The sequence below is a fragment of the Brenneria roseae subsp. americana genome, from assembly GCF_003115815.1.
GTDB lineage: Bacteria > Pseudomonadota > Gammaproteobacteria > Enterobacterales > Enterobacteriaceae > Brenneria > Brenneria roseae.
Genome location: NZ_QDKJ01000006.1, coordinates 1 through 230,686 on the forward strand (window position 1 = coordinate 1; position 230,686 = coordinate 230,686).

Genomic DNA, 230,686 nt, shown 5'->3' on the forward strand with positions numbered 1-230,686 from the left:
CTATGGGGCGAAATCAATGCCACCTGCTATGCAGGTGGTTTTTTACGCACTTATTGTTGATTTTTGATGCAGATCAATTCTTTCATTTTTAATAAGTTAGCAATAGTTGATGAATTTCGTTTTTTGTAAAAAACCTTTGAAAGATGTGATCTGGCTTAAAACAAGAATACCCATAGAGAGGTATATTTCGCTCGAAATTTAAACCATACAAAGGGAGTGGGTAATGAAAAAGGCGTCTTTCTTATTACTGGCAGCTGCACTGGTGCCATCATTCGTACAGGCTCATCAGGCTGGTGATGTCATTGTTCGTGCAGGGTCCGCAACTGTGCGTCCGGTGGAAGGGTCTGACAATGTATTGGGAAGTCTGGGATCGTTTAAAGTTGATAACAATACCCAGCTTGGTTTAACGTTCAGTTACATGGTGACTGACAATATCGGAGTGGAGTTACTGGCGGCGACACCGTTTAATCATCGGGTTGGGTTGGACAGCCTTGGCGGAACCATTGCCGAAGTGAACCATCTGCCCCCATCGCTGGTCGCACAATACTATTTCGGTGACAAAGCCGACAAGCTTCGTCCTTACCTTGGGGTCGGGGTGAACTACACTATGTTTTATGATGAAAAATTCAATCAACGCGGAAAAGACGTCGGGCTGAGCGATCTGAGCCTGAAGAATTCCTGGGGATTGGCTGCGCAGGCGGGGTTGGATTACAACCTGGATGAAAACTGGTTGATTAACGCCTCGGTGTGGTGGATGGATATTGATACGGATGTGAAGTTCAAACTGAACGGGGAACAGCATAGCGTCAGTACCCGGTTGGATCCGTGGGTCTTTATGTTTGGCGTAGGATATCGGTTCTGATTATTTATAAACGGGCAACGTTATGTTTCTATCTTGCCCGTCTTATTTTTTTATTCGATAACAAACCATAAAAAACGGCGGATTCTTATCCGCCGTTTTTGCAGACAGGAAATAACAAACCAATAAATAAATCTTTATTCTTAAGTGAAACTTTATTCTTTAATAAATCTTTATCATGGCATTAATTGAAATTTTCAAAACATTGGTAATTAGAAGTTGTATTGAACGCCTACACGTAAACGAGTCTGGCGTTCGTCAGTAGTTTTGTTTCCTTCAACATTTGCCACCTGGACATAAGGCGTCCAGTTCTTATCAATTTTATACGACAGTTTCACATCATGGGTCATGCCATCGTTTTCGCTATCAGAAATATAACCGAATGAACCAGCCTTGGTATTCTTGTTATATTCGAACTCATACTCAATGGTGAAGTTGGCAGGTAATTTATAACCAAGGGTACTGGTAATCGTATAGCCTGTCATATCCGTTGGGTTTGTCGCACTACCAATGTTATTGCTGTAACGCTTGTAGAACGGACGATAGCGCAAGCCGTAGTACACCGAGTCGGTGATGTTTGCCATGCCTTTAATATAAGGACGGTAGTTGTTGGTATCTGAGTCAGTCACCAGATTAAAACCACCTTCCAGGCTGAACACTTTATCGAACTTATACAGGTAGCTGGCGGTCACTTCAGTACCGTTGGTGACGGTTTCGTTATAGGGTTTATTAGGGGTGTTATCCTTGCTGGACTGCTTCCATTTTCCTTCCATCGACAAGCCGAAGCCATTTTCAAAACGGTTGGAAATCAGAAGACGGTCTTGATGATTAGCGCTTGTCGTATCCTTCATTTCATGACGGTAGTCGAACGTTACCGCCATGGAGCTTAAGCTAATTAAAGAGGTTACCAACATTGTTAGAATTTTAACTTTCATTTTATTATCCCGTGTCAAAGAGAATTATTATTTAATAATATGCTGCCACTTTTGTTCAGCGGCTCCATTCTATTTGTTATTTTTAATATTAATGTGAATAAGATCTTCAAAATAAGAAAATAAAAAATGATTTCATTTCTGTGATTCTCTTCTTGTTTTAAGAGATTTATTTATGCCTTTTAAAATTGAATTGTTATTTTAATTGATGTTTCTTGTTAAAATAAACAAGATTATTTCAATATGAAATGTAATATGTTGCGTATGTTTTTAATTCCAATAAACCTATTATTTATTAAATAAGAATCATTATTCTAAAAGTATAAAGAGCGATTGAGATTTTTATTTTTAATTCATTATTACCAGTAAAAGATAATTAAGCAGAATAATACACTACGTAGTAACGTACCGGGAAACATAGTCTGCTAATATTTTGGTTGGTTGTCGGGTGATGCCGTACCGTAAGATACGCCATACCGCAAAGAAACGATATGGCGCCAGGAGAGGTTATCTTTCAGTGCTTACGAACGCGTCGCGGCTTTCATCTCGCTGACAAAAGCGTGTAACTGCGACAGCATTTCAGCGGGCTGATGCTGGTTTTTTTCGATGATCCGCACCACAGCGGAGCCGGAAATAGCACCGGCGGCGCCAGCAGAGAGTGATTCATGAACCTGAGAAGGTTCAGAAATCCCAAACCCCTGAAGGGACGGAGCGGCATTATACTCGCGCAATTTAGTGACAAGGTGGTGCAGCGGCAATTGCGCCCGTTTTTCCGTACCCGTCACGCCTGCACGGGATAACAGATAAGTATAACCCCGGCCATAGGAGGCAATTTCGCGTAGCAAATCGTCATCGGCGTTAGGCGGGCAGATAAAGATCGGCGCGATACCATGACGTTGAGCCGCCGCACGGAAAGGCGCGGACTCTTCCACCGGAACATCGGCAACCAGAACAGAATCAACGCCGACTTCAGCGCAACGCTGATAAAACGCATCAATACCGTTACTGAATACCAGATTGGCGTACATCAGCAGACCGATAGGCACATCCGGGTATTTCTGCCGGATTGCGGCCAACATTTCAAAACAGTGGCCTGGCGTTACACCGGCAGCAAAAGCGCGGAGCGTGGCATCCTGAATGGTTGGGCCGTCTGCCAGCGGGTCCGAGAAAGGGACTCCCAGCTCTAACGCATCGGCGCCAGCCGCAATCAACGTATCAATAATTTTCAGTGATTGCTCGGGTGATGGATCGCCCAGCGTAACAAAGGGGACAAACGCGCCTTCTTTGTTATCAGACAGACGTTTGAATAGATGTTGATAACGCTCCATTAAATTTCTCCCCGGTCTTTCAGAATATCGTGAACGGTAAATATGTCTTTATCGCCGCGGCCAGACAGGTTGACCACCAGTATTTGTTCTTTCTCTGGCTCCTCTTTGATCATCTTAAGCGCGTAGGCCAGCGCGTGAGCCGATTCCAGTGCCGGAATAATCCCTTCCTGGCGAGAAAGCGCTTTAAAGGCATCCAGCGCTTCATCATCGGTGATCGAAACATAATCAGCGCGGCCAATACTGTTCAGATAAGCGTGCTGCGGCCCTACGGAAGGGAAATCCAGACCGGCGGACAGGGAATAAGATTCTTCAATCTGTCCGTCCGAGGTTTGCATCATGGGAGATTTCATACCAAAGTAGATCCCCACGCGGCCATGTTTCAACGGCGCCCCGTGTTGCCCCGTTTCAATGCCCAGACCGGCGGGTTCGACGCCAATCAATCGAACTGACGTATCATCAATAAAGTCGGCAAACATGCCAATGGCGTTGGAGCCGCCACCCACGCACGCCAGAACGGCATCCGGCAGCCGGCCTTCTTTTTCCTGCATCTGGGCTTTGGTTTCTTCACCGATCATCCGCTGGAATTCACGTACGATGGTCGGATAAGGGTGCGGGCCAGCCGCCGTTCCCAACAGGTAATGGGAATTCTCATAACTGCCAGACCAGTCGCGTAGCGCTTCGTTACAGGCATCCTTCAGAGTGGACGAGCCGCTGTGTATGGGGATCACTTCGGCGCCCATCAAACGCATACGGAATACGTTGGGCGATTGGCGTTCAACGTCCTTGGCCCCCATATAAATGCGGCACTTTAACCCCAGCAGAGCACAGGCCAGCGCGGTGGCGACGCCATGCTGGCCGGCGCCGGTTTCAGCGATGATTTCGCTTTTTCCCATCCGTTTGGCCAACAGCGCCTGGCCCAGAACCTGATTGGTTTTGTGCGCGCCGCCGTGCAGCAGATCTTCGCGCTTCAGATATAGCTTGGTACGCGTTCCCGCCGTCAGGTTTTTGCATAAGGTCAAGGCCGTTGGCCGACCGGCATAGTTTTTCAGCAGATCGAGAAATTCAGCCTGAAAGTCAGGATCTTGCTGAGCGCTGACAAAAGCTTCTTCCAGTTGACGCAGCGCGGGGATGAGAATCTGCGGGACATACTGTCCGCCGAATTCACCAAAGTAAGGATTGAGTAACGTCATAATGTTCCTGTCTTTATACATTTAATAGTGATCAATATCGTCGGCTTATATCGTGCGCAACGCCTTGAAAACAGCCGCAATCTTATTCGGATCTTTCTGTCCTGGCTGACTTTCCACCCCGGAGTTAAAATCCAACCCTATACCGCCGAGCTGAGCGGCCCGTGAACAGTTTTCGGCATTCAATCCCCCGGCCAGCATGACATTATCCAGCGACTCGCCATTGAGAACTGACCAGTCAAATGTTTGACCGCTTCCGCCCTGAGCATTATCCAGCAAATAGCGATCGACATCCCGCAGGTTGCGAACGGGAAGTTCTCCATCCATGCTCAGCGCTTTCCAGATCTGGCAAGATGCGGGCAACTGCTGACGAAGTTGTGAAATGGTTTGTTGGTTTTCCTGCCCATGTAGCTGGACGGCGGTTAACTTAAGCTGCCCGGCGATATTGACAATCTTGTCAACAGGCGCATCGCGGAACACACCGACATAGCGAAGCGGGGCGCCGGCGATCACTTTTTCAGCCTGTGCCGGATCGACATATCGCGGGGAGGTTTCCACAAAAATCAGGCCGCCGTAAAGTGCTCCCGCACGATAAGCCGCCAGTGCATCTTCGGCGCGGGTAAGTCCGCAGACTTTGTTTTCACCCAGAATGACACGCCTTACGGCCATGGTCAGGTCGGGCTCGGACATTAATGAGCTGCCGATCAGGAAACCATCGGCGAACTGACTCAATTCACGAATTTGCGCATAGCGATTGATACCTGACTCGCTGATCACCGTCACGCCGGATGGCAGACGTGGCGCCAGTGTCCGGGTACGGTTGAGATCGATAGACAGATCGCGCAAATTTCGGTTGTTGATCCCGACCACGCGAGCTTCAAGCTGAATCGCTCTCTGTAACTCTTCTTCATTACTGACTTCGGTCAACACCCCCAGTTTCAGGCTATGAGCGACGTCGGACAACTGCCGATACCGATCGTCATCAAGCACCGATAGCATCAGTAAAATCGCATCGGCCTGATAATAACGCGCCAGATAAATCTGGTAGGGTGAAATGATGAAATCCTTGCACAATACCGGTTGCGACACCGCCGCGCTGACCAGCGGCAGGAACGAAAAATCGCCCTGAAAATATTTCTCATCGGTCAGAACAGAAATGGCCGAGGCGTAGTCCTGATAAACCCGTGCAATGGCGACGGGATCGAAATCATGACGAATCAGCCCCTTTGACGGCGACGCTTTTTTGCATTCCAGAATAAACGCAGGTTTATTCTGTCGCAGAGCCTGATAAAAATCACGCTGACTTGGCACGATCTCATGCTGAAAAGTAGACAGCGGCTGCTTTTGCTGGCGCGCTTCAACCCATAAGGCTTTATCACGCACTATTTTATTCAGAACGGTTTCCTGCATGACTTCGTTATCCTCTGGCAGACAGGTCAATAACACGCTGATAAACCTGTCCGCTTTGTATGACTTCCAGCGCCTGTTGAGCATTCTGACGCAGATTCTCCTGCCCGAACAACCGCATTAATAATGCGACGTTGGCGGCGACGGCTGCGCCATGCGCGCGCTCGCCTTTACCTTGTAGCAGAGCGGCCAGAATGTCACGATTTTCTTCCGGGGTTCCGCCCTGCAATGACGATAGCGAATAGCTGTCCAGACCGAAATCCTTGTGCGTCAATTCGTAAGTTTCGATCTCGCCATTATTGAGTTCGGCAACCTGTGTTGGCGCATGAATGGCGACTTCATCCATCCCGCCGCCGTGGACCACGGCGGCGCGTTGATAACCCAGCACGCGCAGCGTTTCGGCGATAGGGCGAACCAGCGCCGGACTATAGACGCCGATCAGCGCCAGTGGCGGTCGGGCCGGATTGACCAGCGGCCCCAGTACATTGAATACCGTGCGGGTTTTCAACTGCTGACGCACAGGCGCCGCATGACGGAACCCCAGATGATATTGCGGGGCGAACAGAAAACAGACGCCTAAATCATCCAGTGCCTGGCGAGAGGTCTGCGCAGACATGTCGAGTTTGATGCCAAACGCCGCCAGCAAATCGGATGACCCTGAACGGCTGGATACACTGCGGTTACCGTGTTTGGCCACTTTCAGACCACAACCGGCCGCGACAAAAGCGCTGGCTGTTGAAATATTAATGCTGTTGGTACCATCGCCCCCGGTGCCGACGATATCGGCAAACAAATAATCCGGTCGGGGGAAAGGCTGGGCATCAGCCAGTAACGCCGCCGCCGCGCCCGCGATCTCATCAGGGTGCTCGCCACGAACTTTCATACTGATTAACGCCGCGGCCAATTGGCTGGCTTCCAGTTCACCGTGAATAACCGCGGTAAACAGGTCCTGGCTTTCCTGGCGGCTGATGTTCTCAGCCCGGTATAATTTTTCCAGTGTGTTTTGCAAGGAGAAAGTATTTTGCATGATAGCGTCCTTCCTTAAGCCAAAGCCCAGTTCAGCGTTTGTTCGAGCAGACGCGCACCGTGGGTGGTTAAAATTGATTCAGGATGAAATTGGAAACCACAAACGCGGTCTGCATCATTCCGCACGGCCATGACCATGTTATTGAAACGAGCATTGACGGTCAGCGTTGAGGGAATATTGCTGCCAACCAGCGAGTGATAGCGGGCGACCGGCAGAGGCGACGGTAATCCGTTGAACATGCCTAATCCGTCATGATCGATAGCGGAAGCTTTGCCATGCAGGATTTCACCGGCTTGACCGACATGACCGCCATAGGCTTCAACAATGGCCTGATGACCGAGGCAGATGCCGATAATCGGCAATCTGCCGCGCAGACGTTGCAGCAGTTGCGGCATACAGCCCGCATCTGCCGGGGTGCCGGGACCGGGAGAAAGCATCAGCACGGGGTTTTCCATTTGCTGCAGGCGTTCAATAATGACCTCGGCAGGTATCTGGTTGCGGTAAATCACCACATTGTGTCCGCTGGCGCGCAACTGATCCACCAGGTTGTAGGTGAAAGAGTCGATATTATCGAGCAGTAGGATATCGGCCATTAGAACATCTCCTTTGCATTATGCGCGCTGGCAATGGCCCGCAGTACCGCCCGGGCTTTATTCCGTGTTTCATCGGCTTCCGCCTGTGGATTCGAGTCCAGAACGACCCCGGCGCCCGCCTGAACGGTGGCGATGCCATCTTCAACATAGGCGGATCGGATAACGATGCAGGTATCCAGATCGCCATGCGCCGTGAAATAGCCAACGGCGCCGCCATAGCTGCCGCGACGGGTTTTCTCGCTCCCGGCGATCAATTGCATGGCGCGGACTTTCGGCGCGCCGCTTAGCGTCCCCATATTCATACAAGCACGGTAGGCGTGCAGCACGTCCAAATCTTCTCGTAGCGTACCGACGACGCGGGAAACCAGATGCATAACGAAGGAGTAGCGATCAACTTTGGTCAGGTCGGCGACGTAACGGCTGCCAGGATGACAGATTCGCGCCAGATCGTTGCGCGCTAAATCGACCAGCATCAGATGTTCTGCCAATTCTTTATGATCGGTGCGCATTTCCAGTTCAATACGGCTGTCAAGATCGCGATCCAGTGAACCATCCGCACGACGACCGCGAGGACGCGTGCCGGCAATCGGGTAAATTTCAATCTGGCGGCTGTCCGCATCGTATTTCAATGAGCTTTCCGGCGAAGCGCCGAACAGGGTGAAGTCCTGATCCTGCATAAAAAACATATACGGGCTGGGATTATTGTCTTTCAGCGTTTGATAGGCCGCCAGCGGGGATGGGCAGGGTAATGAGAACCGTCGTGACGGCACTACCTGGAAAATTTCGCCAATGCGGATAGCCTGTTGCATCTGGCTGACGACTTCGCCAAAGGCTTCGTCGCTCTGATTACAGTTCAACGTCATACTTTCAATTGACTGGCGCGGCAGCGCCGGTGCCGGGTGAGTCAACTGCTGCTGCAACTGTTCCAGACGGTGTTGCAGGCGTTGGCGTTCAGCATTATCCGGCGTAAACAGGCTGGCCTGTAGCTTGGTGACATGTTGTTGATGGTCGAGAATCAATAACGTTTCCGCCAGATAGAAACAGAAGTCCGGGCAGCGTTGTTGCTGACTCAGCGCCGGCAGCGATTCAAAACCGGCGACCAGATCGTATGCAAACAATCCGCCGAGAAACATCGCTTCCCGCTCGTCTTTAGGACAGTCGACCAACGTCAGAATCTGACGTAAGGCATCAAAGACGGACAATGAACGCAGTCGCGCATCTTCATCCTGAAGCGTATCGGCTTCGGGAAAGGTCAGTTCTCGTCCGTTAGGATGTGGTTCATTACGAATGTCGGCGGGCAGCGCAGCATCCAGCAAAGGAAGCAAGGCTGCGCCGTTTGCCGTCAGCGCCTGTACCGAAACCAACGGGCCCAGTGCGGTAATACGCAAAGCGCTATCGACGATTAACAGGCTTTGCAGATTTTCTTTGCTGTCAATTTCTGCGGATTCCAGCAGCAGCGTCGATGGTCTGGCGCCGCACAGCTGATGGAAGATGGCGCTGGGGTCGTTTCGATACACGGCCTCGGTACGCAGCAGTTCCAGTTTTGGTTTTGTTGTTTGCATTATTGCTACCTGTATCAATGTGTCCATAAAAAACACCCGGGTGTTTTTCAACGTCGCTTGCGACGGCCCAAAGGGTGATGGATAAATAGCTCGTCATAAAAAAGCCCGCTGGATAAGCGGGCCTGGGAATATCTGCATGTTGTGATAACAGCGATGCGTGATTACTCCACCCGCGACAGGGAAGAGCGCCACCAACCAAGTTCCATCATCTTTTGCATAGTCATTATCATCATCTCACTATCTGCGTGCTGAGCTTGTGTACTAGTTAACTGGTTCGCGTGGCAAAAGTCAACAACAGGAATAACATTATTTTATTGTACCGGGCAATGGTTTGGTGAGCCGCGTACTGGGCGGCGGGGAAATGAATCTTATTTACCCTTTTACGCAGGTTAATGGCATCATGCCGTCTTAACCCGATTAGATATCAGGGAAAATACGGGAATGGGATGTCTTGTCTGTTCGTTCCGGGCATCCCGGCCTTTGCCATCGGTTTCTGCCTGCTTAAGCGGGTGATGAACGTACACCGCCAGTCATGGATATATTTGTGCCAGAAGAATCTCAATCAATTTTGTCATCGTTTCCGCTCTATGACCTGCATAGTCATACTACTGCGTCAGACGGTTTATTGACGCCGCCCGAACTGGTCGCCCGTGCCGTAGCGATGCGCGTGAATGTTCTGGCTATTACCGATCACGATACCACCGCCGGACTGGCGGAGGCCCGGCGGTCTATTGATAACCACCGATTTCCGCTGCGGCTTGTTGCCGGCGTGGAGATTTCCACGCTGTGGGAAAACCATGAAATTCATATCGTGGGACTGGGGATGGATGTTGATCACCCAGCCCTGTGTGCGCTTTTACAGCAACAGGCGCAGTCAAGGCTGGCGCGGGCAGAGCAAATTGCTATCCGGCTGGAAAAAGCCCGCATCCCTGATGCGTTTGCCGGTGCCAGCCGGTTGGCGCCGGGCGGTCAGATCACCCGCGCGCATTTTGCCCGCTATCTGGTTGAGCGCGGTGTTGCACCGAATATCAATCAGGTATTCAAAAAATATCTGGCGAAAGGGAAAACCGGTTACGTTCCGCCACAGTGGTGTACAATAAAGCAAGCGATTGATGCCATTCATCAATCTGGTGGTGTTGCGGTGTTGGCCCACCCAGGGCGTTACGACCTGACGGCCAAATGGCTGAAGCGTCTGTTAAGTACATTTGCCGGGAACGGCGGGCAGGCTATGGAAGTGGCGCAATGCCAGCAGGCGCCGGATGAACGGACCCAGCTTGCTCGTTATGCCAGAGATTTTCATCTGATGGGGTCGCAAGGGTCTGATTTCCATCAACCTTGCGCCTGGATTGAGTTGGGGCGGAAATTGTGGCTGCCTGCCGATGTTGAGCCCGTCTGGCAACACCCGGCTTTGGCGCAGTAACGGCACCGATCGGATGTGAGCCATTATCCCATAACCGGTTTGGCAACCACACGTGAATAACGTGTTGGAATAATCATGTCCTAAAATAACAACGTTTCAGCACCATAACGATCCAATATTTGCACGACTACGCGGGGCGCTGAAGGCGTACACGGGTATTTCAGAAGCACGAGGTAGTGTCATGAGTCAGTTTTTCTATATCCACCCGCAGAATCCACAACCGCGATTGATTACGCAATCCGTGGATTTTCTGCATAAAGGTGGAGTCATTGTCTATCCCACCGATTCCGGTTATGCACTGGGATGTATGCTGGGCGACAAAAACGCGATGGAGCGTATCTGCCGAATCCGCTCACTGGACAGTAACCACAACTTTACATTGATGTGCCGCGATCTGTCTGAGCTGTCCACTTATGCCTATGTTGATAATGCCGCATTTCGCCTGATTAAAAACAATACGCCGGGCAACTACACCTTCATTCTGAAGGCGACCAAAGAAGTTCCCCGCCGCCTGATGAATGAAAAGCGCAAGACGATTGGGCTGCGCGTGCCGTCCAATCCCATTGCGCTGTCATTGCTGGCCGCACTGAATGAGCCGCTTATGTCTACCACGCTGATGTTGCCGGGCAATGATTTTGCCGAATCCGATCCGGAAGAAATTCAGGACACGCTGGGCAAACAGGTGGATTTGATCATTCACGGCGGTTTTCTTGGGCAGCAGCCAACAACCGTTATTGATTTAACCGAGTCGTCGCCGCAGATTGTCCGTGAAGGCACCGGGGATGTGACGCCGTTTCAGTAATCGTTCGCGCATCATCGGACTGATGAAGGAGGGATAGCGACAACATCCCGTTTCTGGAACGCCGCTTTGCTCTGTCCGCACAACAATAACAATTAGGATACAAATGGCGCGAATCTCTGTATAATCGCGCCAGCATTTTTTATGACATATTATTTTCACATAACTCACTGAATTATAACAGTGAGTTATGTTCCCCCCGACGCCTGGGAAGGCGACACTCAGAGGTTGCTCGATGAGCGAAAAGCTACAGAAAGTACTGGCGCGCGCAGGTCACGGTTCGCGTCGTGAAATTGAAGGTATTATCCAGGCGGGACGCGTTAGCGTTGATGGCAAAATTGCCACGCTGGGTGACCGTGTTGAAGTGACAAAAGCCACCAAAATCCGTATTGACGGCCACGTGGTTTCCGTCAAGGAAACCGAAGAAACGGTTTGCCGTGTGCTTATCTATTACAAACCGGAAGGTGAACTGTGTACGCGCAGCGATCCGGATGGTCGTCCTACCGTATTTGATCGTTTACCGAAAATCCACGGCTCTCGCTGGGTGGCTGTCGGTCGTCTGGACGTGAATACCTCGGGGCTATTGCTGTTTACCACCGATGGGGAACTGGCCAATCGCCTGATGCATCCCAGCCATGAAGTTGAGCGTGAATATGCGGTGCGGGTATTCGGCGAAATCAATGATGAGAAGCTCAAACAGCTTAGCAAAGGCGTGCAGCTGGAAGATGGCCCGGCGTCGTTCCGCACGATTCGTTATCAAGGCGGCGAAGGCCTTAACCAATGGTATAACGTGACGCTGACGGAAGGGCGTAACCGTGAAGTTCGCCGCCTGTGGGAAGCGGTCGATGTGCAGGTTAGCCGCCTGATCCGCGTGCGCTACGGCGACATTCAATTGCCTAAAGGGCTGCCGCGCGGCGGCTGGACTGAAATGGCGCTGGACGATATTAACTACCTGCGAGAATTGGTGCAACTGCCGCCGGAAACCGTGACCAAACTGCCGGTTGAGCGGGAGCGTCGTCGGGTAAAAGCCAATCAGATTCGTCGTGCGGTAAAACGTCACAGCCAGATTAATTCGACGCCAGCAAGACGCTCGTCACCGAAACCCAAACGTAACGGTTAATATCCACTCGTTGGCGTTCAGGCAGAGAGGTTCCCGAGCAGGGGACATCTCTGGCCGGATGGTGTGATCCCTGCGTCCTGGAATCACATAAAACGCCGTTTACCAGTCTATACCTTGCTGTGCTTTGATTCCCGCTTCAAACGCATGTTTGACCGGGCGCATTTCGGTCACGGTATCGGCGATCTCCAGTAAATCCCGGTGACAACCGCGTCCGGTGATTATTACCGTTTGTCCGGCAGGGCGCTGGTTCAGTGCGTTAATTACGTCATCCAGTGCCAGATAACCGTAGCTGATCATATAAGTCAGTTCATCCAGCACCACCAGATCCAACTGTGGATCGGCGAGCATTCGCTTACCGTGCTGCCAGACTTTCACTGCCGCATCGGTGTCAGTCTGGCGATTCTGGGTTTCCCAGGTAAAGCCGGTTGCCATAACCTGAAATTCCACACCGTGCTTTTGCAGCAGATTTTTTTCGCCATTTGGCCATTCGCCTTTAATAAACTGAATAACGCCTGCGCGTAAATTGTGCCCGACGGCGCGCGTAACCGTACCAAAAGCAGCGGTGGTTTTCCCTTTCCCATTTCCGGTGAAAATGATCAGAATGCCGCGTATGTCATTGGCCGCGGCAATACGGGCATCTACACGTTCTTTAATGCGTTGCTGACGCTGTTGGTGACGTTCATCGCTCATCAGATATTCTCGATTGGTTAGTCGGCGGGGCCGGCTTTTCTGCCGGGTTGGGCGTCAAAGCTCATCCCGGTTTTCCGGCGGCTGTCATCACCCATTAAATAAAGGTACAGCGGCATGATATCCGCGGGGGTTTTCAGTTTCTCCGGGTTTTCATTCGGGAAAGCGGAGGCTCGCATGGTGGTGCGCGTACCGCCGGGGTTAATGCAGTTCACCCGCAGATGGGTATGCCGATATTCATCTGCAAGGACCTGCATCATGCCCTCGGTCGCAAATTTGGACACTGAGTAGGCTCCCCAGCCTGCACGGCCCTGGCGTCCCACGCTGGAGCTGGTGAAAACCAGTGACGCACTGGGAGACTTCAGTAATAACGGCAGCAGAGCTTGCGTCAGCATAAAGGCCGCATTGACGTTGACCTGCATGACCTGATGCCAGGTTTCGACGGATTGCTCCGCCATCGGCGCGATATCCCCAAGGAGTCCGGCGTTGTGCAGTACGCCATCCAAATGGGGAATGACGCGGGCTAACTCGTTGGCAATTTGGAAAAACTGTTCGGAATGGGCCGTTAACATGTCACAAACAATGATGTGGGCTTCTGTGCCATTTTCCTGAAAAATTTGCTGTTTCACGGCCTGAAGTTTGCTTTCTGTTCGGCCAAGCAGAACAAGGCGGGCGCCAAATCGGGCATAGGTGAGGGCCGCTTCGCGGCCGATACCGTCGCCTGCACCGGTGACCAAAATGATACGTTGTTGCAGCAAGTCGTTTTTAGGCTGGTAATGCACGGGGAATTCCTCTTACCGTGGCGGTGTTGATGCCACGTTTCAGATAACAGACCTGCCAGACACCATGATTTAGCGGTATGCCATCGCTGTACTGCCAGGGTATCCGGCTGAACAAAGACATCCAATGGGGATGAAGATAAAGGAGTTATGCCTTAAATAACGCGAGTTTTCAATGAGAGTGGCGCCATTTCTTATTGGCGGGATATCCTGCCCGCCCTCTCGCGGGTGCGGTAAAAAGCAGTAGAAAGCAGGAAACGATGTGAATAACATCGCCATCTCGCACGTCATCAGTTAGGTTAACGCTTTAGCGCACGACGCTGATGTCGTAGTTGGTTAGAATAATCAACATCATATTCAATACTCAGTTAATGAGGGCGGTATTTGTGGAATTACTTTCTCAGTACGGTTTGTTCCTGGCTAAAGCGCTCACCATCGTGGTGGCGATCGGCGCGCTGGTGATTGTGGCATTTGGCATATCACAGCGAAAGCGTCAGCACAAAGGTGAGTTACAGGTGATTAATCTGAGCGAACAGTACCGTGATATGCAGCGGGAAATGCAAACCGCCTGCATGAATGACGCTGAGCGTAAGCAGTTATCCAGGCAAGAAAAAAAGAAAGCAAAAGCGTCAGCCAGGCAAGATAAGCAGCGGGCGAAACGCGGTGAAGAAAAAAATGCAAAACCTTGTCTGTATGTGTTGGATTTCAACGGCAGTATGGATGCCGGCGAGGTAAGTTCGTTACGTGAAGAGATTTCTGCCGTACTGGCCGTGGCGAAACCGCAGGATGAGGTGCTGCTGAGACTGGAAAGTCCGGGTGGAGTGGTGCATGGATACGGGCTGGCCGCATCGCAACTGCAACGCTTGCGACAGGGCGGCGTTCGCCTGACGGTCGCTGTCGATAAAGTAGCCGCCAGCGGCGGATATATGATGGCCTGCGTAGCCGATCGCATTGTCGCTGCGCCGTTTGCCATTGTGGGGTCAATTGGCGTGGTCGCTCAAATTCCCAACTTCAATCGCTTATTGAAGAACAAGGATATTGATGTTGAATTGCATACCGCTGGTGAGTTCAAGCGTACATTGACCCTGTTTGGTGAAAACACCGAGGCCGGGCGGGAAAAATTCCGTGAAGATTTGAATGTCACTCATCGGCTGTTCAAACAGTTTGTGCAGGATATGCGCCCTTCGCTGGATATTGATTCCGTCGCCACCGGTGAACATTGGTTCGGTTCTCAGGCCAGGGATCTGGGGCTGGTCGATGCGATTGGCACCAGTGACGATCTGCTGATCGCCGAAATGGAGAACCACGAAGTCCTCAACGTGCGTTACACCCGTCGTAAACGCCTGCTGGATCGCCTGACAGGCAGCGCGGGGGATACCGCGGAACGATTAATGCTACGCTGGTGGCAGCGCGGCAATAAACCGCTGCTGTAAGCGTGGAAATATAGCGTGTAACGCCATCGCCCGCGAATTATCGCGGGCGATTTGTTTTTAATCGATCAGATAATATTTTTCAGACAGCACCTGGGCCAAATGTTTAAACATATTGAAAACCGCCGTTGTCTTGAGCGTGGGTAACCCATTGTCATCAAGGAAAAACTCGCCGCGAAAGACCAGTACGTCATTTTTTTGTTCTACGCTCTCGGCGAGCATGCCGTGCAGGTAATCGTCGTGATTTTGAATAATTGAATTGGCTTCAGCCAGCAAACTCTGACGGTCAATCGGGGTTTTTTCTGCGCGTATCTGAGATTCATTGGACATTTATTACCTACTCCTGTGTTCAAACTTTAATCATCGTCGGCTTTTTAGCGTAATCCTGAACAGCTAAGGATCGCGATGCTGGAGCGACTACGGTGCGTGCTATCCAGAACAATAGTGATGTTTCCCGTGATGAAAAGATTGTACTGCGTGAAACGATGCTATCGCAAATGTACTAAATTTTAGCAACTTGCTTGCCGATACTGAATTCAGTTCAGATTGGCTAAAACGTCGTTTCCATGCTAATTAGGTTGCGTGGCGTTATTTATCAGGTAGAGTGTGGGATTTTGTGCTGCCAGTGGAATAATTTCTTTACGTCATGGCAGTCTGCACTGATTTAATGTGGTAGATAGACAACGTTAATGTTCAGACAGAATAGAGGGTTACAGGCGTCGCGTTGAAAAAAAGGTTCACCCGCGCAGGATAAATCCGCAACGCCGTGATCCACAATTAATCGAGCATCCGCCCTTGTTTATTTTGGTGGATGCCCCCAAAAGATATCTGATTTTCAGAAGAATTAAGCAGGTAATAGTACATATGGGTAAAGCTCTCGTTATAGTTGAGTCCCCGGCAAAAGCCAAAACGATCAATAAGTATCTTGGCAATGACTACGTGGTGAAATCCAGCGTCGGTCACGTGCGCGATCTGCCGACCAGTGGTTCAGTCAGTAAGAAGAGCGCAGACTCAACCAAAGACAAAACGAAAAAAACGGTCAAAAAGGATGAAAAATCCGCGCTGGTCAATCGCATGGGGGTTGATCCTTATCATGGCTGGAAAGCCAATTACGAGATTTTGCCTGGCAAGGAAAAAGTCGTTTCTGAACTGAAAACGCTGGCGGAAAACGCTGAGCACATCTATCTCGCAACCGACCTTGACCGCGAAGGGGAAGCCATTGCCTGGCACCTGCGGGAAATCATCGGTGGTGACGATAAGCGGTTCAGCCGCGTGGTGTTTAACGAAATTACCAAGAATGCCATCCAGCAGGCGTTCCAGAAACCGGATAAGTTAAATATCGATCGCGTGAACGCCCAGCAGGCCCGTCGTTTTATGGACCGCGTCGTGGGCTACATGGTTTCTCCGCTGCTGTGGAAGAAGATTGCCCGTGGATTGTCCGCCGGGCGCGTACAGTCTGTTGCCGTACGCCTGATCGTTGATCGCGAGCGTGAAATAAAAGCATTTGTTCCGGAAGAATACTGGGAACTGCACGCCGATTTACTGTCAGGTAATGATGACCAGTTGCAAATGCAGGTCACCCATCACAACGGCAAGCCATTTAAACCGGTTAATAAGGCTCAGACACAGGCAGCGGTCAGTCTGCTGGAGAAAGCCAGCTATGTGGTCGCCGAGCGTGAAGATAAACCGACCAGCAGTAAACCCGGCGCGCCTTTCATCACATCGACGCTACAGCAGGCGGCCAGTACCCGTCTTGGCTTTGGCGTGAAAAAGACCATGATGATGGCTCAGCGCCTGTACGAAGCGGGCTACATCACTTATATGCGTACTGACTCAACCAACTTGAGTCAGGATGCGTTAACCATGGTTCGCGGGTACATCGGCGACGAATTTGGTAAACGTTATCTGCCGGAGGCGGCTAACCACTACAGCAGCAAAGAGAATTCACAGGAAGCGCACGAAGCGATCCGTCCTTCAGATGTGAAAGTGTTGGCCGATAGCTTAAAAGACATGGAAGCGGATGCGCAGAAATTGTATCAGCTGATTTGGCGTCAGTTTGTCGCCTGTCAGATGACGCCGGCGCGGTACGATTCCACGACATTGATTGTTGAAGCCGTGGGTTACCAACTGCGAGCCAAAGGCCGCACGTTGCGATTTGATGGCTGGACGAAAGTCATGCCCGCGCTGCGTAAAAATGATGAAGATCGTACTTTGCCGACGGTAGCGGTGGGTGGGCAACTTGCATTGCAGAAACTGTTGCCGGGGCAGCACTTTACCAAACCGCCAGCGCGTTACAGCGATGCCTCATTGGTAAAAGAGCTGGAAAAACGCGGCATCGGCCGTCCTTCTACTTATGCATCGATTATTTCGACCATTCAGGATCGCGGCTATGTGCGGGTGGAAAACCGCCGTTTCTACGCTGAAAAAATGGGTGAAATTGTTACCGATCGTCTGGAAGAAAACTTCCGTGAACTGATGAACTACGATTTCACCGCGCGTATGGAAAGCAGTCTCGACCAGGTGGCGAATAATCAGGCGGAGTGGAAAGCCGTTCTGGATGAGTTTTTTGCCGAGTTCAGCAAACAGTTGGAAACCGCGGAGCAGGATCCTGAAGAAGGCGGCATGCGGCCGAATCAGATGGTGATGACCAGCATCGACTGCCCGACCTGCGGACGCAAAATGGGAATACGCACTGCCAGCACCGGCGTTTTCCTTGGTTGTTCAGGTTATGCGCTGCCGCCAAAAGAGCGCTGTAAAAGCACTATCAATCTGATCCCTGAGGCAGAAGTGCTGAATGTGCTGGAGGGAGATGAAGCCGAAACCAATGCGCTGCGTGCGCGTCGCCGCTGTTCGAAATGCGGTACCGCTATGGATAGCTATCTGATTGATAATCAACGTAAACTGCACGTGTGCGGTAATAACCCGGCTTGCGATGGTTATGAGATCGAAGAAGGTGAATTCCGTATCAAAGGTTATGACGGCCCGATTGTTGAATGTGAAAAATGCGGCTCGGAAATGCACCTCAAGATGGGGCGCTTTGGTAAGTATATGGCCTGTACCAATGAGACCTGTGGCAACACGCGTAAAATTTTACGTAACGGCGACGTCGCGCCACCGAAAGAAGATCCGGTACCGCTGCCTGAGTTGCCCTGTGAGAAGTCGGATGCGTATTTCGTTTTACGAGATGGCGCAGCGGGCGTTTTCCTGGCAGCCAATACGTTTCCGAAATCTCGGGAGACGCGTGCGCCGCTGGTTGAAGAATTACAACGCTTCAAAGATCGTTTGCCTGAAAAATTGCGTTACCTGGCCGATGCGCCGGCAACGGATAAGGATGGCAATAAAGCGATGGTGCGTTTTAGCCGTAAGACCAAGCAGCAGTATGTTTCTTCGGAAAAGGATGGCAAGGCCACCGGCTGGTCAGCTTTCTACGTCGATGGCAAATGGGTGGAAGGCAAGAAATAAGCCGTTTATCCATCATGTTTTTACGGTTGCCCATCAGAGATATACTGTGGGTAGATGAACGTTAAAACTCACTCAGGCCAGCCTTTTTAGGCTGGTTTTTTTTTGATCTGGGTAAGAGGATGGCGATTTACCCGAGAGAATAATTGTCCGTTGATATAACCTTGACCGGTTTCACGCAATTTCTTTGTGGACATCATGCGATTGTGGTTATATAAAAACTGTTTTTATGATTAAATGACATTAAATGCATGTATATGCATCAGAGTATCGGATAACAAAGCATATTTCTGTTAATGGAACATCATCAGACTTTAACTACCGCACGCACAATTCAATTGGGAATGGGATAAATTATGAAACTGCAACAGCTTCGTTATATTGTTGAAGTTGTTAACCACAACCTGAATGTTTCTTCTACCGCTGAAGGTTTGTATACCTCTCAGCCAGGGATCAGTAAACAAGTCAGAATGTTAGAGGACGAGCTGGGCATTCAGATTTTCGCCCGTAGCGGAAAACACCTGACGCAGGTCACCCCCGCAGGACAGGAAGTCATCCGTATTGCGCGTGAAGTCCTTTCCAAGGTCGATGCCATTAAAGCTGTTGCCGGCGAGCACACTTATCCAGATAAAGGCTCTCTGTATGTCGCCACGACGCATACGCAGGCCCGCTATGCGCTACCCAGCGTAATAAAAGGATTTATTGAGCGTTATCCACGCGTATCGCTGCATATGCATCAGGGATCGCCCACGCAGATAGCGGAGGCGGTGGCCAAGGGAACGGCGGATTTCGCCATTGCGACAGAAGCGTTGCACCTCTATGACGATTTGATCATGTTGCCGTGCTACCATTGGAATCGTGCGGTGGTGGTGAAGCCCGATCATCCTTTGGCTGCAAAGAAAGACATTAGCATTGAAGAGTTGGCCGCTTATCCGATAGTCACCTATACCTTTGGTTTTACGGGGCGTTCAGAGCTGGACACCGCGTTTAATCGGGCAGGGCTGACCCCCCGGATTGTATTCACGGCCACCGACGCGGATGTCATTAAAACCTATGTCAGGTTGGGATTGGGCGTTGGCGTGATTGCCAATATGGCGGTCGATCCGCAGATAGAAACCGATTTAGTGACTATCAATGCCAACAGCATTTTCAGCTACAGCACGACGAAAATCGGCTTTCGCCGCAGCACGTTCTTAAGAAGCTATATGTATGATTTCATTCAGCGTTTTGCCCCGCATCTGACCCGTGATGTGGTGGATACCGCGGTTGCGTTACGCTCTAATGATGAAATCGAGGCGATGTTTAAAGATATTACGCTGCCGGTGAAGTAACTGACGTAAAGAACAGGGTGCAAACAAAAAGGCCAGATAGTCAAACTATCTGGCCTTTTTGCGGAGTTAAGCCAACCGTATTGGTCAGACTGCAATGGCTGTGGTTTCGAAGCCTGCTTTTTCAGGGAACCGCGTAGCGCATTGACTACGCGTAAACTTTTTCTTTGAACTCGCAGAGATCTTCAATCAGGCAGGAGCCACAGCGTGGTTTACGGGCGATACAGGTATAACGGCCATGAAGAATGAGCCAATGATGGCAATCGACCTTAAATTCTTTGGGTACCACTTTCAACAGCTTCTCTTCTACTTGCTCGACGTTTTTGCCCGGAGCGAAGCCAGTACGGTTACAGACGCGGAAAATATGCGTGTCAACGGCAATCGTCGGCCAACCGAAAGCGGTATTCAATACTACGTTAGCGGTTTTACGGCCAACGCCGGGCAAGGCTTCCAGCGCCGCCCGATCTTCAGGTACCTGGCTTTGGTGCTTCTCAATCAGAATACGGCAGGTTTTGATGATATTCTCTGCTTTGCCGTTAAACAGGCCAATGGTCCTGATGTACGCTTTGATGCCATCAACGCCTAATTCGAGCATCGTTTCCGGGGTATTGGCTACCGGATAAAGCTTCGCCGTGGCCTTGTTAACGCTGACGTCGGTCGCCTGAGCAGAGAGCAGAACCGCGATGAGTAATTCAAAAGGGGTACTGAACTTCAATTCCGTTGTGGGATGGGGATTGTTGGCGCGCAGTCTGCTTAAGATCTCAATCCGCGTTTCCTTGTTCATAATGGTTCTCCTGCCGCCTCGGAAGAGGCCGTTTTTGTCACAACGGAGACACTGGCCCGACGCTGTTTCATTTTTTCATCAATCAGGTATTTTGCCGCCAGCAGCAGCCCTAAACCGATAAACGCGCCAGGAGGCAACATTGCCAGCAGGAACGGCGAGTCCAGGTGAACCACTTCAATCCGCAGTGCTGTTGCCCAATGACCTAACAGCTGGTCTGCGCCGTCAAACAATGTTCCGTTGCCGAGAATTTCACGCAGGGAACCTAATACGACCAGCACGCTGGTGGCGCCGAGTCCCATAGCCAGGCCGTCAATTGCCGACAGTCCGACGGGATTTTTCGATGCAAAGGCCTCGGCGCGACCGATAACAATACAGTTCGTCACAATCAAGGGAATGAAAATTCCCAGCGATTGATATAACCCATAGGCGTAGGCGTTGATCAGCATCTGTACCATACTCACTACGGAGGCGATAACCATGACATAAATAGGGATGCGGATTTCCGCCGGAACCCAGCGCCTTAGCGCGGAGACCGCGATATTGGTACAAGTCAGTACCAGCGTGGTTGCCAGCCCTAGTCCTAACGCATTGGTTACGGTGGAGGACACCGCCAGCAACGGGCACAGGCCGAGCAATTGCACCAGCGCCGAGTTGTTTTTCCATAGTCCCTGAATCAGGATATGTTTGGCTTCACTCATCTATTTATTCTCTCCACAAACGGGCAGGGTATCGAGCTGCGACGGCAGCGTTTGCAGATACAGCGCACTACGTTTCACGCTATTGATGACCGCACGTGGCGTAATGGTTGCCCCGGTAAACTGGTCAAACATGCCGCCTTCTTTTTTTACCGCCCAGCGGGCATCATCGCCGCCTTGCACCGTTTGACCGTTAAAACGGGTGATCCAATCGGAAATGCGGATCTCGATTTTATCACCTAATCCGGGTGTTTCATGATGTTCTGTGACCCGGGTACCTAATACAGTGCCATTAAAATCGGCGCCGATCAGAAGCTGTATGGCGCCGGAGTAACCATCGGGCGCGGTGCTCTCTATTGCCGCCGCGACGGGGATGCCATCTTTACGGGCAATGAATAATTGGCGAGGGGATGTTGAACCCAACGCCGAATTCGTGACAACGTAACATTCCTGTTGCAGGTCGTTGTTATACATATCAGACGGAACAACCTGATCCAACAGCATTTTTTGTTGCAATAGCGCCTGTCTGGAAATGGTTGGCCCAGTCAGACTGTTTACCACGGCAGTCAATGCAGTGGTAAATGCGGCAAACAGTGCCAGTGTCATGGCATGGCGGCGCATTGTGGTAAACATGGCAGATCCTTAGCGATGATGGCCGTAAGCGCGCGGCTTAGTGTAGTAATCAATTAATGGCACCGTAATGTTTGCCAGCAATACCGCAAACGCCACGCCATCAGGATAGCCGCCATAGGTTCTGATCAACCAGACTAACAGACCAATCAGAGCACCAAAAATCAGGCGGCCTTTATTGGTCGTTGATGCGGTTACCGGATCGGTGGCAATAAAGAATGCCCCCAGCATGGTGGCGCCAGAAAACAGATGCAGAACGGGCGGTGCGCATTTTTCCGGTGCCAGTAGCCAACCCAGTGAAGCGCACAGCACCAGGCTAAATAAAAAACTGAGCGGAATATGCCAGCGTATGGTTCCGCGAATCAGCAGAAACAGCCCGCCGATGAGAAAACCGATATTAACCCACTGCCAGCCGATACCGACCATGACAGTGGTAAAAATGGTTGGCGCGAACAGTGGCTGTTGCAAAATATCCTGCGGTAGATGACCCGAGTGCAGGCCCGTTTTGAATGTATCCAGTGGCGTCGCCTGACTGATGCCATCGACCGTATGCATTAACTGCTGTGCAGAGTACCCAGATGGCGTATGACCGGACAGGATCGTCATCAGGGCGTCGTAGAAACCGATCGGCATGATCTGAAGCGGGCCGGGGGGTAACCAACTGGTCATCTGGACAGGGAAAGAGATGAGCAGGACAACATAGCCAATCATTGCCGGGTTGAACGGATTTTGACCCAGTCCGCCGTACAGTTGTTTGGCAATCACAATGGCGAACGCGGTTCCTATGACAACCATCCACCACGGAGCCAGCGGCGGCAGGCTAATGCCGAGCAAAATGGCGGTCAACAATGCAGAGTTATCGGCCAGTGTCGCGCGGACATCGAATTTTCTCAGTGACGCTGTCACGGATTCGGTGATCAGCGCGGTAGCCGACGCAAGGCCAACCTGAATCAGGTTGCCGTATCCAAAGAAATAGTACTGCGCCAGCATCCCTGGGATACAGGCCACGATAACCAACAGCATAATGCGCTGAGTGCGTTGCTGATTGTGAGTAAAGGGAGAACTCGCGATTTTGAAAGCCATTTATTCCTCTTGAAACGTCGATGCCGCTTGAGCGGCCTTACGTGCTTTCACGCGGGCAATAGCCGCGGCGACGGCGGCTTTGCGTGGATCGACCGGGTTATCATCCACGTCTTCGGGGGTATCCGGCGTAACGGGTTCCGCCTCAGCATTGGTGCCGCCAGCCTGCTGTGCGGCCTTACGTGCTTTCACGCGGGCAATGGCTGCGGCGACCGCCGCTTTACGAGGATCGGCTTCCGCATTGTTTGAACGATCAGGCGCTAAGGTTTCCGCGAGGGATTGTTTTTCCCGCGCCTGAGCTTTGCGCGCGGCGCGAGCGGCAATGGCGGCGCTGTTGTCTGGCTGTTGATCCGGAACGATTTCAATTACCGCATCAACGTTGGCCGCTTTTTTATGGCGAACTCTTTCCAGCGCTGCTTGTACCGCCTGTTTATCGCCGGTTGATACGCCAGCGGCCGCTTGTTTATGCCGCAATTCACGAGCCAGTTTTTCACGTTCGAGCCGCGCCTGCTTGGCTTCAAAGCGCAGTTTGGCCTGCGCTGCGCGCTGGGCTTCTTCATCGATGGCCCGAATTTCGGCTTTTTCCTGCCGGTAATACTGCACTAGCGGGATATTGCTGGGGCAAACATAGGCACAGGCGCCGCATTCAATGCAGTCGAACAAATGGTGGTTGCGGGCTTTTTCATGCTCCTGTCCGCGGCTGAACCAATATAACTGTTGCGGCAGTAGTCCGGCAGGGCAAGCGTCGGCGCATTGGCTGCAACGGATGCAGGATTGCTCTTCGGCAACGGGTTCGATTTCCGTGTAAGACGGCGCCAGCAGGCAGTTACTGATTTTGACCACCGGCACATCCAGTGACGGAAGCGTAAAGCCCATCAGCGGCCCGCCCATAATCACCATGGGTTGTTTATTGACGTGGAAACCCGCGTGTTTAAGCAAATGACGTACCGGGGTGCCTAACCGCGCCCAGACGTTTCCGGGCTGACGCAGCGCTTCACCGGTCAGCGTCACGACGCGTTCGGTCATCGGTTCACCATCGATAACCGCACGTTTAATGGCAAACGTCGTCCCCACGTTCTGCATCAGTACGCCAATGGCGGCAGAATGCTTACCAAAGGGCACTTCCTTGCCCGTCAGAATTTTGGTGAGCTGTTTGGCGCCTCCCGACGGGTATTTGGTCGGGATTACGCGCAGCTGTATATCGCTGCGCTGGCGCAATGCATGGCGCAGGGCTTCAATGGCTTCGGGTTTGTTATCTTCAATGCCGATAAGAATACGTTGAGGTTGCAGCAGAGAATCAAGAATATCGATGCCTTGTACGATTTCATCGGCGCATTCCTGCATCAGCCGATCGTCTGCTGTGATATAGGGTTCACATTCCGCCGCATTGATGATCAGCGTTTCGATCCCACGCATGCCGCCCTGTAATTTTGCCGCAGTCGGAAAACCTGCGCCGCCGAGACCGGCAATTCCCGCCTGATGAAGATGAGTCAGCACCGTATCGGCTGATTGTGTGCGGTAATCGGCCAGCGTATGGCGTTCACACCAGCGGTCTTCGCCGTCGGGAATAAGGATGACGCTCAACTCTGGCAGGCCGGAAGGGTGCGCCGTCATATGCTGGCGAATAGCGTTAATCGTGCCGGATGTAGGGGCGTGAACGGGGAGGGTTCTCCCTTTGCCGAGGGTCAATGGCTGACCGCGCAGCACTTTCTCGCCCACTTTTACACACAGTTCCCCTTCAGGGCCCAGATGCTGTTTCAGTGGAATAATAAACTGTTCAGGCAAGGGAATTTGACGCAGCGGAATCCGACTGGACTGCGTTTTCATTTCCGGCGGATGAATACCACCGTCGAAACCCCAAATTCTGTCTTTTTTAAAGGCGGAAAACAGCTTAAGCATGTTGTTCTACTTGAATAACGCGAACCGGAATCGTATCGAGGTCCCACTTCCAGTTGGCGGGCGTGGGCGCAATGGGGCGCATCTCAATACAGTCTGTCGGACAGGGTGAGACGCACAGATCGCAACCCGTGCATAAATCACTGACAACGGTATGCACGGCTTTGGTACTGCCAACAATGGCATCTACCGGGCAAGCCTGAATGCATTTCGTACAGCCAATACAGTTACTTTCATCGATCCACGCCACTTTACGTTCGGGATTCAGCACGGCGTTATCACCGTCGAGGGGCTGGGGATCGATATTCAGCTTTTCAGCCAGCTTCAGCATCATGGCTTCGCCGCCTGGCCCGCACTTATTGATGTTTTCACCATTCAGACATACCGCTTCCGCATAAGGGCGGCAGCCGGGATAACCGCACTGGCCGCACTGGCTTTGCGGCAACATGGCTTCGACCTGTTCGACCATAGGATCGCCTTCCACCTGAAAACGTCGGGAGGCGTAGCCAAGGACGAGGCCGAAACACAGCGCGAGCGAGCTTAACGCGGCAATAGCGATCCAGATAGCTGTCATCAGAATTTCACCAGACCGGTAAAGCCCATAAATGCCAGCGACATCAATCCGGCGGTGATCAATGCGATAGCGTTCCCGCGGAACGGGGCAGGAACATCAGAAACCGCGATACGCTCGCGAATGGCGGCAAACAGCACCATGACCAAAGAGAAGCCCACCGCGCCGCCAAAACCGTAAACGGTTGACTGAAGAAAACCATGCGACATATTCACGTTAAGTAATACCACGCCTAAAACCGCGCAATTGGTGGTAATCAACGGCAGGAAAATCCCCAGCAAACGGTAGAGGTCAGGACTGACTTTACGCACGAACATCTCGGAAAACTGCACGACAAACGCTAATACCAGAATAAACGCCATGGTCCGCAGATAAAGAATATCCAGCGGCAACAAAATAAATTCGTTGACCAACCAGGAAAACATCGATCCCAGGGTCATGACGAATGTGGTTGCCATCCCCAGGCCAATCGCCGTCTCCAGTTTTTTGGACACGCCCATAAACGGGCACAGCCCCAGGAATTTCACCAGAACGAAATTATTTACCAGGAGGATGCTAACAAATAATAAAGCGTATTCGGTCATTACAGTGCCTAAAAAAACAAAACCCGCATATTATCGGGCATTGTCGGGCTTTCGACAACATACCCAAAGTAGGGGTATAGGCGAAAACCGGAGTATCTGCATCAATATTCTGGGTCAGAAAAGGCTATCCGTCGGGAAAACGCGATAGCCACAGGTACGTGCGGATGCATAACTATTCGAAGCGGGGGATCATATCATCAACGGATTACATCACATAACGCCATACTGATTTAGGTACGCATCCCAAATCAAATAATTTTCCGCCAGAAACCAATTCGGCCCGACGATGGTCGGCTGCGCGATACATATTGATGATTTCTTGATTATCTGTCAGAGAGTAATTGAGATGATCGAAAAGTTTTTCCAGACTTTCTATGGTGCTGACTTTTCTGAATTTTAGCAAATAGTCATGAGCGGTCATAATGAATGAGCTAATAGTTATGTAGTTGAGATGACTAAGTATATGCACGAGAGAAACGCTGTCCAGAGGGGATAGAAAAAGAAATCTGATTTTTGATATCGCGGCATAAATCGGAAAGAAGGCGGCCGAAGCCGCCTCAGTTAACTTCACCTTACTGTGTGCAAAGCTTGTAATAGACTTCGTTCCAGCGCAGCGCGTCTTTAAACGCGGGGATACGCGTATCGTTATCGATGACCAGTAATTCAATATTCTGCATTTCGGCGTACAGGCGCATATAGTCCAGATCCAGCGCCTGCGAGAATACCGTATGATGCGCGCCGCCTGCCAGAATCCAGGCTTCGGCCGCCACGTCCAATGACGGCTGGGCCTGCCAAATCGCCCGCGCCACCGGCAGCTTGGGCAGCGGGCGGGGTTGTTCGATGGCATCGACCTGATTCACCAGCATTCTGAAGCGATCCCCCATATCAATGACGCTGGCATTGAGAGAAAGTCCCGCAGGCGTAGAGAAGATCAGACGGGCGGGATCGGCCTTACCGCCGATGCCCAGATGTTGCGCATCCAGAATCGGTTTCTGTTCTTTGGCGATGCTGGGGCAAACTTCCAACATATGGGAGCCCACCACCAGGTTGTTATTATTCTGGAAGTTATAAGTGTAATCCTCCATAAATGAGGTGCCGCCCGGCAATCCATGCGCCATCACTTTCATGATGCGCAGTAGCGCCGCCGTTTTCCAGTCACCTTCGCCGCCAAAACCGTAACCCTGTTGCATCAACCGCTGTACGGCCAGCCCCGGTAACTGTTTCAATCCATAGAGGTTCTCAAAATCGGTGGTAAAGGCTTTATAGCCGCCCTGTTCCAGAAAACGCTTCATGCCGAGTTCAATCTGTGCCGCATCCAGCAGGTTCTGGCGATTGGGACCATGCAGCTTGACGGCGTCCGTCAATTGATAACTGGCTTCGTATTCTTCAATCAGCGTATCGATATCACCTTTGGAGACCGCATCGACAACGGCAACCAAATCGCCCAACCCCCAGGCGCTAACGGAGTAACCGAACTGAATCTGCGCCCCGACTTTATCGCCCTCGGTGACGGCCACTTCGCGCATGTTGTCACCAAAACGCGCCAGCTTCAGCTGTTTGCTTTCCTGAATCGCCGCGGCGACGCGCATCCACTTGGCGATGCGCTGGTGCGCGTTTTTATCCTGCCAGTGCCCGACCACCACCTGATGCGCCTGATGCATCCGTGCCCCGATAAACCCGAATTCACGGCCGCCGTGCGCCGTCTGATTCAGGTTCATAAAATCCATATCCATGGTGTCCCACGGGATTTCGGCGTTGAACTGGGTATGGAATTGCAGCAGCGGTTTATGAAGGATACGGAGTCCGCCAATCCACATCTTGGCCGGAGAAAACGTGTGCAACCAGGTGAGCAGGCCAATACAGTTATCCTGATAGTTCGCATCGCGACACAGGGATGTGATTTCGTCCGGTGTTTTCACCAGGGGTTTCAACACCAGTTTAACGGGCAGACCGCCGTCCTGATTCAGACCCGCGACGACTCTTTCCGCATTCTCTTTTACCTGCTGTAAGGTTTCTGGTCCGTAAAGGTGCTGGCTGCCGATAACAAACCAGACTTCAAGCTGCTTAAAATGATCCATGATGACTCCTGTTTCGGTATCCCCGCGCAGGGGAAGAAAATAATCGATGATTAAGCTTCTGCCTTGGCTTTCGGGTTGTAAGCGGGTTCAGCCACGTGACACCACTGCTGGTAACGCTCATAAAGCTGCTGATAGCGGGCCACGCGTTGGCTATCCGGCATCAGCGTGCGTTCAATACTGCTGGCCATATGGCGTTGTGCCGTCGGAATATCGGCATGTTCACCCGCGGCGACGGCGGCGAAAATGGCTGCACCCAACGCACAGCACTGATCGGAAGCAACGATTTGCAACGGGCGATTCATGACATCGGTGCAAACCTGCATGATGGTGGGGGATTTACGTGCGATACCGCCCAACGCAAGAATGTTCTCAACCGGGACGCCCTGGTTTTCAAAACACTCCATGATGGCGCGAGCGCCGAAAGCGGTGGCGGCAATGAAGCCGCCAAACAGCGTTGGCGCGTCGGTGCCGAGATTGAGATCGGTGATCACGCCTTTTAACCGCTGATTCGCAAACGGCGTTCTGCGTCCGTTAAACCAGTCGAGGACAACGGGCAGATGATCCAGCGTTGGATTCTCGGCCCATGCCTGCGTGAGTCGTTCAAGCAGTTTACTTTCCGTGGCCTGTAGTGGCGCATTGAGTTCGGGATAATCTTTGATGGCCTGTTGCAAAGACCAGTTCAACAGACGGCCAAACCAGGCATACATATCACCGAAAGCGGACTGTCCTGCTTCCAGCCCGATATAGCCGGGCACCACGCTGCCATCCACCTGACCGCAGATCCCTGCGATTGTGCGATCGGCAATACGGGACTCATCGGCGATCAAAATGTCGCAGGTGGAGGTGCCGATGACCTTAACCAGCGTATAAGGCTGCGCGCCGGCGCCAACGGTGCCGACATGACAGTCAAACGCGCCGCCCGCAATCGTCACGCTGTCCGGCAAACCAAGCCGCTGCGCCCATTCGGGGGTGAGGGTGCCGACCGGCAGATCGGCTGTCCAGGTTTCGGTAAACATCGGGTATTGCAAACGTTCGGTCAGGCAGGGGGAAAGGGCGTGCAGAAAATCTTTGGGCGGCAAACCGCCCCAGTCAGGATGCCAGAGTGACTTGTGACCGGCGCTACAGCGCCCGCGTTTGATGTTCTCTGGCGCCACCGTACCGGAAAGCAGGGCGGGAACCCAATCACATAATTCGATCCAGGAGACGGCGGCCTGGCGGACCTGCGCATCTTCACGTGATACGTGCAGGATTTTCGCCCAAAACCATTCGGAAGAATAGACGCCGCCAATATAGCGGGTGTAATCCGGAAATGGTCCGCGGCGACACAGCGTGTTGATCGCTTCGGCTTCTTCTATCGCCGTGTGATCTTTCCACAAGACAAACATCGCATTGGGGTTATCGGCGAATTCGGGACGCAGCGCCAGAATCTGTCCCTGTTCATCTATCGGCGCCGGCGTCGAACCGGTGGAGTCGACACCGATCCCGATAACCTGCTGACGCTGTTCTGCCGTCAGCAGCCCGACAACGACCCGGATGGCCTGTTCCAGCGATTCGATGTAGTCCAGCGGATGATGTCGGAACTGGTTGTTGGCGGGCTGGCAATACTTGCCTTCACGCCAGCGAGGGTAATAGACCACTTCTGTTGCTAATTCCTGCCCGGACTGGCAATCAACGGCCAGCGCGCGCACCGAATCGCTGCCGAAATCGAGGCCAATAGTAATCGCACCCGCACTCATCGTTTCGCTCCTGTTAATCCTGCTTTTTATTGTTGTTAACAATAGGCAGGGGATAAGTCAGGGCGTGAGGAGCCGTTAGCTGGAAGTATGTATTTTTCTGTCACCAGCAGTCATTTTGTGATGGTGGTCAAAAGTTAATAACTGGTTAAATTTGCTAAATGTATGCACAAACCTGTCGTTGTTACGGTATGTGATAGCGCTCTATATTCTTGATGAAAATACCGGTTAAAACATAGAGCGTCTGAATGTTGCTGAGTAAAGGAATGATGCTAAGTCTGTGTTTTTCCTTTATCCAGACTGAAATTGCCCTACCGAGAACGATGATATACATCAGCCTGGCTGACGTATAAAAAGATAAATATATCGGAGAACATCATGCATAAATTCACTAAGGTGCTGGCAACGATCGGGCTGGCTGCCGTTATGTCACAATCGGCTATCGCCGAAACATTGAAACTGGGATTTCTGGTAAAGCAACCGGAAGAACCTTGGTTTCAGACTGAATGGAAGTTTGCTGATAAAGCAGGAAAAGATCTCGGTTTTGATGTGATTAAAATTGCGGTTCCCGATGGGGAAAAAACCCTTAATGCTATCGACAGTCTGGCGGCCAGCGGGGCGAAAGGTTTTGTTATCTGTACGCCCGATCCCAAGTTGGGGCCAGCCATTGTCGCCAAAGCACGTAGTTACGATTTGAAGGTTATCGCGGTGGACGATCAGTTTGTCAACGCCAAAGGTGAGCCGATGGACACGGTGCCGCTGGTCATGATGGCCGCAACCAAAATCGGTGAGCGTCAAGGTCAGGAACTGTGGAAAGAAATGAACAATCGCGGCTGGAAGGTGGAAGAAACCGCCGTCATGGCCATTACGGCAAATGAGTTGGATACCGCGCGCCGCCGTACCAGCGGTTCGATGGAAGCCCTGAAAGCCGCCGGTTTCCCGGAACAGCAAATCTATCAGGTCCCTACCAAATCCAACGATATCCCCGGCGCGTTTGATGCCGCTAACTCCATGCTGGTTCAGCACGCCAAAGTGAAAAACTGGCTGATTGTGGGCATGAACGACAACACCGTATTGGGCGGCGTTCGGGCGACCGAAGGTCAGGGTTTTAAAGCCGCAAATGTGATTGGCATCGGCATCAATGGCGTGGACGCGGTGAGCGAGCTGTCCAAAGCTCAGGCCACCGGCTTCTATGGTTCACTGCTGCCAAGTCCGGATATTCACGGATATAAGAGTATCCAGATGCTGAACGAGTGGGTGACCAAGGGCGTTGAGCCGGAAAAATTCACCGAAGTTACCGACGTGGTGTTGATTACCCGTGAAAACTTCAAGGTCGAACTGGAGAAAAAAGGGCTGATGTAAGTCGGGTGGGACAAGGATGTCCGTGCGTTTACCCATAAATGTGATTCAACCCGCCAAAGCATGGCGGAATCGAAACCCACTGGCGTTATCGCCGGTGGTTAACCATGAGGAAACGGACATGACAGCACAGTCACCCTATTTGTCGTTTCATGGAATTGGTAAAGAGTTTCCCGGTGTCAAGGCGCTTTCAGATATCAGTTTTTCCTGCCAGGCCGGGCAGATCCATGCATTGATGGGGGAAAACGGGGCGGGTAAATCCACGTTGCTGAAAATTCTGAGTGGTAACTATGCCCCCTCGGCCGGGGAAATTCATATTCAGGATACGCCGGTTCAATTCAATAACACGATGGACGCCCTGAATGCCGGAGTGGCGATTATTTATCAGGAATTACATCTGGTTCCGGAAATGACGGTTGCGGAAAACATCTATCTTGGTCAGTTGCCGCACAAATACGGCATGGTCAATTATTCTCTGCTGCGTTATGAGGCCAAACTGCAACTTGAACACCTGGGGTTGGATCTTGATCCGGATACCCCGCTGAAATACCTGTCTATCGGGCAGTGGCAAATGGTGGAAATCGCCAAGGCGCTGGCCCGCAATGCCAAAATTATTGCGTTTGACGAACCAACCAGTTCGCTCTCGGCCCGTGAAATAGAACAGCTATTCCGGGTTATTAAAGAGTTGCGCAGTGAAGGGCGAGTCATTCTGTATGTTTCACACCGAATGGAAGAAATCTTCGCTCTGAGTGATGCGATTACCGTGTTTAAAGATGGCCGCTATGTGCGCACGTTTGACGATATGCAGCAGGTAAACCATGAATCGCTGGTACAAGCCATGGTGGGACGCGACCTGGGGGATATCTATGGTTACGCGCCGCGCCCGCATGGTGAAGAACGACTGACGCTGAAAGACGTGAAAGCGCCCGGCGTAAAATCGACGGTTTCGCTGAATGTGCGCCAGGGCGAGATTGTCGGCCTGTTTGGTTTGGTGGGCGCGGGCCGCAGTGAATTGATGAAAGGGTTATTTGGCGCCACCCGGATTACTTCGGGTGAGGTATTGCTGGATGGCAAACCGTTGGTGGTGAATTCGCCGATCGACGCGATCCGACAAGGGGTGATGCTGTGTCCTGAAGATCGCAAAGCTGACGGCATCATTCCCGTTCACTCGGTGCGCGACAACATTAATATCAGTGCGCGGCGTAAAAGCGTGAAAGCCGGGTTCATCATCAATAATCAGTGGGAAGAGGATAACGCGGCCCGTCGCATTGACGCGCTGAATATCAAAACGCCTTCTGCGGAACAGCTGCTTATGAACCTGTCCGGGGGAAATCAGCAAAAGACCATTCTTGGACGCTGGCTGTCAGAAGATATGAAAGTCATTCTGCTGGATGAACCGACCCGCGGGATTGACGTGGGCGCCAAGCATGAGATTTATCATGTGATTTATGCCTTGGCAAAGCAAGGCATTGCCGTGCTGTTTGCTTCCAGCGATTTACCCGAAGTGCTTGGGCTGGCTGACCGTATCATTGTGATGCGTGAAGGTGCCGTTTCCGGTGAGCTCCAACATGAAGAGGCCACGGAACAGAAGGTACTGAGTCTGGCAATGTTACGAACCCCCGATATCGAATCTGCGGTTGCCTGACCGCGAAGGAGCAAAATAATGTCAACGGTTACGTCTGCTACCCCCGAAAAGAAGAAAAGCGGTATGGGGATCTCCCGCATTTGGGATAACTACGGCATGCTGGTGGTTTTTGCCGTACTGTTTGTCGGATGCGCTATTTTTGTGCCTAACTTTGCCACCTTTATTAATATGAAAGGGCTGGGGCTGGCTATCTCCATGTCCGGTATGGTGGCTTGCGGTATGTTGTTCTGCCTGGCCTCCGGTGATTTTGACCTGTCGGTGGCGTCGATCATTGCCTGTGCGGGGGTAACGACCGCGGTGGTCATCAATATCAGTGAAAGCCTGTGGATTGGTGTCGGCGCTGGGCTGCTGCTGGGCATGGCGTTCGGTTTGCTAAACGGTTTCGTCATCGCGCGACTAAAAATCAACGCACTGATTACGACGCTTGCCACCATGCAGATTGCACGCGGCCTGGCCTATATCATTTCCGATGGTAAAGCGGTTGGGATTGAAGATGAACGTTTCTTTGAATTAGGTTATGCCAACTGGCTGGGATTGCCCGCGCCGATTTGGATTACCGTGGGCTGTATGATCCTGTTTGGACTGCTGCTGAATAAAACCACGTTTGGCCGTAATACACTGGCGATTGGGGGGAATGAAGAAGCGGCGCGTCTGGCGGGGGTGCCCGTGGTGCGCACCAAGATCATCATCTTTGCGCTTTCTGGTCTGGTTTCCGCGGCGGCGGGCATCATTCTGGCATCACGTATGACCAGCGGACAGCCGATGACCTCCATCGGTTATGAGCTCATCGTCATTTCCGCCTGTGTGCTGGGCGGGGTATCGCTGAAAGGCGGGATCGGCAAAATTTCCTACGTGGTGGCCGGGGTGCTGATTCTGGGCACGGTAGAAAATGCGATGAATCTGCTGAATATTTCGCCGTTTGCACAATATGTGGTACGTGGTTTGATCCTGCTGGCCGCGGTGATTTTTGACCGTTACAAACAGCTGTCGAAGAAAACCGTATAAACGTTTATCGATTCGTCATATCCGTGCGGACGGATATCGCTTCGGGCTGCCGCCGGCGGTGTTTTCCGTATGGATATGACGCAGGATAAATTGAGTTTTTACTGACGTGTTCCGGAGGTTCGATGTATCACCGTATGGCGCATGAATCCCAGTCCAATCCGTTGCTGCCGGGGTATTCGTTCAACGCGTATCTGGTCGCCGGGTTGACCCCCATTCTGGCTGAAGGACCGCTCGATTTCTTTATCGATCGGCCCGATGGCATGAAAGGTTACATCATTAATCTCACTATCAAAGGGCAAGGACAGGTGTTTGACGGTGATGATGCTTTTTATTGTAATCCCGGGGATTTACTCCTGTTTCCCCCTAAATCCAAGCATTTTTACGGACGCTCCCCCAGTAGCGACTGCTGGTATCATCGCTGGGTTTATTTCCGACCGCGCGCCTACTGGGCTGATTGGCTCGAATGGCATACCCGGAATTGCGGCGTGGGGCGTCTGAGCCTGCCAAATAATCAGCTGTTGCTGGAGTTTGATCGGTTGTTTGCCAATATCGAACAAACGCAACGTTCAGGACGGCGTTTTTCGGAAGAGCTGGGGATGAACCTGCTTGAACGCCTGTTGTTGAGAGCAATGGAAGAAGATCCTCAGAGTCCGCAGAAAATTATGGATCCGCGCGTGATTGAGGCCTGCCAGTTTATTACCAGTAATCTGGCGGGTGAGTTGCGGATTGATGAAGTGGCCCGGCATGTTTGCCTGTCGCCATCGCGTCTGGCGCATCTGTTCCGCGAACAGGTCGGTATCAACATTCTGCGTTGGCGCGAAGATCAGCGGGTGATCCGCGCCAAACTGCTGTTGCAGACGACGCAGGAGTCGATCGCCAATATCGGCAGGGTGGTCGGCTATGATGATCAGCTCTACTTTTCCCGGGTATTCCGTAAACGCGTTGGCGTCAGCCCCAGTGATTTCCGGCGTCGCAGCAGCGAAATCAATTACCCGGCGGCTAAAACACGCGAGGCTCCACGATGGGGGAACCCGATATCAGATGCCGTTGGCGCCTGACCGGAATTGACTGCCATCGCCCAAAATAGCGGCTTCCCCTGGTGCTATACTGAATTTTACATTACGCAGTAGCATCTAAGGGGAATCTCATGAGTAACACAGTTCGTGTTGGGTTACTGGGTTATGGTTACGCCAGCAAAACCTTCCATGCGCCGTTAATTGCCGGTACGCCGGGGATGGAACTGGTGGCGGTTTCCAGCAGCAATGCGGATAAAGTCCATGCTGACTGGGCAACCATGCGAGTTGAACACGATCCGCAAACGCTGTTTAGCGACCCGGATATTGATCTGATTGTTATTCCCACGCCGAATGATACGCATTTTCCTCTGGCTCGCCAGGCACTGGAAGCCGGGAAGCATGTCGTGGTTGACAAACCCTTTACCGTCACGTTGTCACAGGCGCATGAGCTTGGCGCCGTGGCAGAACATGCCGGGAAACTTCTCTCGGTTTTTCATAACCGCCGCTGGGATAGTGATTTTCTTACGCTCAAAAATCTGCTGCAAAGCGGCGCGTTGGGTGATGTGGTTTATATGGAATCTCACTTCGACCGTTTCCGTCCGGAAGTTCGTCATCGCTGGCGGGAAGACGGTAGCGAAGGGAGCGGGATCTGGTACGACCTGGGCCCGCATCTGCTCGATCAGTCACTACAGCTATTTGGTTTACCCGTGGCGATTCAGGTCGATATGGCGCAATTAAGGCCCGGCAGCAAAGCGGTTGACTATTTCCACGCGACGTTGATTTATCCCCAGCGCCGCATCGTGCTGCACGCCAGCCTGCTGGTGGCAGCGGCCTCGGCGCGTTATATTGTCCACGGCACGCGGGGCAGTTTTGTGAAATACGGTCTTGATCCGCAGGAGGATCATCTGAAAGCGGGCGAACGTCCACCGTCAGTGAACTGGGGACAGGATAAGCGTGACGGCGTGCTGACGCTGCATCGTGATGGCATGATGGTCGAGCAGGCCGTTCCGACGTTACCCGGCGACTATCCGGCTTACTATGCCGCGATCCGTGATGCGTTAAGTGGTAAAGGGGATAATCCGGTCAGCGTTCATCAGGCCATCCATGTGATGGAACTGATTGAGTTGGGATTACTTTCTTACCAACAGAAAAAAATCATGACGATAAAAAATAGCTAGATTTATGGCGGGCAATCCCTGCCCGCCACCTTCGGGCCGTTACCGGCAACGTTGAAAATTGCTTCCGGCGATTTTTTATCGCAGATAGTTGGCGTTTTGTTTAGGCAGGCGATCTTAGGATCGCCTGTACTATTTAAATTGGGCTAATTTTAAGCTTGCGGAATAAGGTATGAATAATGGGGTGGTTACAGCGGTTACGGATTGATACGTTTTTGTTGATATTGGTCTTGGTTGTCATTACGGCATCATTCTTTCCTTGTGAAGGTGAAGTGAAAGTCTTTTTTGAATATCTGACGACAGCAGCTATCGCGCTGCTGTTTTTTATGCATGGCGCAAAATTGTCCCGGGAAGCGATTACCGCAGGAATGGGGCACTGGCGGCTGCATATCGTCGTTTTTGCCAGTACCTTTATTCTTTTCCCGCTGCTGGGGATCGGCATGACGCTGTTGGTGCCGGTCGTGCTGACGCCGACGCTGTATCTGGGCTTTCTCTATCTGTGTGCGTTGCCGGCAACCGTACAGTCCGCCATCGCCTACACCTCGATGGCCGGCGGAAACGTCGCGGCCGCCATCTGTAGTGCTTCAGCTTCCAGCATTCTGGGCGTGTTTTTGTCGCCGATTCTGGTTGGCTTACTCATGCATACGCAGGGTGGAGAAACCGATACGTTGCATGCCATCGGTTCGATCATCATGCAATTGATGGTGCCGTTTGTCATCGGGCATCTGTCACGCCCGCTGATTGCCGGCTGGGTAGAGCGGCATCGTAAACTGGTTAATATTACTGACCGGTCATCTATTCTTTTAGTGGTTTACGTTGCGTTCAGTGAAGCCGTTGTTCAGGGGATTTGGGGACAGATTAATGGCTGGTCTTTATTGGCCGTGGTCTGTTGTTCCATGCTGCTGCTGACGATTGTACTGATTGTGAATACGCTGGCGGCGCGCAAACTGGGTTTCAATACGGCCGATGAGATTACTATCGTGTTCTGCGGTTCCAAGAAAAGTCTGGCGAACGGCATTCCGATGGCGAACGTCCTGTTTCCTGCCGCTGCGGTGGGCGCGATGGTGTTGCCCTTAATGATATTCCATCAAATCCAGTTGATGGTGTGCGCGGCGTTGGCTCAGCGCTATGCCAGACGCATCAAACAGGCTGAGCAGGTAGCTGAATAATCGATAATGGATTACCGCGCCTCCCCGGCAAGGGGAGGACGGGAAGACATCGGATCAAGACGATATGCCGCGCTTGCGCAACACTTTTTTACGTAGCTGTTGTTTTTCCTGCTCGCCCAGGAACGCGATGTTCAGACCGTTTTCCTGAGCCTGACGGGTTTCTCTTGCGCTTAACCCGGCCAGAGGCGCCGCGATTTCATATTCATGCCTGATTTCGATCCCCTGAACCGCCGGATCGTCAGTATTGATGGTGGCTGGAATGCCGTGGCGCAGGAAATGGAGCAGCGGGTGTTTGTCCAGCGATTCAACGGTACTGGTCTGAATATTGGACGTCAGACAGGACTCAATGCCGATACCGTGTTCAGCCATGTAAGTCATTAGCGCGGTGTCGATAATCGCGGTCACGCCATGCCCGATGCGCTCGGCTTCCAATTGGTTAATCGCTTGCCAGATACTTTCCGGGCCGGCCGCTTCTCCGGCATGTACGGTAATATGCCAGCCGGCATCACGCGCCTGACGGAAGTGTGATGAGAAAAGCTCGCCGGGGTAGCCTAACTCATCGCCAGCCAGATCGAGGGCTACAATCTGATCGCGGTAAGCCAGCAGCGCATCCAATTCCTGTTGGCAGGCATCGGTGCCGAACGTGCGGCTCATAATACCAATCAACCGAATATCGATATCACGATCGCGGCAACCGGCGGTAACACCGTCAATGACAGCCTCAACCACGCCTGCAATCGGGAGCTTGTGGTTCATGGCCATGTAATAGGGGGAGAAACGCAATTCTGCGTAATCCAGCCCTGCATTGACAGCGTCTTCAACGTTTTCGTAAGCGATTCGGCGACAGGCATCCAGCGATCCCAGAACCGCAACGCCCCAATCCAGCTTTTGCAGAAAACGCAGCAAATTCGGTTCATTTTTGGTGATTTGAACATGTGGACGCAGTGCTGCCAGGTCATTGGCAGGCAAGGCAACATTGAATTGTCTCCCCAGTTCCAGAATGCTCTGTGCCCGGATATTTCCATCCAGATGACGATGGATATCCGTCAGTGGGAGTTGTGAATCAATCATAATGTACTCTTTACAAAAGCTGATAATCGTCCGTTAAGTGCAATGAAGTATAAAAAGAAATGGCAACAAATAGCCAATTGTTGCAAAAAAAAATCATCTCAATTTTGAATGCGCCCAAGCCGGGGAATAATTCGGATATAAATCAGCTCGCTAAGTAATTCGACCAGGGTTTGGCCGACAATGATGGCGGGCAATATTGCCGTGGCGCCCGGCATCGCCAGCGCCAGCGGCAGTACCACCAGCGAGTTGCGTGTTCCAGCGCTGAAAGCAACCGCCCGGCCGCCGGGCGCATCAAGCCGGAATAGCCTGCCGATTATCCAGCCCAGGGTTGGTGCGACGATAGCGAAGAGGACATAGAACGGCAGTACGGTTAATACCGTTCGCCAGGCGCTTTGAAGCTGTGGCATGACTGAGGCCACGACGACGAATAACACCAGCGCCGTGGCCGGAACGGGCAAAAACGATAGGGCATCTGACATTGTTTTTATCGACTGACGGCGTGAGCTTCCCCATTGAATGGCGGCCGCCGCCAGCAGAGGAATGGCAATTAGCCAGACAAAGGCGTGTAAAAACGGGGTGAGATGAACGGAGGCGGCGGCTTCCTTATTGAGAAAGAGGCCAAGATAAAGCGGCAGTGCCAGCATTTGAACCATCAGCAAGACGGGCGTGGCGGCCAGCAGTCGTGGGGCATCGGCACGGCCGATCTGAGAAAATGTCACGACGTAATCAATGCAGGGCGCAAGCAGGACCAGCAGCATACCAAATCGAATGACAGGCTCGTCCGGCAAAAAAGGCAGTAAGCAAAAAATAAATAGCGGGATAGCGATAAAATTAGCCGTCAGCAGTGCGGCAAGAAAACGCAGTTGGGTAAAGCTTTTCCCCAGCGCGGTCATCGGCACCTGTAAAAAAGTTACAAATAACATCAACGCAAGTGCCGGATTGATAGCCACATCCAGCGATTCGGCGTCGGGGATAACCTGCGCCATCAGGGCGGCAAGGATAACGGTGACGAAGTAGATCGCCGTCTGATGCGTTTCCATGAAGGTTCTGAAAGCGAGCATGTCGAGTCTCGTGACGGAAAACGGGGATGGGCAGGACGTCCTGTGGCAGCGGCCGGCCGCCACAGGACGTTGACTGAAAATGACTACAGGTTACTGTGCCGAAGGCGGAGTAACCGGGTCATCCTGAACATTGGGTTGAGATTCTTCACCACTTTCGGCCGGCAGGCCGATAAATGGCGCGATAAACTCGGCCAACGACATTTTATTACCGTTGAAATCAACCTGACCGTCAGCATATTGCAGTGAACTGGTGATCGCGTTGTCTTTGGTGACGGACAGTTGGTTCATCTGACCGATGCCTGCCATCATTTGCACCTGCTGCTGCGCCATGTCGGCGACCTGTTTCTTCTCTTCATCGGTTGCGGGTTGCGGTCCGGTCTGAATCATCAACTCTGCCAGCATGGCTAATGGTACATTCAATTTAACGTCGAGCGTTTTCACCGACTGTAGGATGATTTTTTCTTCATCGGAAGCGGTGGGATCGGTTGCTTTCGCGCTGTTTTGCAGCGGGTCGGTCAGATCCAGCGCGAGAGTGAATGTGCCTTCACCTTTGCTATTTTTCCAACTAATGGGGGAGACGGTGACATTCGGGTTCCCTTTCAGTAATTGCGGCAGGTATTGCAGGAACGTCATGACAATCTCGTGCTGATACATATCCGGGTCTATGCCGTCTGGATTTTGCAGAATTTGCTGAATCTTCTGCTGGTAAGCGGTAGCGAACTGCTTTGCGCCTTCGCCATCAAGCTGCGAGATGGACATGTTGAGTGCGCCGGAACCGAGATTGCGCTCAGCGATGGTCATCGATTCCAGCGCCAGCGCCAGTTTACCCGCCAAATTTTTATCATCTTCCGTCATGCTGGTTTGCAGGGAGAGGTTATTGAACGTGACAGGGTCACCGCCTTCAACCGAAAAAGTCAGCGATTTGACGGAAAGATCCGCGTCGCCTAAATCAAGATCGAATTTGCCTTTCTGATTGTTACCTTTCAGGGTGAAATCGTTCACGACAAGTTTTTCGGTCTCGCCCCATGGGTTTTTCTTTTCACTCATCAGGTTGCTGATGGTGCCTTCCAGCTTGCTGCTGCGTAAATCTCGGCCGATATCAAGCAGCAGTTCTGTACCGCTGAATACGAATTTCTGATCGTTATTCTGAAAGTCCACCGGGATCAGGGTGACGACAGACTGAGTATCGCCGTTGTAGGCGACCCGCGTTTCAGCGGTGAAGAATGATTTATCTTTAGTTAACTCAAACAACGCCTTAACGGCTGCGGTATTGGCCAGTTCGCTGTGTACGGACGCCATGGCCGGAACCAGATTGAATTTCTTGACCTGGGCCAGAGGAAAAGGACCGTGAGAAACGGTTTCATTGAGCACCACTTCCTCGCCTGGCGCAAGGATCTGCGCCCCTTTAGCCGTCCCATCAGTCTGAAGAACATAAGATAATTTACTGCTGAATATGCCTCCCTGATAATCGCGGTACACGATTTTGAGGCCAGCATCAGGATAGCTCTTTTTCAACTGTGTATTGAGCGTATCGGTAAATCCATCAAGCTGTTGAGCCAATTGTTTACCTGTATACCAGGATGCGCCGGTCCAGACGGCCCCCAGAGCAATAATCACGCCTGCGGCAACTAACGACTTCTTCATTTTAATTTATCCTTTATTAAGCAATGCCGCCCTTCATCTTGAGGGCGTAACGAAATGACCGGTTTTTACCGATTAAATACACGGGCGATACGCCCTTGTCCTTGAACGCTTACCGGAGACTCACTGGCAGAAATGAAGCAGGACTCTCCGGCCGCAAGCCTGAGCTGCTGCCGGTCTTTTTGCAGCAGCGCATTACCGTCAACGCAGAAAACAATCGCGGCGCTGTTTTGCGCGAGCGTTTGCGGCGTATCACTCAGGTAATGCAGTGAAAAGGCAAAATCATCGACAGGAATGGGGAAGTTTAGTTCATTTCCCTGTTTGATGGGGACGGTCAACAATTGCGAGGCCGGTTTTGCTTCAAATTTAACATTATCCAGCAGTTCCGGAATATCAATGTACTTTGGCGTTAACCCAGCCCGCAGTACGTTATCCGAGTTGGCCATCACCTCCAGAGACACACCTTTCAGGTATGCGTGGGGAGTCTGCGCATATAAAAACATGGCCTGACCGGGTTGCAGAGTAATGACGTTCAGCAGCAGCGGAGAAAACAGACCGCTGTCATCCGGGTAAAACCGTGTGATTTCTCGAATGGTAGCCCAGGGTTCGTCTTGCTGGCTGTTTAACGCCGCCTTTAAGACGCCCAGCGCCCGACTTTTTTGATCGCCATCCATACTCAGCAGGTTGGCAAACAGCATGGCGAGATTTTTACTGTCCGGCTGTTGTAAAAACGCAGCAATCGATGGATGGGCGCTGGCGACGGGCTGGAGCAATGTGACAATTTCAGATAATTCTCGAAAACCGTTCATCGCCTGAAATGGCGTGAGGGCGAAAACCAGTTCGGGTTTATGGTTGGCGTCTTTATAGTTTCTTTCAGCCGCATCCAGTGCGATCCCGGCCGCATTTTCTTTGGTAAAACCTTGTTCTGCGGCTGATTTACTTGGGTGAACCTGGATGGATAACGGCTGTTCCGCGCACAAAACTTTAAACAGGAAAGGCAATTCGCCAAAACGCTGCGCTACCGCCGTTCCCAGATGGGTCGATAAATCCCCGGCAATCAGATCTCGCAGACTACATTCGCGGCCATTCTCATCCACAAGGTGGGAACTACTTTTCGGATGGGCTCCCATCCATAACTCTGCCATTGGTAAATCATTAGGGTTATCAATGCCATACATCTCAGTCAAAGCGTGTTTACTTCCCCAGGCATAATGCTGGACACGGTTGAGCATTTTTTGCATGTTGGCTCCCTACGATTGAATAACTTGTTAATTAATATAATTTAACTGGTTAATATAATTAATAAACCAGTCAGTGATGAATACACTGTACCGGTTCACATCATGGTAATGTTTTGTGTGCCACTATTCCAGAGAGTGAAACTAAGGCTATTCCATATAGGAGAAAAGGTAATGACAACGACGCGTATTGAAAAAGACTCAATGGGACCGATTGATGTACCTGCCGATCGCCTGTGGGGGGCTCAGACGCAACGTTCACTGGAACATTTCCGCATTTCTGAAGAGAAAATGCCGCGAGCGTTGATTTATGCGTTGGCTCAGACAAAACGGGCGGCGGCCAGCGTCAATATGGATCTAAAACTGCTGCCAGCCGAACGAGGCAATGCCATTGTTCAGGCCGCTGATGAAGTGCTGGCTGGTCAACACGCCGGCGAATTTCCGCTGGCCATCTGGCAAACCGGTTCCGGCACGCAGAGCAACATGAACATGAACGAAGTGCTGGCCAATCGCGCCAGTGAATTATTGGGAGGGGAGCGAGGAAACAGCAGATTGGTTCACCCTAATGATGACGTGAACAAAAGCCAAAGTTCCAACGATGTTTTTCCTACCGCAATGCATGTGGCGGCGGTTATTGCCGTTAATGAACATCTCATTCCTGAACTGAAAGAACTGCATCAGACGTTGGCCTCGAAAGCGGAACAGTTCAAAGACATTGTGAAAATCGGGCGAACGCATTTACAGGACGCCACACCGTTAACGTTGGGACAGGAGATTTCTGGCTGGGCGGCAATGTTGCAGCATAATCTGAAGCACATTGAAAACAGCGTTCCTCATATTTGTGAACTGGCGTTGGGGGGAACGGCGGTGGGAACGGGCCTGAATACGCATCCTGAGTATGCGGTGCGCGTGGCGGCCGAACTGGCGAAGTTGACCGGACAACCGTTTGTCACCTCACCGAATAAATTCGAGGCATTGGGCACCTGTGATGCGCTGGTTCACGGACACGGCGCGTTGAAAGGACTTGCGGCTTCGCTGATGAAGATCGCTAACGATGTCCGCTGGCTGGCTTCAGGGCCACGCTGTGGGATTGGCGAATTAAGCATTCCTGAAAATGAACCGGGTAGCTCCATCATGCCGGGCAAAGTGAATCCGACGCAGTGTGAAGCGATGACCATGCTGTGCTGTCAGGTTATGGGGAATGACGTGGCCGTTAATATGGGGGGCGCGTCCGGTAACTTTGAGCTCAATGTGTATCGTCCGATGGTGATTCATAATTTCCTGCAATCCGTTCGTTTGCTGGCTGATGGCATGAATAGTTTCAATAAGCACTGTGCAATAGGCATTGAGCCGAATCGTGAGCGAATTGATCAACTGTTGAACGAGTCTTTGATGCTGGTAACCGCGCTGAATACGCATATCGGCTATGACAAAGCCGCTGAAATCGCCAAAAAAGCCCATAAAGAAGGCCTGACGTTAAAAGCCTCGGCGCTGAAATTGGGTTACCTTACGGAAGCCCAGTTTGATGAATGGGTTCGACCGCAGGATATGGTTGGTAGCTTGAAAGCGTAAATGACGAACTTGACTGCTCCTGACCTGATAGAACTGGGAGCAGTCACTGCATGAGTCATTTATTATTTTAATACTTCAACTACAGTGGTTTTAGGATTTTCAATAATGCCTATATGTACAATTTTATCTGAATTAGCCGATTTCCAATATTCACCACTGAAATCGCTATAATCTAAGCTGAACCCCATCAAGCTCAAATAGTTTTTTATTGTATCCATATCAGTGGAGTTTTTAAATGTAATTGCACTTACCTCCTTGCCCGGTCCTTCTGCGGCGCCGTAACTAAACTCATAGTCGGCAGAGATTCTAGGACAGTATTTTATTATATCATCGGTAAGCAGGTTATATTGCCTTTCGTCTTTTTCGGTATAATAAGCGCTGTCTGATAACAGTATCCTTAGTGACGGCCAGAAGTATATTAATGACAGCAGTACCATTACTGATACCAATGCAGCGATAATTTTAGATTTGCTCATATCACTTGTCGCCACGCGGCTAAACCATAATTCCGAATGGGAGCCAATCGGCCATCAATAATATCGCTACGAGTACTCATTCTTTTATCCCTGATTGAGCTTTAATAATTGAATGCTTAATTCAAATTCAGATGCGACCAGCTGCTTTTTCACTTCGATATTACAAAATATCGGTATAGAGATGCAATCGGGGAATAAGTAAACGCAGTGGCGTAGCCTGCGGCTTGTGCTTATGTTTGATGTTGTTTGCATCGTAATGGTTTAATTCACCAATAATCGGCACATCATTGCCATTATCCTGTTGGCTCAATATCAGCAGCGGGGACGGGCAGGGGTGTTGCACCTGTTTCTGCTGTTCCGCATACCAGACTCTGGCGATAGGCTGCACTTTTACCGGGCGTTTTATCTTTAATTTCGCGTGTTCAGGCAGACTTAGTACAGTTTCGATTTCCTGTTCCACCAATTCGGCCCACTGCTCTTTGCTGTAGGGCGCCAAACCCCGTTCGGCTTTCAAACTTTTCTCCAGTTTTTCCAGCAGTTCCGTACGGCTCATGTTTTTGATGATGTGCTTGTTTGCCCATCCAAAACGTACTGAAGCCGGATTGGTGAGCAACATCAGCGAACGGTAGGCGCTTAGCGTAATCAAACCGCGCAGATACGTATGCACAAACTCAAAGCGTTGTTCCGGCGCCAGCCCTGATTCGACGGTAATGATCTGCTCCAGCGTTTTCTTCAAGGTATTAATGTCATCAACAAGTTGACCCGCCTGATGATACTCATCCTGATTAACGGAAAAACACAAGGCGCCCGGCAAGCGAATGGCGGCTTTACTACTGACTGTTGCAGGGTAGTGATGGATGAACAGGTGCTGAAAATGTGCCAGACCTTTGTCACGGGCTTCAATGCCGGCATGTTGAGTTACCGGAATCTGTTCAATAACATCGTGCTCGGTGCCTTTTTCGATGTAGGGGAGTGAATATACGCGTCCAGCCAGCAGGCGGAAGGATGCGAACATCATCTGCATTTCCGCCAGTTTCTCTTCCAGAGAAGCAAAACACACGTTCATTCTGTTAATCAGGGAATAGCGATTCATAATCATCAATCACTTTAGTTACAACATACTTATCTATATATACCCAATCGAACCCATCAGCAACCGGGTTTACACTTCTGGCCTATCAGAGAATGAGGATCGGAAGAGGGAGATGCCCTTGTCACGGCGGGAGCCGTGACAAGACTTGATTTAAAGTTGTTTCAATCGAAAACTGATCAGCAGGGAGAGTAATAGCAACAAACCTAAAAAGACGGTAATGCCAGACCAACCGAACGAATGCCAGAACACGCCACCTAGAGTACCGGCAAGACTGGAACCCACATAATAGGAAAACAGATACATGGACGACGCCTGACCTTTTGCCCGACGCGCCCGTTGACCAACCCAACTGCTGGTCACGGAGTGAGCGGCAAAGAATCCCGCAGTAAACAGCATCATCCCGCCAAAAATAAAGGCCAGACCGTTCAGGGCAATAAATCCCAAACCGATCAGCATCAAAAGAATGGAAATACTCAATACCGGACCGCGCCCGAAACGATAGGTTAATGCGCCTGCTTTGGGGGAACTATAGCTGCCAGTAAGGTAGACGATGGACAGTAATCCCACAACCGCCTGACTGAGCAAATACGGTGCTGCCAGCAATCGATAGCCGATATAGTTGAACAGGGTAACAAACGTCCCCATCAGCAAGAAACCCTGTAAAAACAGCAGCGGTAATCCCGCATCATGCCAATGCAGTTTTACATTCAATAGCAGAGTCTTGGGGCGCAGTGACCCGGCTCTGAAATGGCGCGACTCAGGCAAAATGCGCCAGAAAGTCAGTGCCGCTATCAGCGCCAGCACGCCAATCGCGCCAATGGCAATTCGCCAGGCGAAATAGTCACTCAGAACACCGCTGACCAGACGGCCACTCATCCCGCCAATTGAGTTACCGCTGATATACAACCCCATCGAGAACGCTAACACGCTGGGATGAATCTCTTCGCTCAGATAGCTCATGGCAACCGCCGCAACGCCACTGAGCGATAATCCGATCATCGCCCGCATGATCAGAACCGCATGCCAACTGGTCATGAACGCACAAATCAGCGTGCAAATAGCGGCAAGCATCAGCGACACGACCATAACGTTTTTACGCCCGATAGTGTCAGACAAGGGGCCGGTAAACAACAAACCAATGGCCAACATCACGGTAGAGACCGAAAGCGCCAGGCTGCTGGTTGCCGGTGAAATGGAGAAATCGTGCGAGAGTACAGGCAACAAAGGCTGTACGCAGTAGAGCAGGGCAAATGTTGCAAGACCGGCGGAGAACAACGCCAGCGTCACTCGCATAAACTGCGGGGTGCCGCGTTTGATGTAGGGGGCTTTGCCGTTTGAATTTGGAACGTTTGGAAGATCTTCCGCATCATCAATAACAGAGACGGTCGCGGAAGATGACAGGATACTCAAGATAAATCCTTACCCTACAAGGTAAATAACAGCCAGAGGAGATGCTGGGATCATAGAAGAGTGATATTATTTTGTATAATATATTAATAGTTATAATTAAGACGTCTGAAATATGAATATCGAACTTCGACATCTTCGCTACTTCATTGCGGTCGCAGAAGAACTGCATTTCGGGCGTGCCGCCGAAAGGCTGAACATCTCACAGCCACCGCTTAGCCAGCAAATTCAGATTCTGGAAGAGCAGGTCGGCGCCAGACTGCTGGAACGTAATAACCGAAATGTACAATTGACGCCGGCAGGCGCCATGTTTCTGAAAGAAGCCTGGGCTATCATTGGCCAGGTTGATCAGGCAGCGGAACGCGCATCACGTATTCAACGAGGTGAAATCGGAGAACTGACGATCGGGTTTACCTCGTCCGCTCCGTTTATCAAAAAAGTGTCGCGCAGTTTGCTGCGTTTTCGGCAGACCTACCCGGAAGTACATATTCAGATGATGGAGCTGAACACGAAACAGCAAATCGAACCGCTGTTGAACGGTAAGCTCGATCTGGGGGTCATGCGCAATAACCCCTTGCCTGATGCGCTTGAGCATCAGCTGTTGCTGCATGAGGCGTTGGTTGCGGTTGTTCATGAAGAGCATCCGCTCGCCAAGCACGCCACAGGCGGCGCCATTAGCATCAAACAACTGGCGCAAGAGCCTTTTGTCTTTTTCTCCCGGGCGGTGGGAACCGCGCTTTACGATGAAATACTGACATTGCTAAAGAGATACGGCATCAGTCCGTACATTACGCAGGAGGTGGGGGAGGCAATGACGATTGTCGGGTTGGTTTCGTCTGGTCTCGGCGTTTCCATATTACCTGCCTCTTTTATCCGGATCCGCGTTGATGGCGTGAAGTATTTATCGCTGGCCGAAAGCGATGCCACGACGCAGGTGTGGCTGGTTACGGCCCGGCATCGTCCACTGAGCGCCGCTGCACAGACATTGATCGGGCTTATGCTGGGGCGGTAGCAAATTCAATATGTGCGTTAAATCACATAACGAATCAAATATTTGACGGCTTTAGTGAAAAGCCCCACCATATCCTCAGTTTTTTTATTTTGCAGCGTGAAAAATAGTATATGGCACAGCGACAGCGAATACAGTCGTAACATTTAACAGTCAGTGCAGTAGAAAAACAGATTCCCAGCCGCAGTATCAGCAATGAAGAGTAGGAGCCAGCTTTGTGATTGCCGATGGTCAACCAGGTCACATCGATCAAATTAAACAAATGAATGCCGGGGCGGTATACCGACTGATCGACAAGTATGGCCCGATATCACGTATTGAACTGTCTAAACGTGCTCAACTGGCGCCCGCCAGTATCACCAAAATCGTACGCGAACTGCTGGAAGCCCATCTGGTTCAGGAAACGGAATATCAGGATATCGGCAGCAGGGGGCGTCCGGCCATCGGGGTGATCCTTGATACTCAGGCATGGCATTTCCTTTCCGCTCGCATCAGCCACAACTCAATGACGCTGGCCCTGCGTGATTTGAGCAGCAAACTGGTGGTTGAGGACGACGTTCCACTTCCTGCCGAACATTCTCAGCCGTTACTCGATCGCATTTTGAATGAAATTGACAAGTTCTTCATCCGCCATCAAAAACGACTGGAGCGGTTGACCGCTATCGCCATTACGGCGCCGGGTATTATTGATGCCACAACCGGTATTATTCACCGCATGCCGTTTTATGATGTCGAAGAGATGGCTATTGGTCCTGCGCTGGAACAGCGCACCGGGCTACCGGTTTATCTGCAACATGACATCTGCGCCTGGACAATGGCGGAAGCGTTATATGGCGCCTCCCGTGGTTCTCAGAATGTCATTCAGATTGTTATCGATCACAACGTGGGGGCTGGCGTGATTACCGGCGGACGCATTCTGCATGCAGGCAGCCGCAATCTGGTTGAAATCGGCCATACGCAGGTCGATCCTTATGGCAAACGCTGCTATTGCGGCAACCATGGCTGCCTCGAAACCGTTGCCAGTACGGAAAACATGTTGGAACTGGCCCAGCAGCGGATGAACGCTTCCATGAGTTCTATTCTGCACGGTTCTCCACTTACGGTAGACAGCCTGTGCGCCGCAGCGCTCAAAGGCGATGCGCTGGCAAAGGATATCATTCACGATGTGGGGAATAACGTAGGCCGAATTGTCGCTATCATGGTGAATTTGTTTAATCCGGATAAGATTCTGGTCGGCTCTCCGCTTAATAAGGCGTCCAGTATTTTATATCCGGCGATTATGGGCTGTATTCATCAGCAGTCTTTCCCGCCATACAGTCACAACATTCAGGTAGAAGCGACCCAGTTTTATAATCAAGGGACGATGCCCGGCGCCGCATTAGTGAAAGACGCTTTGTATAACGGTTCGCTTTTGGTGAAACTGTTGCAGGGCTAAAATATATTGCCGCCCGATCGTCTGTTTTAAACTTCCGCTTATTTCTATCTTTCCGGGGCGGATGTCCTGAGAAACAAAACATTGAGCTAACGCAAGCTGCCTGAACGGTGCATCGCCTAGACTTTCACGGTTGGAAAGCATTTTGCTGTGGTTGTTATTTTTCAGGTGGCCCGGAGTCTATCTCATGTTGAAACGTATTTTTGTCACAGGTACTGATACCGCCGTCGGTAAAACGGTGGTTTCCAGAGCGTTATTGCAAAAACTGGCAATGAGTGGCAAATCCGTTGCGGGCTATAAACCAATAGCGAAAGGGTGCCAGGAAACAGAAGACGGGCTGCGGAATCACGATGCACAGCTGCTGTTGGCGGCCTCTACTCTTGAATTAGCCTATGAGCAGGTGAATCCTATCGCTCTGCCGGAAGATGAAATCAGCGCCAGCGCACACCCGATCAATTACAGCGCCATGACCCAGGGGCTACAGTATCTGGGAGAAAATGCCGACGTAGTTGTCGTGGAAGGCAGCGGCGGATGGCGTACGTTAATGAACGATCTGCGGCCCTATTCCGAGTGGGTCATTCAGGAGCAACTCCCCGTCGTGTTGGTTGTCGGTATCAAACTGGGGTGCATAAGCCACGCGTTGCTAACCGCTCAGGCCATCCTTAACGACGGTTTGCCGCTGGTTGGTTGGGTTGCCAACCGTATTAACCCCGGATTGGCAAACTATGCGGAAATCATAACGGTACTACGTAAAAAGATTCCTGCGCCACAATTGGGTGAGTTACCTTATCTGCCCCGGGCAGAACAACGGGATTTATCCACCTATATCGATCTCTCCGCCGTAACAAATTAAACGCCGACCTTACTGTTTCCCGCATTGGAACGCTTAAAATCAGAATAGTGAGGTTTACGTGATGCCTGCCCCTGCCGGGTAACACCTGATATACTCAAAAACAGACTTTTTTCCCTCATAGAAAATGTAATGAAAACCGCACATAACTTTGAGCATCCCCCGGTTCCGCATCGTCACTGGATATTGATTGCCTGCATGCTGGCCATGTTCACGGCAGCCATTGAAGTCACTATCGTTGCAACCGCATTGCCGACCATTATTGCGGATCTCGGTGGGTTCTCCCTGCTGGGATGGGTTTTCGCCGGTTATTTGCTGACGCAGGCCATCAGTATTCCGATCTACGGCCGACTGGCCGATCTTTTTGGTCGCAAACGTATTTTTTTCATTGGTACCATTACGTTTCTGCTGGGGTCGGTGCTGTGCGGTTTTTCTACCCATATGGGATGGCTGATTCTGTTTCGTACCATTCAGGGGCTGGGCGCGGGCGCAATCACCCCGATTGCTTTTACTATTGTCGCAGATGTGTACAGCAGTACGGAACGGCCCAAAATACAGGGTTATCTTTCCAGTGTCTGGGGGGTGTCCGCCATTGCGGGGCCGCTGCTGGGGGCCTTTATCGTTCAACATTTCAACTGGGCGCTGGTTTTTTGGGTTAATGTGCCCATCGGCTTATTCTCCATTTTCTTACTGGCGCGCTATCTGCCGACGGTTAATCACAAACGGCCTCATCAGTTGGATTGGGCTGGCGCATTTTATCTTGCCATTACTGTCGCCAGCTTGTTAATGGCATTACTTCAGGCTGAAGTGTTTGGACTTTGGGTTATCCCTCTATTGATCATGGCACTGGTTGGCGGCGTTTTACTGTTTAAACAGGAAACGAGCACGCCGGAGCCACTTTTCCCTCTGGCGCTATGGCGTAATAAGGTCATCATTGCGGGTAATCTCGGTGGGTTGGTTATCGGCGCCGCGATGATGGGCGTCAGCGCTTTTTTGCCAACCTTTATACAAGGCGTGATGGGCAAAACGCCGCTGGAAGCAGGCAGCATTTTGGCATTGATGTCTATTGGCTGGCCGCTGGCCAGCGCGCTGAGTGGACGCCTGATGTTGTGCACGTCCTATCGGTTTACCGCCGTATGCGGAAGCATTCTGATTATTACCGGCAGTCTGACGCTGTTGACGCTCGATCAAGCCAGCAATCTGAACTGGGCGCGGGTCGCGGCGTTTCTTATCGGCGCAGGCATGGGATTATGCAATACCACCTTTTTGGTCTCGGTACAAAACGCCGTAGACTACTCCATTCGCGGCATTGCGACAGCATCAACCATGTTCACCCGAATGCTGGGGTCTGCGCTGGGAACCGCCATTCTTGGCGCTACGCTCAACATAAACCTGCACTGGCGTTTGCCAACGCTGGACGATCCGCTACAAACGCTGATGGATGTCCATAGTCGAAATACGATGAGCGCCGAGCAGCTCCATTTGATCTCCTGGCAGGTATCGGCATCTATTCACTGGGTTTTTGTCGTTTCGGCGCTGATAGCCGTCATTACATTATTTTCGGCCTGCATGATCCCCGCCAGTCAACGACCGGGGCGTCAGGAAGCAGTGAGAAAATAGCATGTGACTCAGGATTATCTGAAATCAGAATAAGCAGAGAATAAAGGCGCGGGAATCGCGCCTTTAAGCAGGGAACCAGAGAACGTTACTGCGTCGATGGTTGACTTTCACTTTCCGATGGAGTGGATACGCTGTCTCCATCAATATGGCGGATATAAACAATCTTCTGTGAATCATTCTCACAATGGCCGACCACCTGACCACCGACCTGATTCACCTGATCGTTTGGCACTATTTCCAGCGAAAAACCGGATTCTGGCACACCGTTATTGATGATCTTCTGTGATATGTCAGCTTTGACACTTTCACAGGACGCTTGCACAGCCAGAGGAGCGATGATACATAAAGCCGCGCCCAAAATGATGCTTTTTTTCATAATGTCACCCTATTATTTGGATTATAAATCCTGCCAGTCGCCCGGTGTTTTATACACACCAGGCGGATGACGATTGCTATAAAAGAGTAGACTAAAAATCAGGGAGCGACCGGACGGCCAGTACGACGGTCGAGGCAACGGTCGGTATTCGCTTCCCAATAAGCATTCACGTTATAGCTGGCGTTACATTTCTCACGACCATCGACCGCCTTTTCAACTTTATCGAATTCTTTTTCAACACGAGAATTGACTTTATTGCGCAGGGAACGGGTTGAATCCCATTGTTCACTGCTTTGACGAGCGGCTTCCTTGGATAAGGCGCTGTCGCCAGACTCAATCACAACATGGCGAGTGTCTGCCAGCGCGGTGGGGTGCCAGACCGCAGCCACCACAACCAGAGAGAGCGGGATCAAGGCCCGGATCAGAGAAGCAAAAGAATGTTGGTTCATGTTTCCACCTTGACAGAACAAATAATTAATACAAACGCCACGACAACCACTATGACACAAAGTGTAGCTTACCATTTTTCGCCTCAACAGCACTATAACCGGATACCGCATTCAGTAGCGCGGTCGGTTAGCGCTTGCCGTCCGGAATAACACCCAATAAAATATACGATACATATATGTTTCATATATCGAGATCGTTATGGGTATTGTAAAAATTAGTGATGAACTACATGAAGAAATCCGCAAAGCCAGCGCAACAATGGTGCGTTCTATCAATGCTCAAGCTGAATTTTGGATAAAAATCGGCATGTTGGCTGAAAAGAATCCCAATATGACCTATATCGAAATTTTGCGTGAACAGCTGAAGCAGGCTTCAGCTGAGTAAAATGAGGTTAACAATGAATACGATAGTACTGAAGAACAGTGATGAACTGGCGCTGATGCGTGAATCAGGCAAATTACTGAGCTCAGTTTTTACCTATTTGGACGATTTTATCCGGGTCGGTATTTCAACAATGAAAATCAACGAATTAGTTGAAGATTTCATTACGAATACGCTCAATGCGAGACCCGCCAGTAAAGGACAGTATGATTTTCCCTATGTGCTCAATACGTCTGTCAATGACGTGGTATGCCATGGCATGCCTTCGACGACACATTTTTTGAAATCAGGCGACATTATAAATGTGGATATTACGCTTGAGAAAAACGGATTTATCGCAGACTCAAGTAAAATGTATATGATTGGCGAGGTTTCGCCACTGGCAAAACGACTGGTTGAAAATACCTATCAGGCAATGTGGCAGGGCATTCGCGTAGTTAAACCGGGAGCAACATTGGGCGATGTTGGTCATGCCATTCAAAAGTTTGCTGAAGCACAAGGCTATTCCGTGGTTAAAGAATACTGCGGCCACGGTATAGGCCGGGAGATGCACGAGGAACCACAGGTGTTACATTATGGTTCCCCCAGATCGGGGGTTGTATTACAGGAAGGCATGACATTTACGATTGAACCGATGATTAATCAAGGCTCCGCGAAAATTAAGCTTAAACGCGACGGCTGGACGGTGGTTACCCGTGATAAGAAACTGTCCGCGCAGTGGGAACACACCATCGCGGTAACGGCCGACGGTTATGAAGTGTTAACCCTGCGAAATGACGAAAGCGTCTAATTAAAAAGGCGACCCTTCGGGCCGCCTCCTAATTCATCGAGTAGGACTATCACTCAAAACAGCTGCGATTAACTTTCGCGATACACGTTCAGACCCGCGAAAGACTGGCTGACCGGCATCATTTCCAGCGTATTAATGTTGACGTGGGCGGGTAGCGTTGCGACCCAGAATACGGCCTCAGAAACATCCTCGGCCGTCAGGGGGGTGGTGTTGTCATAGATCTTGCTGGCTTTATCGTCGTTTCCTTTAAAACGCACCGCAGAGAACTCTGTACCGCCTACCAGACCGGGCTCGATATTGGTAACGCGGACCCGCGTACCGAATAGATCCGCCCGCAAACCCAGGCTGAATTGCTGAACGAACGCCTTGCTTGCGCCATAGACATTACCCCCCGCGTAAGGCCAGTTCCCCGCCGTGGAGCCGATATTGATAATGTGCCCGACGTTACGGTCAACCATCGCCGGCAGTAGCGTGCGAGTCATGAACACCAGTCCCTTGTTATTGGTGTCAATCATGGTTTCCCAGTCATTCAGCGAGGCTTTGTAAGCCGGTTCCAATCCCAGCGCCAGACCGGCGTTATTCACCAGTACATCAATAGAACGCCACTCGGCGGGCAGGGATGCGATCGCCTGTTCGATCGTTTTCCGCTCGCGAACATCCAGTTTTAACGTATACAGCGCGTCCCCCAGTTCCGCTTTCAGTGCGTCCAGACGTTCCTGACGACGACCGGTTGCGATAACCTGATGGCCTTCTTTAATAAATTTACGGGTAATTGACTCACCAAACCCGGCGGTGGCGCCGGTAACCAAAATAATCATGTTATTTTCCTCTGACGATGTTCATGGTTTTCAATTAAAGAGCGTGAACGCAGAAGCCTGCGCCGCAAGAACGAACTGATATCCATACAGATTAACAAAAGACGTAATCTCATTTAGCCGCGCAATTCACGATGGGTCAAGAACAGGATCAGTCGTCCTGATTATCAGCTTCCACTGCGCTATACAATCGCTCAAGAATATCGGGCAAGGCTGATTGCACCCGGTTCCAGCTTGGCACGAATGGTTTATCCCCCGGACTTTCGGTGTAAACCTGCCCGGAAAGGGTGATGACATCCGAGAACAACTCAACGGCAGACTCTTCAGTATGCCGATCGAAATGCAGCCCATTCATGCGGGCATCATGCTCAAACGCATCAATCATATCGAGAGCGGTACGGTAATAAGTCGCGCGCAATACCCGGAACGAATCCGTCGTAATATTCACGCCGAGTATCGCCAATTTGCGATACAACGCCTTGGTGATATCGGTCGCCATACGCTGTAGACCGGAACTGGGATCATTTTCCGACATCGGCTGATGTTTATGGTCATAGTTATCGGCAATATCAACCTGGCAAATTCGACTGGTCGCCGTTCCCCGGTGTATTTCCGATAGCACGCCAATCTCCAACCCCCAGTCGCTGGGAATGCGCAGGTTATTTAAAATATGGGTGCGCATCGCAAATTCCCCCGACAAGGGATAACGATAACTCCGCATATAATCCAGATAGTCCGAATTGCCATAAACCTTTTGCAACGATTTCAGCAGCGGAAAGACCAGCAAACGACCCACGCGCCCATTGAATTTGCCATCCGCCACCCGGGCGTAATAGCCTTTACAGAAATCATAGTGGAAATGCGGATTGGCTACCGGATAGAGCAAACGCGCCAACATGCTCCGGGTATACGTGACAATGTCACAATCATGCAGCGCCACACAGGACGTTCGTCGTGAGGCCAGCGTATAACCGACACAAAACCACACGTTGCGGCCTTTACCCGGTTCCATCGGGGCCAGCGATCTTTCCGCCAGTTCCTCACTGAGCGCTTTCAGACGCGGTCCGTCATTCCATAAAATACGATGACGCTGCGGCAGTCGGGAAAAGAATTCGCGGGCATATTGAAATTGTTCCCGATCGGCACGATCGAGGCCGATTACGATCTCGCCCAGATAGCTTACCTGAGACAGCAGCTCGACGATGTTATTCAACGCAGGCCCTTCCAGCTCGGAATAGAGCGAAGGGAGAATCAACCCCATGCTGTTTTGCCCGGAAAATACCTGTAGCTCATATTCCAGCTCTTCCAGTTTGCGTTGGGTCAGATTGTGGAAATTGGTAATGATTCCATCCTGATAAAATTCACTCATCGCATTCTCCCGCAGGTTGCGTTTATGTTTTATGCGCCGGGTTCATCGGTGAAAGACCTGCTCCAATGAAGTGCGTCAATCCTTCACACCAACCCACAGGCCCCATGGCCTGCGTGCGATATAGTTTGCCAACATAATGTTCAGATAGTTCAACGACCTGATTTCCTTTACTTTTAATTAATACGGCATGATCCATGGCGTTTAACAAAGAGACATCATTCGGCCCGTCGCCAAGACCGACGGTGATCACTTTGGTCTCGTATTTCTCGCAATACTGTGTTTTTATCCAGTTGGCTGCAAATCCCTTACTGACACCCGATCCCATCACATGATAAAAGCGGCCGCCTTGCGTCAGAGACAGCGCATATTCAGCCAGGCGCCGACGAAAACGGGTTAATGCCGTGGCATCGTCCAGCCACAGCAATGGTTCCGAGGCTTCTCGCCGACGGGCCAGTTCAGCGTTTTGCAGTGAAAGCCCGGTCACACTGGCAACCTCCTGATTATCCATGTCAGCAAAACCTTTAAATTGAAAAGACTCTTGGTCGCGTAATTGGCGAAGCCGGGCGCAAATGGAAGGGTAGTCAGCGTCAAAAATCTTGCGGGGATAATCCGGGTGTGTGTGCCACGGTGCTGGTAACGCAATCAGCGCGCCATTTTCTGCAATATAAGGAAAGTGGCTTAACCCCAGCTCGTCTTGCAGTTGTTCAACTTCCGCAGCGGTTTTACTGGTAGTAATAATGAGGGGAATCCCCAACCGGGCCAGGCGAGCGAGCCACGGGCGCGCAGGTTCCCAACTGTAGGTATCGTGATCCAGCAGCGAGCCATCAAGATCGCTGAAAATTATCAGATTAGCGCTCAATGCTGGCATCGGCTCCCCCTAATTTATCGGAAATAAACAGATGATAACGATGGGTGTACAAGGCTGTGTTGAGTCGTTGATTCACAGTTGGCTGAGATATCAACCTGATAATGCGGATAAAGTGTGATGTAAATCGCTGCACTTAACTGTACGCAGAAATCATCATTTACGCAAATTGACATACTCCGGTTCCGCGTTTGCAGCAAGAAAGGAAATTTCCGTTCTGAGAACAAATAAAATGCTACACAGCACGGGAAAAAATGTGGTGAACTCACTTATTGACTGTTGAAAGTCACAGCAATGAATAAGGAATCACATTGAAACACGTACCAATAACCCCAAATCCCGCTCACCGCGGCTATCACGCCGGACCAGCAAAATATGACGTTATATCAATTCAATCACAGGTCATTTATGGCTGTGTGGGAAACAGTATCGCGGTTCCCGCGTTGATGCAGCATGGATTACGGGTTTCATTCGTTCCCACCGTAATACTGAGCAATACGCCCCATTATCCAACCTGCTATGGCGGTAAAGTGCCCGTTGAGTGGTTTGAAGGTTTCCTTAAAGGGTTGCTCGAAAGAGATGGACTGAAACATGTCAGAGCCATTGTCATTGGATATATCGGCTCGCCGACACTGGTGCAACCGCTTGCAGAATGGCTAAAAATCGTTCGCGATATTAAACAAGACATCCGGATTATTCTTGATCCGGTGATGGGCGATACCGACTGCGGTTACTACGTCAGCGAGGAGATCAACGAATATTACCGCCGGTATTTACTGCCGATGGCAACCGGACTCACGCCAAACGCATTTGAGTTGGAATGTCTGTGTGGAAGGGTGATTCACAGTGCGGAAGACACCGTCACCGCGGCCAGAACCTTGCTTCAGGGACATATCGAATGGGTGGTGGTAACCAGTGCGGCGGGAACATCGGATACAAAAAACATCCAGGTCATTTGTGTTACCAGAAATGATGCGGTTGTCATCAACCATGCCAGATTGCCTATCTCACCAAAGGGGACGGGAGATCTGTTTTGCGCAGAGTTAACCGCGTGGCTTTTAAAAGGCTATCCGTTGGCGGAAGCCACGGAGCGTGCCAGCCATCAGGTAGAGCAATCCGTATTGAAAACACAGTTGGCGGAAAGCGAAGAGCTGTGTATTGCCTCAATTTAATGTGGCATCGGCAGTACTGCTGCTTGCAGTAAACGTCTCTGATTTCAACAGATAACCAGACATGATTAAGGAGAAATTATGCAATATCACATCAGAACGATGGTCTCGGGTCTACTGTTCGCCACGGTAACGCTACTGTCTGCTCCGTTAGCGCTGGCGCAAGATGGACAGCCAACACCGCAGCCGGCGATAAAACCGGTGATCGATTGCTCGGCGCTGGCGACGGTTGATCTAACTTCGCTTGGCGGCAAAGGCAGCCACGTACTTAGCGCACAGGAGGAGACTATCAATGGTCAGGCGTTTTGCGTGGTGGATAGCCAACTGGCGCCAACCATTCAGGTGAAAACCCTGCTGCCAATCAACACCTGGCAGGGGCGTTACATGCAGATTGGCTGTGGCGGATTGTGTGGAAACATTAATCTCAGTATCGGCGCAGCAGCGGGCTGCATGCCACTCAACAACAGTGAATTCGTGCTGGCCGCCACTGATATGGGGCATCCTGCCCAGGAGATGGATTTTGGCAAAGATGCGCAAAAACGCGAGGATTTTGCCTGGCGTTCACAGCATCTAACGGCTGAACTGGCTAAATTACTAATAAAAACATTGTATGGCCAGCCTGTTCAATGGAGCTATTTCAATGGCTGTTCCGATGGCGGACGTGAGGCGCTGATTGCGGCGCAACGTTTTCCGCACGATTTTAACGGGATTATCGCCGGTGCGGCGGCGATGAATTTTCAGGTGCAAAATGGGCTATACCATTCATGGCTGGCCGTTTCCAACACCGGGCCCGATGGTAAGGCAGTTCTGACCACCTCACGGCTGCCATTGATCCACAAAGCGGTTATCGCGCAGTGTGACGAACTGGACGGGCAAAAAGACGGATTGATTAGCGACCCGCAAAGCTGCCACTTTAATCCGCAAGTCTTGCAGTGCAAAACTGCGCCGGACACACCGCAGGCAGATTGTTTATCCAGCGCAGAAACGACTACATTGACACGGATCTATGATGGCCCGCGCGACCCTGTCAGTGGTGAAAAACTGATCATCAGCGGGCCGCTGCCGGGTTCTGAGCTGGCCTGGGCAGGGGTCTTTATTCCTCGCACGGCGGATGAGCCGATTTTCAGCAAGATCATCGCGCTGCCGACGCTGAAATATATGCATTTTGCCACTAATCCACCGGAAAGCTTTACGCTAAACGATCTGGCGTTTAACGCCGACACGTTCCAGAAACTGCGTGCGCGCCACCCGCTTTATGACGCCACCAACCCGGATCTTTCGGCTTTTTCACAGGCCGGCGGCAAACTGATTATCTGGCATGGTCTGGCTGATCCGCATATTTCTCCGATCAACTCCATTGCTTATCACCAGGCGGTGGGGCAACAGCTGGGCGCATCCCAACGCGATAGCTTTGAGCGTTTGTATCTGCTGCCGGGAATGTACCACTGTTCCGACGGTGAAGGTCCGAGTCTGGTCGATTTTCTGACGCCAATGATGGCGTGGGTTGAAGAGGGCGTCGCACCGCAGAACATCATCACCCGACAGGCCGCACCACAGAGTAATAATGACTTCGGTCAACCGCAGGCCGGGAATAAAAACGCCAATCAGATCAAACTGGAAACGGTGCCGCCACAGACTGCATCCCGTCCTGTTTATCCTTACCCCAGTATCGCGGTTTATAATGGTCACGGCGACCCACAGCAGGCAACCAGTTATCATCCGGTACGGCTAAAAAATGTCCCCGACGGCTATGAGTGGATGGGAAAAGATTTCTATCAACCTTATACACCACAGTAATGTCTGCGGAATTCCTGCATATCTGAATATCAACGGATATCAGCGGGGGAACAGCCGAAGCGTTGTTTAAAGCGCAATGAGAAACGGGAAGCGGCGCGATAACCACAGGCATCGGCGATTTGAGAAAGGCTCCAGCGCGTAGTTTGCAGCAGTGTCATCGCATGGTGCATGCGGATATCCTGCAACAATGTGCGAAATTGGGTCTGTTCCTCCGCTAAACGTCGCCTTAATGTCGCTTCACTCATTCCAAGTTGCTGGCCGGCATTCGCCGCTGTCCAGGCGAACGCCGGCGAGGCGGTCAGCAACGCGGTCAAACGGTCGCCGAGGGGGGCTGAGGCGCGCGGCATAAAGACGATCCCACGTTCGGCCAATGCGATCAGCACGCCACTTAAACGATGTTGTTGCACTGAGTAACTGGACGACTCAATGCTAAGCCCCCGCAAACAATAATCCAGCGTGTCCCGCAATTCACTGTCCAACGACAGTATTTTAACGCCGCTAAGAGGCGGCAGCGTGGTAAAAAATTGCGCATGATCGCGATAAAATGCGGCATTGAGTTCGGGTGAAAAGCTCAGGTATAACGACTGAAATGAACCACTTACCGCATCGGGGGTTTTACTTATATTGGCAAGGGTATGCTGGGCAACCAGTATAATGTGTTCTGCGTTATCCAATTGCATAAATGACCGATCGTGGCAGAGGCTCAATTGTCCCGATTTTACCAACAGCAGCGTCGCTTCAAAAAAGCGGAAACCGGCGACCTGATGCGGATGTCGCAGGTAAGGTTGAGCCATCGAATAGAGCCGGCAGTGATCTACCGGCAATTGAGAGGGCAGCAGAGTGTGGGTAACATCACGGATGTCATGTTTCATCGGCTTTCCCGGCAAACGAAATAAATGTCTTAACGCACGTTGGGATTTAGGCTGTAAGTTCCAGTCAAACTCGCTTCCGCCAGAATATGGCCAGTGATTGCCGATAATACTGCCGGACCATCGAGTTTATCGTGCAGATCCAAACGTGGAATATCAAGCGCGTAGAGTGTAAAAGTGTAGTGATGCGCGATGGCATCGTTCCATGGAGGACATGGGCCATCGTAACCGTAATAATCGCCGCTCATTTGCTCATCGCCTTTGAACCAGGCGGTATAGTCATTAAGGCCATGGCGCATTCCGTCCTCCACAGGCAATGACGGTTTTCCTCGGGGAGTAATGCCATCGCTGTGGCGGCCTTCAGCAATCTCACGAATCTGCGCCGGAATATCTACCAGCACCCAGTGGAAAAAATTAACACGAGGCAATGACGCTGATACTTCTTTCCCTTCCTGATTGACATCATCAAGGGTGCTTGGCGCATGCGGATCCAGACACAATAATACAAACGACTGAGTATCGGCCGGAACGTCGCTCCAGGCTAAATGCGGATTTTTATTGCTGGATAACGCCAGATGATTTTCCGTATCTTGAACGGCAAAGGCAAACTCACCGGGAATGGGCGAACCCTGTTCAAAGTTTTGGCTGGTCAATTTCATTGGGAATCCTTCATAGGTTAGAAAAATCATGTGAGGTGAGGGTATCTGGCCCTCTACCAGCGTGAGTATAAAGGGTTACCGGATCAGGAAAATAACTTATCCAATCATATTAATCACATATTCCATCAAAATGATATGAAAAGTGATTAATGCACCTATCGGTGTGACTTTTGTGGCATAACGCGAGAAAAGAGAGGCGTCAAATGTTGTGCTTGCCAGTTTTGCTTCTCCCTCAGCTTAACTCTATAATATAGGGTATTATGTGATAAAAATTTAGATAAGATATAATATTATGGATTTAAACCTTAGCACTCCCGCAGAGATTGTCACGCTTCTATGTGATCGATTACGCAAAGAACGCTTGGCAAAACAGATGACTCAGGCTGATGTGGCTGCCCGTGCAGGGGTAGGTGTCAATACGGTATCGAATCTTGAAGCAGGCAGAAATGTGGGCTTCGAAAATCTGGTCAGAGTTGCAGTAGTACTGGGGCATGGCGAGGCATTGAAAGATCTGTTTAAACCTAAGATTGATAGCCTGGCTGATATTTTACGTTATGAGAAGAGCGCAATGCGTCAGCGCGTAAAAAGGAAGAATAGCGATGCCTGAACAAATAGACGTCTTTTATGAAGGATGGGGTGAAAGATGGCTTTGGGGCAAGCTGGTATCCTCGACGGCGCTTACGGGGCGACCAATGATCGCCTTTGAATACAGTGAAGAAGCCGTACTCAAGGGGCTTGAGCTATCCAGGTTGACATTACCGCTTGATGGACCACGATTACGCAGGGATTTTCCGGCCCATCAGTTAAACCTTCCCGGCCCAGTCTATGACTCTTTACCCGATGGCTGGGGGATGCTGCTCATGGATCGCTTATTCAAGCGAAGGGGGTTAAACGCTGCCCGTATTGGCCCTCTGGAACGACTCACCTGGGTAGGCAGTAATGCAATGGGCGCGATGACATTCCAGCCTGTACAGGCCGATGCAGAGACCACCTCGCAAGAAGAGATCCCACTTGTTCAACTGGCATCGGAAATTCAGGAGGTGTTGAGCGGGGAAGGCGGGGAGTTTCTGCAAAAGCTATTGCAGATGGGCGGTTCGCCGCAGGGCGCACGGCCTAAGGCGTTGTTATATTGTGACCCTGTCACGTTTAAATTCACCACATCCCCTTTACCGGGAGCGGAAAGCTGGCTTATCAAATTCCCGGCCCGACGGGAACACGCTGAAGTCTGCGCCATTGAGGCCGTATACTCGGCATGCTTGCGGATATGTGGTATTCAGACACCAGATATAGCCTATTTTGAACTGCCGGAAGGGAAAGCGGCATTCGCTACCCGACGATTTGATCGTGAGCGGGGGATACGTATCCCGATGCAGAGTTTGGCCGCATTCACCGGAGCGAACTATCAGGTCCCGGGTTCACTTGATTACCGGAGTTTTTTACGTGCCACGCAAATGTGCACCAATGATGTCAGGGAAAAAGCGTTCGCCTTTGAACGTGTTGTTTTTAATGTGGCGTTCAACAACCGGGATGACCATCCTAAAAACTTCGCTTACTTAATGTCCGCAGAAGGACAATGGACTCTGGCGCCAGCCTATGATGTGACGTATTGCGACGGACCCGGCGGCTATCACCAGATGGATGTCATGGGTGAGGCATTAGATATTGAGAGAAAGCATCTCCAGGCGCTGGGCGAACAGGAGGCGGAATTATCACCTGCGAAAGTCGTGGAGATCATAGAAAACATTTGCGACGTTGCCGCGAAGTTCAGTGAGATTGCCATTGAGAAGTATCCAAAGCAAATCACCGCCGATACGCTGAATTATATACAAAAGCAAATTGATGGAAATATCAGTCGCTTGAAGGCATGACGACTAAGAAATCCGCAAAACATAACGATCATCAAGTACTAAAAGAGAAGGGTTAACTTACACCAACCATTTGCGCTTGATGTACGATAGAGTTAATTTAACATAATATACATTATACGAACCAAGACAAGGATGGGCGAGAAACTGGCGTTTCCCCAGTGGATTTGTTGTTGTAATCAACCATCACTCCTTTTTGGCGCCATCAACCTTAGAGGAAAAAATACAGATACATTGATTAAGGCCACTTTTGAGCAGTATGAAGTATGCGAATAATCTCTATCTCCCCCGATTCATTCTCAACACGATAAATCAGAATGAAATGAGGATGGATAACCAGCTCTCTCGTGCCAGTCACTCGGCCATTACGAGCCTTCAACGGTTGGTCGGTCAGACTGGCGGCCATGCTGCTGATCCGTTCGTCAAGCTCAATGGCCGCGCGAAGATTGTTTTTTGCAATGTATTCCCGAATCTTACGCCGGTCCTGACTGGCTAATTGCGTCCATAGAATTTCCATTACTTATCAGCCAGTCTCTTCGTTGCTTGTTCGCGCCACGCAACTGCTGATGCTTCTACTGATTCACCAGAGAGAACTTCTCCACGATTCGCCTGGGCAATCCCGGCCTGTACCTGCTCCCGGAACCATGCATCATGCTGGCGCTGAACAGTCTCGCGCATGAAGTCGCGGATGAGCTGTGAGCCATTGCGATCCATTGCCTTTGCTGCTTCCAGAAAATCGGCCTTCAGTTCGGCATCGATTCGTAAATTCAGGGTTACTTGTGTCATGTATCACCTCGTCGTTACGCTGTATGTACATGGTAGCACAACGCAGATAAATGGTAGAATCACGAATATAAAAGCCATATAGATGAGGATGCTGCGACAAAAAAGGCCATCCGCAGCGCTAAACGCTGATACAGACGGCCTCTGGAAACGGTAAACAGCATGACTAACCGGATAGCGGCTAACTTAGCCTCTCAGTTTCTTATGGTATTCATTCCTCAGCAAGGCAATATCGGAAATCGAGGCCTTGGCTTCTTTCAGTTTACCTTCATCGGCTAATGTCAATGCATCGTCGATTTTTTGCAGGACTTTATCCAGACCCTCAACATAGGCTTTTCTATCAGGGTCATCTGCGGATTGGTTGGCAAAATCAGGGGGTATCTGTGTTTTAGCGCTGGTTACGTTTTCACGGAACGTAGTCAACGCGGCTTTCAGCGTTGCAGCATCATCTGCTTTACTGGCGCTGATATAACTCTGCTGCATGGCTCTCATATCCGCTGCCGCAGTTGCATTTGCTAAAACCGGCATCATTAAACTACCGGCCAATAGCACAGAAAAGCAGGCCTTGGTTATTCTATTCATCGGTGAACTCCCAGTTTATTTTTCAAAGCACGACATACACTTAGAACATTTGATTCATTCTTCCGATCGCCACGCGACGATCGGCCCAACGTTGCTATTGTTAGAGATAACCCTGAATACTCGCTTCCATTTAACCACTATCGCGTTGCGATGACGCCAGTTTGATTCTATTGTGCTTTCATAGCCGATGTTAAATATTTTTTAACTATCTTAGCGCTTAAATTTTCATTAACAGCGCAAATATTGCAACATATTATTAACATTGATATTGCCACAGCGCTTCTGCAAACACGTATTTCATGACCCAACTGCCCTTTTCCTCTACAATGAAATATCTTCCCCTGTCAGGAAAACCGCGATGCCCCGATTAACTCAGAAAGATATGACCGAAAGTGAGCAACGACAGTTAAAAACTTTACTCGATCAGGAAAGAAAGAAGCTCGGTCGCCCGCTGACTAATTCCGAAAATAACCATATCAAAGACGATTACATTGATACCTTAACGAAGGAACGCGAGGCGGCGGCCAAGAAAGTCCGGGCAGAAAAGAAAAAGAACAAGTTTAAACCGGATGTTACAGCAACGTATGAATGGTCTGCCAATACCAATCTTCGGGGGCGACGTTAAACAAAATAACTAACCTCTGCGTATGAGCTGGTCGCATAGAAAATAAGATGGCAGGCTGCGATCCTGCCATTTAGCAAAGCGTTAAATGCTTTTTAATACATCAAGGGCATCAGTGGTCATGGATGGCGCAAATTCTATGATTTCGTAATCAGCAACCGCATTGAACGGGTCCTCAGCCAGAACTGATTCAAGCGATTGGCGATCCATGGTTTTTGCGAAAATCACCCCGCCCGTTCGCGGTATTTTTCTACCGGACGCAACGAATATACCTTGTGCATAATGCCTTTTCAGCCACTCGATATGGCCTTCCAGATGGGCTTCAACCTCTTCAATCGGTTTATTGTATGTCAGACTAACGATAAACATTATTCATCCTTTTCTTGGCGACAACTGATTTATTCACATGGGATTATTTAAGGCTATCTTCATCCATCAAGCTAAGCAACCGCGGTTTTTTCTCCTGTCTCCCCGGTTTGCGCACCGTCTATGGCTTAAATATTTGTTAGTTTTGTCACTTCTTTAAGCGTTTGATTCGCCATCATTAGCACTACAGTATACCCTGTCGCAGATTACACTCTATTTTCTGCCTTAGGCATCTATTACAAAAGGTCTCTTTTGCGTGGCAAAATTATTTTTACGTAGTGGAAGTTTGGATGACTTTCTGGCACTGGGCGAAAATGGGCAGCCGGTTTATGCATCAGCACTTCAGTTACGGGAAACATTACGTCTTCGGAAACAACAACAGATTGCAGACTGTCTGGCTATTCCCCAACCCAATGAAAATGGCGACCGAATTGACTGGTATTCGCCGATCGAAGGTAAAGTTACCTCATGGATTGCCGCCAGTGAAAAGGAACGCGACGTTGCGCTAAAACGGTTGGAAACCTATCAGGCCGCCGTTGCTGACATTAGCCAGCGTGCGCAAAGTGCGGAGAACGCCGGACAGAAGCTGTTTGGCGTCTTGCTGGCGAAAGCCATCCAGTTTCCGGGACCGAATCATGTCTATCTGGTTGATGGTAACCCCGTATTAACCTTCTGGGGGTTTGTCAATCTGGATAAGAAGTCGCGAACCGACGCGCTTGACTGCCTGCGCCCGACAGAGAAAGAAAGTGAGCCGGTATTCACGGTTCCTGCGTCCATCTCCGCCTATGCCGAACTGCCCGAAGCACCGGTTGCGCCCTCCACACCACCTGAACCAAAACCTGTTATGACGACGCCGGAGCCAGTTCCAGAACCCGCCGTGGCAGCCCGCCGTCCCTGGTTACGTATGTGGTGGTTATTCCCGGCGGCAGCGTTAATGGCCGTATTGTCCTTCTTCATTCGCGGCGGATTTTCTGAACAGAACGCGACGCCAGAACCCGCGCCATTAGCGTTAACCGTTAAGCCAGAAAAACGCGCCTTGCCTTCTTCTGCCCGCACCCCAGAATCGGAGCCACCGGTGGTGAGTAACGCCACGACGCCGGCATCCGTACCACCAGAAACCACGCCAGCCGAGACGGTAGTCGCCACAACCGCGCCGACTGAAGAGCCTGTTGCGGAAACACCGGCGGTTAAACCACCGGTGACCACCGAGCCGAAAGAAATCGCAGCAGTTCCCGCAGAGCCTGCTCCTGCTCCGGTTCCAGAAGCGCCGATAGTCCCGGCAGGAAAAGACGATCTGGTCATGCCTGCGGATGCCGTGCGTATGGGTTCCATCAACTTCCTCAATGGAAACTGGCGTGTCGCTGTCAATGTGAAAACGCCGCCGATCACGGGCCGACCACCAAGCCTGAGCTATCAAATCAGGAACGGCAAAGGCACCGCGCGGATTACGCATGGTGACGGTGTCACTTGTCGTGCGGATATTGAAGCGGGGTTAATGAGTTCCGGTAATCTGATTATTAACAGCCGTACCAGAGCGCGGTGCAGTGATAATTCCAGATTCCAGATGCCAGAAATCGTATGTAAACAAGGCGCGGCTGCGACTGGCGCTGCGGAGTGTATCGGTCGCTACGACGCTGACTCGGTTTTCCCTATGACGATAAAGCGTGAGAGTAAATCCTAATGCTGGCAACGATTACTGATTATAAACAAAGAATTACGCTTATCCAGGACAGTGGGATCCAATTTCTGGATTTCGCGTTAAAACCGGAAGCAAGCCTTGATTTTCCGAATAAATATGTCCGTAAAAGCGCCAACGGACCGCTACTGCGCCTGATTTACGATGAGCAAACGGACAAATATTTGCTGCCGTCGCCCGCAGGCGCGCCGCCGGAAGTGGTCAAGCCAGAGCTGAGTATTCCGCTTGAACAATCGCTGAAACTGCTGGAAAAGATCTGGTTGCCGCTGCCCTTTTTGCGTTTCAATCCGCCGCGTACATTTATGGGCGGACCGGATAACTGGGCGCGAATGCAAGTCCTCGCGCTGGACACACCGGATCAGGATGGTAATACCTACCGTATCTGTCTGGCATTTGATACCAAAGTGTATCCAGAAGGACATCCTTACGAAGCGCTGGCGCCGAATGAGAATGACATCAAAACCGGTGGCAGTTTTGCATTGGCCTATCACAGTGATGAACTGGGCGAATTCCTCGATCAAACCTGGGTTGATGGCTGGCTGAGAGAAGTTTTCACTCAGCGGGCGGCCCGGCAGGAAAACCGGGATGCGCGGGATATCAAAGCCGCGCTCAGAGGATTTGAATATCAGGCGCACTACATGAACCTGCTGGACATGTTGGGCAACCAGCTGTCTATACCCGAAATTCGAATTAATACCAACACGTTGCAGGAACCGGCCGTCAATGTTGACCTGATCCTTGACGTGGGTAACTCTCACACCTGCGGTATTCTGGTTGAAGATCACGCCGATGAAAGTAACGGTCTGAAACAGACCTACGAGTTACAATTGCGCGACTTGAGTAAACCGCATTATCTGTATAACGAACTGTTTGAAAGCCGCGTTGAATTTGCCCAGGCGAAATTCGGTAAGCAAAACTTCTCTGTGGAAAGCGGCCGTGATGATGCTTTTATCTGGCCTTCGATTACCCGCGTTGGCCGCGAAGCCAGCCGCATGGCGCTATTGCGTCAGGGTACGGAAGGTTCAACCGGTATTTCCAGTCCGCGTCGTTATTTGTGGGATGAAGAAAGCTATGCGCCCGGCTGGCGTTTCAGTCAACCGGATGCGCATTCGCAAAATGAGCCGCTGGCGACCGCCATGCCGATGACCATCCTGCTCAATGATGAAGGTCAACCGCTGTACGACCAGCCGTTGGACGAACGTTTGCCGGTATTCTCTCCGCACTACAGCCGCAGTTCCATCATGACGTTTATGCTGTCCGAGTTGTTGGTTCAGGCAATGATGCAAATGAACAGTGCGGCACAACGGCTGAAAATGATCCACTCGTCCGCGCCGCGTCAATTGCGCAATATTATTCTGACGTTGCCTTCGGCCATGCCTAAACCAGAACGTGAAATTTTCCGCCGCCGGATGCATGAAGCGATCGCACTGGTGTGGAAATCCATGGGTTGGCACCCGTTGGATGATGATTTCACGACACCGTCGGACAAGCAGAAAAGCCGCGTACCGGTACCGGAGGTTCAAATCGAATGGGACGAAGCGACCTGCGGACAAATGGTCTACCTGTATAACGAAGCCCAGGTAAATTTTGGCGGTCGCGCGGAAGACTTTTTTGCCAGCATGTCGCGTCCGGATAAAGAACTGGCCGAAGGTGAACCTGCCGGTAAAACGTTGCGTATCGCATCGATTGATATCGGCGGCGGCACGACCGATCTGGCGATAACCCAATATTTGCTGGATGACGGCGTCGGGAATAACGTTAAAATCATTCCGCGCCTGCTGTTCCGTGAAGGCTTTAAGGTCGCGGGCGACGACATCCTGCTTGATGTGATTCAACTTTACGTTTTACCGGCTCTTCAGGCTGCGCTGAAAAATGCCGGTATGGTCAGTCCGGATATGCTGATGGCGAAACTGTTCGGCAGCGAAGGCCGAATGGACGGGCAGCTCACATTGCGTCAACAGGTGACGTTGCAGATCTTCATTCCGATTGGTCGCTCGATTCTGGAAGCCTATGAAAGCTTCGATCCGCTGGATACCAGTGCCGAAATCGAATCTACTTTTGGTGAATTACTGACACAACATCCGACATCGAAAGTGCTGGAGTACGTCAACACGGAAGTACAACGCGAATTGCCGGTAGATGACAATCCGTTTGATATTCTACAAGTGCCGCTCATTCTTAAATTGAGCAAGCTGCACGGCGAATTTTTGTCCAACCGCATGAATATTACGCAAAATCTGCGTTTAATGTCCGAGGTGGTGTCGCTCTACTCTTGCGATATTTTATTACTGACTGGCCGCCCTTCCCGTTTCCCCGGTATCCAGGCGCTGTTCCGGCATTTGCAGCCGCTACCGATTAACCGCATGTTATCGCTGGATGGCTATCATACGAATGACTGGTATCCGTTCAATAAACGCGGACGCATTGATAATCCGAAGTCGACGGCGGCGGTGGGCGCCATGCTGTGCCTGCTGGCGCTCGATTTGCGTTTGCCGGGCTTCTATTTCAAAGTCGGGGATTTCCAGCCCTATTCCACGATCCGCTATCTCGGCATGATGGACGCGAATAACGCCCTGACCACGGATAACGTGTATTACGGTGACATCGATCTGGATGACGCTGATTTCGAATTAGATCCGGACGCCAGTTTCCAGGTGCGCGGTTCCCTTTGCCTGGGCTTTCGCCAACTCGATAACGAACGTTGGCCGGCGTCTGCGCTGTATATTTTGTCGATCGTCGATCAGGATCTGGCGAGGAAAGTCGTTGGCGACAGTATCTTGCACGTCAGACTCGCCGTGACGAAAGGCGATGGGCAGGATAGTCCGGGACGTTTTGAAATCGCAAATGCCGTTCTGGAAGATGGCACCCCTGTTCCTGCGCAGCATTTACGACTTAAGTTAAACACCTTAACCGCTAACGGAACCGGCGCGACGCATTACTGGATCGATAGTGGGAGTGTATTTAGAAAATGAGACCTTTAACGCCCAAACAACTCTCCAGCCGACTCAACAGCCAGCTACAAGCCGTCACCGAGGGCGTTGATCAGGCCATCGACTGGATTGAGAACACACGGCAGAATGCGCCGCGTCTGGATATGGAAGCAGACCGTCTGATCGTCAAGCTGCGCCGCCATCGCAACAAAACGAAACATCTGGCGAATGTGTCACTCAAAGAGATCGCCATCGGTTTCTTTGGTCTGTCGCAGGCCGGGAAATCTTATCTGATTGCTTCTCTGGCATCTGGCGAGAACGGCAAACTGGAAACGTCATTCGAAGGGCAACAGTTAGACTTTCTGACGCATATCAACCCGACCAATCAGGCCACTGCCCTGGTTACGCGCTTTAGCCGTCAGGCCGGAGTAAAAAATAAGTCCTTCCCGGTACAACTATTACTGCTCAGCGAAGTGGATATCGGCAAGATTATGGCGAATGCCTTCCTGTACGATCTCAATCAGGAAACCTCGTTTGAAGAATTAGATGAGCATTATATTAGCGAACATTTGAAAACGCTGTCGCGACACCGCCAGACGGAACCGGTAGACGGTATGACACGCGATGAAGTGGTCGAACTGTGGGATTATCTGGCCCGCCACGACGCCAAACGGCAAAAGCAGCTGGCAACACACTACTGGCCTGTCGCCGTAGAGCTGGCGCCTTATCTCAGCGTTGACGATCGCGCCCATCTATTTTCAGTGCTGTGGGGTGACCTCAAAACGTTAACCGCAGCCTATCGTCATTTCGGCCATACCCTGCAACACCTGTCCGGAACAAGCAAGGTACTGGCTCCCCTCAGGATACTGGTCGATGAAAATCAGCAGCCCGCCAACGGCATTATCCACGGCGCCACGCTGACACGACTTAATACCGCTTCAGATCCCGGTGTGTTGGTGCGTCCGGTGTTAAACGGTCGTGCAGGAAAAACCGTCGAACTATCTCTGGCGGAATTGACCATGTTGGCCGTTGAGCTATTGATTCCGTTGCATTCGTCTCCCCGCGAAGCGCTGTTTGAGCAGGTCGATATTCTGGATTTTCCGGGATTTGGTGATACCAGCGAGGCGACAGAAAACCCTCAGGCGACGGAAGCCAGCAGTGATAACTACCCGTTGGCGCTAACGCTGCTGCGCGCCAAACGCGCATACCTTCTGGAACGCTACACCGATAATCAGGAAATGAATGTCCTGATGGTCTGTACCGCGGCAGGTAAACGTGAGGATATCAAAACCGTTGGCAAGGCGTTGGATTACTGGGTACGCCAGACGCAGGGCGAAAATACCCAAATCCGCAGCCGACGCAAGCCAGGCCTGATTTGGGCGGTGACCAAATTTGATCGGCGCATTACCCACGGACAGAACCATGACGCCGCGGTACAGCGTTATGTCGGTAACCCCGGCGATGCCTGGGGAACCATGTTGGCCATGGATAAACGCGGCGTTACCCGGATGGCAACCTGGTTGGGAACTGAAGTCCACCGGGAAGTGAAACTTGGCCGCATCAGCGAACAGCTCAGCGAAATTCAGCGTGAACTGAGTGACAACCTGCTGGGGTGCTGGTATCAGCCCGCCGGGGCTGACGATCCGGCGGAGAAACAGCGTATCGCGGAGACGCTGCTTAAATCACTGCAAACTCGAACCGGCGTACATGGCGAGCTGCTGGAACGTTTGTTGCCTTCCCGTGATGAACTGCGTCGTCTCTACCTGAAACAGCAAGATCCGTCGGGATATGTCGCTTACCACTCAGAAATCGAAGAGTCAGTCACGCCGCCCACTGGCGCCGATCCTTTTGGGATCGGGATCGAGATAGATCTGTTTGCCGACGATCCGATCGAGTCTGACCCGCTGGCATCCTCGCCGGTACAGACGCTCGACCACGGCTATGAAGCGGAATACGCCCATCATGTATATCGCTACTGGGTTAATCACCTGCGCAGCCAGCCTGAAAACTCGCCGCTGATTGAACTGTTGGGCGTGACAAAAGCAACGATTGAAATTCTGGTGGAGGAACTCATCACCGCCAGCATTCGCCTGAATATTGAGGACGCGCTGGTTAGTATGCTGGTCGATACGGAACAATTAGGCGTTCACCGCGAAAGCAAAGCAGATCGTCAGGTTTCCCGTGTCCTGACCGTGTTGGGTGACTTTGTGGCATGGCTGGGCTTTCAGCAAATGGAAGAAGCATTGCGCCCTGCCAGCCGAATCAATCGTGGACACCGGATCTTTGCCAAGCCGGAAAAACAGGCGGTAAATTTCGGTGCGTCACAGCGCCTGACCAGGTTGGCGCTGACGCCAACCAACAACACCGCTTTTTATATCTATGACTGGCTGGTTGGTTTGAATGAAATGATTATCCAGAATGCAGGATATTCTGCCGGACGGGAGGTCAGTACCGATCAGCGCGAGCAATTAGGGGATATTCTGACGCTGATTAAACCGGCAGAGAAATAATCAGTGAAGCGCGCAAAAACCGCTGTGCTTTTGTGCGCTCACCTTCCCGGCAGTATTGCCTGAATGAATCCCGCTGGAAGAACACTCTTACCCTTTTCTTTTCCCCGGCATCATTCTGATTAAGGTATTGTCGCGCACAATATAGTGATGATAGAGCGCCGCCACCGCATGAAGTCCAATGATAAAATATCCGACGCTGGCGATGGTTTCATGGATATCGATGAGATCGCTCTCCATCATCAGATCCGGCTCCTCGCTGAATGGCATCGGAAAGAAGAAAAACGACCATTCGATGCCGCCATAATAAAGCGACAGCACCCCCATCAGCGGTAGGCCAATAAACATGAGATAGAGTACGCCATGAACGGACTTGGAGAGAATCCGTTGCCAACGCGGTAATGGCGGCACAATCTCCGGTTCCTGGTGGGTAATTTTGATAACGATACGAGCCACACTCAGAATCAATACGCTCAGACCACAGGTATAATGCAGTACTCTCATCCATTCACGGGCGTTTGAGCCACGCGGTACGAAGCCTCGAAGCTCCATGGCACAATACGTCACAACAATCAAAACAAAAATAATCCAGTGGAAAAAGATTTGGCTTGGGGCGTATTTCTTCATGAGTCATCCTCTGAAAGCTTGAAACATTCATACACGATATAAATCAGATTAGGAAAAGATTAAAACCTTTAAAAGCTTTTCATGAAAATAACTCACGATACGCATGACGTTAGGCGCCAGTCCGCCAGCGTTGCCTCATATTGATATCGGTCGCCTTCCACCCGTCGTGGGTACTACGGATACGGAAGATCCCTGCCTGAGCCGTTATTTTCTCAGACAGGGTTTCTATTGTTTATTTTGGTAATTTCACGGCCAGGTCTTTTATTTTTACTGGCAATTCAGTGCGTAAAGAACGATTAGCGGCGATGCCTGTTAAAATAGACATGGCGCCATCCCGATAATCGGCTGCCCGATTTAATGGGTCCGGCTCGGGGGTGCCAAACAAATCATTCAACATGACCCGATCGCCGCCGCCATGACCGCCCTTCTTATATTCAACGGGTACGATATAAGGCTCATCGAACATGGGATATACTTTTATCTCACATGTATTCAGAGCACCTTCGTCCTCTTTTTGCCCTCCTCCGTTCACATAAGATTTCTCAACCAACTTCATTTCCAATCGACCTTTACTACCGTTAAAGACCACATTCAACCCCTCCCAGGGTAAATAGGCATTTAATGAATAGGTCATGATGGTTTTATTTTTATAACGCACCATCACACCCATCACATCCTCAATATTAATCCCGTCGTCAAAAACGCTTTTATCCCGAAGATAACCATCTTCATGTTCTGCATTCAAATAAAGCGCCGTCAACTGTTCGCTTTTATTCATATGTAGCGCGAAAGGATCATTCTCCGCAGCCGGGCTATTATGTGAACGGGTATAAAATTGGGTTACACCGCGATTTTCCGCATTGGCTTTACCGTAGAAACGCAGATCGCCCTGGGCATATACCGTTTCTGGTTCGCTACCCAACCAGAAGTTGACCAGATCGAAATGGTGGGTCGATTTATGCACCAGCAAACCGCCGCTGTTGCGTTTGTCACGATGCCAACGACGGAAATAATCTGCGCCGTGTTCGGTATTGAGCAACCATTCAAAATGTACCGAGAACACCTCACCAATGATACCGGCTGCGATTAATTCACGGATTTTGCTGTGATGCGGAGCATAGCGATAGTTGAACGTCACCCGCAGCTTGCGGCCAGTGCGGTTGATGGCATCGATAATTGCCTGACATTTCTCTTCATCAATGGTCATGGGTTTTTCGCTGATCACATCACAACCAAGTTCCATTGCCCGGATAATATAGTGGTGATGAGTACGATCCACGGATGTGACAATCACGATATCGGGTTTGGTTTCCGCGATCATTTGCTCGAATTGATCGGCCCGATAAGTAGCCACTGATTCATGCCCGAATTTTTTGATTATTTGATTCGCATAATCCATTCGCGTCTGATTAGTATCACAGAATGCGACAAAGCCCCCTTCCTGCTGATAATCTCTGGCTATAGACTCTAAATAAAGGCCGGAACGCCCTCCCGTGCCGACCACGGCATATTTTTTCTTCATTATAATCATTTCCTCTTTCTTAATGACGCGCTTTGAATAAGCTATTTCGATTGATTGACAGGCTTTCGCCAATGTTTTATATCCTTTACCCACCTTTGACTGGTTGCAGTGAATAACACATGAGTTTTCATCCCCCGCTCCGGCTGCTGGAGGTAAATACGCCGTTAATTTGGCATTGGCCTCATTTTCTTGAGATCATGGCTGTCATTGATAAATATCATTTCAATGGTCTGATCATTCATCAGCAAAATATGCTGGCGCTGCTCGCCCGCCCATCCATATTCAGCAAAGGTCCGGGAATAGAAAACCTGAATCATGAACGTGAAAGTACGCTGAGTTATCTGCAACGAATTAGCGATTATTGCCGGTCGAAAAACATTCAGCTGTGGATTCAGGGGGAAGCTTTTCCGAATGACGCAAAAATAAAGCAAAAATTCCCCGAGTTCTTTCTGCACGAAAGCAGCGGCGGCGGCAGCCAATTTCTGAACCGCTTTTACAGTGAAATACTGGATGAGGTCGTTGCTGCCCTGCCCGATATCAGCGGCATGATCCTGAGCCTGCAAATTCCGGAGTTTCATACCGAACAGTGGAAGGATGCGATGAAAACGCTGCACCGCTGTTTGCGCCGACGTGGTAAAAAACTGGTTTTGCGTGATTACACGGACGACAGCTGGCCGCGACGTCAGTTGCAAACTACGCTGAATAGCCTGCCAAACGATGTTCGCGCCTCTCTCAAAGCGACGGCTCTGGGCTATCGTCCCGGTTTTGCCAACAACCCGGACCTGGCTGACTTTAAAGGCTACAAAAAATGGGTCGAATTCGACCTCTGGGGCATCGATTACGGTTGGACGCTGTTGCCCTGCATGTTGGTGGACGAAATTCAGGGACGTCTCAGTTGGGCGCACGCGGTCGCCGGGGATGAACTGGAAGCCGTCAGCGCCAGAATCAGTTGGGAATGGCTCAGCAACAGCTCGCTGCTGGAATCGATCAACGAAGTGAATCTGTTTGGCCTGTCGCAAATCGCCTGTCAATCCGGCGAAAGTCTGCACGCTAGCGCGATCTTCCACCGTTGGCTGATGACGAACGGCGTGGATACCCGCAACAAGGTACGTTTCGAAACAGTACAGACCCTGTTTTTCAGCAGCTATGACTGGATGTGTAAAACACCTTATTTTCTGGGACGCCTGTTGCATCATCATAGCCAGATACCTCTTAGTTTTGAACATGCCATGCAGCTATTGCATGCTGAAACGCGAAGCGCCAACTGGGCGCAATCCTTTCAACCACTTTTTCCCGTCGATGACCCCGCGTTTGGCGAATCTCAGCGGCAATTAATTACGCTGGAATGTCAGCAGATGCTGTTTTTCGCACAGCATTTACGCCAGTCCGCCCGGGAGATTCAACAGACCCGGTTATTGCCAGAAGCCCTCTGCGCACGCTTGTCGGCCAGTTGGGAATATGCCTGGCGTTACACCGGATTATTCAATCAAACCAAACAGCTGATTGCCGATCGCCTGTATATTGAGAACTACGGTTCGACGGCTTCCCGTCGCAATAGTCAGCTACAGCAAATCGGTGAAGCCCTGCGTTTTGCCAGTGAACTGCAAAACTGGTTGATACAACACCGGCATGCTCATCCGCATTTCCTAACGATGCTGATGACGCCAGAGCGTCTGAACAAACTCGCCGAAAGCTGTCGTGTGGCAGACTGAAACCGTGGGGCTGGTTAACAGCATAGAAGTGAGCAACGCTGATTGAAATGGCGTTTTTAAAAGAGAGGCGGGGCAAATCGGGACAACCGGTTAATTTGTGATATAAATTGCAAATATCATAATTTTAATGTGATTAATCTCTCATATTTTCAGATTAAAAACGTGATTCTTTTCTCTTTTTCACCATTATCCTGTGATGTATATCGCGTTTTATTTTTTAATGCCGGCATCAACACTCAGATAAGGAATAAATATGCAGGTTTTCTTTCTGGACAAAATGTTAACCCCCATTGGCGAATTAATGATTGTTGCAGATGAAAATAATCACCTTAGGGCCGTGGAATGGAGTGAGTATGAAGAAAAATTATATTGTTCGCTAAATCGCCGTTATCGACATACCCCTTTCTCATTGCAACCTCACCATAATCCCGGAGGGCTAACCGAGAGTCTGCAACGCTATTTCGCAGGGGATTTAAAGGTTATCGAAACGCTGCCGGTTGCATCAGTTGGCACCGAATTTCAACAGCAGGTCTGGCACCAGTTGCGCCAGATTCCGGCAGGACAAATAATGACTTACGGAACACTGGCCGCGCGTTTGGGTCGTCCTACTGCGTCGCGCGCCGTTGGCATGGCGAATGGATCAAACCCGGTCAGTATCGTGGTGCCCTGTCACCGGGTTATTGGCGCCAACGGCACCTTGACTGGATATGCAGGCGGTGTGCACCGAAAACAGTGGCTATTAACCCATGAGGGGTATTTTCCGCAGCAAGATATATTGCCGCTATAAAGCGTATTTTCCCGACAACATTTTGATCGTTAACGTATATTCTGCTAAGTATTAGCGAGAATTTATAGTTAGTTCACTATATATCGGTCTTTTCAGCGGATTAGTAGTCTTATCACCGACGATAAAAGCTGTTAAAATTGACCAATATCAATTATCGCCTGAGCAAAGTCTATGATCCCGGAAAAGCGAATTATTCGACGCATTCAGTCTGGCGGTTGTGCTATCCACTGCCAGGATTGCAGCATCAGTCAGCTATGTATTCCTTTTACCTTAAATGAACACGAGCTCGATCAGCTTGATAATATTATTGAAAGAAAAAAACCCATCCAGAAGGGACAGGCATTGTTCAAAGCCGGCGATGAGTTGAAATCGTTGTACGCTATCCGCTCAGGTACCATTAAAAGTTATACCATCACCGAACAGGGTGATGAACAGATCACGGGATTCCATCTGGCAGGTGACCTGGTCGGTTTCGATGCGATCGGGAATGCACAACATCCAAGTTTCGCCCAGGCGCTGGAAACATCCATGGTGTGTGAAATCCCTTTTGAAACACTGGATGACCTCTCCGGCAAGATGCCCAATCTGCGTCAGCAAATGATGCGCCTGATGAGCGGTGAAATTCGTGGCGATCAGGATATGATTCTGTTGCTGTCGAAGAAAAACGCGGAAGAGCGTCTGGCGGCGTTTGTTTATAATCTGTCGCGCCGTTTTGCCCAACGCGGTTTTTCTCCTCGAGAGTTCCGTTTAACCATGACCCGTGGCGATATCGGTAATTATCTGGGGTTAACGGTTGAAACAATTAGTCGTCTGCTGGGGCGTTTTCAGAAGAGCGGCATTCTGGCGGTAAAAGGCAAATACATCACCATCGAGAATATCGATGCGCTTTCCGAACTGGCTGGTACTCCCCGTAACAAAGCCTAACTGATTGCCGGATCAGTGATTTTCTTATTTTATTGATCCGGTCCACATCATCTGTTGTCCAAAGCGATTCCATTGGGGTACTCTTAATTTACAGACTGTGGATCAACAGCTGTTTGGAGGACCTATGGCAAAGTATCAGAACTTACTTGTCGCTATTGACCCGAATCAGGATGACCAACCAGCGCTGCGTCGGGCGGTTTACCTGGTTCAGCGGCTCGGCGGCCGAATCAAGGCGTTTTTGCCTATCTATGATTTTTCTTATGAAATGACCACCCTGCTTTCTCCGGACGAACGGACAGAAATGCGGCAAGGCGTCATCCAGCAGCGTACCGAATGGATTACGGAACAGTGTAAATATTATCTTGATGCGGGCGTTCCGATAGAGATCAAAGTGGTCTGGCACAACAAGCCATTTGAAGCCATTATTCGGGAAGTGATTGCCGGACAGCATGACCTGCTGCTAAAAATGGCGCATCAGCATGACCGGCTGGAGGCCGTTATTTTTACCCCCACCGACTGGCAGTTATTGCGTAAATGCCCTTGTCCGGTCTGGATGGTGAAAGATCAGCCCTGGCCGGAAGAAGGACGGGCGTTGGTTGCCGTTAATTTGGCCAGTGAAGATCCGTATCACGATCCGCTCAATATTAAGCTGGTCTCCGAAACGCTGGAACTGGCAAAACAGGTGAACCAAACCGAGGTCCATCTGGTCGGCGCCTATCCGGTTACGCCCATCAACATTGCAATTGAACTGCCAGATTTTGATCCCGGTGTGTACAACGATGCTATTCGTGGTCAGCACCTGATTGCCATGAAATCATTGCGCCAGAAATTTAATCTGGATGAACGGGTGACTCATGTGGAAAAAGGTTTACCGGAAGAAGTTATTCCCGATTTAGCGGAGCATTTACAGGCCGGTGTCGTGGTACTGGGTTCGCTCGGCAGAACCGGTCTTTCCGCCGCGTTTATTGGTAATACCGTGGAACACGTCATCGATCACCTGAAATGTGACCTGCTGGCGATCAAACCCGATGACTTTGTTTCGCCGATTACGCTTGAAGACCAGGAAAACGAGGACGCGTAGAAAGAACACAGTCGGCATTTTAGATTTATAAATTGTAAAAAAGGGGCGATATTATCGCCCCTTCGCTTTTTCTCATATTACGTTGCTTACAGCGCTTTCAGGATCGCCTCTACGCTTGCTTTGGCATCACCAAACAACATCTGCGTATTTTCTTTAAAGAACAGCGGATTCTGAACGCCGGCATAGCCGGTATTCATTGAACGTTTGAATACGATAACGTTCTGCGCTTTCCACACTTCCAGCACCGGCATCCCGGCGATGGGGCTATGCGGATCTTCCTGTGCCGCCGGGTTAACCGTATCGTTGGCGCCAATGACCAGTACAGTATCGGTATCGGTGAAATCATCATTGATTTCATCCATTTCCAGTACGATATCGTAAGGGACCTTGGCTTCAGCCAGCAGGACGTTCATGTGCCCAGGCAAACGACCGGCAACCGGATGAATGCCAAAACGGACATTAATACCGCGAGCACGCAGTTTGGCCGTAATATCGTGAACCGGATATTGAGCCTGTGCTACCGCCATACCGTATCCCGGAGTGATAATCACAGAGGTTGAATTTTTGAGCAACTCTGCAACATCTTCCGCAGACGCTTCACGATATTCCCCCATTTCCTCGCTTGCGCCCGTGGAGGAGCCATCGGTACCGAAGCCCCCGGCGATCACGCTGATAAAGGAACGGTTCATTGCTTTACACATAATGTAAGACAGGATAGCACCGGAAGAACCAACCAGCGCGCCGGTAACGATCAGCAGGTCGTTGCTCAACATGAAACCGGCAGCGGCAGCGGCCCAACCGGAGTAAGAGTTCAGCATGGAAACCACGACAGGCATGTCTGCCCCGCCGATAGAGGCGACCAGATGCCAGCCGAACGCCAGCGCAATGATCGTCATCAGCAGTAAAGCGATAACCTGCAAAGCTACGCTGCCCGTATTAATGAAGACCAGCAACAGCAGGAAAGAAACAACCAGCGCCGCCAGGTTCATTTTATGGCGATGCGGCAGCATCAGGGGTTTGGATGAAATAATGCCGCGCAGTTTGCCAAACGCGACAACAGAACCGGTAAAGGTCACTGCACCGATGAAGATTCCCAGGAAGACTTCCGTCAAATGGATATTCACCATCACCGGATCGGTGATTTCGCCGTGATCGAGAAAACTGTTAAACCCAACCAGCACCGCGGCCAGACCCACAAAACTGTGGAGAATGGCAACCAGTTCCGGCATTTCCGTCATTTCAACTTTACGTGCCAGATAAACGCCGATCGAGCCGCCGATTACCATCGCGACGATAATCCAGGCCACATTTCCAGCATCAGGCCCCAGGATGGTGGCAAGCAGTGCAATCGCCATCCCGGTGACGCCAAAGATATTTCCCTGACGGGACGTTTCATGCTTGGACAAACCGGCCAAACTGAAAATAAATAAAATCGCGGCAACAATGTATGCAGCTGTAACTAATCCACCAGACATGTGTTACCCCTTAATTTTTGCGGAACATTTTCAGCATGCGCTGAGTGACGGTGAAACCACCGAAAATATTGATGCTGGCAATCAATACGGCAATAAAGGAAAAGAAAGACACCCATCCGCCGTGACCGATTTGCAACAATGCCCCTACAACGATAATGCCGGAAATCGCATTGGTTACCGACATCAGCGGCGTATGCAGCGCATGGCTGACGTTCCACACCACGTAGTAACCCACGACGCAAGCCAGAGCAAACACAGTAAAGTGAGACAAGAATTCTTTTGGCGCCACGTTAGCCAGCCAGCCAAACAGCAGGATCGCCAGCGCAAGGAAAGCATATTTCTTCCAGGGAGACGAGGGCTTGGCTTCTTCTTTCACCACCGCAGCGGCAGGCTTGGCCTGTTGCGGCTGAGCGGAAACCTGGATCGGCGGCGCTGGCCAGGTAACTTCGCCCTCTTTGACGACGGTTACTCCACGAATAACATTGTCTTCGAAATCAACGTCAATTTCGCCGTTCTTCTCTTTACACAGCAGTTTCAGCAGGTTAACCAGGTTGGTACCGTAAAGCTGAGAAGACTGAGTCGGTAAACGGCTTGGCAGGTCGGTATAACCGATAATCTTGACGCCGTTTTCCGTTACCGTTACCCGATCGGCAACGGTCAATTCGCAGTTGCCGCCCGTTTGCGCCGCCAGATCGACAATCACGCTGCCGGACTTCATGCTCAGCACCATCTCTTTGGTAATCAGACGCGGAGCCGGCTTACCGGGAATCAGTGCGGTAGTGACAATGATGTCCACTTCTTTTGCCTGTGCGGCGAACAATTCCATTTCCGCTTTGATAAAGGCTTCAGACATGACTTTGGCATAGCCGTCACCGCTGCCTGCTTCTTCTTCAAAGTCGAGTTCAAGGAACTCGGCGCCCATGCTTTTGACCTGCTCTTTTACTTCCGGGCGAGTATCAAAAGCACGAACAATCGCGCCAAGGCTTCCGGCCGCGCCAATTGCAGCCAGACCGGCCACACCGGCACCAATAATCATCACTTTTGCCGGCGGTACTTTACCGGCAGCGGTAATTTGTCCAGTGAAGAAACGACCAAATTCGTGGGCAGCTTCAACAATAGCGCGATAACCCGCAATGTTGGCCATGGAGCTGAGCGCATCCATAGACTGGGCTCGGGAAATACGAGGAACAGAGTCCATTGCCAGCACAGTCACCTGACGCGCAGCCAGCTTTTCCAGCAGTTCAGGATTTTGAGCCGGCCAGATAAAGCTGATCACGGTGCTTCCCGCTCGGGTCAGCTCAATTTCATCATCCTGCGGTGCATTCACTTTCAGAACGATGTCAGATTGCCAGACTTCAGTACTGTCAACAATTGACGCCCCGGCTTCCTGATATGCCGCATCGTCAAAGCTGGCCAGTTTCCCCGCTCCACTTTCTATCGCGACCTCAAAGCCAAGTTTTAGCAACTGCTCAACCGTTTTCGGCGTTGCTGCAACCCGTGCTTCATTGGTCAACCGTTCTCTTGGTACACCAATACGCATACTGATTCCCTTTTCGCTTATTTTTAACGACGGTTGTTATTTTCACTGTATCTATAATATGAATCAGCCGAGACCCGCTGCACTCTGTATCTCTTCAAGCAAATTCACCTATAACCTACTGAAAATGTGATCGATGATCCATACATAAAACGAATTTCACAGAAAAGCCGAGTTATCACGGGGATAGTCAGCTTTTTTTGGTCAGAAATCATGCTTATCTTCACCTTTTGTAGCATTATTATTGAAGTATTGTTCTGAGTCATTTCACAAAAATGATGTGTTATGGGCTTGTTAATGCAAAGAACAATATAAATATCCCTTATGATGGTAAAATAATCATTAACCGTCATTATTAGTGTTTTTCTCTATTCCGCAGAGAAAAAAATAACCGGGGATGTCGCTTAAAATGCTGAAGCGTACCGGTTTATTCCGTGCGATAATCGGCGACTATTCTGTTACATCTTGATCGCTCAGTAAGTTGTAAACCAAATGCATCAGGCGAAAGGATTTTTTATGAAGCTGAAGACTACTGTTATTGTATCCACGTTACTTTCATTAGCTGCATTTTCAGCGCACGCAGCACGGGAACTCACGCCGGAACAGGCTGAATCGCTAAAACCATTTGAGCGAATTTCCTTTATGGGGCGTTTTAATGCCATAAACGACGCCGTGGCCGCGGCATCAAAGCGTGCAGATAAATTAGGCGCCGAGTCGTTTTATGTTCAGAGCATGACCGACGTCAATTCTCGCGGTAACTGGAATGTAACGGTCGATCTCTATCATAAAGATGCTCCGAAGGTAGACCAGAAAGTCGAGTACCGCACGTTTTATGGTGTGAAAGAGCTGCCAAAAGATGAGGCTTACGCTCTGGAGCCGTTTGATACGGTCACCGTTAGCGGTTTCTTCCGCAGCCAGCCCGATCTGAATGATGCCATCGCAAAAGCGGCAAAAGATAAAAATGCTGACTCCTTCTATATTGTGCGTCAGATTGATGTGAATTCCGACGGCGCTAATCAGAAAGTTACGGCTTACGTTTATAAAGCCGATGCGCCAAAACGTCAGATTCAAAGTACGGATGCGATCCCGGCTGATTCCGATGCCGGCCGGGCGGCACTGGCAGCAGGCGGAGCGGAAGCCGCCAAAGTAGAAATCCCCGGCGTAGCCAACTCCGGTAGCCCGAGCCGCAACATTGGTAATTTCTTCGAGACCCAGTCATCAAAAGGTGGTCGTTACACGGTAACGCTTGCCGACGGTACAAAAATCGAAGAGCTTAACAACGCCACCGCGGCGCAGATGGTCCCGTTTGATTCCATTACCTTCCGCGGCAATTTCGCCACTATACCGGCTGTTTCTGAGGCGGTTGCCAAACGTGCCGCGCAAAAAGGCGCCAAGTACTACCACATTACCAAACAGGCGCAAAATAATGGCAACAACATGACAATCAGCGCCGATCTGTATAAATAATCGTTCTGGTTACCTCCTCTTCCGAGGGGTAAACTAAAATGAAAAAACCCGCATAGCCGCGGGTTTTTTCATTTTGTTCATCAGCGACAACCAGATGCAAATGGCACCTGCATCTCACTGCATTGAAGTCGCTTAGTTACTGGTATCCAACTCAGGGAAGCTTTTCACCAGTTCATCAATGGCTTTGATCTGTTGCAGGAAGGGTTCCAGCTTATCCAATGGCAGTGCGGAAGGTCCATCGCACTTTGCATTGGCCGGATCCGGATGCGCTTCGATAAAGAGTCCAGCCAGACCGACCGCCATACCCGCGCGAGCCAGTTCCGTCACCTGCGCACGGCGACCACCCGATGCCGCACCAAACGGGTCGCGACATTGCAGCGCATGAGTCACGTCAAAGATCACCGGGCAGCCGTTGGAAGCCTGCTTCATCACATTAAAGCCCAACATGTCCACGACCAGATTATCGTAGCCAAAATTACTGCCGCGATCGCACAGAATGATCTGATCGTTACCGCCTTCAATGAATTTATCGACGATGTTCCCAATCTGGCCCGGACTGACAAACTGGGGTTTCTTCACGTTAATAACGGCACCCGTTTTAGCCATGGCTTCAACCAGATCGGTCTGGCGCGCCAGAAACGCCGGCAATTGAATAACGTCCACCACATCGGCCACAGGCTGCGCCTGATAGGATTCGTGAACATCGGTAATGACTTTTACGCCGAAAGTCTGCTTCAATTCCTGAAAGATTTTCATGCCTTCTTCCAGACCTGGCCCACGGTAAGAATGAATTGAGGAACGATTAGCCTTGTCGAATGAGGCTTTAAATACGTATGGGATGCCCAGTTTTTGAGTTACCGTGACGTAATGCTCACAGATACGCATCGCCAGATCGCGTGATTCAAGTACATTCATGCCGCCAAACAGTACAAAAGGCAAATCGTTGGCAACCGGGATATCCCTTACCTTGACCACTTTGTTCTTCATACTTTTACCTTAATGTCGGATAACTCGAAATTGAATAAATTAAAAATGAACTCGTGCAAAACCGTGTCCATGTAAAACAATATCAATGTAAAACAATGTGCTTTTGTTCTATGGAGTGAATCTGAACCTTGATCATTTCACTCACCGGATCTTCAGGACACTGCTCAACAAAATAATTGAGATCGGACAACGCGATATGATCGCAATCCAGTTGTGCGTAAATCAGGCCGCGATCGCGGATTTCATAGGGATCATCCGGATCAAACTGCAATACCGCTTCACTGGCTCGCAGGGCCAACTCCATCTGTTTTTCTTCCATAAGCGCGACTTTCAGCGTATCAAGCATCTTACGCACAATGAGCACATTCTCGGCTTCATCCAGATCTTCATCCATCAACTGAGATGACGGACCAATGTTGCCTTTGAGCCATACATCCAGAATGTGTTCACTCAGCGTATCGCCATTTAACGGGTTGATCAGCCATATCTCTTCATCCAGCCAATCAGCCCGTAGAATCAACTGGGTCGGGAAAATCACGGGCAGCAGCGGCAGGCCGAGTTCATGGGCGATATGCAGAAAAATCACGCCTAAAGAAACCGGCATCCCCTGACGCGACTCAAGCACTTTATCCAGCCACAGCACATCGGAAAGCCGATATACTCCGCTGGCTCCGCCAAATCCCCAGGTGTGAAAAAAAAGCTCAATCAATTTCTCAAGTTGCAGATCCTGTTCAAGATCGTCAGCGATAACAGAACGAGCTTCATCAACCAGCTGTTGCAGATTTTGCCGCACATTCTGGGCGGGGAAGTCACGGCGGATGGCCTGTGAAACTAATACGACACCTTCACTTAACGGTGAACGGTTGAATTCAAAATCAGCAATAGAACTCATAGTTATTCCATCAGCAGCGGTAACTTAGTAAGCGAAATCTGCATAACCAGATAAAAGCATACCAAGGCGAATATAAACGCCAGCCAGCGAACTTTCTGGCTGCGTGGGCGTTTCCCCAAGGCGATCGAGCCAAGGAAGATATAAATAATAACGCCAAACAATTTTTCCGTCAGCCAGCTTTGTTCAGCGGTAAACGGATAAACATGATTAATGAAAACTAAAGCTAACCCACTGAGCAGCAGCAACGTATCATTAATATGCGGGAGTATTTTCACCCAGCGTTGCTGCAACACTGCCGACTGGCGGCATAACCAAAAAAAGCGCAGTACAAACAGAAAAAGACTGGCGCCGACAGTGATCATATGCAAATAGGCAAAACCCAGAAAAAGCACCACGCGAGTTTACTCCTGAATCATCGTGTTGTTATTGTTTTCGTCCATTATCCGAGCGAAAACTGTCCGAGCGAAACGCGGTCATTGCCGCCATAATCCTGACAGGTTTCAACGTGTGCGAACCCCTTCTGTTGCAAAAGTTGACGAACCACCGCGCCTTGCCGCCAGCCATGCTCCAGCACCAGCCAACCGTCCGGTTGCAAATAACCCATCGAGTTTTCAATGATGAAGCGCAGATCGGCCAGCCCGCCTTCTGCGGCAATCAATGCGCTGGCAGGCTCAAAACGCACATCGCCTTGGGAAAGATGACTATCTGCTGCATCAATGTAAGGCGGATTACTGACAATCAACGTAAAACGCATCGATGCCAGCGGCGAAAACCAGTCGCCTTGCAGGAATCGAACATTCTTTATGTTCAGCCGGTCTGCATTATGCTGAGCCAACGCGACGGCTTGCGGTTGAACGTCAATTCCCGTTACCTGGCAATCCGGACGTTCACTGGCGATAGACAATGCAATCGCCCCCGTGCCGGTACCTAAATCCAGTACACTGGCGGCGGTTCCGGATGGCAGCCGCTGCAATGCCTGTTCAACCAGACATTCTGTATCCGGACGAGGAATCAATGTCGCAGGCGATACGGCAAGCGACATTGACCAAAACTCGCGCTCACCGGTCAGATAGGCGACAGGCTCACCGTTCATCCGCCGTGCCAGCAAGGATTCCAGCCGTTGCAACTGCGTTTCCGTCAACATTGTCTCGCCAAACGCCACCAGAAACGTACGCGCCTTGCCCGTGACAAACCCCAGCAGCACCTCTGCATCGCGTTTCGGACTTTCCCCGGCGGCAAGACGCGCCGTCGCCGAGGTTAACCAGGCTTGATAATTCATTATTCCTGCTCGGATAGCGCCGCAAGCTGATCGGCCTGATATTCCTGCACCACAGGCTGAATCAGCATATCCAGTTTCCCTTCCATTGCTTCATCCAGACGGTAAAGCGTCAGGTTAATGCGATGGTCCGTCACCCTTCCCTGTGGGAAATTGTAAGTACGGATACGGTCTGAACGATCGCCGCTGCCAAGCAGATTACGGCGAGTAGAGGCCTCTTCCTGCTGGCGTTTTTGCATTTCTGCCGCCCGGATACGGGCGCCCAGCACGGATAGCGCTTTGGCCTTGTTTTTGTGCTGTGAACGTTCGTCCTGACATTCCACAACAATGCCTGTGGGCAGGTGGGTAATACGAATAGCGGAATCAGTGGTATTAACGTGCTGTCCGCCCGCCCCCGAGGAACGGAAGGTGTCAATACGTAAATCGGCCGGGCTGATTTCCGGCAGTTCGGCTTCCGGAATTTCCGGCATCACCGCCACGGTGCACGCGGAGGTGTGAATACGTCCCTGAGATTCAGTTGCCGGAACGCGTTGAACGCGGTGGCCGCCTGATTCAAACTTAAGCTGGCCGTAAACACCATCACCGGATACTTTTGCGATCACTTCTTTATATCCGCCATGTTCGCCGTCACTGGCGCTCATGATTTCAACTCGCCAGCGGCGAGCCTCGGCGTAACGGCTGTACATGCGGAAAAGATCGCCGGCAAAGATCGCCGCTTCATCCCCGCCGGTTCCGGCCCGCACTTCCAGAAAGCAACCGCGCTCATCATCGGGATCTTTCGGCAACAGCAGCACCTGAAGTTGCTGTTCCAACGCGTCATTGGCGGTTTTGGCCTGCTTTAATTCATCCTGAGCCATTTCACGCATTTCCGCATCATCCAGCATCAATTCTGCGGTCTGTATATCTTCTTGTACCTGCTGCCATTGTTGGAAACAGCGAGTAATATCAGTGAGCTGCGCGTATTCACGCGACAAGGCCCGAAAACGGTCCATATCAGCAATGACGCTGGGCTCACCAAGTAGCGCCTGAACTTCTTCATGGCGTTCTTGTAACGCTTCCAGTTTAGCAACAATAGAAGGCTTCATGCGGGCGGTTAAATCCTGTTAAGAGAGATGAATGCTAGTCCAGCCCAAGGCTGTCGCGTAAAATTTGTAAACGCTGCAGATCGCCATCACGAGCTGCCTGCTGAAGGGATTTGGTAGGTGCATGGATCAAACGATTGGTTAACCGGTGCGTCAGTTCCTGAATCACCGCTTCTACATCGTTACCCTGCTGTATGGCCGCCAGCGCTTTGGCGGTCATTTCCGCGCGCACTTCATCAGCCTGCGCCCGGTAATCACGGATGGTTTCCACTGCGGACTGCGATCGCAGCCAGGCCATAAAGTCGGAGCTTTCCTGCTGAACAATGGATTCAGCCTGAATGGCCGCCGCTTTACGCTGTGCAAGATTATGTTGAATAATGGCATGCAAATCATCAACGCTATAAAGATAGACGTTAGGCAACTTGCCAACTTCCGGTTCAATATCGCGTGGAACCGCGATATCCACCATCAACATTGGCTGATTACGTCTGGCTTTTAGCGTCCTTTCCATCATTCCTTTTCCGATAATTGGCAACGTACTGGCTGTCGAACTGATGACAATATCCGCATGGGCAAGTTGTTCATCGAGCTCGGCCAGCGTGATGACTTCCGCACCGACTTCCATCGCCAGCGCCTGCGCGCGTTCTCGGGTACGGTTGGCGATGACCATGCGTTGAACCTGATGTTCACGCAGATGACGGGCAACCAGTTCTATCGTTTCTCCCGCACCGACCAACAGCACGTTAACCTCGGTCAGAGATTCAAAAATCTGTCTCGCCAGGGTACAGGCGGCAAAAGCCACCGATACCGCGCTGGCTCCAATGTCGGTTTCAGTACGAACCCGTTTGGCCACGGTAAACGATTTCTGGAATAATCGCTCAAGTTCGCCGGAAAGCGACTGCTCGCGCTGCGATTCGGCAAAGGCTTTCTTTACCTGTCCCAGAATCTGAGGTTCGCCCAGCACCAATGAATCCAGCCCGCTGGCGACTCTCATCAGGTGACTGACCGCGGCGTTATCCTGATGCCAGTAGAGGCTCTGGCGAACTTCACCCTGATCCAAATGATGGTATTGACACAGCCACTCAATTAATTGTTCAAGTTGGTTTTCCTGCTCGTCAACGCTCAGATACAGTTCGGTACGGTTACACGTCGACAACAGCACTCCGCCTTGCACCAGCGGCTGCTGTAACAAGCTGTCGAGAGCCTTCCCCAGCGTATCCGGCGAGAAAACAACACGTTCCCGCAAAGAAACAGGAGCAGTTTTGTGATTAATACCAAGCGCAAGCAGGGTCATTGAACAATTCTTGAGTAATACCGGTGTTAGTATGGGTTTCGTCTGAAAGGCATTCTACTTGATGCGGGGAAGCAAGAAAAGCGACGGCGCGTGATGCGGCTCATATGAGGTATATACTCTATGGCAGGAAATAACCTGCGTCGCGGTGAAATAACAAACGTTGACGCTGAGCGACAAGCCCGTTAGCGTGACACACCTGTGGTACATAATACGATTGATAGGATCAAGCGATATGCCAATAAATACCGTCCGTTACCTGCGGTTGCTGCCGTTAGCCAGCCTGTTACTGACCGCCTGTAGCCTCAATCAACCCACCGGACCGGGGAAAAGTCCGACCTCGCCAGAGTGGCAACAGCATCAGCAAAAAGTACAGCAATTGAGCCAATATCAGACCCGGGGTTCCTTTGCCTATCTTTCCGATAGTAAAAAACTATATGCGCGTTTTTTCTGGCAGGAATCGTCTGCGCAACGTTATCGCCTGCTGCTGACCAACCCGCTGGGCAGTACAGAACTGGAACTACGCACTCAACCGGGTAGCGTACAGATTACGGATAATCAGGGAAAACGCTACGAGGGCAAGGATGCCGAATATATGGTGCAGCAGTTGACCGGCATGGCGATCCCCCTCAACAACTTGCGTCAGTGGATCATTGGCCTGCCGGGGGATGCGACCGACTTCACTCTCGACGATCAGTTTCTGCTGAATAAACTGACCTATCGTCAGGGGAATCAAAGCTGGACCGTCAACTATCAGAGTTACAACCGGAAGATCACCCCGCCTCTGCCGGAAAGTCTCGAACTCGTTCAGGGGGAACAGCGCATCAAGTTAAAAATGGATAACTGGACGGTAAATTAAGCCATGCAGCCCAATTGCATTGAAAAGTGGCCTTCGCCCGCCAAGCTCAATCTGTTCCTTTATATTACCGGCCGTCGGACGGATGGTTATCATCTGCTGCAAACGTTGTTTCAGTTTCTGGATTACGGCGACACGCTGACCATTACACGCCGTCAGGACGACAGCATTAATCTGCTCACACCGCTGAAAGATGTTGAGAACGAGCAAAATCTGATCGTTCGCGCCGCCCGACTTTTGCAACAACACTGTTTAGGTCATGGCATTCATCCCGTCCGTTTCGGTGCGGATATCCATATTGATAAATGTCTGCCGATGGGCGGAGGACTGGGCGGCGGTTCTTCCAATGCCGCCACGGCGCTGGTTGCGCTGAATCATTTGTGGGAATGCGGATTGGATACGGATACACTGGCAACGCTGGGCTTACAACTCGGTGCCGATGTTCCGGTGTTCGTTCGGGGCCATGCCGCATTTGCGGAAGGTGTCGGCGAAAAACTGACATCGGCATCCCCGCCGGAGAAGTGGTATCTGGTTGCCCATCCAGGGATCAGCATCGCCACCCCGCTTATTTTTGGCGATCCACAGCTAAAACGGGATTCTCCAGTGCGGTCTTTAGAAACGTTATTAAAACAGACCTTCGTCAATGATTGTGAAGCTATCGTAAGAAAACGTTTTCGTGAGGTTGAACAGCTACTTTCATGGCTGTTAGAATACGCTCCGGCGCGCCTGACCGGAACGGGGGCTTGTGTGTTTGCTGAATTCGACACCGAGTCCGAAGCCCGTCAGGTGCTTGACCAGGCCCCGGAATGGTTGAATGGGTTTGTCGCGCGAGGCGTTAATGTCTCTCCGTTGCAACGTACACTTTCCGGGCAACTTTAGGTTTTGATAATAGCGTTTTGCTGTTAAGCGTGTTTTATCAAGCCTGATTCATACACCCGTATGCATATTGTGCCTGTTATTGCGCCCTGCTCCCAAAGGCAATCAGGTACAATATTTCTCTGGACGCAAGCCTGAGGTTCTTCTCGTGCCTGATATGAAGCTTTTTGCTGGTAACGCCATCCCGGAACTAGCACAACGTATTGCCAACCGTTTGTACACCAGCCTTGGCGACGCCGCAGTCGGTCGTTTTAGCGATGGCGAAGTCAGCGTGCAAATCAATGAAAATGTACGCGGTGGTGATATTTTCATCATCCAGTCCACCTGCGCACCCACCAATGACAACCTGATGGAACTGGTTGTTATGGTTGATGCTCTGCGTCGCGCTTCCGCGGGACGTATCACCGCTGTTATTCCTTATTTTGGTTATGCTCGCCAGGATCGCCGGGTTCGTTCTGCCCGTGTGCCAATCACCGCCAAAGTGGTTGCCGATTTCCTGTCCAGCGTAGGTGTTGACCGCGTGTTAACGGTAGATCTGCACGCAGAACAGATTCAAGGCTTCTTTGACGTTCCAGTTGATAACGTTTTCGGTAGTCCTATCCTGCTGGAAGATATGCTGCAACAAAATCTGGAAAACCCTATCGTGGTTTCCCCGGATATTGGTGGCGTCGTCCGCGCCCGCGCCATTGCCAAGCTGCTCAATGATACCGATATGGCAATCATTGATAAGCGTCGTCCACGTGCCAACGTATCTCAGGTTATGCATATCATCGGCGACGTTGCCGGTCGTGACTGTATCCTGGTTGACGATATGATCGATACTGGCGGCACCCTGTGCAAAGCCGCGGAAGCATTGAAAGAGCGTGGTGCCAAACGCGTATTCGCCTACGCTACGCACCCGATTTTCTCAGGCAACGCGTATGACAACATTAAAAGCTCCGTCATTGATGAAGTGATTGTGTGCGATACCATTCCGCTTACCGATCACATCAAATCGTTGCCAAATGTGCGTACGTTGACCCTGTCAGGCATGCTGGCCGAAGCGATTCGTCGCATCAGCAACGAAGAATCAATCTCTGCCATGTTTGAGCATTAATCGTTTTAAACCAACCTATTGGTTTCCTGACGATAAACAAAACCACCGGTAAAACGGTGGTTTTGTCATATTTAAGGGAAATATGGCGAGAGTTATCCGCGCCAAATCGTTATGCCATAAAAAAGATGGATAGCGGAAAGGTTTAAAAATAAAAAAAACCGCCACAGCAAGCGCTCTGGCAGCCTTCAAAATTCAGCTTAGATATGGGATTCAGGAATGGCGCTGACGGCGACAGCGTTTGTCAAAATGCTTGACCCACCAATAACGATCCGCCACCTCTTCACGTCCACTAATACGTGCACCGACCAGCCAGAAAATAGCACCGGCAAAAATCCCTACCAGGTCGATATAAGTCATATAACTGGGCATCTTGAATTCAGGAAACTGGCTGATAATGGAATAACCGATTCCGCCGACCATCAAGACCATCCCTAACCCCATCAGGACATTACCCAATAGTGTTGCATTCTTACGTTTCATCTGTCACCTCCAGATAAACTCTGCGGATGAATAAGATTGCTACCCGGTCGCTCTTCTTGTCTTGGTGTAATTATAGACAATGAAGTGGTCGGATGATTGCGGGGAGGATCACAGATACAGGGATAAAGTAATATTTTTTTACGTTTAAACAAATAAATAAACAAAAAATTGAATAGTGGCCATGAGGTATACGATTTATACCCTTTATGCTGGATATTTGGCGTTCAACCGCCCCTATGTGTAAACTAGCGCCCTTCATGGATACTGTGTAATTTGGAATATTACCGTGAGTAGCATTAAATTAATTGTTGGGCTGGCGAATCCCGGTGCTGAATATGCTGCAACCCGCCATAACGCGGGTGCCTGGTACGTTGATCGTCTGGCCGACACCTATCGTCAACCGCTGAAAGAAGAGAGCAAATTCTTCGGTTATACATCACGTTTGACGTTGGCCGGGCATGACATTCGCCTGCTGGTTCCGACAACCTTTATGAATCTCAGTGGCAAAGCCGTCGCGACAATGGCGACGTTCTACCGTATTCAGCCGGATGAAATTCTGGTTGCCCACGATGAACTGGACTTACTTCCAGGGATTGCCAAACTAAAACTGGGCGGCGGTCACGGCGGTCACAACGGTCTGAAAGACATCATCAGTAAGCTGGGCAATAATCCTAACTTTCATCGTTTGCGTATCGGTATCGGGCATCCAGGCGATAAAAGCAAGGTTACCGGTTTTGTATTGGGAAAACCGCCTGTCAGCGAACAGACGCTGATTGATGGTGCCATTGATGAAGCCATTCGCTGTACGGAAGTCCTGTTGCAGGAAGATATGGTGAAAGCCATGAACCGGTTACACGCATTCAAAGCGGTATAATTCACCCGCCGATGCGGATGGCGGATCGAGATAAATCGTCATTCCGTGTATAATCTGCCGGAATATTTTCATTCTGACAGACAATCAAAAGTAATTGTCTGATTAATAAGTTATTTAAGGTGATATAAACATGGGATTCAAATGCGGTATCGTCGGGCTGCCTAACGTCGGTAAATCCACTCTGTTCAATGCGTTGACCAAAGCCGGTATCGAAGCGGCCAACTTCCCGTTTTGTACCATTGAGCCGAATACCGGCGTGGTGCCAATGCCGGATCCGCGTCTGGATAAACTGGCTGAAATCGTCAAGCCACAGCGTATTCTTCCCACGACCATGGAGTTTGTTGATATCGCCGGTCTGGTAAAAGGCGCCTCTAAAGGTGAGGGTCTGGGTAACCAGTTCCTGACCAACATCCGTGAAACGGAAGCCATCGGCCACGTCGTGCGCTGTTTTGAAAACGACAACATTATCCATGTGAATAATAAGGTTGACCCGGTAGACGACATTGAGGTCATCAATACCGAACTGGCGTTGTCCGATCTCGACACATGCGAACGTGCGATACATCGCGTACAGAAAAAAGCTAAAGGCGGCGATAAAGATGCCAAGGCTGAGCTGGCCGCGCTGGAAAAATGCCTGCCGCAGCTGGAAAATGCGGGAATGCTGCGTTCGCTGGATTTGACGGATGAAGACAAAGCCGCCATCCGCTACCTGAGCTTTCTGACGTTGAAACCAACCATGTATATCGCTAACGTTAACGAAGACGGTTTCGACAATAATCCATACCTCGATAAAGTCCGTGAAATCGCGGCGAAAGAAGGTTCTGTCGTCGTAGCCGTGTGCGCGGCCGTAGAATCCGACATCGCTGAACTGGACGATGCCGACCGTGCTGAATTTATGGCGGAACTGGGTCTGGAAGAACCGGGACTGAACCGCGTGATCCGCGCAGGCTACGAACTGCTGAACCTGCAAACCTACTTCACCGCGGGCGTGAAAGAAGTTCGCGCCTGGACCATTCCGGTTGGCGCCACCGCTCCGCAGGCGGCAGGCAAGATCCACACTGATTTTGAAAAAGGCTTTATCCGCGCGCAAACCATCTCCTACGAAGACTTCATCACCTATAAAGGTGAGCAAGGCGCAAAAGAAGCCGGGAAAATGCGTTCAGAAGGTAAAGAGTACATCGTAAAAGATGGCGACGTAATGAACTTCCTGTTTAACGTCTAAATTGCTTCTATTGTCTCATGGGATCTCAATGCATTTCGTGAAGACTAAAAATCCCTTTAAAATCCACGCATTTGTGTGGATTTTTCTTTTTATAGCATCTGACAAGAAAAAGCCACACTTCAACCTACATTTTATTAACCATCTGATTTTACGATTATTGTTACAATACTCGCTGAACGTTATACTTTCACTTCACCCAGTCACCATTACCGAGCATACTCATGAGCCGATACGACGTTTCCGGAAACGAAGGCCAATATGAGAAAGACTCTGGCGAGCAGGTTTTGGCCAATAAGCTGGGTATCGCAGCTTCCGATGAGATAGATGAGGCGGAACTTGTCCTATTAGAACAACTCTACCAGTCCGTTTTTGAAGAACAGTTCCCGGAAGGGCAACTCAGCGTAGCTCTCCTAAAAAGCTGGCACCGCCGCTGGTTAGGTAACATCTACGAATGGGCTGGACAGGAAAGAACTGTGAATATCAGCAGGGGTGGTTTTATGTTTGCACCCTCAGCACAATTGTCAAAATTGCTGAACGAATTCGACACCAAGTATCTTGCGCATTACACCCCATGTAGCAGCATGAACGAAGAACAACTCATCACCGCTATCGCCATAACTCATGTCGAACTGATACTCATCCATCCATTCAGAGAGGGAAACGGGCGCTTGTCGCGACTATTAGCCGATGTGATGGCGGTTCAGGCTGGTTTTAAACCACTGGATTATCAAAGCTGGGAGCAGAACAAAACCCAGTATATCTCGGCTATTCATGCAGGCATGTCAATGGACTACGAGCCGATGAAACACTGGGTCAGTAAGGGAATAAAAAGGAATTAAGCAAGGCGAAGATGCGCGAACTTCTTGCGTACGGCTTCAAGCGAGGCTTCGACGCTAGCTGATGGTTGCCCGGTTTCGACGGCCGTTGATGTCGCCACAGAACGAATAATGTCCGAGCGAGAAGGTTTAGCATAAGTTGCATGCTCTTTTTTTCTGTTATTGATCATTAAGCCCTCTCTACATCCAATGCAGTTACGCAAGAAACTATAACGCAAATAGTATACCAAAACTTTGAAACAACATCACGTTCCCCCTCAACCTCTGCAACCTTAGACGAACCCCATGGTTTTATGATCGTCAATGACTCTTTCAGCCTCACGAACATAACTATCAGCCAAATCCCGCAAAGTGACTGCAAAACGCTGGAACCCTGCATTTTCTACCTCTTCAGCTTTACTCCTGAACTGTTCAGCAAGCTCTTTCTCCTGCTTTCCGGTTGGATCAACAAAATGAGCACCTCGTGAGTTGTATATAGCGGTTCTGAAACCATTGCGCATTTCATCGGATTCTCGGTCATTTAGTGCGGCGTTCAGGCGGAGTGTTTATCATGCCGGAATTCTGTTTCTGAAATGACCATATGACCTCACTTGAGTAGGAACAAACGCAAAATATTTGTATTAGGCGACAATTAAACCTACTTAAAGGCCATTGATTGAAATTGCCCGGGCGTCATTCCCATAAAACGCCTGAAAACGGCAATAAAGGAACTTACATTCTCATAACCTGATGATTGTGCTACCTGACAGACTGGCTCACCGCATAGCAAATGTTCAAGCGCCATAATTACCTTTGCTTTTTGCCTCCACTGACTGAATGTAAACCCCGTCTGCTGAATGAAGAGGCGGCTTAATGTTCTTACACTCAGCCCGGCTTGTTTTGCTAATACTGTCTGGGTCAAATCACAATCAGAGCCGGTTAATATTTTTTGCGCAACCTGTTTTGCTCTGCTGTCACTGGGAAGGATTAATTGCGACGGTGCGGTGTCAGCAAGTTGGATCTCATCAACCATAACCTGTAATAAGTGCTCCAAACGTTCCGGATTATTGTCGGTTGCCTCCTTTTCGCTGATTTTTTTGAGCAACAGAAGTAAAAATGGGGATGCGGCTCGAATGCAGGGTAAGGATGGGAGCAAATCGCAGAATCCGGCACTGAAGTGCAGACTGGCGCCCTGTGCGTTAACCGGCATCCAGGCATAATGTGGCAAGTCCGGGGGAAACCATCCTACAGATCCGGGAGTCAAAGCCCACTTCATTTGTTCAGTCTCAACCATGACCATACCGCGTGTGATCCAGTATATCTGCCCTGTTGGGTGCTGGTGCCAGTGTGTGGTGTGCTTAGAAGAATGATGCAGTGGTTGTATACTTTCTATGATCATGGCCGATTTGCCGTATTCATTGTCTTACTACGGTTAACTTGCATTCCCAGTCTGGCGGTAATCTTCTTCATGTACAACCAATTATGAGGAAGACAGAATGGAAAACAACATCCAACGCGTTACCCGGGCGCTTGAAGCCGTTATTTCACGACCAGATCATGATGAACAAACCATAAAATCCTTTTTCGCTTCGGATTATCATCAGACAGTTAATGGCATTGAGCTTGATTACGATAACTTTATCGCGCATATGGCAAAGCTAAAGCAGATCACCGAATCTATGGAGCTAAAAATCCTGACTATCGCCGAGCAAGGAAATCAGGTTTTGACGCACCATCTGGTGAACGTATCCAAAAAGAATGGCGAGCGTGCTCTTACAGAGGTCTTTGCCAGTTTTACATTGAAAAATGAACGTATCGTTATTTGTCATGAATTAACCCGGCTAATCAGTGGCTCCGAAGAGGATAAGCGCCTGGGAAGCACTCACTGATTATCCATAAAGCAAAATATAAATGCGGCGACAGCTCCGGCAACCCGCCGCAATCGGACACTAAACGCCCTGTTTGTTAAACGCATTATTTTTTAAACGTCAGCAACGCTTTCCCGATCTCTGTAATCAACCTATTCTGCTGATTGAGCACCTGCTGAAGGGCAGCCTCATCCTGCGCATTATCCAGCATATTAATCGCCTGAATTTCCAACACCCGGCCTTTGACCAACATGGAACACAGCGAATGCAGCACTTTATTGTTCAACACGCTCTGCAAACAGCGAAATTTGGTTGTTTCGTCAACCGGTACATCGCGTTTATCCGGTCGGATTCGCTGGCGAAGCATCTCTTTTTCTGTGCTGGTAATAACAAAGTCCAGATCGCTGTCGTGAGAAGCCTCCGGCACCTTCCCGTGCTTATCAAGCGGCAAGGTATAAAGCGTCACCAGCGCCTTATTCCCGGTCTGGCTGTCAACATACTCCGATAACAGCGAGTGATTGAGTTCGTCAACCACGACATCGTGTTGCGTCATCGTCATTACCTTTGCCGGTAATGCAGTGGCCAGCTCTTGCGAGGTATAACCCGCGATCAGATCAGCATTACCGAATGCTGCCAAACTGCATAGCGGCAACGCCAACAATAGAGTACACATCCCTTTTTTTATCATACCGTTTCTCTCTCGATTTTTTGGTAGCCGGTTTTCGGCCGCCTTGTCTCCATAACGACAGGAAAAGATACCACTTTTTACACAATGGGTTGTTGATTCTCACCATTGCGCAGATACTTATCCAGATAAAGCGGTACCTTAAAACTTGTATCATGTATGACTTTTTGTTACGACACCTGTGAGGAAAAATATGTCACTTTCGCTGAAGTTTAACCAACCGGTTTTTACCAGATTAAAGCGCAAGATTACGTTGGCCTGCTGCGCAGGGCTTTTAACCACCTCTGCGATGGCGGCGACCGCCCCTGAACCCGGCGCCTTCAAAATGGGCATTCAACCGTGGTTAGGTTATGGTCAGTGGCACATTGCGCAGCATCATGACCTCTTCGCCAAACACGGGTTGGAGAAGGTTGATATCATCAACTTTGCCGAAGATAAAGACGTTAATGTCGCGCTGGCCAGCGGACAGATAGACGGCGCCAGCATTGCGACACACACCGCAATGGCAATGGTGTCTGCCGGTTTACCAATAAAAATCGTGCTGCTGCTGGATCAGAGCGAAAGCGCCGATGCTTTGCTGGTCAGCAAAGAGATCGCCAGCCTGACCGATTTGAAAGGCAAACCGGTTGCTTTTGAAGAAGGCGCCACCAGTGACATCCTATTGCACAGCGCGGTCACTTCCGCCGGGATGAACTGGAGTGATATCGTGCCGGTACCGATGCCGGCGGATTCTGCCGGCAGTGCGCTGATCGCCAAACGGGTCACCGCCGCCGTGACTTACGAACCTTACATTTCAGCCGCGAAAAAACAGGACCCATCGTTAAAGGTACTTTACAGCGGCTCCTCCGATCCGGGTCTGATCAGTGATGTTTTCGTGGTGCGCGATGCTGTTCTAAAAGAAAAACCAGGACAGGTTGCGGCACTGATCAAAAGCTGGGATGACGCCCTCACCCATTATCAGGCCAACACGACGGCTGACCGTGCGCTGATTGCCAAAGCCGTGGGCGCAACGCCTGCCGATCTGGATACCGCATTTGATGGCGTGAAATATTATTCACTGGCAGAAAACAAACAGGTTCTCAGCCACAGTTTTGCCAATCAAACCTTTACCCATGTGCTGCACGCCGCCACCGATGCCGGCCTTATTCCTAAACCGGTGACCGCGGCACAGGTTATTGACGCCAGTTTTGTGAACAGCCAGCCATGAAAGTTAGTCGTAAATCATTGAACCTGATGGTGATTGGCCGGCTGCCTTCACGCAAACTGTTTATCGCTATCAGCGTTGCATTATTTATGGTGCTGTTCCTGCTGTGGTGGCTGGCAACGCGTAACGGCGCCGTTCCCGCCATTTTTTTACCCAAGCTCAGCGATGTATGGCTGAAGATGGTCAGTTTAGCGCAGGACGGCACCTTATGGAGCGATATCAAGAGCAGCCTTTACCGTATTAGCATTGCCTTCATGATCTCGTCGGTAATGGCGATCGTTATTGGCATGCTGGCCGGGTGTTACGGTTTCTTTAAAGCACTGACCGAGCCATTGGTCGATTTCATCCGTTACATGCCCGTGGTGGCCTTCGTTCCGTTGACCATTCTATGGACCGGTACGGATGATGTGCAGAAGTTTCTGATCATCTGGATAGGCACCTTCTTTCAGCAAGTCTTGATGGTGATTGACGCCGTGAAACGCGTCCCCGCGGACTTCGTCGGGTTGGGTCGCACGCTGGGCATGCCGGATCGTAAAATTCTGTTCCGCATCGTCCTGCCGGGGGCGCTACCGGGCATCTGGGACGCTTTGCGCATCAGTCTTGGCTGGGCGTGGACCTGGCTGGTGCTGGCGGAGCTCGTCGCTTCGACGTCTGGTTTAGGTTACCGCATTGTGGTCTCGCAGCGTTTCTTCGCCACCGACACCATTATCGGCTATATCCTGCTGCTGGGTGTTTTAGGGTTAATCAGCGATCAGTTGATGCGCGCGGCTGAGCGCGTGTTATTCCGCTACAACAAGAGGCGCGTCTGATGTCTGTTCTGACCATTTCCAATCTGAGCAAGCGTTTTCAGGTCGGCAAGCAGTCGCGCGAAGTGCTGCACGATATCAACCTGCAACTTGCCGACAACGAATTTGTGTCGATTGTCGGTACGTCTGGCTGCGGTAAAAGCACCCTGCTTTCAATCGCTGCCGGGCTGGAAGATTACGACAGCGGAGACGTACAGGTAGACGGAAAAACCATTCGCGGTGCCGGCATCGATCGAGGCGTGGTGTTTCAATCCTACACGCTGTTACCGTGGTTGACCGCTCGACAGAATATCGAGTTTGCATTGAACGCCGCCGGATACGGACGGGCAGAATGCCGGGAGAAAGCCGAGCAGCATCTTGACCTGGTCCAGTTAACGGCGTTTGCCGATGCCTGGCCGAGCGAGCTTTCCGGCGGTATGAAGCAGCGTGTAGCGATTGCCCGCGCCCTTTCTTACCACCCCAAAATTCTGCTGATGGACGAACCGTTTGGCGCACTCGACGCGATGACGCGCCACCAAATGCAGGAACTACTGACGGGGATCTGGGAACAGCATCGTTTGACCGTCATGTTTGTTACCCATGACATTGAAGAAGCGGTCTATCTTTCCGATCGTATTGTGGTGATGGGGCCCGGTACGATTCAGACAACGTTTGAGGTGCCGTTACCGCGCCCACGTCATGAAGATCTGATCGCCAGCCCGGCGTTTTCTGACCTGCAACGACAGGTTCTGCATGCCATTCGCAACGGTCACGCCAATCGGCACTAGCCTGATAATTTCGTCTGCCCTATTCAGGAAGAAAAACAGGATAACCCTGTTTTTCTTCCTGCTGCCTTAGCCGTCGGTTACCACTAAAGCCCGGCGCGCTCCGCCATCCCTTCAACCCGGTTAATCGCCGCGTACAGCGCCCCGGCACTCACCGGGAACGGCATATTCGACATGTCCGGCGCATGGAGCGAAGCCTCTACGATACTGTCGAGCTCTTCAGCCGTCAGATCGGCAATCTCACGCAAACGTAGAGGTACGGCGCAGTCATGGGCCAGTTTTATCGCCCCCAGCAGCTCTTCATCTGAACGATTTTCCAGCGCCAGCAAACACAGATTGCCGAAACCGACCAGCAACCCGTGACCAAACGCCCGGGTTTTGTCGCAAACCGTAAAACCTTCATAAATGGCGTGAGCGGCTGCCGCATGTGCACCGCTGCTCATCAGCGACGTTAGTCCCGCAAACATGAAAATCGCATCAAGCACCTGCTCCAGTTCAGCACTCGACTTACCCTCCCGCACCGACTGACAGGCCGCGGGGCCATAACTGTCGATCAGATCATAGCAAATCCGGCTATTGGCGCTGGAAGAACGTGCGACGCCACTTAACGAGTGATGACGACTGATGGCGCGGAATTCATACCATTTTGCCAGCGTATCGCCCAACCCTGCCGCCAGCCAGCGCAGCGGCGCCGTGGCCAGGAGATCGCTGTCGATAATCACGCCTGCCGGTGCTTGCGGCAGCGGATATAAATCGAGGAAATGACCGTCGTCGTGATAACGAATCGTCAGTGGCGTTACGGCGGCGCAAGTGGCGGCGATAGTCGGTATCGTGATCACCGGAGTACGGCTTGCCACACCAACCGCTTTGCAGGTATCGAGCGATTTACCGCCACCGGCGCCGATAATCACATCGACATCATTGCGCTGTACGATCTTTGCCAGTCGCTCAATCTGCGTTTGACTACACTCCCCACCAAACCATTCCGTACCCACTAGCGTCACCGCATTGGTATCAAGCTGCTGGCGAACCTGATCCCCCATCGCAGCCAACGCCTGATGCCCGCCGATTAATAATGCGCGGGAACCCCACTGGGCGCAGATTGCGCCGAGTTGCGCAATGACACCGGGCCCGCGAAGGATCTGGGCGGGGAAAAGGATGTTCTGTGCCTGCATAACGGTCTCTCCGAATGTCTTACTCTGTGCCGGGCGGCGCATCATAAGGATGTTGTGTTGGTCTGTGTATGGTTGGATTTCGATACCCGGTTCCGATAGCTTCGCGGCATCCTCGCGCAGAATCTGATGCAGACCGTCGATAAATCGCTGGTTATCGTTTTCGTTGCCCACGGAGACCCTCACCCAATGTTCATAACCGGCTTCACGCCAGGGTTTGATAATCACGCCATAGGTGAGTAAACGCAGTGCCAGTCCATGACTCGAGCGCCCGCAGTCGAAAAACAGAAAGTTGGCAAATGAAGGCACCACCGTGAAACCAAGCTCACGCAGCGCGCCGATCATGTTCTCTCTTTGCTCTGCGATCAGCGCAATGCTGTCGGTAACATGCTGTTTGTCGTCCAGCGCCGCCACGGCGGCCACCTGTGCGGCACGGTTGATATTAAATGGCGTGCGCACGCGATCGAGCTGATTGATCAGTTCGGCGTGGCTCGCCAGCCCGTACCCTACGCGTAACCCGGCCAGGCCATACGCCTTGGAAAAGGTTCTCAGCACAATCCACGGACGCGACTGCGCCGCCAGCATACGCAGGCTGTCAGGGTAATCAGCGTTTATGTTGCCGAATTCGAAATAGGCCTCATCAATCACCAGCACGCTGTTTTTCGGCGCGGCATCAATAACCCGTGCGAATCCCGCTTTGTCGAGTATGCATCCCACCGGGTTCGAGGGATTACTGAAAATCACCAGCTTTGCCGGAGTGGCAAGCGCCGCTTCCCACGCGGGAACATCAAATTGCTGACGGGCATCCACACCAACCAGCGTGACTTCCGCCCCCATCATGCGCGGAAAAATTTCGTGCAGGCCGAAGGACGGAAACAGCGTGACGGCGCGATCGCCGGGGTTGATAAATGCCAGCGCCAGCATGTGCAGGATATCTTCTGAGCCGTTGCCAATGATAATCCGGTCGCTGTCGATGCCGGTTTCGGCTGCCAACGCCATACGCAGCGCCGTACTGGAAGCATCGGAATAGATGGCGCTGTGCACCGCATCGGCCTGCAACGCGGCAACCACTTTCGGACTGGCGCCTAGCGGATTTTCATTACTCGCCAGCTTGGCGACATGATTCACGCGATACGCCTGTTTAACCGCTTCAGCAGAAAGCCCCGCGTTGTAGGTTCCCAAAGCACACAATTCAGGACGAATAAGCTGCTGTAAATCAATACTCTCCACATCAGAAGCCATCACGCTTCCTCCATAACACCGCGCGGCACCGACGCCGGCATAAACGCGGGCTCACCATGCTGAGCCCGCAAGACAAAACCGCGGACGGGGTTTCAATCAGATCATGGGCAGATTCAAATTATTTTTCTCTGCACATTCAATTGCCTGCGAATAACCCGCATCGGCATGACGCATTACCCCGGTCGCGGGATCGTTCCACAACACTCGCGCCAGCCGCGCATCGGCAGCGTCAGAGCCATCGCAGACAATCACCATCCCCGCATGTTGTGAGAAGCCCATACCCACGCCGCCGCCATGATGCAGGCTGACCCAGGTGGCCCCGCCGGCAGTATTCAGCAAGGCGTTCAACAATGGCCAATCGGACACGGCGTCAGAACCATCCTTCATCGCTTCCGTTTCGCGATTAGGCGACGCCACCGAGCCGGTATCAAGATGGTCACGGCCAATCACGATCGGCGCTTTCAGTTCACCATTACGCACCATTTCATTGAACGCCAATCCGGCAAGATGGCGTTCCCCCAGTCCCAGCCAGCAGATACGCGCAGGCAGGCCCTGAAATGCGATACGCTCGCGAGCCATATCCAGCCAGTTGATCAGATTGGCGTTATCCGGGAACAGTTCTTTGAGTTTGGCGTCGGTTTTATAGATATCTTGCGGATCGCCGGACAAGGCGACCCAGCGGAACGGCCCCTTGCCTTCGCAAAACAGCGGACGGATATAAGCGGGGACAAAGCCGGGAAAATCAAACGCATTTTCCACCCCTTCGTCTTTCGCCACCTGGCGAATGTTATTGCCGTAATCAACGGTGGGAATACCCATCGCATGGAAATCGAGCATGGCCTGAACGTGTTTCGCCATTGACGCCCGGGCAGCTCGAACTACCGTCTGAGGATCGGCCTGCCGCAGTTCCAGCCATTTTTCGAGGCTCCAGCCTGCCGGCAAATAGCCGTTCAGCGGGTCGTGCGCCGACGTTTGATCGGTAACAATATCCGGGCGGAGACCGCCTTCTTTCGCTCGTGCAACCAACAGCGGCATCAGTTCCGCCGCGTTACCTAACAAACCGACGGAAATGGCTTTGTTTTCAGCGCACGCCTTTTCGATCATGGTTAACGCTTCATCAATGCTGTCAGCCTTATAGTCGAGGTAACGGGTGCGGATACGGAAATCAATACGCGATTCCTGACATTCAATCGCCAGCACGCAGGCGCCGGCCAGCACACCGGCAAGCGGTTGCGCCCCGCCCATGCCTCCCAGACCGGCAGTAAGAATCCACTTGCCGCGCAAATTGCTGTTGTAGTGCTGGCGACCCGCTTCGGCAAACGTTTCGTAGGTTCCCTGTACGATGCCCTGCGCACCGATATAAATCCACGATCCGGCCGTCATCTGTCCGTACATCATCAGACCGGCTTTGTCCAATTCATGGAAATGTTCCCAGTTGGCCCAGTGCGGCACCAGATTGGAATTGGCAATCAATACGCGCGGCGCATCGGCATGCGTGCGGAACACGCCGACCGGTTTACCGGATTGCACCAGTAAGGTTTCGTCTTCGCGCAGCTTGCGCAGGCTATCAAGAATGGCTTCAAAGGCCGGCCAGTTGCGCGCCGCTTTACCAATCCCGCCGTAAACCACCAGATCTTCCGGGCGCTCAGCGACATTCGGATCAAGATTGTTTTGGATCATGCGGTATGCCGCTTCAATCAGCCAGTTCCGGCAGCTTAATTCGCTGCCTTGTGGGGCGCGGATTACCCGGGAGGCGGTATTTTTTTGCGTTGAATTCATTGTCAGATCCCTTATCAATTAAAACTTGGTAATAACGCTTCAATGACCTGAGGCCAGCGATCACGGCTGGCCCACAGACGCATGGCTTCCACATCGGGCGCCATCAGGCGATCTCGCTCCAGATAGGCCACCCTTTCGCGAATAATTTTCAGCTCATGCTCAATCATGGGGGAACTCTGCAAAGGACGAATAAAATCAATCCCTTGTGCAGCAGCCATCGCTTCAATACCCACCACGGCGCTGGTGTTGAAACACATATCGCCAAGGCGGCGCGCCGCATAGGTCGCCATAGAAACGTGGTCTTCCTGATTGGCTGAGGTGGGCAGGCTATCGACGCTGCCGGGGTGCGCCAGTGATTTATTCTCCGAGGCCAGCGCGGCTGCCGTGACCTGTGCAATCATAAAACCCGAGTTGACGCCGCCATCATTGACCAGGAATGGCGGCAGACCGGATAAACCGGAATCCAGCAACAGCGCCAAACGACGCTCAGAAATCGCGCCGATCTCGGCTACGGCCAACGCAATAATGTCCGCAGCAAACGCCACAGGTTCGGCATGGAAGTTACCGCCGGAAATAACATCACCGTTTTCGGCAAATACCAGCGGGTTATCGGACGCGGCATTCGCCTCAATTTGTAAAACACGCGCGGCATGTTGCAGGTTGTCCAGACAGGCGCCCATGACTTGCGGCACGCACCGAATGGAATACGGGTCCTGAACGCGTCCGCAGTTTGCGTGAGAGGTGACAATGTCACTCCCTTCCAGCAGCGAAGATACCGCGGCGGCGACCGCAATCTGCCCTGCTTGCCCGCGAGCCTGATGAATACGCGGATCAAACGGTTTAACCGATCCTTTAATTGCCTCCAGCGACAGCGCCCCCGCGACCAACCCGGCGGAGAAGACGCGCTCGGCTTCAAACAACCCGGACAGCGCCAGCGACGTTGACACCTGCGTGCCGTTCAGCAGTGCCAGACCTTCTTTTGGCCCCAGTTCAAACGGCGTCAGTCCGACGGTGGCCAACCCATCGACCGCCGACATGGTTTTGCCGCTGACGGTCACCTGGCCTTCACCAATCAGCATCAGCGAAAGATGGGCCAGCGGCGCCAAATCGCCCGATGCGCCAACCGAGCCTTTCTCCGGTATGCACGGGTAGACATGGTGATTAAACAGGGTGATCAACGCATCAATGACATCCATGCGGATACCTGAGTGGCCACGCGACAGGCTTAGCACCTTGGTTGCCATGATCAGGCGAACCACATTGTCAGCCAGATAGCGACCGACTCCGACACTGTGCGACAGCACCAGATTGCGTTGCAGTTCAGCCAGACGTTCTGCCGGAATACGGGTTTGCGCCAGTTTGCCAAAACCGGTGTTGATGCCGTATACCACCTTTCCTGATTCCACAATGCGCGTTACCGTTTCCTGGGATGCCAGCACGTCCGCCCGCGCGCCTTCCGCCAGTTCAATACGCGCCTTTTCGCATTGATAAATTGTTCGAAGCATTGCCAGATCAACCTTTCCCGGATGCAGGCGGCAAAGAGTGAAATCAGAGTGAGAAGATGACATAATCTAATCCTGTATAGACAAGTAAATGCAGAAAGATTCCCGGCATAGCCTTGCCTGCCGGGAACGGGTTCATATTTATCCCCTTTACCTTTCAAATTGCAGGGGCGTTGGCTGCCGCCTTCCTGTATCTCGAAATGTAGTTGGGCATATTTAAATTAATGTGCTTGCGTTTGCAGCGTCTCAACGCGAATTTCTTCCGTCACCCTTGCCTTTAAGGTCATAAATTCCGGCGAGGTTTTAAGACGATAATCACGCGGATAGGGAAATTCCACCCCCACTTCCGTTTTTATCCGTCCCGGTCTGGCGCTGAAAATCGCAACTTTATTGGCCATGAAAATCGCTTCATCAATGTCATGTGTCACAAACAACACCGTCTTGCGTGAAGATTCCCAAATCGACAATAACAGCTCCTGCATCATGACCCGAGTCTGGTTATCCAGTGCGCCAAAGGGTTCATCCATCAGCAAAATTTTTGGGTCATTGGCCAGCGCCCGCGCAATCGCCGTCCGTTGCTGCATACCACCGGAAAGCTGGCGGGGAAAATGGTGTTCAAAGCCACGCAGGCCGACCTTACTTATAAAATAGTCGCTACGCTCTTTTTGTGCCGCTTTACTGACGCCGCGTTCCTGCAAACCGAAACAAATATTTTGCTGTACCGTGAGCCAGGGGAACAGGGTGTAACTCTGGAATACCATGCCGCGATCGGCGCCCGGACCATCGACCAGGCTGCCATCCAGCCACACTTCCCCATTGGTGGGTTGATCCAACCCCGCCACAATACGCAACAGCGTGGATTTGCCGCAGCCGGAAGGGCCAAGGATCGTAATGAAATCGTTTTCATTAACCGTGTAATCCACCGGCAATAGCGCCTGCGTTTTCTCGCCTTTCGGGCCGGTAAAAATCCGTTCAACCTGTCGGACACTCAGTTTGGGATAGTTCATTGCAGCGAACTCCAGACAAACAGGCGACGATTCGCCGCTTTGAACAAAACATCGGACAGTAGACCAATACAGCCGATGACGATAATGCCAAAGATGATCTGCCCGGTATTCAGCAGTGCCTGACTGTTGACAATCATGTGACCGATGCCGCTTGATGAACCGATTAACTCCGCGACAATCACGTAAGTCCAGGCCCAGCCGAGAACCAGCCGCAGCAGTTCCGCAATTTCCGGCGCCGCGCCGGGAATAATGACCCGTAGCACAACACTCCGGTTAGTGGCGCCCAGCGTATACGCCGCTTCGACCAAATCACGGCGCGCCGCGCCAACGGTGACCGCCACCATCAGGGCGATCTGAAAGAACGAACCGATGAAAATCACCAGCACTTTCTGCATCTCACCAATACCGGCCCATAGAATCAGCAGCGGCACAAAGGCGGACGCCGGCAGATAACGGCAGAATGAAACAAACGGCTCGAAAAAGGCTTCGATCAGTTTGTAAGACCCCATCAGAATCCCCAGCGGCACAGCGATAACCGATGCCAGCACGAACCCACCGAGCACACGCATGACTGTCATACCGATATCCGTCGAGAAATCGAAATCCGTAAACAGGAGCACGCCTTCTTCCAACATACTGGCCGGGCTGGCCAGAAATGTGGGTGATACCAGGCCGGTAAACGTCGCCAGTGCCCAGACGCCGAAGAAAAACAGAAAAAAGCAGAAACCGAGGAACCAACGCAGCCTTGATGCCACGGGCCGTAAGGGCACCATCATCGGGTTATGCCAAACCGGCTTGCTTGCCGGTAAGGGTTCCGGTTCTCTGGTGGTGACGTTCGAATCGATGGCCTGATCGACAGGACTGTTCATTTCTTGGTCCTTCATGGCTATTTCACATATTGCGCATCATATAAGGTGTTTATATCCGGCGTGTTACGCAGAATTTTCAGCTCGGTCAGCAGCTTGGCGGCTTCATTGGTGAAGGTAACAATCTCCCCGTCGAAAAATTGTTTATTCTCTTCACGGCCCTGCCAGCGCAAATAACTGGCTTTTTCAGCAAACTGCGGGCCGGTTTCTTTCACCGCGGCGCCCATGATCTCATTGGATTTTTCCGGCTCATTCTTGATCATGTCCAACGCGTCGAAATAGCTGTTGACCAGTGCCTGAGCCGCCTGCGGATTGTTGTCCAGCCAGTCTGGCGTACATCCCAGGGTGTCCATCACCATCGGGTATTCCAGCGTTGTGGCGAGGATCTTTCCTTTGTCCGGATTTTGGCGAATGTTTGAGAGATAGGGTTCATAAGTCACCGCCGCGTCGTTCTGACCGGCAATAAATGCCTGAGCCGCCGCACTGGAACTCAGGGTCGCCAGTTTGACGTCTTGCATGGTCATGCCGTTTTTACCCAGAAACCACGCCAGCAGGAAATAGGAAGAGGTTCCCGGCGCATCAACGCTGATGGTTTTGCCCTTCAGATCGGCGAGACTATTAACGTCGTTGCGTACCGCGATACCGTCCGCGCCGTAAGATTTATCCATCAGCGCAATCTGTTTAACCGCGACGCCGCTGGCGTTCCAGGAGAGATAGGTTTCGACCGTGGTGGCGGCGCATTGCAGCGAACCGGACGCAATCGCCAAATGACGCGACTGCTGTGGAACCATTTTCAGGGTGACGTCGAGGCCATTCTTTTTGAAGATGCCCGCTTTATCGGCCAGCGTAAGCGGAGCGAACCCGGTCCAGCCTGAAATACCAATAGCCACCGGCGTATCCGCTGCCTGAACGGCATTCACACCGATCCCGCTTAGCGCTATCGCCAGACTGATTGCAGATAACGAACGTTTCGATACAGCCCTGGAAATCATGTTGCTCATCTGTCTCTCCTGTAAAGGATCTGTCTCAGAGAAAGGAAATTTATCGTGAGGTCATCACCACTGTATAATCTTGTCTATACAAGTAAAATTAAGCAAGACATGTGCCAGATTTTCATGAAACCAACGCCGAAGCCATTTCGTCGCACGGCGTCCGGATACGCCATGCCCCTACAGGAATAAATTTTTATGATATCAATGAGTTATTTAATAGTGAATTCCCGCATACGCAGGGACATCGGCGGTGAAAAGGAACGATCAATCGTCAGCTTATTGATTTGTTGACTCGCAGTGGTGCATCTATTGCACTTTTTTAGCGCACTCGCACGTTATTCGCCGGTTAAACGGTTATTGCTCCCCACAGAATCATTCCTGCGGTTCCCTGTATCTCGACCGGAAAACCGGTTTCCGTGTCCGCTTTAGATTCAACAATACTCGTATCAGAAGCCCCGGTGTCTTTTGCCGCCCAATACACACCCTCTCCCGCGTTAAGGGCAGCACTGCGTCCTATTTTCCATTCGCCGCTCATCACATAAAGCACGCCGCCCAACGGTCCGGAAGCAATAAAGCTATCACCATGCGCCGTTACCGCCGCGCGACATACGCCACGGCGCGTCATGATGTTGAAATCGGTCGTCGCCCCATCAATCCGCCTTGCGCTCAACGCCACATCGCCAGAAAAAGCAAATGGCTCTCCCGGATGAATCAGCGCGTGGTCAACGCGTTGCTCAGAAAATAAATGCACGCCGGCACCGCTCAATAACGTGATGGATCGATCGATACCCGCGAAGACAGAAAACGGGCCATCCTGAGCAATGGTGGCGATACTGACACGCCAGCTAAAATCCGCTGCGCCTGGCGGCCAGCTGACGATCTCACGGGTTTCACCGCCGCCGTTACGCCAGCGGCTTAGCGGCAGCGTATCGAAAGAAAACCGGTGTAGCTGGCTCATACCGCCTCCGACAGTTGCTTCAGCAAGTGCAGAAAATCCTCGGCGGCGGCCTGCTGTTGAGCGTGTTGACCATCAACGATGCGGGCCATCCCGCCGACGTAAACATCACGGATCTGCGCCGCGCTCCCCGCAAACAGCCAGCGATTGAGTATTTCGCTATCCTTTGCCGCCGCCAGATAGGGCGAGCGGTTATCGAGGACCAGCCAATCGGCACGGCAACCTGCGCTCAATCGCCCGATGTTGACGCCGCAGGCCTGCGCGCCGCCTGCCGCGGCCTGGGTGTACAATACGTCGCCGATGGATTTCTGCCGTGGCGTGGTCAAACGGTTACGGCGCAAATCCCGCAGGCGTTGTCCGTACTCGAACCAGCGCAGCTCTTCCACCACGTTGAGCGAAACATGGCTGTCGGAACCGATGCCCCAGCGCCCTGCTTGCGCCAGATAATCGACGCCGGGGAAAATGCCATCGCCAAGATTCGCCTCGGTAGTCGGGCATAGCCCCACTACCGCGCCGCTGTCGGCCATACTCGTCAGTTCGCAGGCATCGGGATGTGTCGCGTGGATCAGACACCAGCGCGCATCAACATCCACATTGTCATACAGCCAGGTGATGGGCCGCTGACCGCTCCAGTTCATGCAGTCGTTAACTTCCTTCTGCTGCTCGGCAATATGAATATGGACGGGGAGATGCGGGTCCGCGGCGTGCAATACCTGTAGTATCTGCTCACGCGATACCGCTCGCAGAGAATGAAAACATAATCCCTGATTTTGCAGTAAGTTACCCTGCAACTGCCGCTGAATTATTTCCTGCTGAAGCAGGTAGCCGTCAGCATCCTGAATAAACCGTTTTTGACCGTCCTGCGCCGGTTGCGCACCGAATCCGGCATAACTGTACAGCACGGGAAGCATGGTCAATCCAATCCCGGCCTGCTGCGCCGCCTCGCTGATATGTGCCGTCATTTCGCCACGATGTGCGTAAGGCCGACCATCAATATCATTATGTAGATAATGAAACTCGGCGACCTGCGTGTAGCCGCCCTTAAGCATTTCGATGTACAACTGTCGGGCGATGACGCCAACCTGTTCCGGCGTCAAACGCTGCACCATGCGGTACATCAGCTCGCGCCAGGTCCAGAAACTGTCCTGCGGATCGCCCGCCACTTCTGCCAGCCCGGCCATAACCCGCTGAAACGCGTGCGAATGAAGATTAGGCATCCCGGGAACGATCGGTCCATTCAGCGGCACGCAGCCCTGCGAGTCGGCATGAGATGTGATGGCGGCGATCAGGCCGTTGGCGTCAACATCCAGCCGGACATCGTGGGCCCAGCCTTCGGTCAGTAAAGCGCGTGGAGCAAAATAAGCAGGCATAATAACGTTCCCTGAATCAGCAGAGAGCCTATTGGGCATAGGCGCAAAGAAACATAAGGCGATATCGTAAAAATAATTGCGAAAATATCAGCGATCTTGTCTATACATATACATATGCCTGATTGCGCTGTAAACTTGTCACCATCCTTTTTTTGAAATTTGATTTGCCACCATGGCCGATCTTTAACGTTGCAGGGAAAATGACCGCCGCTGAAAGAAAATCTAGTCAGCCGGCCATTTTCTCTGAAAACTCTGTGGATTTTTCAAGTGAGGTAAGAGCCATGTCGGAACCAACGCCGCTTGCTCAACATGGAATGACGCAACAGGATGTCTCGCAGCAAACCCTATCCGAATTGGCCGCCGCCATCAGTGACACGCCCGCGCCGATTTATCAGCGGGTCAAACAGGCAATTATCAGTCAAATTCGCGGCGGCAACTGGAAGCCTCATCAGCGCGTACCGTCTGAAAGCGAGTTGGTGAATGAGTTGGGGGTCAGCCGCATGACCATCAACCGCGCATTGCGCGAACTGACCAGCGAAGGCTTTTTGATTCGTATGCAGGGGGTCGGCACCTTTGTTGCCGAAGCAAAAGCCTATACGCCGATGCTCGAAGTCCACAATATTGCCGATGAAATCGCTCAGCGCGGTCATCGTCATAGCAGTAAGATTCTGATCTGCGAAGCCCGTCCGGCGGACGCAGAACAGGCCATGCAGTTGGGTATCGTGACCGGAGAGATCCTGTTTTATTCACAAATCGTTCACTATGAAGATGAGACCCCGGTGCAAGTCGAAGAGCGTTTTGTCAATCCGCGCACGGCGCCCGACTATCTGCAACAGGTGATGGATAATGAAGCGCCTTACACCTACCTGATGAAAATTGCCCCGCTCACCGCCGGCGAACATCGGGTGGAAGCCATCAGCGCCAACGATACCCTGCGCGAATTGTTGCGGTTGAAAGAGCACGAGCCCTGTTTGCTGATTCATCGCCGCACCTGGAGTGGCAGCCATGTCGTGACGGTGGCGCGCCTGATTTACCCCGGCTCCCGTTATCAACTTTTTGGACGCTTTACCAGCCACGGCTGATTGCCTTGACACAACCGGCAATAAGAAAAAACTATCGTTAGCCGACTTGCTGCGCTACCCGTTATGCGTTAGGTTGACTTTAGTTGTCTATACAAGAAGAATTTAGCCCGGAGCCGCGCATGACGGTAATAAATACCTCTGGTTCACGCCCTTCCCATTCATCAACCTGCGACAGCCTGTGGCATGGCGCTACCTTGATCACCATGCAGGATGGCCGCTATACGCCGATTGAAGACGGCACGATAGCCGTCAAAGCAGGTCGCATTATCTGGCTGGGAAAAACTCAGGATTGCCCGCCATTTTCCGCCACGGCAGAGCACCGGTTTGACGGCGGCATTATCACGCCCGGATTTATCGACTGTCATACCCATCTGGTGTTTGGCGGCGATCGCAGCAGTGAATTTGAACAACGTCTGAACGGGGTCAGCTATGCCGAGATTGCCGCTCAGGGCGGCGGGATCATCGCCACCGTCAATGCCACACGTCAGGCCAGCGAGCAACAGTTGCTGAAGCAGGCGCTGTTTCGTCTGCAACCGCTGCTGGCGGAGGGGATCACCTGTATCGAGATCAAATCCGGTTATGGGCTGAGTATCGAGAGTGAATTAAAGATGCTGCGGGTTATCCGTCAGTTAGACGCCCTGCTGCCAGTAGACGTCAAATCGACCTGCCTGGCCGCGCACGCGTTGCCGCCGGAATTCAAAGACCGCGCCGATGACTACATCACACTGATTTGTGATGTGTTGTTGCCCGTGGTCGCCAGAGAAAAGCTGGCCGATGCGGTAGACGCCTTCTGTGAACATCTGGCATTTTCACCGGCACAGGTTGAACGGGTATTTAATACTGCCGAAGCGCTCGGATTACCGGTCAAATTGCATGCTGAACAGCTGTCGTCGCTGCATGGCAGTGCGCTGGCGGCCAGACACGCCGCCCTGTCGGCCGATCATCTTGAATACGCCACCGACGAAGATGCGCAGGCCATGGCCGTCGGCGGCACCGTCGCGGTACTGTTGCCCGGCGCCTATTATCTGTTGCGTGAAACACAGTGTCCGCCCATCGACAGTTTCCGCCGTCATCAGGTGCCCATGGCGCTGGCGAGCGATGCCAATCCCGGCACGTCTCCGGCGCTCTCCCTGCGCCTGATGTTGAACATGGCCTGCACCCTATTCCGCCTGACGCCTGAAGAAGCGCTGGCGGGCGTGACCTGCCACGCGGCAAAAGCGCTGGGGTTACAGGCATCGCACGGTACGCTGAAAACAGGCAACGTGGCTGATTTTATTCATTGGCCGCTGTCGCGTCCGGCAGAGCTGGTTTACTGGCTGGGCGGTCAGCTACCCTGCACCGTGGTTTATCGTGGAGAACACCGAGGAGATATCCGTTAATGAGCCAGCCGACGACCGACACCCTTGCCGAGCCTTACTCTTTTATCGCTGGGAATGCGCCGCTGTTAGTCAGTATTCCCCATGCCGGCACCCGGCTTACCCCCGAGGTGGAGCGTGCGCTGAGCGACGATGCCCGACCGCTTTCCGATACCGACTGGCATATTCCGCGATTGTACGATTTTGCGCGTTCGCTGGGCGCCAGCATTCTGGTCGGTCATTACTCGCGTTTTGTTATCGATTTAAACCGACCTTCTGATGATAAGCCGCTCTACGCCACCGCCACCACGGGCCTGTATCCGGATACGCTGTTTGATGGCCGACCAACATTCAAGGCTGGCATGGCGCCGTCAGTCCTGCAACGCCAGCGCTATCTGGATGAGATTTGGCGTCCCTACCACCAACAAATTCAGTCCGAACTGGCACGAATAAAGCAAACATTCGGTTATGCCTTATTATTTGACGCCCACTCGATTGCCTCAGTTATTCCGCGACTGTTCGACGGCACATTACCCGACCTGAATATTGGTACGAACAGCGGCGCAAGCTGCGCCGCTGAATTAAGCGATATCCTGACGACCTGCTGTGAGCAACAGTCTCAATTCAGCCATGTGCTTAACGGTCGGTTCAAAGGCGGGTATATCACCCGAGCCTACGGCCAGCCCGATCGGGATATCCACGCGGTCCAGTTAGAACTCGCCCAGAGTAACTATATGGATGAAAGCGAGCCTTATCCGTACGTTGAGGCGAAAGCATCCCAGCTACAGGTGCTGCTGAAACAAATGCTCGGAGGGATGCTGAACTGGGGACACCATCGATATGGGATTGGGGAATAATTTCTGTAAGCAAGGTTAGGGTTTCGTGCGCAGTAGCTAACGCAGATTTCTGCAAGCATTGCAGCACGCGCCCGACATGGGGCGGCTCAATCGCCACCACCCCATGACCCCTTATCAAAAATACTTAATTCTCTTCTGGGAATTCGTCAGGGCCAACCGGCCCCATATTATTGCGAACTAAAACCCTTCGAGCACAATCTTGCCCTGCGAGCGGCCACTTTCGATCAGCTCATGCGCCCGTCGCAGATTTTCAGCATTAATGGCCCCAAAATGGTTGCCCACGGTGGTGCGGAGCGTTCCGTTGTCAATCAGGGTACTCACGCGTTCCAGAATTTCGTGCTGACGAATCATATCCGGCGTCTGGAACAGCGAGCGGGTAAACATCAGTTCCCAGTGCAGTGAGATGGCCTTACGCTTCAGTGGTAGCGCATCAAGCGTCGCGGGATCGTCAATAATCCCGAATTTTCCCTGCGGCGCCAGAGCTTCAACAATTTGCGCATAATGTTTATCAGTTTGGGTCAGACTGGCCACATAGCGAACCTGCGAAACCCCAATCCTGTTCAATTCTTCCGTCAGCGGGCGGGAATGGTCGATCACATCATGCGCGCCCAGAGTCCGTACCCATTCAGACGTAGAGGGCCGTGACGCCGTACCAATCACGCGTAGCCCGGTCAATTGGCAAGCCAATTGCGTCAGCATGGAGCCAACGCCTCCCGCCGCGCCAATAATCAGCAGCGCATCGCCTTCTCCGGCCCATTCTTCCACGCCTAACCGGTCGAACAATAGCTCCCAGGCGGTCAGGGAAGTCAGCGGCAGCGCCGCCGCGTCCGCATCGCTCAGCGAAGCCGGTTTGTGGCCGGCAATGCGCTCATCGACCAGACCGTATTCCGCATAGGAGCCCGGCCGATTGATTGACCCGGCGTAATACACCTCATCACCGGGCTTAAACAGCGTGACGGCATTCCCCACCGCCTCTACCGACCCTACCGCGTCCCATCCCAGAATACGCGGATGGTCCGTTGGTGAATTGGTGCGAACTTTGGTATCCACCGGGTTGACTGCAATCGCCCGGATCTTCACCAGCAGGTCATGCGGACCGGGTTCCGGTTTTGCTACCTCCGCGTCATACAGGGATTGAGGGTTTTGTATTGGCAAACCATGTTGGCTATAGACAACGGCTTTCATCACTGTTTTCTCCAGGCAATAATTTGAAAGATAAGGGGCTGTACGTGGGCTTGCCGCCTTGCGTCATGATATGACACGGTGATGCACAGCTTACGTTAGATGAATTTTTCTAATAATAGGTATATTAGATTAAGACGTTAACGCCAGGAATGAAAACTTGCTTGCACGGCGAAACATAAAAAAAGAGGAAGTCATGCGTCTAAAGACAGCCGTTTTTCATGGGGTTGATTTATCCAATAATTACCCATCAAGTTCGTATAATAGCGATGACCTGAAAAACAGCCGATTGGATAGTACACACAGGACCCGAAACGATGACTCGACATTTAAATAAAGACACCAAGGTTTGCATGTCCCTTGCCGCCCGCCCCAGTAACTTTGGCACGCGTTTTCATAATTATCTGTATGATGCGTTGGATCTGGATTATCTGTATAAGGCGTTTACCACGACGGATTTGGCCGGCGCCATCGGCGGCGTTCGTGCGCTGGGCATTCGCGGCTGCGCCATCTCCATGCCATTCAAAGAGGCCTGCATCCCGATGGTGGACGAATTAGACGCCTCGGCGCAAGCCATCAACTCGGTCAACACTATCGTCAATACCGACGGTTATCTGAAAGCCTACAACACTGATTATATTGCGATTGCCAAACTGTTGGCGGATTACCGGGTGCCAAACGATCTCGTGTTCGCACTGCGCGGCAGCGGCGGCATGGCAAAAGCGGTGGCGTGCGCGCTGAAGGACGCCGGTTTCAGAAACGGATATATCGTTGCCACCAACGAAAAAACCGGTAAATCGCTCGCGGCGTTGTACGATTACGAATGGCGTCCCAATACCGAGGGTTTGCGGGCCGATCTGCTGATCAACGCCACGCCGATCGGCATGACCGGTGGTCCTGACGCCAACAGGCTCGCTTATAGCGAAAGCGAGGTAGACGCGGCCAGCGTGATTTTTGACGTGGTCGCGCTGCCGCCAGAAACGCCATTAATTCACTATGCCCGCCAGCAAGGGAAAACGACGATCGCCGGCTCTGAAGTCTTCGCCATTCAGGCGGTAGAGCAATTTGCCCTTTATACCGGTATTCGTCCCGACGACGCATTATTCCAACAGGCGGCAGCCTATTCACGCCAGCAATAAATCCCTCATCAGCATGGCCGGGAAGTAAAACGGATCTCCCGGCCTTATCCATAAAAACGCCCCCGAAATATTATTCGCCGGGTTTTTTTTATTTAATCCAAATCAGCACCGTTGCTGGCAATGACTTTCTTATACCAGTAAAAAGATTTCTTTTTCGTCCTGGCTAAAGAACCGTTGCCCTGATCGTCGCGGTCAACGTAAACGAAGCCATAGCGCTTACTCATCTCCCCCGTTGAGGCTGAAACCAGATCGATACAACCCCATGAGGTATAGCCGATGACCGGGATGCCATCCTCAATTGCATCGGCCATCGCTTTGATATGCTTGCGCAGATAGCTGATACGATAATCGTCTTCGATTTCGCCCCGTTCATTGACTTCATCTTTGGCGCCCAGCCCGTTTTCCACCAGAAATAACGGTTTCTGATAGCGGTCATACATCATATTCATGGTGATCCGCAGCCCTAAAGGATCGATCCCCCATCCCCATTCGCTGGCTTCAATATGTGGATTTTTCAGCGATTTGACGATATTCGCAGCGCTACTGTTCTGGTCATTCATCTCTGCCGACGCGCAGCGAGAGGCGTAATAGCTGAAGGAGACAAAATCGACCGTATTTTTGAGAATATCCTCGTCGCCCGGTTCCGTGGCAATCGAAATGCCTTTATCTCTGAACAGGCGCGCGGTATATGCCGGATACGCGCCTCGCGCCTGCACATCGATAAAGAACAGGTTTTCACGATCTTTGTTCAACGCGGCCCAGACATCTTCCGGCTTACAGGACCACGGATAAAAATTGCCCCCCGCCAGCATGCAACCCACCTGATTATCAGGATTGACCTCATGGGCGATTTTCGTCGCCAGCGCACTGGCAAGCAGTTCATGATGCGCGGCCTGGTACTTGACCTGTTCCTGATCCTCGTCTTTGTCAAAAACCAGCCCTGCGCCAGAGAACGGGCTGTGCAACAGAATATTGATTTCATTAAAGGTGAGCCAGTATTTCACCAATCCGTCAAATGCTTCAAAACATGTCCGGGCATAACGAGTGAAAAACGTCACCATTTTTCGATTGCGCCATGAGCCATATTCCCTGACCAAATGCATAGGCACATCGAAATGGCTCAGCGTCACCAGCGGCTCAATGTTGTGCTTTTTACACTCGCTAAAGACATCACGGTAAAAGGCGATGCCTGCCTCATTGGGCGTCAGTTCATCACCGTTAGGGTAAATCCGGCTCCAGGCAATGGATGTGCGGAACACGGTGAACCCCATCTCCGCCATTAGCGCGATATCTTCCTTGTATCGATGATAAAAATCGATGGCCTGATGGCTTGGATAAAACTCATCGTCGCACAAGGTAAAACGGGGTTCCTGACCTAACTTCACCGCCAGACGGTGCGGCCCGTGTGGAATCATGTCCACCGTCGTCAACCCTTTACCACCTTCAAGATAAGCCCCTTCGGACTGATTTGCCGCTAACGCCCCGCCCCATAAAAAATCGTCGGGAAATGTTGATGCTGACATGAGAGACCTCTTCTCGATCTAGTTGGTTTTCAGTGCCTTCTGCGGCGCTGGAACAGCGGTGTCCTGAGCAGCACCATTGTCCCGTTCTGTTGTTTCATCTACCGGAATATCTTCAAATCCCAATAACAACGTCACAAAGAAGGAGATCACGACGGACATAATCATGACGCCGAACACCCATGCAATACTCATTGGGTTGCTCGGATCGAAGAACTGCACGCTGGTGAAAAGCCCCGGCGACGCCATCGAATGGCTGGCCAACCCGCCGATACCGGCGATGGCGCCACAAATAAATCCGGTGATGAGACAGGCGATTAATGGACGTTTCAGCCGGAGGGCCACACCGTACAGCGCCGGTTCAGAGATACCGGCCACAATGGCGGAAGCGGCGGCCGCCAGTGCGGTCTGACGCAGTTCCGGGTTTTTCGTGCGCCATGCCACCGCCAGCGATGAGCCGCCCAGCGACAGGTTGGCGCCGATTTCTGAAGGCATCACCATGCCCTCTTTCCCGGTTTCCGCAATGGTTTGAATGATGGTGGGAGTAAATACACGGTGCATGCCGGTCATGACCAGTAATGGCCAGATGGCGCCCATAATGGCGACAGAAAGCCAGCCCAGATAATCATGAACGGTGTAAACCACCGCGGAGATACCGCTGCCGATCCAGATCCCCACCGGGCCAATGAACATGATGGCAATCGGCGCTGAAATCAACACGATCAGCATCGGTTTCAGGAAGTTTTTGGTCACGGCCGGAGTAATGCGATCCACCCATTTTTCAATATAGGACAGGATCCAGGTCATACACAGCGCCGGGATAACGGTATAGGTATATTTTACCGCGGTAACGGAAAGACCAATAAACTCAACCGGTTGTCCCTCGGCCGCTTTGGCCATCAAATCGATAAAGGTGGGATGCACCAGCACCCCGGCAATGGCAATCGCCAACGACAGGTTAGTTTTGAATTTTATCGCCGCAGAAGCCGCCACCATTATCGGCAGGAAGAAGAAGGCCCCGTCGCCAATAACATTGAGGATCGTGAGTGTTGATGAGCCTTTTTCAAAAATTCCGGTCATATCCAGAATCATGGCAAGCAGTTTCACCATGGAGCCGCCGATAATCGCCGGTATCAGCGGCGACATCGTGCCAATCAGCGCATCCAGGATCCCGGCACCAATGCGTTTCAACGTGATTTTATTTTCTCCAGACGCACGGCCTTCAGGCTGAACGGTGTCTGGCAGCAGTTTCAACACCTCGGCATAAGCGTAAGACACATTATTGCCGATGATGACCTGACACCGGTCATCATTTTTCACCACGCCCAGCACGCCGCTGATGGATTTCAACTCCGCAATATTAACGGCCTTCTCGTCTTTAAGCACAAAGCGCAAACGCGTCATACAGTGCGTCACCGCCGCTACGTTACTGGCACCACCGATGGCATCGACTATCGATCGTGATACTGCCGCATAATTCTTTGACATGGATAAGGAATCTCTCGTAATGACGCTTGCTACATCAGGCTGAACAAACGACTCAAAGCCATCGAGAATCAGTCTTTGCTGGCATAAACGTACATTTATTTTTTAAATTCATAATGTTATGAATATATTTATTCCGACACCCCGGTTACCTTCCGTGGTATGAAATCCTGATGGGTAACCGGTTCCACATGAGAATGTGGATATTGAACTAACATTTCAATAAAAAAATAACCTTAATTATTATTTTGTGATGGGGATCGACATTTAATCGGCTTAACGAAATACTTCATGAAAGTGCAACATTCCGTCAGACACGGCATGCTTCCTTATTCCCAAAATGTGTAGAATAGGCGCAATTTCCCAGGATTCAGGAAGTCACATGTCAACCATGCAGGAAGTGGCAAAGAAAGCGGGCGTATCGAAAGCCACGGTATCGCGTGTTCTGTCAGGTAAAGGGTATACCAGCGAAGAAACCAAAACGCTGGTATATAAAGCCATTGAGGAGACAGGATATCGCCCCAATTTACTGGCGCGGAATCTGGCGACCAGCAAGTCGGAGTGCATCGGTCTGGTGGTAACCAATACCTTGTACAACGGCAGCTACTTTAATGAATTGCTTTCTCAGGCGGCGAAAAAACTGGAAGACAATGGCCGCCAACTGATTCTGGTTGATGGAAAGCACAGCGCCGAAGAGGAAAAAGCCGCCATTCAATTCCTGCTGGATTTACGCTGCGATGCCATCATCATCTACCCGCGTTTTTTAACGGTGGATGAAATGGACGAGATTATCGAGAAGCACAAACAACCGATAATGGTGGTAAACAGAAAACTGAGGAAGCATCAAAGTCACTGTATTTACTGTGATCATAAAGGCTCCAGCTACAAGACGACCCAATACCTTATTGAGCGGGGGCATCGGGATATTGCGTTTATTACCGGATCGCTGGATTCGCCGACCGCAATTGAGCGTCTTTCCGGCTACAAAGCAGCTCTGTCCAGCGCCAATATTGCGGTGCGTGATAACCTCATCGTTAAAGGAAAATGGACACCCGCCAGCGGTGCTATCGCCATTGACTCATTGCTCGCCGGTCAGGTGCCGTTCAGCGCGGTGATTGCCAGCAATGATGATATGGCGATTGGCGCGATGAAAAAGTTAAGCGAAATCGGTATTTCCGTACCGGATACGATTTCAATTGTGGGGTTTGATGATATTCCGACTGCGCCGTTCCTGAAACCCTCGCTATCCAGCGTCAAAGATCCAGTCAGCGATATGATCAGTGAAGTGATTAACCGATTGGTATCCATGCTGGACGGTGGGTATTTTTCAAAGGAAAATACCTTTTCTTCCGATCTGCTGGTCAGGGATTCCATACAGAATGGGCCTTTTTATATTGCGCCGTCAGATAAGGATGGTCAGTGACGCGGGGGATCATGAGTAACGTGATGCGATTTTTCCCAATGCGAAAATTCCCAGGCAATCCGCTTTCATTTCTCCGGCGCAAAACAGAGCTCAACTTCACTACAGCTTTCACAGGATGGCGATCGGCAGATCAGTTCCCCATCCCGTGACAGGCACACCTGACGATAGAAAAACTTTTTCCAGCGCATGTTCTGCGTGTTCATTTCAACCAGCGGCGCAAAGCAGATGCTCATCAACTCACGCAGTTCGGCCCGCGACGCCAGCCCTAAATCCTGCCATAGATGATTGAAACTCATTGATGCGCCAGCAATTAACCAGTGCATCGGCGCCGCTTCTTCATCCATATATTGCAAAAGCCAATTCGCCAGTTGTTCGCATTCCTGCTGGCGTGGCCGCAGTAACATACTCAGCAAGGCATCCTGCTGATCCAATGCCGCGGGACGTTCTGCCGCCTTACGTCCCACTCGCCGCAGCAGCCGTTGCCAGTCGTCATCGTTCAGATTCATTTGCGCAGGAAAGCGCGCCACACCGGCCAGATGATTGTCGACCAGATAGCGCAGCCATGCCAGCGGCGTGGGTGCGATTGTCATTATGCCACCCCCTGCTGGTTGACCTCCAACCGGGCACGCTGCATCCGCCATTGTTCCAGCGTTTCGCGTACTGGCTGCCATGCGCCGCTCACACAAGGTTCGATACCTTCAGTTTCCAACCGCTGCCAGGGCGTCAGCCCGATACGGACACAAAATACCGCTTTGACATCCGCCAGCAGGGCAACGAGCTGATCCAGCCGCTCTTCCGGCTCACCTTCCTCGCAGTCCGTCGGGCTTTTGCAGTAGCGCTGAGTGAAGCGTTCACCCAGCGGGATAATACCCGCGCGGGAAATACTGAAAATATGAAACCGATCCACATGACCAAAATGCCGATCGATGATTTCCCCTTGTCCGGTTGCAACCGCCACCAGACAGGCATCAGGCTCTTCCGATTCTCCCTGCGACGCGATGCTGGCCTGAATGCTCGCCCGGCGAAATAGCGCCGGCAGCCAGGACTCCTGCCGTTCAGGTAATGACGCCAGCGGAAACTCCTGGCTACGGTCTTCCCCCAACATCCCTATCGCATCGGCGCGGCACTGTTGGCAATGCGCCATTTGCGGCATATGCCGTCCGCACTGACTGCGCACTTCCCCCAGCGTTTCCGCATCCGGTTCACGCACGCCTTCCAGACCAAATCGGGTGCCATGTTCGGGTTTTGCGATCAGCGGCATCACGTTATGCAGCACCGCTCCCCACTGCCGCGCCTGCAAACTGACGTCACCAAGATGCGCGGCATTGATTTCCGGGATCAGTACGGAGTTCACCTTCACCATAATACCGTGCTCCGCCAGTTTACGAATGCCCTCGCCCTGCCGTTCAATCAGCAGATCGGCGGCGATACGCCCATTCAGTTTGTCGCCTTCGTACCACAGGCCGTCATAGATTTTTTCGGCAATCACCGCGTCAATGGCATTCACGGTAACGGTGACATGATCGACCCCGATATCCACCAGTCGATCGATGGCATCCGGCAGCATCAGGCCGTTGGTTGACAGACACAGTTTGATATCCGGCAATTCCGCCCGCAATCCTTCCAGCGTCTTGAACGTGCGGGCCATATTGGCCAGCGGGTCGCCCGGCCCGGCGATACCAATCACCGATAGCTGCGGGATCTGCGACGCGACATATTTCGCTTTGGCAATCGCCTGTTCTGGCGACAGAAGCTCCGAGACAACGCCGGGGCGGGATTCATTACTGCAATCGAACTTGCGGTTACAGTAGTTGCATTGCAGATTGCAGGCGGGCGCCACCGCCAAATGCATCCGGGCGTAGCGATGATGGGCCAGCGGAGAGTAACAAGGGTGACGGGACACTTTATCCGACTGCAAAGGGGTAAAATGTGCCGTATTCATCGGCCCGCATGACCGTTTACCTGAAAAAGATGCGTTGTCTGTCATATGCTTAACCTCAGTAATGAGCGACTTCACTTCTTTTTTGCAAACGGCATGCCGGGCGGAGAAAAATTAAAAGTGTTTATTAAATAAAGCGTTATGCGTTTTATCCCCACTGCGCCATAACTGACATTGTCCGACAATGTATTGAATGCGACATTCCCTGATTCTCCCGGCGTAAATTACGCTTAGGAAGAAATAGCCGGATAGCTCACATTCTCTGCATATTGATATTCATAATCTGAATACGATACGCCACCTGACGCGGCGTCATCCCCAGCAGGCGGGCGGCTTTGGCCTGTACCCAGCCGGTGCGTTCCAGCGCCGCAATCAGGCGTTGCCGCTCATCCTGAATATTTTCAATGCTGGGTTCATGGTTCATATTCGTGACAACGTCACTGGCGATTCTGTTGCGATTGAACGGCGCCAGCGCGTTTTCTTTGTAATTAAACAAAATGACATCCCGGTCGATCAATCCGTCCTCTGCCATTACCGCCGCACGCTCCAGACAGTTTTCCAGTTCGCGCACATTACCCGGCCAGTCATAGTTCATCAGTAAACGTATTGCGCCTTCACTGATATGCAGTTCCCGTCCCTGCCGTTTACTGAGCTTGGCGATCAGAAACTGGGCCAGATCCTGTACATCCTCAAGCCGTTCGCGCAGCGGCGGTAAAAAAATCGGCATCACATTCAGACGGTAATAGAGGTCTTCACGAAAATTCCCGGCTCTAACCTCATCTTCCAGATTCCGGTTGGTCGCCGCGATAATGCGCACATCCACACGCAGCGTTTCATCACCGCCGACGCGCTCCATTTCGCCTTCCTGCAAAATACGCAGCAGTTTGGTCTGAAACGATGCGCTGCTTTCGCCAATTTCATCCAGAAACAGCGTGCCACCATCCGCCAGTTCAAAACGCCCTTTACGCTGTTTGACCGCCCCGGTAAACGCCCCTTTTTCGTGGCCGAACAGTTCGCTTTCAAGCAACGAATCGGGCAAGGCCGCACAGTTGAATTTCACAAATGGCGTTCCGGCGCGTGGGGAGTTGTAGTGAATGGCGTTGGCGATCATCTCCTTACCCGTACCGCTTTCTCCCCGGATAAGCACCGTCGTATCCCAGCGCGACACCTGACGCATCAGGTCGAAGATATGCCGCATCGGCTGGCTTTTACCGACGATATTGTCAAAACCATACTGCTGCTGAACTTTTCGGCGCAGGCTGTCGCGTTCACTGCGCAATGCCTCGTTCTCCCCCTTGGCATGACCGATTAACCGGACCGTTTGGGCGATCAGATTCGCCACCATTTCCAGAAAACGGGTGCTGGAAGGCAATCTGTCCTCATGCAGTTCCATAGGCTGGGCAGCCAATACCCCGAGCGGCATGCCATCCGGGCCGGGAATGGGCACGCAGATAAAAGGCAAAGCATAGTCATAGAGGTTAAGGCGATCTAAAAAGCGCGGATCGTCCGATACCCGGGGCAACACCAGCGAAGTCCGCTGGCTCATCACGGTTCCCAGAATTCCCTCACCGACCCGATAGCGGACACCCCGTCCTCCTTTGATCACCTGCGCCCCCGCTCCCTGCAACGCTTCGATAAACAGCGCGGCGCGGTCTTTATCAAACAGGCAGACCATGCCGTATTGCATAAACGCATGGTCGTGCAACGCCTGGATCATCTCTTCCAGCGTATGCTGCACATCCAGCGAATGGCTCAACGCCACGCTGATTTTATGTAGCGCCACAACCTGTTGCTGTAAATCCAAACGCCGGGAAAACTGTTCTGTCGTCGGGAAATGTGCCATTTTTTATCCTCCCAGGGCTTCGGTGGTGAGGTATAAACCGTCAATCGGCAATATGAGCGTCATCAATGTGCTGCCGGATAGCGTTTGTTCGGTGGTGACCGACCCCCGCAGTTGCGACATGATCATCTGTATCAGGCGCAGCTCCATGCATTGTCCGGTTGCCAATATTTCCATCATCGGGCGATCCGCCTCCTGCACAGAAGGCGGCAGGTTATCCGTGACGCTAAAGTACAATTGCTGGCATTGCTGCCTGACCTGAATCGCGATCGTCACGTCATCGTGTATTTTTCCCGTTAACGCCAGACAGCGATCGAGCCACAGACTCAATGCGGTCAGAATCAGCGTTCGCTGGCTGCGCAGGGTTAAATCGGGCGCGGAACAAGACCATTCCAGCTTGCCGGCCCGCCCTATGCGATACCGGTAAATATCGGCCAGATCCGTCATCATGGCGGTGAGCGAAATACTGTCCTGCGATTCCTGATGCAAGGTCGGACGACACGCGGTCAGACGCGAGATAGCGTCTTTCCCTTCGTTCCACGCCGTGCGCAACGCGACATTATCGACATCGGGATTCAGCCGCAACGCGGCGGACAGCATGTTTAACGGACAACTGAGCTGAATTAACGCGGCATCCAGCGTTTCACGGATCGCCGCCATCATTTTGTTGACGCTAATCTGACGCTCAAGCTGGGATCGCCGCTCCTGCGTCATTTGTCGCTGCTGCTCGGTGCAATCGACAATCACCACCAACTGGCGTGGCGGCGCGCTGTCGGTAAAGTAGAGACTGGCTTCTTCATTGACGGCGTGCAGCGGCCAGCAACTCACCGAGAACCATCGCTGGACGCCGCGAATAACCAGCGGCGTCATGGCCGAAGGCTCGGTACGATTCAGGCAATCCAGCAACACCAGCGGTTCCTGTCCGTCACAATCGGCGCTGAGCGTTTTATAAGCCAGATTGTCCATCACGATGCTTTGCGGCCCTTCCACCACGACAACGGCCGCCGGAATGTTATTCAGGACGGCGGAAATCAGCGTCATCTGATTACGAACCCGCTGCGCCAGCGCGTAGCGCTCACTGATGTCTTTGTGCATTCCCAGATAATGCTCGATTTCCCCCTGCGCATTGAAGATAGGGGAAATCGTGATTTCGGCCAGATAGAGCGACATATCCTTGCGCTGGTTGATCAACTGACCGCTCCACGAATGGCCGCCTGAAATCGTCTCCCACAGAGACTGATATACCGAAACGGGCGTCTGATGGCTGGAGAGCAGATTATGATTGGCGCCCATTAATGTATGCAGCGCGTAGCCGCTCAGTTCACAAAAGGCGGGATTGGCATACACAATATTTGCCCGAGGATCGGTAATAGAAATCGCCACTGAAGACTGTTCAACGGCCGTATGAAAGAGCGCCGCATGCAGCCCCTTTCCTCCCAGCGATGATGTAATCAGGTGCACATCATCCAAGACTAACGATGAACTCATCCCGGCCCCTCCGGTTTGCATAACGCGTTCTGTCGGCTTCATGACAAATTGTCAGATTGCGGAACAGACATCGAACGACATGAAATACCCTTATGGAAAGTGCAAGATTTATTCCCTTCTGCGAAGAAATCGCAAAAACATTGATCATGGTGTGGGTTTTTACCGCTATTGCCCTTTTTCTCGTTGCCTGTGATCGGTATCACGCTATTACCCACTCCTGTGTTGCCCACTTTTGGCGCAGCTTTTTGCACCTTGATTGCCCATTTATTGACCAGAACAAGCTGGCACGCCTTTCGCAATACCCCTCTGGGAATCTCGACCTGTGGGGGATCAATGAAAGAGATACTGTTAATCATGCTGGCCAATATTCTGGTCAACAATGTCGTACTGGCGCGCTTTTTGGGGCTCTGTTCCTTTATGGGCGTAACGAATCAGGTCAAGGCTGCCGTGGGGATATCCATTGCGACCACGGTGGTCATCACGCTGGGTTCCGCATTAGGCTGGGTGATTGAATTCTGGATACTGGCTCCGCTCGATCTGGTTTACCTGCGTTTGCTGTCCGTCATTCTGGTTATTGCGTCGCTGGTACAGTTGATTGAGATGGTGATTGCAAAATACAGCCCGCCCCTCTACCGCTCACTGGGTATTTTTCTTCCGCTGATTACCACCAACTGCGCCGTGCTCGGTGTGGCGCTGCTGGTTCTTCAGGATCAACTGAGCTTTACGCACAGCGTACTCTTTGGTTTTAGCGCTTCGCTGGGCTATTCGCTGGTCATGATTATTTTTGCCGGGCTGAGAGAGCGGCAGGCCAGCGCCCTCCCGCCGCTGCTGTTCAAAGGTACGCCGCTCAATTTTATTACCGCCAGTATTCTGGCGCTGGCCTTTACCGGCTTTGCCGGATTGTCATCATAAGGAGACGGAGATGTTGATACTGACTTTACTCGCTATTCCGCTCATCTCCGCGATGATCGGCGCATTGCTGGGTTATGCCGCAATCTACCTGAAAATAGAAAGTGACCCGATGGTTGATAGCATTGTGGCGTTACTACCAAGCGGACAGTGTGGTCAGTGCGGCTATCCCGGCTGTCGTCAGGCCGCGGTCGCCATGGCCAGCGGCGAAGCAGCCGTTACCATCTGCTCTCCCGGCGGCAACGTTGTCGCGCAGCGCATTGCCGCCCTGATGGGCATCAGTCTGGACGAGGACAGCGTTAAAGGGCCGATGGTGGCGATGATTAACCCCCAGGACTGTGATGGCTGCGGCCGTTGCTCAAAACAGTGCGCCTTCGATGCGATTATTGGCGCCACTCGCCAAGTACATGGCGTACTCAGTGAAGACTGTACCGGTTGCGGCACCTGCATAGACATTTGTCCGCAAAACGCCATTCACCTTTACGCCGATCCGCATCTTACCCCCATTGTCGCCAAACCCGGTTTCGCGCCGCGACAGGAGCCCAGCTATGCTTAAAGCCCTCACGACGCCCCACGGCGGCATCCGTCCTTATAGCCATAAATCCTTAACCCGCGGACTGGCTATTCGCCCGCTTCCCATGCCGGAGAAACTGACGCTGCCGCTGCGCCAGCACACCGGCGCGCCCGCTATTCCGCTGGTAAAGATTGGTGACACCGTCACGTCAGGTCAGTGTCTGGCCCAGCCGTTTGGCCGGATGTCCGCACCGGTGCACAGCCCGGCAGAGGCGCTGGTGACGGAAATCGTGACCGGGGATACCGGATATATTCAACTGCGAACGCTGCCGGCCACATCAAACGCCAGCCGGCTGGCAACCACGGAAGACAGCAGCACCGATAGAATGCTCTCGCTCATCGCCCAGGCCGGTATCGTCGGTATGGGCGGCGCCATGTTTCCGGCAGCGGATAAAATCCGGCTGGCGATGCGTCACGAAATCAAGTACCTGATCATCAACGGCGGCGAATGTGAACCTTATATCACCGCCGACGAACGCATGATGCAGGAGCAGGCAGAATTTTTGCTCGGCGGGATCCGCTATCTCCAGCAGTTGACCAGGGCCCGCCGGGTCTATATCGGCATTGAAGATAATAAACGCGAGGCCATTCTGCGTCTCGATCGCCTGTGTCAGGATGAATCCGATATCGATGTGGTTGCGCTGCCGTCCCTCTATCCCATGGGTTCCGCCAAGCAGCTGATAGAAGCGGTAACCGGGCAGCAGATCCCCCATAACAAACGCTCGCCGGAAATGGGCGTACTGGTTCAGAACGTCGGCACCTGTATTGCCATCTTCCATGCTATCCGCTTCCGTCAGCCGCTGACCCATCGGGTCATTACCGTCAGCGGCCGGGCGATTGAAGAGCCCGGCAACCTGCTGGTGCCGATCGGCACGCCGATCAACACCATTATTGCCGCCTGCGGCGGACTAAAAAGCACGCCGGCCCGGATGATCCTGGGGGGACCAATGATGGGGCGGGCGACAACCGATCTCAATGCCCCCATCACTAAAGGCACCAGCGGTTTGCTGTTGCTGACCGAAGATGAAATTCCCCAGCCGCACAGCAGCGCCTGTTTACGCTGCGGTCGCTGTGTGGATGCCTGTCCGATGGGGCTGCCGCCGCTGGCGATACTGGCCGAACTGAAGATCGACGAACTGAATAACGCCCGCGATCTGGGGCTGAACAGCTGTTTACTTTGCGGCTCCTGCTCGTGGGTTTGCCCTGCCGTTCTGCCGCTGACCCAGTTTTTCGACTGGGGACAACAACAATTACGGCTGGAACAGCGCCGGGATAATAAACTACAGCGCGCCAGCGCCAACAGCCTGCGGCGGCAGGAACGCCTTGCCCGCGAGGCCGCCGAAAAAGCAGCGGCGAAAGCGGCCAGACCGTCCCGACGCCGTAGCGCGACACCCGATGCGCCGATGGAGGGCTCCGCATGTTGACGTCACCTCATGTTCATCAGGGACTCAGTACCCAGAACCTGATGCATAAAGTCAATCTGGCATTGATGCCGGTGGTTTTGCTGGGGATTATCCAGTTTGGCGCTCCCGCGTTGATGCTGATGTTCACCAGCATCGTCGCGGCATTGCTGTGTGAAGCATTGTGCCTGCGGGCCAACCCGGCGTCGCTCGGTCATGTATTTGACGGCAGCGCACTCCTCACCGCCCTGCTGTTTACCCTCAGCCTGCCCCCTCATGCGCCGCTGTGGCTGGGCGCGTTCGGCTCTGCGATCGCCATCCTGCTGGGTAAGCATATTTATGGCGGACTGGGGCAAAACCTGTTCAATCCGGCCATGCTGGCGCGCGTCGTGGTGCTGATTGCCTTTCCGGTACAAATGACGCACTGGATCGAGCCTACCGAGTTCTGGAACGGCGCGGTCTATTCCCTGCATACCGATGGCACCACCAGCGCCACCTTGCTCGGTGCGTTCCGAGAACACACATCGGCCACGTTCTCATGGGAAAACGCGCTGATAGGCACCCATAACGGCAGCTTCGGCGAAACCTCCACCCTATTGTTGGCACTGAGCGGCCTGTGGTTATTGCAACAGCGGGTGTTCAGCTGGCATGCCCCTGTCGCCATGCTGATCGGCTGTCTGCTGCCGGGGCTGATCCAGTGGTTTATCGCCCCGCAATCCATTTTGCCGCCGCTGGCGCAGCTCACGACCGGCGGGTTGATGCTCGGCGCCATCTTTATCATCACCGATCCGGTCACCGGCCCCGGTAGTCCACTTGGCCGCCTGTATTACGGCGCGCTGGCAGGCTTTCTGGTCTGGGCCATTCGCAGCTTTGGCAATTATCCCGAAGGCGTCGCCTTTGCCATCCTGCTGGTGAACGCCATTACCCCGTTGATCGATAGCTGGACCCGTCCGCGGGCCTATGGCTATCGGACACAGAAGGAGAAATAACAATGGCCTCCGCTTTAGACTCCGGGCTGCGCTGGCCGCCGCGCAGCCATCCCATCAATCTGAGTCTGTTGCTCGGGACCTTTACCCTGCTAATCAGCCTGATGATTGCCGGGGCCTGGTGGGCAACCTATACCGAGATTGAACTGCGTCATCAGGAGGATACCCAGCGCCAGCTCGCGGCGGTTTTCCCCGACGCGCTGCATGACAATCCACTCAGCGGCAGCGAAGTCACATTAACGCTGGACGGCGCGCCGGTGCGCGTTTATCGGGCCACCCGGCAAGGCAATCCCAGCGGCGTCGTAATGTTCGGCGGCGAGAAAGGTTACAGCGGCATCATCAGCCTGCTGATCGGGATCGATGCCAACGGTGAACTGACTGGCGTGCGAGTGATCTCCCACACGGAAACGCCAGGGCTGGGCGACAAAATCGAGTTGAGCCACGGTAACTGGATCCTGGGGTTTAATGGCAAATCGCTGCAAAACACCACTGAAAAACAGTGGCACGTTAAAAAAGACGGCGGCGATTTCGATGCGTTCACTGGCGCCACCATTACCCCGCGCGCCGTAGTGAAGGGCGTACACCAGACGCTGCAACTGTTCCAGCGCCATCGTGCTGAATTGCTTGGTTTGAGCGAGGAAAAATCCCATGAGTGAAATAACGGCAACACCGCCGGCGGAGCGTCCGGCCTACCGTGACATTCTCGTCAGCGGCATCTGGACCAATAACATTACCTATGTACAGATCCTCGGTCTGTGCCCGTTGATGGCCGTGACCACCACCGCCACCAACGGTTTCGGGATGGGCATCATGACCACCGCGGTATTGGTGGGGGCGAATCTGCTGGTGTCGCTGCTCCGGCATCTGACGCCGCATCAGATCCGTATTCCGGTTTATATCCTGATCATCTCCAGCCTGGTGACGGTGCTCGATCTGTCGATGAACGCCTGGATGCATGACCTGCATAAAATTCTTGGGCTGTTTATTCCGCTGATCGTGGCGAACTGCGCGCTGCTGGGCCGGGCGGAATCCTTTGCCGCCCATAATCCGCCGTTCGCCGCCACGCTGGACGGCATGGCGACGGGGTTGGGCTTTACCCTTGGGGTGACGTCAATGGGGGCAATTCGCGAGATTATCGGTAGCGGAACGCTGTTTAGCGGCGCGGAGCTGCTGCTCGGTCCGCAATTTCATTTTCTGGAAATGCATCTGTTGCCCGATTATGACGGTTTTCTGCTGATGCTGTTGCCCCCCGGCGGTTTTGTGGTGATGGGATTGGTGCTGGCAGGCATTCGCGGCGTCAAGGTGTGGCGCTACGGCACTGACGTACTGAAGAAAGACGGCGGCGCCAGTCCGGGTTGCGGCGCCGGATGCGGAGGCTGCCACGGATGAAATTCACCATCGCGCATGCCAACGGCTACCAAAGCCGTTGTATCGACATGGATCTGCCCGCGCCCGTCACCTTACGCGAGGCGTTTCTGGCATCCCCTTTGCCGGCGCTGTTTCCCTGGCTCGATCCGGATGTGCATCGCATGGGCGTCTTTGGACGTCTGTGCCCCGCCGACAGTGAAGTACATGAAGGCGATCGGGTAGAAATCTACCTGCCGATTGAACGTGCCGCCCAAGAGGCGGACGACGATGAAGCGTAATTTAACCGTCCTTTTCTGAGATTCTTTTAAGGAGAATATAAACCATGAGCACTATCGGCATTTTCTTCGGTACTGATACCGGCAAAACCCGTAAGATCGCCAAACTGATCAAACAGAAACTGGGAGAACAGGCGGCTGAGCCCGTGAACATCAATCGCGCCTCCGTTGACGATCTGCTGGCTTATGATGTGCTGATCCTTGGCACGCCTACGCTGGGCGACGGTCAACTTCCCGGTCTGGACGCCGAGTGTATGAGTGAGTCCTGGGCCGAATTTGCGGACGATCTGGCCAATGCCGATCTCAGCGGTAAAACCGTGGCGTTGTTCGGACTCGGCGATCAGGTCGCCTACCCCGATGCCTTTGTCAACGCGCTCGGTGAGCTCTATGACATCGTCAGTGAAGCCGGCGCCAACATCATCGGCACATGGCCGGCCGAAGGTTACACGTTTACCGACTCCTCCGCGCTGGAAAACGGCAGTTTCGTCGGTCTGGTGCTGGATCAGGATAATCAGCAGGATCTGACGGAGGCGCGGGTGGCACAATGGGTCAGTCAGCTTCAGGCCGCATTCTGATTTTATCGCCTCGAACGTGCCTGCCCTGGCAGGCATCACACTGTTTTTTTAAAGAGATTCACTGGGCCTCGACGCTGATATGCAGCGTGATGGCCGCATTTACCGCGCGCCGATCGTCGCCAGCCACTGGCGTTGGTACTGCTGGCGCCGGGTCTCCTGCCACTGTTCGCGGATTTGCGCCAGTGCCTGCGCTTTGGGGACTTCGCTTGCGGGTTGGATAGCTTCACACCATAGAATATGCAGCCCCATTGCCGTTTCCACGATCGGGCTGAGCGTATCCGTCCGCATGGAAAAAAGCATGGCGTCCAATTCCGGGTAAAGCATGCCGCGCTTTATCCACCCCAGTTTGCCGCCTTCCAGCGCCGTCGGACACTCGGAAAAACGCACGGCCAGGCGGGCGAAACGGCGGGGGTCCATCTGCAACCGACGTTGCAGCGCCGCCATGCGGTCGGCTACGATCGCCCGCGTTGAATCCGCCTGTGCGTCGTCAATCACCAGCAGCAAGTGATGCGCCAGACGTTTCTCCGGTTGCTGAAAGCGATGCACATTCTGCTGATACCATGTTTCAACCTCACCGTCGCTGACCGGCGGCGCCTGCCCGGCGACCGCATCCAACACGGCAGTTAATGTCGCTTCATGCGCCAGCGCCTGTCGCAGCCCCGCGTCATCAATACCGGCATGTTGCAACGCCGCCAGCCAGGACGGTTCATCATCGAAAAACGTGCGCAGAACATATTGCGCGCTCATGATGCCGTTTTCGTCCACCCGGATACCCTGCTGCTCCGCCCGTTCGCTGATGGCGCGTTCCAGTTTCCACTGGCGCGCCAACTGGATGACAAATAAACGCTGCTGTTCTTCCGTTTGTTGCCACGGCAGGCACTGATGCAGCGATAAGGAAAGCTTCAGACGGGAATAACGCTGCCACATGGGAAGCGTTTCAACATTACAGGCCGTCATGATCAATGGCCTCCAGTGCGTGTTCCGGTACCTGCAACAATGTCCCGCCAAACAGGACGATGAACTGCATCGGGCATGTGTCGTGTTCAACGCCCATGACCTGACCGACATCCCCGGCCTGCACGCGGATATGGTGATCGGTAGCCAGAATCATCGAGGCGGAAACCCAGTCGCCATATTGAAACGCGCCCTCAACCCACGGCGCACTGGCCGGAATCAACTCGTGTTCGCGGCACCCGACGATACGATCATCATCAATAAAATGGACCTGATAGATGATGTTATCCTGCAAAAACGTCCCCCATTCGCGCACATAGCCGATGGCGCCGCGCCGCACCAGCAGCTCGCCGCGTGTTTTGTTCGGGAACGTCCCGTCGTTACGTACGCTCCTGATCACCCGCACCGCCTCACCAAACGCAAACCGGGGTTTCATGTTACGTCTCCTTCATCATCCAGTAATAGCCAGGGAATGAAACAGCGGACGGTACGTTGATATACTTTCAACTCTGAACGTTCACGCAATTCACCGCTGACGACGAACAGATAACTTTCCTGCAACATGGTCCGCACCTGATCCAATCGAAACTGTTGGCGTTGTTGCGGGGGCATCGGCGGTTCTTCCGCAGGACGGTATTGCCGCAAACGGCGGCTGAAGGCATGCAGGATATGCAGATGCCGGACCCGCACCTGTTGCGCATCAAAAGGGATTGCAAAAAAACGCAGAAAATCCTCGGCGCTTTCCAGCTGACTCACGCCGGGCAGTTCATCAAACCAATCCATAACGCTACCTCTTAGACTCGCTTACCCCACCGCGATACATCACTTGCGCATTATCGACGCTCAGACCACGTTAAGCGCCCGCGTCGGTATCTCCGATAGCCCCTGATAAAGATGGCAAAGCTCATCCGCGGTAGGGCTACGCTTACCGGTTTCAGCGAACGTCCGTAGCGCCTGCTGGATCAGCGGGATCTGCGTGTCATTCACCGTCAGACCAAGCTGCGAGAAAATCGCTTCCAGCGCCCGCCGCCCGGAGTGTTTCCCCAGCACCAGTTGATGCTGGCGCCCCAGTATCTGCGGGGCGATGCTTTGATAACTTTCGACATCTTTCAGCAGGCTGGCGACATGGACACCGGATTCATGTGTAAATACCCGTTCGCCGACCAGCGGCTGCCGATAGGGGATGGTTTCGCCCGCAGCCCGGGCAACCTGCTCGCAAAGCGCCGGTAGCCGTGTGGCGTCAATGTGCGTATCGCCCAGCTGCGTGTGTGACAGCGCCAGCACTACCTGCTCCAGGGCAGCGTTACCCGCCCGCTCTCCCAACCCTAAAACGGTAGTGCTGACGTGTGTCGCGCCCGCTCGCACCGCGGCCAGCGTATTCGCCGTCGCCATGCCAAAATCGTTATGAGCATGAATTTCCAGTTCGCCGGACCAATAGCGCCGCAGCCGTTGAATTTGCTGAAAGGCGGAAAACGGATCGAGTAACCCCAGCGTGTCGGCAAAACGCATGCGCTGTGCTCCCGATAAACGGGCCGTTTGCGCAACGGCCGCCAAATCTTCTTCACTGGCGCGCGAGGCATCTTCGCCCCCGATACACACACGCAGCCCCAGCGATAATGCAAACCGGGTCAGTTCCCCCAATTGCCGCAGCATATCCGGCCATGGCAAACCGACCTTGTACTGCCGTAAACAGGCAGAAACGGGCAGCGAGATGTCCACCCAGTTCACACCCAATGCCGCCGCCTGCCGAATGTCTCCCTCATTCAACCGGCACCAGGCCATCAGGGTGACGTCGGGTAACGTCTGGCGAATGCGATAAATGCGCGCGCACTCCTCTTCCCCCATCGCCGGGGTGCCGACTTCCAGCTCAGGCACCCCCGCCTTGACCAATGAGGAGGCAATAGCCAGCTTTTCATCGGCGCTGAACGCGACGCCGGGACTTTGTTCGCCATCGCGCAGCGTGGTGTCGTTAATGACAATGGGTTGCATGAGCGAAACCTCCCTGATTAGCCCCAGGCCGGCATGAACGCGCCGGGTTTATCCTGCTGCCAGTACGGGGACAGGGCGCGCAACCGATCAACGATCGCAGGCAACTGTGCCAGGACATAGTCGATTTCCCGCTCGCGCGTATAGCGCGACAGTGAAAAACGAATGCTGCCGTGCGCGGCGGTATACGGAATGTCCATGGCCCGCATCACATGGGACGGCTCTAATGAACCCGAGGTACAGGCGCTGCCGCTGGAGGCGGCGATACCGACCTGATTGAGCATCAGCAAAATGGCTTCACCTTCAATAAACTCAAAGGCAATATTAAGCGTATTCGGCGTGCGCGGTTGTTCGCCGCCCATCACGCGGGTACCCGCGATAGCTTGCAACCCCGCCTCCAGCCGATCGCGCAGCGGCGCAATGCTGGTCATCATCATCGGCAGATGCAGCGCGGCTAATTCGCTCGCCATGCCCATCCCGACAATACCGGCAATATTTTCCGTTCCCGCCCGCCGAGCGCGCTCCTGATGCCCGCCGCGCAACAGCGGACGAAAACGAGTACCGCGCCGCAGCCACAGACAGCCGGTGCCTTTCGGACCGTGGATTTTATGCGCCGAACAGGAAAGCATATCGATCCCGGAGTCCGCGACGGCAATCGGCACTTTCCCGACGGCCTGCACCGCATCACAGTGAAACAGAATGCCGTGCTCATGGGCGAGTTGCGCCATCTGCTCAATCGGGAACAATACGCCCGTTTCGTTATTTGCCCACATGGCCGTCACCAGCGCCACGCCGTCATGCAGTAAGGCTCGATACACATCCAGATCGAGCGCACCCTGCTCGTTGACGCCCAGCCGATGAATTTTATATCCCTGCCGTTCCAGATGTTCGCACACCGCCAGCGTCGCCGGATGTTCGACGGCGGTGGTAACGATCTCGCGACGGGACGGAAAAGCCTCCGCGGCCGAAAGGATCGCGGTAGAGGTGGCTTCCGTCGCACAAGAGGTAAAAATCACTTCGCTGTCATAGCGAGCGCCCAACAGGCTGGCGACCTGTTCACGGGCACGGGCCAGCGCCCGGCGGGAAGGTTCGCCGAAATCGTGGATGGATGACGGGTTACCATATTGGTCCTGCAAAAATGGCAACATGGCTTCCAGCACCATCGGATCAATACGGGTAGTGGCATTGTTATCCAGATAAATGGGTTTCATTGTGCGCATTCCTTGAAGGCTGAAGAATGAATAATTATCCGGCGACAACCGGATCATCGGCGATAACACGAATGAAGCAGCCCAGCCGTTCCAGCAGTTTCTGCTGGAGCCAGCCCAACGTCATATCCGTCATCATGCAGCCATGGCAACTTCCCGACAGAGCAACCCGCACTTCGTTTTCCGTCACGTCCAGTAGCGTGATATCACCGCCATCCATCAGGATATGCGGGCGCAGCCCGGCAATAACGTCTTCGACCGCCAGCCACTGCTGACTCTTTTCTTTTACGCTCTCAACAGCCGGCCGGTCGCCGGCCGCAGCCAGAATGTCGCTCAGCGTCTGTTCGATTTTTTCGTGACAGGCGGTACATCCTCCGCCCGCCTTGGTGTACTGGATCACCTCTTCCAGCGACGTCAGCCCGTTGGTCAGCACCGCACGTTTGATTTGTCCTTCATCAACGGCAAAGCATTTGCAGATCAATGCGCCTTCCTCATGATCGTCATCCAGCGTTTCGCCACGATAGTTGGCAATCGCGACGCGCAGGGCCTCCTGCCCCATGACCGAACAGTGCATTTTTTCTGGCGGCAGGCCGTCGAGATAATCGGCAATGTCCTTGTTGGTGACCTGCGCGGCCTCCTCCAGCGTTTTGCCGATTATCAATTCGGTCAATGCGGATGACGAGGCAATGGCGCTGCCGCAGCCGAAGGTCTGGAATCCGGCCTCCTGGATCACTTCGCTATCGGGATCGACCCGCAACATCAGTCGCAGAGCATCACCACAGCTGAGAGAACCGACATCGCCTACCGCATTGGCCTGCTCGACGACACGGGCGTTGCGCGGATTAAAGAAATGTTCTTTTACCTTCTCAGAATAATTCCACATGCTCACTACTCCCGTTCATAAACGACTTATGCTGTTGATACTTCGCATGAACCACTATCACATCGGCATCCCAGAGGTTGAAATTCGACCCAGACGCCCTGCGTATCCGAACTGATACGGGCCTGCGCCAACTGTTGCCAATGCGGCGCAGAAGCCAATAGCCGCAACCCTGCGATTTCACGGCATTCTTCACCGGGTAACGCCTGGGAACGCCATATCATCTGCAATGACCAGCCCCGGCAGGCATCCCCTCTGACGACCAGCGCCAGCCCGGCGATGGTTTGTCCGTGCTGCTGCTGACGTAGACGGAGTTGATTTAGCGTCATCGCATCGATATGCATCATGGTTTTGCTCCTGTAGCTGTCATTTATCATTCTGCAAATGTGATACCAGTCACAAAAATGTTTTTTATCAGCAAGATAGCGTTTAACGCGGTGGTTGACCTGCGACATAAACAGCGGCAATTGTCGGTTTTGTCGCACTGCTTACAAGTCCCCCTCATACCACCCGCTTTCCTGCATCATGACGTTAAAACGGTTGCGGTCTTTCTGCCGTGGGGATTTTCTAATGCGTCCGTCGTCGCATAGCGCCTGCGCATCCGCCAGCAGCATGGCAATCGGCGTATTCATCTGTACATTGACCGCGCGTACGCCGATACCCAGCAGTTGGCGGAAAGCCGTTTCCCCAACGGCGGTGCAATACAACGAAAAACATCCTTCCACCGCGTTGATGCGACTGATGAGCTTATCTTCGTTGTGTCCCTGACAAACGGTGAAATCGGCGACTTCCAGCAATTGCACTTCATCACCGCGAACGCCGTAAATCGCCAGCCGGGGCGAAGAGCCAAAATGTTGATCGACCACGCGGAGATCGACGCTGGCAAATGCGATACGAATGATCCAGCTATCGGCGCAGGGAATGGCTAATTGACGGGCTAAATGCCTCATGGCCGCTCCTCCATGACGGGGTCCTGAACCGGAGTCAGTGAAAAATCCTGCTTCAGCGGCGAATGATAAACGGGCATTTCGCGGTGCGCCTGACACATGGCATTAGCCAGCTCGAACAACGTGTCGCGAATACCGCTGTATCCCTGTCGCAAACGGCGAAACTCGCCGATGCGGTCAAACAACGGAAAACCGATGCGAATCAGCGGCAAGTGGTATTTTTCCGCCAGTAGCGCCCCATGAGAATTGGCGCACAGCAAATCAATCCGCTGAGCACGCAGTCTGTCTTCCACATCCTCCAGATCGCCAATCTGGACTTCCGGGACCGGCAGTGACGATAAGCCCGGCTGATTCGCCGGGGCGACCACGCACTGTGGCCGGATCCCCTGACTGATGGCAAAATCCAGCCAGGCCGCCAGCAGATCGCCCTCTGCCGCAATCGCCAGTCGTTTATCCTGCAACCAGACATGCGTATCGATCATCGCATCCTGCAACTGGCCGCGCTGGCGCTCGATCCAGGCGGGAACCTCCCGCCCTGAGATCATTTGCAGATGCTGGATAAAGCGATCGCATTGATCCATCGTCATCAGATGCGGCATCCAGAATGACGGCGTCTGACAGCGGTTCTCCAACAGACGGGCCGCCCGCTGGAGCGAAACGCCAATGGCAATCGTGGAAACGCTCTGCCCCATCTGTTCCAGTTCACGTACCGATGTTCCGCCCTGCGTGAGCGCCAGGAAATCCCCTTCGGCCAGATGCCCATCCAGCGATCCGGCCAAATCCGGCAGCACGATCGGTTGCAGGCCAAACGCTTCCACATAGCTGCGGATCAGTTCATGATCGCCGGGCGTCAGCATATGCCCCAGCAGCAGATTCACTCGTTTTTTGCGTATCCCTTTCGGCATCGTCGCCGGCACACACTGTTCAATGACGCTTTCCAACACCGCGGCATAGCCATTCTCCATCGATCCATAAAAATCCGGCGAACTGGCGGTGACAATAGCGACAGACTGGTATTTGGGATGCTCGGTACGGAACTGGCGTAACGCAAACGCGAGGTCGGCGCCCTGCGCTTCAGACAAGCCGGTGCTCAATATCACGATAAGCCGCGGATTGTGGCGCTCGCACAGTACCGACAACGCCGTCAATACGTTATTGTTCGCCCCCATGATGGTGGTAATGGGGTCCATCGCCGTTGTTTGCAGCGGAATAGGTTCATGAAAATGCTGGATAAAAAACACTTTTGCAAAGGCACTGCATCCCTGTGCGCCGTGAACCAGTGGAATACAGCCATCCAGTCCCATGCTGGCTAAAATGGCGCCCAGCGGCTGTCCGCTTTTAATCGGACTGGTCGCCAGAGGTTTGACTGACTTGAGGATCTGAGCCATTGAATTTCTCCTTACTCAGTGTTGCCAGGGGGCCCGGCGACTGACCTGCGACCAGATGGGGCTTTCCAGCGTGAGACAGAGCTGGCGGGCGAGCGTCACGATGCCCTGATACCCGGCAAAGGCGTGTTCCCGTTCCTGATTGATATCCAGAAATGGCAGGCGAGCCTTGTAGGCGGTGTACATATTGCGGCCACCGGCAATCATAATGTCGGCGTTGTAACGGTAAGCGGTATCCAGCAACAGGCGGGCATTACCGTCATCCAGCATGATCGCGTTCTCTCCCATCAGTTCGCGAATGCGGAATTTATCCTCTTCCGTCGATTTTTTCGTTCCGGTAGCAACCACATCCAGCCCCAGATCCTGTAGCGCCGACACCACCGACCAGGATTTCACCCCGCCGGTATACAACAGCGCGCGTTTACCTTTCAGACGCTGACGATAAGGAGCCAGCGCCTGATTGGCCGCCCGCTCTTCTTGTTGGATCAGCGTTTCGGCGCGGGCCTGTAAATCGTCGTCCCGCAGTAAACCAACCAGCGTACGCAATGAGGCGGACATTTCCCTGACGCCATAAAAACTGCCCTCAAACCAGGGCGTGCCATAGTGCAGTTCAAGATAGCGGGCGACGTTAATCAACGCCCGCGAGCACACCAGCATGTTGGCTTCGGTGCGATGCAAGGTCTGAAGCTCGGCAAAGCGGGCATCACCGGATAAACTACCCAGTACGCGAATGCCCAACTGATCCAGCAACGGCAGGACATGCCAGAATTCTCCGGCAATATTGAACTCGCCGATTAAACCAATACTGTGGCCTTTTTCTTCCGGGATGGCGAAATCTGCCGGCCAGGGCGCAGGCTCCCGTTGACCCACCACCTTCTTCGCCACGACCTCGCCCGCGATGCGGTTACCCAGATTCTTGCTGCCGTAAAACCCGGCGGCATCAATCGCGATGACGGGAATATGATTAACCTGTTCCGCCGCACGGCACACGGCTTCGATATCATCGCCCTCCATCGCCGGAACACAGGTATTGTAGATAAACACCGCCGCCGGGCTGTAGCGTTCAACAATATGCCGGATAGCGTGGAACAAGCGGCGTTCACCGTGTCCCATAATCACGTTCTGCTCGCTCATATCGGTGGTGAATCCCAGACGATTAATCTGTGGTCCGGAACTATGGCTGCCGCGGTTATCCCAGGAACTGCCCGCGCACCCGATGGGGCCATGAACCAGATGGGCCACATCGGTAATCGGCAACAATGTGATCTGCGCACCGTCAAACGCACAGCCGCCTGCCGCCGTCCCCGGTTTGGGGGCGCTGCAACCAGATTTCTGACCGCCATTATGATCGCAGGCCGGCTGATCCATTAACGCCACGATTTCGCTATTTCTCATTACTTACCTCGGCACGGTTAATGTGACTGCATGAAGAACATTGCAATTGGCGCGCCATAGGGTATTTAATTGATTTTTAATAAATTATCATTGTAGGTTGTGCGACAAAACCCACAATGATTGTCAATCCCCATCATCCGAGGAGAAAGAACCGGCAAGCAAGATCCACAGTAAACGCTATGCTTTTTATCGCATCTATTGGATTCATTAACAGGACAACCCGTCATGCAGGACTATGCTTCCCCCGTCACCGCCTCCGTCAGTGCCCAAACCCTCATTCACACGCTGACCGACATTGTCGGTAAATCTCATATCCTCACCGATAAACATAAAACGGAGCGTTACCGCAAAGGTTTCCGTTCGGGTCAGGGCGAGGCGCTGGCAGTGGTATTCCCCGCCTCGCTGCTCGAACAGTGGAACGTATTCAAAGCCGCCATTGAAGCGGGCCGCATCGTGCTGATGCAGGCGGCCAATACCGGTCTGACAGAAGGTTCCACGCCGAGTGGTGAGGGATACGACCGTGAAATTGTGATCATCAATACCCTGCGGCTGGATAAAATTCAGCTGCTGGATAAGGGGCAACAGGTTGTGGCGCTGCCGGGCAGTACGCTATGGCATCTGGAGCGAATATTGAAGCCGCTGGGCCGCGAACCACATTCAGTGATCGGCTCTTCCTGCATCGGCGCGTCCGTGATCGGCGGTATTTGTAACAACTCCGGCGGCTCACTGGTGCATCGTGGCCCGGCCTATACCGAAATGGCGCTCTATGGGCGGGTTAATGAACAGGGACAGGTGGAACTGATTAATCATCTGGGGATCGATCTGGGCAACACGCCGGAAGAGATTCTGACCCGTCTGGAGTCACAGCAATACCGCGAGCAGGATGTGATCCACGACGAACGTCAGGCATCCGACCATGAATATGCCGAACGTATCCGTGATGTCGATGCGGATACGCCATCGCGCTTTAATGCCGATGAGCGACGCTTGTTTGAAGCCGCCGGCTGCGCCGGGAAATTGTCGGTTTTTGCCGTCCGTCTGGATACGTTCCCGGCGGAAAAATCCCAGCAGGTGTTCTACATCGGCACCAATCAACCCCAGGTGTTGACCGAACTGCGCCGTCATATCCTTTCCCGCTTTAACAACCTGCCGGTGGCGGGTGAATATATGCATCGCGATATTTTCGATATTGCCGAAAAATACGGTAAAGACACGTTTGTCATGATCGACAAGCTGGGTACCGATAAAATGCCCCTGTTTTTTAATCTGAAAGGAAGGATGGACGCCCTCTTTGGCAAAGTGCCCTTTCTGCCGTCGCATCTGGTGGATCGCACCATGCAGGGCCTCTGCCATCTGCTGCCTTCCCATCTGCCTGAGCGCCTGAAAACCTATCGCGATCGTTTTGAACACCATCTGATGCTGAAAATGGCCGGTAACGGCATTGAAGAGGCTCGCCAGTGGCTGGAGCAGTATTTTCGCGACGCCGACGGTGAATTTTTCGTCTGCACGCAGGAAGAAGGCGCCAAAGCCTTTCTGCACCGGTTTGCCGCGGCGGGCGCCGCGATTCGCTATCACGCAGTACATAGCGACGAGGTGGAAAACATCCTGCCGCTGGATATCGCCCTGAAACGTAACGATCAGGAATGGTTTGAGCACTTGCCGGCGGAATTCGACGATATGCTGGTACACCGTCTGTATTACGGCCACTTCATGTGCTATGTCTTCCATCAGGATTACATTGTGAAGAAAGGCGTTGACGTGCATAAGCTGAAAGAGAAAATGCTGGCCCTGCTCGACCAACGCGGCGCAGAGTACCCCGCCGAGCATAACGTCGGGCATTTGTATCAGGCCAAGCCTCAGTTAAAGGCGTTCTACCAGCATAATGATCCGACCAATAGCTTAAACCCGGGAATTGGTAAAACCTCCAAGCTGAAAAACTGGGGCGGCGATAGCCATCACTAACCACAGGAAGAAACACAGGGCAAAAGGCGGTTTCCCGCTGGCATCTTCTGGATGAGCCGTATGGATACCGTGAAAGCCGGAGATGTGCTTCCTGCATATCTCCGGCGGGCGCTTCTATCCGGGTTACAACCCAAACTGCCGCTGTCGCAGCGGGTTATCTTTCCCCAAACGTTTCGCCAGCCACGGCGGCATATGTTCCGCGATCATGTTCTGTAACGCCTGAAGCTGTTCATCAATCGTGGTATCGACGGGAACCTTGATCGGATGGATATTGCGCCGAATCACTTTCGCCGCGGCCGGGCCGCCAATCGATTCACAAAACAACAGGTGGCAATCCGTCAGTAGCTGTAACCGTCCTTCGTTGCCATCTTCTTCCTCTTTCGGCTGGTAACGGCGTAAGGTGCTCAGAAACGGGCCTTGCCGATCCCAGGCGTAAATGAAAAACAGACGGCACTGCCCGAAATGACCGTTTACCGTCAGTCCGTTACTGGAAGCAAACGCCACCCGCAACTGCTGACCGTGACAGCGTTCCGACTGTTCCGTCAAATGCGGGGGCAGATTGCCATTCAGGCAGTCCATAATTTGCTGCCAGCGCGCCACACTCAGGGCGGCATGACCCAATGGCGCATGGCGGGAAAGTTCATCCAGCGACAGCGACGACAGACGTTCCAGCGTTAGCGCTTCATTGCAGGTCGTTTCCAGCCATTTAATCAATGTGGCGGGGGTAATTTCCGGCAACAATTGAGCCAGAGCAAACAGCCGCCAGAAAAGTAAATCATCCCGAGTCAGGCTCATGCGCATCTCCGGTAGTGGTCATAATCAAAAAATCGTGATCGACAGTCAGTTGTCACATTTTTTCGCCCGCAGCGTGACAGGAAACGCAGGTTTTGCCGTTAATGGCGCGATAAACCAGTCCTGCCCCCCTTCCAGCTCAATGCGACCGCCCCAGCAATCTGGCCGATCGAATTCCAGAAACGTGACTCTGGCCTCCAGATCTTTTTTGGCAATATAGCAGTGCAGACCGTCAGCGCCCTGACGGAGAATGATGTTGGCCATGCGTCCTCCTGTAGATCGGCGAAAGCCCCCTGTATGAATAGACAGAGGGCTTTTGTCGTTAGCGGATCAGGTCATAACCGTAATCGGTTTTACCCAGTTCCATCGTGTCGCTGTCCAGTTTTTCCAGTATGGCGTTCACCAGCGTGGTCAGCATCGTCATCGCCCCCTCATAGCCCCAGGTGGTTGCCCGGTGCAAGTGGTGACGATCGAAGATCGGAAATCCGATGCGAATCAGCGGAACTTCAAACCGATCGCCTTTGGCTTTCGTATCACGCTGGATAAACTTGCCGTACGAGTTACCAATCATAAAGTCCGGCTGGCGGGTAAACATCAGCGACCGGAAATGCCACAGATCACAGTTGATGAACACCTCGCTGTCTTTGCCATAGGGCGACGTCTCCAGCACTTTATCCATGGCCTTCTTCCAGCGCTTGTTCCCGTTATGGCAGAGGATCACCGCAGGTTCACAGCCAAGTTCCAGCAGGAACCTGGTGAGTCCCATAAGGAAATCGGGGTCGCCATAAATGCCGAAGCGTTTGCCGTGCAGCCAGGTATGGGAATCCAGCATCATATCAACCAGCCGCCCGCGTTCGAGCGCCAGCGATTCCGGAATCGGTTTTCCCGTCAGTTGACTGATGGTCATCAGAAATTCGTCCGTGGCCGCTAACCCCATCGGTACGCTGACTTCCGTTCCCGGCTGTCCCCAGTCTTCTTTCACCACTTTTTTAGTTTTGATTAAATGCCAGGGTTGCAACAGCAGCGTATCAATCGCGTTAGGGGCGTCGCGCATTTCGTCCTGCGTCGTCCCGCCGGCATAGAGACGATAATGACCGTCAGCCGGGGTATCCAGTACCTCTGACGGATCGGAAAGCAGCGAACACTCCACCGCCATCTGCGCCATCATCCGTTTCAGAACCCGATAGTTGCCAAGATAGGTTTCAAATCCCGTCACCAAATTAATCTTGCCGTTGCTGCCAACCTGATAGTTTTCCGCGCTCTGGGTAAAGGTACGGGCAAACCCTTCAAACATATTGTCCCAGCCGGTAATGTGGCTGCCGATAAAGCTCGGGGTATGGGCGTAAGGCACCGGGGTGGACTCATCCACAAAGCCATCTTTTTTGGCATTGCTGATGAAGGCCTGCAAATCATCCCCGATCACTTCCGCCATGCAGGTGGTGGAAACGGCGATCACGTCCGGTTTATACAGCGCGCTGGCGTTCTGTAACCCCTGATTCAGATTGTTATTGCCACCAAATACCGCCGCATCTTCCGTCATTGAGTCAGAGACACAGGCTACCGGCTCTTTAAAATGACGGTTAAAATAGGTGCGGAAATAGGCCACGCACCCTTGAGAACCATGCACATAAGGCAATGTTTTCTCAAAACCCAGGGAGCACAGCACGGCGCCCAAAGGTTGACAGGCTTTCGCCGGATCAATCGTCAGTGCTTCACGCTGAAAATTCAGCGCTTCATATTCCGGCGTCGTGCTCCATGCAAAGACTTCCTGTACGCGCTCCTTGCTATGTGACTCTTCCCGCTCGCTTTTGCTGGCGAACAGCGCCTGATATTCCGGCTGCTCAAACAGCGGATAACAGGGTTTTACCTTCTCTGTATTCTGGCTCATCGTATTACTCCTCCCGCGCCACGAATCGGTGAACTAACGGGATAAACGGGTCGTCAGGCCTCAGGCGGATTTCAGCCAGGGCGCATTCAGCTGTTTCCAGCACGGGTTATTCAGCGTCATATCCATATCGCGGGCGAAGATGGCAAAACCGTCGTAGCCGTGATAGGGGCCGGAGTAATCCCAGGAATGTATTTGTCGGAACGGCATCCCCATCTTCTGGAATACGTACTTTTCTTTGATCCCCGATCCCACCAGATCGGGTTTCAACCGTTTGACAAACTCTTCCAACTCATAGGTGCTGAGGTCATCAAACAGCAACGTGCCCTGTTTCAGTTCCGGCAAGGTACGGTCATAGTCGTCGTTATGGGCAAACTCATAGCCGGCAGCCATAATTTCCATGCCAAGATCGTCATAAGCGCCAATCACATGACGGGGACGTAACCCACCGACGTACAGCAACACCTTTTTCCCTTCCAGACGCGGACGGTATTTCGCAATAATCGCATCCGTTTGCGCCTGATAGCGGGCGATAACGGCTTCCGCATTCGCCTGGATCGTGCTGTCGAACAGCGCCGCGATTTTGCGCAGCGAAGCCGCGATCTGCGTCGGCCCGAAGAAGTTGTACTCCAGCCAGGGAATGCCGTATTTCTCTTCCATATGACGAGAGATATAGTTCATGGAGCGATAGCAATGCACCAGATTGAGTTTAACTTTTGGGGTGTTTTCCATCTCCACTAACGTTCCGTCTCCCGACCACTGGGCCACCACGCGCAGCCCCATTTCCTCCAGCAAAATACGGGAAGACCAGGCATCGCCGCCGATGTTGTAATCACCGATAATGGCGACGTCATACGGCGTGGCGGCAAATTCCTGGTCGTCGCGGGCCGGCAAGACCCAATCACGAATTACATCGTTGGCGATATGGTGCCCCAGCGATTGCGATACCCCGCGGAAACCTTCACAGCGCACCGGGACGACCGGCTTACCGATCGCCTCTTTCGCTGAACGCGCGACGGCTTCAATATCGTCGCCGATCAGCCCCACCGGACATTCCGATTGCACGCTGATCCCTTTGGTCAGCGGAAACAGCAGTTCAAGTTCATCGATCAGCTTACGCAGCTTTTTATCGCCGCCGAACACAATGTCTTTCTCCTGAAAATCAGAGGTGAAGTTGATAGTGCCGAAACTGTCGATACCGCTCATACCGGTGTAATAATTGCGCCGTCCGGCGCGGGAATATTGCCCACAGCCTATCGGGCCGTGAGAGATATGCGCCATGTCTTTGATCGGCCCGAAAACCACCCCTTTGGAACCGGCATAGGCGCAGCCGCGTACCGTCATGACCCCTGGCTGGGATTTGCGGTTGGAAGTGATGCATTTCCCTACCGATTCCATCCCGGCCTCTACCGTCATGATGTGTCTGGCGCGTTCTTTCCGGGCCTTATCCGGAAAAACCTCCAGCACTTCCTGAATCAGCGCCTGATTTTGTTGCGTAATGGTGTCTGTCATATGATGACTCCTCAGGCGGACGCCGCTTCTTCTGCCGCGGTTTTACCGATAATGGCTTCGTTTTCTTCATCCAGAATCCCGAACTCCATCAACAAGGCTTCCAGTTCATCCATGGTGACAGGCGTCGGCACGACCATTCTGGTGTTGTTGACGATTTTGCCCGCCAGCGTGCGATACTCATCCGCCTGCTTGCAGGTCGGATCGTATTCGATCACCGTCATACGGCGAATTTCTGCGCGTTGAACGATGTTGTCGCGCGGCACAAAATGGATCATCTGCGTACCCAGCTTATCGGCCAGCGCGATGATTAACTCATCTTCGCGATCGGTTTGACGGGAGTTACAAATCAACCCGCCCAGACGCACCTTGCCGGATTTCGCATATTTCACGATCCCCTTGCTGATGTTGTTAGCCGCATACATCGCCATCATTTCTCCGGAACACACGATGTAGATTTCCTGCGCCTTGTTTTCACGGATCGGCATGGCGAAACCACCGCAGACCACATCGCCCAGTACGTCGTAAAACACGAAATCCAGATCGTCTTCATACGCGCCTTCCTCTTCCAGAAAGTTGATGGCGGTAATCACCCCACGACCCGCACAACCTACGCCGGGTTCTGGACCGCCAGACTCGGCGCAGCGCACGCCGCCATATCCGATTTGCAGCACGTCCTCCAGTTCCAGATCCTCAACGGAGCCGACTTCCGCGGCCATTTCCATAATGGTGTTCTGTGCTTTGGCATGGAGAATTAAACGCGTTGAATCCGCTTTCGGATCGCAACCGATAATCATCACTTTCTTACCCAGTTCGGCGAGCGCCGCCACCAGATTCTGCGTGGTGGTGGACTTACCGATCCCACCTTTGCCGTAAATTGCACACTGACGGATTGCCATGGTGTCTTCCTCTTGTCCAGTAAATGTCCCTGTTTATATTGCAGGGGACATACCACACTCAAAGAACAAACCAACCAATTGATTATTAATGATAAAAAATAAAAAACGCTTTACGGTTCACGAGTGGTTAGGAACAATAACGTGACCAATTGTTGTAAAAGAGACAAAAGCGACAGGGGGAATCAGGCGGATGTTATGAATGCCAACACACTTTCATCGCGGCGGCAGGTCATCAGATAGCGGGATTTTTACCGGAATTGACGGCAGGATTGATTGCGTTCAAACCTTATCGGTCAGGGGGAAACGCGAGCCCCGTCAGACAATCTTTTTCGCCTGGCGCTGGGCGGAAATAGCCAGCTCCGCGGCCTTAAAAACGTGAGATTGCGCCATCGCCGTTTCGGTTCGATGCAGGCAGTCGTGGATTAGCGCATTAAAGAACGTACGCTCTACCGCGCCGGCAGTGACAAAACGCTGTTCGCCCTGCGGATTGACCAGATACACAATGTTGCCTTCCCCACGGGTGATATCGACATATTTCTTTATTTCAATGTAGCCTTCCGTACCCAATATCGTCAGCCGACCATCGCCCCAAACGCTTAAGCCATCGGGGGTAAACCAGTCACAGCGAAAATAACCGGTGGCGCCGTTCTCCCCCAGCAGCATGGCATCGCCGAAATCCTCAAAATCAGGCGTCCGGGGATGGTGGTAATTCGCCGTCTGGCTGGCAACAATACGGGCGTCGGTATTGCCGGTGAAATAAAGAAATTGTTCGATCTGATGGATGCCCAGATCGCACAGAATGCCGCCATATTGTTCCCGGCGATAAAACCAGTCAGGACGCTGTCCTCGTTCCCGATGAGGTCCGACGCCAATCGTCTGGATCACCCGGCCAATTTCTCCGCGTTGGACCCATTCCGCGGCAAACAGCGCGCTGTCCACATTAATGCGCTCGTTGAAGTACACGACAAATTTCCGGCCGGTCTTCTCCGCCATGGCTTTCACCGCCGTCAACTGCGCCAACGTGGTCAGCGGCGGCTTCGCCGTGAAAAAATCCTTTTCTGCCGACATCACACGCAGAGCCAGATCGCTTCGTTCACACGGCACCGCCGCACTGGCAATCAGTTGAAGGGTCGGATCGGCAATAATTTTCTCCGCGGAATCAACAACGCGGACATCAGGAAACTTCGCGACAAAAATATCCAGCTTGGCAGGATCGGGATCGAAAACCGAAACCAGCTCCGCCCCGGCGTCCACCAACTGACGGCACATATCATAGATATGGTTGTGTTCCAGCATGATCGCTGCAAATCGAATCGTCTTCACGCGGATTGTTCCTGTCTGATGGCTTGCCCTTCATTGCCGTGGCCGTAAGTCAACATATCATACTGATGATAGACAGAAATGCAGAATATTGCGTTCATGATAATCCGCTATGAAATATAACCAGACGGTATTTATCCTCTGAACCACTCTCCACTACCTTTAAGCATATTCGTTACCCCGTTCTTCACGCCGCAGGGGTATTTTAATATTAAGAAGGTTTGGCGATATGGTTGATATCCAGGTCTGTAGTGACGATTCATTCGAGCAGCAGCTCATTGAATGGCGACGAGAATTACATCAATACCCCGAACTTTCCAATCAGGAACATCAAACCACCACCCGCATTACCAACTGGCTGCAAGATAAAGGCATTCCCCTGTTGCCGCTGCCGTTAACGTCCGGCGTGGTCGCGGAGCTGGGTAACGGGCCCGGCCCGATTATCGCGTTGCGAGCCGATATTGACGCTCTGCCGATTGAAGAACTGACCGACCTCCCTTTTCGCTCGAAAAACCCCGGCGTTATGCACGCCTGCGGACATGACTTTCATACGGCGGTGATGTTAGGCGCGGCCTGTTTACTGAAGAAATATGAAACCCGGCTCCCCGGCAAAGTACGCATCTTCTTTCAACCTGCCGAGGAAGTCTCAACTGGCGCAAAACATTTAATTCAGGCAGGCGCATTGCAGGACGTTTCTGCCATCTTCGGCTTACATAATGCCCCGGATTTACCCGCAGGTACGTTTGCCACCCGGGGCGGTCCGTTTTATGCCAATGTCGATCGTTTTTCTATCCACGTAACCGGCAAAGGCGCCCATGCCGCCAAACCGGAGGAAGGGATTGATAGCATTGTGGCGGCCTGCAACATTGTCAATGCGTTACAGACATTACCAAGCCGCAGCTTCAGCTCTCTCGAATCGCTGGTCATCAGCGTGACACGCATTAACGGCGGGAACACCTGGAATGTACTGCCGCAAACCGTGGAACTCGAAGGCACCGTGCGAACCTATAACACCCAGATCCGGGAGCAGATTCCAGCCCGAATCAGGCAATTGATCCAGGGGATCACGCTTGCATTGGGCGCCCGGGCCGAGCTGCACTGGCAACCGGGCCCGCCATCGGTGGTCAATACCGACTTCTGGGCCGATTTCAGCAAAAAAATTGCTCAGGATGCGGGCTATCAGGTAGAAAACGCCGAGTTGCAGATGAGCGGTGAAGACTTCGCCCTCTATCTCCAGCAGATCCCGGGGACATTTGTCAGTATTGGTTCAGGAAGCGAGTTTGGGTTGCACCATCCACAGTTCAACCCGGATGAGCGCGCCATCGCACCGGCAGCTCGCTACTTTGCACAGCTGGCCGAAGCGGCGCTGCATCAGCAGCGCGTGCAAAGCGACGCATCAAAACCTCCAATCCCCCCACGAACGGCGCCTTCCTCACTGAAAGTGCAACAAAATTAATCAAAGAAGCGCTCCAATAGCGTCCTGAGCCTTCCACACGCCCAGGATAGTTTCTCATCGCGGCATCACCACAGGGTGATGTCAACGCGGTTTGGCGATATTGAATTGTTCCAGTGTCGGATTAACCGTTTTGGCAAAATCCGCTCGTCGATTTTTGAGTTTGCTTTTCGCATTGAAAAAACTGACCAACTCGGCAATACCCATACCAAGACTCAACGCCCCGCCGTCGGCCCAGCCGACAGGCCCTGCGGCCGCGCCGACGGCGGTGGCCGCCGCAGCCCCGGCCGCTTCACCCGCAACCGCCCCCACCACACGTCCGGCTATCGCAGATCCCATTTTCCCCGCCAGCCCGATGGCGACTTTACCGCCTGCGGATTGGGCCAGATTATCAGCATGCAGCGAGGCCTTGCTGAAATCCATCACGTGACGCGCCGTATCTTTAACCAATTGATTTTCACTTTTCATCCCCGTGCCGGCAGCGCCTTGCGACATCGACATGGACGGTTCAAGCCCCGCAGCTCTCCCCTGCGCCGGTGATGAAGAATGACGGGGCTGATTGATGTACGTTTGCGCCAAAACCGGATCGGATAACATGATGCGCTGTATTTCACATGGCACATCCTGCCCGAAATATTGAATGACGCCGCGGTCTTGTTGTAATTGATCAATACGCTGGTTCAGCGCCCGTTCCGTCGCTGACGTATCACGATACTGGCGACCAGCGATGACCTGCTCAAGCGTCTGTTGCAACTTCACCAGTGTGGCGGCTTTCTGCGCAGCGCTGTATGACTGGGGCGAAGCAAAAATATCTTCATCCAGCCTGCTGATGTCCGTTTTTTCCGCCAGCCCCAACGTCGCGGCATTATGCAGCGTATCGTCCACTTCCGCACGGCTGGCTGGCGCCTGTTCGTTAATCCAGCTGATCATATCTTTCATCATCAGCTTGCCATCATGCGCGACTCTGGCCAACTTCTCACCCTTCACATCGGCATGTTCCAATAAACCGAATAAACCGGGATGCGACCACAGTTTAGCAGCGGCCTTAAGCTGTGGGGAAAGCGTGTGATTATCCTTTACCACCGCGTTAAGGTCGGTAAGCGTCGCGGTTCGATCCGTTTTGATCGGAGAGGCGTGCGTCGCCGATTTCGCGGGATCGGCCGCCCGAAGCAAAGGCTCATTCGCCAATAGCAGAGCGGAGGATTGCACCAGACGTAAAGCCTGGGGATCGGCGTCAGGGTGACGGCGGACATAGTCACTGACGGTTTTCGCCGCATCCTCCGCCCGGTGCGTCATATTTTTTACAAATGAAGAGATATCTCTGTTTGAGATAAAGCCATCCGCAACGCCGCCATCCCTGCTGGTATCCATTGCCGTGTACAGCGCCGGATTTTCACGAATATAAGCCAGTGCGTTTTCCGCGTTTTTCCCACCGTCCCGCAGCATTTTGGCCGCCGCTATCGGACGATTTAATTCTTTTGCGGCACTCTCCCTTTCCTTTTCCGGCAAGTCGCTCAGCAATCCCGCCCATTTTTCCAACGCCTCAGGGTTACTGTATTTGGACTGATCTATCGCATGAAGATTGGCAACCGGCGTCTTGCTGATGACGGCCGGCGTTGCCGCTGTCGGCAGTTTTCCTGTCGCCAATTCTTCAGTCGACAACAATGGCATCGAGGAACCCACGGAAACACGCTGATTCAGCTTCCCGGCGGAAGCTCCTTCAGGGCAGAGCGGAGAAAGCGTGTTGCCAAAATCGATTGTCCGCGAACCGGCGGCCTTCCCCTGCGGCACCGTCGCCGGCTCGCGCAGCGCGGCGTTGGCAACATCATGGGAAACGGCTCCCAACCAATTGCTGCCCCTTCCTTCTATACGATTCACCATGCTGTTTTCCACCCTGCTGCCTCATTCATCAGAGATTACGTGGCAGAATGCGAACATAAGTTCCTTTTACGGCGAATAAAACAGGGGGTGATTGAATGAATTAGGCCTCTGGTTATTACGTCACGTTATTGCTGCGTCTGGGGCAGTGGTTTTCAGTCGTCGCAAAAACGTGTTCACTGAGGAAATCGATAAACGTTCTGAGCTTCGGCGTGATATAACGCCCCGATGGCCAGACGACATGTAATCCTACCGTGCGTGCAACATGGTTATCGAGCACGGTACGTAACGATCCTTCCCGCAATTCGTTCTGTACGGAAAAATCGGGCAAACAGGCAATGCCCAGATCTTGTAATGCAAAGCACATTCTAGTCTCGATATTATTGCAAACCATTGAAATGGGAATAGGCAGGTCAGGCTCATTGCGCAGCGGCCAGATTTCCAGCTTTCCGCTGTTTGGAAAACGATAGTGGAGACAAACATGCTGTGCCAAATCGGTCGGTTCCTGCGGCGTGCCGCGTTGTTCAAGATAGGCAGGCGATGCCACTAACAGCATATTAAACTCGCCCAGCTTACGAGCTGACAGACGGGAGTCCGTCAATTCTCCCGTACGCACGACGGCATCAAATCCTTCTTCCACCACATCAACCAGACGCTCGCTGAAATCAAGATCCAACTCAATCGCCGGATACCGACGCATAAACTCACCCAATGTCGGCAGCACCAACGTGCTCACCGGCGGCAGACTGACCCGCAAACGTCCACTTGGCATTTCTGTCGCCTGCGACAGTTCCTGCTCGGCGGCTTCCATCTCGGCCAGAATGCGCCGACTCCGTTCCAGAAAGAGTATCCCTTCAGCGGTCAGCGTCATGCTGCGGGTACTGCGATGAAACAACCTTACCCTCAGTCTGGCCTCCAGTCGCGACACACTTTTCCCCACCGCCGATGCCGATACGCCCAGTATGCGTCCTGCCATCACAAAATTGCGCGTTTCCGCGACGTGTACAAATACGGTAAGACTGCTCAGACTATCCATATGGCTCTCATTGCGGACAAAAACGTCCATAGATAATGGAAATCTACCCCGCTTTTTCCTGATTGCCTAGTCCTCTACATTGTCAATCATCTGCCGTTGAGTGAATAAGGAATCGGGTATGCCGAATACAACATCATCATTAATGCCGTCAGATGCCATTGACGAACGGTGGTCAGCCGGTCTGGATAAGGTCATTGAGCAAGCGTTAAACGAACAGCGGCTTGTCGGTGCCGTAGTGAAAATAAATCGTCATGGGAAAAATGTGTATCGCCGGGCGGCGGGTTTTTCCGATCGCGAGGCAGGACAGGCCATGCGCGAGAATGCATTATTTCGGTTCGCCTCCGTCAGTAAACTGATTGTCGCGACGGCGACAATGGTATTGGTTGCGCAAGGCAGGCTGGCACTGGATGAAGATATCCGCCAATGGCTGCCCTATTTTCAGCCTTGTCTGGCGGATGGCGCCATTCCCGCCATTACCCCACGACAGTTACTCAGCCATACCGCCGGACTAGGCTATCGATTTTTAGAGAGCGATAGCGAAGGGCCTTACGCGCTTGCTGGCGTTTCCGACGGTATGGATGCGGCGGGTATTACGCTGGAAGAAAATCTGCGTCGGCTGGCGAGCGTCCCTTTACTCTACGCACCGGGCTATTTCTGGGGCTATTCACTGGCAATTGACGTACTGGGGGCGGTTATTGAGCAAGCCAGTGGTTTGACATTGGACAAAGCGGTTCGCAAGCTGGTTACTGCGCCGCTAGGCATGAACGATACGGCCTTTTATACCCGTGATAGCGAACGTCTGGCTACCGCTTATGTCAACGATATACCACAACCTCACCGCTTGCAGGAAGGCGAGCGGGTCTCTTCCGTTGAAGACACGATTGGCATCACCTTCTCGCCCGCACGCGTATTGGATCAGCAGGCATTCCCCTCTGGCGGGGCGGGAATGGTCGGCAGTGCCGATGACCTGCTGATACTGCTGGAAACGCTGCGATCGGGCGGCGCACCGCTTCTTCCCGCTACGCTTTTGGAAGAGATGGGGAGCGACCAAACACCAGGGCTGATTCTGCCCGATGCGCCGGGTTTGGGCTTCGGTCTTGGCTTTTCCGTCCTGCGCGATCCGCAGGCGGCCAACTCTCCCGAATCCGTTGGCACCTGGCGCTGGGGCGGCGCCTACGGTCACTCATGGTTTGTTGATCGGGCGCAGGGATTCAGCGTCGTGGCCTTGACCAACACCCTGTATGAAGGGGTGTCCGGCCGCTTTGTTTCCGATCTGCGCGATGCCGTCTACGGGATTAATACTCCGGAAGATTGACGTCCGCACTTTTTCCCTGTCAGGTTTGCTGGCGCTGGCCGGGCGGCATTTACCGCCGGAGCGCCTTAGCCGAACAAGGCAAGCGGTGCGCCATGAAGGGTGTGGACAACATCCCCTGCGGCCTTGCATGAAGAGTACTAACTTTTGTGACCTTCCGGCGACTCTGAGAACAGACTGTCGATATCTCGCGCACCGTGCAAGACACGCTCTATCCTCACTTCTTTATCTTGCGCAATATAGTCACCTATTTCCTCGATATCCCGTTCTGCCAGCGGCGATACGGTCAATTTCATTCCGCTTTCTCACCTTCAGCCATGCGCCGGTATTTCTGCGACAGACGCCCGAACACCGCTTCAGCATCCTTACCCTTTCCACTGTTCACACCCAGCTCTACCGCTGTCCGTAACGCATCAAGCTTTATCTGCTGTTCTCGCTCTTCCAGTGCCCGCAACCCTGCCCGGATGACCTCGCTTACATTGTTGTAGCGGCCACTCTCGATTTGTTCACGGATAAATTGCTCGAAGTAAGGACTTAACGCGATACTGGTTGCCATCATTGCCTCCAACCATACGGAATACTATCTATTAGTATCTGTAAGTATTTTCTTCCTTTCCCGCGCCGTCACCCCCTTCTTACTGATGCACATCTTCATCCACCGTCAGGTCGGCCAGTACGAAACTTAAACCCAGCGGCAAGTGGCAGGAAGAACACGGCTTTAACACCAGCCAGCCGATGATAGCCACCGTTAAGCGGGGTAAACTGATCATTGAAACTGAACTGCGGTTCTGACTGACAGACTAAAAATCCCGGCTTTTGAGAGCCGGGATTAATACAGGCTGGTTTACTTCATTCTAGTCAAAGGCCGTTGCTGTATACTGATCGATAATATAAACGTCTTCAACAGCACATTCGGGATAGATCCACTTAGCCCAATTATTAATTACCCATTCGGTACTTAAAGCATGGCCTTCTGAAGAAGCACTTTCTGATGGTAATTCAACTAACATTGAACCTGCTTTAAATCCAGAAGATACAACCAAGCCATGAGAATGTGCTAAGTCTATTACCATAAAATCTACAATATCTTCATATGGCCACACCGCAGGCAATCTAAAAACTCTTCCTCGCCGGATAGACTTCTCTGGATAATTTAGTAGCTTAATATATTCCATCATTTAACCTTCAAGTTATGTCCGCCAGATTTATCTTTGCTATCAGGAATTTCTTTCATGGCAAAGTTAACTTCCATGACATGTTTCCCCTGAGGGGTAACTACTTCAAAACGCCCATGTTGCGTATCAAGAGCATAAAGATTTCCATCCGTCCCACGATACACATCGCGGTTGTTCATTTTAGTCAGCTTGTTGTCTTTAATCATTCCATGTTCTGCAACAACTTTAGCCGCAGTTTGTTTGACTATAGCAACTCGTTCTCCAGAGGGTAATTTAAATAGACTGGCTTCAAAATCACCAACAGTTGCGCCCGTAGCTATCTTAATATTTGGATCAACTGCTTTAACGACATTCGGGATTTTCTTCCCCGGCAGAATAATCCCGGCCAGCATCCCGCCCGTGGCTTCCAGCGCAAGCTGATTTCCTTCAGACGCCTGTACTATTGTGTCTTTCACCGACGACCAGGTTTCACTGCTCATCAGCGCTTTCACGCTGTCCGCTACCGCTTGGTTCTTCCCGGCCAGGTCATTCAGCGCCGTGCCGCAGTAACTATCCCCGGTAGCACATGACGCCAACGCCATTGCCGCATCGGCTGCGTAATCCGCCCCACCTAATGCCGCATCACCGGTATCAGCCAGGCCGTTAATGATGGCGTTGGCGATGGAAGAAGTTGTGCCTTCACCGAGCTTGTCCCTGACCTGATTTTTCAGGGATTCGGCGGCCTGTTTCACCGTTTCACGGGCCTGGTCACCGCTCAGCGAGTTATTCTCAACCGCATTCCGCCCAGCCTGCGCGCCACTGGCGGCGGAAGCGGTATTACCCGTCGCCAGACCCGATGCCAACCCGGCGGCAAGCGTCGATAACGCGCTGACAGACTGTTTTTCCTCTTCCGTCAGCTCTTCCGCTTTCTTGCCCGGATACTGCTTTTCCATTATCACACGGGCAAGCAGCTCTCCACTCGCGGCACCGATGGCGCCCGCCGCCGCATCCTGCCCGGAGAGTTGCGCGACGACTGCGCCAACCACCGCGTGGGCCATCGCATTGGCTGCAATATCCGAGGCCGTTGCCCCGCTCTCGCCCTGAGGCATCGTGATATCTTTCACCATCTGCGCCAGATACGGCGACGCGCCACTGGCTATCGCTTTCTGGATATCTCCGCCCGCCAACGCCTGTATCGCTGCCGTCGCCGCCTGAGCCGCCCGCTGGTAGGTACCCCCGGTACCATATTCTTTCATTGCGGTTTTGTAGCTCGCGGTATCCGTCAGCGCTTTTTTATAAGCATCCCATTCGTCTGCCGGTGCATTATCATCCGGCCGTGAAACCTTCGACTCTCCTGATGCTTCCGCCGCCTTTTGCGCCCGCAGCTCGCCTTCGGTACGCACGATATCCATCACCTGCGCGCCCAGTTCACCGATAAGTTGAGCCTGCTTCAGTCGTTGCTGCTCTTTCTCTTTGTTAAAGATCGGACTTAACGCGTTATTCGCGTGCTCCACATCGCGGCTTAACGTCGTGATATCTTGTTGCTGATTCGCATTATCCCGGATCAGCAGGCTACCATCACTCACCGCCGCATAGGTAGTGCTGGATGCATTACCGTTGTTACCCAACGACATTAATGCGGACGGTACGTTCATCGCCAGCGTTGACAGCAGGTTTCCGTTCATTGAGGGGCTGGCGCTCATGCCGAACCCGCTGTGTTCTACCTTGAATTCGGCCTTATTGTCCACTCCGCTCCAGCCCAGCGTACCCGTATCCAGCGTGTTTTTATCCGCACTGGCGGTGGAAGCAATCACCGCCGCGTCAAGCTGGGTGTGGTTGCCGGTTTTGATGTCAAATCCTTCTTTGCCCGCGAAGAAACCGGTTTGCTGTTGCACGCTGTCGTAATTGCTGTGCATTTTGTCCTGGCTGACGCTGAAGTAACCACTGCCGCTCATCGAGCCCCAGGTGAAACTGCCGCCGGCCGATCCACTGACCTGTTTAGCGTCATAACGGTCGCTATCCTGCTGGCTTTGCAGCAGCAAATCCCGTCCGGTTTGTACGTCGATATGCTCACCCGTTACCTGAGCGCCAATCAGACGGGTATCACGCTGGCTTTCCAGTTTAACCTCGCTGCCCGCGTCAACCGTGGTTTCCGACCAACTGTTACCCGCGCCCGTCTCGCGGCCTTTTGAGCCATTCACATTGGCAAAAATACTCAGTCCGGCGCTGCCGTTGCTTATCCCTAAACTGACGCCAATATTGCCGCCGCTGCTGCTGTTTTTACCGCTGAGCGTTTCACTGTTGCGAGAAGAAAGCAGGTTGATATCCTGCGCGGCGTTCATCACCGCGTCATTAGCCGCTTTAAGCTGGCTGCCCGTTACCGTGATGTCTCCCTGACGGGATTCAATCGCGATATCGTGCCCTGCGTTCAGCGTCGAGCCAAAGCTTTGCTGTTGTTCCGTCGTCTGGCTGGAACGCGATGTTTGCGCCCCCAGCGAAATGCTGACGCCAACAAATGACGCAGATCCCTGATCGTTCAAGTCAGACTGGCTGGCCTGATAAGCCTGGAAGCCGGATAATCCTGCTTTCATTCCCTGAAGCAACGCCAGCCTGCCGTCGCTTTCGCTTTGCGCCGCCTGAATACTTTGTACCGCACTGTTCAGCGCGGAACCCACCACGCCCGACAACGCGACCGTAAGGCCACTGCTTTTTTGCTCAAACTGCTGCCGTTGCGTGCGCAGATCGTAGCCGGGATCGATCGTGACATTGTTGCCTGTTAACGCGATATCTTGCCCGGCAACCATATCCGTGCCGCTGATATTGACGTCGTTACCCGCATTAATCGTAACCGACTGCCCGGTGCTGCCAAGGGTGCTTACGCTCTGGCTTTGCGTGACGGCCTGATCTTGCAGTTTCTGGCTGGTAGAGGTGGAACCAATAGTGAAGCCGATGCCGCCACTGCTGAAAAGTCCGCTCTTTTTCTTTGTATGCTCTTCGTAGTGCTGATAGTTCTCCACGCTGGCAGCGGTGTTGACGTCATTATCCGCCAGCAGCGTAACCTGATTATCTCCCACCACGGACGAACCTTGCAGATTGATATCATGATTGGCCGCCATAGTGACACTGTCACCGGAAAGCAGGCTGCCTTTCTCGTCCGTCTGTAACGTTTCGTTCAGGGTATGCGTCACCGTTTTTGAGAAGACTTTCTTCTTGACCTTGGTTTCTTCAAAGAAAGTGTGCTGTGTTTCCGTCGCAGACAGCAGATTGATGTCGTTACCAGCCTGCGCCGTCAAGGCTCCGCCGGCAATCCCTTGCGCGGCTTGAAGATTGATGTCCCTTCCGGCTTGCAGGTTCAACCCTTCTCCGGCGGTCAGTTCGGTACTTTGCTGCGTGATGTTTTGCTGCCAGTCAGCATGGCGTTTCCACCAGTTGCCGCTGTAACTTTCCTCTTCCGCCGATAGCAGGTTGAGATCGCGGCCGGCGGCTAGGGTGGCATCGCCTTTGGCATTCAGACTGGCCGCTTCTGTCAGCACATCGCGTCCCGCCAGCAGCTCAAGGTCGCCGCCGCTCAGCAATTGCGTCGAAGCGCTCTCCTGGGTACGGCGCTGCGCCGTGCCGCCGCCGTTGCGATTCAGCGTTTCCTCAAGGGTTTGCTGTGCGGTCAGTTGGATATCATTCGCGGCCGTCAGCGATAACCCCGCGCCGCCGGAAATCATGCTGGCATCAATCTGAATGTTATTGCCCGCATTGGCTTGCAACGTACCGTCCGCGGTCAGCTGACTTCCCTGAACCGCCGTATTCAGTGACAATTGACTGCGGTTCCGGCTTTGATCCAGCCGATCATTGGTCAACGTCAGCGCTTCAATTGACACATTGTTAGCGGCATTCAGCGTCATATCCTGCCCGGCGATCAGCGTTGCGGCTACGTTGCGAATATCATGACCTGCCGCCATCGTCAGACTATTGACCGCACTGATTTCCGCTGTTTTAGCCAATTCGGTAAAGGTGAGGTAGCCCGTTCCACTACCCGGGGAGGCAGACGCGGATGTCTGCCACTCGCGGGATTCGGTTTTGTTGATGATATCGCCGTTAATGCTGGCAAGTTGCAGCGTATTGCCTTCAATTCGGCTGCCGCTGTTGGTGATATTATTCAACGCAACCAGATTCAGACTACCGTCCGATTTAAGCAGCCCGCCTTCCTGATTATCAATCTTGTCGCCGCTGGCGATAGCCAGTAACTCAACCGCGCTAATCGTACCGCTATTGGTGACGCTGCCTCCCGCGCTCAGATTAACCTGATTGGCGACAATAGCGCTGCCCTGCACGTTATTCTTATCGGCCTGCGCCAGATACAATTTCGGCGCCAGTACGGTTTGCCCGTTAACCTCAATATTTTCCCACCAGACGATGCTCTGGCTAAGGTTGGCGACCTGATCCGGCGTCAGGCTGACCCCCAATTGCAGGTTTAAGCCTTTTTGCGCGACAGCTGCGTTATCCAGCAGCATTTGCATTTGCGACAAGTCGGAACCCGTACCATCAAGATAGCGTTTTCCGCTCTGACTCAATACGGCATTGCTGATATAGCGAGTGTCGAATTCGGCATCGCCCAGAAAACGGTAATCATGGTCGGCATCCAGGTTCAGCTTGTCCAGCAGATAGGACGATCCCAAAACTTTGTCCGTTTGCGTCCATTGCGAACTTGTTTCCACCTTCACCGTGGTCGCTGGCTGTTGCCCCAGCATGCCCTGCAATTCATTGAACAGGCTGTTATCCACCTGCCCCAACTGTTCCAGTTTAGGATTGGTGTGAATCAGATAACGGCTGTCGCTGTTTGGATCGACAACCAGCAGCCCATTGTTGCCCGCGGGCAGCGGATAATCCGCCAGTGGATCACTGCTTAATGCTTGTAAACCGTTACCGATGGAGTCCATCAGTTCAGAAGCCGAAAGATGGCTGAACGGCGCCGACGATTCAATGTTTATCGGCGTAGTTGCCGCATCCGTGATGAGAGCGTTGACCTCGCCCGGTTTTTCCAGTGTGATGGCCGTACTAATGGCGGCATCCTCAGTATTTAGCGTAACTGATTGAGGTTTCTCGATATTGGTCTGCGTTGGGCCGTCAATCGACAAACTGGGCGATTGCACCGGAATCTGCCCCGTGTTGCTTAACGTGATCGTCTCCGCCGCGCCGGGCGCCGTTTGACCGGGCATCTCTGCGTCAACCTGCCCCGGTTTTTGCAACACTGGCGCATCATTTTTCGTTAGCGATTGCGGTTCTGCATTTTCCAGCGCTATCGTTGCGGCGCTAATCTGTTCCGCCTGCACGCCAGACTGTAACGTGGGTTCAGTCACTTTACTTAAAGTCACATTTTTAGCCGTCGAGCCGATCGCGCTGGCGTTGTGCCCCAACGTAGCGGTATCCATGCCGCTATTGCTCAGATCAACGCTGCCCGTGCTGAGCGATGCATCGTTGCCCACCAACTGGCGCGTGGTTTGTTTCTGCAACGGCGATAGCGCCTGAGTGGAAGCCAGTACCGGCGTCACCGTGGCGGGGATAAAACCGCCGCTGCCCGGTTGCAGGGTGGTATTGCTGATATCTTCTTTGAAATCAGCGCTGATGGTGCCGCCCGCCTGAATTATGGCGTTATAGCTTTCGCCGATGGTTTGTTCGTAGGTTGGGGTGCCGACTAATATGTAAGGAATATATTTAGGAAGATCGGTTATTAAATCTTTTGGGTCGGTATTTACAACATAAAGGTAATATGAACCATCTGAATCATTTGAATCATATGTGTATCTGTTGTAATCATTATACTCATAAGTTAAATACTCACTTAATGAACCTGAATAAAAAGATTGGTTGTTGAGTTGCAAGCCCATAATATATATATTACTTAACGAATCTATATTGGAAGCTACATTAAACAGGCGCTGAGACTTTACAAACATATTCTTCCCTGATTTTAAATTACCATTACCTCCCTGACTTTTTACTTCAATTTTTTTATAATAACGATATATTTTTTTTGAAAAAAACTCTCTTGTAGGAGCATAATACTCCCAGTCAGGCTCCATTGTTATATCTCTGGTTGGTTCATAAATATATACATATTCACCCGCATTAAACCAACCAAGAGGAATATTCACCTCCGTTTTACCAATCCAATCAGTATTATCAGATACCTCAGCATTAGTCTCCGTTACCACCATTCCTTCACGCTGGTTAGTCAACGTGTCGGTAGTAATCGTGATATCCCCAGACTGCGTTTCGATAGTACCGGAACTATTTAATACAGCGCTACTGGCATTGCCCTGTTCATCGCGCTGGATCCACAGATTATTACCCGCCAGAATATTACCGAATACATTGCGGAGCGAATCGGAAAATAACCGCATATTACCGCCGGCATATAACAGGCTGGTATTATTCAGCGCCGCGCCCGCTTGCATCAATAAATCACCGGTAGTGCCAATCAGCCCCTGATTGTGAATATCGCTTTCACTCACCAGCGACAAATTTCCCCCCGCCTGAATACTGCCCTCTTCCTGTTGTTCAACAGTTTGAGCGGTAATACGCGAATCGCCGTCACCGGCCAGAATATTGCCCTGATTAGTCAATTTCCCGGCGCTGGCAAGCACCACCGATTGCCCCTGAAGCGTACCACGCTGATCGAAATCGCCCGCGACGTTTAGCGTTAAACGCTTCCCGGCGGCCAATAGCTGCGTAAACGTCAGCGGCCCGCTGATATCGGCGGTCAGATTACCTAGCGCCAGCAGTTGCCCGTTTTGTTGCAGTTCGTCGGTTTTGAGGCTTAAATCCTGCGCGCTGTAGATTTTGCCGCCCTGCTGATTGATCAGACGCTGGGTTTGCAGCGCTAGCTGCGTCAAACCGAGTAAGGTGCCCTGATTTTCCAGTACATCGGCGATGATTTCCGTGTGCTGCGCCTGAATCAGCCCTTGATTGACCCACTGTGGAATACGCAGCGTCACTTTATCCTGCGCAATCAGGCTGCCTTGTTGGGTAAACTGCTGCGTTTGCACATCCAGCTCCCGCCCCTGTAGCCAACCGGCATTATCCAGTGCCGCCGCTTTCAGCTTCGCGGTGCCGTCCGACAGTATCTGCCCGGCCTGCTGGTTGGTTAGTTTTCCAGCCGTCTCCAGTTGTAACGATGTTGCTCCCTGCAATACGCCGTTATTCTTCAGCGCATTATTGCCGTGCAGCATAAGGTCGGCGGCATTAATCGTGCCCTGATTATCAATATCGTTCGCCTGAACGCTCAGCGCACCGCCGCTGACCAACCGGGCATTTTGCGCATTGCTCAGTTGATGTTTCACTGTCGCATCAAGGTTCTGGTTACCGCGCAGCGTTCCCTGATTGGTTAGCGAATTGGCGGTTACATCCAGCTCCAGCGCCTGAATTTGTCCACGGTTATTAATATTAGCCGCCGTCAGCGTTGCGTTACCGCCGCTGACCAACTGACTATCTTCCGCCCCTTGATAGTCGCCGCTTAGTCGCAGCGCGGCCTGTTTAACCCCCAGCATCTGTCCCTGATTGTCCAATTCGCGGGCGACAAGATGCAGATCGTCAGACTGCCACAGTCCCTGATTAATGAACTTGTCGGTGTTAATGCTACCGACGCCGCCGTTCAATAAACGGCCCGCTGATTGATTAAGCAGGGAATCGGTGAATTGCAGGTCAAAACCGCCAATGCCGGTTACGGTTCCAGCGTTATCAAAGGTCGCGCCGCTTAAGACCAGCGCGCCCTGAGAGAAAATATCGCCTTGATTGCTAACCTGTTGGCCCATAAATGACAGACTATTCAACCCTGCCAGCGTGCCGCCATTGACCAGCGAGTCTGTCTGTACCGTCAGATTATCTGCCTGCCACAGGCCCAAATTGTCGGCTCGTTTGGTCTGAATGGTTGCGGCGCCCCCGCTTAATAACTGACTGGTTTTATCGCCGATATAATCGGCGAGATCCCGCAGCCACAGCGCGGAAGTGCCCTGGATACGTCCCTGATTTTCTACCCGCTCAGCGCCAAGTCGCAGATCGTTCGCTTGTACACTGCCGCTGTTGTTGAACCTGGTACTGTTAATCACCCCGTCGCCATTGGCCAGTATTTCACCGTTTTTGCGGTTGGTTATCTCTTCCTGGTTGGTTATTTGCAGGTGATTCAGGCCCAACACGCGACCTGCATTATCCAACGAACCGGTATTCAGTTGCAGGTTATTGGCCGCTATCTCTCCGCTCTGGGTTACACGGTTTGCCGTCAGGGTGGTATCGCCGTCACTCAGCAGTTGAGAACGATCATTGCCCTGATAGCTATCTTGCAACGCCAGTTGCAACCTGTTTTGTCCAACCAGCGTGCCATCGTTGAGTAATGCGTCCGCGGTCAACGACAGCAGTTTCCCCTGCCAGAATCCCTGATTGCTGACGCTTCCCACGTTCGCCAGCAGTTCACCGCCGGTCAGTAACTGCCCGGCGGCGCCGACGGTAAGTTCATCGGTCAGGTCCAGTTCCAGCCCGCGTTCACCCACGATCGTTCCCTGATTGTCAAACGACCGCCCGGTTAATTGCAGGATGCTGCTTTCCCAACGGCCGGTATTACCAAGGCGGTCGCCGTGCAGCGCTAATACTCCCACCGTATACAGCAAGCCGTTGCCTTGGTACTCCCCGTTCAACGACAGTCCATCGGTGGCGACCACATTGCCGTCGTTGTGAATAGCCGCACTGCTGATAGTTGAATATCCGTTGCTGGACAGTGTTCCCCGGTTATCCAACCGTCCGGCGGAAAGCTGGCTGTCACCGCCGGAAATCAATACGCCCTGATTGGTAAAAATGCCGTTTGAGCCGGAAGGATCAAGCGTAACCGCCAGCCCTTTATCGCCCTGAACACGTCCGCCGTTGGTAAAATTATCCGCGGCAAGGCTCAGGTACTGCGCCTGCCAGTCACCGTCATTCACCGCATCGGCCGCGTTGAATACGGCGTTGCCCAGCGACAACAGTTTTCCATCCTGTTGATTGACCAAATCGCCATTAGCCAACAGCTTCAGCGCTGAAAGACCCAATATCTGCCCGCTATTGGTTATCTGGTTGGCAGCGGTATCGATGGTATCGGCCTGCCACTGGCCGAGGTTTTCCACCCGATCGGCCGTCACGGAACCGTTGCCCTGACTCAGCCATTTTCCCTGATTGCGGGCAGTACCGCTGATTGCCAGCGTTAGCGCATCCACGCCCAGCATTTTTCCCTGATTATCCAGTTCATCCGCCTGCACATGCAGGGTTCGGCCTTCCAGCGTATCGCGCTGATTGATACGTTTCGCCGTAACGTTCAGCATATTATTGCCGCTGATCAACCCGTTATTATCGAGTTCGTTTTGCAGTTCCAGTTGCAGATCGTCGATGCCCAACATCTGGCCGCTGTTGAGCGCCGACATCGCCGTAACAGCCAATCGCTGGCTGTTCAGCCCACCCGAATTATCCAGTGTTCCATTGAGGAACAGTCGCAAATCGTGAGTGGCGTTGATTTGCCCGGCGTTGGCCAGCGAGTCAGCGTTTATCGATAATGAATGGCTGTTTAATTCCCCCTGATTATTCAAAGCGCCGCTGAATGAAAGCGACAAGCCATTAACACCGGTTATTCGCCCATCATTCACTCCTTGCGCCGCGTCTGCCGTCAGGAGATTGCTGTTCAACGTTCCCGTATTATTCAGCGTCTGAGCGATATCCAGATTCAGGCTATCGATCCCGGTGATATCTCCCACGTTAATAAGATCGTGAGCATCAATCGTCACCGCCGAGCCATACAAGAATCCCTGATTATCCAGCCGGTCATTGAGGGAGACAGTCAGTCCGTCAACACCGTTCATCTGCCCCTGGTTAATCAGCCGATTGGCGCTGACACCCAGCAAATAACTATTCAACGAGCCCTGATTATTTAAGGTATCTTCAAGCGTCAATATCAGTTCGTTGGCTCCGGTGATATCACCCTCATTGCTTAACGTTTTTGCTGTAATGTCGGCACGATTGCCGAGGATCGTTCCCTGGTTGTCAACCGTGTCCGCAACCAACACTAACGCCCGGCTTTCCCAGTAACCGGCGTTACGCAACTGATTGCCGCGCAGCGTCAGCGTGCCGTCCGTATTTAACAACCCTTTCCCTTGATAATTGCCATTCAATGACAGGGATTGCACCGCCAGAAGGTCGCCGTCGTTGCGGATTTCGGTACTGGTAAGCACCGTATCGCCATGACCAGATATGATGCCCTGATTATCGATTTGTGATGCAGCCAGTTGGCTATTACCGCCGGAAACCAGTATGCCCTGGTTCAGCAACCTCCCGGCATTTGCGGGATCAAGGGTCATCGCCAGCGCTCGGTTGCCCTGAATCCGACCGGTATTAGTGAGGTTTTTGGCATTCAGCGTCAGATTGTCGGCCAGCCATTCACCGTGATTAGTCACACTGGCCGCGTTCAATATCGCCACTCCTTGCGATAACAGCTTGCCGTCCTGCTGATTAACCAACCCGCCCGTTGTCGTCAGTGCCAACGAGGAAAGCCCCAGAATTTGTCCGCTATTTGTCACCTGACCCGCGTTCATCTCAAGGGCGTCCGCCTGCCATTGGCCGAGATTCTCGACTTGCCCGGCGGTCAACGCGCTGTTGCCCTGACTTAACCACTTCCCCTGATTGCGGGCTGTACCGCTGATTGCCAGCGTCAGCGCATCCACGCCCAGCATTTTTCCCTGATTATCCAGACTGGCCGCCTGTACGTGCAGGGTACTGCCCTCCAACGTGCCACGCTGATTAATGTTTTCCGCCGTTATTTCCAGCGCATTGCCGCCGCCGATCAGTCCGCTATTGCTTAACTCGTTTCGTAACGTCAGTTGGAAATCATTCACCCCTTGCATATTGCCCTGATTGGTCAGGTTTTCAGCGGTGAGGGACAACTCACGGCTGACGATGTCGCCCTGATTCGTAAGGTTTTCTGCAAGATTGAAGGACAGCCCGCCGACGCCGGTTAGCGTTCCGTCATTTGCCACTCGGATTGCATGTATTGCCAGAAGATTGCCGTAAATATCACCGGTATTTTGCAGGGTGTTGTTCAGTTCGAGAGTCAGGCGATTATCCGCGCTCATATCGCCATGGTTGAAAAGATCGGTGGCGGTAAGCGCCAGCGACGCACCGTAGAGCAGGCCCTGATTTTGCAGACCATTGCCAAGGGTCAGTTGCAATGTCTCGATCCCGGCCATTTCACCGTCGTTCACCGCATCATCGGCGATAATATTGATGGTATTGCCGAGCAGCGTTCCCTGATTATTCAGCGACAACCCATGTATCTGAAGTGAATCGCCTTCCCATTGCCCGGCGTTATGCAGACTCTCGCCGCGCAGCGCCAGCGTGCCGTCGGTTTTTAACCGCCCTTCGCCCTGATAATTTCCCACTAACGACAGTGACGTTGCGGCCGCCACATTGCCGTCATTACGGATATTATCACCGGTCAGCACCGCACTGCCGTTACTGGATAACACGCCCTGATTGTTAATCTGTGTGGCGGAAAGCTGGCTGTCGCCGCCGGAAATTAATGTTCCATTATTCAGCAGCGTCCCCGCAGGCACTGACGCACTGAGATGCTGCGCATCATCGGCCAGCGACAGCGCCATTGCCAGTAAAGACGATTGATTGGTGGCGGGTGACGTAACCGCAATTTTCAGCGAGCGATCGCCCTGTACCCAGCCTTCGTTGGTAAAACGATGAGTCTCAAGCAGCAGATTCCCCGCCTGCCACTCTCCGTCATTAAGGGTATCGGCCGCCTGTAGCGTGGCGACGCCCTGCGTCAGCAATTTACCGCTTTGCAGATTTTGCAATGAATGGCTGGCGATCAGCTGTAGTGCCGCAAGCCCGACGATCTGCCCGGCATTGGCAATCTCATCGGCGGTCAGCGTGATATCATTTGCCTGCCATTGCCCACGGTTGTCGATGGTTTGTGCCGTAACGGCGTTGTCACCCTGACTAAGCAACGCACCGCCATTATGCAGGCTGTTGCGGATCGCCAGCGTCAGCGCATCCACCCCCAGCATTTTGCCCTGATTATCGAGCACCCCGGCATTCAACCGTACCGTTTGTCCTTCCAGAATACCGTTCTGCCAGACGTTTTCTGCCGTCAAAGCCAGCGTTTTACCGCTCAGCGTACCGGCGTTATCCAGATCGCCCCGCAAATTCAGTTGCAGATCGCTGACGCCGAACAGGCCGCCCCGGTTGTCCACCCCAGCGGCGTCAATCCACAGCCGATCGCCATACAGGTTACCGTGATTGAACAGATGCTGATCCAGCATCAGGGTCAGTTCGTCCACGCCGGTCATCATGCCGTCATTCATCAGGCTATCAGCCGTCATCGCGACATGGTTACCCAGTAACGTGCCCTGATTAATAACCGAATTTCCGAACAGTTGGAGAGTGTCGCTTTCCCAACGCCCCGCGTTAGACAGGCTATCGCCGCGCAGCGTCAACGCGTGTTCCGCCTGAATCCGGCCGCTATTGGTCAGATTCCCTGTCTCCAGCGTCAGGCTGGCGGCCTGCCAGTCTCCCGCATTCGTTGCATCAGCCGCGGTTAATACCGCCATCCCCTGAGAAAGCAACTTACCGGCCTGTTGATTGATCAACGTGTCTTTTGCGGTCAGTATCAGCGCCGCGATACCCAGAATTTTTCCGGCATTGGCTATCGTGTCCGCATTCAGCGTTATCGTCTGCGCCTGCCACAGTTCCCGATTATCAATCTGGCCTGCCGTGGCGGTACTTTCGCCCTGACTGAGCAGTTCGCCCTGATTGTTAAGCGTGTTGGTTATCGCCAATATCAGCGCGTCAACGCCTAATAGCGTTCCCTGATTATCCAGCTCGACGGCATCCAGTCGTACTGATTGTCCTTCCAGCGTACCCTGCTGTTTTACCGTTCCGGCGACCACATTCAGGTCACTGCCTCCGTGGATCAGCCCACGGTTATCAAGACCGCCTGACAAACGGAGCTGAAGGTCATCGACCCCGGTGATTTGCCCGCTATTGTTCAGGCTACCCGCGGTGATAGCCAGCAGATTACCGTCCAGCGCTCCCTGATTGTCCAGACGATCAAAAATATGCAAATCCAGATGTTGGATACCAGTGATCTGTCCGCGATTACTGAATCGATCGCTCTGAGCCTGCGTGGTCAACGCGCGCAGATTCCCTGAATTGTCTATCGCCAGAGCATTCAGGCGCAGAGCGTCGCCACTGAGCCAGTCGCCGGTATTGATCAGGCTATCATCCGCATTCAGCACACTGGATTGAAGTGATTGAGCCTGACCGCTGTTGGTGATGTTATTGGCGTGCAGTTCCAGACGATCGCCCTGCAATATCCCCTGATTAACCAGGTCATGGCCCGATAGCAGCCAGCTTCCTTGCGCCAGCAGACTGCCGCTATTATCGAGATAGTAGGCCGTCGCCTGAGCATCGCCGCCGATGCTGGTTTTGCCACGGTTAAGCCAGCGATCCGCATTCAGTAAAAACTGCGCTGCCTGCAACTCGCCGTCGGTTTCCGCCTCGGCGGCGGTCAGCGTCAGCGTATTTCCCGCCAGCAATTTTCCGCTCGCGCGCTGTACCAGTTGGCGATCGGCACTGACCGTCAGCGAATGATCGGCCTGAATAATCCCCTGATTGTCGAGCAAACCACTGTGAATCTGTAACTCCGGCGCGGTCAGCGTACCGTCGTTGATGATGTCGCCGGCAGTAACCGCCAGCGTTTTCCCGGCCAGCAACATGCCGCTGTTATTTAGGTCTGTGTTCAGACTGGCCGCCAGCGACACGCCCGCGCTGAGCGTGCCGCTATTCAGCGCCGCGCCGCCAGACAGAGTGATCATCTGTTGCGCATTGATCGTGCCGTGGTTGTCGATCGTCTGATTGTTCAGGTTGATATTGTGACTCGCCGTGATATCACCCTGATTGGTGAGAGAGGTACTTTGTAATGCCAGCGTTGCAGCCTGAAGGGTTCCCCGGTTCGTCACGCTGTCGGCCAGCATGAACAAATGATTTTCGGTCAGGATTTTCCCCTGATTATTCAGCAGCGTTTGCAACTCAAGCCGCAAATCGCCGCGGGCGCTGAGTAGTCCGATATTGTCAACGCGGCCCGCCTTCAACGTCAGTTGCTCCGCTGCCGACAGCGAGCCACTGTTAATCAGTTGGTTTCCAACCAGCGACAGCCCCTGCAATGATGCGATATCACCCTGATTATCCAGCGAATCAACGTTCAGATTCAGCGTCTTCCCAGCCAATGTGCCACGCTGAACGATTTGCCCGCCTTGCAGCGTCAACGCATCACCGGTGGTCAGATTGCCCTGCCAGTCACCTTGTTGAGTGGCGCTGACCGTGGCGCTATTTTTAGCCTGGATCTGAGCGCTGCGGGTGGCGGTCAACGTTTCGGCCTCAAGCTGGACAGCTTGCGCCCCGGCAATCCCGGACAGCGTGACGTCTTTGCCTTGTATGCCAAGCTCGCTATCGGCTTTAATACCGCTTAAGGCATCCTGCCGTAACGCGCTGCCGGCCTTTATCGCCACTTTATCGGCGGCTAATTGGGTATTATTTAGCGTGACATTGTCACTTTTCACCGTTAGATGATGGCCGGAGATCAGAGCGCCCTGGGTATCGACACCCGCGCTAATCCGGGAATCGGTCGCGCTCAATTCGCCTTCCGAGGCAAGCGTAACGGATTGCCCCGCTCGTAACGTGGCATCCGTCAGGGCGATCCCCGCATTCCCGTCAAGCGTGAGTTCGCCGCCGGCCTGCTGCTTACCTTGTAGCGCCAGCGCTTCTCCCTTAGCATGGATATTGCCCTGTGCAACCGCATCCCCAACGCTAAGTTTGCCATTCGCCGACAGCGTGATATCGCTGCTGCGGGCACTCAGATTACCGACGTTGACGCCGACCCCTTTATCGCTGGATACCAGCGTGATCCGATTGGTGTACATGCCGCCTAAGGCGCCGGTATCCAACGCCACTTTGATACCGCTATTATCCGCTGTTTGCGCCGTCACATCGCCGCTGGCATCAACCTGATTCGCACCGAGCACCACCTGCGCTTCATTCGCGTTTAACCCCGCATTAATCTGCGCCGTGCGGGAAATCAGGCTGAAATAGTCACTATTACTGGCATCCAGCCCTTGTCCCGTCAGCGTGATATCACCACGCTTGACGTCAATACCTTGTAGTTTGCCCTGTGCGTCAAATTGCGGTTTACCGGTGGTCAACGTGACCTGCGGCGTATTGATAAATCCGCAACCATCACAGGTAATGCCGTAGGGGTTGGCGACCATCACACTGGCCTGTTTCCCGCCCACCTCCAGATACCCCGCAAGCGTACTGCGATTGGGCGATACCACTTCGTTGATAATGGCGTCCGCCGCCTTACCTTTCAGATTGGGGTTATTCTGGATCAAACCACCAAGCTGGGTAGGATTAAGCTGAGCCGTGCCGTTATTCAGGATCAACCCTGATTTATCGACATTGAAGTCGTGGTATTGGTTATGGGAAATCCCCGCGCTATTCGGCGTCGCAATATTCACCACCGGTACGCCGTTGCCGGCTTTATCCACCGCGGTATTGCCGGTCGCGACATTGACGCCGGCCGCCATCGCAGGCAGTACGGGTTGGAAGGCAATAAGATTAATCAGCGTATAAGCGATTAATCGTTGCGTTGTTTTAATTGGTTTCATCCCTGCCCCCTGCTGTGACATGCATTCAACGGCTAAAAAGAAAGACCTATACGGTAATAAACGGCAACGGCATCGGGCTTCAGCCAGTCCGGATAATCCAGCGGCCAACCGACGGTGATCTGCTGTGACAAATATCGATTGGCGACTCCCGCCCCGACCGCCGCGCCCCACAAGGTGCCGGCGGATTCGCTATCCCCTTGATGCGAAAAAAGGTGGCCGCCATCCAGCGCCGCCGTTAAGGTCAGTTCGCCCAATAATGGCAACGCCATAGGTCGCCAGTTGATTTCATTGCGCCAATAGCCGCCACGGTTGCCTGACAGATATTGTTCTTTAAATCCGCGCACCGAACTCTCTCCGCCCAGCGTGACCTGCTCGCTGCCATACAACGCCTGCGCCGAGTACTGACCGTAGAAGTTGGTGAGATAACTGATGTTTTCGCTGATCGGGTGGTAATAACTGACGGCCAGCGTCAGCTTGTTAAACGCTGCCCGTGGCGCATCGCTATCTTTGCCGGCATCGCTTTCCGCCCCAAACCAGCGAGTCCCGCGGCTGTACGCCGGGTTAAATGTCGCCAGCCCGCCCCACAGTTTCTGGCTGTGATTAACGCCGACAATGGCCGTGCTGAGTTTCCGGCTGCTGGACTGCAAAAGCACATCATTGAGGTAGTTATGCCCGATACGGTGAGTCATGCCTGCCGACAGACTGGTTTTCATATCGCCATTACGAAAAACTACCCGCGACACCGACAGACGGTGCGTCTGACTATCGCCGGTCGAATGCCAGAGGAAATCCCGATTCAGGAAATCATTACGATAGCGGCTGTGGGAATAGTCATAATTGAGATTCCAGTAGCCATACGGCAGTGACACGCCCGCTTGCAGATTGTCGGCATCCTTTCCGTCATTGAATTCACTGCTGTGTCCCCCGCTGATAAACCACTGATCGGCAATCCCCAGCATGTTGTCCGCCCATAGGCCGCCATTGAGCTGCTGTTGCCCGGTGCTTTTTTGCCCACTATTATCAAAACTGATATTTGCCGTCAGCGGCAGCCGTTTTTGGCTGGTCAGATTGACGATGGAATAACCGGGTTGGCTGCCAGGAAGAATTTCAATACTCACCTGCTGCGTCGGCATGCGGTTAAGCTGTTCCATCCCCTGTTCAATATCGCGGAGATTCAGTATTTCACCTTTAAGACCGGGGAATACCTGTTTTAAAACGCGCTTTGATTCATTATTGATTTTAATATATTCCAGTCGTCCTTCCAGAATATCGATCGTTAATATTCCGCCGGACAAATCCTGCTCAGCAATAAAAGCACGACTGGTAATATACCCGCGTTCGATATACCAATTACTGACATCATGAATAAGTTGATTTATTTTATTAACATTAATACATCGATTAATATAATTTTTATTTAACCGTTCTTTATCTTTTTCATTCAATAATGAACTATGTTGATAGCGGATCGCCTGAATGGCAAAACAATGCCCCCGATCGGTTTCATCTCCCGCCGCTTGCCGCGTCTGGGGCTGGTTCAACTGTAATAAGGATTCTCGCTGCTGGCGGGCCTGTTCAATGACTTCCGCCTGGCGTTGCTGTATTTCATTGCGGTCCGCCGGATTAAGCGGAGCTGACAAGACGAAATAAGGAAAAAAAATAGGCAGAATCAAAAGCAGCCTGATAAAAACCCGCATCGGTTTCATCCCTGAAGTTATTCGTTTTTATTGGTTATAGTAGAACCGTTAATTATCAAGCTCAATATGTTTTATGACATATAATTTTACAGTAATTAATTTTTCCTTAACTCAATACAAAATATTGTAATAACTAATAATAACAGAAATATGCCTCATCAACCGCCGGCTGGCGACCTCCCGCCTGTCAACCCGATATAGCGCGCCTTTTCAATAAGGGAAACCTATGGCTTCTCGAATAGTATTTTTGATGCATCATATTGTATATTGAGTGGCCGGGGCGACGCTGATGCCCTTTACTGGGGGAATGCGTGAACTATCCAATAGGACAAATCAATCACAGTTATCTGGGTTCCAGCGTCTACACCATGCTGCGTGACGCGCTTATTGTCGGCCGCCTCAAACCGGATGACCGTCTGCGTATCCGCGAGCTGGCCGCCCAGGTTGGCACCAGTGTGACACCGGTACGGGACGCTATTTTGCAACTGTCCAAAGAGCAGGCGCTGGTGCTGAAAACCCCACGAGATATTCGCGTGCCGCAGTTAACCGAAGAGCAGTTTATGGAGATCCGTACTCTGCGCCTTGCGCTTGAGGGGACGGGCGCGGAACTTGCCGCCAAACGGATCGCGCCGCAGGATTTGGAACGCATGGCGGTGAATATTCAACTGAACCGGCAGGCGATTGAAAAAAATAACCTGAGCGATGCATTACAATTAAATAGCGAGTTCCATTTACTGCTGGCGCAGACGGCACAGATGCCTTTACTGAGCCAGTTTATCGGCAGCCTGTGGATGCGGACCGGGCCGTTAATCGCGCAGGCTTACGCCCATTTTTCATTGAAAATGGCGATTGAGCATCACTACGATGTGCTCAGCGCGTTGCGCCAGCGGGACAGTCAGGCCGCCAGACAATCCATTCAGGAAGATATTCTTGACGGCAGTGAAGCCATGTTGGCTTTTATTGCCGTCGAACAGCAAGAATAACGGTGCCCCCTCCCCGGCGTATCGGGCGACACGGCGCAGGGGACGGCGGCGCGTCGTTTCAGTTTCAGGCCGCATCGACCTGAGCAAGCAGGCTATCGACAAACAATCGGGTCTCCCCCGCCTGGTGGATAAACGCCGTCAGTAACGCACTGAAGCGCGGTTCGGTCAGCGAATCCAAAGCATGCTGAGTACACAAGCGTAGCGTGCCATTTTCATCGAGCGCCAGCCAGCATCCCTTCATTGCCGCCATCTCAAAGTTCAGTAACAACATCAGATGATAAGCGGCTGGGCTGTCATAGCCCTGAAAGCTCATCAACTGACAGTGCAGCAGCAGCGCATCGCTGTTGTCCGGCATTTCCAGCATGGCGGCCTCTTGTCCATCAGGCCCATTCATCACGCAGATCCCCGCCTGTAAACTCAGCGAAGTGCGGTGTGTCTGACCGTAATGTTGTAGTAACCGGCTAACGTGTTGTTGTGCGGGGGTCATCTGTTTCTCCTTCCTTATGATTGTCCTTTCAGTTTCAGGCCTTCTTGCTGTAACTGTTGCAATGCGCTGGCAGTGGACGGCGGCGCTTTCGCAATTTCCCCGCCCAGCTGGTAGCTTTGCGGCAGCGTCTGGTCCTGACCATAGCTGAAGTTGATGCTGCCAAGCAGTTTGCTCATGCTCACGCTCGCACTGCTTGACGCGTTGATAATGACCGACGGCGTATTGAATCCTTCGCTCTTTTTCACCGTCTGCGAGACATTGATGCTGGCCAGACGCAGGTTATTGCGATCCTTGAACAGCGCGATAACATCATCTTTTCCATGCGTTTTATTCTGAATGCCCTGTTCTATTTTTTCCCGGACATCGTCCTTCAGCTCCAGCGCTACCGATACCGATACCGTGGCTTTATCATTGGCCTGCAACCGGCTGACGATATCGTTTAACGCCGGATTCTCCGCAATCAACTGATTAATGCGGTCGGCATTACTCGGCGGCAATGTGGAAAACAGGTGGCTGCTCAGCACCCGGAACAGCCCGTTTTCCGTCAGTTTGCTCAGATTAGTGTACGAAGTGGTATGTTTCACGCTGTCCAGCGTCGCGCCATCCCGCCGGGCAACGTCCTGACGAACATTCAGACGCTTCAACGCCATTAGCCCCTGGTACCGCTCATCCGTTTCCCCTCCTTTGTCGGAAAAGTGCTCGTTCAGAATCGCCAACTGTTCATCCGGTTCCGACATTTTCTTCACGCCATCGATCAACAGCTGGCTGGCCGGATCGGTAAAAGCCGACGAGAGCGTTTGGGTTATCTTATCAATGTCTTTTTTCTCCAGCGGTTCCGCCTTCTTCATGTTCAGACTGATCGATTGGTTGGTGCGTGAATCCATCGAAACGTTCACCCCGATGCTGGTTGAGGTAAAGATCGGGACGAGACCATCTTTGGTGGTTCTGGCGATACCGGCGCTGAGCGTGGCGTTCGTTCCCGCCGTCGCCTGATTCATGAAGCGCATACGATTGTCGGAGACGGTATAGGTGGTTGAGTTTTCGCTTTGCACAACACTTTTGGCGCGGCTCGCGGACAGGACGTTGACGCCGGCGGTCATCCCGACAGATCCGCGCAATACGGCTTCGGTAGGCGCTGCGCCCTTATGGGTTAAATTGATCCCGCCGCGCAGTTCCAGCGCCGCATTGCTATCCAGATCAAAACTGACCGTTTTACCCGACCGCACGCTGTGCTGCTCCCCTTTATCCAGCAGATCCAAAGGGTTAATCGCGCCGCTGGACAGTCCGTCGATAAACGCCGGCAGTTCCTCTTCCGTCAGTGAAAAGTTAAGCGCATTCTGTTGCGCCATATTCAGGCTGGCCGATACGCTGAAAGAGGCGCGCACGTCGGGGGTAAAGCTGTGCTTGCTGTTGATGTCCTGCGCCATTTGCGCCGAGGTTTTTCCCGTCAGGTATTCACTGACATCATAACCGCCGGAGTAGGTCAGCTTACCCGTGACGCCGCCGCTGCGTTCAAAGGACACATTGACGCCGTTATCCGCACGGGAAAAGTTCATACTATAGGTTCTTTCGCCGCTGATACCGCCCCCCGGCACCGGGGGGAAAGGCAATGACGTGCCCGTCACGACAAACGCCATCGACGCGCCGCCGCCATAATTACGACTGAATGCGATACTTTCGTTGCTATCCAGCGATAACAAGGTGGCTTTCATTTTATCGATCATGTCCGCCTGGCCGGTGGTCTGCATCACGGTCCTCGAAGTGACGCTGACGGCGTGATCCTCCCTTCTGAACGCCTTCATGAACGTTTTGATGGCGTCGTAATCTGCTTCCAGCGCCTTGTGATTGGTAAAACCCATATCGGTCAGTTTCTTCACCGGGTTCTCCCCGTATTCGCCCTGCCGCAGCGCATTAAGCGCGTTCATCAACGGCGCCAGCGTCGCCTCGTCCGGCGACGTACCGGACAACGCGCCGAGGCGGTTGGTCAATTCATGCACATCGCCGAGCGTCAATGTATCCAGCACCAGCCGGGTTTTGGCCAGCGACATCATGTCGCGGGTATCACGCTGCTGACCGGGCGCATCGGTATTCAGTTTCTGATGCATCGGGGTGTTGCTGTCGACAAACGCTTTAACCAGCGAGCCGGCCGTACTCTCTTGGGATGAGGGCGTGCTCTGCATCGCAGCCAACAACATGGGGGCAAGATCTTTCTCCTGACGATGCAGACCCAACCCGTTCTGGGGAGCCGGTTTCCCTTCCGTTTTCACCGCGCCAGCGTCATTCAGAAGGCGCTGATCCCTGCCGATGAGCAAGGCGGCTTTGGCGGAACTGCTTTCCAGTTCGCTATGAAACTGTTTTAACAGGTTTAGCAGCGGCTGCCCTTTTTCGCCCAGATCCAGATGCTCTATCTTGCTCGCCAGATCCATCGTCGGCGTCTTGGGCTGCGCGGTGGCCGCTTCCAGTTTTTTCAGCAGGGCGGCCTGCATGTCATAAACCGGTTTCAGCCCTTCCCGCCCGGCAATCTGATGCTGAACATGGTCGGTAAAGGTCTTTATCGGTCGCGGCATCGCCAGTGAGAAGGTGAAGATATGCGCCCTCACCAGATCGGACAAATTGCTTTTAACCTGCTGCGACTCTGCGCCTGTTTTACCTAACAGTTGCGCATCCGCTTTCACGCTGACCCCGGTAAACGGAATACGCTTTCCTTTCGTTGCCGTATCCAGCGTATTGAAAACCGTTTCAGCCGCGCGGGTTTCCGCTCTTACCGCTTCCTTGCCCTTCGGGATCTCGGTTTGCCACCCGTCCGATTGCAGGGTATGCAGTTGATGCTCATCCTGCGCGACTTGCAGGCGATTTTGCGCATCGGTTCCGATCGCGTTTATTTTACCGTCTATCGGCGTATTCACCGGCCGCCACTGCGCTTCAATGTGGCGGGCCGCGCTTTGCCAGTCGGCTTTCGGCAGTTGAAAGAGCGCGCCGTCATGGTTCAGCACGAAAAGGTTCTGCCGGCTATCGAGCGTGATATCGCGAATTTCACCGGACAAACCATTTTTCGGCAACGCCAACGGCGCCGCCGCCTGCTTGTCTGAACCGGGTCTGATCTGGTGGAAATGCAGATCGCCTTGCGGGTTGACGGTAATAAATTTATGGCGATTGACCACCGCCATGGCCGAAATGCCCTCCTGTTTATCGATACCCGGCAACGCCGTATCGGCTGATGGCGCCGGACGCACCTGCGACAGAGCGAAAACGTTATTATCACCGTGTGTAAAGGTGGCTGATTTCTGATTGATGGTTAGCGGGAGAATCTCGCCGTCCTTAAGGATATAGGCCTGATTATCCAGACCGCGTTTCAACTGACTGGCCTCCACGCTGGATGTGTCCCAGTTCCGGGTGTTGTCATTGTAAAAATGGACCTTGCCGTCCTGTAGCCCCAGTTTTCCCTGCCGGCCCAGGTCCAGCGTATCGATGCCGACCGGCGCCGGAGAGCTCAGGCCCAGCGTATTATCCACCACCAGACTATCGCTCAGGTTCCAACCCGGAACCGGCGACATGGCGTTTTGCCCCAATGACGCAACATGCTTTTGCCCCTGACGATCGCTGACCAGCGCATGTAGCTGACCATGTTCATCATGTGAAAATCCGGTAATGCGACGATCGGCACCCAGAGCGGCATCCAGCGCTGGCGTATCATAATTCGTCAGCGTCACGCTCGGTTCGCCCGTTCCGGGCAACGGCGCATGGTAGAGTTTGCCCGCACTATCGGCGATCAGCAGGCGTTCGGCGGTAATGGCAACCGACTGCGCATGTACAGGAGCACTATCCGCCAGCCGTAGTTCGACGGGTTGGGGAGATGCGTCCAGCGAGGAGAGAAGATGCAGCTGCGTCATGTAATCCCGCTCGGTCAGCACGGCCAACTGCCCGTTTTGATTAGCGGAAAAGGCGCCGATCTTATCGCTAAACGCCGACGCGACGCGCCCCGGAGAGAGGTTGATCAGGGTATGAGAATCCTGAATCGCATACAGCTGGCCGTCGCCCTGCCGGGATAATTGGCGATGAGAAACCTCGCTGGTTTGCTGCCAGACGCCAAATTCAGTATCGAGCGCGAACAGTTTACCGTCATGAATCCGTAGTTGCCCGCCGATATCGGAAGCCGGGCCGGGCCGTTGATAGACGCCAGTCAACAACTCGTGATTCATACGCCCGGATAATGGCACCTCGACCGATTCGCCTGATGCAGTCTGAAGCGAGAGATGACCGGGCGTATGCGCTGGCTGGATGCCGCCAGTCTGGTCTTTCCCCTGCCTGTCCATGCCCGGAATGGCGCGGCGTCCGCTGCTGTGTAACGCGATATGATGCTCCCCCTCGCTCTGGATCGCGAACAAACGGCCGGATTTATCCAGCAGGACATGCTGTCGGTCGTCCTGACTTTCATGGTGGGCAACAAACGGCTGGCTATTTTTCCCCAGCGTTTGCTGTAGCAACGTGGTTAGCGTATCCGGCAGCCCCTTGCCGAACTGAAGTTTGCCACGATCGTCCATCCTGACGCTGAACTCCGCGGCCGGGGCAACGCGCGCCAGACTCTGAATCGGGCCGCCGGATGCCAGCGATGCGCGTAAATCCTCTGATGAGTTTGCACGTTGAGTTTTTGCTCCGACAGCCGGGGGCTGACTGCTCTCGCCCGGTTCCCATGTCCTGCGCCCCGGATGCATCGATATCTCATGCCGCGGTGAAGCGACCGGCGAGGAAGGCGCGGTATAAAAGCGCTGTGACGTGTCGCTGTCGGACTCGCTTCGCCGGGGCGAGTCAGGCAGCGAACCCGGGGGAGTGAAAAACCGCTCGCTGCCGGACAGGCTGCCGCTGCTGCTTTCCCGCGTCAGGGACGCCATCGGCGCTTCCCGCCGGGCCAGACTCTGAATCGGCCCTCCGGACGACAGCGAATCCCGCATCGTGCGCGGCAAACTCTGAATCATGCCGCCCGATGCCAGTGATGCGCGGAGATCCGTCAGGCGCGCGCCCTGATTTTTCACCTGGCTGCCAGACCCCTGAGTCAGAACCGGCGGCTTATTTTTATCATGTAACCCGTGTTGCATCAGCGACTGCACGTTTTTCTGGCCCGAACTGCGGCGGCGGCCCTGTGTCAATGGCGGTGGATGAGCGTCGGATGAATTGGCCTTATCAAGATGCAGAATTGATTTAACGTGGCGGATAATATGCATGGTGAATCCCAGGATAACGAGTGGCTGTCTTGCTAAGTGGGTGGCTTTTTTATCCGGTTCCCTCGCCCAGCATTTTTCTCTCTGCCTGCCGGGAACCGGATTTCTTCTTTCATCACTTAAAACACGACAGACGAAAGGCTGTTAATCCTCCACTTACTTAACCCTCAAGGGAGCAATCATGGCTGAAATCAATACCTCGTTTAACGTACCATCTGGCGTGGGTTTTCCCCCGGCAGGTTCCGACTCAACGTTTGGCGGCGGCGATGCCGCGTCATCGCGATCGCCGCAACAGGAGCGTCAACTGCTGGAAGCACTGGGAACATTGCTGACTGCGCTGCTTCCCAATCTGCTGGAAAATGGACAATCATCGTCCGATAGCAGCCCGCTTTCTCAGGCTTCCGGGCAGGGAAACCAGGGCGCCGGGGCAGCCGGTCAGAACGGTAATCCCGCCGATATATTAATGAAATTGCTCGAAGCGTTGATACCGGGCAGCAACACGCAGGGGGCAGGCAACCAATCCGGCGCGACCGGCAGCAATAACGGGGCGTCGCCGCTGTCAGGCGCATCGGGCAGTAACGGTACGCAAAATCCTGAAAATCTGGGACGCTCTCTGCTACAGGATTCCATCAGCAACGCGCTGAACAACGCGATCAACCCCACTGCCGACGGCGGCGGTGAACTCAGTGACAATATGCTGCTCAAGGCGTTGATGGAGCTGATTGCCAACCTGATGGATGCGCAAAAAGGCGAATTCGGCCAGCCGCAAAATAGTACATCGTCACCTGCCAACACCGCGTCGCCGGGCTCATCGGGCAGCGGCGGTGGTTCCGTGCCGTCAACAGCAACGGGACAAAGCGCTACGCCTTCTGCTTCCGCAAACCCTTCAGCCAGTTCCGGCATTCCCGCTTCGCCTTCGAACATACCGTTGACCGGCGCCAGCGCTGAAGCAGGGAAAACCGGGGCGGTTACCTTTCCTGCCGCGGGCAAGGACGTCACCACCGTGAATGAGACTATCAAGGTCGGCCCCGGCGAAGTCTTTGACGGCGGCGGCAAGACCTTTGTCGCCGGAAGCGCATTAGGCGACGGCAGTCAGGCGGAGGGACAGAAACCCATTTTTGAGCTGGCTCAGGGGGCGACGCTGAAAAACGTGGTGTTTGGCGATAACGCCGCCGACGGCGTGCATGTCCGCGGTGATGCGAAAATTGACAATGTGCATTGGACCAACGTCGGTGAAGATGCGCTGACCGTGAAATCCAACAACGGCAAGCCCGCCAACGTTGAAATCACCAACAGCAGCGCTCAGGGCGCTTCAGACAAAATCTTCCAGTTGAATGCCGACGCCAACCTGACCATCGATAACTTTAAGGCGAAAGATTTCGGTACGTTTGTGCGGACCAACGGCGGCCAACAGGGCAACTGGAATCTTAACCTGAGCAATATTGACGCCGAAAACGGCAAATTCTCGTTCGTGAAGAGTGACAGTGAAGGATTGAATGTGAAAGGCAGCAACCTCAACCTGGTTAACGTCAACAATCACTACAAAGTCCCGGACTCCGCTAACTTACAGGTGAATTAATATGTTGAATACGATGATTGACACCCATAACGCGCCCACCCGCTGGACCGATCTGACCAGGCGGGGAGGATACCTGTCACCGGACCAGCGTCTGGCGTTCGAGCGGGCCATTCAGCGGGTCAACGATTGCCTGAACGTAGTGTTAACGCAGAAAGATGCGCCACAGCGGGGAGCCTTTGAGTTCGATACGTTTGTGGATTTACTGGAGCAGGATTTTCTGCGCCATGCCGACCTGCATTCGGAAAACGGTTTGCACAGCGATGTGGCGCAAACGGCATACTGGGTGGTCAGAAAGATGGCCGACCATTTGATGGCCGCGCGTCAGGCCGCCCCGCTATTCAAATAAGCAATAAAACCCACCGACTAACTCGCCACCTGTCCAGCAGGTGGCGTTCTTCAACCGATATCCACTGGCTAAATCACAAATCCGGCGAAAAATACCCGGCAAAATCCCCACGGTACCCGAGCATCGCCCGGTGTATCTCAGGCTTACAACGTTTAAGATGCCAGAATAGTTCACGGTTTTTCTCCCTCCCGGCGTAAAGAATTATGCTGAAGTGGGCATGACCGCCGAGTGAGCGACAGGACGTCGCGAAAGCCAGTGCCGCGTTGGCAACTCGTCACTGGCGGCTCGAAAGGCGGGCATGAACGCCGAAGGCACCGCGTTAGCGGCATAATTTTCGCCAAAAGCCCGGGTTCTCAGGGCGCTGGCGATTGAGCGCCCTGAGTCGTGCATGGCGCGAGTGCCGCAGAGAGATACCGCTTATTTATCACGCACGAAACCGTCTCCGCGCTTTGCATAGCAGGGAATCATTCCGTGATGTGAACGTTTGTCCTCAAACTCAAACAGGGCCTGCGCCCTGTTTTCGTTATTGCTCGATGCTAATCGTCTTTTATGCGGCCAGTTTTTCCAGCCCCATGTTAACGATTCGATCACCGATCATGGCGGCATCGATTCCCAGCGATGCGCCGCCATTGCCACGGGCATGCAGGTTGCTATTGCCGCTATCACCCGCCACGGCGCTCTTGACCATGCCGACCGCTCTCAGGAATTGATCCATGCTGCTTTTGGTCATGCCATCATCATCCGGCTTGCTGAGTGCTTTCGCCCACGATTTGTCATCCTGCTTCGCCGTTGACCAACCGTCTTTCTGGTACTCAGGTTTCCCGAACACTTCAGGATATTGATCCATGAACTGACCAATTTCTTTCGCCATCGCCCGATCTTCTTTATCGACAAAATAGCGGGTCGGGCTGTCATTATGCGTGCTGATATTATTCAGCTCCTGTAGGCCGGCCTTCTGCCCGACGCTCAGACCCAGCGTGCTGCCAAGCTGGTTAAATGCGCCGGCGCCGCTCAACCCCTGCAAGCCATTGCCGCCTAACTGTAACGGCGTTTGGTTGCCTAATGACTGGCTCAAACCGTTGCCGGTAATGGCAGTCAACGCATCCTTGACGCCCTGGGTATAGGCGGAAATTTCCGGGGACGTAGGCTGATTCTGACCGAACAAGCCGCCCAGACCGTTTTGGTTTTGCGACGCGCCGCTGCCCAGCAGATCATCCAACGCACTGAACAACAGATTACCCAGCACCGCCGTTGGATTCATGGCATTCATGCCAGCTCCCAATGCGTTACCTAAACCGCCGCCCAATGCCCCGCCCAAACCACTCGCCAGTCCGCCACCGAGCGCTCCCCCCAGATTACTGCCCAAACTACTGCCCAGGTTGCCCAGACCGCCTGTCAGCGCGTTACCCAATCCTCCCAGACCACTACTCGAGCCGCCGCCGTTCAGCAAGCTTCCCATGAACAGCATGGATGTCATCAAATCAGACAGTTGTTCCACGATGTTATTCAGTTGGTTGCTAACTTGATTTTGTGATGAATTGTTTTGAACCGCGTTACGCTGTGAAAGGTTGTTCGTTGTCTGTAGCAGGCTGTTGCTTCCGCCTGCCTTGATCGTAATTTGCAATGAGGTACTGCCACCAAGAGAATTAAGCATAATATTTCCTCAACAATAAAATGGGTTTGTGAACAGCGCCATCCTGTTTGCCGATTAGGACGGCCTGCATGAGATTGGCGCTCCCCATTTAAGTGATTCTGCGGCCGGTTCAGTTCCCTTCTCTTTGACTGAAAAACGCTTATCGCCACTCGCTTTCCCGTTACCGGGATTACCGCCATTACGCCGGCGGCAACCCCGCCAGCCGAAGCAGATCGGCGACAGCCTGTGGATACCGCGCCGCTGATATCGGTAAGGTGCGACGTAATATCAGCCTCTGCCGCGCATCCATACTCAGATAACACTCCCCCAGCGCTTCCGCCTGCTGAAAGCGCTGTTGCAAAACCTGACGTATTCCACCGGGATAACGTCTACCCGGCATCAACGTCAGGCATAACAGCACGTCCGGGGTCTGAGATCGCGCAGAAAGGCGCTGGAAATAAAACGTGGCGTCATCATTAACCCGCCAAAGACCCGCGGGCAGATGCGCTATCGCGGCAACAAAATCCTGCTGATGGGGGAAAACCTCCGCATGCTCAGTCATCAACACTCACCCGGCTGAAATCCGCAGGACCGCTGCGCAGATCGGGGGACCACCAGATAACGAGTTGACGAGCGTCAGGCTGCGGGCGACACGTTACCGACGTGCAGTTCGCGACGGGGCGAGGCGCCGAACAGGCACTCAGCAGCACCGCCAACAACACAGGGAACAGGTATTTGTGTCCATTGTTTTTTTTATGACGCGGTTTTGTGCCGAGAGATCGTTTACTCATCGCTTTTTTCCACATAAGGTTTCTCCGGATTATTGCGCCGACAGCAGGGAACGCCGGGCAGGCTGCACCGCGGCGGAAGGTTGCAGCGCCAGAAAGACTTCGCTGGATTCTCCCGGCGCCAACAGGGTTTTCGGCCATATCGCGACAGCCAGCGTCCGATTGCCGGTACAGGCGGCTTCATCCACGCGCCGGGGGAGCGTGCCGCTATTGCGCACCACACCCACGCTCAGTTTCACCTGACTATTGCCATACCACTGGTTGCGGCCGCTGTCATACACCAGACCCGGCTGGGAACGGCAGACCTCGCTCAGCCGCGTACCCCGATCCTCCTGCTGAAATCCGGCGGGAAACTGCTGACTGGCCAGGTCGCGCAACGCATTTTCGACCAGACTGTATAAATCGGTCTTGCCATTGCGCTGTGCGACGCGGTTCATGACGCCGTTCAACTGATGTCGGTTTTCGGTGGACACATAGCGGGTGGGATCGGTCTGATCGCCAATCAGATGCGGCGTTAAAATAAACAACCGCTCACGCCGGGAAACTTCATGGCGCGTTGAGGTAAACAGTTTCCCCAGTATCGGGATATCCCCCAATATCGGAATGCGGCGATCGCGATCGCCGCTCTCCTCGACGTGGAAACCTCCCAGAACCAATGCCCGGTTCTCGCCGATCAGCGCCTGCGTGCTGACCGTGCCGCGCTTCACGCCAGAGGCCGCGCCGTCACTGGCGGTTTCAACCTGACCATCTTCAATATCAATGACCAACTGGATACTGCGCTGCGCGCCTTGCCCCACGACGCGCGGCGTAACCTGCAAACTGGTACCGGCGGTCACCGGCTGGATCTCGGCCACCCGTTCGCCGGTGGCGGTGATGAACGCCGTGCGGCTGAAATCCACAATAGCGGGCTGATTTTCCAGTGTCAGCACGGAGGGATTGGCGACAATCGATGCGGTTCCGGCGCCTTCCAGCGCCTGAATATCGGCAAAGAACCGTTTGAAATCACTGACAAACAGGGTGTTGCGTCCCATCATCATGGTGCTGCCGGCGCTGACGTTCCCCAGTTGCCCCTGCCAGTTCGCTTCCAGACGCGACAACGCAGAACGATCGACATCCAGAATGATGGCATCGATATTCACCAGATTTTGTGGCACATCGATGTGCTCAACCAACTGCTGGTATTCGGCGCGTCTCTTCTCGTCATCACGGATTAACAGGGCATTATTGCGGACATCGGCCGATATTTTTCCACTCAGCGACTGCCGGCCGCCCTCCTCTGCGGTACGTTCAGGATTATTGCGCGTCGCCAGTCTGACCATCATCGCCCGGGTGCTTTCACGCATCATGTCCATTCCCGTATCCGGCTGCGCCGACACCGGACCGGATGCGCCAACGGGAGCGCTGCGCTGGCCGTCCATCAGCTCGTTAAGAATGGTCGCCACGCCGGGGATCACCACGCGCTGATCGCGATATTGCAACGTCCGGTCGGATACCGAGGCATAGCGCAGTGGAAATATCATAACCTTGCGACGTTCTTCTTTTTTCTCCCGCTGCTGGCTGAAATTGCGGATTAAATCGATATAGGCCTGCGGCCCGGTCACCAGAACGACGCCCTCTTCCGGCAACTCGCCCCAGCCAAAACGCGGATCCAGCAAACCAATACCGCTGAGCGCCTGTTTCAGATCCGGCGCGGCCTCTTCCGATATTTCCAGACGAACCGACCCCTGTTCGTCCTGCGGACTGACATACAGCGCATTGTTGTATACAAACCATTGGAAACGGTGTTCCAGCGCCAGACGATTGAGGAAAGCGACCGGCGTATCGGCGCGGATTTTGGCCGTAACGTCATTGTCGGCAATGTTTCCCAACATCAGATCCACGCCGTGGCTATTGGCGAAATCCGTCAGAATGCCAGACAGCGGCGTCTGTTCGGCGGAATAAGCATAGGCCCCTTTGTTCCACTCTGACGGCGTAGCGGCGTGCGCCAGCGGAATCATGCCGATCAGAACCAGCGACCAGCAAAACCAACGGTATAACATCAGTAAAACGCCATATAACGCCTTACGCATGCTGTTCTCCTTGCAAAAAAACCAGCGTATTCAAATTCAATGGGACCGCCGCGGCGGTTCTGATCGCGGGAGATAGCAATCCCAGCCAGGCATCGCGTTGATTCAGAAGCGTTTCCAGACTTCTGCACAGCCGAAAAGCGTCATCGGGTTCGTGCCGCATCCATAGCCACAGTTGCTCATCCTGCGGGGACATCGACAGCATGGCGGTTTCATCATGAAACTGGTGACGCGCGGCCTCGGCCAGTTGCAACGCCTGCTCCAGCATGTGCTCATCAAGGGGAGCGGAGAGCGGGATCGCGGCGCGGCAGGCAACCCCGCACGAATGCCGTACCAATGCGACCGCGCCTTTATCAATTTCCAGTCGCAGCACCGCGACGCCGCTATTCAGCCAGTTTTCCACTACGATGGTTAAATCAGTTGAAGTCATTGATGATGGCCTTCGCCAAACCGTGCTTGACGCTCAACAGTTGTCCCACCGCCCAACTGGCGTTGGAATAGTTCATGCTGGCCTCAAAAAAGGCATAGCTGTCTGCCTGACTGGCGCCGCTGTCTGCAACATTCAGCGCGATGTCGTCCAGCTTTTGCTGCGCGTTGATCAGATGGGCGTCCAAACGACGCTGGGTAGGATTGATGGACATACTGAACTCTCCTGTGGTTGACCTGATGTTGAGTGGTCAACCCTCGGTAGCAGTTCCATTATTTCCGGATCAAAGTTCGCGGACGCCGGGCGGCGCGGGAACATCCGGCGGCAGCAGTTGTGCAATGGCCCGCTGCCAGTCGAGCGACATCACGCCATGGGCGGTGATCAGTTTCATGGCGTCCGCTTCCAGCGATTCATCACTGGCCAGGCGCCACTCCAGATGAGAATGCGCCTTCAGCCAGCCGTTCACCTCCGCCAACTGGGCGGGATGGCAGTACAACGTCCCTTTGACGTCGTTCTGTTGCTGTTTCAACAGCTGTTTTAACAGCGCGCCATGCCGTTCCTGAGCGGGCACCTCGTCCAGTAAACGGCTCAGCGCGTCACGCAATAATTGAGCCGCCTGCGTCACCAGAACCTGCTCAAGATTTTCCCGATCGCGGGCGATGCCTTGTAACAGACTGTCGGCCTGCTGCCAAAAACGGGCTTCCGCCTGTTCCCGCACGCGCCGGGTTTCTTCCTGCGCCTGTTCGCGCGCCTGCTGCAAAAGTTCCGCCGCTCGCGCATTGGCATCATCCCATAGCGTGCGGCTGCGCTGATGTTCCGCAACCCGCGCCGCCGGGATAATCACCGTTTCATCGCTCGTTGCACCGGGTAAAGCGACAAACCTTCTTTTGGCTAACATCATCACTCCTTATGACATCGCTCCATCCTGCGTGACGGCGGCCGCCTTCCAGACCAGCGCGTCACATAGCGTATTTAATCGTCCGGCAGGCAATGCATATTCCGGTTTACGGCAGCGCGTCACCCAGGATTGAGGAAACAGCAGCCGCAAGCGCGGCCAACAGATTTCACCATAGCGAACCCGCAATAGGGTCAGCGCGTCAGCGTATCCGTCAGTAAACGCGACGTGTTGCGATAACCACAGCCCCGGACGCAGCGCTTTCGCCAGCCGCCGACACCAGGTAATCTGTTCGTCGGTCAACACTGACGATGGCGCCGGCGGCTGGCACGCCGCCGCGATCAGATTCAGAATTTGTTCGCGCTGAAACGCACTGAGCGTCCCAATCTGCATCAGGGAAACCACCGGCTCCGGCGGCAATTGCATCGGCAAATCGAAATGCCGGCTCAGCAGCGGAATATTGGCATGCATAAACGCCCGCGCTTTTTGCCGCTCCACAGGGAAAATGGCTTCGCTTTTCCAACTGGGATCGGATTGCCATACACAGCCACTCGCCCACCACGTCAGCCAGTCAAGGCGTGTTACTTCCGTGTGCATATTGGCCTCGCTATTGTTGTTTTTATGATTACCGTTGTTATTCACGGCACGCATGATTTATCACTGCCGGGCCTCTCCCCGTTTCTGCCGCCACTGCTGAATATGCGGCTGGCCCAGCCGCCATCCCAACAGCCCCATCAGCATGATGCCTAACAGCGCGACGCTCCATTGCCAACGCTGCATTTCATCCGGCGTCAACGTGAATGGCCCCAGCGTCACTACCGGCACCGTATCCTGATAAGGCTCCGCCGGAACGAAAACGATAGCCAACTCCTTATCACTTTTTCCCGATAGCCCGGGAATGCTGCTGGCCACCATACGACGAATGCGCGGCTCCATGCTGTCTGGCTCCAGCTCCGCACGATATTTGATGAATACGGCGGCAGATGCAGGCTGCACCGGTTCACCGGGCGCAATCCGCTCCGGCAATACCACATGAACGCGGGCAACCAGTACGCCGTCAATCTGCGTCAGCGTCGCTTCCACTTCCTGCGACAGGGCATAAATATAGCGGGCGCGCTCTTCCAGCGGCGTAGAGATCACGCCGCTCTTCTGGAAAACCTCGCCCAGATTGGTTCGCGACTGACGCGGCAGACCGGCGGCGTTAAGAATATTGACCGCTCTTTCCATGTCTTTAGCCTCGATCACCAGCGTCACCCCCGTTTTATCCACCCGCTTCTCGGCGGCAATCTGATAACGTCCGAGCGTGGCGATCGTTTCATTAGCATCGTTTTCCGACAGGCCACGGTTCAGCTCAATCGGTTTTTCACAGCCGGTGAGCAGCAGCGCTAACAACAGAAATATCGCTCGCTTGTGCATTTTCATAGGCCGCTACTGTAAGTTGGTGAGTTTTTCCAGACTCTGCACGCTTTTCGCCACCAGTTTGGCGCTGAGCAGACTTTCAAGATAGAAAGAAGACAATGTCCGGGTGGCATCCAGAACATCTTTCGGATCATTGGAGCGCATGGACTGGCTGACTTCACGCTCCGCCGTTTTGAATACCGAACCCAGCCCTTGCGATTTTTCCGCCAACGCGCCCAGCCACTGGCTATTATCGGCGACCGGCGTGACCGGTTTGGATTCAAGCGCCGCGCTGAACCAGGACACATCCTGACTGTTGGCGAAAAGCCGATCGTCACCAACCTGACCGCCTGATGAGGCTATCTCATTCACATGGGTAATTTTCATGGTAGTGAATTCCATAGAGGAGCGAACAAGAGAGAAACCGGGGAATCATTCCCCCCGGTTGCATGATGATCATCAGAACTGAATAGCTTTTGCCGCTTTCTGTCCGGAGTTCAGTGACTTAGAGGCAGAATCCATCTGACCATCCAGAATGGAGTTTTCGGTATCCAGCGCAATTTTCTGCGCCTGGGCGTCCGCCGCACGGGTTAATGAACCAGCCATAGCGCTGTCCAGCGTTTGAGAGGCGTTCTGCGATGCAATCTGAGAAAGTCCTAAGGCCATGATGTATCTCCAAATAATGAAAGTTTATGATATTGAACTGTCATGCTGTACCTACAGTCATCTTGTTCATTCATTAAGTAGAGAAAGGCATGTAATGAGTTCCACGCCATGCGAAATTTTTTATGACGGGCTATCCCTGCCCGTCACCCTTCGGGCCGTCGCAAGCGACGTTGAAAAACGCTCCGGCGTTTTTTTATGACGGGCTATCCCTGCCCGTCACCCTTCGGGCCGTCGCAAGCGACGTTGAAAAACGCTCCGGCGTTTTTTTATGACGGGCTATCCCTGCCCGTCACCCTTCGGGCCGTCGCAAGCGACGTTGAAAAACGCTCCGGCGTTTTTTTATGACGGGCTATCCCTGCCCGTCACCCTTCGGGCCGTCGCAAGCGACGTTGAAAAACGCTCCGGCGTTTTTTTATGACGGGCTATCCCTGCCCGTCACCCTTCGGGCCGTCGCAAGCGACGTTGAAAAACGCTCCGGCGTTTTTTTATGACGGGCTATCCCTGCCCGTCACCCTTCCTTTGGACTGTCGCAACGTCTCAAATCCGTTTCATCACATTCAATACCTTAAGACGATGATAAAGCGTGCGTTTGGGGATCCCGAGTTCGCTGACCACGTCGTCAATACAATGATCGTGCCGTTGCAGCGCATCCTGAATCAGATATTTTTCAATCTGTTTTAAACGATCTTTGAGCTGCAAGGGCTGATGCCGCGTGACTGGCGCCGTGGCTAACGGGGAAAGCCCCAACACCCAGCGTTCAGCCGCCGCTTTCAGTTCACGAATATTCCCCGGCCAGGAATGCGTTACCAGCCGTTCATGGATCTCTGCTGAAACGCGCGGCGCAGGCATTTTCAGACGTGCCGCCGCCTCCTCGCTAAAACGCTGAAACAAGGGAAGAATCAAATCACTACGCGAACGCAACGTCGGCAACTGTATTTTAACGGTATCCAGCCGGAAATAGAGATCGCGCCGAAATAATCCACTCTCCACCAGTTGCAGCAGCGGCGTCTGCGTCGCCACAATGACCCGCATCTCCACGGGGGTAAACTGGGTGCTGCCCAGCCTCTTGACGCCCCGGCTTTCCAGCACGCGCAGCATTTTCGCCTGTAGCGTCATCGGCATACTGTCAATTTCATCCAGAAAAAGGATGCCTTTGTCCGCACTTTCCAGATACCCCGCCCGGGAACGACTGGCGCCGGTATACGCGCCCGACACCACGCCAAACAGTTCGCTCTCCGCCAACGTTTCGGGAATGGCGGCGCAGTTCACCGCCACTAATGGACCACTGCATTTTGAAAGCTGATGAATACGATGCGCCAGCGTATCTTTTCCCGTACCGGTTTCTCCCTCTAACACGATATCGACATTCAGCGGCGCAACCACATTGATAAGGGGGGATAGCGTTGCATGAATATCGTCAGTAAAAGCGGGGGTAACTCCTGATATCGAGTGGAAATATTCCTGAATCATGCCTGCTCCTGCGCCCATCCGGGCTAATTTTATACTCGCCGACGTGTCATCGGCCGGGTATATACCTTCCGTAAGCTGCTTATGGTTTTGCCATCCTGTCCCTACCATGCCGGGTGCTTCCCTCGTCCCGGTTTATTGATAATGGCACGCTGACAAACATTACTGTTAATTAACAATGAAACCATCAGCCATCGCTGAACATCAAGTAGGAATTGCGGAGAGTCTTGTAGGGAAAATCTGACCAATGAAAAATAAAACACAATAAAAACAATTAATTAAAATTTCATTCGTTAAATGATATCGTAATGATAGGTAAAATAAATCGTAAAATGTTTTTCAGAATATGAAAATGACCGGCATAGCAAACACTGCATCAGGACTGAACAATAAGACGTTATGACGGCACGCCGACAAGGACAGGCATGCTTTAGCCTGCGGCTTCGGAAGGAAAAGGGGCCGCTTATGCGGCTAATGCTGTTCGCTTAAACGATCGGCATTAGCGCACTGCCGCCCCTTTCCGAAAAGGATACATTCAATATCTTTACGCTATCAGCCCTTTGCTGAGCACATACCTGACAATTTCCGCATTGGTGCTGAACTGCATTTTCTCCATCAGCCGGGCCTTGTGGGTGCTGACCGTTTTATTACTGATGACCAGTTCGCTGGCAATGGTGTTGATGCCCATTCCCTGTGCGAACATCATCATGATCTGCCGTTCGCGCGGCGTCAGAATCTCGTGTTCATCACGGACGGATTCGCCACAGTGGGAAAAAACCAGCTGTTCCGCGATGGTATGGTCGATATACCGGGCGCCCTGGGCCACACGACGGATCGCGGACAGCAGCGCCTCCGGATCTTTGTCTTTGGTGATATAACCTCTGGCTCCGCTCTTCAACGCGTGCTGCGCGATTTGCGCCTCGCTGTACATGCTGAGCACCAGAATTGGCAATTGGGGATACTGCGCGACAATACGCAGTATCAGCGCCTCTCCGCTGATCCCCGGCATACTCATGTCCAATAGCAGAACATCAATGGCATGACTGCGCAGTTGACTCAACACCTCCGTTCCGTTTCCGGCCTCTGCGACCACGCTCAGCGTGTCATCCAATGCAAAAATTTGCTTGAGCCCTTCACGCATGATGACGTGGTCATCCGCGATCATTAAACGTATCTGTTTGCACATTACCCATTCCTCTTTTGCCTGTTTTTTCCACTTCAGCGAACATCGCCGTCCCTGGGGAACGTAAGCTGCACCTGCGTACCCTCTCCTGGCTTACTCTCGATGATGACTTTCCCTCCCAGCATGCGGCCGCGTTCTTTCATGCTCATCAGGCCAAACGCATTTTGACTGTTGATACCGACATCAAATCCTTTGCCGTTATCCTGAATGCGGATCACCACCTGACTCCCCTGATTATCCAGCGTCACCCAGACCTGCGAGGCTTCGGCGTAGCGCGCCACGTTGGTAAGCGACTCCTGCGCCACGCGAAATGCCGCCGTGGCGCTTTCATCAGTGAGCACCACCCGGGGACCCACCGTTTTCAGCTGACAGTTCACTTTATAGTGCCGGTTGAATTCGTCACACAGCCATTCCAGCGCCGGCGTCAACCCCATGTTCAGCACATTGGGTCTCAGCCGGGTAGACACATTGCGCACGACCTGAATGGTTTGATCCGCCAGCTGCATCAGATTCTGCAATTGTTCCTGCATCATCGGATTTTCTTTGGCAAAACGCATGCGCATCAGCGACAGGCTCATGCGGATCGTGGTGAGATGCTGCCCGAGTTCATCATGAATTTCCTGCGCAATATGCTTGCGTTCCTCTTCACGGGAAATTTCCCGCTGGCGCGCCAGTAGCCGCAATTGCATATGCGAAGCTTCCAGCTTTTTCTCCGCATAGCGTATGGCGGTAATATCACGACCGACGGTGAGAATGGACACCAGTTCACCATATTGGTCAAACTCGGGGACACAGCGAATGTGGTTAATCGACTGATGCCGGTGATCCCCCTTGCCCTGCTCCTCGATCAGCTCGCCTTCCACGCGGCTGTGTGTATCCACCACCTGTTTAACCAACTGTTCCATTCGTACCGCGCATCCCGCTCCCGGCATCAGTTCGGTAAGCAACCGACCACGCAGCTGCTCGATGGTAAAATCCAGATGATTGAGGGTCGCGGGATTGGCATACAGGCAGTTCATTTGCGGATCAAAGCGAAGAATCAGATCCGGCGTATTTTCAACCAACGCACGAAACTCCTGCTCCCGTGCATGAGCCAGTTGTTCAATATGTTTACGTTCCCTGATGTCTCTTACTACACACATACTGTAGCCACGTCCTTTATGTCTGAAATGCGTCAAATTGACTTCCACCGGAATAGTCATCCCATACCGGGTCTTATGTTGTGCCTCGAAGGTAATGCCCATGTCGGATTCATATTCCAGCCACCACGAAGTCTGCAACCGCCGGTCGGACCATTGGGGATCAATATCCGCCACGCTGAGCCGCATAAACTCCGCCGTGCTGTAGCCTAATATCTGGCAAGCCGCTTTATTGGCATAGCAAAAACGCTCCTCCTCATCCACGATATAAATCGCGTCCTTAATTCGGCTGAACGCGAAGTCCACCAGTTCAAGCTTGGGGACCTGCTTTTGGGAATCCGATCGAAAAGATTGGGTAAACATCATGGCCATCTCCTTGCTGAATTAACTCACCCGCACGGCGGTTGCCGTGCGGGTGTTCCGAACTTCACAGGAGTATGGACAGAAAAAAAACCGCGACGATACATTGATATCGTTGGATTCACGCTTTTATCTGTCTTGGGGATACGATCAGGCATCCACCGCCTGACGAATCATGCCCCGGGCGCGCGACAATCGGGAACGGACGGTGCCAATCGGAATATTCAACTGCTGCGCCAGATCCTGATAGCTGGTATCCGAATCAAGAAGTTGCAACAGCATCTGGCTGGTGTCATCCGATAAGTGCGCCATGGCGTCAATCGCTCGCTTCAGCGCCCGCTGACTCTCTGTGATAATGCTGGGATCGGCATCCACCGCGATATGCTCCAGCAATTCATCCCCCATTTCATTGGAACGCAACCGGGCCTGTTTGAAATAGTTACGCACCAGATTGAGGGCGATGCCGAACACCCAGGTTTCCGGACGGGACGCGCCCGCAAAGTTGTCTTTGTGCTTAAGCACTTCCAGATAGGTCATTTGCTGTAAATCCTCGACATCATCATGATTGCTGACACGCTTGCGGATGAAATTGCGCAATTTCTGTCCATGTTGCCGGAACACCCGTTCCCAGTCGACAGATGTTACCGGGTAGGTTGCGTTGAGGTGTTCGGCAGGCGTCAGGTTGAACATATCCATTTCTTACTCTCCGTTGATTTGCCCCTATTGGCGCGAACGGTAGAGCAAGCGATGTGCCAGTTCGAAATGAATTTTATTTCATTGATTTAAAACGATTTAAACTTGACGGCATTCATTTTTACGCCATTCTTTGCCAGAAAAAATCCGTGATTTTGCAAGTTATTGCAATAGTTAAAATGGTATTTCATTTATACCATTTGTTTTATTTCGCGCGTTCGTCAAACGACGCGATATGTGGAACCCACGGCGCCTTCCTGCCACACAACAACACTTTGTTGATTTACGCAGGACACCACCATGATCAAAATCCCAGGCGTTACGCCTGCCACTACGCCAGTACCGCCTTCCGTCACCATGGATGATGACCCTGTCGCCGCATCAGCTTCTCACAAAACCGTGCCGCATCATGAGCCTCCCGGCGCCGCCCTCTCGACGTCAATGGAAGAGATCACCATGGCATTCGGTGAACAGGCCGAGCGTAGAAGTAAATCGCTGAACCGCCGCCATATCGCTCAGCCGGAAACGCGGACCACCGCCAACGTCGAGCGAATTGAAAAACTGACCGAACTGTTCCGGATGCTGGAAAATCCATCACAAAGCACGCTGGATCAACAGCTTGATCGTATGCGCGGCCTGCTGCTGAGTACGCCTGCGCCGTCGCTGAACGACATTCTGCTCGCGGCGGGGAATGATCCGGCACGCGGCGACATCCTGCTGCGACATCTGCGCAGCCAGTCGTCACCACACGCGCCGGAAGTGGCGGCGGCCGCCGAGCAGGCGCTGCAACGACTGCATGAGGAAAAAGGTCCTGAAGTCCGGGCGGGGTTGAATACGGCCGCCGCGATTTCACTGTTCAGCACCCAGCCCGAACAGAAGCAGGCCATGCGGGAGCTCTATTATCAGAAAATTGTGCAACAACAATCGGCCAGCGCCCTGCTCGATGCCTTGCTCGAACGTTTTGACGCCGCCTCCTTTTCGATCGGCTTGAGAACGTTGCAGCGCGCGCTGGCGGCGGATATCGCCTCGATGGCGCCGTCGATTTCCAAGTCGGTATTGAGCAAAATGCTCAACAATCTCCATGACTCCAGGCACCTTAGCCATACGCTGTCATCCAGTCAGGCGATGCTCGACCATCTGAAGACGAAAGTCCCCGCGTTTACGCTGGGCGCGGTTGAGTTAACCCGCCGATTAATCGGACTGAGCGCCAACGGCGCCTATGCCCGCGATCTGCATAATCTCGGGCGGGAAGTGGCGGGTACGCAGCCGCAACATCAAACGCTGTTTTTCAATGCGCTGTTACCGCTGGTCAGCGGATTGCCCCAGCCGCTGTGGCGCGATGCCAAAAACCGGCAAACCGCGCTTCAGCTGATCCGCGGACTGATCGGCGATCTGGCGCAATATGAAAAACATCAGGCGGCGCGTTCGCCTGATAAGGGGACGGCATGAATCTGCTGATCGTCTGGCTAAACCGCATTGCCTTAAGCGCGATGCAACGCTCTGAAGTGGTGGGCGCCATTATCGTCATGTCGATTGTGTTCATGATGATTATTCCGCTGCCGACGGGGTTGATTGACGTACTGATCGCCTTCAACATCTGTATTTCTTCACTGTTAATCGTGCTGGCGATGTATCTGCCCAAACCGCTGGCCTTCTCGACCTTCCCTGCGGTACTGCTGTTAACCACCATGTTCCGGCTGGCGTTGTCCATTTCCACGACGCGTCAGATTCTGCTGCAACAGGATGGCGGGCACATCGTGGAAGCATTCGGTAACTTCGTAGTCGGCGGCAATCTGGCGGTAGGGCTGGTGATCTTCCTGATTCTGACCGTGGTGAATTTTCTGGTGATTACCAAGGGTTCCGAGCGGGTGGCTGAGGTCGCCGCGCGTTTTACGCTCGACGCCATGCCCGGAAAACAGATGTCTATCGACAGCGATCTGCGGGCCGGGCTGATTGAAGCCCATCAGGCGCGCCAGCGGCGTGAAAATCTGGCCAAGGAAAGCCAGCTGTTCGGCGCCATGGACGGGGCGATGAAATTTGTCAAAGGCGATGCCATTGCCTCGCTGGTGATTGTGTTTATCAACATGATCGGCGGTTTTGCCATCGGCGTGCTGCAACACAATATGGCGGCGTCGGATGCGGTGCATGTCTATTCGGTGCTCACCATCGGCGACGGACTGATTGCCCAAATCCCCGCGCTGCTGATCTCTTTAACTGCCGGGATGATCATCACCCGGGTTTCGGCAGACGGACAGCAGGTTGACGCCAATATCGGCCGGGAAATCGCCGAGCAACTGACCAGCCAACCCAAAGCCTGGATTATCTCCGCCATCGGGATGTTCGGCTTTGCCCTGTTGCCCGGTATGCCGACCACGGTGTTTATTATGATCAGTCTCGCCTCGCTGGGCAGCGGTCTGTTTCAACTCTGGCGCATCAAGCAACAGGGGTTGCTGAACGAAAGCCAGTTGGAAGCCGACAATCTGCCTGCGGAACAAAATGGCTATCAGGACTTGCGGCGTTTCAATCCCACCCGCGCCTACCTGCTGCTTTTTCATCCCGTCTGGCAGGGGAAACCCGCCACACTCTCCCTGATCCAGAATATTCGCCGTCTGCGTAACCGGCTGGTCTATCAGTTTGGCTTCACGCTGCCCTCATTTGATATTGATTTCAGTGACCGGCTGGCGGAAGACGAGTTTCAATTCTGCGTATATGAAATTCCCTACGTCAGAGCCACATTCGCCGCCGACCAACTGGCCGTCGCGATTGCATCGACCGACGAGCAAACGCGGAGCGAACATGAGCCGGGCCCGGCGTTGCGGGAAGAGCATCACTGGCTGTGGCTGCCGCAGACTCATCAGGCGCTACAGCAAGATGAACCGATCTGTTGGTCGGCGGAGCAGCTCATTCTTACCCGGATGGAACACGCCATTCACCGCACCGGCGCGCAGTTCATTGGTCTACAGGAAACCAAATCCATTCTGACCTGGCTGGAGAGCGAACAGCCCGAGTTGGCGCAGGAGTTACAGCGGATCATGCCGCTCTCGCGTTTTGCCAGCGTATTGCAACGGCTGGCGTCCGAACGCGTTCCGTTACGCTCCGTGCGTCCGATTGCCGAAGCGCTGATCGAAGTGGGCCAGCATGAACGGGATATTCATGTGTTGACCGACTACGTGCGGCTGGCGCTGAAATCACAAATTTGTCACCAGTACAGCCAGCAAAACAGCCTGCGCGTCTGGTTGCTGACGCCGGAAAGTGAAGAACTGCTGCGTGACTCGCTGCGCCAAACGCAAAACGAAACGTTTTTCGCCCTGGCTCAGGACTATGCCGCCACGCTGCTGGAACAACTCAGGCTGGCGTTTCCCCCTTTTTCATCGTCCTCCGGGCTGGTATTGGTCGCGCAGGATCTCCGCAGCCCTTTGCGGACGCTGTTGCAAGACGAATTCCACCATGTCCCGGTGCTGTCATTCACCGAGCTGGAATCCAATCTGTCGATCAGCGTCATCGGACGGCTTGATCTGTACCAGACCAGCGATCCCTTTAGCGCATAGGAAAAAAATATGTTTGAGTTACGCGTGCTGACAGGTTTACATCGCGGTGCCGTGCTGCCCTTGAGCGGTTCATCCTGGCTGGTGGGCGCCGCGGACGATGCCGATCTGGTGCTTTACGATCCGGGGATCAGACCATATCACTGCCAACTGAAAATGAGCCGATCGGATACGGCGGACAGGATCTGGACCCTCTGCGCGCTGGAAGGCCCGCTGTGTAATGCGGAAGGACATGCCGTCGCCGAGGTTGACGCCTTGCCGCCCGGCGCCCCTTTTGCCGTTGGTCAAATCTGGCTTTGCGTTGTTGCCGCCGATACCCCCTGGCCGGACGAAGACGCGTCTGCGCTATCAACCGACGCAGAAACGGAAGATGCGCCGGTAGAATCCGCAGTCCCGGAGACGCTCCCCGCACCGCGCTCCCCGTCCTCCACGCATTTACCGCTGTGGGCAAAGGGTTGTTATCTGCTGCTCAGTCTGCTGCTGCTCGTGATGATCGGCAGTTGGCAATTGCAGGAAAGCGTCGCGATGCCTTCCGCGCCTTCGCCGCAGGATACCCGCCTCACCCTTGGCTCCCTGTCACAGTTGGATAGCGTGCTGCGCACCATGTTGCGGGAGCGCGAACTGGGCGAGGTGGTGAAACTGGCCGCCAATAACCACGATCGCATCACCCTGACGGGACAGTTAACGCCTGACGCACAAAAAAAACTGGAACGGATGCTCGTCCAACTCCACCAACGTTATAGAACCGCGTTAACCATCGATAACCGCACCCAGCTGAAAACGGAACAATTGCCGTTTCAGATTGTACAAGTCACCGGCGGATCGCGCGCCAACGTGGTCACCGCTGACGGCCGGCGTTTTTTTGTCGGGGATGAAATCGACAGTCTGCGTCTGGTGAGCATTGACGAACATCAAATCGAATTCAGCGGCAAACAGCAGATAAAGGTGAATTGGTAAATGCAAACACAAACAATCACGCCCTTTCCACTGATCGCCGGTTGGGTTCAGCAACAGCAGCGTCATTTATCCAACTACGCGCCGGTCGAGCTGAAAGGACGCGTGCTGGCCGTCAGCGGCATCCTGCTGGAGTGTGGTTTACCGCAGGCGCGCATTGGCGATCTGTGCCTCATTGCCCGTAAAGATGGCAGCCAGATGATGGCGGAGGTCGTGGGTTTCAGCCCGGATAACACTTTTTTATCCGCGCTGGGGGCACTGGATGGTATCGCTCAGGGCGCGATTGTGACGCCCTTGTATCAGCCGCACTGCATTCAGGTTTCCGACGCGCTGTTTGGCAGTGTCCTGGACGGCTTTGGCCGGGCGCTGGAAGACGGCGGGAAAAGCGCCTTTGTCGAGCCCGGCATCTGGCACGATAACGCCGTGCCGGTGTTGGGCGACGCGCCGCCGCCGACGGCGCGTCCACGGATCAGCTCGCCCCTGCCCACCGGATTACGGGCCGTGGATGGTTTGCTGACGATCGGTCAGGGCCAGCGCGTTGGCATTTTTGCGGGCGCAGGCTGTGGGAAAACCACCTTACTGGCGGAACTGGCGCGTAATACCCCCTGTGACGCCATTGTTTTCGGTCTGATCGGCGAGCGTGGTCGCGAACTCCGTGAATTTCTCGACCATGAGCTGGATGACGCATTGCGCAGCCGCACCGTACTGGTTTGCTCCACATCCGACCGCAGCAGCATGGAGCGCGCGCGCGCCGCCTTCACGGCCACCGCCATCGCCGAAGCATACCGCGCCGCCGGGAAACAGGTGCTGCTGATCATCGATTCGCTGACTCGTTTTGCCCGCGCCCAGCGTGAAATTGGTCTGGCCCTCGGCGAGCCGCAGGGACGCGGCGGGCTGCCGCCTTCGGTTTATACCCTGTTGCCCCGGCTGGTGGAACGTGCCGGACAAACGCGGGACGGGGCCATCACGGCGCTCTATTCCGTGCTGATTGAACAGGACTCAATGAACGATCCGGTAGCTGATGAAGTTCGTTCGCTGATTGACGGCCACATCGTGCTCACCCGACGACTGGCGGAACAGGGGCATTATCCCGCGATCGATGTGCTGGCCAGCCTGAGCCGCACCATGAGCAATGTCGTGGATTCGGCGCATCAGCAGCATGCCAACGCGATCCGCCGCCTGATGGCCGCTTACAAGCAGGTCGAAATGCTGATTCGGCTGGGGGAATATCAGCCCGGTCACGATGCCCTGACCGATGCGGCGGTCAACGCCCACCCGGAAATCACCCGATTTCTGCGCCAGTCGATGCGCGATCCCATGCCGTATGACGACATCCGGCAGCAGTTAACCGGAGTCAGCGCCTATGCCTCATGACCACAGCGAACCCAACGAGTTGCAGACCACGCTCAATCTGCTGTTGCCAATACGCCGCCAACGCCTCAGCCGCAGCGAACGGCAGTTGAGGCAGGAAACGCTGGCGTTGACCCGAATTGAAAAGCAGTCTCTGGCGCATCAGCAGCAGCTGGCGGCGTTGCAGCAGGATTGTCAGCGACAGCGATCCGCATTTACCCATCAGGTACAGGGACGTCAACAGTCGCTGGACAATCTGAAAAAACGGCTGGCGGACGAACAGCGACTGCTGCACGCCATGGAAACGGAAACCCGGCAGCATGAGGCAAGCCTGCAACAACACCGGGACCAGCAACAACAGGTTGAGACCGCCCGGCAGACGACGCGCCGGTGTCAGAAAGCCGTCGAGAAACTGGAATTTCTGCTAACGCTACCTCAGGAGAGCCCATGAACAATCGACTGACGTCTTCACCCGAAACCGCGGCGCCCCAAGCGCTTTTTAGCGCCCAACGGAGTAAATCCGCACGGCTGCCCGATGACGGTCTTCACGGTAATTTTTGGGAGGCTTTTACGTTTTCCGACGGTTTTGAGCAGGCGGTACAGCAGGAGGCGCCGAACCATTTACCGATCGCCGGCCTGACGCCTTTTACCCCCGTCATACCCAAAGATCACGGCGCCAGCGCCCAATATGTAACGCCGTCGTCGTGGCCGCCCTTACAGTGTGAACTGCTGGAGGCGCTGGATAACATCGGCTATCCGCCGTTTTCATTCAGCCTGCAACTCCCGCAGTTGGGGGATATTGATGCCCGGCTGGCGACGTTGGCGCCGCGCGGCTGGGATATCTCGTTACGGTTCAGCCGGGAAAGCTATCTGGGCTTAAAAGATCGGCGGGAATCATGCCGTCGCGCCCTGTCCGATGCGTTGGGCTGTCCGGTTAATCTGAATTTCGACGTCAGGGAATCCTGCCGATGAGTATTCGGCCGCTAACGCTGCCCGCCATGAGCGCCGGGCAGGCCGACGTCAGACGGCAGCTGGCCGCGGGCGCGACGCTGCCTTTTTCCCGCGAGCATCAGGCCGGTACGCTGCATTTGCATTTGGCTGAGGGCCAGCCGCGCGAGACAACCAGCGACTGGCGCTGCGATCATGGCGCATTCGCGCTTTCCGATCCTTCACCGGTAAGTCTGCTGGCCGACTGCCCGCTGTTGCCGATCGATAACGCCGCCGCGCCGTCTCATGCGTGGTATTGGACGCTCTATAATCAGTCGCTTAGCCCGTCAATACATGCCGTGATGGGCGAGATTCAGCCGGGTATCGCCCCCGTGGCATACCACGATGTGGTCACCGTCTGGCTGACCGTCAGCTGGGGCGGTATCCGCGTTCGCAGCCAGATGATCGCATCCTCAACCACCTGGCTGGCGCTGCTTTCTCGCGCAGGCTGGCAGTACGCCTATACCGCTCTCCCGCCGCCATTCACGATCACCGCCCCGCTGATTCTGGCTGAGGTCGTTCTGACCTCAGAGGCGCTGCGGCATATACGCGCCGGCGATCTGATTCTGCCGAGCCATCCCTATTTTTCACCTTCAGGTCAGGGGACGCTGATGCTGCCCCCGTGGCGTTTGCACGGCATGCTGCAACTGAATGGACTGGCCCCTTACCACTTTACGGTCACTGACATGGAGAACGCTCCCGTGAACACCGCCTTTGATGCTCCGACACCAGAAAATCCTGCCATTACCGGTGACAACGTCACTGAAAAGGCATCTGAAAACAACGCTTCAATTGCGCCGCTGCCATCGCTGCCGATCACGCTGCATATCCGCTGTGGCGACGTTACCGTGACGCTGCCGACGTTACAAAGACTGACCCACGGCGCGGTATTGACGTTAAACCACATCGTGCCTGGTGAAGCGTGGCTCTATCACGGCGACTTGCCGCTGGCGCAGGGCGAACTGGTTGATGTGGAAGGAAAGTTGGGCTTGCAGATCACCCGGCGGCTGACGGGACTGGACGCGGCGACGGCGCTGAAGGAGTCGGCACAATGACGTCCGGAGGATTCGATCCGTTGATGTTCGCGCTGTTTTTAGGCGCGCTATCGCTAATCCCGCTCATGATGATTGTTTGCACCTGCTTTCTGAAGATCGCCATCGTGCTGCTGATTACGCGTAACGCCATCGGCGTGCAGCAGGTGCCGCCGAATATGGCGTTGTACGGCATCGCCCTCGCCGCCACCCTGTTTGTTATGGCCCCGGTTTTTCAGGACATCACCAAGCGCGTTCAGGAAAAACCGCTGGATATGACCGATATCACGGGGCTACAGGAGAGCGCCACCTACGCGCTGACGCCCCTGCAAACCTTTATGGCGCATAATACCGACCCGGATATTCTCACCCATTTACATGAAAACAGCCTGCGCATGTGGCCTGCCTCGCTGTCGGAGAACGTCAATACACAAAACCTGCTGCTGGTGATCCCGGCGTTCGTCCTATCCGAACTGCAAGCGGGGTTCAAAATAGGATTCCTGATCTACATCCCGTTCATTGTCATCGACCTGATCGTCTCGAATGTTCTGCTGGCGCTGGGCATGCAGATGGTCGCGCCGATGACGCTTTCTCTGCCGCTGAAGCTGCTGCTGTTTGTGCTGGTCAACGGCTGGACGCGTTTGCTGGACGGCCTTTTTTACAGCTATCTGTGAGGACATCCATGGAAATTATTACCCTTTTCCGACAGGCCATGGTGATGGTGGTACTGCTGTCTGCGCCGCCGCTGCTGGTCGCCGTGACTGTCGGCGTCCTGATTTCGCTGTTGCAGGCCGTTATGCAGCTACAGGACCAAACGCTGCCGTTCGCCATCAAACTGATTTCCGTCGGGATCGCGCTGGCGCTCTCCGGCCGCTGGATTGGCGTCGAACTGATGCAGTTGGCGATCGCCGCGTTCAACATGATTCAACATACCGGAGTCTGAGGAGCGCGCATGATCGCCACCATCCAGCATATCTATGATTTTATTATTGCCATCACGCTTGGGATCGCGCGCATTTACCCGTGTTTTATTCTGGTTCCGGCGTTTTCGCTGAACGTGCTGAAGGGCATGCTGCGCAATGCGGTGGTGATCGCCCTGACGCTCTTACCCGCGCCGGTTATCCAGCAGCAACTGCTGCAAACGCCGCTTTCATGGCCAATGTTGCCGGGGCTGTTGTTAAAGGAAGTGGTTGTCGGGCTGTTGATTGCCCTGATACTGGCGATGCCGTTCTGGCTGTTCGAATCCGTGGGCGCGTTGTTCGATAACCAACGCGGCGCGCTGATGGGCGGCCAGCTCAACCCGGCGCTGGGTTCGGACAGTACGCCGATCGGTCATCTGCTCAAGCAAATGATTATCCTGCTGCTGATCATCAGCCTTGGTATTACCGGGCTGACTCAACTGCTGTGGGACAGCTATCGTCTGTGGCCCGCGCTCGCCTGGCTGCCTGCCCCCGGCGCACCCGGATTTGAGGTTTACCTGCAACTGCTGGCTGACACCTTCACCCATCTGGTGATCTATGCCGGTCCGCTGGTCTCGCTGCTGCTGTTGCTGGAATTCAGCATTTCACTGCTCAGCCTCTACAGCCCGCAGTTACAGGTGTTCATCTTATCCATTCCAGCCAAATGTCTGGTCGGCATGGCATTTTTTATTGTTTACCTGCCGGTTCTGCACTATCTGGGCGAGCAGAAAATACTGGCCCTACCGGATTTGAAACACCTTTTACCCCTTATTTTTCACCAACCGGGAAACTAACCGAGCGATTATCGATGAGTGAAAAAACCGAAAAACCCACCGAGAAAAAGCTTGAAGATGCGCGACGCAAAGGGGAAGTCGGGCAAAGTCAGGATGTGCCCAAGCTGCTGATTTGTGTGGGGCTGATCGAGTGCGTACTGGCGCTGGCAGACAGCACCATGGGCAAGTTGCAGGCGTTGATACAGTTACCGTTGCAACGGCTGGATGCGCCATTTGGTCTGGCGGTTAAAGAGATATTCCACGATGCCGCCACGCTGGCGATGCTGTTCTGCCTGACGGCGGCGGCGATCGCCGTGTTGCTGCGTATTGTCGGCGGCTGGATTCAGTATGGCCCGTTATTTGCCACCGAAGCCTTAAAGCTCGATCTGAACCGATTAAATCCGATTAATCAAATCAAACAGATGTTCTCCATGCGTAAGCTGACGGAAATGTTGACCAACATCCTGAAAGCTATCGTTATCGGAAGCGTGTTTTATAACGTCGTGGCGCCAGAGTTGGAAGCATTAGTGGAATTGGCTTATGGCGACCTGAACGGATTCTGGCAAGGGGTGAAAGCCCTGTTGGCCCGGATCTCCCGCACCACGCTCACGGCACTGCTGGTACTCTCGGTGATGGATTTCGGCCTGCAAAAATACTTTTTTCTCAAACAGCAGCGCATGAGCCATCAGGATTTACGCAACGAGCACAAGAATTCTGAAGGCGACCCGCACATGAAAGGCCACCGGAAATCCATGGCGCACGAGTTGCTGAATCAGCCGGTGTCGGCGCGTCCGAAAGGACGCGTGGAAGACGCCGATCTGCTGTTGGTCAACCCCACCCACTATGCGGTGGCGCTTTACTATCGACCGGGGGAAACGCCTTTACCGCGCATCGTCTGTAAAGCCGAGAATAAGCAGGCCCGCCAATTTATTGCGCAGGCCCAACAGGCCGATATCCCGATCGTCCGTTTTATCTGGCTGACCCGCACGCTTTACCGCAGCACGCCGGAAGGCCATTATATTCCACGCGAAACGCTGCAAGCCGTGGCGCAGGTTTACCGCGTTTTGCGCCAGTTGGAAGATGATGCGAAAAATGAGATTATCGAGATGGAGTAGCGGCGCTAAATGCAAGACCTTAATCAGACCATTGACAAAGTTAGATTTTACTCGCCCCTTTTGGGGCTCGCCTTACCATGTGGCGTTTTATAGGGAAAACACAGGGATGAGATTAACGATTACAACGCCTCGCCCCGTGTACCTCAGGCTCACCGGCAACTTTGTCAGCAATCTCTTATTATAATGTTGGGGTAGAGAGAAATGTTGGCATTGAGATTGAATAATTTTATAAAAACAATTTTTATTGTTGTTTTTTTGGGGCTCGTGTTAACAATTCCTATCCTATTCGTCAATGTCAGTTTTTCATATACGAAAAGCGATTATATTAAATATAATATATTCACATTTAATGAAATAAAGAAAATGCCATTTATTTCAGATAATTACATTATTTATTATGATTCACCGGATGGCACAACGCCAAAGACTAACCGTATTATCTTTTCGACGGTTAACCTAACCCGCAAATCAGAACTGGTTAACTATATTGAAAGTCTGGGATTTCAAAGATATGAAGATAAAATATGGAGTGAAAATGATAAAAATGAGTTCTGGAGAAAAAACGACGACATTGTTAATATCATTCAGAACGATGCTGAGAACACCATTTATTTTTCAGTTCAAAAAAGGTAGATAGTCCCAAGTCGTATTCTATCCCTTAACTCCCGTTTTACCTCCTGACCTTCAACCACACTCGGCTTCTTGTCCGCCCGGCATCATTATGCAATCATTTATATAACGCTGATCAACTATGCATGGTAACGCGATGAAATTATATATGTTTTATGTTGGTGGGAATGCGGGGAAATCGAATATCGAAGTGCATGATATTCAGTTTGCCGCCGTAAATACGCCTGAAGACGCCTGGCCGTTGCTGCGGAGCGCCTGGTTTGGAGATAAAGATAAAATTCATCTGGATGGCTACGCCATCATCAATTGGGCCGATGGATACAAAATATCCCTGTCGGCAGAGCCCTACTCCGGCAAAAAGCGGTTATTTTTCGTTAACGTCGGCGGTTATCGCTCCGACTCATTGGCAGAACTGCATGAATTCGATCTTTTCGTCGCGGAGCATGCCAGCGAGGCCAAAGCCAAAGCGCTGGAGACGCTCTTGTGTCATGCCGTGCATCAGCACAAAGATAATCTGAAAGATGTCGATGACTGCCTGTTATTGGAAAAAGTGGGAGATTATTACCTTCATCTGGAGGAAAGTCCTGATGGAGAACACTATATGCCTGAATGGCAAGGTTATTTACCTATCGGCCAGTAAACCTACTCGACAATAAAACACCATCGCACCATTCCTAATGGCGCGGAAGTCCTGCGGGAAGCGTTTCTGGCAGCACCCTAGCATGATGCGGTGACGTTGGCGACGCGGTGACGACAACCACACGCTCAGGGATGAGCCTCGTCCGCCGAAATCCACAGCCCGGGGCGGTAAATCACCGCCGTATCGCCGGTAACATCAACACATCGCTTAACGTATTCAGGAACACATCCGCATGTTCTTCCCTGAATACCAAAGGCGGACGAATTTTCAGTATGTTGGCCGCCGGGCCGGTGGCGCTGATCAGCACGCCGCGTTGACGCATCTCATTCACCACTTGCGCGGCCTGTGCGCTGGCCGGCTGTTTATGCTCCCGATCCGTCACCAGTTCGGCGCCAATGAAAAGGCCGTAGGCACGGATATCACCCAGCAGGGGAACATGCTGCGCCAGTTGCGTCAGACCTTGCTGCAAATAATCGCCTACCCGCTGCGCATTCTGCCGTAGTTGCTCTTCCCGAATCACCCGCAGCACGGCGTGCGCCGCCTGACAGGATACCGGGTTGCCGCCGAAGGTATTGAAGTAACGCACCTCGCGGCCAAACGCCTCGAACAGTGCCGACCGCCCGACCAGCCCCGCGATGGGGTGACCATTGCCCATCGGTTTGCCCAGACTCACCAGATCGGGCACGACGCCATGCCGGGCAAAACCCCACATCGTCTCGCCGGTACGGCCAAATCCCGGCTGAACCTCATCGGCGATAAACAGTCCTCCGGCCTGACGGATAAGCGCCGCCGCCTGCGCCATCTCGCCTTCTGGCGCGCAGAACACCCCGTCGCTGGAAAAAATGGTATCCATTAACAACGCCGCAGGTCGGATGCCGGCCTGTTCCATTGTCGCGAGCGCTGATTCAATGCTGGCGATAAATGCCCCGGGACGACGATATTGATCGGGCGCGTCAATCAATCTGACGTGATCGCCTCGCGGCACGCCGCTCCCCAATGATGGAGAAACTTCGGCCAGCGCGCTGGTTACTCCATGATATGCCCAGCGGGTGACTAATACGCCGCTGCCGCCGGTGACGTGCCGGGCAATGCGCAGCGCCAAATCGTTGGCTTCACTCCCCGTACAGGTAAACATGACGTTATTCAGCTCAGCCGGGAATTCCGTCAGTAAATCTTCGGCAAAATCGATAATGGCGTGGTGCAGATAACGGGTGTGCGTATTCAATGTCGCACTTTGTCTGGCGATCGCCTCAACTACCGCCGGATGGCAATGGCCGACAGACGCCACGTTGTTATAAACATCCAGGTAGCGATTTCCCTGATGGTCAAATAGCCAGACCCCTTCGCCACGGGCCACATGCAACGGCTGCTCGTAAAACAGGCGGTATCCGCTACCCAGTACCCGCTGACGACGGGACAGCAGCGCATTACCGTCTGCCGTTTTTTGTGACGCGGTTTCCTGCGACATTATTTTATGTGGACTGGTCATCGGTTTCATACTCCTTCCTGATAGCAGGCCTGTTGCAACCTTGAGAAGCACTGTTCGTAGGAATAATTGGCCATTTTATTCAGGCTGCGCCAGCAGCGCGGCAGATTGCGCAGCAGATAATCCCGATTGGCGGGATAGAGTGACGCGCGCCATTGCGCAATGATCATGGTCAGCACCATTCGCATGGCGATTAGATCCGGCAACAGCGCTATTTCTTTGGTCGTCAGCGGCAGTTGTTGGTGATACGCCGTAATAAACGGGACCGCGTATTCAAACGGGTCGGCGCCGTCGCCGATCTGATAGGCCAGCGCCGTCGCCAGTTCGCAGACCAATGGCGCATGCAGCGCATCGCCAAAATCAATAACGCCCGCCACCAACGTCGGATGCCGCGTATTGACCAGCACGTTATACGGGTTGAGATCGTTATGGATGGTCTGGCGACGCAGCGAGATTAACGCCGGTGCGACAAACTCGTCATACCGTTCGAAAATGCGGTTGATACACTGACGTTGCTGCGCATCCTGTACGAATGTCAGGTAAGGACGCACCTGCTCCGCCCGACTGATATCCCACAGCAGTGAACGATTTGCCGCCGGGTGGGTAAAATTGCCCAGCGCCCGATCCAGCCGCGCCAGCATTTCCCCCAGATTATGCATTAACGCCACGGACGGGAAAGCCTGATGCTGCGGCGTCCCTTCAAGATAGCCGACCAGACGGACTCTCAGCGGTATGCCCGCAATCTCGATGATAGGTTCGGCCCGCCGGTCACGCGTCATGATCACCCGGGGAATCGGTAAATCCGGCGCCTGCCGTGCAATGTGTTGCAACAGTGACGTCTGAAAATGGCTGACTTCGGCCGATTCCGCCGCATTAATCACTTTCAGCATGTAGCGTTGCTCAGGCGAAACGGTCAGACAGAAGTTCAGATCGCGTTCGCCTTGCAGCAGTTTGATTTCGCCTCGAATGCCATACAGTTGCAGCGCGACATCCGCCGCCTGCTGGCAGGATACCTGTGGGACAGACTGCGTCATCAGGTCATCGTCGATAAACATCTCATCATTCGACGAAAGCAACGACTGATTCACCATCGGCCATTCAGACATGCTGACCTCCATTGACGTGAATTTCCGCGCCGTTGACATACGATGCCCCCGCGGTACACAGGAAATAAATCAGGCTGGCGACTTCCTCCGGTTTTCCCAAACGCTGCATCGGCACCTGCCGTTCGATGATTTCCCCCGTGCCGGGAGACAGAATCGAGGTTTCAATTTCGCCCGGCGCAATGGCATTGACCCGCACGCCATGCTGTCCGAAATCGAAGGCCATTTCACGCGTCAGCGCAGACAGTGCGGCTTTTGATATTGCATAGGCCGCTCCGGCAAACGGATGAACGCGGGAACCGGCAATGGATGTGACGTTAATGACGCTTCCTTGCGCGGCTTTCAGCTCATCAAACAGCCCATTCGCCAGCAGTGCGCAGGAAAACAGGTTCATATTAAAGACCCGCAGCCAGGTCGCATAGTCGGTGTCGCGCACGCCAAGACGACGTCCCCCCTCGCCTTTAGGCGAAATGCCCGCGTTATCCACCAGAGCGTCGAGCCGTCCCGCCAGCTTTTCCTTAATCAGCGGCAACGTCTGTTGCAGGCTATCGATATCTTCCAAATCAAGATGAATATGATTTAGCAGCCCTTCCGCCCACGGGCAGTCCTCAACCCAACTCTGGCGCGAAGCGGTAAATATCCGCCAACCCGCAGCATGAAAATGTTTTACGGTAGCATGCCCAATTCCCCGGCTGGCCCCGGTCAGCAGTAGTGTCTTTTGCTCAGTCATAACATGTGACCCCTCGGATACTTGATGCATTGGTGTTTGATGCATCATAAAAAATCACCTAAAAAAAGCTGAAACGAGGTTCAGCAATAAACATGTCTTTTCCGTCAAAAGTCTGGGTTCCAGGGGCGGCGACTGAGCCGCCCCCGATCGGGCGCATGCACTAATGTCGAAAGGGACGGCGCACGAAACTTTCCACAACGTCCTCTTCCACAATGCCCTCTGTTTTTCTAAACCGCCAGGGCGCTATCCGCGTCCGCTCCGCAAACGCTCAGAACGACGGCGCAGAATCTCCATCACCACCAGCAAGATCAGTGCGGCCCCCACCATCATCGATGCCGCGGCCGCTATCGTTGGGTCCAGATTCTCACGGATGCCGGCAAACATCTGTAACGGCAACGTGCGCTGACGCGGGCTGGCCAGAAACAGCGTGACAATCACTTCATCAAACGATGTCGCGAACGCAAACAGCGCACCGGAGAAAACGCCCGGCGCTATCAGCGGGAACGTTACCTTGCGAAATGCCAGCAGCGGCGGCGCGCCCAGATTCGCCGCCGCGCGGGTCAGATTCTGGTCATAGTTTTTCAGCACCGCGGTAACCGTAATCACCACAAACGGCACCCCCAGCATGGCATGCGCCAGCACCAGTCCCGTGTAGCTATTCAGCAGCGATAACTTGGCGAAGAAGAAAAACATCCCCACCGCCACAATCACCACCGGTGCGATCATGGGGGATATCAGCACCGCCATCACCAGCGATTTACCGCGAAACTCGCCGCGCACCAATCCCACCGAGGCCAAAACGCCAAGCACCGTCGCCAGCAACGTTGCCAGCGGCGCAATCAACAGGCTGTTGCCCAATGCGCCCAACCATGCGCTGGAGTTGAAGAACTCGTGATACCAGCGCAGGGAAAATCCGGTCAGCGGGTAACTCAGAAACGACCCCGCGTTGAAAGAGAGCGGTACAATCACCAATACAGGCACGACCAGAAATAACAACATGGCCGCCCCATAGAAATTAAAAAAGGTATTCCACAAGCGGATAACCACTTCACCTTGTTGTCTCATTTTCGTTTCCCCTTGGACAAAGCGTCGTTAACGCGCCGCGATTTCAGCATTGGTACGGGTGACTCGGATATAGACCACGTACAGCAGCGTTACAATAACCAGCAATTGCGTTCCCAATGCTGCCGCCATCCCCCAGTTCATCGTCGTGTTGGTGAAGAAGGCAACGAAATAACTCAGCATCTGATCGCTCGGTCCACCCAGCAACGCAGGCGTGATGTAATAGCCGATCGCCATCATGAATACCAACAGCGCACCGGCCGTCACCCCCGCATAGGTCTGTGGCACATATACGCGCCAGAACGCAATAAAGGGATGCGCGCCCAGCGATATCGCGGCGCGAACATAGTTGGGAGAAATACCTTTCATGACCGCGTATAGCGGCAGAATGAAGAACGGCAGCAAAATGTGCGTCATCGAAATGTAGACGCCGACACGGTTAAACACCAGAACCAAAGGCTCATTGATGATGCCGATATTGATCAGGGTACGGTTAATCAGGCCGCCGGACTGCAATAACACAATCCAGCTGGCGGTACGCACAATCAGCGAGGTCCAGAACGGCAGCAACACCAGAATCAACAGCAGATTGGCACGATTGGCGGGCTGTTTCGCCAGCCAGTAAGACAGCGGATATCCCAGACCGACGCACAGCAGCGTCACGACGCCCGCCATCAATAAAGTGCGTAACAGGACATCGACATACAGCGCCTGATCGGCAGGCTGGGCAACAATCTGCTGGGTTTTGGCATCGACTTTATGATCGAATACGGCTAACAGATAATACGAGGTAAACGGACGGGAAGCGCGGTCCAGCGTCTGCCAGGTCGAGAGTTCTCCCCATAAAGGCTGTTCGTCAATCAGCTGTCCGCGAATATCGGCGCTGCCTTCCGCCGGCAGTTTACGCAACGTGCGGGTGATCAACGTCCGGTATTCAGAGCCTTCATAGCCCAGACGTTTAGTGATAGCGGATAATTTCCCCGTGCTGCGGGCTTCACGCAGATCGCTCACCACCGCGCTAAATACCGTTTCGTCCGGAATCTCATTACCAGACCAGAGCCGCATCGCGGCAAGCGTGGCGGGCATGCTTTCGCGCAGTTCCGGATTCGATACGCTTTTTCCCAGAATCGAGGTAATGGGGAAGAGGAAACTCACCACAATAAACAGAAACAGTGGCGCAATCAGCAGCAACGAACGCTTCTTGTAAACCGCCTGCGCGGCGCGTAGCTGCTGCTTCAGTTTGACATTCCCTTCTTTCTCGCTGGATGATGGCGAGGTTGCCAACATTTCGCTCTGGGACATAGGCTTTATCTCCATCATACGTGCATTATATCCGGCATCTTTTTTTCACGTTGCAGGTGTATTACTTGGCCCGTTGCAGGCAGCATTCAAATCTGCTCCCGGCAGATTTGCCGGATATAAATCTTCTTATCGTGTTCTTACCGGCGGGGAGAGCCAACACCCTCCCCGCCATAGGCGCAATTGCCTATACGGTTCCGTTACGCTTATTGGGCAGCCCAGGAGTTAAAGCGCTGTTCCAGCTCTTCACCGTGGTCAATCCAGAACTCGGTATCCACCTGCAAGGCGTTTTCCAGGTTTTCTGGCGCAGTCGGCAGGTTCTGGGCAACCGTGGCATCCAGCATGGAGATGGCTTTCACGTGAGTCGGGCCGTAAGGGATATTTTCCGCAAACACTTTCTGATTTTCAGGCAGGCTGGCAAACGCGATGAACTGCTCTGCCAATTCCTTGTGTTTGGAACCTTTGACAATGGCCCAGCTATCCAGGTCATAGATACTGTCGGTCCAGACAATCTTGAAGTCATGCCCTTCTTGCTGTGCGGATGCCACACGGCCGTTGTAGGCCGAGGTCATCACGACATCGCCGGAAACCAGCCATTGCACCGGCTGAGCGCCAGACTCCCACCACTGAATATTAGGTTTGATCTGATCCAGTTTTTTGAAAGCGCGATCCACGCCCGCAGGCGTCGACAGCTCTTTGTAGAGATCTTCACGTTTCACGCCATCGGCCAGCAACGCAATTTCCAGCGTAAATTTAGCGCTCTTACGCAGCGCGCGTTTCCCTGGGTAGGTTGTCACATCCCAGAAATCCGCCCAGTTTTTCGGCGCCTGTTGCAGCTTTTGCGCGTTATAAGTCAGCGCGGTTGACCACAGGAAGATACCCGCGCCGCATTCTGAAACCGCGCCCTTAACAAACTGGGATTGATCGCCCAGTTTTGACCAGTCCAGCGGTTCAAACAGTCCTTCGTTACAACCGCGCATCAGTTCCGGACCTTCGACTTCCACCACATCCCAGCCAACCTGACCGGTTTCCACCATCGCACGAATACGCGCCATTTCGCCGTTATACTCACCCGCTTCGACGGTGCCTTTACCGGCAGCGGCAAACGGTTTGTAAAATGCTTTATCCTGCGCGTCCTTGTTCAGGCCGCCAAAGGAAATAACAGTGACGGTTTCTGCCTGCGCCTGACAGGCCATGGCGACAAGAAACGCGGATACAGCAATTTTCGTCAACCTCGTTTTACTTTTAAGCATGGTGTGGCTCCTGGAGAGTTGTGTTAGTCAACGTAAACATCGGCAATTACGCATCAAGCCTTTTTTGATGCATCATGTATCATACGTGAAGCATAAATCGTGCCATTTCAGAAAATTTATCGATGTTTTGTCATCATGACTGGTAGGAACGGTGTTACAAAGCGTGGTGATAAGTAACCGAACGTTTGCACTGTTTTTCTATTGCGTCTCTGCTCCCTTTTTTGCCTTTTAGTGGTGCATTTTACGATTTGCCCGCACCATTCAGACGCATAAGATTTTCCTTTATCGGGTGCCGCAAAACGGCCGCGGCACCCGAATTCCTCTTCTGCCTTCCCCGCAAAATTAGCGGGAAAGATCCACGCAGATATATTTCATTTCCAGATAATCTTCGATACCGAAACGCGATCCTTCACGCCCCAGTCCTGACTGTTTCACCCCGCCGAACGGCGCGACTTCGTTGGAAATCAGGCCGGTGTTGAGGCCGACCATGCCGTAGTCCAGCGCTTCAGGGACGGTCCATTGACGAATGGCATCGCGGGTATAAACGTATGCCGCCAGACCAAACTCCGTATCGTTCGCCATGGCAACCACTTCGGCTTCTTCGCTAAACTGGAACAGCGGCGCGACCGGACCAAAGGTTTCTTCGCGGGCAAAACGCATATCGTGCGTCACACCGCCGACGATGGTTGGCGTAAAGAACGTGCCGCCCAGTTCATGCGGTTTGCCGCCCAACAGCAGCGTCGCCCCTTTCGCCAGCGCATCGTCAATATGCTGCCGGACTTTATCGATCGCATCGGCGTCAATCAGCGGGCCTTGCGTCACACCGGGTTGACTGCCATCACCCACCTTCAGTTTTTTGACTTCTTCAATCAGCTTCTCGACCAGCGCGGAATAAATCCCTTTCTGCACATAAATCCGGTTGGCGCATACGCAGGTCTGTCCGCTGTTACGGTACTTGGAAGCCAAAATACCTTTTACCGCCAGATCCAGATCGGCATCGTCAAACACGATAAATGGCGCGTTGCCACCCAATTCCAGCGACAGTTTTTTCACCGTTGGCGCGCTCTGCGCCATCAGAATCCGACCGACTTCGGTCGAACCGGTGAAACTCAGCTTGCGCACCACCGGGCTATCGCACAGCACTTTGCCGACGGATTTGGCATCACCGGTAATCACCTGCAACACGCCGCGCGGAATGCCCGCCTGTTGGGCCAGCTCAGCTAGCGCCAGTGCGGTGAATGGCGTCTGCTCAGCCGGTTTGACAATCATGGTGCAACCCGCCGCCAGCGCGGGCGCCACCTTGCGGGTAATCATCGCCGCCGGGAAATTCCACGGCGTAATCGCGGCGCACACGCCAATCGGCTGTTTGATCACCAGCATGCGCTGATGCCCTTGCGGCGATTGCAGCACGCTGCCTTCGATACGCTTGGCTTCTTCCGCGAACCAGTCGATGAATGACGCCGCGTAGGCAATTTCCCCTCGCGCTTCCGCCAGCGGTTTGCCCTGTTCTGCCGTCAGCAGTACCGCCAGATCTTCCTGATTGTCCATAATCAGGCGCGCCCAGGCTTGCAGCACCGCCGCGCGGTCTTTACCTGTACGCTGGCGCCAACTCGTCAACGCCAGTTCAGCCGCCGCAATCGCCTGTTCGGTCTGTTGCGGCGTAACTAAAGGAACGGTTCCCAGAACGTCGCCCGTCGCCGGGTTGGTCACATCCAAATGCTCATTGTTCTGGCTGTCATGCCAGTCGCCGTCAATCAGACAACGCTGGCGAAGTAAGTCTTTTTGTCTCAGTTGCATAGCGTCTCTTTTACTTTGTCAGTACGCGGGTAAGAATGCTCATCGCTTTGCTGAACTGATCGTCTGGAATCGTCAGCGGGTACAGGAAACGAATCACATTGCCATGCACGCCACAGGTTAATAACAACAGACCTTCTTTCAGGGCTTCCTGCTGGAATTTACGGGTAATCTCGGCCGATGGTTTACCCGTTTGCGGATCGTTAAACTCCGCGGCCACCATTGACCCCTGCGAACGAATCGCAACCAGAGCCGGACACTGCGGTTTTACTTTTTCCAGCGTTTCCGCCAACGCCGCACCAAGATGCTGTGAACGTTGACACAGCTTCTCTTCTTCAATCACGTCCAATACGGCCAGCGCGGACGCCACTGCCAGCGGGTTGCCGGCATAAGTGCCGCCCAATCCACCCGGCGCCGGCGAATCCATTACCTCTGCGCGGCCAACCACGCCAGAGATCGGGAAACCACCGCCCAGACTTTTCGCCATGGTGATCAGGTCGGCATGCTCGGCGTAATGCTCCATCGCAAACAGCTTACCGGTGCGGGCAAAGCCGGTCTGTACTTCATCGGCTATTAACAGTATACCGTGCTCATCGCATAGTTTGCGTAACGCGCTAATGAAAGCGGGAGGCGCCACATTAAAACCGCCTTCACCCTGAACCGGTTCCAGCAAGATAGCGGCAACCTGATCGGCCGCGATATCCGCATGCAGCAAGTTATCGATACTGGCCAGTGACTGTTCCACCGTAATACCCAGTTGCTCATTGGGATACAGCGCATGGAAGATCGAGCCCGGGAAGGGGCCAAAACCGTTGGAGTAAGGCGCCACTTTGCCCGTTAACGTCATGGTTAGCAGTGTACGGCCGTGAAACGCGGCGCCAAACGCAATGACGCCGGGACGGCGGGTATGACAACGGGCAATTTTCACCGCATTTTCCACCGCTTCTGCGCCCGTAGTAAAAAACGTGGTCTTCGCCGGGCCATCAATCGGCGCCAGCGCATTGATACGCTCAGCCAAACGGACATAGCCGGCGTAAGGCACAATCTGATACGCCGTATGCGTGAAGCACTCCAGTTGCTCACGCACCGCCGCTAAAATTTTCGGATGACGATGCCCGGTATTCAGTACAGCGATGCCGCCAGCGAAATCGATAAACTCACGGCCTTCAATGTCCCACAGGGTGGCATTCTCTGCCCGGGCCGCATAGAAATCACACATCACACCTACGCCACGCGGGGTGGCAGCCAAACGGCGTTGATTCAATTCGCTATTCTTCATTCTCTGCTCCAATTACAGGGTACCACCCGGACTCATTGATGACGGCGCTTCATTGGTGATGGAAAGTGCCGTGATGTGATTCACTGTTTCACATCTTTCTGTTGCTATTTATAGGCGTCAGATGGTTCTATAATCCAGAGCCAGTTTTTAATATTTGAAGGATCCACTTTTGCGCTCGCTTTTAACTGACTTGCTGCTACAGCGTCTGAGTAACCAGCAGGAGGGCACGCTGAACAAGCGGCTGTATGACAGTATTCGGTTGTCCATTCTCGACGGCGCCATCACCGCGGGCAGCCGGCTGCCCTCTTCGCGCGATTTGGCTCAGGAGCTGTCTCTGTCGCGCAATACGGTATTGGCGGCCTACGAACAGCTTCTGGCCGAGGGTTATATTGAGGCCCGTACCGGCAGCGGTACCTTTGTGACGCAACAGTTGCCTGACGGCAACATGATGCCGGTACGCAATGAGAAGCACACGACGACCCGATTGCCGGTGCAGGAACTATCGCGCCGGGGCCGGCATCTGCTGGGATATTCGGGCGCATCGCCACGGCAGTGGGGGGCGTTTATGCCCGGTATTCCCGACATCGCCAGCTTTCCTCACGATCTGTGGCGCAGAATCCAGACCCGGCTCACCCGGCGCGTCAACCCGGAACAACTCTCCTACTCACCTATCGGCGGTTGTCCCGAGCTTCAACTGGCGCTGGTGGACTACCTGCGGGTATCCCGCTCGGTTGAATGCACGCCGGAACAGATTCTGATTACGGAAGGAACGCATCAGGCGATGGATTTGCTGGCAAAGATGCTTTGCAATCCCGGGGATTTAGTCTGGATAGAAGATCCGTGCTACTGGGGAACGCGTAACGTTCTGACGATTAATGGCCTCCGGGTCGCGCCCATTGACGTCGATGAACAAGGGATGGCGCCGCCAGAGGCGGTAACGCCTCAGTCAATACCGCGGCTAATCTGCGTCACCCCTTCCCATCAGTATCCGCTGGGAGCGGTCATGAGTCTGGCGCGTCGTCAGCGGCTATTGGCACTGGCGCAGGAGCAAGGATGCTGGGTGGTGGAAGATGACTATGACAGCGAATTCCGCTTTTCCGGTAATCCGATCCCTTCTCTGCAAGGGTTGCAGGCCCAGTCCCCGGTCATTTATATCGGCACCTTCAGTAAAACGCTCTATCCTGGTTTACGGGTCAGCTATATGGTTTTGCCGCCGCAGCTGGCGCGCGATCTGAAATTAGCCCATTCGGAGCTGTATCGGGGCGGCCACTGGCTGACCCAGGCCACGCTCAGCCAGTTCATTCAGGAAGGTCACTACGCCGCGCACATCCGCCGCATGCGCCTGCTGTACGCCAGGCGTCGCACCATGCTGACAGAACTGATCGAACAACAGCTTGGACCTGAATTCGTGGGAGACAACAGCAATGCCGGGTTGCACATGCTGCTCCGGTTACCCTCTTCCATCGATGATGTTCTGCTCAGCGCGCGGATTCAGCGACGTGGCGTGACGGTGAAACCGCTGTCCAGCTACTATCTGCGCCCTACCCAACACCGGGGATTATTGCTGGGCTATGCCGCGGTGGAGGAAAGCGACATGACGCAGGCTTTTTCCGTGATTGTGGACTGTATTCAGGCGCAAAAAATTTCCGGCAGCCATTTTTGACGCCGCACCAGCGACGGCCCAAAAAACGTCCATTTTCCCCGCTGACGACATCGCCGCTTACGCACCTTTATGGTGCTGCCCCATAATAGGCCTCACCATAACAGGGCAAGCCTATTGCCCGATTTTCTCCTTTTAGGGTTTTAACTCTCTCGTAATTCTCACTTTTATCAAAACAGGCATGTTTTATGCATCCTAATGATTTAAGACACTGTCACTGCGAGAGAATGGAACAATGCGAAATTATGTCAGCTTCAAGAACATCCAGAAAACTTACGATGGTGACCGTCTGGTCGTCAAAAACCTGAATCTGGATATCCATGAAGGCGAATTTCTGACCCTGCTCGGTCCGTCAGGTTCAGGGAAAACCACCAGCCTGATGATGCTGGCCGGATTTGAAACACCGACTCAGGGTGAAATTCTATTGCGTGATACGCCGCTGCATCACCTGCCCCCGCATCAGCGCGGCATCGGCATGGTGTTCCAAAATTACGCTTTGTTCCCGCATATGACGGTGGCAGAAAACCTGGCCTTCCCGTTATCTATTCGTCGCATGAATCGTGCCGATATTAAGGAAAAGGTCGACAAAGTGCTCGATCGCGTGAAACTGACCAATCTGTCGGATCGCTATCCGGCACAAATGTCCGGCGGACAGCAACAGCGTGTCGCGCTGGCGCGGGCGTTGGTATTTGAACCCAAACTGGTACTGATGGATGAACCGCTGGGCGCGCTGGATAAACAACTGCGTGAACATATGCAGTTGGAAATCAAAGAATTGCATGAAGCTCTGGGGTTGACCGTGGTTTATGTCACGCACGATCAGAGCGAAGCCATGACCATGTCCAACCGGGTCGCGGTCTTCAATGACGGCATCATTCAGCAGATGGCCACCCCCAGCGAAATTTACGAAAAGCCGGAAAACACGTTCGTCGCGCAATTTATCGGGGAAAACAACAGCCTGATCGCCACACAGACCGGGACCGACGGTGACTTCTATCGCGCTACACTGGACGATGGCACACAGCTGCGGGCACTGAAAGTGCGCCCCAGTTCGCCGGGCAAAAAAATCACCCTGTGTATCCGCCCTGAGCGCATTCGGATTAATGCGGCAAACGTTGACAGCCATGCTCAACAGATCAAAGCTCGAATTCAGCAGTTCATTTATCTGGGCGACCACGTGCGCATGATGACAGAAGTGGCGGGCCAACCGCAGTTCATGGTGAAACTGCCCGCCAGCGAAATTCAACCACACTGGACCACCGGTTCAGAAGTCACGCTATCCTGGCAACCCGAGCATCTGCGGGCGCTGGATGTGGTTGTCACCCACTGAGATGATTGATCTCCCTTACTAAAGAAAGACGCCGCCCCGCTCATGAACGGGACGGCGTCTTTCTTGTCGTTTAACTAATTAGCTGCGAATTTTACGGTATATCCACAACACCACAATGGCGCCGATCACGGCGACAACGAAACTTCCGAAATTAAACCCATCCACCCGGCCAAAACCGAAGAAGGTGCTGATATATCCCCCAACAACCGCCCCCACAATACCGAGTACGATCGTCAGAAAGAATCCGCCGCCGTCTCTACCCGGCATAATCCACTTCGCCAGAATACCGGCGATTAAACCAAAAATAACCCAGGATAAAATCCCCATAACCACCTCACTTTTTTAGTTCCATAACGCCGTTACCCTTATCAACAGTCGATAGATAAAGCGCGAATCCAAGTATAGACAAAGATTGGAAAAACCGTCAGGTAGATTGATGATAGCGAACGATCTGACGTTAATCGTCACGGCGATGACGAATCAGCGGGTACAGCAAAAACCGCGTCAGCCCCGGCACGATAATGACACTACAATTTAACATTTTGGTAACAAAAATCCCACAGTGCTGCTAAAAGCAGCAATCGTCCGATATTCCCGTGAACACCGCATAACAAAAGTAAACCGTTCCTAAACGAACGAGGTGTTTATAGACATAATCTTAATTAATGCGACGTTACTCTCGTCTAAACTACGTTGTTACAGCGCTTTTGAGCTGTTTCAACAGGTTTAACGTTGAGGAGTGACATGAAAAAAGTCAGTAAAGAGCGATTTATCGGGCTGGAGTGGCTGCGATTTTTGCTCGGCTGCTACGTGATGGTCTATCACACGGCACATATTTATCCCCAGCGTGCGCGAGTGCCATTTTTGCCCGAGCTCACCAGTATGGGCTTTTTTGCTACCAGCACATTTTTTGTGCTGTCTGGTTTTCTATTGGCACACGTTTATATCAAAGACGGGCGTTTACGTGAGCCTGCCCGACACTTCTGGGCCAAACGTCTCTTCAACCTTTATCCCATCCATATCATCGCGCTGCTGTCGTCGATTGCCGTGGTGACACTGATGCAATGGCTGGCGGTTCCGCCGGAAGGACAAGTCGCCAGCGCCCGTTTCGTGATTTATGATACCAACGATCCGGCGGCCGACCCGGAAACGTTGCGCCACTATATGACCAACGCCCAGCTGGCGTTTAACAGCATTTTGCAACTGTTGATGCTACAGGCGTGGAACCCTTACTTCCTGACGTTTAATGCCCCGTTATGGTCGCTTTCCACGCTGTTCTTTTTCTATCTGTTGTTTCCTCTGCTGGCTCCGCGCCTGCTTAACAGTCGTTTCCCCTGGCTGTGGATGGGCATTATCTGCCTGCTCTACCTGCTGCCGCCCGCCTGGGTTGTCTGGCATGAACAATACGGCATGCCCTACACCGGGCTGCTACAGCGCGGTCCTATCTTCCGTTTACCGGAGTTTTTGGCGGGGATCGTCGGGTATGCCCTTTTCCGCAAATATCGGCAAAAAGAGATTCAGCCACCGAGCAAGGGGCTGTGCTATGGCGTTGCGCTGTTCATTATCGCCAACTTTATCGTAGCAACCTGGCTGTTCACTCACGGTGAAGCATACTGGTATTTCCTGCTGCACAATGGGCTGCTGTTGCCGGCGCAGGTCGGACTGGTTTGCATCAGTGCGCTGGCGCGCGAACCCAATAGCGAATGGCTGCGGCATTGGTCCCCTCGCCTGGGAGCCGCCTCGCTGTCCATTTTTGCCCTGCACGTGCCATTGTTTAACCTGTTCCGCACGCTGGAGCAGTTGGTGCGAGGGAACCCAATGGCCTGCTTCACCGATTGGGATCAATGTATTGCCGCTGCCGGACAGGTTCAGTTATCCATAACCGGGTATCTCATTTTCCTGATCGCCACCGTCGCCCTGTGCGTCCTGTTTCAGGAGCGCATCGTTTCACGCGTTCGTCAGTTCCTGACGTCACGCTTCCTGACGCCCCATACCGCGTCTTCGCAGACACAGACATCGGCATAAATGATTCAATCGTGGCGGGGCTTTCCCCGCCGCCCCCGAATCGCTGCATCAAACCCGCGGTTCGGGATATCGCCGCCCTCCTTAAAACCCGCTTCTTTGGGCGATAATGACCGATTTCAAAATGTGACAAACATCTCGTTATAGCCGTTAATCATCAAACGTATCTTTTATAACTATTTACATTCTAACCAATCTTCGTTTTTGGCTAGAGCCCCGCTTCAATTCCTGCTAATGTTTGCCGTTCCGGATGAAGCCAACCCGGTCATTATTCATCGGCGGTACGTCTCAAATGACGTCTTTCAACCCTTGTCACCACTGTTTATCTGGCAAAATGACACTATCCAAACACGCAATATCTTCCCTGAGCCTGGTTATCGCGCTTGCTTCCACAGGTATTTCTCAAAGCCATGCGGATACCATCTGGTTGACCAACGGCGATCAGCTCAGCGGTAAAATCACGCTGCTTGACGGCGGAAAATTATTCCTCACTACCGATTATGCCGGCACGATCTCCGTTTCCTGGGATAAGGTAAAAACCTTTGAAACCGATCACGGTCTGGTCATTCAAGGCGACCGTTACCAGGAAGGCGTTCTTTACCCGGCCGTTAAGGCTGGCGAGAACCGTGTCATCATCGCCACCCCTTCGCTCGCCAACGAGGCCGGTGGTCCACAGACGCTGCCCCTCTCCGAGATTACGTCCATCGTTGCCCAAAAGCCGTTAGTGAAAGACTTCGTCTGGAAAGGCAACATCGATGCGGGGATGTCGCACAAAAAAAGTTCGACCGAAACCGACAACTACGATGCCAGCCTGACCACACAGGCACGACACGGCACCTGGCGTCATAACATTGATGCCAGCTATCATCTGGCGAAAGAAGATAGCGTTGAGAGCACCAAAAACGCGGGTGGCGAATACGCGCTGGATAAATTCGTGGATGAAAACTGGTTCTGGCAGGGACGTTATCAATACAAACGCGACTGGATTGAAAGCATCAAAATCAGCCGTTCGTTCGGTCTTGGTCCGGGCTATCAGTTCTGGGATAACGATCTTGGCGCGTTCTCACTGACCACGCTGGTCAGCACCCAGACCTATGTCTATCAGGATGAAGGAGAAGATGATTTCTACACCGGCGGTGTGAAATGGGCTTACAACCGTTATCTGTATAGTAAATCGGTAGAGGCCTTCACCAACGGTGAATTGGGTCGTTCCTTCGATGCCACCGCGCCGCTGTATCTGAAAGCGGAAGCGGGTCTGCGCTTTAAGCTGACCGACTGGTCTTCAATGAGTATGAAAGTATCGCGTACCCGTATCGACAGCGCTCAGGGCGACGTGGATGATACCCTCTACACCATGGGTGTCGGCGTAGGCTGGTAAGTCCGGCGTGAAAGGTTGAACGTCAGCGAGCGTGTCGAAAGCGCGCCCGCTGACCGTACCGGTTAGCCGTTTTCCCTGTTATTCGCCGCGCCCTGCTGTTGCAGAGCGCGCACTCGCTGAGCCAGCTCGCTTAATCCTTCATCTGCCATGCCGTGGTTGTTGAGCACTTGCTCCAACGCAAATAAATATTGAGCATTCGTCCCTAATGGACCGCTGGCCCGGGCTATCAAGGGGGCAATTTTCTGAATGCAGGTATCCTGTTCAATCAGTGGATGCGCGGGTTCGGAAACAAACACCAGTGCAGTGACAGTGTCACCATTTTGCTGATGCAGTTCACACCATAACGGCCGATAACAGCCGGTCAGCATTTCCCGCTTCCACAGCAATTCCAAATCTTCCCGCAGCGAGGTTTCCGGCAGACGGAATGCCAAACCGGTCGTTTGTCCGCCCGGCTTCAGCGCCAGCATACGCCCCGGCTGATTAACGGTGCCGCGCCCGGCCGTCAGGCGTAAGCAAAACGCTCGATGCCATCCATACAGTGTCGCCAGACAGGCTTCTTCCGGATCGAAAACCGGGTTCCACATCAGAGAACCATAGCCGAAAACCCAAACCGGGCTGTCGTCAGGCCGGCGGTCCAATGTTTTTGCCAGCGAGTCCGCCCGCTGCTGCGGCGTAAGTAATAAGGTTTCTTCTATACAACCAAAAGACGTTCTACAATCTGCTTTCTGCAAAAACTCACGAGTTAACACTACTGACAGCTCCCGACCATACCATTTCTGCCCATCAGGTCTATTGTCGCCTCAACCTTAAAACTCCATGCATTCCGTTTGCTTAATTTTGCGGCAACAATAAATATGAGGTTATTCATTTCCGGCTCAGCAATCAAGTTTGATTTCGATCACAAAAAGCAAAAAAGCTCACATGGTTATCATTTACATCGCTATACCCATAAATTTCAAAAGGCAGCCAACGCATACGACTTGAAATATGACGGATATCAGCGACGACAAATATCACTTTTTTAGTATTTGATAATCGTTATCAGTTCCATGATAGAATCAATGACATGGCGCCTCACGATTCACCCAGGAGACAATGAATGGCAAATCCTGCGTCTACGGGCAAACGCTCGCATCATCTTACTCTTATTCAAGTTAAACATATTCACGATATTTCCCCACGCTTACGCTGCATAACGTTCCACGGCGACGCATTACGTCACTATCCCGCCGATCGCCACGGTGCGCATATCAAGCTGTTTATTCCACAGCAGGGGCAGCAGATCCCGACGTTGCCGACGTTCGGCGAACGTGGCCCGGTCTGGCCGGAAGGTGAAATTCGTCCTATCGTTCGAACCTATACCATTCGTGCGGTACGCCAGGAAGAAGCCGAGTTGGATATCGTCTTTGCCATGCACGATCATGCCGGTCCGGCGGTCAGTTTCGCCCGGCAGGCAAAAACCGGGGATTACATCGGTATTACATCACCCGGCGGACCGCATCCGATGTTGCCGCCCGCTGCGGCATATTATCTGGCTGGCGATCCCTCTGCGTTACCCGCTATTGCCGCCCTGCTGGAAAATTTACCGGATGATGCCCAGGGGCATGCCGTTATTCGGGTTGACAGCAGCGCGGATATTCTCGATTTGGTGAAGCCCGACCGGATAACACTCCACTGGGTTGTGGGTGGAACCGAAGCCACTGACGAAGCGATTAATCGCTTTCGCGCCTTGCCGCATCAGGAAAACGCAGAACGGGCGTTCTATTGGCTTGCCGGAGAAGACCAACTGGTGGTTCAGCTTCGTCGCTATGTTCGCAGAGAATGTGGATGTGAACGTAATCAGCTTTATGCCGTCCCTTACTGGCGAGAAGGGTTAAATGAAGAAGCTTATCATCGCAAACGCCACGATATCATGGACAATCCTGACGATTAACCATAAAAAAAACATTTAATATTATCTATATAGGGAGAAAATAATCACATTCTCCCTTTTCATTTTAATTTTATTACCAAACGTAAAAAACCGTAAAAAAACCCGGCGAGCCTCACAGAATCTGTTAACCTAATACTTTCTTTTTACGCTATAACTACTTTTTAGTAACGTCTTTGCCGTAAGAAGCCTTTTAATGACGTACTATTTTTTGCCTCTGTGCATAATTCCATTGGATAAGGAGAACCCCCCGCAATGAAGTCTCACCCTGAGGTTGTCAAAACCCGTCATCAGGAATATTCGCTTATTCTTCCCATCATCGCGTTGATCGTTCTGTTCCTGTGGGGGAACTCGCAAGATTTCTTCGCCATTATGGGCATTAACCTGCTCGCGTTAGCCGGCATTCTTTTCAGCGCGTTCAGCGTTGTTCGCCATGCCGACGTGCTGGCTCACCGACTGGGCGAACCCTATGGTTCATTAATTCTCAGTCTGTCGGTCGTGATTCTTGAAGTCAGCCTGATATCGGCCTTAATGGCCACCGGCGATGCCGGCCCCAACCTGATGCGTGATACGCTATATTCCATCATTGTGATTGTAACCGGTGGTCTGGTTGGTTTCGCTTTACTGCTGGGGGGACGCAAATTTGCAACCCAATACGTCAACCTGAGCGGCATCAAACAATATCTGATGGCGATTTTCCCGCTGTCGGTGCTGGTGCTGGTTTTCCCCAGCGCCTTGCCGGACGGGAATTTCAGCGTCGGTCAGTCACTGATCATCGCACTGATTTCCGCCGCGATGTACGGCGTATTTCTGTTGATTCAAACTCGTACTCACCAAAGTCTGTTTGTTTACGAGCATGAAGACGAAGGCGACGATCCTCATCATGGCAAGCCTTCCGCGCACAGTTCGTTATGGCATACCGTATGGTTGCTGATCCATCTGATTGCCGTTATCAGCGTAACCAAAATGAACTCCATGCCGCTGGAAACACTGCTGACGGAAATGAACGCGCCTACGCAGTTTACCGGCTTCCTGGTCGCGTTACTGATTCTGTCGCCGGAAGGATTAGGCGCCATTCGGGCAGTACTGAAAAATCAGGTACAGCGCGCCATGAATCTGTTTTTCGGTTCCGTGCTGGCCACCATATCCCTGACCGTGCCCACGGTGACCGTGATTGCGATGGTGACGGGCCGTTCGCTGAACTTCGGACTGGATATGCCGCATATCGTCGTCATGCTGTCCGTACTGGTACTGTGCCATATTACGTTTTCAACCGGTAGAACCAACGTTCTCAGCGGTAGCGCGCACCTTGCCCTTTTCGCCGCTTACCTGATGACCATCATGCTGTAACCCCCCATTTTACCGATGCCGCATCCTGCGGCATCGGCCTCATAGTTCGCTTCCGTTTGATGTATATCTGGATCTCTGAAGAGCATCAGGCGTATCGTATACCCCGGCTTGTCTACGACGGACCCAACTGGCCCGCCATTCTTTGTTTCTTTATTGGTTCTTTCTTAGATGAAAACGCACGGAATTAACGGTATCAAACCGTTCAGCGCACTTATTGAAGCGTGCTGGCGCGAAAAATATACGCTGCAACGCTTTACTCATGACATTATCGCAGGCATTACGGTTGGGATTATTGCCATACCACTGGCAATGGCATTGGCTATCGCCAGCGGCGTGCCGCCGCAATATGGCCTTTATACCTCCGCGGTTGCCGGGATTGTTATCGCCATCAGCGGTGGTTCACGCTATAGCGTTTCCGGCCCGACAGCGGCCTTTGTCGTCATTTTATATCCGGTTTCCCAACAGTTCGGCCTGTCTGGTCTGTTGGTCGCCACACTGCTTTCCGGCATCTTTCTGGTATTGATGGGCGTCTGCCGTCTGGGACGGTTAATTGAGTATATCCCGCTGTCAGTCACGCTGGGATTTACCTCCGGGATTGCCATCACCATCGCAACCATGCAAATCAAGGATTTCTTTGGACTGCATATGGAGGTGGTTCCCGAACACTATGTTGAAAAGGTTGCGGAACTCACATACGCCCTGCCGACGTTACAGCTGGGCGATACGCTGATCGGCGTCACCACCCTTCTGGTACTGATTATCTGGCCTAAACTAGGTATCCGTCTGCCCGGTCATCTGCCGGCGCTGCTCGCAGGTATGGCGGTAATGGGGATCTTGTCGCTGTTTGGCACGGACGTTGCGACCATCGGCTCCCGTTTTAGCTACCTGCTCGCCGATGGCACTCAGGGACAGGGGATCCCTCCGATTCTGCCTCGTCTGGTCCTTCCCTGGGACATTGCCGCGCCAGGCGGTCAAACGATGACGCTGGACTGGCAGAGCATTTCCGCCCTGCTGCCCGCCGCCTTCTCAATGGCAATGCTCGGCGCGATCGAATCCTTGCTCTGTGCCGTGGTATTGGACGGTATGACCGGCAAAAAACACCATTCGAACACCGAACTGGTGGGCCAGGGTTTTGGTAATATTATCGCCCCGTTCTTTGGCGGCATTACCGCCACCGCCGCCATTGCCCGTTCCGCTGCCAACGTGCGGGCCGGTGCGACATCGCCCGTCTCCGCCGTGGTCCACGCCTTGCTGGTGATATTGGCGCTATTGGTTCTCGCGCCCTGGCTCTCTTATCTGCCGCTGGCTGCCATGGCGTCATTGTTGCTGCTTGTCGCCTGGAACATGAGCGAAGCGCATAAGGTCGTCGATCTGCTGCGTCACGGTCCCAAAGACGACATCATCGTGATGGTTCTGTGCATGTCACTGACCGTGCTGTTTGATATGGTGATTGCCATCACCGTTGGGATTGTGCTGGCGTCGTTGCTCTTTATGCGCCGTATCGCACAAATGACCAAACTGAGCGAATTGCCTGATACGAAGATACCGGATCATCTGGTGCTGCGTGTCAATGGCCCGTTATTTTTCGCCGCCGCTGAGCGTATCTTCAATGATCTGATGCAGCGCAGTGAAGCGTATCAGACCATTATTCTGCAATGGGATGCGGTGCCGGTGCTGGACGCCGGCGGGTTGAGCGCACTCCTGCGCTTTAGCGAAACGCTGCCGGCAGGCAAACGTCTGATCATCACCGATATTCCGTTCCAGCCGCTAAAAACGCTGGCCCGTGCCAATGTCCATCCCATTGAAGGCCGCCTCAGTTTCTACGGCTCGCTGTCACAGGCGCTGGAAGCCATTGCGGAAAACCGGCCTGCTGCGATCGCGGAATAAAAAACGCCATCATGAACGGGCAGAGCCTCTTCTGCCCGTCCATGCGATGCGCCGGCGGATAAACGTCCTTAATGCGGCAAGACTGGCGCTTCAATACGAATAGAGAGCCGCTCGTTTTGCTGGGTCAGCGCCAGGGTGTCGCTGCACTCCTGTCCTATCGTGAACAGTTGCTCGTTGGTCAGTGGATAAGGCAACTGAATATCAAATGTTGTCAGCCCTTGCTGCTGCGCCAGCGTAATCAACCTTACAATATTCGTTTCATCGCTGACCTGCGTGGATAGCACCTGTAGCGCCAGTATTTTCAGTCGTTCTTTCACTACGACATGACGAGAACGCGGCCCTTTCGTCACCATGCCAAAAATCGGCAACACGCCGTACATCGCATCCATAAAACGCCAGCGTTTATTGCACAACGCTGCCAGATAATCTGCGTAATCAATACAGATCTTTTCACTGGAACCTGCAGATTCAGGGTAATCCTGCTTCATTCCCCTTTTCTCCTCTTCACCAGTGGATTCATCACGCTATTTCAGGGTAAAAACCATACATTGCTTGATAGCTTATTCGATTATATTGGCACGGTTCACTGTAGTTTTACAGCATGTTCAGGAGGATTGATGGTGGCAATCTTTTCTTCCACTCCGGTTTTAATCACCGGCGGCGCCCGGCGTATCGGATTGGCGTTGGCGCGTTCATTTCTGGCGCAAAACATTCCGGTCATCATTAGCTATCGGAAACGTTATCCGGCGCTTGATGCCCTGCAACAGCAAGGCGCCGTCTGTTTGCCCGCCGATTTCTCCACCTGCGAACAGATCTATGACTTTGCCGGGCGGATCAAAGCGCTTACCCCGCATCTGCGCGCCATCATTCACAACGCCAGCAGTTGGCAGCCGGAAAGCGCAGAGGTGCCGCCGGAAAAGACGCTGGCGGAGATGCTGCAAATTCATGTCTATACGCCTTATTTGCTGAATCAGCTGCTGGAGCCGTGCCTGCGCGGTCAGGGGGTCGCCGGAGCCGATATCATCCATCTAACGGATTACGTGGTGGAAAAAGGCAGCGATAAGCACATCGCCTATGCCGCCAGCAAAGCGGCGCTCGACAATATGACCCGCTCATTTGCCCGCAAGCTGGCGCCCGAAGTGAAAGTTAATGCCATCGCGCCGGCGCTGATTATGTTTCATGAACACGACGATGAAGCCTATCGCCGACAGGCGCTGGATAAGTCGCTGATGAAAACCGCCC

General features: G+C 53.0%; 199 protein-coding genes, 2 pseudogenes and 1 other annotated feature (1 of these 202 cut by a window edge). Of the genes and pseudogenes, 82 read left to right on the forward strand and 119 right to left on the reverse strand.

Translation table 11 applies throughout. The features are described from left to right. Positions 1-223 precede the first annotated feature (223 nt). The gene (gene ompW / locus B4923_RS08930) at positions 224-862 is read left to right on the forward strand and encodes an outer membrane protein OmpW (RefSeq protein WP_109054009.1); all 639 of its coding nucleotides are present in this window, start codon (positions 224-226) and stop codon (positions 860-862) included. Between the two features lie 209 nt (positions 863-1,071). Here the strand turns inward: ompW and B4923_RS08935 are convergent, their stop codons facing one another. The 6 genes and pseudogenes from B4923_RS08935 to B4923_RS08965 form a co-directional block, all read right to left on the reverse strand. Then, positions 1,072-1,794, reverse strand: coding sequence for an oligogalacturonate-specific porin KdgM family protein (locus B4923_RS08935; RefSeq protein WP_109054010.1), 723 nt, complete (start codon positions 1,792-1,794; stop codon positions 1,072-1,074). A 518-nt stretch (positions 1,795-2,312) separates the two neighbouring features. Next, on the reverse strand, positions 2,313-3,119 hold the full coding sequence (trpA, locus tag B4923_RS08940; RefSeq protein WP_109054011.1) for a tryptophan synthase subunit alpha: 807 nt from the start codon (positions 3,117-3,119) through the stop codon (positions 2,313-2,315). Further along, positions 3,119-4,312, reverse strand: coding sequence for a tryptophan synthase subunit beta (gene trpB / locus B4923_RS08945; protein ID WP_211313940.1), 1,194 nt, complete (start codon positions 4,310-4,312; stop codon positions 3,119-3,121). The genes trpA and trpB overlap by 1 nt, the downstream gene beginning before the upstream one ends. Before the next feature lie 42 nt (positions 4,313-4,354). Further along, entirely contained in the window at positions 4,355-5,716 is a 1,362-nt protein-coding gene (gene trpCF, locus B4923_RS08950) for a bifunctional indole-3-glycerol-phosphate synthase TrpC/phosphoribosylanthranilate isomerase TrpF (RefSeq protein ID WP_109054013.1), read from the reverse strand. A 7-nt stretch (positions 5,717-5,723) separates the two neighbouring features. Continuing rightward, positions 5,724-7,333, reverse strand: a pseudogene (gene trpD, locus B4923_RS21400) (bifunctional anthranilate synthase glutamate amidotransferase component TrpG/anthranilate phosphoribosyltransferase TrpD). Beyond that, positions 7,333-8,895: an anthranilate synthase component 1 gene (locus tag B4923_RS08965; protein ID WP_109054016.1), complete on the reverse strand. Its 1,563-nt coding sequence runs from the start codon at positions 8,893-8,895 to the stop codon at positions 7,333-7,335. Before B4923_RS08965 ends, trpD begins: the two are co-directional and overlap by 1 nt. Before the next feature lie 95 nt (positions 8,896-8,990). Next, positions 8,991-9,095: a sequence feature (Trp leader region), on the reverse strand. Between the two features lie 344 nt (positions 9,096-9,439). Here B4923_RS08965 and rnm point away from each other — a divergent pair. The 3 genes from rnm (at position 9,440) to rluB (ending at position 12,234) form a co-directional block, all read left to right on the forward strand. Next, positions 9,440-10,315, forward strand: coding sequence for an RNase RNM (rnm, locus tag B4923_RS08970; protein WP_109054237.1), 876 nt, complete (start codon positions 9,440-9,442; stop codon positions 10,313-10,315). Positions 10,316-10,496: 181 nt separating this feature from the next. Next, positions 10,497-11,117 carry an L-threonylcarbamoyladenylate synthase gene (locus tag B4923_RS08975; RefSeq protein ID WP_109054017.1) on the forward strand — a complete coding sequence of 207 codons (621 nt, stop codon included), beginning with the start codon at positions 10,497-10,499 and terminating at the stop codon, positions 11,115-11,117. A gap of 232 nt (positions 11,118-11,349) precedes the next feature. Beyond that, complete coding sequence (gene rluB, locus B4923_RS08980; RefSeq protein ID WP_109054018.1) at positions 11,350-12,234, forward strand: 23S rRNA pseudouridine(2605) synthase RluB; 885 nt, start codon at positions 11,350-11,352, stop codon at positions 12,232-12,234. Between the two features lie 99 nt (positions 12,235-12,333). Here rluB and cobO read toward each other — a convergent pair whose 3' ends face one another. Then, the gene (gene cobO, locus B4923_RS08985) at positions 12,334-12,924 is read right to left on the reverse strand and encodes a cob(I)yrinic acid a,c-diamide adenosyltransferase (RefSeq protein ID WP_109054019.1); all 591 of its coding nucleotides are present in this window, start codon (positions 12,922-12,924) and stop codon (positions 12,334-12,336) included. A gap of 17 nt (positions 12,925-12,941) precedes the next feature. Beyond that, entirely contained in the window at positions 12,942-13,703 is a 762-nt protein-coding gene (locus tag B4923_RS08990; protein ID WP_109054020.1) for a YciK family oxidoreductase, read from the reverse strand. 383 nt (positions 13,704-14,086) lie between these two features. On the opposite strand from B4923_RS08990, the gene sohB reads away from it, so the two are divergent. Beyond that, a complete protein-coding gene (gene sohB, locus B4923_RS08995; protein ID WP_109054021.1) occupies positions 14,087-15,133 on the forward strand; it encodes a protease SohB in 1,047 nt (348 codons plus the stop codon). A 57-nt stretch (positions 15,134-15,190) separates the two neighbouring features. Here the strand turns inward: sohB and B4923_RS09000 are convergent, their stop codons facing one another. After that, the gene (locus B4923_RS09000) at positions 15,191-15,460 is read right to left on the reverse strand and encodes a YciN family protein (RefSeq protein ID WP_109054022.1); all 270 of its coding nucleotides are present in this window, start codon (positions 15,458-15,460) and stop codon (positions 15,191-15,193) included. A 534-nt stretch (positions 15,461-15,994) separates the two neighbouring features. Here B4923_RS09000 and topA point away from each other — a divergent pair. Both topA and cysB read left to right on the forward strand, forming a co-directional pair. Then, on the forward strand, positions 15,995-18,592 hold the full coding sequence (gene topA / locus B4923_RS09005) for a type I DNA topoisomerase (RefSeq protein WP_109054023.1): 2,598 nt from the start codon (positions 15,995-15,997) through the stop codon (positions 18,590-18,592). Between the two features lie 353 nt (positions 18,593-18,945). After that, positions 18,946-19,920 carry an HTH-type transcriptional regulator CysB gene (gene cysB, locus B4923_RS09010; RefSeq protein ID WP_109054024.1) on the forward strand — a complete coding sequence of 325 codons (975 nt, stop codon included), beginning with the start codon at positions 18,946-18,948 and terminating at the stop codon, positions 19,918-19,920. A 145-nt stretch (positions 19,921-20,065) separates the two neighbouring features. Here the strand turns inward: cysB and nth are convergent, their stop codons facing one another. From nth to B4923_RS09060, 10 genes are all read right to left on the reverse strand, one after another. Beyond that, the gene (gene nth, locus B4923_RS09015) at positions 20,066-20,701 is read right to left on the reverse strand and encodes an endonuclease III (RefSeq protein WP_109054025.1); all 636 of its coding nucleotides are present in this window, start codon (positions 20,699-20,701) and stop codon (positions 20,066-20,068) included. Continuing rightward, positions 20,698-21,399 (reverse strand): electron transport complex subunit E, encoded by a 702-nt coding sequence (locus B4923_RS09020; RefSeq protein WP_109054026.1) that lies wholly within the window; start codon positions 21,397-21,399, stop codon positions 20,698-20,700. The genes nth and B4923_RS09020 overlap by 4 nt, the downstream gene beginning before the upstream one ends. After that, a complete protein-coding gene (rsxG, locus tag B4923_RS09025; protein ID WP_109054027.1) occupies positions 21,400-22,029 on the reverse strand; it encodes an electron transport complex subunit RsxG in 630 nt (209 codons plus the stop codon). 9 nt (positions 22,030-22,038) lie between these two features. Further along, positions 22,039-23,109, reverse strand: a complete 1,071-nt coding sequence (rsxD, locus tag B4923_RS09030) for an electron transport complex subunit RsxD (protein WP_109054028.1) — start codon at positions 23,107-23,109, stop codon at positions 22,039-22,041. Beyond that, a complete protein-coding gene (gene rsxC / locus B4923_RS09035) occupies positions 23,110-25,005 on the reverse strand; it encodes an electron transport complex subunit RsxC (RefSeq protein ID WP_109054029.1) in 1,896 nt (631 codons plus the stop codon). Then, complete coding sequence (gene rsxB, locus B4923_RS09040; protein WP_109054030.1) at positions 24,998-25,576, reverse strand: electron transport complex subunit RsxB; 579 nt, start codon at positions 25,574-25,576, stop codon at positions 24,998-25,000. Before rsxB ends, rsxC (B4923_RS09035) begins: the two co-directional genes overlap by 8 nt. After that, complete coding sequence (rsxA, locus tag B4923_RS09045; RefSeq protein WP_109054031.1) at positions 25,576-26,157, reverse strand: electron transport complex subunit RsxA; 582 nt, start codon at positions 26,155-26,157, stop codon at positions 25,576-25,578. Before rsxA (B4923_RS09045) ends, rsxB begins: the two co-directional genes overlap by 1 nt. Before the next feature lie 205 nt (positions 26,158-26,362). Beyond that, on the reverse strand, positions 26,363-26,578 hold the full coding sequence (gene ydgT, locus B4923_RS09050; protein WP_109054238.1) for a transcription modulator YdgT: 216 nt from the start codon (positions 26,576-26,578) through the stop codon (positions 26,363-26,365). Positions 26,579-26,729: 151 nt separating this feature from the next. Next, positions 26,730-28,235, reverse strand: a complete 1,506-nt coding sequence (gene araA / locus B4923_RS09055; protein WP_109054032.1) for an L-arabinose isomerase — start codon at positions 28,233-28,235, stop codon at positions 26,730-26,732. A gap of 50 nt (positions 28,236-28,285) precedes the next feature. Beyond that, positions 28,286-29,971, reverse strand: coding sequence for a ribulokinase (locus B4923_RS09060; protein ID WP_109054033.1), 1,686 nt, complete (start codon positions 29,969-29,971; stop codon positions 28,286-28,288). A 375-nt stretch (positions 29,972-30,346) separates the two neighbouring features. On the opposite strand from B4923_RS09060, the gene B4923_RS09065 reads away from it, so the two are divergent. From B4923_RS09065 to B4923_RS09090, 6 genes are all read left to right on the forward strand, one after another. Beyond that, positions 30,347-31,330, forward strand: coding sequence for an arabinose ABC transporter substrate-binding protein (locus tag B4923_RS09065; protein ID WP_109054034.1), 984 nt, complete (start codon positions 30,347-30,349; stop codon positions 31,328-31,330). A gap of 118 nt (positions 31,331-31,448) precedes the next feature. Further along, complete coding sequence (gene araG / locus B4923_RS09070) at positions 31,449-32,972, forward strand: L-arabinose ABC transporter ATP-binding protein AraG (RefSeq protein WP_109054239.1); 1,524 nt, start codon at positions 31,449-31,451, stop codon at positions 32,970-32,972. 18 nt (positions 32,973-32,990) lie between these two features. Then, the gene (gene araH, locus B4923_RS09075) at positions 32,991-33,977 is read left to right on the forward strand and encodes an L-arabinose ABC transporter permease AraH (protein ID WP_109054035.1); all 987 of its coding nucleotides are present in this window, start codon (positions 32,991-32,993) and stop codon (positions 33,975-33,977) included. Between the two features lie 122 nt (positions 33,978-34,099). Next, positions 34,100-35,035 (forward strand): arabinose operon transcriptional regulator AraC, encoded by a 936-nt coding sequence (gene araC / locus B4923_RS09080; protein WP_109054036.1) that lies wholly within the window; start codon positions 34,100-34,102, stop codon positions 35,033-35,035. Between the two features lie 89 nt (positions 35,036-35,124). After that, the gene (locus B4923_RS09085; protein ID WP_109054037.1) at positions 35,125-36,171 is read left to right on the forward strand and encodes an oxidoreductase; all 1,047 of its coding nucleotides are present in this window, start codon (positions 35,125-35,127) and stop codon (positions 36,169-36,171) included. A 176-nt stretch (positions 36,172-36,347) separates the two neighbouring features. Beyond that, complete coding sequence (locus B4923_RS09090; RefSeq protein ID WP_109054038.1) at positions 36,348-37,337, forward strand: bile acid:sodium symporter family protein; 990 nt, start codon at positions 36,348-36,350, stop codon at positions 37,335-37,337. Positions 37,338-37,391: 54 nt separating this feature from the next. On the opposite strand, the gene add is transcribed toward B4923_RS09090, so the two are convergent. From add to manA, 4 genes are all read right to left on the reverse strand, one after another. Further along, entirely contained in the window at positions 37,392-38,408 is a 1,017-nt protein-coding gene (add, locus tag B4923_RS09095; protein WP_109054039.1) for an adenosine deaminase, read from the reverse strand. Between the two features lie 98 nt (positions 38,409-38,506). Next, positions 38,507-39,469, reverse strand: a complete 963-nt coding sequence (locus B4923_RS09100; protein WP_109054040.1) for an arsenic resistance protein — start codon at positions 39,467-39,469, stop codon at positions 38,507-38,509. 90 nt (positions 39,470-39,559) lie between these two features. After that, positions 39,560-41,113: a YdgA family protein gene (locus B4923_RS09105; protein ID WP_109054041.1), complete on the reverse strand. Its 1,554-nt coding sequence runs from the start codon at positions 41,111-41,113 to the stop codon at positions 39,560-39,562. Between the two features lie 65 nt (positions 41,114-41,178). Continuing rightward, a complete protein-coding gene (gene manA, locus B4923_RS09110; protein ID WP_109054042.1) occupies positions 41,179-42,351 on the reverse strand; it encodes a mannose-6-phosphate isomerase in 1,173 nt (390 codons plus the stop codon). A 171-nt stretch (positions 42,352-42,522) separates the two neighbouring features. Here manA and fumC point away from each other — a divergent pair, with 171 nt between their 5' ends. Beyond that, a complete protein-coding gene (gene fumC / locus B4923_RS09115; RefSeq protein WP_109054043.1) occupies positions 42,523-43,920 on the forward strand; it encodes a class II fumarate hydratase in 1,398 nt (465 codons plus the stop codon). Positions 43,921-43,982: 62 nt separating this feature from the next. Here the strand turns inward: fumC and B4923_RS09120 are convergent, their stop codons facing one another. The 3 genes from B4923_RS09120 to B4923_RS09130 form a co-directional block, all read right to left on the reverse strand. Then, entirely contained in the window at positions 43,983-44,396 is a 414-nt protein-coding gene (locus B4923_RS09120) for a hypothetical protein (RefSeq protein ID WP_109054044.1), read from the reverse strand. 160 nt (positions 44,397-44,556) lie between these two features. After that, entirely contained in the window at positions 44,557-45,489 is a 933-nt protein-coding gene (gene tus, locus B4923_RS09125; RefSeq protein WP_109054240.1) for a DNA replication terminus site-binding protein, read from the reverse strand. Positions 45,490-45,639: 150 nt separating this feature from the next. Further along, on the reverse strand, positions 45,640-46,899 hold the full coding sequence (locus B4923_RS09130; RefSeq protein ID WP_425428607.1) for an MFS transporter: 1,260 nt from the start codon (positions 46,897-46,899) through the stop codon (positions 45,640-45,642). A gap of 112 nt (positions 46,900-47,011) precedes the next feature. On the opposite strand from B4923_RS09130, the gene B4923_RS09135 reads away from it, so the two are divergent. The 4 genes from B4923_RS09135 (at position 47,012) to B4923_RS09150 (ending at position 51,807) form a co-directional block, all read left to right on the forward strand. Beyond that, complete coding sequence (locus tag B4923_RS09135) at positions 47,012-47,908, forward strand: LysR family transcriptional regulator (RefSeq protein ID WP_109054045.1); 897 nt, start codon at positions 47,012-47,014, stop codon at positions 47,906-47,908. 214 nt (positions 47,909-48,122) lie between these two features. Next, positions 48,123-49,340 (forward strand): sugar metabolism global transcriptional regulator Mlc, encoded by a 1,218-nt coding sequence (mlc, locus tag B4923_RS09140; protein ID WP_109054046.1) that lies wholly within the window; start codon positions 48,123-48,125, stop codon positions 49,338-49,340. 184 nt (positions 49,341-49,524) lie between these two features. Further along, positions 49,525-50,190 (forward strand): dethiobiotin synthase, encoded by a 666-nt coding sequence (gene bioD, locus B4923_RS09145; protein ID WP_109054047.1) that lies wholly within the window; start codon positions 49,525-49,527, stop codon positions 50,188-50,190. A gap of 129 nt (positions 50,191-50,319) precedes the next feature. Beyond that, complete coding sequence (locus B4923_RS09150; protein WP_109054048.1) at positions 50,320-51,807, forward strand: MDR family MFS transporter; 1,488 nt, start codon at positions 50,320-50,322, stop codon at positions 51,805-51,807. A gap of 85 nt (positions 51,808-51,892) precedes the next feature. Here B4923_RS09150 and B4923_RS09155 read toward each other — a convergent pair whose 3' ends face one another. Together B4923_RS09155 and B4923_RS09160 are read right to left on the reverse strand one after the other, a co-directional pair. Next, positions 51,893-52,183: a DUF1161 domain-containing protein gene (locus tag B4923_RS09155; RefSeq protein WP_109054049.1), complete on the reverse strand. Its 291-nt coding sequence runs from the start codon at positions 52,181-52,183 to the stop codon at positions 51,893-51,895. 98 nt (positions 52,184-52,281) lie between these two features. After that, positions 52,282-52,632, reverse strand: a complete 351-nt coding sequence (locus tag B4923_RS09160) for a DUF1283 family protein (protein WP_109054050.1) — start codon at positions 52,630-52,632, stop codon at positions 52,282-52,284. Between the two features lie 199 nt (positions 52,633-52,831). Here B4923_RS09160 and B4923_RS09165 point away from each other — a divergent pair, with 199 nt between their 5' ends. Both B4923_RS09165 and map read left to right on the forward strand, forming a co-directional pair. After that, entirely contained in the window at positions 52,832-53,017 is a 186-nt protein-coding gene (locus B4923_RS09165; RefSeq protein ID WP_109054051.1) for a ParD-like family protein, read from the forward strand. A gap of 13 nt (positions 53,018-53,030) precedes the next feature. Further along, positions 53,031-53,804 carry a type I methionyl aminopeptidase gene (gene map, locus B4923_RS09170; RefSeq protein WP_109054052.1) on the forward strand — a complete coding sequence of 258 codons (774 nt, stop codon included), beginning with the start codon at positions 53,031-53,033 and terminating at the stop codon, positions 53,802-53,804. A 68-nt stretch (positions 53,805-53,872) separates the two neighbouring features. Here map and ydfG read toward each other — a convergent pair whose 3' ends face one another. From ydfG to B4923_RS09185, 3 genes are all read right to left on the reverse strand, one after another. Then, positions 53,873-54,622, reverse strand: coding sequence for a bifunctional NADP-dependent 3-hydroxy acid dehydrogenase/3-hydroxypropionate dehydrogenase YdfG (gene ydfG, locus B4923_RS09175; protein ID WP_109054053.1), 750 nt, complete (start codon positions 54,620-54,622; stop codon positions 53,873-53,875). A 148-nt stretch (positions 54,623-54,770) separates the two neighbouring features. Next, positions 54,771-55,988 (reverse strand): glycosyltransferase family protein, encoded by a 1,218-nt coding sequence (locus tag B4923_RS09180; RefSeq protein WP_109054054.1) that lies wholly within the window; start codon positions 55,986-55,988, stop codon positions 54,771-54,773. Positions 55,989-56,010: 22 nt separating this feature from the next. Then, positions 56,011-56,856 (reverse strand): mannosyl-3-phosphoglycerate phosphatase-related protein, encoded by an 846-nt coding sequence (locus B4923_RS09185; protein ID WP_109054055.1) that lies wholly within the window; start codon positions 56,854-56,856, stop codon positions 56,011-56,013. 308 nt (positions 56,857-57,164) lie between these two features. Here B4923_RS09185 and pdxK point away from each other — a divergent pair, with 308 nt between their 5' ends. Together pdxK and B4923_RS09195 are read left to right on the forward strand one after the other, a co-directional pair. Next, complete coding sequence (gene pdxK, locus B4923_RS09190; RefSeq protein ID WP_425428609.1) at positions 57,165-58,025, forward strand: pyridoxine/pyridoxal/pyridoxamine kinase; 861 nt, start codon at positions 57,165-57,167, stop codon at positions 58,023-58,025. 78 nt (positions 58,026-58,103) lie between these two features. Further along, a complete protein-coding gene (locus tag B4923_RS09195; protein ID WP_211313936.1) occupies positions 58,104-59,819 on the forward strand; it encodes a tannase/feruloyl esterase family alpha/beta hydrolase in 1,716 nt (571 codons plus the stop codon). Between the two features lie 29 nt (positions 59,820-59,848). Here the strand turns inward: B4923_RS09195 and B4923_RS09200 are convergent, their stop codons facing one another. Continuing rightward, complete coding sequence (locus tag B4923_RS09200) at positions 59,849-60,691, reverse strand: helix-turn-helix transcriptional regulator (protein ID WP_109054056.1); 843 nt, start codon at positions 60,689-60,691, stop codon at positions 59,849-59,851. 29 nt (positions 60,692-60,720) lie between these two features. Further along, a complete protein-coding gene (locus tag B4923_RS09205; RefSeq protein ID WP_109054057.1) occupies positions 60,721-61,347 on the reverse strand; it encodes a YbhB/YbcL family Raf kinase inhibitor-like protein in 627 nt (208 codons plus the stop codon). Positions 61,348-61,639: 292 nt separating this feature from the next. Here B4923_RS09205 and B4923_RS09210 point away from each other — a divergent pair, with 292 nt between their 5' ends. Together B4923_RS09210 and B4923_RS09215 are read left to right on the forward strand one after the other, a co-directional pair. Then, positions 61,640-61,954, forward strand: a complete 315-nt coding sequence (locus tag B4923_RS09210) for a helix-turn-helix domain-containing protein (RefSeq protein WP_109054058.1) — start codon at positions 61,640-61,642, stop codon at positions 61,952-61,954. Next, a complete protein-coding gene (locus tag B4923_RS09215) occupies positions 61,947-63,215 on the forward strand; it encodes a type II toxin-antitoxin system HipA family toxin (RefSeq protein WP_109054059.1) in 1,269 nt (422 codons plus the stop codon). Before B4923_RS09210 ends, B4923_RS09215 begins: the two co-directional genes overlap by 8 nt. Positions 63,216-63,450: 235 nt before the next feature. On the opposite strand, the gene B4923_RS09220 is transcribed toward B4923_RS09215, so the two are convergent. From B4923_RS09220 to B4923_RS09230, 3 genes are all read right to left on the reverse strand, one after another. Then, complete coding sequence (locus B4923_RS09220) at positions 63,451-63,729, reverse strand: type II toxin-antitoxin system RelE/ParE family toxin (RefSeq protein WP_109054060.1); 279 nt, start codon at positions 63,727-63,729, stop codon at positions 63,451-63,453. Further along, a complete protein-coding gene (locus tag B4923_RS09225) occupies positions 63,729-63,998 on the reverse strand; it encodes a CopG family ribbon-helix-helix protein (RefSeq protein WP_109054061.1) in 270 nt (89 codons plus the stop codon). The genes B4923_RS09220 and B4923_RS09225 overlap by 1 nt, the downstream gene beginning before the upstream one ends. 183 nt (positions 63,999-64,181) lie before the next feature. Next, positions 64,182-64,577, reverse strand: coding sequence for a cytochrome b562 (locus tag B4923_RS09230; protein ID WP_109054062.1), 396 nt, complete (start codon positions 64,575-64,577; stop codon positions 64,182-64,184). 358 nt (positions 64,578-64,935) lie between these two features. Here B4923_RS09230 and B4923_RS09235 point away from each other — a divergent pair, with 358 nt between their 5' ends. Then, positions 64,936-65,202, forward strand: a complete 267-nt coding sequence (locus B4923_RS09235) for a YjbD family protein (protein WP_109054063.1) — start codon at positions 64,936-64,938, stop codon at positions 65,200-65,202. 81 nt (positions 65,203-65,283) lie between these two features. Here the strand turns inward: B4923_RS09235 and B4923_RS09240 are convergent, their stop codons facing one another. Then, the gene (locus B4923_RS09240) at positions 65,284-65,568 is read right to left on the reverse strand and encodes a YciI family protein (protein WP_109054064.1); all 285 of its coding nucleotides are present in this window, start codon (positions 65,566-65,568) and stop codon (positions 65,284-65,286) included. A 253-nt stretch (positions 65,569-65,821) separates the two neighbouring features. Between B4923_RS09240 and B4923_RS09245 the strand changes: the two genes are divergently transcribed. The 3 genes from B4923_RS09245 to B4923_RS09255 are packed head-to-tail and all read left to right on the forward strand — an operon-like array spanning position 65,822 to position 72,701. Continuing rightward, a complete protein-coding gene (locus tag B4923_RS09245; protein ID WP_109054065.1) occupies positions 65,822-67,246 on the forward strand; it encodes an SrfA family protein in 1,425 nt (474 codons plus the stop codon). After that, positions 67,246-70,233 carry a virulence factor SrfB gene (locus tag B4923_RS09250; protein ID WP_109054066.1) on the forward strand — a complete coding sequence of 996 codons (2,988 nt, stop codon included), beginning with the start codon at positions 67,246-67,248 and terminating at the stop codon, positions 70,231-70,233. Before B4923_RS09245 ends, B4923_RS09250 begins: the two co-directional genes overlap by 1 nt. Continuing rightward, complete coding sequence (locus B4923_RS09255) at positions 70,230-72,701, forward strand: putative virulence factor (protein WP_109054067.1); 2,472 nt, start codon at positions 70,230-70,232, stop codon at positions 72,699-72,701. The genes B4923_RS09250 and B4923_RS09255 overlap by 4 nt, the downstream gene beginning before the upstream one ends. Positions 72,702-72,788: 87 nt before the next feature. Here the strand turns inward: B4923_RS09255 and cybB are convergent, their stop codons facing one another. Both cybB and B4923_RS09265 read right to left on the reverse strand, forming a co-directional pair. Further along, a complete protein-coding gene (gene cybB / locus B4923_RS09260) occupies positions 72,789-73,325 on the reverse strand; it encodes a cytochrome b561 (RefSeq protein WP_109054068.1) in 537 nt (178 codons plus the stop codon). Between the two features lie 232 nt (positions 73,326-73,557). After that, complete coding sequence (locus B4923_RS09265; protein ID WP_109054069.1) at positions 73,558-74,847, reverse strand: Gfo/Idh/MocA family oxidoreductase; 1,290 nt, start codon at positions 74,845-74,847, stop codon at positions 73,558-73,560. A gap of 119 nt (positions 74,848-74,966) precedes the next feature. Here B4923_RS09265 and B4923_RS09270 point away from each other — a divergent pair, with 119 nt between their 5' ends. The 4 genes from B4923_RS09270 (at position 74,967) to uspE (ending at position 79,351) form a co-directional block, all read left to right on the forward strand. Further along, positions 74,967-76,559, forward strand: a complete 1,593-nt coding sequence (locus B4923_RS09270) for a hypothetical protein (RefSeq protein WP_109054070.1) — start codon at positions 74,967-74,969, stop codon at positions 76,557-76,559. A gap of 253 nt (positions 76,560-76,812) precedes the next feature. Further along, a complete protein-coding gene (gene ogt / locus B4923_RS09275) occupies positions 76,813-77,346 on the forward strand; it encodes a methylated-DNA--[protein]-cysteine S-methyltransferase (RefSeq protein ID WP_109054071.1) in 534 nt (177 codons plus the stop codon). 171 nt (positions 77,347-77,517) lie between these two features. Further along, positions 77,518-78,270 (forward strand): fumarate/nitrate reduction transcriptional regulator Fnr, encoded by a 753-nt coding sequence (gene fnr, locus B4923_RS09280; protein WP_109054072.1) that lies wholly within the window; start codon positions 77,518-77,520, stop codon positions 78,268-78,270. 124 nt (positions 78,271-78,394) lie between these two features. Further along, complete coding sequence (uspE, locus tag B4923_RS09285; protein ID WP_109054073.1) at positions 78,395-79,351, forward strand: universal stress protein UspE; 957 nt, start codon at positions 78,395-78,397, stop codon at positions 79,349-79,351. Positions 79,352-79,437: 86 nt separating this feature from the next. On the opposite strand, the gene pntB is transcribed toward uspE, so the two are convergent. Both pntB and pntA read right to left on the reverse strand, forming a co-directional pair. Continuing rightward, on the reverse strand, positions 79,438-80,826 hold the full coding sequence (gene pntB, locus B4923_RS09290) for a Re/Si-specific NAD(P)(+) transhydrogenase subunit beta (RefSeq protein ID WP_109054074.1): 1,389 nt from the start codon (positions 80,824-80,826) through the stop codon (positions 79,438-79,440). A 10-nt stretch (positions 80,827-80,836) separates the two neighbouring features. Next, the gene (pntA, locus tag B4923_RS09295; protein WP_109054075.1) at positions 80,837-82,366 is read right to left on the reverse strand and encodes a Re/Si-specific NAD(P)(+) transhydrogenase subunit alpha; all 1,530 of its coding nucleotides are present in this window, start codon (positions 82,364-82,366) and stop codon (positions 80,837-80,839) included. A 513-nt stretch (positions 82,367-82,879) separates the two neighbouring features. On the opposite strand from pntA, the gene ydgH reads away from it, so the two are divergent. Then, on the forward strand, positions 82,880-83,830 hold the full coding sequence (gene ydgH / locus B4923_RS09300) for a DUF1471 family protein YdgH (protein WP_109054076.1): 951 nt from the start codon (positions 82,880-82,882) through the stop codon (positions 83,828-83,830). Positions 83,831-83,962: 132 nt separating this feature from the next. Here ydgH and kdsA read toward each other — a convergent pair whose 3' ends face one another. The 6 genes from kdsA to hemA form a co-directional block, all read right to left on the reverse strand. Then, entirely contained in the window at positions 83,963-84,817 is an 855-nt protein-coding gene (kdsA, locus tag B4923_RS09305) for a 3-deoxy-8-phosphooctulonate synthase (protein WP_109054077.1), read from the reverse strand. Positions 84,818-84,899: 82 nt separating this feature from the next. Then, positions 84,900-85,709: an invasion regulator SirB1 gene (gene sirB1 / locus B4923_RS09310; RefSeq protein ID WP_109054078.1), complete on the reverse strand. Its 810-nt coding sequence runs from the start codon at positions 85,707-85,709 to the stop codon at positions 84,900-84,902. 2 nt (positions 85,710-85,711) lie between these two features. Beyond that, on the reverse strand, positions 85,712-86,104 hold the full coding sequence (locus tag B4923_RS09315; RefSeq protein ID WP_281261836.1) for a SirB2 family protein: 393 nt from the start codon (positions 86,102-86,104) through the stop codon (positions 85,712-85,714). A gap of 44 nt (positions 86,105-86,148) precedes the next feature. After that, positions 86,149-86,988 carry a peptide chain release factor N(5)-glutamine methyltransferase gene (gene prmC / locus B4923_RS09320; protein ID WP_109054079.1) on the reverse strand — a complete coding sequence of 280 codons (840 nt, stop codon included), beginning with the start codon at positions 86,986-86,988 and terminating at the stop codon, positions 86,149-86,151. Further along, on the reverse strand, positions 86,988-88,070 hold the full coding sequence (prfA, locus tag B4923_RS09325) for a peptide chain release factor 1 (RefSeq protein ID WP_109054080.1): 1,083 nt from the start codon (positions 88,068-88,070) through the stop codon (positions 86,988-86,990). The genes prmC and prfA overlap by 1 nt, the downstream gene beginning before the upstream one ends. Before the next feature lie 34 nt (positions 88,071-88,104). Continuing rightward, a complete protein-coding gene (hemA, locus tag B4923_RS09330) occupies positions 88,105-89,361 on the reverse strand; it encodes a glutamyl-tRNA reductase (RefSeq protein ID WP_109054081.1) in 1,257 nt (418 codons plus the stop codon). Positions 89,362-89,593: 232 nt separating this feature from the next. On the opposite strand from hemA, the gene lolB reads away from it, so the two are divergent. The 3 genes from lolB (at position 89,594) to prs (ending at position 92,186) form a co-directional block, all read left to right on the forward strand. Continuing rightward, positions 89,594-90,217 (forward strand): lipoprotein insertase outer membrane protein LolB, encoded by a 624-nt coding sequence (lolB, locus tag B4923_RS09335; RefSeq protein ID WP_109054082.1) that lies wholly within the window; start codon positions 89,594-89,596, stop codon positions 90,215-90,217. Between the two features lie 3 nt (positions 90,218-90,220). Next, positions 90,221-91,093 carry a 4-(cytidine 5'-diphospho)-2-C-methyl-D-erythritol kinase gene (ispE, locus tag B4923_RS09340; protein ID WP_109054083.1) on the forward strand — a complete coding sequence of 291 codons (873 nt, stop codon included), beginning with the start codon at positions 90,221-90,223 and terminating at the stop codon, positions 91,091-91,093. 145 nt (positions 91,094-91,238) lie between these two features. Further along, positions 91,239-92,186, forward strand: coding sequence for a ribose-phosphate diphosphokinase (gene prs / locus B4923_RS09345; protein WP_146187255.1), 948 nt, complete (start codon positions 91,239-91,241; stop codon positions 92,184-92,186). Positions 92,187-92,396: 210 nt separating this feature from the next. On the opposite strand, the gene ychH is transcribed toward prs, so the two are convergent. Further along, complete coding sequence (ychH, locus tag B4923_RS09350; protein ID WP_109054085.1) at positions 92,397-92,666, reverse strand: stress-induced protein YchH; 270 nt, start codon at positions 92,664-92,666, stop codon at positions 92,397-92,399. Positions 92,667-92,952: 286 nt separating this feature from the next. Between ychH and pth the strand changes: the two genes are divergently transcribed. The 3 genes from pth to B4923_RS09365 all read left to right on the forward strand — a co-directional run bounded on the left by pth (position 92,953) and on the right by B4923_RS09365 (position 95,601). Then, the gene (gene pth / locus B4923_RS09355; protein WP_109054086.1) at positions 92,953-93,540 is read left to right on the forward strand and encodes an aminoacyl-tRNA hydrolase; all 588 of its coding nucleotides are present in this window, start codon (positions 92,953-92,955) and stop codon (positions 93,538-93,540) included. A gap of 130 nt (positions 93,541-93,670) precedes the next feature. Beyond that, entirely contained in the window at positions 93,671-94,762 is a 1,092-nt protein-coding gene (ychF, locus tag B4923_RS09360) for a redox-regulated ATPase YchF (RefSeq protein ID WP_109054087.1), read from the forward strand. Between the two features lie 221 nt (positions 94,763-94,983). Continuing rightward, positions 94,984-95,601 (forward strand): Fic/DOC family protein, encoded by a 618-nt coding sequence (locus B4923_RS09365; protein WP_109054088.1) that lies wholly within the window; start codon positions 94,984-94,986, stop codon positions 95,599-95,601. Between the two features lie 269 nt (positions 95,602-95,870). On the opposite strand, the gene B4923_RS09370 is transcribed toward B4923_RS09365, so the two are convergent. Next, complete coding sequence (locus B4923_RS09370) at positions 95,871-96,098, reverse strand: hypothetical protein (protein WP_211313937.1); 228 nt, start codon at positions 96,096-96,098, stop codon at positions 95,871-95,873. 137 nt (positions 96,099-96,235) lie between these two features. After that, the gene (locus B4923_RS09375) at positions 96,236-96,976 is read right to left on the reverse strand and encodes an AraC family transcriptional regulator (RefSeq protein WP_109054089.1); all 741 of its coding nucleotides are present in this window, start codon (positions 96,974-96,976) and stop codon (positions 96,236-96,238) included. Positions 96,977-97,073: 97 nt separating this feature from the next. Between B4923_RS09375 and B4923_RS09380 the strand changes: the two genes are divergently transcribed. Then, positions 97,074-97,466 (forward strand): nuclear transport factor 2 family protein, encoded by a 393-nt coding sequence (locus tag B4923_RS09380; protein ID WP_109054090.1) that lies wholly within the window; start codon positions 97,074-97,076, stop codon positions 97,464-97,466. Positions 97,467-97,551: 85 nt separating this feature from the next. On the opposite strand, the gene B4923_RS09385 is transcribed toward B4923_RS09380, so the two are convergent. Further along, positions 97,552-98,133, reverse strand: coding sequence for a hypothetical protein (locus B4923_RS09385; protein ID WP_109054091.1), 582 nt, complete (start codon positions 98,131-98,133; stop codon positions 97,552-97,554). A gap of 190 nt (positions 98,134-98,323) precedes the next feature. On the opposite strand from B4923_RS09385, the gene B4923_RS09390 reads away from it, so the two are divergent. From B4923_RS09390 to B4923_RS09400, 3 genes are read left to right on the forward strand one after another with little or no spacing between them, the layout of a single operon-like run. Next, positions 98,324-99,337, forward strand: a complete 1,014-nt coding sequence (locus B4923_RS09390) for an ABC transporter substrate-binding protein (protein WP_109054092.1) — start codon at positions 98,324-98,326, stop codon at positions 99,335-99,337. Beyond that, positions 99,334-100,143 carry an ABC transporter permease gene (locus tag B4923_RS09395; protein ID WP_109054093.1) on the forward strand — a complete coding sequence of 270 codons (810 nt, stop codon included), beginning with the start codon at positions 99,334-99,336 and terminating at the stop codon, positions 100,141-100,143. Before B4923_RS09390 ends, B4923_RS09395 begins: the two co-directional genes overlap by 4 nt. Beyond that, a complete protein-coding gene (locus B4923_RS09400) occupies positions 100,143-100,907 on the forward strand; it encodes an ABC transporter ATP-binding protein (protein ID WP_109054094.1) in 765 nt (254 codons plus the stop codon). Before B4923_RS09395 ends, B4923_RS09400 begins: the two co-directional genes overlap by 1 nt. 83 nt (positions 100,908-100,990) lie before the next feature. Here B4923_RS09400 and B4923_RS09405 read toward each other — a convergent pair whose 3' ends face one another. The 9 genes and pseudogenes from B4923_RS09405 to B4923_RS09445 all read right to left on the reverse strand — a co-directional run bounded on the left by B4923_RS09405 (position 100,991) and on the right by B4923_RS09445 (position 111,789). Then, positions 100,991-102,079: an iron-containing alcohol dehydrogenase family protein gene (locus B4923_RS09405; protein ID WP_109054245.1), complete on the reverse strand. Its 1,089-nt coding sequence runs from the start codon at positions 102,077-102,079 to the stop codon at positions 100,991-100,993. A gap of 105 nt (positions 102,080-102,184) precedes the next feature. Beyond that, positions 102,185-103,318 (reverse strand): annotated as a pseudogene (gene hisC / locus B4923_RS09410) (histidinol-phosphate transaminase); the annotation flags it as partial. A gap of 96 nt (positions 103,319-103,414) precedes the next feature. Then, positions 103,415-105,097, reverse strand: a complete 1,683-nt coding sequence (gene hutU, locus B4923_RS09415) for a urocanate hydratase (RefSeq protein ID WP_109054095.1) — start codon at positions 105,095-105,097, stop codon at positions 103,415-103,417. 14 nt (positions 105,098-105,111) lie between these two features. Next, positions 105,112-106,665, reverse strand: a complete 1,554-nt coding sequence (gene hutH, locus B4923_RS09420) for a histidine ammonia-lyase (RefSeq protein WP_109054096.1) — start codon at positions 106,663-106,665, stop codon at positions 105,112-105,114. A gap of 155 nt (positions 106,666-106,820) precedes the next feature. Further along, complete coding sequence (locus tag B4923_RS09425) at positions 106,821-107,606, reverse strand: ABC transporter ATP-binding protein (protein ID WP_109054097.1); 786 nt, start codon at positions 107,604-107,606, stop codon at positions 106,821-106,823. Further along, positions 107,603-108,475, reverse strand: a complete 873-nt coding sequence (locus B4923_RS09430; protein WP_109054098.1) for an ABC transporter permease — start codon at positions 108,473-108,475, stop codon at positions 107,603-107,605. The genes B4923_RS09425 and B4923_RS09430 overlap by 4 nt, the downstream gene beginning before the upstream one ends. 17 nt (positions 108,476-108,492) lie before the next feature. Continuing rightward, entirely contained in the window at positions 108,493-109,473 is a 981-nt protein-coding gene (locus tag B4923_RS09435; RefSeq protein WP_109054099.1) for an ABC transporter substrate-binding protein, read from the reverse strand. 337 nt (positions 109,474-109,810) lie between these two features. Next, on the reverse strand, positions 109,811-110,422 hold the full coding sequence (locus B4923_RS09440) for a HutD/Ves family protein (RefSeq protein WP_109054100.1): 612 nt from the start codon (positions 110,420-110,422) through the stop codon (positions 109,811-109,813). Beyond that, on the reverse strand, positions 110,419-111,789 hold the full coding sequence (locus B4923_RS09445) for a formimidoylglutamate deiminase (protein WP_109054101.1): 1,371 nt from the start codon (positions 111,787-111,789) through the stop codon (positions 110,419-110,421). Before B4923_RS09445 ends, B4923_RS09440 begins: the two co-directional genes overlap by 4 nt. Before the next feature lie 281 nt (positions 111,790-112,070). Between B4923_RS09445 and hutC the strand changes: the two genes are divergently transcribed. The 3 genes from hutC (at position 112,071) to hutG (ending at position 115,083) form a co-directional block, all read left to right on the forward strand. Next, the gene (gene hutC, locus B4923_RS09450; RefSeq protein ID WP_109054102.1) at positions 112,071-112,871 is read left to right on the forward strand and encodes a histidine utilization transcriptional repressor HutC; all 801 of its coding nucleotides are present in this window, start codon (positions 112,071-112,073) and stop codon (positions 112,869-112,871) included. Between the two features lie 119 nt (positions 112,872-112,990). Then, positions 112,991-114,250, forward strand: a complete 1,260-nt coding sequence (gene hutI / locus B4923_RS09455; protein WP_109054103.1) for an imidazolonepropionase — start codon at positions 112,991-112,993, stop codon at positions 114,248-114,250. Next, positions 114,250-115,083 (forward strand): N-formylglutamate deformylase, encoded by an 834-nt coding sequence (gene hutG / locus B4923_RS09460; protein ID WP_109054104.1) that lies wholly within the window; start codon positions 114,250-114,252, stop codon positions 115,081-115,083. Before hutI ends, hutG begins: the two co-directional genes overlap by 1 nt. Positions 115,084-115,260: 177 nt before the next feature. Here the strand turns inward: hutG and B4923_RS09465 are convergent, their stop codons facing one another. Beyond that, positions 115,261-116,268 (reverse strand): zinc-binding alcohol dehydrogenase family protein, encoded by a 1,008-nt coding sequence (locus tag B4923_RS09465; protein ID WP_109054105.1) that lies wholly within the window; start codon positions 116,266-116,268, stop codon positions 115,261-115,263. Between the two features lie 314 nt (positions 116,269-116,582). Between B4923_RS09465 and B4923_RS09470 the strand changes: the two genes are divergently transcribed. After that, complete coding sequence (locus B4923_RS09470; RefSeq protein WP_109054106.1) at positions 116,583-117,404, forward strand: shikimate 5-dehydrogenase; 822 nt, start codon at positions 116,583-116,585, stop codon at positions 117,402-117,404. Between the two features lie 92 nt (positions 117,405-117,496). Here the strand turns inward: B4923_RS09470 and B4923_RS09475 are convergent, their stop codons facing one another. Next, positions 117,497-118,927, reverse strand: coding sequence for a 6-phospho-beta-glucosidase (locus tag B4923_RS09475; RefSeq protein WP_109054107.1), 1,431 nt, complete (start codon positions 118,925-118,927; stop codon positions 117,497-117,499). Positions 118,928-118,945: 18 nt separating this feature from the next. After that, entirely contained in the window at positions 118,946-120,412 is a 1,467-nt protein-coding gene (gene ascF, locus B4923_RS09480; protein WP_109054108.1) for a PTS cellobiose/arbutin/salicin transporter subunit IIBC, read from the reverse strand. 379 nt (positions 120,413-120,791) lie between these two features. Between ascF and B4923_RS09485 the strand changes: the two genes are divergently transcribed. Beyond that, on the forward strand, positions 120,792-121,832 hold the full coding sequence (locus B4923_RS09485) for a LacI family DNA-binding transcriptional regulator (protein WP_109054109.1): 1,041 nt from the start codon (positions 120,792-120,794) through the stop codon (positions 121,830-121,832). 65 nt (positions 121,833-121,897) lie between these two features. On the opposite strand, the gene B4923_RS09490 is transcribed toward B4923_RS09485, so the two are convergent. The 4 genes from B4923_RS09490 to nifL form a co-directional block, all read right to left on the reverse strand. Continuing rightward, positions 121,898-122,422, reverse strand: coding sequence for a nitrogen fixation protein NifQ (locus B4923_RS09490; RefSeq protein ID WP_109054110.1), 525 nt, complete (start codon positions 122,420-122,422; stop codon positions 121,898-121,900). Continuing rightward, on the reverse strand, positions 122,422-123,819 hold the full coding sequence (nifB, locus tag B4923_RS09495; protein WP_109054111.1) for a nitrogenase cofactor biosynthesis protein NifB: 1,398 nt from the start codon (positions 123,817-123,819) through the stop codon (positions 122,422-122,424). The genes B4923_RS09490 and nifB overlap by 1 nt, the downstream gene beginning before the upstream one ends. Positions 123,820-124,024: 205 nt before the next feature. Further along, positions 124,025-125,614, reverse strand: a complete 1,590-nt coding sequence (nifA, locus tag B4923_RS09500) for a nif-specific transcriptional activator NifA (protein ID WP_109054112.1) — start codon at positions 125,612-125,614, stop codon at positions 124,025-124,027. A gap of 3 nt (positions 125,615-125,617) precedes the next feature. Next, a complete protein-coding gene (gene nifL, locus B4923_RS09505) occupies positions 125,618-127,099 on the reverse strand; it encodes a nitrogen fixation negative regulator NifL (RefSeq protein ID WP_109054113.1) in 1,482 nt (493 codons plus the stop codon). A gap of 333 nt (positions 127,100-127,432) precedes the next feature. Here nifL and rsxA (B4923_RS09510) point away from each other — a divergent pair, with 333 nt between their 5' ends. Genes rsxA (B4923_RS09510) through B4923_RS09545 form a run of 8 tightly spaced genes read left to right on the forward strand, consistent with a single transcriptional unit; the run spans position 127,433 to position 133,185 of the window. Next, positions 127,433-128,011 (forward strand): electron transport complex subunit RsxA, encoded by a 579-nt coding sequence (gene rsxA / locus B4923_RS09510; RefSeq protein WP_109054114.1) that lies wholly within the window; start codon positions 127,433-127,435, stop codon positions 128,009-128,011. A gap of 10 nt (positions 128,012-128,021) precedes the next feature. Next, positions 128,022-128,564 (forward strand): RnfABCDGE type electron transport complex subunit B, encoded by a 543-nt coding sequence (locus B4923_RS09515; protein WP_109054115.1) that lies wholly within the window; start codon positions 128,022-128,024, stop codon positions 128,562-128,564. Continuing rightward, positions 128,557-130,005, forward strand: a complete 1,449-nt coding sequence (gene rsxC / locus B4923_RS09520; protein WP_109054116.1) for an electron transport complex subunit RsxC — start codon at positions 128,557-128,559, stop codon at positions 130,003-130,005. The genes B4923_RS09515 and rsxC (B4923_RS09520) overlap by 8 nt, the downstream gene beginning before the upstream one ends. Continuing rightward, on the forward strand, positions 129,999-130,970 hold the full coding sequence (locus B4923_RS09525; RefSeq protein ID WP_109054117.1) for an RnfABCDGE type electron transport complex subunit D: 972 nt from the start codon (positions 129,999-130,001) through the stop codon (positions 130,968-130,970). The genes rsxC (B4923_RS09520) and B4923_RS09525 overlap by 7 nt, the downstream gene beginning before the upstream one ends. A 2-nt stretch (positions 130,971-130,972) precedes the next feature. Continuing rightward, the gene (gene rsxG / locus B4923_RS09530) at positions 130,973-131,623 is read left to right on the forward strand and encodes an electron transport complex subunit RsxG (RefSeq protein WP_109054118.1); all 651 of its coding nucleotides are present in this window, start codon (positions 130,973-130,975) and stop codon (positions 131,621-131,623) included. Continuing rightward, on the forward strand, positions 131,616-132,356 hold the full coding sequence (locus tag B4923_RS09535; RefSeq protein ID WP_109054119.1) for an electron transport complex subunit E: 741 nt from the start codon (positions 131,616-131,618) through the stop codon (positions 132,354-132,356). Before rsxG (B4923_RS09530) ends, B4923_RS09535 begins: the two co-directional genes overlap by 8 nt. Continuing rightward, positions 132,353-132,613: an RnfH family protein gene (locus B4923_RS09540; RefSeq protein ID WP_109054120.1), complete on the forward strand. Its 261-nt coding sequence runs from the start codon at positions 132,353-132,355 to the stop codon at positions 132,611-132,613. The genes B4923_RS09535 and B4923_RS09540 overlap by 4 nt, the downstream gene beginning before the upstream one ends. Positions 132,614-132,657: 44 nt before the next feature. Beyond that, the gene (locus B4923_RS09545; RefSeq protein ID WP_109054121.1) at positions 132,658-133,185 is read left to right on the forward strand and encodes a flavodoxin; all 528 of its coding nucleotides are present in this window, start codon (positions 132,658-132,660) and stop codon (positions 133,183-133,185) included. A 99-nt stretch (positions 133,186-133,284) separates the two neighbouring features. Here B4923_RS09545 and nifM read toward each other — a convergent pair whose 3' ends face one another. From nifM to nifE, 10 genes are all read right to left on the reverse strand, one after another. Beyond that, on the reverse strand, positions 133,285-134,142 hold the full coding sequence (gene nifM / locus B4923_RS09550; protein ID WP_109054122.1) for a nitrogen fixation protein NifM: 858 nt from the start codon (positions 134,140-134,142) through the stop codon (positions 133,285-133,287). After that, complete coding sequence (locus tag B4923_RS09555) at positions 134,129-134,575, reverse strand: nitrogen fixation protein NifZ (protein ID WP_109054123.1); 447 nt, start codon at positions 134,573-134,575, stop codon at positions 134,129-134,131. The genes nifM and B4923_RS09555 overlap by 14 nt, the downstream gene beginning before the upstream one ends. After that, entirely contained in the window at positions 134,572-134,922 is a 351-nt protein-coding gene (locus tag B4923_RS09560; protein ID WP_109054124.1) for a nitrogenase-stabilizing/protective protein NifW, read from the reverse strand. The genes B4923_RS09555 and B4923_RS09560 overlap by 4 nt, the downstream gene beginning before the upstream one ends. A 60-nt stretch (positions 134,923-134,982) precedes the next feature. Further along, positions 134,983-136,128 (reverse strand): homocitrate synthase, encoded by a 1,146-nt coding sequence (nifV, locus tag B4923_RS09565; RefSeq protein ID WP_109054125.1) that lies wholly within the window; start codon positions 136,126-136,128, stop codon positions 134,983-134,985. A 17-nt stretch (positions 136,129-136,145) separates the two neighbouring features. Then, on the reverse strand, positions 136,146-137,336 hold the full coding sequence (gene nifS / locus B4923_RS09570) for a cysteine desulfurase NifS (protein WP_109054126.1): 1,191 nt from the start codon (positions 137,334-137,336) through the stop codon (positions 136,146-136,148). A 34-nt stretch (positions 137,337-137,370) separates the two neighbouring features. Beyond that, positions 137,371-138,216 (reverse strand): Fe-S cluster assembly protein NifU, encoded by an 846-nt coding sequence (gene nifU, locus B4923_RS09575; RefSeq protein ID WP_109054127.1) that lies wholly within the window; start codon positions 138,214-138,216, stop codon positions 137,371-137,373. A 26-nt stretch (positions 138,217-138,242) separates the two neighbouring features. Beyond that, complete coding sequence (locus B4923_RS09580; protein ID WP_109054128.1) at positions 138,243-138,560, reverse strand: hypothetical protein; 318 nt, start codon at positions 138,558-138,560, stop codon at positions 138,243-138,245. A gap of 141 nt (positions 138,561-138,701) precedes the next feature. Beyond that, on the reverse strand, positions 138,702-139,163 hold the full coding sequence (locus B4923_RS09585) for a NifB/NifX family molybdenum-iron cluster-binding protein (RefSeq protein WP_109054129.1): 462 nt from the start codon (positions 139,161-139,163) through the stop codon (positions 138,702-138,704). Next, a complete protein-coding gene (nifN, locus tag B4923_RS09590) occupies positions 139,160-140,548 on the reverse strand; it encodes a nitrogenase iron-molybdenum cofactor biosynthesis protein NifN (protein ID WP_109054130.1) in 1,389 nt (462 codons plus the stop codon). Before nifN ends, B4923_RS09585 begins: the two co-directional genes overlap by 4 nt. 15 nt (positions 140,549-140,563) lie before the next feature. Continuing rightward, a complete protein-coding gene (gene nifE, locus B4923_RS09595; RefSeq protein ID WP_109054131.1) occupies positions 140,564-141,940 on the reverse strand; it encodes a nitrogenase iron-molybdenum cofactor biosynthesis protein NifE in 1,377 nt (458 codons plus the stop codon). Between the two features lie 225 nt (positions 141,941-142,165). On the opposite strand from nifE, the gene dld reads away from it, so the two are divergent. Beyond that, the gene (gene dld / locus B4923_RS09600; protein ID WP_109054132.1) at positions 142,166-143,902 is read left to right on the forward strand and encodes a D-lactate dehydrogenase; all 1,737 of its coding nucleotides are present in this window, start codon (positions 142,166-142,168) and stop codon (positions 143,900-143,902) included. A gap of 123 nt (positions 143,903-144,025) precedes the next feature. Here the strand turns inward: dld and B4923_RS09605 are convergent, their stop codons facing one another. From B4923_RS09605 to B4923_RS09630, 6 genes are all read right to left on the reverse strand, one after another. Further along, on the reverse strand, positions 144,026-144,691 hold the full coding sequence (locus B4923_RS09605) for a NifB/NifX family molybdenum-iron cluster-binding protein (RefSeq protein WP_170116040.1): 666 nt from the start codon (positions 144,689-144,691) through the stop codon (positions 144,026-144,028). 51 nt (positions 144,692-144,742) lie between these two features. Next, entirely contained in the window at positions 144,743-144,958 is a 216-nt protein-coding gene (gene nifT / locus B4923_RS09610) for a putative nitrogen fixation protein NifT (protein ID WP_109054134.1), read from the reverse strand. Between the two features lie 58 nt (positions 144,959-145,016). Beyond that, positions 145,017-146,582: a nitrogenase molybdenum-iron protein subunit beta gene (gene nifK, locus B4923_RS09615; RefSeq protein WP_109054135.1), complete on the reverse strand. Its 1,566-nt coding sequence runs from the start codon at positions 146,580-146,582 to the stop codon at positions 145,017-145,019. Positions 146,583-146,642: 60 nt separating this feature from the next. Then, on the reverse strand, positions 146,643-148,091 hold the full coding sequence (gene nifD / locus B4923_RS09620; RefSeq protein WP_109054136.1) for a nitrogenase molybdenum-iron protein alpha chain: 1,449 nt from the start codon (positions 148,089-148,091) through the stop codon (positions 146,643-146,645). A gap of 11 nt (positions 148,092-148,102) precedes the next feature. Next, the gene (gene nifH, locus B4923_RS09625) at positions 148,103-148,987 is read right to left on the reverse strand and encodes a nitrogenase iron protein (protein WP_109054137.1); all 885 of its coding nucleotides are present in this window, start codon (positions 148,985-148,987) and stop codon (positions 148,103-148,105) included. A gap of 315 nt (positions 148,988-149,302) precedes the next feature. After that, positions 149,303-150,310, reverse strand: a complete 1,008-nt coding sequence (locus B4923_RS09630) for a Gfo/Idh/MocA family protein (RefSeq protein WP_109054138.1) — start codon at positions 150,308-150,310, stop codon at positions 149,303-149,305. Between the two features lie 226 nt (positions 150,311-150,536). Between B4923_RS09630 and B4923_RS09635 the strand changes: the two genes are divergently transcribed. Continuing rightward, positions 150,537-151,763, forward strand: coding sequence for a M20 peptidase aminoacylase family protein (locus B4923_RS09635; RefSeq protein WP_109054139.1), 1,227 nt, complete (start codon positions 150,537-150,539; stop codon positions 151,761-151,763). Between the two features lie 81 nt (positions 151,764-151,844). Here the strand turns inward: B4923_RS09635 and B4923_RS09640 are convergent, their stop codons facing one another. Further along, positions 151,845-153,641, reverse strand: a complete 1,797-nt coding sequence (locus B4923_RS09640) for a type III effector HrpK domain-containing protein (RefSeq protein WP_109054140.1) — start codon at positions 153,639-153,641, stop codon at positions 151,845-151,847. 115 nt (positions 153,642-153,756) lie between these two features. Then, positions 153,757-154,674, reverse strand: coding sequence for a LysR family transcriptional regulator (locus B4923_RS09645; protein WP_109054246.1), 918 nt, complete (start codon positions 154,672-154,674; stop codon positions 153,757-153,759). 142 nt (positions 154,675-154,816) lie between these two features. On the opposite strand from B4923_RS09645, the gene B4923_RS09650 reads away from it, so the two are divergent. Beyond that, on the forward strand, positions 154,817-155,989 hold the full coding sequence (locus B4923_RS09650; protein ID WP_109054247.1) for a serine hydrolase domain-containing protein: 1,173 nt from the start codon (positions 154,817-154,819) through the stop codon (positions 155,987-155,989). 137 nt (positions 155,990-156,126) lie between these two features. On the opposite strand, the gene B4923_RS20890 is transcribed toward B4923_RS09650, so the two are convergent. From B4923_RS20890 to B4923_RS09675, 6 genes are all read right to left on the reverse strand, one after another. After that, a complete protein-coding gene (locus tag B4923_RS20890) occupies positions 156,127-156,282 on the reverse strand; it encodes a hypothetical protein (RefSeq protein ID WP_170116039.1) in 156 nt (51 codons plus the stop codon). Further along, positions 156,279-156,542: a type II toxin-antitoxin system ParD family antitoxin gene (locus B4923_RS09655; RefSeq protein WP_109054248.1), complete on the reverse strand. Its 264-nt coding sequence runs from the start codon at positions 156,540-156,542 to the stop codon at positions 156,279-156,281. The genes B4923_RS20890 and B4923_RS09655 overlap by 4 nt, the downstream gene beginning before the upstream one ends. A 79-nt stretch (positions 156,543-156,621) precedes the next feature. Further along, complete coding sequence (locus B4923_RS21210; protein ID WP_281261837.1) at positions 156,622-156,756, reverse strand: hypothetical protein; 135 nt, start codon at positions 156,754-156,756, stop codon at positions 156,622-156,624. Between the two features lie 84 nt (positions 156,757-156,840). Next, on the reverse strand, positions 156,841-157,164 hold the full coding sequence (gene imm45 / locus B4923_RS09665; protein WP_245929526.1) for an Imm45 family immunity protein: 324 nt from the start codon (positions 157,162-157,164) through the stop codon (positions 156,841-156,843). Then, the gene (locus B4923_RS09670; protein WP_109054141.1) at positions 157,161-172,874 is read right to left on the reverse strand and encodes a hemagglutinin repeat-containing protein; all 15,714 of its coding nucleotides are present in this window, start codon (positions 172,872-172,874) and stop codon (positions 157,161-157,163) included. The genes imm45 and B4923_RS09670 overlap by 4 nt, the downstream gene beginning before the upstream one ends. A 32-nt stretch (positions 172,875-172,906) precedes the next feature. Then, positions 172,907-174,571, reverse strand: a complete 1,665-nt coding sequence (locus B4923_RS09675; RefSeq protein ID WP_109054142.1) for a ShlB/FhaC/HecB family hemolysin secretion/activation protein — start codon at positions 174,569-174,571, stop codon at positions 172,907-172,909. Positions 174,572-174,882: 311 nt separating this feature from the next. Between B4923_RS09675 and B4923_RS09680 the strand changes: the two genes are divergently transcribed. Next, on the forward strand, positions 174,883-175,554 hold the full coding sequence (locus B4923_RS09680; protein ID WP_109054143.1) for a GntR family transcriptional regulator: 672 nt from the start codon (positions 174,883-174,885) through the stop codon (positions 175,552-175,554). Between the two features lie 64 nt (positions 175,555-175,618). Here the strand turns inward: B4923_RS09680 and B4923_RS09685 are convergent, their stop codons facing one another. Both B4923_RS09685 and B4923_RS09690 read right to left on the reverse strand, forming a co-directional pair. Then, positions 175,619-176,041 (reverse strand): type III secretion system chaperone, encoded by a 423-nt coding sequence (locus B4923_RS09685; RefSeq protein ID WP_109054144.1) that lies wholly within the window; start codon positions 176,039-176,041, stop codon positions 175,619-175,621. Between the two features lie 14 nt (positions 176,042-176,055). Further along, positions 176,056-181,260, reverse strand: coding sequence for an AvrE-family type 3 secretion system effector (locus B4923_RS09690; RefSeq protein WP_245929527.1), 5,205 nt, complete (start codon positions 181,258-181,260; stop codon positions 176,056-176,058). A gap of 178 nt (positions 181,261-181,438) precedes the next feature. Between B4923_RS09690 and B4923_RS09695 the strand changes: the two genes are divergently transcribed. Beyond that, positions 181,439-182,836 carry a pectate lyase gene (locus tag B4923_RS09695; RefSeq protein ID WP_109054145.1) on the forward strand — a complete coding sequence of 466 codons (1,398 nt, stop codon included), beginning with the start codon at positions 181,439-181,441 and terminating at the stop codon, positions 182,834-182,836. A gap of 1 nt (position 182,837) precedes the next feature. Beyond that, on the forward strand, positions 182,838-183,182 hold the full coding sequence (locus B4923_RS09700; protein WP_109054146.1) for a DNA-binding protein: 345 nt from the start codon (positions 182,838-182,840) through the stop codon (positions 183,180-183,182). 547 nt (positions 183,183-183,729) lie between these two features. Here the strand turns inward: B4923_RS09700 and B4923_RS09705 are convergent. From B4923_RS09705 to B4923_RS09775, 15 genes are all read right to left on the reverse strand, one after another. Beyond that, entirely contained in the window at positions 183,730-184,836 is a 1,107-nt protein-coding gene (locus B4923_RS09705; RefSeq protein ID WP_109054147.1) for a type III secretion protein HrpN, read from the reverse strand. Between the two features lie 178 nt (positions 184,837-185,014). Next, positions 185,015-185,377: a type III secretion protein gene (locus B4923_RS09710; protein WP_109054148.1), complete on the reverse strand. Its 363-nt coding sequence runs from the start codon at positions 185,375-185,377 to the stop codon at positions 185,015-185,017. Then, positions 185,370-185,606 (reverse strand): HrpT family type III secretion system protein, encoded by a 237-nt coding sequence (gene hrpT / locus B4923_RS09715; protein WP_425428611.1) that lies wholly within the window; start codon positions 185,604-185,606, stop codon positions 185,370-185,372. Before hrpT ends, B4923_RS09710 begins: the two co-directional genes overlap by 8 nt. Positions 185,607-185,635: 29 nt before the next feature. Continuing rightward, entirely contained in the window at positions 185,636-187,672 is a 2,037-nt protein-coding gene (gene sctC, locus B4923_RS09720; protein ID WP_109054149.1) for a type III secretion system outer membrane ring subunit SctC, read from the reverse strand. Further along, a complete protein-coding gene (locus B4923_RS09725; RefSeq protein WP_109054150.1) occupies positions 187,665-188,099 on the reverse strand; it encodes a type III secretion system chaperone in 435 nt (144 codons plus the stop codon). Before B4923_RS09725 ends, sctC begins: the two co-directional genes overlap by 8 nt. Next, a complete protein-coding gene (locus B4923_RS09730) occupies positions 188,086-188,310 on the reverse strand; it encodes a serine kinase (RefSeq protein WP_109054151.1) in 225 nt (74 codons plus the stop codon). The genes B4923_RS09725 and B4923_RS09730 overlap by 14 nt, the downstream gene beginning before the upstream one ends. Before the next feature lie 69 nt (positions 188,311-188,379). Then, positions 188,380-188,994: a type III secretion system stator protein SctL gene (gene sctL / locus B4923_RS09735; RefSeq protein ID WP_109054152.1), complete on the reverse strand. Its 615-nt coding sequence runs from the start codon at positions 188,992-188,994 to the stop codon at positions 188,380-188,382. A gap of 9 nt (positions 188,995-189,003) precedes the next feature. Continuing rightward, positions 189,004-189,642 carry a type III secretion protein gene (locus B4923_RS09740; protein WP_245929532.1) on the reverse strand — a complete coding sequence of 213 codons (639 nt, stop codon included), beginning with the start codon at positions 189,640-189,642 and terminating at the stop codon, positions 189,004-189,006. A 6-nt stretch (positions 189,643-189,648) separates the two neighbouring features. After that, a complete protein-coding gene (gene sctJ, locus B4923_RS09745; RefSeq protein WP_109054153.1) occupies positions 189,649-190,413 on the reverse strand; it encodes a type III secretion system inner membrane ring lipoprotein SctJ in 765 nt (254 codons plus the stop codon). 6 nt (positions 190,414-190,419) lie between these two features. Continuing rightward, positions 190,420-190,776, reverse strand: coding sequence for an EscI/YscI/HrpB family type III secretion system inner rod protein (locus B4923_RS09750; RefSeq protein ID WP_245929534.1), 357 nt, complete (start codon positions 190,774-190,776; stop codon positions 190,420-190,422). Positions 190,777-190,848: 72 nt separating this feature from the next. After that, positions 190,849-191,055: a type III secretion system major pilin HrpA gene (locus B4923_RS09755; RefSeq protein WP_109054155.1), complete on the reverse strand. Its 207-nt coding sequence runs from the start codon at positions 191,053-191,055 to the stop codon at positions 190,849-190,851. Between the two features lie 537 nt (positions 191,056-191,592). After that, a complete protein-coding gene (locus B4923_RS09760) occupies positions 191,593-192,525 on the reverse strand; it encodes a sigma 54-interacting transcriptional regulator (RefSeq protein ID WP_211313938.1) in 933 nt (310 codons plus the stop codon). Between the two features lie 541 nt (positions 192,526-193,066). Further along, positions 193,067-193,708, reverse strand: a complete 642-nt coding sequence (locus B4923_RS09765) for a response regulator (protein WP_109054156.1) — start codon at positions 193,706-193,708, stop codon at positions 193,067-193,069. A 32-nt stretch (positions 193,709-193,740) separates the two neighbouring features. After that, positions 193,741-195,210 carry a PAS domain-containing sensor histidine kinase gene (locus B4923_RS09770; RefSeq protein WP_109054157.1) on the reverse strand — a complete coding sequence of 490 codons (1,470 nt, stop codon included), beginning with the start codon at positions 195,208-195,210 and terminating at the stop codon, positions 193,741-193,743. Positions 195,211-195,354: 144 nt separating this feature from the next. Next, entirely contained in the window at positions 195,355-195,900 is a 546-nt protein-coding gene (locus B4923_RS09775; RefSeq protein ID WP_245929535.1) for an RNA polymerase sigma factor, read from the reverse strand. Between the two features lie 297 nt (positions 195,901-196,197). Here B4923_RS09775 and sctW point away from each other — a divergent pair, with 297 nt between their 5' ends. The 12 genes from sctW (at position 196,198) to B4923_RS09840 (ending at position 207,881) form a co-directional block, all read left to right on the forward strand. Next, positions 196,198-197,346 (forward strand): type III secretion system gatekeeper subunit SctW, encoded by a 1,149-nt coding sequence (gene sctW, locus B4923_RS09780; RefSeq protein WP_109054158.1) that lies wholly within the window; start codon positions 196,198-196,200, stop codon positions 197,344-197,346. Beyond that, positions 197,343-199,445 carry a type III secretion system export apparatus subunit SctV gene (gene sctV / locus B4923_RS09785; protein WP_109054159.1) on the forward strand — a complete coding sequence of 701 codons (2,103 nt, stop codon included), beginning with the start codon at positions 197,343-197,345 and terminating at the stop codon, positions 199,443-199,445. Before sctW ends, sctV begins: the two co-directional genes overlap by 4 nt. Positions 199,446-199,454: 9 nt before the next feature. Continuing rightward, positions 199,455-200,399 (forward strand): FHA domain-containing protein, encoded by a 945-nt coding sequence (locus B4923_RS09790; RefSeq protein ID WP_109054160.1) that lies wholly within the window; start codon positions 199,455-199,457, stop codon positions 200,397-200,399. Next, positions 200,400-201,770, forward strand: coding sequence for a type III secretion system ATPase SctN (gene sctN / locus B4923_RS09795; RefSeq protein WP_109054161.1), 1,371 nt, complete (start codon positions 200,400-200,402; stop codon positions 201,768-201,770). Further along, on the forward strand, positions 201,760-202,197 hold the full coding sequence (locus tag B4923_RS09800) for a type III secretion protein (RefSeq protein WP_109054162.1): 438 nt from the start codon (positions 201,760-201,762) through the stop codon (positions 202,195-202,197). The genes sctN and B4923_RS09800 overlap by 11 nt, the downstream gene beginning before the upstream one ends. Continuing rightward, positions 202,194-202,718, forward strand: coding sequence for a type III secretion system HrpP C-terminal domain-containing protein (locus tag B4923_RS09805; RefSeq protein ID WP_109054163.1), 525 nt, complete (start codon positions 202,194-202,196; stop codon positions 202,716-202,718). The genes B4923_RS09800 and B4923_RS09805 overlap by 4 nt, the downstream gene beginning before the upstream one ends. Further along, positions 202,715-203,788 carry a type III secretion system cytoplasmic ring protein SctQ gene (gene sctQ / locus B4923_RS09810; protein WP_109054164.1) on the forward strand — a complete coding sequence of 358 codons (1,074 nt, stop codon included), beginning with the start codon at positions 202,715-202,717 and terminating at the stop codon, positions 203,786-203,788. Before B4923_RS09805 ends, sctQ begins: the two co-directional genes overlap by 4 nt. Next, complete coding sequence (gene sctR, locus B4923_RS09815) at positions 203,785-204,438, forward strand: type III secretion system export apparatus subunit SctR (RefSeq protein ID WP_109054165.1); 654 nt, start codon at positions 203,785-203,787, stop codon at positions 204,436-204,438. The genes sctQ and sctR overlap by 4 nt, the downstream gene beginning before the upstream one ends. An 8-nt stretch (positions 204,439-204,446) precedes the next feature. After that, entirely contained in the window at positions 204,447-204,707 is a 261-nt protein-coding gene (gene sctS, locus B4923_RS09820; RefSeq protein ID WP_109054166.1) for a type III secretion system export apparatus subunit SctS, read from the forward strand. 9 nt (positions 204,708-204,716) lie between these two features. After that, on the forward strand, positions 204,717-205,517 hold the full coding sequence (gene sctT / locus B4923_RS09825) for a type III secretion system export apparatus subunit SctT (protein WP_109054167.1): 801 nt from the start codon (positions 204,717-204,719) through the stop codon (positions 205,515-205,517). A gap of 14 nt (positions 205,518-205,531) precedes the next feature. Then, complete coding sequence (sctU, locus tag B4923_RS09830) at positions 205,532-206,611, forward strand: type III secretion system export apparatus subunit SctU (protein WP_109054168.1); 1,080 nt, start codon at positions 205,532-205,534, stop codon at positions 206,609-206,611. Between the two features lie 766 nt (positions 206,612-207,377). Then, positions 207,378-207,881 (forward strand): DUF1543 domain-containing protein, encoded by a 504-nt coding sequence (locus B4923_RS09840; protein WP_109054169.1) that lies wholly within the window; start codon positions 207,378-207,380, stop codon positions 207,879-207,881. Positions 207,882-208,053: 172 nt separating this feature from the next. Here the strand turns inward: B4923_RS09840 and B4923_RS09845 are convergent, their stop codons facing one another. From B4923_RS09845 to B4923_RS09880, 8 genes are all read right to left on the reverse strand, one after another. Beyond that, on the reverse strand, positions 208,054-209,349 hold the full coding sequence (locus tag B4923_RS09845) for an aspartate aminotransferase family protein (RefSeq protein ID WP_109054256.1): 1,296 nt from the start codon (positions 209,347-209,349) through the stop codon (positions 208,054-208,056). A gap of 26 nt (positions 209,350-209,375) precedes the next feature. Beyond that, complete coding sequence (locus B4923_RS09850; RefSeq protein ID WP_245929537.1) at positions 209,376-210,473, reverse strand: phosphotransferase; 1,098 nt, start codon at positions 210,471-210,473, stop codon at positions 209,376-209,378. Further along, positions 210,466-211,200: an SDR family NAD(P)-dependent oxidoreductase gene (locus B4923_RS09855; protein ID WP_109054171.1), complete on the reverse strand. Its 735-nt coding sequence runs from the start codon at positions 211,198-211,200 to the stop codon at positions 210,466-210,468. The genes B4923_RS09850 and B4923_RS09855 overlap by 8 nt, the downstream gene beginning before the upstream one ends. A 243-nt stretch (positions 211,201-211,443) precedes the next feature. Then, positions 211,444-212,265 (reverse strand): ABC transporter permease, encoded by an 822-nt coding sequence (locus B4923_RS09860; protein ID WP_109054172.1) that lies wholly within the window; start codon positions 212,263-212,265, stop codon positions 211,444-211,446. Positions 212,266-212,292: 27 nt separating this feature from the next. Then, complete coding sequence (locus tag B4923_RS09865; protein WP_109054173.1) at positions 212,293-213,564, reverse strand: ABC transporter permease; 1,272 nt, start codon at positions 213,562-213,564, stop codon at positions 212,293-212,295. Between the two features lie 203 nt (positions 213,565-213,767). Then, complete coding sequence (locus B4923_RS09870) at positions 213,768-214,814, reverse strand: polyamine ABC transporter substrate-binding protein (protein WP_109054174.1); 1,047 nt, start codon at positions 214,812-214,814, stop codon at positions 213,768-213,770. Between the two features lie 342 nt (positions 214,815-215,156). Then, the gene (locus B4923_RS09875; protein WP_109054175.1) at positions 215,157-216,611 is read right to left on the reverse strand and encodes an NAD-dependent succinate-semialdehyde dehydrogenase; all 1,455 of its coding nucleotides are present in this window, start codon (positions 216,609-216,611) and stop codon (positions 215,157-215,159) included. A gap of 10 nt (positions 216,612-216,621) precedes the next feature. Beyond that, the gene (locus B4923_RS09880) at positions 216,622-217,887 is read right to left on the reverse strand and encodes a 4-aminobutyrate--2-oxoglutarate transaminase (protein ID WP_109054176.1); all 1,266 of its coding nucleotides are present in this window, start codon (positions 217,885-217,887) and stop codon (positions 216,622-216,624) included. A gap of 169 nt (positions 217,888-218,056) precedes the next feature. Here B4923_RS09880 and pdxR point away from each other — a divergent pair, with 169 nt between their 5' ends. Continuing rightward, positions 218,057-219,550, forward strand: a complete 1,494-nt coding sequence (gene pdxR, locus B4923_RS09885; RefSeq protein WP_109054177.1) for a MocR-like pyridoxine biosynthesis transcription factor PdxR — start codon at positions 218,057-218,059, stop codon at positions 219,548-219,550. A 232-nt stretch (positions 219,551-219,782) separates the two neighbouring features. Continuing rightward, positions 219,783-220,877 (forward strand): ABC transporter ATP-binding protein, encoded by a 1,095-nt coding sequence (locus B4923_RS09890; protein ID WP_109054178.1) that lies wholly within the window; start codon positions 219,783-219,785, stop codon positions 220,875-220,877. Between the two features lie 78 nt (positions 220,878-220,955). On the opposite strand, the gene B4923_RS09895 is transcribed toward B4923_RS09890, so the two are convergent. Then, the gene (locus tag B4923_RS09895; RefSeq protein ID WP_109054179.1) at positions 220,956-221,204 is read right to left on the reverse strand and encodes a GlsB/YeaQ/YmgE family stress response membrane protein; all 249 of its coding nucleotides are present in this window, start codon (positions 221,202-221,204) and stop codon (positions 220,956-220,958) included. Positions 221,205-221,621: 417 nt separating this feature from the next. On the opposite strand from B4923_RS09895, the gene B4923_RS09900 reads away from it, so the two are divergent. Beyond that, positions 221,622-222,902, forward strand: a complete 1,281-nt coding sequence (locus tag B4923_RS09900) for an acyltransferase family protein (protein WP_109054180.1) — start codon at positions 221,622-221,624, stop codon at positions 222,900-222,902. A 331-nt stretch (positions 222,903-223,233) separates the two neighbouring features. Next, positions 223,234-224,277: a DUF481 domain-containing protein gene (locus B4923_RS09905; protein WP_109054181.1), complete on the forward strand. Its 1,044-nt coding sequence runs from the start codon at positions 223,234-223,236 to the stop codon at positions 224,275-224,277. A gap of 62 nt (positions 224,278-224,339) precedes the next feature. Here B4923_RS09905 and B4923_RS09910 read toward each other — a convergent pair whose 3' ends face one another. Continuing rightward, positions 224,340-225,026 carry a gamma-glutamylcyclotransferase gene (locus B4923_RS09910; protein ID WP_109054182.1) on the reverse strand — a complete coding sequence of 229 codons (687 nt, stop codon included), beginning with the start codon at positions 225,024-225,026 and terminating at the stop codon, positions 224,340-224,342. A gap of 350 nt (positions 225,027-225,376) precedes the next feature. Here B4923_RS09910 and B4923_RS09915 point away from each other — a divergent pair, with 350 nt between their 5' ends. The 3 genes from B4923_RS09915 to dauA all read left to right on the forward strand — a co-directional run bounded on the left by B4923_RS09915 (position 225,377) and on the right by dauA (position 229,444). After that, the gene (locus B4923_RS09915) at positions 225,377-226,210 is read left to right on the forward strand and encodes a siderophore-interacting protein (RefSeq protein WP_109054183.1); all 834 of its coding nucleotides are present in this window, start codon (positions 225,377-225,379) and stop codon (positions 226,208-226,210) included. Between the two features lie 252 nt (positions 226,211-226,462). Continuing rightward, entirely contained in the window at positions 226,463-227,557 is a 1,095-nt protein-coding gene (gene chaA / locus B4923_RS09920; RefSeq protein WP_109054184.1) for a sodium-potassium/proton antiporter ChaA, read from the forward strand. Between the two features lie 168 nt (positions 227,558-227,725). Next, positions 227,726-229,444: a C4-dicarboxylic acid transporter DauA gene (gene dauA / locus B4923_RS09925; RefSeq protein WP_109054185.1), complete on the forward strand. Its 1,719-nt coding sequence runs from the start codon at positions 227,726-227,728 to the stop codon at positions 229,442-229,444. Positions 229,445-229,512: 68 nt separating this feature from the next. On the opposite strand, the gene B4923_RS09930 is transcribed toward dauA, so the two are convergent. Further along, positions 229,513-229,932, reverse strand: a complete 420-nt coding sequence (locus B4923_RS09930) for a hypothetical protein (RefSeq protein ID WP_109054186.1) — start codon at positions 229,930-229,932, stop codon at positions 229,513-229,515. A 129-nt stretch (positions 229,933-230,061) separates the two neighbouring features. On the opposite strand from B4923_RS09930, the gene folM reads away from it, so the two are divergent. Continuing rightward, positions 230,062-230,686, forward strand: the 5' portion of a protein-coding gene (gene folM, locus B4923_RS09935; RefSeq protein ID WP_425428612.1) for a dihydromonapterin reductase. The gene runs 101 nt beyond the window's last position; the window shows 625 of its 726 coding nt (coding positions 1-625); the start codon lies at positions 230,062-230,064; its stop codon lies beyond the right edge, outside the window.

What these genes read in the sequence shown, in the direction of transcription:
- ompW (WP_109054009.1), top strand. Translation starts at nt 224, where the DNA reads ATGAAAAAGGCGTCTTTCTTATTACTGGCAGCTGCACTGGTGCCATCA.
- B4923_RS08935 (WP_109054010.1), bottom strand. Translation starts at nt 1,794, where the DNA reads ATGAAAGTTAAAATTCTAACAATGTTGGTAACCTCTTTAATTAGCTTA.
- trpA (WP_109054011.1), bottom strand. Translation starts at nt 3,119, where the DNA reads ATGGAGCGTTATCAACATCTATTCAAACGTCTGTCTGATAACAAAGAA.
- trpCF (WP_109054013.1), bottom strand. Translation starts at nt 5,716, where the DNA reads ATGCAGGAAACCGTTCTGAATAAAATAGTGCGTGATAAAGCCTTATGG.
- B4923_RS08965 (WP_109054016.1), bottom strand. Translation starts at nt 8,895, where the DNA reads ATGCAAACAACAAAACCAAAACTGGAACTGCTGCGTACCGAGGCCGTG.
- B4923_RS08975 (WP_109054017.1), top strand. Translation starts at nt 10,497, where the DNA reads ATGAGTCAGTTTTTCTATATCCACCCGCAGAATCCACAACCGCGATTG.
- rluB (WP_109054018.1), top strand. Translation starts at nt 11,350, where the DNA reads ATGAGCGAAAAGCTACAGAAAGTACTGGCGCGCGCAGGTCACGGTTCG.
- cobO (WP_109054019.1), bottom strand. Translation starts at nt 12,924, where the DNA reads ATGAGCGATGAACGTCACCAACAGCGTCAGCAACGCATTAAAGAACGT.
- B4923_RS09000 (WP_109054022.1), bottom strand. Translation starts at nt 15,460, where the DNA reads ATGTCCAATGAATCTCAGATACGCGCAGAAAAAACCCCGATTGACCGT.
- topA (WP_109054023.1), top strand. Translation starts at nt 15,995, where the DNA reads ATGGGTAAAGCTCTCGTTATAGTTGAGTCCCCGGCAAAAGCCAAAACG.
- cysB (WP_109054024.1), top strand. Translation starts at nt 18,946, where the DNA reads ATGAAACTGCAACAGCTTCGTTATATTGTTGAAGTTGTTAACCACAAC.
- nth (WP_109054025.1), bottom strand. Translation starts at nt 20,701, where the DNA reads ATGAACAAGGAAACGCGGATTGAGATCTTAAGCAGACTGCGCGCCAAC.
- B4923_RS09020 (WP_109054026.1), bottom strand. Translation starts at nt 21,399, where the DNA reads ATGAGTGAAGCCAAACATATCCTGATTCAGGGACTATGGAAAAACAAC.
- rsxG (WP_109054027.1), bottom strand. Translation starts at nt 22,029, where the DNA reads ATGTTTACCACAATGCGCCGCCATGCCATGACACTGGCACTGTTTGCC.
- rsxD (WP_109054028.1), bottom strand. Translation starts at nt 23,109, where the DNA reads ATGGCTTTCAAAATCGCGAGTTCTCCCTTTACTCACAATCAGCAACGC.
- rsxC (WP_109054029.1), bottom strand. Translation starts at nt 25,005, where the DNA reads ATGCTTAAGCTGTTTTCCGCCTTTAAAAAAGACAGAATTTGGGGTTTC.
- rsxB (WP_109054030.1), bottom strand. Translation starts at nt 25,576, where the DNA reads ATGACAGCTATCTGGATCGCTATTGCCGCGTTAAGCTCGCTCGCGCTG.
- rsxA (WP_109054031.1), bottom strand. Translation starts at nt 26,157, where the DNA reads ATGACCGAATACGCTTTATTATTTGTTAGCATCCTCCTGGTAAATAAT.
- ydgT (WP_109054238.1), bottom strand. Translation starts at nt 26,578, where the DNA reads ATGACCGCTCATGACTATTTGCTAAAATTCAGAAAAGTCAGCACCATA.
- araA (WP_109054032.1), bottom strand. Translation starts at nt 28,235, where the DNA reads ATGGATCATTTTAAGCAGCTTGAAGTCTGGTTTGTTATCGGCAGCCAG.
- B4923_RS09060 (WP_109054033.1), bottom strand. Translation starts at nt 29,971, where the DNA reads ATGAGTGCGGGTGCGATTACTATTGGCCTCGATTTCGGCAGCGATTCG.
- B4923_RS09065 (WP_109054034.1), top strand. Translation starts at nt 30,347, where the DNA reads ATGCATAAATTCACTAAGGTGCTGGCAACGATCGGGCTGGCTGCCGTT.
- araG (WP_109054239.1), top strand. Translation starts at nt 31,449, where the DNA reads ATGACAGCACAGTCACCCTATTTGTCGTTTCATGGAATTGGTAAAGAG.
- araH (WP_109054035.1), top strand. Translation starts at nt 32,991, where the DNA reads ATGTCAACGGTTACGTCTGCTACCCCCGAAAAGAAGAAAAGCGGTATG.
- araC (WP_109054036.1), top strand. Translation starts at nt 34,100, where the DNA reads ATGTATCACCGTATGGCGCATGAATCCCAGTCCAATCCGTTGCTGCCG.
- B4923_RS09085 (WP_109054037.1), top strand. Translation starts at nt 35,125, where the DNA reads ATGAGTAACACAGTTCGTGTTGGGTTACTGGGTTATGGTTACGCCAGC.
- B4923_RS09090 (WP_109054038.1), top strand. Translation starts at nt 36,348, where the DNA reads ATGGGGTGGTTACAGCGGTTACGGATTGATACGTTTTTGTTGATATTG.
- add (WP_109054039.1), bottom strand. Translation starts at nt 38,408, where the DNA reads ATGATTGATTCACAACTCCCACTGACGGATATCCATCGTCATCTGGAT.
- B4923_RS09100 (WP_109054040.1), bottom strand. Translation starts at nt 39,469, where the DNA reads ATGCTCGCTTTCAGAACCTTCATGGAAACGCATCAGACGGCGATCTAC.
- B4923_RS09105 (WP_109054041.1), bottom strand. Translation starts at nt 41,113, where the DNA reads ATGAAGAAGTCGTTAGTTGCCGCAGGCGTGATTATTGCTCTGGGGGCC.
- manA (WP_109054042.1), bottom strand. Translation starts at nt 42,351, where the DNA reads ATGCAAAAAATGCTCAACCGTGTCCAGCATTATGCCTGGGGAAGTAAA.
- fumC (WP_109054043.1), top strand. Translation starts at nt 42,523, where the DNA reads ATGACAACGACGCGTATTGAAAAAGACTCAATGGGACCGATTGATGTA.
- B4923_RS09120 (WP_109054044.1), bottom strand. Translation starts at nt 44,396, where the DNA reads ATGAGCAAATCTAAAATTATCGCTGCATTGGTATCAGTAATGGTACTG.
- tus (WP_109054240.1), bottom strand. Translation starts at nt 45,489, where the DNA reads ATGAATCGCTATTCCCTGATTAACAGAATGAACGTGTGTTTTGCTTCT.
- B4923_RS09135 (WP_109054045.1), top strand. Translation starts at nt 47,012, where the DNA reads ATGAATATCGAACTTCGACATCTTCGCTACTTCATTGCGGTCGCAGAA.
- bioD (WP_109054047.1), top strand. Translation starts at nt 49,525, where the DNA reads ATGTTGAAACGTATTTTTGTCACAGGTACTGATACCGCCGTCGGTAAA.
- B4923_RS09150 (WP_109054048.1), top strand. Translation starts at nt 50,320, where the DNA reads ATGAAAACCGCACATAACTTTGAGCATCCCCCGGTTCCGCATCGTCAC.
- B4923_RS09155 (WP_109054049.1), bottom strand. Translation starts at nt 52,183, where the DNA reads ATGAAAAAAAGCATCATTTTGGGCGCGGCTTTATGTATCATCGCTCCT.
- B4923_RS09160 (WP_109054050.1), bottom strand. Translation starts at nt 52,632, where the DNA reads ATGAACCAACATTCTTTTGCTTCTCTGATCCGGGCCTTGATCCCGCTC.
- B4923_RS09165 (WP_109054051.1), top strand. Translation starts at nt 52,832, where the DNA reads ATGGGTATTGTAAAAATTAGTGATGAACTACATGAAGAAATCCGCAAA.
- map (WP_109054052.1), top strand. Translation starts at nt 53,031, where the DNA reads ATGAATACGATAGTACTGAAGAACAGTGATGAACTGGCGCTGATGCGT.
- ydfG (WP_109054053.1), bottom strand. Translation starts at nt 54,622, where the DNA reads ATGATTATTTTGGTTACCGGCGCCACCGCCGGGTTTGGTGAGTCAATT.
- B4923_RS09180 (WP_109054054.1), bottom strand. Translation starts at nt 55,988, where the DNA reads ATGAGTGAATTTTATCAGGATGGAATCATTACCAATTTCCACAATCTG.
- B4923_RS09185 (WP_109054055.1), bottom strand. Translation starts at nt 56,856, where the DNA reads ATGCCAGCATTGAGCGCTAATCTGATAATTTTCAGCGATCTTGATGGC.
- B4923_RS09195 (WP_211313936.1), top strand. Translation starts at nt 58,104, where the DNA reads ATGCAATATCACATCAGAACGATGGTCTCGGGTCTACTGTTCGCCACG.
- B4923_RS09200 (WP_109054056.1), bottom strand. Translation starts at nt 60,691, where the DNA reads ATGAAACATGACATCCGTGATGTTACCCACACTCTGCTGCCCTCTCAA.
- B4923_RS09205 (WP_109054057.1), bottom strand. Translation starts at nt 61,347, where the DNA reads ATGAAATTGACCAGCCAAAACTTTGAACAGGGTTCGCCCATTCCCGGT.
- B4923_RS09210 (WP_109054058.1), top strand. Translation starts at nt 61,640, where the DNA reads ATGGATTTAAACCTTAGCACTCCCGCAGAGATTGTCACGCTTCTATGT.
- B4923_RS09215 (WP_109054059.1), top strand. Translation starts at nt 61,947, where the DNA reads ATGCCTGAACAAATAGACGTCTTTTATGAAGGATGGGGTGAAAGATGG.
- B4923_RS09220 (WP_109054060.1), bottom strand. Translation starts at nt 63,729, where the DNA reads ATGGAAATTCTATGGACGCAATTAGCCAGTCAGGACCGGCGTAAGATT.
- B4923_RS09225 (WP_109054061.1), bottom strand. Translation starts at nt 63,998, where the DNA reads ATGACACAAGTAACCCTGAATTTACGAATCGATGCCGAACTGAAGGCC.
- B4923_RS09230 (WP_109054062.1), bottom strand. Translation starts at nt 64,577, where the DNA reads ATGAATAGAATAACCAAGGCCTGCTTTTCTGTGCTATTGGCCGGTAGT.
- B4923_RS09235 (WP_109054063.1), top strand. Translation starts at nt 64,936, where the DNA reads ATGCCCCGATTAACTCAGAAAGATATGACCGAAAGTGAGCAACGACAG.
- B4923_RS09240 (WP_109054064.1), bottom strand. Translation starts at nt 65,568, where the DNA reads ATGTTTATCGTTAGTCTGACATACAATAAACCGATTGAAGAGGTTGAA.
- B4923_RS09250 (WP_109054066.1), top strand. Translation starts at nt 67,246, where the DNA reads ATGCTGGCAACGATTACTGATTATAAACAAAGAATTACGCTTATCCAG.
- B4923_RS09255 (WP_109054067.1), top strand. Translation starts at nt 70,230, where the DNA reads ATGAGACCTTTAACGCCCAAACAACTCTCCAGCCGACTCAACAGCCAG.
- cybB (WP_109054068.1), bottom strand. Translation starts at nt 73,325, where the DNA reads ATGAAGAAATACGCCCCAAGCCAAATCTTTTTCCACTGGATTATTTTT.
- B4923_RS09265 (WP_109054069.1), bottom strand. Translation starts at nt 74,847, where the DNA reads ATGAAGAAAAAATATGCCGTGGTCGGCACGGGAGGGCGTTCCGGCCTT.
- B4923_RS09270 (WP_109054070.1), top strand. Translation starts at nt 74,967, where the DNA reads ATGAGTTTTCATCCCCCGCTCCGGCTGCTGGAGGTAAATACGCCGTTA.
- ogt (WP_109054071.1), top strand. Translation starts at nt 76,813, where the DNA reads ATGCAGGTTTTCTTTCTGGACAAAATGTTAACCCCCATTGGCGAATTA.
- fnr (WP_109054072.1), top strand. Translation starts at nt 77,518, where the DNA reads ATGATCCCGGAAAAGCGAATTATTCGACGCATTCAGTCTGGCGGTTGT.
- uspE (WP_109054073.1), top strand. Translation starts at nt 78,395, where the DNA reads ATGGCAAAGTATCAGAACTTACTTGTCGCTATTGACCCGAATCAGGAT.
- pntB (WP_109054074.1), bottom strand. Translation starts at nt 80,826, where the DNA reads ATGTCTGGTGGATTAGTTACAGCTGCATACATTGTTGCCGCGATTTTA.
- pntA (WP_109054075.1), bottom strand. Translation starts at nt 82,366, where the DNA reads ATGCGTATTGGTGTACCAAGAGAACGGTTGACCAATGAAGCACGGGTT.
- ydgH (WP_109054076.1), top strand. Translation starts at nt 82,880, where the DNA reads ATGAAGCTGAAGACTACTGTTATTGTATCCACGTTACTTTCATTAGCT.
- kdsA (WP_109054077.1), bottom strand. Translation starts at nt 84,817, where the DNA reads ATGAAGAACAAAGTGGTCAAGGTAAGGGATATCCCGGTTGCCAACGAT.
- sirB1 (WP_109054078.1), bottom strand. Translation starts at nt 85,709, where the DNA reads ATGAGTTCTATTGCTGATTTTGAATTCAACCGTTCACCGTTAAGTGAA.
- prmC (WP_109054079.1), bottom strand. Translation starts at nt 86,988, where the DNA reads ATGAATTATCAAGCCTGGTTAACCTCGGCGACGGCGCGTCTTGCCGCC.
- prfA (WP_109054080.1), bottom strand. Translation starts at nt 88,070, where the DNA reads ATGAAGCCTTCTATTGTTGCTAAACTGGAAGCGTTACAAGAACGCCAT.
- hemA (WP_109054081.1), bottom strand. Translation starts at nt 89,361, where the DNA reads ATGACCCTGCTTGCGCTTGGTATTAATCACAAAACTGCTCCTGTTTCT.
- lolB (WP_109054082.1), top strand. Translation starts at nt 89,594, where the DNA reads ATGCCAATAAATACCGTCCGTTACCTGCGGTTGCTGCCGTTAGCCAGC.
- ispE (WP_109054083.1), top strand. Translation starts at nt 90,221, where the DNA reads ATGCAGCCCAATTGCATTGAAAAGTGGCCTTCGCCCGCCAAGCTCAAT.
- ychH (WP_109054085.1), bottom strand. Translation starts at nt 92,666, where the DNA reads ATGAAACGTAAGAATGCAACACTATTGGGTAATGTCCTGATGGGGTTA.
- ychF (WP_109054087.1), top strand. Translation starts at nt 93,671, where the DNA reads ATGGGATTCAAATGCGGTATCGTCGGGCTGCCTAACGTCGGTAAATCC.
- B4923_RS09365 (WP_109054088.1), top strand. Translation starts at nt 94,984, where the DNA reads ATGAGCCGATACGACGTTTCCGGAAACGAAGGCCAATATGAGAAAGAC.
- B4923_RS09370 (WP_211313937.1), bottom strand. Translation starts at nt 96,098, where the DNA reads ATGCGCAATGGTTTCAGAACCGCTATATACAACTCACGAGGTGCTCAT.
- B4923_RS09375 (WP_109054089.1), bottom strand. Translation starts at nt 96,976, where the DNA reads ATGATCATAGAAAGTATACAACCACTGCATCATTCTTCTAAGCACACC.
- B4923_RS09380 (WP_109054090.1), top strand. Translation starts at nt 97,074, where the DNA reads ATGGAAAACAACATCCAACGCGTTACCCGGGCGCTTGAAGCCGTTATT.
- B4923_RS09385 (WP_109054091.1), bottom strand. Translation starts at nt 98,133, where the DNA reads ATGATAAAAAAAGGGATGTGTACTCTATTGTTGGCGTTGCCGCTATGC.
- B4923_RS09390 (WP_109054092.1), top strand. Translation starts at nt 98,324, where the DNA reads ATGTCACTTTCGCTGAAGTTTAACCAACCGGTTTTTACCAGATTAAAG.
- B4923_RS09395 (WP_109054093.1), top strand. Translation starts at nt 99,334, where the DNA reads ATGAAAGTTAGTCGTAAATCATTGAACCTGATGGTGATTGGCCGGCTG.
- B4923_RS09400 (WP_109054094.1), top strand. Translation starts at nt 100,143, where the DNA reads ATGTCTGTTCTGACCATTTCCAATCTGAGCAAGCGTTTTCAGGTCGGC.
- B4923_RS09405 (WP_109054245.1), bottom strand. Translation starts at nt 102,079, where the DNA reads ATGCAGGCACAGAACATCCTTTTCCCCGCCCAGATCCTTCGCGGGCCC.
- hutU (WP_109054095.1), bottom strand. Translation starts at nt 105,097, where the DNA reads ATGAATTCAACGCAAAAAAATACCGCCTCCCGGGTAATCCGCGCCCCA.
- hutH (WP_109054096.1), bottom strand. Translation starts at nt 106,665, where the DNA reads ATGTCATCTTCTCACTCTGATTTCACTCTTTGCCGCCTGCATCCGGGA.
- B4923_RS09425 (WP_109054097.1), bottom strand. Translation starts at nt 107,606, where the DNA reads ATGAACTATCCCAAACTGAGTGTCCGACAGGTTGAACGGATTTTTACC.
- B4923_RS09430 (WP_109054098.1), bottom strand. Translation starts at nt 108,475, where the DNA reads ATGAACAGTCCTGTCGATCAGGCCATCGATTCGAACGTCACCACCAGA.
- B4923_RS09435 (WP_109054099.1), bottom strand. Translation starts at nt 109,473, where the DNA reads ATGAGCAACATGATTTCCAGGGCTGTATCGAAACGTTCGTTATCTGCA.
- B4923_RS09440 (WP_109054100.1), bottom strand. Translation starts at nt 110,422, where the DNA reads ATGAGCCAGCTACACCGGTTTTCTTTCGATACGCTGCCGCTAAGCCGC.
- B4923_RS09445 (WP_109054101.1), bottom strand. Translation starts at nt 111,789, where the DNA reads ATGCCTGCTTATTTTGCTCCACGCGCTTTACTGACCGAAGGCTGGGCC.
- hutC (WP_109054102.1), top strand. Translation starts at nt 112,071, where the DNA reads ATGTCGGAACCAACGCCGCTTGCTCAACATGGAATGACGCAACAGGAT.
- hutI (WP_109054103.1), top strand. Translation starts at nt 112,991, where the DNA reads ATGACGGTAATAAATACCTCTGGTTCACGCCCTTCCCATTCATCAACC.
- hutG (WP_109054104.1), top strand. Translation starts at nt 114,250, where the DNA reads ATGAGCCAGCCGACGACCGACACCCTTGCCGAGCCTTACTCTTTTATC.
- B4923_RS09465 (WP_109054105.1), bottom strand. Translation starts at nt 116,268, where the DNA reads ATGAAAGCCGTTGTCTATAGCCAACATGGTTTGCCAATACAAAACCCT.
- B4923_RS09470 (WP_109054106.1), top strand. Translation starts at nt 116,583, where the DNA reads ATGACTCGACATTTAAATAAAGACACCAAGGTTTGCATGTCCCTTGCC.
- B4923_RS09475 (WP_109054107.1), bottom strand. Translation starts at nt 118,927, where the DNA reads ATGTCAGCATCAACATTTCCCGACGATTTTTTATGGGGCGGGGCGTTA.
- ascF (WP_109054108.1), bottom strand. Translation starts at nt 120,412, where the DNA reads ATGTCAAAGAATTATGCGGCAGTATCACGATCGATAGTCGATGCCATC.
- B4923_RS09485 (WP_109054109.1), top strand. Translation starts at nt 120,792, where the DNA reads ATGTCAACCATGCAGGAAGTGGCAAAGAAAGCGGGCGTATCGAAAGCC.
- B4923_RS09490 (WP_109054110.1), bottom strand. Translation starts at nt 122,422, where the DNA reads ATGACAATCGCACCCACGCCGCTGGCATGGCTGCGCTATCTGGTCGAC.
- nifB (WP_109054111.1), bottom strand. Translation starts at nt 123,819, where the DNA reads ATGACAGACAACGCATCTTTTTCAGGTAAACGGTCATGCGGGCCGATG.
- nifA (WP_109054112.1), bottom strand. Translation starts at nt 125,614, where the DNA reads ATGGCACATTTCCCGACGACAGAACAGTTTTCCCGGCGTTTGGATTTA.
- nifL (WP_109054113.1), bottom strand. Translation starts at nt 127,099, where the DNA reads ATGAGTTCATCGTTAGTCTTGGATGATGTGCACCTGATTACATCATCG.
- rsxA (WP_109054114.1), top strand. Translation starts at nt 127,433, where the DNA reads ATGAAAGAGATACTGTTAATCATGCTGGCCAATATTCTGGTCAACAAT.
- B4923_RS09515 (WP_109054115.1), top strand. Translation starts at nt 128,022, where the DNA reads ATGTTGATACTGACTTTACTCGCTATTCCGCTCATCTCCGCGATGATC.
- rsxC (WP_109054116.1), top strand. Translation starts at nt 128,557, where the DNA reads ATGCTTAAAGCCCTCACGACGCCCCACGGCGGCATCCGTCCTTATAGC.
- B4923_RS09525 (WP_109054117.1), top strand. Translation starts at nt 129,999, where the DNA reads ATGTTGACGTCACCTCATGTTCATCAGGGACTCAGTACCCAGAACCTG.
- rsxG (WP_109054118.1), top strand. Translation starts at nt 130,973, where the DNA reads ATGGCCTCCGCTTTAGACTCCGGGCTGCGCTGGCCGCCGCGCAGCCAT.
- B4923_RS09535 (WP_109054119.1), top strand. Translation starts at nt 131,616, where the DNA reads ATGAGTGAAATAACGGCAACACCGCCGGCGGAGCGTCCGGCCTACCGT.
- B4923_RS09540 (WP_109054120.1), top strand. Translation starts at nt 132,353, where the DNA reads ATGAAATTCACCATCGCGCATGCCAACGGCTACCAAAGCCGTTGTATC.
- B4923_RS09545 (WP_109054121.1), top strand. Translation starts at nt 132,658, where the DNA reads ATGAGCACTATCGGCATTTTCTTCGGTACTGATACCGGCAAAACCCGT.
- nifM (WP_109054122.1), bottom strand. Translation starts at nt 134,142, where the DNA reads ATGACGGCCTGTAATGTTGAAACGCTTCCCATGTGGCAGCGTTATTCC.
- B4923_RS09555 (WP_109054123.1), bottom strand. Translation starts at nt 134,575, where the DNA reads ATGAAACCCCGGTTTGCGTTTGGTGAGGCGGTGCGGGTGATCAGGAGC.
- B4923_RS09560 (WP_109054124.1), bottom strand. Translation starts at nt 134,922, where the DNA reads ATGGATTGGTTTGATGAACTGCCCGGCGTGAGTCAGCTGGAAAGCGCC.
- nifV (WP_109054125.1), bottom strand. Translation starts at nt 136,128, where the DNA reads ATGCAACCCATTGTCATTAACGACACCACGCTGCGCGATGGCGAACAA.
- nifS (WP_109054126.1), bottom strand. Translation starts at nt 137,336, where the DNA reads ATGAAACCCATTTATCTGGATAACAATGCCACTACCCGTATTGATCCG.
- nifU (WP_109054127.1), bottom strand. Translation starts at nt 138,216, where the DNA reads ATGTGGAATTATTCTGAGAAGGTAAAAGAACATTTCTTTAATCCGCGC.
- B4923_RS09580 (WP_109054128.1), bottom strand. Translation starts at nt 138,560, where the DNA reads ATGATGCATATCGATGCGATGACGCTAAATCAACTCCGTCTACGTCAG.
- B4923_RS09585 (WP_109054129.1), bottom strand. Translation starts at nt 139,163, where the DNA reads ATGAGGCATTTAGCCCGTCAATTAGCCATTCCCTGCGCCGATAGCTGG.
- nifN (WP_109054130.1), bottom strand. Translation starts at nt 140,548, where the DNA reads ATGGCTCAGATCCTCAAGTCAGTCAAACCTCTGGCGACCAGTCCGATT.
- nifE (WP_109054131.1), bottom strand. Translation starts at nt 141,940, where the DNA reads ATGAGAAATAGCGAAATCGTGGCGTTAATGGATCAGCCGGCCTGCGAT.
- dld (WP_109054132.1), top strand. Translation starts at nt 142,166, where the DNA reads ATGCAGGACTATGCTTCCCCCGTCACCGCCTCCGTCAGTGCCCAAACC.
- nifT (WP_109054134.1), bottom strand. Translation starts at nt 144,958, where the DNA reads ATGGCCAACATCATTCTCCGTCAGGGCGCTGACGGTCTGCACTGCTAT.
- nifK (WP_109054135.1), bottom strand. Translation starts at nt 146,582, where the DNA reads ATGAGCCAGAATACAGAGAAGGTAAAACCCTGTTATCCGCTGTTTGAG.
- nifD (WP_109054136.1), bottom strand. Translation starts at nt 148,091, where the DNA reads ATGACAGACACCATTACGCAACAAAATCAGGCGCTGATTCAGGAAGTG.
- nifH (WP_109054137.1), bottom strand. Translation starts at nt 148,987, where the DNA reads ATGGCAATCCGTCAGTGTGCAATTTACGGCAAAGGTGGGATCGGTAAG.
- B4923_RS09635 (WP_109054139.1), top strand. Translation starts at nt 150,537, where the DNA reads ATGGTTGATATCCAGGTCTGTAGTGACGATTCATTCGAGCAGCAGCTC.
- B4923_RS09640 (WP_109054140.1), bottom strand. Translation starts at nt 153,641, where the DNA reads ATGGTGAATCGTATAGAAGGAAGGGGCAGCAATTGGTTGGGAGCCGTT.
- B4923_RS09645 (WP_109054246.1), bottom strand. Translation starts at nt 154,674, where the DNA reads ATGGATAGTCTGAGCAGTCTTACCGTATTTGTACACGTCGCGGAAACG.
- B4923_RS09650 (WP_109054247.1), top strand. Translation starts at nt 154,817, where the DNA reads ATGCCGTCAGATGCCATTGACGAACGGTGGTCAGCCGGTCTGGATAAG.
- B4923_RS20890 (WP_170116039.1), bottom strand. Translation starts at nt 156,282, where the DNA reads ATGAAATTGACCGTATCGCCGCTGGCAGAACGGGATATCGAGGAAATA.
- B4923_RS09655 (WP_109054248.1), bottom strand. Translation starts at nt 156,542, where the DNA reads ATGGCAACCAGTATCGCGTTAAGTCCTTACTTCGAGCAATTTATCCGT.
- B4923_RS21210 (WP_281261837.1), bottom strand. Translation starts at nt 156,756, where the DNA reads ATGATCAGTTTACCCCGCTTAACGGTGGCTATCATCGGCTGGCTGGTG.
- imm45 (WP_245929526.1), bottom strand. Translation starts at nt 157,164, where the DNA reads ATGATGGAATATATTAAGCTACTAAATTATCCAGAGAAGTCTATCCGG.
- B4923_RS09670 (WP_109054141.1), bottom strand. Translation starts at nt 172,874, where the DNA reads ATGAAACCAATTAAAACAACGCAACGATTAATCGCTTATACGCTGATT.
- B4923_RS09675 (WP_109054142.1), bottom strand. Translation starts at nt 174,571, where the DNA reads ATGCGGGTTTTTATCAGGCTGCTTTTGATTCTGCCTATTTTTTTTCCT.
- B4923_RS09685 (WP_109054144.1), bottom strand. Translation starts at nt 176,041, where the DNA reads ATGACCCCCGCACAACAACACGTTAGCCGGTTACTACAACATTACGGT.
- B4923_RS09690 (WP_245929527.1), bottom strand. Translation starts at nt 181,260, where the DNA reads ATGCATATTATCCGCCACGTTAAATCAATTCTGCATCTTGATAAGGCC.
- B4923_RS09695 (WP_109054145.1), top strand. Translation starts at nt 181,439, where the DNA reads ATGGCTGAAATCAATACCTCGTTTAACGTACCATCTGGCGTGGGTTTT.
- B4923_RS09700 (WP_109054146.1), top strand. Translation starts at nt 182,838, where the DNA reads ATGTTGAATACGATGATTGACACCCATAACGCGCCCACCCGCTGGACC.
- B4923_RS09705 (WP_109054147.1), bottom strand. Translation starts at nt 184,836, where the DNA reads ATGCTTAATTCTCTTGGTGGCAGTACCTCATTGCAAATTACGATCAAG.
- B4923_RS09710 (WP_109054148.1), bottom strand. Translation starts at nt 185,377, where the DNA reads ATGACTGAGCATGCGGAGGTTTTCCCCCATCAGCAGGATTTTGTTGCC.
- hrpT (WP_425428611.1), bottom strand. Translation starts at nt 185,606, where the DNA reads ATGAGTAAACGATCTCTCGGCACAAAACCGCGTCATAAAAAAAACAAT.
- sctC (WP_109054149.1), bottom strand. Translation starts at nt 187,672, where the DNA reads ATGCGTAAGGCGTTATATGGCGTTTTACTGATGTTATACCGTTGGTTT.
- B4923_RS09725 (WP_109054150.1), bottom strand. Translation starts at nt 188,099, where the DNA reads ATGACTTCAACTGATTTAACCATCGTAGTGGAAAACTGGCTGAATAGC.
- B4923_RS09730 (WP_109054151.1), bottom strand. Translation starts at nt 188,310, where the DNA reads ATGTCCATCAATCCTACCCAGCGTCGTTTGGACGCCCATCTGATCAAC.
- sctL (WP_109054152.1), bottom strand. Translation starts at nt 188,994, where the DNA reads ATGTTAGCCAAAAGAAGGTTTGTCGCTTTACCCGGTGCAACGAGCGAT.
- B4923_RS09740 (WP_245929532.1), bottom strand. Translation starts at nt 189,642, where the DNA reads ATGCGTGCCGTGAATAACAACGGTAATCATAAAAACAACAATAGCGAG.
- sctJ (WP_109054153.1), bottom strand. Translation starts at nt 190,413, where the DNA reads ATGAAAATGCACAAGCGAGCGATATTTCTGTTGTTAGCGCTGCTGCTC.
- B4923_RS09750 (WP_245929534.1), bottom strand. Translation starts at nt 190,776, where the DNA reads ATGAAAATTACCCATGTGAATGAGATAGCCTCATCAGGCGGTCAGGTT.
- B4923_RS09755 (WP_109054155.1), bottom strand. Translation starts at nt 191,055, where the DNA reads ATGGCCTTAGGACTTTCTCAGATTGCATCGCAGAACGCCTCTCAAACG.
- B4923_RS09760 (WP_211313938.1), bottom strand. Translation starts at nt 192,525, where the DNA reads ATGATTCAGGAATATTTCCACTCGATATCAGGAGTTACCCCCGCTTTT.
- B4923_RS09765 (WP_109054156.1), bottom strand. Translation starts at nt 193,708, where the DNA reads ATGTGCAAACAGATACGTTTAATGATCGCGGATGACCACGTCATCATG.
- B4923_RS09770 (WP_109054157.1), bottom strand. Translation starts at nt 195,210, where the DNA reads ATGATGTTTACCCAATCTTTTCGATCGGATTCCCAAAAGCAGGTCCCC.
- B4923_RS09775 (WP_245929535.1), bottom strand. Translation starts at nt 195,900, where the DNA reads ATGGATATGTTCAACCTGACGCCTGCCGAACACCTCAACGCAACCTAC.
- sctW (WP_109054158.1), top strand. Translation starts at nt 196,198, where the DNA reads ATGATCAAAATCCCAGGCGTTACGCCTGCCACTACGCCAGTACCGCCT.
- sctV (WP_109054159.1), top strand. Translation starts at nt 197,343, where the DNA reads ATGAATCTGCTGATCGTCTGGCTAAACCGCATTGCCTTAAGCGCGATG.
- B4923_RS09790 (WP_109054160.1), top strand. Translation starts at nt 199,455, where the DNA reads ATGTTTGAGTTACGCGTGCTGACAGGTTTACATCGCGGTGCCGTGCTG.
- sctN (WP_109054161.1), top strand. Translation starts at nt 200,400, where the DNA reads ATGCAAACACAAACAATCACGCCCTTTCCACTGATCGCCGGTTGGGTT.
- B4923_RS09800 (WP_109054162.1), top strand. Translation starts at nt 201,760, where the DNA reads ATGCCTCATGACCACAGCGAACCCAACGAGTTGCAGACCACGCTCAAT.
- B4923_RS09805 (WP_109054163.1), top strand. Translation starts at nt 202,194, where the DNA reads ATGAACAATCGACTGACGTCTTCACCCGAAACCGCGGCGCCCCAAGCG.
- sctQ (WP_109054164.1), top strand. Translation starts at nt 202,715, where the DNA reads ATGAGTATTCGGCCGCTAACGCTGCCCGCCATGAGCGCCGGGCAGGCC.
- sctR (WP_109054165.1), top strand. Translation starts at nt 203,785, where the DNA reads ATGACGTCCGGAGGATTCGATCCGTTGATGTTCGCGCTGTTTTTAGGC.
- sctS (WP_109054166.1), top strand. Translation starts at nt 204,447, where the DNA reads ATGGAAATTATTACCCTTTTCCGACAGGCCATGGTGATGGTGGTACTG.
- sctT (WP_109054167.1), top strand. Translation starts at nt 204,717, where the DNA reads ATGATCGCCACCATCCAGCATATCTATGATTTTATTATTGCCATCACG.
- sctU (WP_109054168.1), top strand. Translation starts at nt 205,532, where the DNA reads ATGAGTGAAAAAACCGAAAAACCCACCGAGAAAAAGCTTGAAGATGCG.
- B4923_RS09840 (WP_109054169.1), top strand. Translation starts at nt 207,378, where the DNA reads ATGAAATTATATATGTTTTATGTTGGTGGGAATGCGGGGAAATCGAAT.
- B4923_RS09845 (WP_109054256.1), bottom strand. Translation starts at nt 209,349, where the DNA reads ATGTCGCAGGAAACCGCGTCACAAAAAACGGCAGACGGTAATGCGCTG.
- B4923_RS09850 (WP_245929537.1), bottom strand. Translation starts at nt 210,473, where the DNA reads ATGTCTGAATGGCCGATGGTGAATCAGTCGTTGCTTTCGTCGAATGAT.
- B4923_RS09855 (WP_109054171.1), bottom strand. Translation starts at nt 211,200, where the DNA reads ATGACTGAGCAAAAGACACTACTGCTGACCGGGGCCAGCCGGGGAATT.
- B4923_RS09860 (WP_109054172.1), bottom strand. Translation starts at nt 212,265, where the DNA reads ATGAGACAACAAGGTGAAGTGGTTATCCGCTTGTGGAATACCTTTTTT.
- B4923_RS09865 (WP_109054173.1), bottom strand. Translation starts at nt 213,564, where the DNA reads ATGTCCCAGAGCGAAATGTTGGCAACCTCGCCATCATCCAGCGAGAAA.
- B4923_RS09870 (WP_109054174.1), bottom strand. Translation starts at nt 214,814, where the DNA reads ATGCTTAAAAGTAAAACGAGGTTGACGAAAATTGCTGTATCCGCGTTT.
- B4923_RS09875 (WP_109054175.1), bottom strand. Translation starts at nt 216,611, where the DNA reads ATGCAACTGAGACAAAAAGACTTACTTCGCCAGCGTTGTCTGATTGAC.
- B4923_RS09880 (WP_109054176.1), bottom strand. Translation starts at nt 217,887, where the DNA reads ATGAAGAATAGCGAATTGAATCAACGCCGTTTGGCTGCCACCCCGCGT.
- B4923_RS09890 (WP_109054178.1), top strand. Translation starts at nt 219,783, where the DNA reads ATGCGAAATTATGTCAGCTTCAAGAACATCCAGAAAACTTACGATGGT.
- B4923_RS09895 (WP_109054179.1), bottom strand. Translation starts at nt 221,204, where the DNA reads ATGGGGATTTTATCCTGGGTTATTTTTGGTTTAATCGCCGGTATTCTG.
- B4923_RS09900 (WP_109054180.1), top strand. Translation starts at nt 221,622, where the DNA reads ATGAAAAAAGTCAGTAAAGAGCGATTTATCGGGCTGGAGTGGCTGCGA.
- B4923_RS09905 (WP_109054181.1), top strand. Translation starts at nt 223,234, where the DNA reads ATGACACTATCCAAACACGCAATATCTTCCCTGAGCCTGGTTATCGCG.
- B4923_RS09915 (WP_109054183.1), top strand. Translation starts at nt 225,377, where the DNA reads ATGGCAAATCCTGCGTCTACGGGCAAACGCTCGCATCATCTTACTCTT.
- chaA (WP_109054184.1), top strand. Translation starts at nt 226,463, where the DNA reads ATGAAGTCTCACCCTGAGGTTGTCAAAACCCGTCATCAGGAATATTCG.
- dauA (WP_109054185.1), top strand. Translation starts at nt 227,726, where the DNA reads ATGAAAACGCACGGAATTAACGGTATCAAACCGTTCAGCGCACTTATT.
- B4923_RS09930 (WP_109054186.1), bottom strand. Translation starts at nt 229,932, where the DNA reads ATGAAGCAGGATTACCCTGAATCTGCAGGTTCCAGTGAAAAGATCTGT.